General features: G+C 69.3%; 195 protein-coding genes, 2 tRNA genes and 1 riboswitch (2 of these 198 only partly in view). Of the genes, 73 read left to right on the top strand and 124 right to left on the bottom strand.

Features of this window, described 5'->3' with window-relative positions:
• The 4 genes from IDM46_RS04400 to IDM46_RS04385 all read left to right on the top strand — a co-directional run.
• Positions 1–1,589, top strand: the 3' portion of a protein-coding gene (locus IDM46_RS04400; protein WP_185114920.1) for a M2 family metallopeptidase. The gene continues 382 nt to the left of window position 1, outside the view; only the last 1,589 of its 1,971 coding nucleotides appear in the window; its start codon lies off the left edge, out of view; its stop codon occupies positions 1,587–1,589.
• A 162-nt stretch (positions 1,590–1,751) separates the two neighbouring features.
• Positions 1,752–7,124 carry a HAMP domain-containing protein gene (locus IDM46_RS04395; RefSeq protein ID WP_221441772.1) on the top strand — a complete coding sequence of 1,791 codons (5,373 nt, stop codon included), beginning with the start codon at positions 1,752–1,754 and terminating at the stop codon, positions 7,122–7,124.
• On the top strand, positions 7,109–8,887 hold the full coding sequence (locus tag IDM46_RS04390) for a response regulator (RefSeq protein WP_185114919.1): 1,779 nt from the start codon (positions 7,109–7,111) through the stop codon (positions 8,885–8,887). The genes IDM46_RS04395 and IDM46_RS04390 overlap by 16 nt, the downstream gene beginning before the upstream one ends.
• Positions 8,884–9,558 (top strand): HAMP domain-containing histidine kinase, encoded by a 675-nt coding sequence (locus IDM46_RS04385; protein WP_185114918.1) that lies wholly within the window; start codon positions 8,884–8,886, stop codon positions 9,556–9,558. The genes IDM46_RS04390 and IDM46_RS04385 overlap by 4 nt, the downstream gene beginning before the upstream one ends.
• A gap of 6 nt (positions 9,559–9,564) precedes the next feature.
• Here IDM46_RS04385 and IDM46_RS04380 read toward each other — a convergent pair whose 3' ends face one another.
• On the bottom strand, positions 9,565–10,818 hold the full coding sequence (locus tag IDM46_RS04380) for a multidrug effflux MFS transporter (protein WP_185114917.1): 1,254 nt from the start codon (positions 10,816–10,818) through the stop codon (positions 9,565–9,567).
• 197 nt (positions 10,819–11,015) lie between these two features.
• A riboswitch (glycine riboswitch) is annotated at positions 11,016–11,115 on the top strand.
• Between the two features lie 45 nt (positions 11,116–11,160).
• Here IDM46_RS04380 and gcvP point away from each other — a divergent pair.
• The 5 genes from gcvP to IDM46_RS04360 all read left to right on the top strand — a co-directional run bounded on the left by gcvP (position 11,161) and on the right by IDM46_RS04360 (position 19,030).
• Positions 11,161–14,058, top strand: coding sequence for an aminomethyl-transferring glycine dehydrogenase (gene gcvP / locus IDM46_RS04375; protein ID WP_185114916.1), 2,898 nt, complete (start codon positions 11,161–11,163; stop codon positions 14,056–14,058).
• Between the two features lie 90 nt (positions 14,059–14,148).
• Positions 14,149–15,459, top strand: coding sequence for an ergothioneine biosynthesis protein EgtB (gene egtB / locus IDM46_RS13575; protein WP_223878024.1), 1,311 nt, complete (start codon positions 14,149–14,151; stop codon positions 15,457–15,459).
• Positions 15,417–16,442, top strand: coding sequence for an L-histidine N(alpha)-methyltransferase (gene egtD, locus IDM46_RS04370; RefSeq protein WP_223878053.1), 1,026 nt, complete (start codon positions 15,417–15,419; stop codon positions 16,440–16,442). Before egtB ends, egtD begins: the two co-directional genes overlap by 43 nt.
• A 171-nt stretch (positions 16,443–16,613) precedes the next feature.
• The gene (locus tag IDM46_RS04365; RefSeq protein WP_343203855.1) at positions 16,614–18,695 is read left to right on the top strand and encodes a catalase; all 2,082 of its coding nucleotides are present in this window, start codon (positions 16,614–16,616) and stop codon (positions 18,693–18,695) included.
• 2 nt (positions 18,696–18,697) lie between these two features.
• On the top strand, positions 18,698–19,030 hold the full coding sequence (locus IDM46_RS04360) for a thioredoxin family protein (RefSeq protein ID WP_185114913.1): 333 nt from the start codon (positions 18,698–18,700) through the stop codon (positions 19,028–19,030).
• A gap of 27 nt (positions 19,031–19,057) precedes the next feature.
• On the opposite strand, the gene IDM46_RS04355 is transcribed toward IDM46_RS04360, so the two are convergent.
• Positions 19,058–19,564: a hypothetical protein gene (locus IDM46_RS04355; protein WP_185114912.1), complete on the bottom strand. Its 507-nt coding sequence runs from the start codon at positions 19,562–19,564 to the stop codon at positions 19,058–19,060.
• A 179-nt stretch (positions 19,565–19,743) separates the two neighbouring features.
• Between IDM46_RS04355 and IDM46_RS04350 the strand changes: the two genes are divergently transcribed.
• Positions 19,744–21,603 (top strand): FUSC family protein, encoded by a 1,860-nt coding sequence (locus IDM46_RS04350; RefSeq protein ID WP_185114911.1) that lies wholly within the window; start codon positions 19,744–19,746, stop codon positions 21,601–21,603.
• Between the two features lie 12 nt (positions 21,604–21,615).
• Here IDM46_RS04350 and IDM46_RS04345 read toward each other — a convergent pair whose 3' ends face one another.
• The 6 genes from IDM46_RS04345 to IDM46_RS04320 form a co-directional block, all read right to left on the bottom strand.
• Complete coding sequence (locus IDM46_RS04345; protein WP_185114910.1) at positions 21,616–22,170, bottom strand: GIY-YIG nuclease family protein; 555 nt, start codon at positions 22,168–22,170, stop codon at positions 21,616–21,618.
• Entirely contained in the window at positions 22,170–22,739 is a 570-nt protein-coding gene (locus tag IDM46_RS04340; RefSeq protein WP_185114909.1) for an alpha-ketoglutarate-dependent dioxygenase AlkB, read from the bottom strand. The genes IDM46_RS04345 and IDM46_RS04340 overlap by 1 nt, the downstream gene beginning before the upstream one ends.
• 460 nt (positions 22,740–23,199) lie before the next feature.
• A complete protein-coding gene (gene fabB / locus IDM46_RS04335) occupies positions 23,200–24,420 on the bottom strand; it encodes a beta-ketoacyl-ACP synthase I (protein ID WP_185114908.1) in 1,221 nt (406 codons plus the stop codon).
• Complete coding sequence (fabA, locus tag IDM46_RS04330) at positions 24,420–24,935, bottom strand: 3-hydroxyacyl-[acyl-carrier-protein] dehydratase FabA (RefSeq protein ID WP_182822129.1); 516 nt, start codon at positions 24,933–24,935, stop codon at positions 24,420–24,422. The genes fabB and fabA overlap by 1 nt, the downstream gene beginning before the upstream one ends.
• 112 nt (positions 24,936–25,047) lie before the next feature.
• Positions 25,048–27,138: a TonB-dependent copper receptor gene (locus IDM46_RS04325; protein WP_223878023.1), complete on the bottom strand. Its 2,091-nt coding sequence runs from the start codon at positions 27,136–27,138 to the stop codon at positions 25,048–25,050.
• 70 nt (positions 27,139–27,208) lie between these two features.
• A complete protein-coding gene (locus IDM46_RS04320; RefSeq protein WP_185114907.1) occupies positions 27,209–27,607 on the bottom strand; it encodes a DUF2946 family protein in 399 nt (132 codons plus the stop codon).
• A 164-nt stretch (positions 27,608–27,771) separates the two neighbouring features.
• Here IDM46_RS04320 and IDM46_RS04315 point away from each other — a divergent pair, with 164 nt between their 5' ends.
• Entirely contained in the window at positions 27,772–28,443 is a 672-nt protein-coding gene (locus IDM46_RS04315; protein WP_185114906.1) for a hypothetical protein, read from the top strand.
• Between the two features lie 4 nt (positions 28,444–28,447).
• Here IDM46_RS04315 and IDM46_RS04310 read toward each other — a convergent pair whose 3' ends face one another.
• A complete protein-coding gene (locus IDM46_RS04310; RefSeq protein ID WP_185114905.1) occupies positions 28,448–28,849 on the bottom strand; it encodes a host attachment family protein in 402 nt (133 codons plus the stop codon).
• A 128-nt stretch (positions 28,850–28,977) separates the two neighbouring features.
• Between IDM46_RS04310 and IDM46_RS04305 the strand changes: the two genes are divergently transcribed.
• The 5 genes from IDM46_RS04305 to IDM46_RS04285 all read left to right on the top strand — a co-directional run bounded on the left by IDM46_RS04305 (position 28,978) and on the right by IDM46_RS04285 (position 34,161).
• Positions 28,978–30,129, top strand: coding sequence for a PAS domain-containing sensor histidine kinase (locus tag IDM46_RS04305; RefSeq protein WP_185114904.1), 1,152 nt, complete (start codon positions 28,978–28,980; stop codon positions 30,127–30,129).
• The gene (locus IDM46_RS04300; RefSeq protein WP_182822158.1) at positions 30,129–30,488 is read left to right on the top strand and encodes a response regulator; all 360 of its coding nucleotides are present in this window, start codon (positions 30,129–30,131) and stop codon (positions 30,486–30,488) included. The genes IDM46_RS04305 and IDM46_RS04300 overlap by 1 nt, the downstream gene beginning before the upstream one ends.
• A 117-nt stretch (positions 30,489–30,605) precedes the next feature.
• Complete coding sequence (locus IDM46_RS04295) at positions 30,606–31,010, top strand: hypothetical protein (protein WP_185114903.1); 405 nt, start codon at positions 30,606–30,608, stop codon at positions 31,008–31,010.
• Positions 31,007–32,488, top strand: a complete 1,482-nt coding sequence (locus IDM46_RS04290; protein WP_185114902.1) for an ATPase domain-containing protein — start codon at positions 31,007–31,009, stop codon at positions 32,486–32,488. Before IDM46_RS04295 ends, IDM46_RS04290 begins: the two co-directional genes overlap by 4 nt.
• A gap of 26 nt (positions 32,489–32,514) precedes the next feature.
• Positions 32,515–34,161 (top strand): diguanylate cyclase, encoded by a 1,647-nt coding sequence (locus IDM46_RS04285; RefSeq protein ID WP_185114901.1) that lies wholly within the window; start codon positions 32,515–32,517, stop codon positions 34,159–34,161.
• Here IDM46_RS04285 and IDM46_RS04280 read toward each other — a convergent pair.
• Entirely contained in the window at positions 34,151–35,842 is a 1,692-nt protein-coding gene (locus tag IDM46_RS04280; RefSeq protein ID WP_182822175.1) for an ATP-binding protein, read from the bottom strand. The two genes, IDM46_RS04285 and IDM46_RS04280, sit on opposite strands and share 11 nt — an antisense overlap.
• Positions 35,829–37,346 (bottom strand): ATPase domain-containing protein, encoded by a 1,518-nt coding sequence (locus IDM46_RS04275; RefSeq protein ID WP_182822177.1) that lies wholly within the window; start codon positions 37,344–37,346, stop codon positions 35,829–35,831. The genes IDM46_RS04280 and IDM46_RS04275 overlap by 14 nt, the downstream gene beginning before the upstream one ends.
• Positions 37,347–37,547: 201 nt before the next feature.
• Between IDM46_RS04275 and IDM46_RS04270 the strand changes: the two genes are divergently transcribed.
• Positions 37,548–38,675: a sensor histidine kinase gene (locus IDM46_RS04270; protein WP_185114900.1), complete on the top strand. Its 1,128-nt coding sequence runs from the start codon at positions 37,548–37,550 to the stop codon at positions 38,673–38,675.
• 89 nt (positions 38,676–38,764) lie between these two features.
• Here the strand turns inward: IDM46_RS04270 and IDM46_RS04265 are convergent, their stop codons facing one another.
• Positions 38,765–39,262 carry a glycine zipper domain-containing protein gene (locus IDM46_RS04265; RefSeq protein ID WP_182822182.1) on the bottom strand — a complete coding sequence of 166 codons (498 nt, stop codon included), beginning with the start codon at positions 39,260–39,262 and terminating at the stop codon, positions 38,765–38,767.
• A 130-nt stretch (positions 39,263–39,392) separates the two neighbouring features.
• Between IDM46_RS04265 and IDM46_RS04260 the strand changes: the two genes are divergently transcribed.
• Positions 39,393–39,890, top strand: a complete 498-nt coding sequence (locus tag IDM46_RS04260; RefSeq protein ID WP_185114899.1) for a M48 family metallopeptidase — start codon at positions 39,393–39,395, stop codon at positions 39,888–39,890.
• Between the two features lie 34 nt (positions 39,891–39,924).
• Here IDM46_RS04260 and IDM46_RS04255 read toward each other — a convergent pair whose 3' ends face one another.
• From IDM46_RS04255 to IDM46_RS04205, 11 genes are all read right to left on the bottom strand, one after another.
• Entirely contained in the window at positions 39,925–40,419 is a 495-nt protein-coding gene (locus IDM46_RS04255) for a sulfur transferase domain-containing protein (RefSeq protein ID WP_185114898.1), read from the bottom strand.
• 290 nt (positions 40,420–40,709) lie between these two features.
• Positions 40,710–43,829 (bottom strand): DEAD/DEAH box helicase family protein, encoded by a 3,120-nt coding sequence (locus IDM46_RS04250; protein WP_185114897.1) that lies wholly within the window; start codon positions 43,827–43,829, stop codon positions 40,710–40,712.
• Positions 43,826–44,509, bottom strand: a complete 684-nt coding sequence (locus IDM46_RS04245) for a hypothetical protein (RefSeq protein ID WP_185114896.1) — start codon at positions 44,507–44,509, stop codon at positions 43,826–43,828. Before IDM46_RS04245 ends, IDM46_RS04250 begins: the two co-directional genes overlap by 4 nt.
• Positions 44,499–45,029: a MarR family transcriptional regulator gene (locus IDM46_RS04240; protein ID WP_185114895.1), complete on the bottom strand. Its 531-nt coding sequence runs from the start codon at positions 45,027–45,029 to the stop codon at positions 44,499–44,501. The genes IDM46_RS04245 and IDM46_RS04240 overlap by 11 nt, the downstream gene beginning before the upstream one ends.
• An 81-nt stretch (positions 45,030–45,110) precedes the next feature.
• Positions 45,111–47,645 carry a DUF4268 domain-containing protein gene (locus tag IDM46_RS04235; protein WP_185114894.1) on the bottom strand — a complete coding sequence of 845 codons (2,535 nt, stop codon included), beginning with the start codon at positions 47,643–47,645 and terminating at the stop codon, positions 45,111–45,113.
• Complete coding sequence (locus IDM46_RS04230) at positions 47,642–48,364, bottom strand: hypothetical protein (protein ID WP_185114893.1); 723 nt, start codon at positions 48,362–48,364, stop codon at positions 47,642–47,644. The genes IDM46_RS04235 and IDM46_RS04230 overlap by 4 nt, the downstream gene beginning before the upstream one ends.
• Before the next feature lie 29 nt (positions 48,365–48,393).
• A complete protein-coding gene (locus IDM46_RS04225; RefSeq protein ID WP_185114892.1) occupies positions 48,394–49,122 on the bottom strand; it encodes a hypothetical protein in 729 nt (242 codons plus the stop codon).
• A gap of 32 nt (positions 49,123–49,154) precedes the next feature.
• Positions 49,155–50,411, bottom strand: a complete 1,257-nt coding sequence (locus IDM46_RS04220) for a restriction endonuclease subunit S (RefSeq protein WP_185114891.1) — start codon at positions 50,409–50,411, stop codon at positions 49,155–49,157.
• Positions 50,408–52,264 carry a class I SAM-dependent DNA methyltransferase gene (locus tag IDM46_RS04215; protein ID WP_185114890.1) on the bottom strand — a complete coding sequence of 619 codons (1,857 nt, stop codon included), beginning with the start codon at positions 52,262–52,264 and terminating at the stop codon, positions 50,408–50,410. The genes IDM46_RS04220 and IDM46_RS04215 overlap by 4 nt, the downstream gene beginning before the upstream one ends.
• 99 nt (positions 52,265–52,363) lie before the next feature.
• Positions 52,364–53,128, bottom strand: coding sequence for a hypothetical protein (locus IDM46_RS04210; protein ID WP_185114889.1), 765 nt, complete (start codon positions 53,126–53,128; stop codon positions 52,364–52,366).
• 214 nt (positions 53,129–53,342) lie between these two features.
• Positions 53,343–53,705, bottom strand: coding sequence for a metalloregulator ArsR/SmtB family transcription factor (locus tag IDM46_RS04205; RefSeq protein ID WP_185114888.1), 363 nt, complete (start codon positions 53,703–53,705; stop codon positions 53,343–53,345).
• 75 nt (positions 53,706–53,780) lie between these two features.
• On the opposite strand from IDM46_RS04205, the gene IDM46_RS04200 reads away from it, so the two are divergent.
• Genes IDM46_RS04200 through IDM46_RS04190 form a run of 3 tightly spaced genes read left to right on the top strand, consistent with a single transcriptional unit; the run spans position 53,781 to position 55,488 of the window.
• Complete coding sequence (locus IDM46_RS04200; RefSeq protein ID WP_185114887.1) at positions 53,781–54,653, top strand: MBL fold metallo-hydrolase; 873 nt, start codon at positions 53,781–53,783, stop codon at positions 54,651–54,653.
• The gene (locus IDM46_RS04195; RefSeq protein ID WP_185114886.1) at positions 54,650–55,075 is read left to right on the top strand and encodes a YeeE/YedE thiosulfate transporter family protein; all 426 of its coding nucleotides are present in this window, start codon (positions 54,650–54,652) and stop codon (positions 55,073–55,075) included. The genes IDM46_RS04200 and IDM46_RS04195 overlap by 4 nt, the downstream gene beginning before the upstream one ends.
• A complete protein-coding gene (locus tag IDM46_RS04190; protein WP_185114885.1) occupies positions 55,072–55,488 on the top strand; it encodes a DUF6691 family protein in 417 nt (138 codons plus the stop codon). Before IDM46_RS04195 ends, IDM46_RS04190 begins: the two co-directional genes overlap by 4 nt.
• A gap of 25 nt (positions 55,489–55,513) precedes the next feature.
• On the opposite strand, the gene IDM46_RS04185 is transcribed toward IDM46_RS04190, so the two are convergent.
• Both IDM46_RS04185 and IDM46_RS04180 read right to left on the bottom strand, forming a co-directional pair.
• The gene (locus IDM46_RS04185) at positions 55,514–58,588 is read right to left on the bottom strand and encodes an efflux RND transporter permease subunit (protein ID WP_185114884.1); all 3,075 of its coding nucleotides are present in this window, start codon (positions 58,586–58,588) and stop codon (positions 55,514–55,516) included.
• Positions 58,585–59,715, bottom strand: a complete 1,131-nt coding sequence (locus tag IDM46_RS04180) for an efflux RND transporter periplasmic adaptor subunit (RefSeq protein WP_223878022.1) — start codon at positions 59,713–59,715, stop codon at positions 58,585–58,587. Before IDM46_RS04180 ends, IDM46_RS04185 begins: the two co-directional genes overlap by 4 nt.
• Before the next feature lie 75 nt (positions 59,716–59,790).
• On the opposite strand from IDM46_RS04180, the gene IDM46_RS04175 reads away from it, so the two are divergent.
• Positions 59,791–60,330 carry a MarR family transcriptional regulator gene (locus IDM46_RS04175; RefSeq protein WP_185114883.1) on the top strand — a complete coding sequence of 180 codons (540 nt, stop codon included), beginning with the start codon at positions 59,791–59,793 and terminating at the stop codon, positions 60,328–60,330.
• Here IDM46_RS04175 and IDM46_RS04170 read toward each other — a convergent pair.
• From IDM46_RS04170 to rlmE, 11 genes are all read right to left on the bottom strand, one after another.
• Positions 60,272–60,967, bottom strand: a complete 696-nt coding sequence (locus tag IDM46_RS04170) for a hypothetical protein (protein WP_185114882.1) — start codon at positions 60,965–60,967, stop codon at positions 60,272–60,274. The genes IDM46_RS04175 and IDM46_RS04170 overlap by 59 nt on opposite strands.
• A 119-nt stretch (positions 60,968–61,086) precedes the next feature.
• Entirely contained in the window at positions 61,087–62,379 is a 1,293-nt protein-coding gene (locus tag IDM46_RS04165; protein WP_185114881.1) for an adenylosuccinate synthase, read from the bottom strand.
• A 31-nt stretch (positions 62,380–62,410) separates the two neighbouring features.
• The gene (gene hflC, locus IDM46_RS04160; protein ID WP_182822205.1) at positions 62,411–63,274 is read right to left on the bottom strand and encodes a protease modulator HflC; all 864 of its coding nucleotides are present in this window, start codon (positions 63,272–63,274) and stop codon (positions 62,411–62,413) included.
• Positions 63,271–64,404, bottom strand: a complete 1,134-nt coding sequence (hflK, locus tag IDM46_RS04155; protein ID WP_182822207.1) for an FtsH protease activity modulator HflK — start codon at positions 64,402–64,404, stop codon at positions 63,271–63,273. Before hflK ends, hflC begins: the two co-directional genes overlap by 4 nt.
• An 87-nt stretch (positions 64,405–64,491) precedes the next feature.
• A complete protein-coding gene (gene hflX, locus IDM46_RS04150) occupies positions 64,492–65,799 on the bottom strand; it encodes a ribosome rescue GTPase HflX (RefSeq protein ID WP_182823789.1) in 1,308 nt (435 codons plus the stop codon).
• A 73-nt stretch (positions 65,800–65,872) separates the two neighbouring features.
• Positions 65,873–66,175, bottom strand: coding sequence for an RNA chaperone Hfq (gene hfq, locus IDM46_RS04145; RefSeq protein WP_182822209.1), 303 nt, complete (start codon positions 66,173–66,175; stop codon positions 65,873–65,875).
• Positions 66,176–66,352: 177 nt separating this feature from the next.
• Entirely contained in the window at positions 66,353–67,318 is a 966-nt protein-coding gene (gene miaA, locus IDM46_RS04140; protein ID WP_185114880.1) for a tRNA (adenosine(37)-N6)-dimethylallyltransferase MiaA, read from the bottom strand.
• Positions 67,308–68,795 (bottom strand): sodium/proline symporter PutP, encoded by a 1,488-nt coding sequence (gene putP, locus IDM46_RS04135; protein ID WP_185114879.1) that lies wholly within the window; start codon positions 68,793–68,795, stop codon positions 67,308–67,310. Before putP ends, miaA begins: the two co-directional genes overlap by 11 nt.
• 60 nt (positions 68,796–68,855) lie before the next feature.
• Positions 68,856–69,749 carry a dihydropteroate synthase gene (gene folP / locus IDM46_RS04130; protein WP_182823791.1) on the bottom strand — a complete coding sequence of 298 codons (894 nt, stop codon included), beginning with the start codon at positions 69,747–69,749 and terminating at the stop codon, positions 68,856–68,858.
• Positions 69,750–69,849: 100 nt separating this feature from the next.
• Positions 69,850–71,763: an ATP-dependent zinc metalloprotease FtsH gene (gene ftsH, locus IDM46_RS04125; protein ID WP_185114878.1), complete on the bottom strand. Its 1,914-nt coding sequence runs from the start codon at positions 71,761–71,763 to the stop codon at positions 69,850–69,852.
• Positions 71,764–71,797: 34 nt separating this feature from the next.
• Positions 71,798–72,430, bottom strand: coding sequence for a 23S rRNA (uridine(2552)-2'-O)-methyltransferase RlmE (gene rlmE, locus IDM46_RS04120; protein ID WP_182822217.1), 633 nt, complete (start codon positions 72,428–72,430; stop codon positions 71,798–71,800).
• A gap of 77 nt (positions 72,431–72,507) precedes the next feature.
• On the opposite strand from rlmE, the gene yhbY reads away from it, so the two are divergent.
• On the top strand, positions 72,508–72,813 hold the full coding sequence (gene yhbY / locus IDM46_RS04115; RefSeq protein ID WP_182822219.1) for a ribosome assembly RNA-binding protein YhbY: 306 nt from the start codon (positions 72,508–72,510) through the stop codon (positions 72,811–72,813).
• A gap of 21 nt (positions 72,814–72,834) precedes the next feature.
• Positions 72,835–73,209, top strand: coding sequence for an Mth938-like domain-containing protein (locus tag IDM46_RS04110; protein WP_185114877.1), 375 nt, complete (start codon positions 72,835–72,837; stop codon positions 73,207–73,209).
• A 27-nt stretch (positions 73,210–73,236) separates the two neighbouring features.
• Here the strand turns inward: IDM46_RS04110 and IDM46_RS04105 are convergent, their stop codons facing one another.
• The 4 genes from IDM46_RS04105 to surE are packed head-to-tail and all read right to left on the bottom strand — an operon-like array spanning position 73,237 to position 76,195.
• On the bottom strand, positions 73,237–74,043 hold the full coding sequence (locus tag IDM46_RS04105) for a peptidoglycan DD-metalloendopeptidase family protein (protein WP_182822223.1): 807 nt from the start codon (positions 74,041–74,043) through the stop codon (positions 73,237–73,239).
• A 36-nt stretch (positions 74,044–74,079) separates the two neighbouring features.
• Positions 74,080–74,733, bottom strand: coding sequence for an exopolysaccharide biosynthesis protein (locus IDM46_RS04100; RefSeq protein ID WP_223878021.1), 654 nt, complete (start codon positions 74,731–74,733; stop codon positions 74,080–74,082).
• Entirely contained in the window at positions 74,730–75,413 is a 684-nt protein-coding gene (locus IDM46_RS04095; RefSeq protein WP_182822225.1) for a protein-L-isoaspartate(D-aspartate) O-methyltransferase, read from the bottom strand. The genes IDM46_RS04100 and IDM46_RS04095 overlap by 4 nt, the downstream gene beginning before the upstream one ends.
• A complete protein-coding gene (gene surE, locus IDM46_RS04090; RefSeq protein WP_182822227.1) occupies positions 75,410–76,195 on the bottom strand; it encodes a 5'/3'-nucleotidase SurE in 786 nt (261 codons plus the stop codon). The genes IDM46_RS04095 and surE overlap by 4 nt, the downstream gene beginning before the upstream one ends.
• A 120-nt stretch (positions 76,196–76,315) precedes the next feature.
• On the opposite strand from surE, the gene IDM46_RS04085 reads away from it, so the two are divergent.
• A complete protein-coding gene (locus tag IDM46_RS04085; RefSeq protein ID WP_182822229.1) occupies positions 76,316–76,885 on the top strand; it encodes a Smr/MutS family protein in 570 nt (189 codons plus the stop codon).
• Position 76,886: 1 nt separating this feature from the next.
• Here the strand turns inward: IDM46_RS04085 and IDM46_RS04080 are convergent, their stop codons facing one another.
• The 9 genes from IDM46_RS04080 to IDM46_RS04040 all read right to left on the bottom strand — a co-directional run bounded on the left by IDM46_RS04080 (position 76,887) and on the right by IDM46_RS04040 (position 84,245).
• Positions 76,887–77,126, bottom strand: a complete 240-nt coding sequence (locus tag IDM46_RS04080; RefSeq protein WP_182822231.1) for a hypothetical protein — start codon at positions 77,124–77,126, stop codon at positions 76,887–76,889.
• A gap of 105 nt (positions 77,127–77,231) precedes the next feature.
• Positions 77,232–78,287: a tRNA pseudouridine(13) synthase TruD gene (gene truD, locus IDM46_RS04075; RefSeq protein WP_182822233.1), complete on the bottom strand. Its 1,056-nt coding sequence runs from the start codon at positions 78,285–78,287 to the stop codon at positions 77,232–77,234.
• On the bottom strand, positions 78,284–78,763 hold the full coding sequence (gene ispF / locus IDM46_RS04070; RefSeq protein ID WP_182822235.1) for a 2-C-methyl-D-erythritol 2,4-cyclodiphosphate synthase: 480 nt from the start codon (positions 78,761–78,763) through the stop codon (positions 78,284–78,286). The genes truD and ispF overlap by 4 nt, the downstream gene beginning before the upstream one ends.
• On the bottom strand, positions 78,760–79,461 hold the full coding sequence (gene ispD / locus IDM46_RS04065; protein WP_182822237.1) for a 2-C-methyl-D-erythritol 4-phosphate cytidylyltransferase: 702 nt from the start codon (positions 79,459–79,461) through the stop codon (positions 78,760–78,762). The genes ispF and ispD overlap by 4 nt, the downstream gene beginning before the upstream one ends.
• On the bottom strand, positions 79,458–79,781 hold the full coding sequence (ftsB, locus tag IDM46_RS04060) for a cell division protein FtsB (protein ID WP_182822239.1): 324 nt from the start codon (positions 79,779–79,781) through the stop codon (positions 79,458–79,460). Before ftsB ends, ispD begins: the two co-directional genes overlap by 4 nt.
• Before the next feature lie 10 nt (positions 79,782–79,791).
• A complete protein-coding gene (gene eno, locus IDM46_RS04055) occupies positions 79,792–81,078 on the bottom strand; it encodes a phosphopyruvate hydratase (RefSeq protein WP_185114876.1) in 1,287 nt (428 codons plus the stop codon).
• 61 nt (positions 81,079–81,139) lie between these two features.
• Positions 81,140–81,973 carry a 3-deoxy-8-phosphooctulonate synthase gene (gene kdsA / locus IDM46_RS04050; RefSeq protein WP_182822244.1) on the bottom strand — a complete coding sequence of 278 codons (834 nt, stop codon included), beginning with the start codon at positions 81,971–81,973 and terminating at the stop codon, positions 81,140–81,142.
• 28 nt (positions 81,974–82,001) lie between these two features.
• Positions 82,002–83,666: a CTP synthase gene (locus tag IDM46_RS04045; RefSeq protein WP_182822246.1), complete on the bottom strand. Its 1,665-nt coding sequence runs from the start codon at positions 83,664–83,666 to the stop codon at positions 82,002–82,004.
• Positions 83,667–83,756: 90 nt separating this feature from the next.
• A complete protein-coding gene (locus IDM46_RS04040) occupies positions 83,757–84,245 on the bottom strand; it encodes a globin (RefSeq protein ID WP_182822248.1) in 489 nt (162 codons plus the stop codon).
• A 149-nt stretch (positions 84,246–84,394) separates the two neighbouring features.
• On the opposite strand from IDM46_RS04040, the gene parE reads away from it, so the two are divergent.
• A complete protein-coding gene (parE, locus tag IDM46_RS04035; RefSeq protein ID WP_182822250.1) occupies positions 84,395–86,284 on the top strand; it encodes a DNA topoisomerase IV subunit B in 1,890 nt (629 codons plus the stop codon).
• Between the two features lie 38 nt (positions 86,285–86,322).
• Here the strand turns inward: parE and IDM46_RS04030 are convergent, their stop codons facing one another.
• The 5 genes from IDM46_RS04030 to IDM46_RS04010 form a co-directional block, all read right to left on the bottom strand.
• Positions 86,323–86,805 (bottom strand): hypothetical protein, encoded by a 483-nt coding sequence (locus tag IDM46_RS04030; protein WP_185114875.1) that lies wholly within the window; start codon positions 86,803–86,805, stop codon positions 86,323–86,325.
• Between the two features lie 86 nt (positions 86,806–86,891).
• On the bottom strand, positions 86,892–87,668 hold the full coding sequence (hutG, locus tag IDM46_RS04025) for an N-formylglutamate deformylase (RefSeq protein WP_185114874.1): 777 nt from the start codon (positions 87,666–87,668) through the stop codon (positions 86,892–86,894).
• Positions 87,665–89,023, bottom strand: a complete 1,359-nt coding sequence (gorA, locus tag IDM46_RS04020; RefSeq protein WP_182822256.1) for a glutathione-disulfide reductase — start codon at positions 89,021–89,023, stop codon at positions 87,665–87,667. The genes hutG and gorA overlap by 4 nt, the downstream gene beginning before the upstream one ends.
• Positions 89,020–90,270 carry an FAD-dependent oxidoreductase gene (locus IDM46_RS04015; RefSeq protein WP_185114873.1) on the bottom strand — a complete coding sequence of 417 codons (1,251 nt, stop codon included), beginning with the start codon at positions 90,268–90,270 and terminating at the stop codon, positions 89,020–89,022. Before IDM46_RS04015 ends, gorA begins: the two co-directional genes overlap by 4 nt.
• Before the next feature lie 28 nt (positions 90,271–90,298).
• Positions 90,299–90,781: a peptidylprolyl isomerase gene (locus IDM46_RS04010; protein WP_182822260.1), complete on the bottom strand. Its 483-nt coding sequence runs from the start codon at positions 90,779–90,781 to the stop codon at positions 90,299–90,301.
• A gap of 61 nt (positions 90,782–90,842) precedes the next feature.
• On the opposite strand from IDM46_RS04010, the gene IDM46_RS04005 reads away from it, so the two are divergent.
• On the top strand, positions 90,843–91,424 hold the full coding sequence (locus tag IDM46_RS04005) for a C40 family peptidase (protein ID WP_182823795.1): 582 nt from the start codon (positions 90,843–90,845) through the stop codon (positions 91,422–91,424).
• 109 nt (positions 91,425–91,533) lie between these two features.
• Positions 91,534–92,193 carry a C40 family peptidase gene (locus IDM46_RS04000; protein WP_223878020.1) on the top strand — a complete coding sequence of 220 codons (660 nt, stop codon included), beginning with the start codon at positions 91,534–91,536 and terminating at the stop codon, positions 92,191–92,193.
• 12 nt (positions 92,194–92,205) lie between these two features.
• On the opposite strand, the gene IDM46_RS03995 is transcribed toward IDM46_RS04000, so the two are convergent.
• Complete coding sequence (locus IDM46_RS03995; protein ID WP_185114872.1) at positions 92,206–93,300, bottom strand: acyltransferase; 1,095 nt, start codon at positions 93,298–93,300, stop codon at positions 92,206–92,208.
• Between the two features lie 181 nt (positions 93,301–93,481).
• On the opposite strand from IDM46_RS03995, the gene IDM46_RS03990 reads away from it, so the two are divergent.
• Complete coding sequence (locus IDM46_RS03990) at positions 93,482–94,354, top strand: bile acid:sodium symporter family protein (protein ID WP_182822264.1); 873 nt, start codon at positions 93,482–93,484, stop codon at positions 94,352–94,354.
• Between the two features lie 33 nt (positions 94,355–94,387).
• Here IDM46_RS03990 and IDM46_RS03985 read toward each other — a convergent pair whose 3' ends face one another.
• Positions 94,388–95,803, bottom strand: coding sequence for a pitrilysin family protein (locus tag IDM46_RS03985; RefSeq protein WP_220486504.1), 1,416 nt, complete (start codon positions 95,801–95,803; stop codon positions 94,388–94,390).
• A gap of 10 nt (positions 95,804–95,813) precedes the next feature.
• Entirely contained in the window at positions 95,814–97,199 is a 1,386-nt protein-coding gene (locus tag IDM46_RS03980) for a pitrilysin family protein (protein WP_185114871.1), read from the bottom strand.
• Between the two features lie 146 nt (positions 97,200–97,345).
• Here IDM46_RS03980 and bla point away from each other — a divergent pair, with 146 nt between their 5' ends.
• A complete protein-coding gene (bla, locus tag IDM46_RS03975; RefSeq protein WP_185114870.1) occupies positions 97,346–98,221 on the top strand; it encodes a subclass B3 metallo-beta-lactamase in 876 nt (291 codons plus the stop codon).
• Between the two features lie 78 nt (positions 98,222–98,299).
• On the opposite strand, the gene IDM46_RS03970 is transcribed toward bla, so the two are convergent.
• Entirely contained in the window at positions 98,300–99,901 is a 1,602-nt protein-coding gene (locus tag IDM46_RS03970) for a hypothetical protein (RefSeq protein WP_185114869.1), read from the bottom strand.
• A 139-nt stretch (positions 99,902–100,040) separates the two neighbouring features.
• A complete protein-coding gene (locus IDM46_RS03965) occupies positions 100,041–101,327 on the bottom strand; it encodes a dicarboxylate/amino acid:cation symporter (protein ID WP_182822273.1) in 1,287 nt (428 codons plus the stop codon).
• Positions 101,328–101,466: 139 nt separating this feature from the next.
• Here IDM46_RS03965 and IDM46_RS03960 point away from each other — a divergent pair, with 139 nt between their 5' ends.
• Positions 101,467–103,146 carry an alkaline phosphatase gene (locus IDM46_RS03960; protein WP_185114868.1) on the top strand — a complete coding sequence of 560 codons (1,680 nt, stop codon included), beginning with the start codon at positions 101,467–101,469 and terminating at the stop codon, positions 103,144–103,146.
• Positions 103,147–103,197: 51 nt separating this feature from the next.
• Here IDM46_RS03960 and IDM46_RS03955 read toward each other — a convergent pair whose 3' ends face one another.
• A complete protein-coding gene (locus IDM46_RS03955; protein WP_182822277.1) occupies positions 103,198–103,650 on the bottom strand; it encodes a CopD family protein in 453 nt (150 codons plus the stop codon).
• 68 nt (positions 103,651–103,718) lie between these two features.
• Between IDM46_RS03955 and IDM46_RS03950 the strand changes: the two genes are divergently transcribed.
• Both IDM46_RS03950 and phaZ read left to right on the top strand, forming a co-directional pair.
• Positions 103,719–104,309: a class I SAM-dependent methyltransferase gene (locus IDM46_RS03950; RefSeq protein WP_182822279.1), complete on the top strand. Its 591-nt coding sequence runs from the start codon at positions 103,719–103,721 to the stop codon at positions 104,307–104,309.
• Between the two features lie 114 nt (positions 104,310–104,423).
• Complete coding sequence (phaZ, locus tag IDM46_RS03945) at positions 104,424–105,725, top strand: polyhydroxyalkanoate depolymerase (RefSeq protein ID WP_185114867.1); 1,302 nt, start codon at positions 104,424–104,426, stop codon at positions 105,723–105,725.
• A 45-nt stretch (positions 105,726–105,770) separates the two neighbouring features.
• On the opposite strand, the gene IDM46_RS03940 is transcribed toward phaZ, so the two are convergent.
• Together IDM46_RS03940 and IDM46_RS03935 are read right to left on the bottom strand one after the other, a co-directional pair.
• Complete coding sequence (locus IDM46_RS03940) at positions 105,771–106,676, bottom strand: sensor domain-containing protein (RefSeq protein WP_185114866.1); 906 nt, start codon at positions 106,674–106,676, stop codon at positions 105,771–105,773.
• Entirely contained in the window at positions 106,673–107,035 is a 363-nt protein-coding gene (locus tag IDM46_RS03935) for a PadR family transcriptional regulator (protein WP_182822286.1), read from the bottom strand. Before IDM46_RS03935 ends, IDM46_RS03940 begins: the two co-directional genes overlap by 4 nt.
• Positions 107,036–107,204: 169 nt before the next feature.
• On the opposite strand from IDM46_RS03935, the gene IDM46_RS03930 reads away from it, so the two are divergent.
• Together IDM46_RS03930 and IDM46_RS03925 are read left to right on the top strand one after the other, a co-directional pair.
• Positions 107,205–108,086 carry a peptidylprolyl isomerase gene (locus IDM46_RS03930; protein ID WP_185115255.1) on the top strand — a complete coding sequence of 294 codons (882 nt, stop codon included), beginning with the start codon at positions 107,205–107,207 and terminating at the stop codon, positions 108,084–108,086.
• A gap of 85 nt (positions 108,087–108,171) precedes the next feature.
• Positions 108,172–108,468, top strand: coding sequence for a hypothetical protein (locus IDM46_RS03925; RefSeq protein ID WP_182822288.1), 297 nt, complete (start codon positions 108,172–108,174; stop codon positions 108,466–108,468).
• 10 nt (positions 108,469–108,478) lie between these two features.
• Here the strand turns inward: IDM46_RS03925 and IDM46_RS03920 are convergent, their stop codons facing one another.
• Positions 108,479–109,318: a DUF4349 domain-containing protein gene (locus tag IDM46_RS03920; RefSeq protein ID WP_185114865.1), complete on the bottom strand. Its 840-nt coding sequence runs from the start codon at positions 109,316–109,318 to the stop codon at positions 108,479–108,481.
• A gap of 108 nt (positions 109,319–109,426) precedes the next feature.
• Between IDM46_RS03920 and IDM46_RS03915 the strand changes: the two genes are divergently transcribed.
• Positions 109,427–111,238: a DUF885 domain-containing protein gene (locus IDM46_RS03915; RefSeq protein ID WP_185114864.1), complete on the top strand. Its 1,812-nt coding sequence runs from the start codon at positions 109,427–109,429 to the stop codon at positions 111,236–111,238.
• Between the two features lie 51 nt (positions 111,239–111,289).
• Here IDM46_RS03915 and IDM46_RS03910 read toward each other — a convergent pair whose 3' ends face one another.
• Positions 111,290–112,891, bottom strand: a complete 1,602-nt coding sequence (locus IDM46_RS03910) for a serine hydrolase (RefSeq protein WP_185114863.1) — start codon at positions 112,889–112,891, stop codon at positions 111,290–111,292.
• A 60-nt stretch (positions 112,892–112,951) separates the two neighbouring features.
• Between IDM46_RS03910 and IDM46_RS03905 the strand changes: the two genes are divergently transcribed.
• From IDM46_RS03905 to IDM46_RS03870, 8 genes are all read left to right on the top strand, one after another.
• Positions 112,952–113,782 (top strand): DUF72 domain-containing protein, encoded by an 831-nt coding sequence (locus tag IDM46_RS03905; protein WP_185114862.1) that lies wholly within the window; start codon positions 112,952–112,954, stop codon positions 113,780–113,782.
• A 118-nt stretch (positions 113,783–113,900) separates the two neighbouring features.
• Entirely contained in the window at positions 113,901–114,872 is a 972-nt protein-coding gene (locus IDM46_RS03900; RefSeq protein WP_185114861.1) for an aldo/keto reductase, read from the top strand.
• Positions 114,872–116,146, top strand: a complete 1,275-nt coding sequence (locus tag IDM46_RS03895; protein ID WP_185114860.1) for an MFS transporter — start codon at positions 114,872–114,874, stop codon at positions 116,144–116,146. Before IDM46_RS03900 ends, IDM46_RS03895 begins: the two co-directional genes overlap by 1 nt.
• Positions 116,147–116,193: 47 nt before the next feature.
• Entirely contained in the window at positions 116,194–117,135 is a 942-nt protein-coding gene (locus tag IDM46_RS03890; RefSeq protein ID WP_182822303.1) for a DMT family transporter, read from the top strand.
• Positions 117,136–117,137: 2 nt separating this feature from the next.
• Positions 117,138–118,916, top strand: a complete 1,779-nt coding sequence (locus tag IDM46_RS03885; protein ID WP_185114859.1) for an ExeA family protein — start codon at positions 117,138–117,140, stop codon at positions 118,914–118,916.
• A gap of 9 nt (positions 118,917–118,925) precedes the next feature.
• Positions 118,926–119,729, top strand: coding sequence for a general secretion pathway protein GspB (locus tag IDM46_RS03880; RefSeq protein ID WP_182822307.1), 804 nt, complete (start codon positions 118,926–118,928; stop codon positions 119,727–119,729).
• A gap of 71 nt (positions 119,730–119,800) precedes the next feature.
• Positions 119,801–120,328, top strand: a complete 528-nt coding sequence (locus IDM46_RS03875; protein WP_182822309.1) for a sigma-70 family RNA polymerase sigma factor — start codon at positions 119,801–119,803, stop codon at positions 120,326–120,328.
• 1 nt (position 120,329) lies between these two features.
• Positions 120,330–121,028 carry a hypothetical protein gene (locus tag IDM46_RS03870; protein ID WP_185114858.1) on the top strand — a complete coding sequence of 233 codons (699 nt, stop codon included), beginning with the start codon at positions 120,330–120,332 and terminating at the stop codon, positions 121,026–121,028.
• A 7-nt stretch (positions 121,029–121,035) separates the two neighbouring features.
• Here IDM46_RS03870 and IDM46_RS03865 read toward each other — a convergent pair whose 3' ends face one another.
• Positions 121,036–121,425 (bottom strand): MAPEG family protein, encoded by a 390-nt coding sequence (locus IDM46_RS03865; RefSeq protein WP_182822313.1) that lies wholly within the window; start codon positions 121,423–121,425, stop codon positions 121,036–121,038.
• Between the two features lie 113 nt (positions 121,426–121,538).
• Here IDM46_RS03865 and IDM46_RS03860 point away from each other — a divergent pair, with 113 nt between their 5' ends.
• From IDM46_RS03860 to IDM46_RS03845, 4 genes are read left to right on the top strand one after another with little or no spacing between them, the layout of a single operon-like run.
• A complete protein-coding gene (locus IDM46_RS03860; RefSeq protein WP_182822315.1) occupies positions 121,539–121,766 on the top strand; it encodes an RNA-binding S4 domain-containing protein in 228 nt (75 codons plus the stop codon).
• Positions 121,763–122,323, top strand: coding sequence for a LemA family protein (locus tag IDM46_RS03855; RefSeq protein ID WP_182822317.1), 561 nt, complete (start codon positions 121,763–121,765; stop codon positions 122,321–122,323). Before IDM46_RS03860 ends, IDM46_RS03855 begins: the two co-directional genes overlap by 4 nt.
• A complete protein-coding gene (locus IDM46_RS03850) occupies positions 122,320–124,086 on the top strand; it encodes a DUF2207 domain-containing protein (RefSeq protein ID WP_185114857.1) in 1,767 nt (588 codons plus the stop codon). Before IDM46_RS03855 ends, IDM46_RS03850 begins: the two co-directional genes overlap by 4 nt.
• Before the next feature lie 16 nt (positions 124,087–124,102).
• Complete coding sequence (locus tag IDM46_RS03845) at positions 124,103–125,926, top strand: ABC transporter ATP-binding protein (protein WP_223878052.1); 1,824 nt, start codon at positions 124,103–124,105, stop codon at positions 125,924–125,926.
• Positions 125,927–125,960: 34 nt separating this feature from the next.
• On the opposite strand, the gene IDM46_RS03840 is transcribed toward IDM46_RS03845, so the two are convergent.
• The 10 genes from IDM46_RS03840 to IDM46_RS03795 all read right to left on the bottom strand — a co-directional run bounded on the left by IDM46_RS03840 (position 125,961) and on the right by IDM46_RS03795 (position 138,480).
• Positions 125,961–127,049 (bottom strand): hypothetical protein, encoded by a 1,089-nt coding sequence (locus tag IDM46_RS03840; RefSeq protein ID WP_182822321.1) that lies wholly within the window; start codon positions 127,047–127,049, stop codon positions 125,961–125,963.
• A gap of 80 nt (positions 127,050–127,129) precedes the next feature.
• Entirely contained in the window at positions 127,130–130,426 is a 3,297-nt protein-coding gene (locus IDM46_RS03835; RefSeq protein ID WP_185114856.1) for an error-prone DNA polymerase, read from the bottom strand.
• Positions 130,423–131,898, bottom strand: coding sequence for a DNA polymerase Y family protein (locus IDM46_RS03830; RefSeq protein WP_185114855.1), 1,476 nt, complete (start codon positions 131,896–131,898; stop codon positions 130,423–130,425). Before IDM46_RS03830 ends, IDM46_RS03835 begins: the two co-directional genes overlap by 4 nt.
• A 7-nt stretch (positions 131,899–131,905) precedes the next feature.
• Entirely contained in the window at positions 131,906–132,565 is a 660-nt protein-coding gene (imuA, locus tag IDM46_RS03825) for a translesion DNA synthesis-associated protein ImuA (RefSeq protein ID WP_182823805.1), read from the bottom strand.
• Positions 132,566–132,594: 29 nt separating this feature from the next.
• Positions 132,595–133,266: a transcriptional repressor LexA gene (lexA, locus tag IDM46_RS03820; protein WP_182822327.1), complete on the bottom strand. Its 672-nt coding sequence runs from the start codon at positions 133,264–133,266 to the stop codon at positions 132,595–132,597.
• 200 nt (positions 133,267–133,466) lie between these two features.
• Positions 133,467–134,093 (bottom strand): ATP-binding protein, encoded by a 627-nt coding sequence (locus IDM46_RS03815; RefSeq protein WP_182822329.1) that lies wholly within the window; start codon positions 134,091–134,093, stop codon positions 133,467–133,469.
• Between the two features lie 105 nt (positions 134,094–134,198).
• The gene (locus IDM46_RS03810) at positions 134,199–135,413 is read right to left on the bottom strand and encodes an FAD-dependent oxidoreductase (protein WP_185114854.1); all 1,215 of its coding nucleotides are present in this window, start codon (positions 135,411–135,413) and stop codon (positions 134,199–134,201) included.
• Positions 135,414–135,511: 98 nt separating this feature from the next.
• On the bottom strand, positions 135,512–136,171 hold the full coding sequence (locus IDM46_RS03805; RefSeq protein WP_343203854.1) for a hypothetical protein: 660 nt from the start codon (positions 136,169–136,171) through the stop codon (positions 135,512–135,514).
• Between the two features lie 150 nt (positions 136,172–136,321).
• The gene (locus IDM46_RS03800; RefSeq protein WP_182822333.1) at positions 136,322–136,591 is read right to left on the bottom strand and encodes a hypothetical protein; all 270 of its coding nucleotides are present in this window, start codon (positions 136,589–136,591) and stop codon (positions 136,322–136,324) included.
• An 86-nt stretch (positions 136,592–136,677) separates the two neighbouring features.
• Entirely contained in the window at positions 136,678–138,480 is a 1,803-nt protein-coding gene (locus IDM46_RS03795) for a sensor domain-containing diguanylate cyclase (RefSeq protein WP_185114853.1), read from the bottom strand.
• Positions 138,481–138,601: 121 nt separating this feature from the next.
• Between IDM46_RS03795 and IDM46_RS03790 the strand changes: the two genes are divergently transcribed.
• The gene (locus tag IDM46_RS03790) at positions 138,602–139,960 is read left to right on the top strand and encodes a PQQ-dependent sugar dehydrogenase (protein WP_185114852.1); all 1,359 of its coding nucleotides are present in this window, start codon (positions 138,602–138,604) and stop codon (positions 139,958–139,960) included.
• A gap of 46 nt (positions 139,961–140,006) precedes the next feature.
• Positions 140,007–140,579: an NADPH-dependent FMN reductase gene (locus tag IDM46_RS03785; protein WP_182822340.1), complete on the top strand. Its 573-nt coding sequence runs from the start codon at positions 140,007–140,009 to the stop codon at positions 140,577–140,579.
• A gap of 50 nt (positions 140,580–140,629) precedes the next feature.
• Here IDM46_RS03785 and IDM46_RS03780 read toward each other — a convergent pair whose 3' ends face one another.
• Genes IDM46_RS03780 through IDM46_RS03755 form a run of 6 tightly spaced genes read right to left on the bottom strand, consistent with a single transcriptional unit; the run spans position 140,630 to position 147,435 of the window.
• Entirely contained in the window at positions 140,630–141,124 is a 495-nt protein-coding gene (locus IDM46_RS03780) for a TspO/MBR family protein (protein ID WP_182822342.1), read from the bottom strand.
• A 57-nt stretch (positions 141,125–141,181) separates the two neighbouring features.
• The gene (pdeM, locus tag IDM46_RS03775) at positions 141,182–141,823 is read right to left on the bottom strand and encodes a ligase-associated DNA damage response endonuclease PdeM (RefSeq protein ID WP_182822344.1); all 642 of its coding nucleotides are present in this window, start codon (positions 141,821–141,823) and stop codon (positions 141,182–141,184) included.
• Positions 141,807–144,299: a ligase-associated DNA damage response DEXH box helicase gene (locus IDM46_RS03770; protein WP_185114851.1), complete on the bottom strand. Its 2,493-nt coding sequence runs from the start codon at positions 144,297–144,299 to the stop codon at positions 141,807–141,809. The genes pdeM and IDM46_RS03770 overlap by 17 nt, the downstream gene beginning before the upstream one ends.
• A gap of 32 nt (positions 144,300–144,331) precedes the next feature.
• Positions 144,332–145,942, bottom strand: coding sequence for an ATP-dependent DNA ligase (locus IDM46_RS03765; protein WP_185114850.1), 1,611 nt, complete (start codon positions 145,940–145,942; stop codon positions 144,332–144,334).
• Positions 145,942–146,937, bottom strand: coding sequence for a ligase-associated DNA damage response exonuclease (locus IDM46_RS03760; protein ID WP_185114849.1), 996 nt, complete (start codon positions 146,935–146,937; stop codon positions 145,942–145,944). Before IDM46_RS03760 ends, IDM46_RS03765 begins: the two co-directional genes overlap by 1 nt.
• A 12-nt stretch (positions 146,938–146,949) precedes the next feature.
• Positions 146,950–147,435 (bottom strand): pyridoxamine 5'-phosphate oxidase family protein, encoded by a 486-nt coding sequence (locus tag IDM46_RS03755; RefSeq protein WP_182822350.1) that lies wholly within the window; start codon positions 147,433–147,435, stop codon positions 146,950–146,952.
• 192 nt (positions 147,436–147,627) lie between these two features.
• Here IDM46_RS03755 and IDM46_RS03750 point away from each other — a divergent pair, with 192 nt between their 5' ends.
• Positions 147,628–148,395 carry a BON domain-containing protein gene (locus IDM46_RS03750; protein ID WP_182822352.1) on the top strand — a complete coding sequence of 256 codons (768 nt, stop codon included), beginning with the start codon at positions 147,628–147,630 and terminating at the stop codon, positions 148,393–148,395.
• A gap of 49 nt (positions 148,396–148,444) precedes the next feature.
• On the opposite strand, the gene IDM46_RS03745 is transcribed toward IDM46_RS03750, so the two are convergent.
• Positions 148,445–149,359, bottom strand: coding sequence for a ribonuclease H-like domain-containing protein (locus IDM46_RS03745; protein ID WP_182822354.1), 915 nt, complete (start codon positions 149,357–149,359; stop codon positions 148,445–148,447).
• Complete coding sequence (locus tag IDM46_RS03740) at positions 149,356–151,842, bottom strand: DEAD/DEAH box helicase (RefSeq protein WP_185114848.1); 2,487 nt, start codon at positions 151,840–151,842, stop codon at positions 149,356–149,358. The genes IDM46_RS03745 and IDM46_RS03740 overlap by 4 nt, the downstream gene beginning before the upstream one ends.
• 42 nt (positions 151,843–151,884) lie before the next feature.
• Here IDM46_RS03740 and dbpA point away from each other — a divergent pair, with 42 nt between their 5' ends.
• Both dbpA and IDM46_RS03730 read left to right on the top strand, forming a co-directional pair.
• Positions 151,885–153,267 (top strand): ATP-dependent RNA helicase DbpA, encoded by a 1,383-nt coding sequence (gene dbpA, locus IDM46_RS03735; protein ID WP_185114847.1) that lies wholly within the window; start codon positions 151,885–151,887, stop codon positions 153,265–153,267.
• A 19-nt stretch (positions 153,268–153,286) separates the two neighbouring features.
• Positions 153,287–153,943, top strand: coding sequence for an NAD-dependent epimerase/dehydratase family protein (locus IDM46_RS03730; protein ID WP_185114846.1), 657 nt, complete (start codon positions 153,287–153,289; stop codon positions 153,941–153,943).
• Positions 153,944–153,991: 48 nt separating this feature from the next.
• Here the strand turns inward: IDM46_RS03730 and IDM46_RS03725 are convergent, their stop codons facing one another.
• The 3 genes from IDM46_RS03725 to IDM46_RS03715 all read right to left on the bottom strand — a co-directional run bounded on the left by IDM46_RS03725 (position 153,992) and on the right by IDM46_RS03715 (position 156,714).
• Positions 153,992–154,786, bottom strand: a complete 795-nt coding sequence (locus tag IDM46_RS03725) for an MOSC N-terminal beta barrel domain-containing protein (protein WP_185114845.1) — start codon at positions 154,784–154,786, stop codon at positions 153,992–153,994.
• Positions 154,787–154,823: 37 nt separating this feature from the next.
• Positions 154,824–156,359, bottom strand: coding sequence for an amino acid permease (locus tag IDM46_RS03720; RefSeq protein ID WP_185114844.1), 1,536 nt, complete (start codon positions 156,357–156,359; stop codon positions 154,824–154,826).
• An 82-nt stretch (positions 156,360–156,441) separates the two neighbouring features.
• Positions 156,442–156,714, bottom strand: coding sequence for a hypothetical protein (locus tag IDM46_RS03715; RefSeq protein ID WP_182822364.1), 273 nt, complete (start codon positions 156,712–156,714; stop codon positions 156,442–156,444).
• A 170-nt stretch (positions 156,715–156,884) separates the two neighbouring features.
• Here IDM46_RS03715 and IDM46_RS03710 point away from each other — a divergent pair, with 170 nt between their 5' ends.
• Together IDM46_RS03710 and htpG are read left to right on the top strand one after the other, a co-directional pair.
• Positions 156,885–157,397, top strand: a complete 513-nt coding sequence (locus IDM46_RS03710) for a DnrO protein (RefSeq protein ID WP_182822366.1) — start codon at positions 156,885–156,887, stop codon at positions 157,395–157,397.
• 81 nt (positions 157,398–157,478) lie between these two features.
• Positions 157,479–159,368, top strand: coding sequence for a molecular chaperone HtpG (gene htpG, locus IDM46_RS03705; RefSeq protein ID WP_185114843.1), 1,890 nt, complete (start codon positions 157,479–157,481; stop codon positions 159,366–159,368).
• A gap of 20 nt (positions 159,369–159,388) precedes the next feature.
• Here the strand turns inward: htpG and IDM46_RS03700 are convergent, their stop codons facing one another.
• The 4 genes from IDM46_RS03700 to IDM46_RS03685 all read right to left on the bottom strand — a co-directional run bounded on the left by IDM46_RS03700 (position 159,389) and on the right by IDM46_RS03685 (position 172,139).
• Positions 159,389–168,067 carry a glucoamylase family protein gene (locus tag IDM46_RS03700; protein ID WP_185115252.1) on the bottom strand — a complete coding sequence of 2,893 codons (8,679 nt, stop codon included), beginning with the start codon at positions 168,065–168,067 and terminating at the stop codon, positions 159,389–159,391.
• 225 nt (positions 168,068–168,292) lie between these two features.
• Complete coding sequence (gene hutU / locus IDM46_RS03695) at positions 168,293–169,957, bottom strand: urocanate hydratase (protein WP_185114842.1); 1,665 nt, start codon at positions 169,955–169,957, stop codon at positions 168,293–168,295.
• A gap of 92 nt (positions 169,958–170,049) precedes the next feature.
• Positions 170,050–170,358 (bottom strand): hypothetical protein, encoded by a 309-nt coding sequence (locus IDM46_RS03690; RefSeq protein ID WP_185114841.1) that lies wholly within the window; start codon positions 170,356–170,358, stop codon positions 170,050–170,052.
• A 92-nt stretch (positions 170,359–170,450) separates the two neighbouring features.
• Positions 170,451–172,139 (bottom strand): type IV secretory system conjugative DNA transfer family protein, encoded by a 1,689-nt coding sequence (locus IDM46_RS03685; RefSeq protein WP_185114840.1) that lies wholly within the window; start codon positions 172,137–172,139, stop codon positions 170,451–170,453.
• A gap of 129 nt (positions 172,140–172,268) precedes the next feature.
• On the opposite strand from IDM46_RS03685, the gene IDM46_RS03680 reads away from it, so the two are divergent.
• On the top strand, positions 172,269–172,796 hold the full coding sequence (locus IDM46_RS03680; protein ID WP_185114839.1) for a hypothetical protein: 528 nt from the start codon (positions 172,269–172,271) through the stop codon (positions 172,794–172,796).
• Positions 172,797–172,840: 44 nt separating this feature from the next.
• On the opposite strand, the gene IDM46_RS03675 is transcribed toward IDM46_RS03680, so the two are convergent.
• From IDM46_RS03675 to uvrB, 3 genes are all read right to left on the bottom strand, one after another.
• Complete coding sequence (locus IDM46_RS03675; protein WP_182822377.1) at positions 172,841–173,341, bottom strand: MgtC/SapB family protein; 501 nt, start codon at positions 173,339–173,341, stop codon at positions 172,841–172,843.
• Positions 173,342–173,507: 166 nt separating this feature from the next.
• A tRNA-Val gene (locus tag IDM46_RS03670) sits at positions 173,508–173,582 on the bottom strand.
• Positions 173,583–173,625: 43 nt separating this feature from the next.
• Positions 173,626–175,668: an excinuclease ABC subunit UvrB gene (uvrB, locus tag IDM46_RS03665; protein WP_185114838.1), complete on the bottom strand. Its 2,043-nt coding sequence runs from the start codon at positions 175,666–175,668 to the stop codon at positions 173,626–173,628.
• 187 nt (positions 175,669–175,855) lie between these two features.
• On the opposite strand from uvrB, the gene IDM46_RS03660 reads away from it, so the two are divergent.
• From IDM46_RS03660 to xth, 3 genes are all read left to right on the top strand, one after another.
• On the top strand, positions 175,856–176,380 hold the full coding sequence (locus IDM46_RS03660) for a GspH/FimT family pseudopilin (RefSeq protein WP_185115251.1): 525 nt from the start codon (positions 175,856–175,858) through the stop codon (positions 176,378–176,380).
• A gap of 48 nt (positions 176,381–176,428) precedes the next feature.
• Positions 176,429–176,505, top strand: a tRNA-Asn gene (locus IDM46_RS03655).
• Between the two features lie 180 nt (positions 176,506–176,685).
• Entirely contained in the window at positions 176,686–177,483 is a 798-nt protein-coding gene (gene xth / locus IDM46_RS03650) for an exodeoxyribonuclease III (protein ID WP_185114837.1), read from the top strand.
• Positions 177,484–177,622: 139 nt separating this feature from the next.
• On the opposite strand, the gene IDM46_RS03645 is transcribed toward xth, so the two are convergent.
• Complete coding sequence (locus tag IDM46_RS03645; RefSeq protein ID WP_182823816.1) at positions 177,623–178,138, bottom strand: ferritin-like domain-containing protein; 516 nt, start codon at positions 178,136–178,138, stop codon at positions 177,623–177,625.
• Between the two features lie 264 nt (positions 178,139–178,402).
• Here IDM46_RS03645 and IDM46_RS03640 point away from each other — a divergent pair, with 264 nt between their 5' ends.
• A complete protein-coding gene (locus tag IDM46_RS03640) occupies positions 178,403–180,094 on the top strand; it encodes an AarF/UbiB family protein (RefSeq protein ID WP_223878018.1) in 1,692 nt (563 codons plus the stop codon).
• Between the two features lie 95 nt (positions 180,095–180,189).
• Here IDM46_RS03640 and IDM46_RS03635 read toward each other — a convergent pair whose 3' ends face one another.
• The 11 genes from IDM46_RS03635 to grxD all read right to left on the bottom strand — a co-directional run bounded on the left by IDM46_RS03635 (position 180,190) and on the right by grxD (position 195,190).
• Complete coding sequence (locus IDM46_RS03635) at positions 180,190–180,666, bottom strand: type IV pilin protein (RefSeq protein ID WP_305067736.1); 477 nt, start codon at positions 180,664–180,666, stop codon at positions 180,190–180,192.
• A gap of 34 nt (positions 180,667–180,700) precedes the next feature.
• Positions 180,701–185,434: a PilC/PilY family type IV pilus protein gene (locus IDM46_RS03630; protein WP_185114835.1), complete on the bottom strand. Its 4,734-nt coding sequence runs from the start codon at positions 185,432–185,434 to the stop codon at positions 180,701–180,703.
• Between the two features lie 23 nt (positions 185,435–185,457).
• On the bottom strand, positions 185,458–185,910 hold the full coding sequence (locus IDM46_RS03625; RefSeq protein WP_221441771.1) for a PilX N-terminal domain-containing pilus assembly protein: 453 nt from the start codon (positions 185,908–185,910) through the stop codon (positions 185,458–185,460).
• A gap of 20 nt (positions 185,911–185,930) precedes the next feature.
• Positions 185,931–187,184, bottom strand: a complete 1,254-nt coding sequence (locus IDM46_RS03620) for a PilW family protein (protein ID WP_185114834.1) — start codon at positions 187,182–187,184, stop codon at positions 185,931–185,933.
• Positions 187,181–187,651 (bottom strand): type IV pilus modification protein PilV, encoded by a 471-nt coding sequence (pilV, locus tag IDM46_RS03615; RefSeq protein WP_221441770.1) that lies wholly within the window; start codon positions 187,649–187,651, stop codon positions 187,181–187,183. The genes IDM46_RS03620 and pilV overlap by 4 nt, the downstream gene beginning before the upstream one ends.
• The gene (locus tag IDM46_RS03610) at positions 187,648–188,160 is read right to left on the bottom strand and encodes a GspH/FimT family pseudopilin (RefSeq protein WP_185114832.1); all 513 of its coding nucleotides are present in this window, start codon (positions 188,158–188,160) and stop codon (positions 187,648–187,650) included. The genes pilV and IDM46_RS03610 overlap by 4 nt, the downstream gene beginning before the upstream one ends.
• 296 nt (positions 188,161–188,456) lie before the next feature.
• Positions 188,457–189,845, bottom strand: a complete 1,389-nt coding sequence (gene ppnN / locus IDM46_RS03605; protein ID WP_185114831.1) for a nucleotide 5'-monophosphate nucleosidase PpnN — start codon at positions 189,843–189,845, stop codon at positions 188,457–188,459.
• A 130-nt stretch (positions 189,846–189,975) separates the two neighbouring features.
• Complete coding sequence (locus IDM46_RS03600; protein ID WP_182822431.1) at positions 189,976–193,281, bottom strand: carboxypeptidase regulatory-like domain-containing protein; 3,306 nt, start codon at positions 193,279–193,281, stop codon at positions 189,976–189,978.
• Between the two features lie 240 nt (positions 193,282–193,521).
• The gene (locus tag IDM46_RS03595) at positions 193,522–194,118 is read right to left on the bottom strand and encodes a MarC family protein (protein WP_185114830.1); all 597 of its coding nucleotides are present in this window, start codon (positions 194,116–194,118) and stop codon (positions 193,522–193,524) included.
• Positions 194,115–194,867 (bottom strand): SDR family NAD(P)-dependent oxidoreductase, encoded by a 753-nt coding sequence (locus IDM46_RS03590; RefSeq protein ID WP_223878017.1) that lies wholly within the window; start codon positions 194,865–194,867, stop codon positions 194,115–194,117. Before IDM46_RS03590 ends, IDM46_RS03595 begins: the two co-directional genes overlap by 4 nt.
• On the bottom strand, positions 194,864–195,190 hold the full coding sequence (gene grxD, locus IDM46_RS03585) for a Grx4 family monothiol glutaredoxin (protein WP_182822436.1): 327 nt from the start codon (positions 195,188–195,190) through the stop codon (positions 194,864–194,866). The genes IDM46_RS03590 and grxD overlap by 4 nt, the downstream gene beginning before the upstream one ends.
• Positions 195,191–195,262: 72 nt before the next feature.
• Here grxD and IDM46_RS03580 point away from each other — a divergent pair, with 72 nt between their 5' ends.
• Positions 195,263–195,847, top strand: a complete 585-nt coding sequence (locus tag IDM46_RS03580; protein WP_185114829.1) for a Fe-Mn family superoxide dismutase — start codon at positions 195,263–195,265, stop codon at positions 195,845–195,847.
• Here IDM46_RS03580 and IDM46_RS03575 read toward each other — a convergent pair.
• Positions 195,840–196,982, bottom strand: coding sequence for a 5-(carboxyamino)imidazole ribonucleotide synthase (locus IDM46_RS03575; protein WP_185115247.1), 1,143 nt, complete (start codon positions 196,980–196,982; stop codon positions 195,840–195,842). The genes IDM46_RS03580 and IDM46_RS03575 overlap by 8 nt on opposite strands.
• A gap of 34 nt (positions 196,983–197,016) precedes the next feature.
• Positions 197,017–197,523: a 5-(carboxyamino)imidazole ribonucleotide mutase gene (gene purE, locus IDM46_RS03570; protein ID WP_182822440.1), complete on the bottom strand. Its 507-nt coding sequence runs from the start codon at positions 197,521–197,523 to the stop codon at positions 197,017–197,019.
• Positions 197,524–197,579: 56 nt separating this feature from the next.
• On the opposite strand from purE, the gene IDM46_RS03565 reads away from it, so the two are divergent.
• Both IDM46_RS03565 and nadC read left to right on the top strand, forming a co-directional pair.
• Complete coding sequence (locus IDM46_RS03565) at positions 197,580–197,849, top strand: Trm112 family protein (RefSeq protein ID WP_182822443.1); 270 nt, start codon at positions 197,580–197,582, stop codon at positions 197,847–197,849.
• Positions 197,846–198,706, top strand: a complete 861-nt coding sequence (gene nadC, locus IDM46_RS03560; RefSeq protein WP_185114828.1) for a carboxylating nicotinate-nucleotide diphosphorylase — start codon at positions 197,846–197,848, stop codon at positions 198,704–198,706. Before IDM46_RS03565 ends, nadC begins: the two co-directional genes overlap by 4 nt.
• Here the strand turns inward: nadC and IDM46_RS03555 are convergent.
• Positions 198,703–199,179, bottom strand: coding sequence for an FHA domain-containing protein (locus IDM46_RS03555; protein ID WP_182822447.1), 477 nt, complete (start codon positions 199,177–199,179; stop codon positions 198,703–198,705). The two genes, nadC and IDM46_RS03555, sit on opposite strands and share 4 nt — an antisense overlap.
• Before the next feature lie 104 nt (positions 199,180–199,283).
• Between IDM46_RS03555 and IDM46_RS03550 the strand changes: the two genes are divergently transcribed.
• Complete coding sequence (locus IDM46_RS03550) at positions 199,284–199,616, top strand: DUF3301 domain-containing protein (RefSeq protein WP_182822449.1); 333 nt, start codon at positions 199,284–199,286, stop codon at positions 199,614–199,616.
• Positions 199,617–199,649: 33 nt separating this feature from the next.
• Here IDM46_RS03550 and IDM46_RS03545 read toward each other — a convergent pair whose 3' ends face one another.
• The 6 genes from IDM46_RS03545 to IDM46_RS03520 form a co-directional block, all read right to left on the bottom strand.
• Complete coding sequence (locus tag IDM46_RS03545) at positions 199,650–200,108, bottom strand: ClpXP protease specificity-enhancing factor (protein ID WP_223878051.1); 459 nt, start codon at positions 200,106–200,108, stop codon at positions 199,650–199,652.
• Between the two features lie 49 nt (positions 200,109–200,157).
• Complete coding sequence (locus IDM46_RS03540; protein ID WP_182822454.1) at positions 200,158–200,793, bottom strand: glutathione S-transferase N-terminal domain-containing protein; 636 nt, start codon at positions 200,791–200,793, stop codon at positions 200,158–200,160.
• Positions 200,794–200,878: 85 nt separating this feature from the next.
• Positions 200,879–201,634, bottom strand: a complete 756-nt coding sequence (locus IDM46_RS03535) for a cytochrome c1 (protein WP_182822456.1) — start codon at positions 201,632–201,634, stop codon at positions 200,879–200,881.
• Positions 201,627–202,886 carry a cytochrome bc complex cytochrome b subunit gene (locus IDM46_RS03530; RefSeq protein WP_182822458.1) on the bottom strand — a complete coding sequence of 420 codons (1,260 nt, stop codon included), beginning with the start codon at positions 202,884–202,886 and terminating at the stop codon, positions 201,627–201,629. The genes IDM46_RS03535 and IDM46_RS03530 overlap by 8 nt, the downstream gene beginning before the upstream one ends.
• A gap of 3 nt (positions 202,887–202,889) precedes the next feature.
• Positions 202,890–203,525 carry a ubiquinol-cytochrome c reductase iron-sulfur subunit gene (petA, locus tag IDM46_RS03525; protein WP_182822460.1) on the bottom strand — a complete coding sequence of 212 codons (636 nt, stop codon included), beginning with the start codon at positions 203,523–203,525 and terminating at the stop codon, positions 202,890–202,892.
• A gap of 142 nt (positions 203,526–203,667) precedes the next feature.
• On the bottom strand, positions 203,668–204,627 hold the full coding sequence (locus tag IDM46_RS03520) for a lytic transglycosylase domain-containing protein (RefSeq protein WP_185114826.1): 960 nt from the start codon (positions 204,625–204,627) through the stop codon (positions 203,668–203,670).
• A 232-nt stretch (positions 204,628–204,859) separates the two neighbouring features.
• Here IDM46_RS03520 and miaB point away from each other — a divergent pair, with 232 nt between their 5' ends.
• The 4 genes from miaB to ybeY are packed head-to-tail and all read left to right on the top strand — an operon-like array spanning position 204,860 to position 208,092.
• Positions 204,860–206,293, top strand: coding sequence for a tRNA (N6-isopentenyl adenosine(37)-C2)-methylthiotransferase MiaB (gene miaB / locus IDM46_RS03515; RefSeq protein ID WP_185114825.1), 1,434 nt, complete (start codon positions 204,860–204,862; stop codon positions 206,291–206,293).
• Complete coding sequence (locus IDM46_RS03510; RefSeq protein WP_185114824.1) at positions 206,271–206,525, top strand: hypothetical protein; 255 nt, start codon at positions 206,271–206,273, stop codon at positions 206,523–206,525. The genes miaB and IDM46_RS03510 overlap by 23 nt, the downstream gene beginning before the upstream one ends.
• Positions 206,526–206,563: 38 nt before the next feature.
• A complete protein-coding gene (locus IDM46_RS03505) occupies positions 206,564–207,607 on the top strand; it encodes a PhoH family protein (RefSeq protein WP_182822468.1) in 1,044 nt (347 codons plus the stop codon).
• Positions 207,604–208,092 carry an rRNA maturation RNase YbeY gene (ybeY, locus tag IDM46_RS03500; protein ID WP_182822470.1) on the top strand — a complete coding sequence of 163 codons (489 nt, stop codon included), beginning with the start codon at positions 207,604–207,606 and terminating at the stop codon, positions 208,090–208,092. Before IDM46_RS03505 ends, ybeY begins: the two co-directional genes overlap by 4 nt.
• Before the next feature lie 43 nt (positions 208,093–208,135).
• On the opposite strand, the gene IDM46_RS03495 is transcribed toward ybeY, so the two are convergent.
• Positions 208,136–208,639, bottom strand: coding sequence for a hypothetical protein (locus IDM46_RS03495; RefSeq protein ID WP_185114823.1), 504 nt, complete (start codon positions 208,637–208,639; stop codon positions 208,136–208,138).
• Between the two features lie 239 nt (positions 208,640–208,878).
• On the opposite strand from IDM46_RS03495, the gene IDM46_RS03490 reads away from it, so the two are divergent.
• The 5 genes from IDM46_RS03490 to IDM46_RS03470 all read left to right on the top strand — a co-directional run bounded on the left by IDM46_RS03490 (position 208,879) and on the right by IDM46_RS03470 (position 214,367).
• Entirely contained in the window at positions 208,879–209,745 is an 867-nt protein-coding gene (locus IDM46_RS03490) for a transporter associated domain-containing protein (RefSeq protein WP_182822472.1), read from the top strand.
• Positions 209,735–210,940, top strand: a complete 1,206-nt coding sequence (locus tag IDM46_RS03485; RefSeq protein WP_185114822.1) for a DUF4105 domain-containing protein — start codon at positions 209,735–209,737, stop codon at positions 210,938–210,940. Before IDM46_RS03490 ends, IDM46_RS03485 begins: the two co-directional genes overlap by 11 nt.
• A 7-nt stretch (positions 210,941–210,947) precedes the next feature.
• A complete protein-coding gene (locus IDM46_RS03480) occupies positions 210,948–211,946 on the top strand; it encodes a magnesium and cobalt transport protein CorA (protein ID WP_185114821.1) in 999 nt (332 codons plus the stop codon).
• Between the two features lie 121 nt (positions 211,947–212,067).
• Positions 212,068–214,143 carry a carbon starvation CstA family protein gene (locus IDM46_RS03475; RefSeq protein ID WP_182822478.1) on the top strand — a complete coding sequence of 692 codons (2,076 nt, stop codon included), beginning with the start codon at positions 212,068–212,070 and terminating at the stop codon, positions 214,141–214,143.
• Positions 214,143–214,367, top strand: a complete 225-nt coding sequence (locus IDM46_RS03470; RefSeq protein WP_182822480.1) for a CstA-like transporter-associated (seleno)protein — start codon at positions 214,143–214,145, stop codon at positions 214,365–214,367. Before IDM46_RS03475 ends, IDM46_RS03470 begins: the two co-directional genes overlap by 1 nt.
• Here the strand turns inward: IDM46_RS03470 and IDM46_RS03465 are convergent.
• The 9 genes from IDM46_RS03465 to rfbC form a co-directional block, all read right to left on the bottom strand.
• Positions 214,291–216,270, bottom strand: coding sequence for a hypothetical protein (locus IDM46_RS03465; RefSeq protein ID WP_185114820.1), 1,980 nt, complete (start codon positions 216,268–216,270; stop codon positions 214,291–214,293). The two genes, IDM46_RS03470 and IDM46_RS03465, sit on opposite strands and share 77 nt — an antisense overlap.
• Entirely contained in the window at positions 216,264–216,989 is a 726-nt protein-coding gene (locus IDM46_RS03460) for a class I SAM-dependent methyltransferase (protein ID WP_185114819.1), read from the bottom strand. Before IDM46_RS03460 ends, IDM46_RS03465 begins: the two co-directional genes overlap by 7 nt.
• Positions 216,986–218,185, bottom strand: a complete 1,200-nt coding sequence (locus IDM46_RS03455; protein WP_185114818.1) for a glycosyltransferase family 2 protein — start codon at positions 218,183–218,185, stop codon at positions 216,986–216,988. Before IDM46_RS03455 ends, IDM46_RS03460 begins: the two co-directional genes overlap by 4 nt.
• Complete coding sequence (locus tag IDM46_RS03450; protein ID WP_182822489.1) at positions 218,182–219,486, bottom strand: DUF819 family protein; 1,305 nt, start codon at positions 219,484–219,486, stop codon at positions 218,182–218,184. The genes IDM46_RS03455 and IDM46_RS03450 overlap by 4 nt, the downstream gene beginning before the upstream one ends.
• Before the next feature lie 82 nt (positions 219,487–219,568).
• Positions 219,569–221,647 carry a S9 family peptidase gene (locus tag IDM46_RS03445; protein WP_185114817.1) on the bottom strand — a complete coding sequence of 693 codons (2,079 nt, stop codon included), beginning with the start codon at positions 221,645–221,647 and terminating at the stop codon, positions 219,569–219,571.
• Between the two features lie 116 nt (positions 221,648–221,763).
• On the bottom strand, positions 221,764–223,731 hold the full coding sequence (locus IDM46_RS03440) for an oligopeptide transporter, OPT family (RefSeq protein ID WP_182822493.1): 1,968 nt from the start codon (positions 223,729–223,731) through the stop codon (positions 221,764–221,766).
• A gap of 97 nt (positions 223,732–223,828) precedes the next feature.
• A complete protein-coding gene (locus IDM46_RS03435; RefSeq protein ID WP_185115246.1) occupies positions 223,829–225,826 on the bottom strand; it encodes a prolyl oligopeptidase family serine peptidase in 1,998 nt (665 codons plus the stop codon).
• A gap of 61 nt (positions 225,827–225,887) precedes the next feature.
• Positions 225,888–226,790, bottom strand: coding sequence for a dTDP-4-dehydrorhamnose reductase (gene rfbD, locus IDM46_RS03430; RefSeq protein ID WP_185114816.1), 903 nt, complete (start codon positions 226,788–226,790; stop codon positions 225,888–225,890).
• On the bottom strand, positions 226,787–227,186 hold the 3' portion of the coding sequence (gene rfbC, locus IDM46_RS03425; RefSeq protein WP_185114815.1) for a dTDP-4-dehydrorhamnose 3,5-epimerase. 158 nt of this gene lie beyond the right edge of the window; 400 of the gene's 558 nt are visible here — the last part of the coding sequence; the start codon falls outside the window, past its right edge — the gene reads right to left on this strand; it ends in the stop codon at positions 226,787–226,789. The genes rfbD and rfbC overlap by 4 nt, the downstream gene beginning before the upstream one ends.

Genomic DNA, 227,186 nt, shown 5'->3' with positions numbered 1-227,186 from the left:
ACCCGGCCAAGCTGTCCGAACTCACCCGCCTGGCCAGCAAGATGGAAGGCGCGTACGGCTCCGGCACCTACTGCAGGACCGAAGGCGACGCCAAGGACTGCCGCCAGCTCGGCGCACTCGAGGACGTCCTGCGCGAAGACCGCGACTACGACGCCCAGCTCGACGCCTGGCAGGGCTGGCACGGCGTGGCCGCACCCATGCGCGCGGATTACACGCGCTTCGTGGAGCTGGTCAACGACGGCGCGCGCGACCTCGGCTTCGCCGACGCCGGCGAGCTGTGGCGCGCCGGCTACGACATGACGCCGGCGGAGCTGTCGGCCGAGACCGACCGCCTGTGGACCCAGGTCGAGCCGCTGTACGAGCAGCTTCACTGCTATGCGCGCACGCGACTGGAGGCGCAGTACCCGGGACGCGGCTCGGTCAACGGCATGCTGCCCGCGCACCTGATGGGCAACATGTGGCAGCAGGACTGGAGCAACCTTTGGACCACGCTTGCGCCCTACCCGCAGGCCGGCAAGCTCGACATCAGCGGCGCGCTCGAGCGCCAGTACCAGGTCACGCTCAACGACCACCTGGTGCGCGAGAACGCCCTGATCGACACCGACCAGCGGGTCGAAGTGGCGCGCGGCGCGCAGGCCGAACATGCGCGCGAGATGACCCGGCGCGCCGAGGAGTTCTACACCTCGCTCGGCATGCCGGCGCTGCCGGAGAGCTACTGGGCCAAGACCCAGTTCATCAAGCCGCGCGACCGCGACGTGGTCTGCCACGCCAGCGCCTGGCCAATGGACACCACCGGCACCGACGTGCGCACCAAGATGTGCATCAAGCCGAACGAGGAAGACTTCACCACGATCTACCACGAGCTTGGCCACGTGTATTACTACCTGGCCTACGGCAAGCAGCCGCCGCTGTTCCAGGGCGGCGCGCACGACGGTTTCCACGAGGCCATCGGCGACACCATCGTGCTGGCCATGACCCCGGGCTACCTGCAGTCGATCGGCCTGGTGGACGCGCAGCAGGCCGGCCAGGAATCGCTGATCAACGCGCAGATGCGCATGGCGCTGTCCAAGGTGGCGTTCCTGCCGTTCGGGCTGATGATCGACCGCTGGCGCTGGGGCGTGTTCGACGGCTCCATCACCCCGGACAACTACAACACCGCGTGGTGGGAGCTGAAGGCGAAGTACCAGGGCGTGGCACCGGCCACGGCGCGCGGCGAGGAGTTCTTCGACGCGGGCGCCAAGTACCACGTGCCGGGCAACACGCCGTACACCCGCTACTTCCTGTCGCACGTGCTGCAGTTCCAGTTCTACAAGGCGCTGTGCGACGCGTCGGGCTACCAGGGCGCGCTCTACGACTGCAGCTTCCACGGCAACAAGGCCGCCGGCGAGAAGTTCTGGTCGATGCTGTCCAAGGGCAGCAGCCAGCCCTGGCAGCAGACCATGAAGGAACTCACCGGCACCGAAAAGATGGATGCCAGTGCGGTGCTCGAGTACTTCTCACCCTTGCAGGAATGGCTGGTGCAGCAGAACGAAGGCAAGACCTGCGGCTGGGAAGCAGCGCGTGCCCCGCAGGGACCTGCGCAGCCGTGATTGCGCCGTGAACGCATTGCGCATGGCGAGGCCTTATCGTCCCTGACCGGATCCGGCGATCCGGCCACCAGGGGGATGCAAACAGTGACGCAGACAACGCGGGTGCGGCATGGCGCCCCGGGCACCACGACAGCCGCTGACGATGCCCGCGACCCGATGCGGATGATGCTGTCCGCCCTGCAGGCAGTGGCGCAGGGTGACTTCACCGTGGAGTTGCCCGGCCACTGGGAAGGGCTCGAAGGCCGGCTCGCCGACGCGTTCAATGCGGTGGTCCGCGGCAACCGAGGCCTGGCGAGCGAACTCGCGCGCGTCGGCGAGAAGGTCGGCCGGGAAGGCCTGACCCGGCAGCGCATCGCCCTGCCCAACCGGCACGGCTGCTGGGGCGACATGGAAGACTCGGTCAACGAACTGGTCGACGACCTGGTGCGCCCGGTCGCCACCATCACCGAGGCCATCGCCGGCGTCGCCAAGGGCGACCTGACGCGCAGCGTGCCGCTGGAGGCCAATGGCCGGCAGTTGCAGGGTGAATTCATGCGCTCGGCGACGATCGTCAACCGCATGATCGAGCAGATGGGCGAGTTCAGCTCCGAGGTCACGCGCGTGGCGCTCGAGGTCGGCACGGCCGGCCGCCTCGGCGGCCAGGCCAAGGTGGAGGGCGTGTCCGGCGTCTGGAAGGAGCTCACCGACTCCGTCAACCAGATGGCGTCCAACCTCACCGCGCAGGTGCGCAACATCTCCGAGGTGACCATCGCGGTCGCCAACGGCGACCTGTCGCGCAAGATCACCGTGGACGTGCGCGGCGAGATCCTGCAGCTGAAGGAGGCCATCAACACCATGGTCGACCAGCTGCGCGGTTTCGCCTCGGAAGTGACGCGCGTGGCGCGCGAGGTCGGCACCGAGGGCAAGCTCGGCAACCAGGCCATCGTGCCCGGCGTCGCCGGCACGTGGAAGGACCTGACCGACTCCGTCAACGCGATGGCGTCCAACCTCACCAGCCAGGTGCGCAACATCGCCGAGGTCACCACCGCGGTGGCGCGCGGCGACCTGTCGCGCAAGATCGCGGTGGATGCGCAGGGCGAGATCCTGCAGCTCAAGGACACCATCAACACGATGGTCGACCAGTTGAACGGCTTCGCCGCGGAAGTCACGCGCGTGGCGCGCGAGGTCGGCACCGAGGGCAAGCTCGGCGGCCAGGCGCAGGTGCCCGATGTCGCCGGCACCTGGAAGGACCTCACCGACCATGTCAACTCGATGGCGTCCAACCTGACCAGCCAGGTGCGCAACATCGCCGAGGTCACCACCGCGGTCGCCAAGGGCGACCTGTCGCGCAAGATCACCGTGGACGTGCGCGGCGAGATCGCCGAACTGAAGGACACCATCAACACGATGGTCGACCAGCTCAACAGCTTCGCCGCCGAAGTGACGCGCGTGGCGCGCGAGGTCGGCACCGAGGGCAAGCTCGGCGGCCAGGCGCAGGTGCCCGGCGTCGACGGCACCTGGGCCGACCTCACCGACTCGGTCAACGCGATGGCGTCCAACCTGACCAGCCAGGTGCGCAACATCGCCGAGGTCACCACCGCGGTCGCCAAGGGCGACCTGTCCCGCAAGATCGCGGTCGATGCGCAGGGCGAGATCCTGCAGCTCAAGGACACCATCAACACGATGGTCGACCAGTTGAACGGCTTCGCCGCGGAAGTGACACGCGTGGCGCGCGAGGTCGGCACCGAGGGCAAGCTCGGTGGCCAGGCGCAGGTGCCGGGCGTCGCCGGCACCTGGAAGGACCTCACCGACAACGTCAACTCGATGGCGACCAACCTGACCACCCAGGTGCGCAACATCGCCGAGGTCACCACGGCGGTTGCCAAGGGCGACCTGTCGCGCAAGATCGCGGTCGACGCGCAGGGCGAGATCCTGCAGCTCAAGGACACCATCAACACGATGGTCGACCAGTTGAACGGCTTCGCCGCGGAGGTCACGCGCGTGGCCCGCGAGGTCGGCACCGAGGGCAAGCTCGGCGGCCAGGCGCAGGTGCCGGGCGTCGCCGGCACCTGGAAGGACCTCACCGACAACGTCAACTCCATGGCGACCAACCTCACCACCCAGGTGCGCAACATCGCCGAGGTGGCGACCTCGGTGGCCAAGGGCGACCTGTCGCGCAAGATCGCGGTCGATGCGCAGGGCGAGATCCTGCAGCTGAAGGACACGCTCAACACGATGGTCGACCAGCTCAACGGCTTCGCCGCGGAAGTCACGCGCGTGGCGCGCGAGGTCGGCACCGAGGGCAAGCTCGGCGGCCAGGCGCAGGTGCCCGGCGTGGCCGGTACCTGGAAGGACCTCACCGACAACGTCAACTCGATGGCCACCAACCTCACCGCGCAGGTGCGCGGCATCGCCAAGGTGGTCACCGCGGTCGCCACCGGCGACCTGCAGCAGAAGCTGACGGTGGAGGCCAAGGGCGAGATCGCCGAGCTGGCCGACACCATCAACGGCATGACCGACACGCTGGCGATCTTCGCCGACCAGGTGACCACGGTCGCGCGCGAGGTCGGTGTGGAAGGCCGCCTCGGCGGCCAGGCCAACGTGCCCGGCACCGCCGGCATCTGGAAGAACCTCACCGCCAACGTCAACCAGCTTGCCGCCAACCTCACCACCCAGGTGCGCGCGATCGCCGAGGTCGCCACCGCGGTGACCCAGGGCGACCTGACCCGCTCGATCACCGTCGATGTCCGCGGCGAACTCGCCGACCTCAAGGACAACATGAACCTGATGATCGGCACCCTGCGCGCGACCACCGAGAGCAACAGCGAGCAGGACTGGCTGAAGACCAACCTGGCGAAGTTCAGCGGCATGATGCAGGGCCAGCGCGACCTGCTGACGCTCGGCCAGATGCTGCTGTCGGAGCTGGCGCTGCTGGTCGACGCGCAACAGGGCCTGATCTACGTGGTCGAGGCCAACGACGCCAGCGACCACCCGCGCCTGCGCCAGCTGGCGCGTTACGCCGACGCCCCGGGCGCACCGCACCCGGGCACGCTCGCGTTCGGCGAAGGCCTGGTGGGCCAGTGCGCCGCCGAAGGCCGGCTGATCCTGATCGAGGACGTCCCGCCCGGCTCGGTGCAGATTTCGTCGGGCCTGCTGAGCGCCGTGCCCAAGAGCGTGATCGTGCTGCCGGTGCTGTTCGAGAAGCAGGTCAAGGCGGTACTTGAACTCGCCTCGCTGTCCGGGTTCACGCCCTCGCAGCGCATCTTCCTCGAACAGCTGTCCGGCAGCATCGGCATCGTGCTCAACACCATCGAATCGACGATGCGCACCGAGCGGCTGCTGTCGCAGTCGCAGCAGCTCGCCGGCGAACTGCAGGCGCAGCAGGACGAGCTGCAGCAGACCAACGAGGAGATCGCGCTGAAGGCGCAGATGCTCGCCGAACAGAAGGCCGAGGTGGAGCAGAAGAACCAGCAGATCGAACACGCGCGCCGCGAACTGGAGGAAAAGGCGGCCGAACTCGCGCTGACGTCGCGCTACAAGTCCGAGTTCCTGGCCAACATGTCGCACGAGCTGCGCACGCCGCTGAACTCGATCCTGATCCTCGGCCAGCAGCTGGCGGAAAACCCGGAAGCCAACCTCAGCGGCCGCCAGGTGGAGTTCGCCAAGACCATCCATGCCGCCGGCACCGACCTCCTCAACCTGATCAGCGACATCCTCGACCTGTCGAAGATCGAGTCGGGCACGGTCACCGTCGACAGCGAGGCGGTGCGTTTCGCGCACCTGCGCGACAACCTGATGCGCGCCTTCCGCCACGAAGCCGAGCGCCGCGACCTCGAGTTCACCATCGAGCTCGACCCCGCGCTGGGCCCGGTGCTGAGCACCGATCCCAAGCGCCTGCAGCAGATCCTCAAGAACCTGCTGTCCAACGCCTTCAAGTTCACCCAGCACGGCAGCGTGCGGATGCGCGCCTACAAGGCCCGTTCGGGCTGGTCGCGCGAACACGACGTGCTCGGCGACGCCGGCACGGTGGTCGCGATCGAGGTCAGCGACACCGGCATCGGCATCTCGGCGGACAAGCAGAAGATCGTGTTCGAGGCCTTCCAGCAGGCCGACGCCGGCACCTCGCGCCAGTTCGGCGGCACCGGGCTGGGGCTTGCGATCAGCCGCGAACTCGCCGGCCTGCTTGGCGGCGAAATGCACCTGCAGAGCGAACCCGGCACCGGCAGCACGTTCACCCTGTACCTGCCGCTGCACTATGCCGGTGCCGACCGCGCGCACAGCGTGCGCGCCGCGCAGGCCCTGCGCAGCCCGGCCGGCATGGTGGAAGCGCCCGTGGCGGTGCCGGAAGCGGTTGCCGACGACCGCGACCTGGAGCCCGGTGGCGCCCCGGTGCTGCTGCTGGTCGAGGACGACCCGCGCTACGCCACGGTGCTGCGCGACCTTGCGCGGAACCAGGGGTTCCACGTGCTGGTCGCAGGATCGGGTGCCGAGGCGCTGCGGCTGGTGCACGCCTACCAGCCGACCGCGATCTGCCTGGACATCTTCCTGCCCGACATGCTCGGCTGGACGCTGCTGGCGCGACTGAAGCAGGACGCCGGCACCCGCCACATCCCGGTGCAGATCCTGACCATCGAGGAAGGGCGCCACCAGAGCCTCGAGCGCGGCGCGTTCGCCTACCTGGCCAAGCCCGCGACCACCGAAACCATCGACGCTTCGCTGCAGCGCATGCGCGAATACGCGCTGCCGCGGGTCAAGCGCCTGCTGGTGGTGGAGGACGACGCCAACGAGCGCCTCGGCATCGAGGCCCTGATCGGCCATGACGACGTCGCCATCGACACCGTCGACAGCGGCGCGGCCGCGCTCGTGGCGCTGGCCGGCGGCGGCTACGACTGCGCCGTGGTCGACCTGCGCCTGCCCGACATGGACGGCTTCGAACTGCTCGACCGCATCCAGGAGCAGCCGCTGCTGCGCGACCTGCCGATCGTGGTGTTCACCGGCAAGGAGCTCTCCGCCGAGGACATGCAGCGACTGCGGCATGCCGCCAAGAGCGTGGTCATCAAGGATGTCGAGTCGCCCGAGCGGCTGCTCGACGAGACGGCGCTGTTCCTGCACCGGGTGATCGCCGACCTGCCGGCGGACAAGCGGCGCATGGTCGAGCGCCTGCATGCGTCCGACGACATGCTCGCCGACAAGCGCGTGCTGGTGGTGGACGACGACGTGCGCAACATCTTCGCCATGTCCAGCGTGCTGGAGCGCCATGGCATGGACGTGGTCACCGCGGCCAATGGCCAGGAAGCCGTGGACCAGGTCGCCGGCGACCCCGGCATCGGCCTGGTGCTGATGGACATCATGATGCCCGGCATGGACGGCTACGAGACCATGCGCGCCATCCGCCGCCTGCCGGGGTTGCGCGCGCTGCCGATCGTGGCCATCACCGCCAAGGCGATGAAGGGCGATCGCGAGAAGTGCCTGGAGGCGGGCGCATCGGATTACCTGGCCAAGCCCGTGGTGACCGATGAACTGCTTGGAGTGCTGCGGCAATGGCTGCATCGTTGAGCCATCCGGCGGCGCGCGCGGCGCCCCGCGATGGAGTGCGTGCACCCGGCGACGAGCCCGTGCGGATCCTGCTGGTCGACGACCAGCCCGGGCGCCTGCTCACCTACCAGGCGATCCTCGAGCCGCTGGGCGAGCACCTGGTGCAGGCGAGTTCCGGCCGCGAGGCGCTGAAGCTGCTGATGCAGGACGACTACGCGCTGATCCTGCTCGACGTCAACATGCCCGACATGGACGGGTTCGAGACCGCGAGCCTGGTGCACCAGCACCCGCGCTACGAGAAGACGCCGATCATCTTCGTCACCGCGGTCAACGTGACCGACATGGACCGCCTGCAGGGCTACCAGCTGGGTGCCGTCGACTACGTGATGGTGCCGGTGATCCCGGAGATCCTGCGCAGCAAGGTCGAAGTTCTTGTGGAGCTGTACCGCAAGCGGCGCGAACTGGAGCTGCTCAACGCCAGCCTGGCCGCGCAGAACCAGGCACTGCAGCAGGAGAAGTCGCGCGAGCTGCACGCCCTCAATGAATCGCTGCGCCTGGCCAATGAAACGCTCGCCAGCCGCAACAACGAACTGCAGAACGAGGTGGCGGAGCGCGCCCGCGCCGAAGACCGGCTGCGCGACATGGCACAGCGCAAGGATGTGTTCCTGGCGACGCTGGCGCACGAGCTGCGCAACCCGCTGGCGCCGCTGCAGAACGCGCTGGCCATCCGCCGGCTCGAGGCCGGCGGCGGCGCCGACCCGCTGCACGACACCATGGAGCGGCAACTCGCGCTGCTCGTGCGCCTGATCGACGACCTGCTCGACATCGCGCGCATCGCGCAGGGCAAGCTGACGCTGCGCCCGGATACGGTGTCGCTTGCGGACATGCTGGATTCGGCGGTGGAAGTCGCACAGCCGCTGCTGGATGCCGGCGGGCACCGCTTCCACATGGTCCTGCCGGCGCACGAGGTCCTGCTGCTGCAGGCCGACCACATGCGCCTGGCCCAGGTCTTCGCCAACCTGCTCAACAACGCGGCCAAGTACTCCGATCCGGGCAGCAGGATCGATCTCGAGGCCCGCCTCGACGCGGCCCGCGACGAGGTCGTGGTCACCGTGCGCGACACCGGCATCGGCCTGGCTGAAGACCAGATGGCGGCGGTGTTCGACGTGTTCCGCCAGGTCGACACCACCATCGAGCGCGCGCATGGCGGCCTCGGCATCGGCCTCACCCTGGTGGAGAAGATCACCGCCATGCACGCGGGGCGCGTCGAGGTGGAAAGCGCCGGACTCGGCCATGGCTGCACGTTCCGCGTGTGCCTGCCGCGGCAGCGGGCGGCGATGGCCGGTACGCCGGACGCGCCGACGCCCGGCGTGGTCGCCGCCGAGGCCCCCGCAGGCGCGCGCACCGGCACGACGCGGATCCTGGTGGTCGACGACAACCGCGACGCCGCCGACACGCTGGCGATGATGGTGCGCGTGCTGGGCCACGAGGTGGCGCAGGTGTACGACCCGCTGCAGGTGGAGGCCGAGGTGGAGCGCTTCGCGCCCGACCTGGTCTTCCTCGACGTCGGCATGCCCGGGCGCAGCGGCTACGACATCGCCCGCAGCCTGCGGCAGCACCGCGGCCCGGCGGCGCTGGGCATCGTCGCGGTCACCGGCTGGGGCCAGCCGGAGGACCGCGAGCGCACCCGCGCCGCCGGGTTCGACGAACACCTGGTGAAGCCACCGCAACTGGACGCGATCCGGCGGCTGTGCGCCGGGGCCGGCCGCGGAGCGGCGGCATGAGCGCGCCTTCGGCCAAGGCCTGGATGGACCGCCTCGCGCACGACCTGCGCGGGCCGCTTTCGCCGATGCAGACCGCTGTCTACCTGTTGCGTGACCCGGGCCTCGGCGACGACCAGCGCGACGAGCTGTTCGCGGTGCTGGAACGCCAGATCCAGCGCCTGGGCGGGATGATCGACGAGTTCAGCGACCTCGGCCGCGCCGAGCAGGGCCGGCTGATGGTCCGCAGCGAAGCGATCGACCTGGAGCTGCTGGTGATGGACACCATCGCCCGCCTGCGCGAGGTGCCGCCCCACGTGGAGTTCGCGCCAGGGGCGGAGACCCTGCGGATCGCCGGTGACATGCAGCGCGTGGCCCAGCTGTTCCACGCCCTGCTCGGGCTGCAGCTGTCGCGCAGCCATCCGGTGGCGGTGCGCGCCCGCATCGAGGGCCACGGCGCGCGCATGCGCATGGCCTGCGCGGTGCACTGCCGCGATGCGTCGGACACCCTGATCGCGTCGCTGCTGACCTCGCCGCATCCGGACCCGCCGGACGATGCGCTCGGCCTCGGGCTGGTGATCGCCGCGGCCATCGCCACCGCGCACGGCGGCAGCCTGCATGGCCGTGCCAGCGGCGGGGACACCCTGGAACTCATGCTCGACCTGCCCGCCCTGCCCGATGCCGGGCCGGAATAAGCGGCGCTAGACGTGTTCCGCCGGATCCGGCGAGCCCGGCTCGCAGTGCCCCGCCGGCAATTGCTTGATGCGGTGGCGCTCGAGCCGCCACACCAGCCAGCCCGCGAGTGTGAACACGGCCGCCGCCACCGCCAACGCCAGCATCGAGCCACTGACCAGCGGCGACAGCACGCCGGCCACCGCCGCGTTCAGCGAGAGGCTGGTGAAGGCCTGCAGCGATGACGCCGAGCCGCGCTGTCGCGGGTACATGTCCAGGATCGCAAGCGTCAGCACCGGGAACACCAGCGACACGCCGAACGCGTTCAGTGTGGCCGGCAGCACCGCCCACGGCACGGTGGGCTCCGCCACCAGCAGGCTGTAGGCCACGTTGCCCAGCGCCGCCATGCCGCAGCAGGCGAATCCAAGGTTGACCTGAACGGCGGGCGTGACCCGGCCGGCCATGCGCCCCGAGGTGAAGGCGCCGAGCATCATGCCGCCGATCATCGGCCCGAAAAACCAGGCGAAGCTGCGCTCGTCGAGCTTCAACAGGTCGAGCACGAACGCCGGCGCCGAGGCGATGTATAGGAACAGCGCCGAAAAGTTCAGCGCGCCCGCCGCGGCCAGGCGCTGGAAGCGGCCGTTGGTGAAGATCGCGACGTAGTCGCGCAGCAGCCGGCGCGGCAGCGGTGCGATGCGGTTGTGCGGCGGGTGGGTTTCGGGAAGCCACATCCAGGTCGCAGCCAGCAGCAGCACCGCGAACGCGACCAGGAACCAGAAGATGTCGTGCCAGTGGCCCCAGCCCAGGATCCAGCCGCCGATCACCGGCGCGATCGCCGGGGCGATGCCGAAGATCATCGACACCTGGCTCATCAGCCGCTGCGCGTCGTCGCCCTGCAGCACGTCGCGGATCACCGCGCGCCCCACGATCAGGCCCACGCCCGCGGACAGTCCCTGCAGCGCCCGGAACGCCAGCATGTTCGCCAGGTCGTCGGCCATGGCGCAGCCCACCGAGGCCGCGATGAACACCACCAGCCCGCCCAGGATCACCCGCCGCCGGCCGAAGGCGTCCGACATCGGGCCGTGCACCAGGCTCATCAGCGCATAGGCCACCAGGTAGACGCTGATGGTCTGCTGCATCGCCAGCTTGTCGGCGCCCAGCGACGCGCCCATGGCCGGGAAGGCCGGGAAGATCGCGTCGATCGAGAACGGCCCGAACATCGCCAGGCCGGCGAGCAGCGGGGCCAGGCCTCGGGGAGACAGGCGGGGTTCTCGGGCGGCCATCAACGGCGCGCGCCCGGATGTGGGACGGTCATTCAGGGGGATCCGGCGTGGGCTGCGCAGGATAGCAACCGCGCGCCTGCCGCCGCGGCAATCCGCCTATAATCGCCCTGCTGCAACCAGCCGGTGGGAGAAGCGGACCTCGGTCCGCTGCCGAAGGCGCAAACGCCCGTAATCGCTCAGGCTCCCGTACCGCCGGTGGGAAACACTCTGGAGAGACCGGTTGGATCCGGCGCCGAAGGTGCATTGGGTGGGCATGGCCCGCCCTGAACTCTCAGGCAAAAGGACAGAGGGGCTTACGCGTGCAGCCGCACGCCGTCCCTTCGCGTCCGCCAGAGGCCCGCCATGACCCCAGACAACTCCCTGCGCTCGCTAGAGCACCACGACGCGTTCGTGTCGCGCCACATCGGCCCCAACGACGCCGAGGTCGCGCAGATGCTGCGCGTGGTCGGCCATGCCTCGCTGGAGTCGCTGACCGACGCCATCGTGCCGGGCTCGATCCGCTCCGGGCAGGGCCTGGCGCTTTCGCCGTCGATGACCGAGGTCGACGCGCTGGCGCGCATCCGCGCCATCGCCGACCGCAACCAGGTGTTCCGCAGTTTCATCGGCCAGGGCTACTACGGCACGCACACGCCGAACGTCATCCTGCGCAACATCCTGGAAAACCCGGCCTGGTACACCGCGTACACGCCCTACCAGGCGGAGATCTCGCAGGGCCGCATGGAAGCGCTGATCAACTTCCAGACCATGCTCGCCGACCTGACCGGCATGGAGATCGCCAACGCCTCGCTGCTCGACGAGGCCACCGCCGCCGCCGAGGCGATGACGCTGGCCAAGCGTATGTCCAAGTCGAAGTCGAACGTGTTCTTCGTCTCGCAGCACGTGCACCCGCAGACCCTGGAAGTGCTGCGCACGCGCGCCGACGGCCTCGGCATCGAGCTCCACGTCGGTGACGATGCCGACGCCGCCACCGTCGACAGTTACGGCGTGCTGCTGCAGTACCCCGACACCTTCGGCCGCATCGGCGACCACGGCGCGGTGGCCGACGCCGTGCACGCGCGCAACGGCGTGGTGGCGGTGGCGGCCGACCTGCTGGCGTTGACCCTGATCGCCGCGCCCGGCACCTGGGGCGCCGACATCGTGGTCGGCAACAGCCAGCGCTTCGGCGTGCCCTTCGGCTTCGGCGGCCCGCATGCCGGCTACATGGCGTGCCGCGACGCGTTCAAGCGCTCCATGCCCGGCCGCCTGATCGGCGTGTCGGTGGACGCCGAAGGCAACCCCGCGTACCGCCTCACCCTGCAGACCCGCGAGCAGCACATCCGCCGCGAGAAGGCGACCTCGAACATCTGCACCGCGCAGGTGCTGCTGGCGGTGATGGCCTCGATGTACGCCGTCTACCACGGCCCCGAAGGCCTGACCCGCATCGCCCGCCGCGTGCACCGCCTGGCCGCGATCCTGGCCGACGTGCTGCGTGGTGCCGGCGCCACCGTCGGCGGGGAATTCTTCGACACCCTGCATGTCAGCGGCATCGATGCCGCGGCCGTGCACGACCGCGCCCGCGAGGCGCGCATCAACCTGCGCGCGCTCGATGCCGGCAGCGTCGGCATCAGCCTCGACGAGACCACCACCCGCGAAGACGTGGCCGCGCTGGCCGCGCTGTTTGGCGCGACGGTCGACGACATCGATGCGCTCGACGCCGCCACCGCCGACGCCCTGCCCGCGGGTCTCGCGCGCGACACCGCGTTCATGGCGCACCCGGTGTTCAACACCCACCACAGCGAGCACGAGATGCTGCGCTACATGCGCGCGCTGGCCGACAAGGACCTGGCCATGGATCGCACCATGATCCCGCTGGGCTCCTGCACCATGAAGCTCAACGCCACCGCCGAGATGATCCCGATCACCTGGCCGGAGTTCGCCGACATCCACCCGCTGGCGCCGGCCGACCAGACCCAGGGCTACGACGAGCTGATCACCGGCCTGGAAGCGATGCTGGTGGAGATCACCGGCTACGACGCGGTCAGCTTCCAGCCCAACTCCGGCGCGCAGGGCGAGTTCGCCGGGCTGCTGGCGATCCGCGCCTACCAGCAGTCGCGCGGCGAGGGCCACCGTGACATCTGCCTGATCCCCGAGTCCGCGCATGGCACCAACCCGGCGTCGGCGCAGATGGTCGGCATGACCGTGGTCGTGACGCGCTGCGACAAGGACGGCAACGTCGACGTCGACGACATCCGCGCCAAGGCCGAAAAGTACGCCGACCGCCTGGCCGCGATCATGATCACCTACCCGTCCACGCACGGCGTGTTCGAGGAGGACGTGGTCGAGATCTGCGAGATCGTCCACCACCACGGTGGCCAGGTGTACACCGACGGCGCCAACATGAACGCGCTGGTCGGCGTGGCCAGGCCCGGCAAGTGGGGCTCGGACGTCAGCCACCTCAACCTGCACAAGACCTTCTGCATCCCGCACGGCGGTGGCGGTCCCGGCGTCGGTCCGTGCGCGGTCAAGTCGCACCTTGCGCCGTTCCTGCCGCGCGCGTTCAACGCGGATGCCGGCGCCACGGCGACCGGCGGCATGGTCTCCGCCGCCACGCATGGCTCGGCCTCCATCCTGCCGATCAGCTGGATGTACATCGCGATGATGGGCGCCGACGGCCTGCGCCGCGCCACCCAGGTCGCGCTGCTCAACGCCAACTACGTGGCCAAGCGGCTGGAGCCGCACTACCCCACGCTGTACACCGGCCGCAACGGCCTGGTGGCGCACGAATGCATCCTCGACCTGCGCCCGCTGAAGGACGCCACCGGCATCGGCGCCGAGGACGTTGCCAAGCGCCTGATCGACTTCGGCTTCCACGCGCCCACGCTGAGCTTCCCGGTCTCGGGCACGCTGATGGTCGAGCCGACCGAGAGCGAGTCGATGCACGAGCTCGACCGCTTCATCGACGCCATGATCCAGATCCGCGACGAGATCCGCGCGATCGAGAACGGCACGCTGGACCGCGAGGACAATCCCCTGCTCAACGCGCCGCACACCGCCGCCCAGGCCAGCGCCAGCGAGTGGACGCACGCCTATCCGCGCGAGCTGGCGGTGTTCCCGCTGCCCAGCCTGCGCCAGCAGAAATACTGGCCGCCGGTGGCGCGCGTGGACAACGTGCACGGCGACAAGAACGTGTTCTGCAGCTGCATCCCGATCGGTTCGGCGGAAGACGAGCCGGAGGCGTTCAGCGAGCCCGACGTGGTGTGACGCCGGACGGCCGCGGCGGTCCTGCCGCCGCGGCGTCCGGGACACGCGGCCATACACCACGCTTCACATGCGTGGCGCTAGGCTGCGCGCATGCCCTCCCTCCAGGCATCCATCGCAGCTCCGCCGGCCGCCATTGATGGCACCACGCCGGACCTCCGCGCGCGTTTCGCCACGGTCCGCGCGCGCACGCGCGCGCTGGCCGCACCGCTTTCGGCCGAGGACGCGCAGCTGCAGTGCATGGCCGACGCCAGCCCGGCCAAATGGCACCTCGCCCACACCACCTGGTTCTTCGCACGCTTCGTGCTGGGCAGGCTTGGCGAGCCGCCCATTCCCGCGGGCTGGGACTACCTGTTCAACAGCTACTACGTCGGCGCAGGCGAACGCCATCCGCGCGCCAGCCGGGGGCTGGTGTCGCGCCCCACGCTGGCCGAGGTGCTGGCGTGGCGCGACGCGGTCGATGACCGTGTCCTGGCCCTGCTGGATGCCGGTGGCCTGGATGCCGGCGCGCGCGACGTGCTGCTGCTCGGCACGCACCACGAACAGCAGCACCAGGAGCTGCTGCTGACCGACATCAAGCACGCGTTCTGGAGCAATCCGCTGGCCCCCGCCTACCACCCCCCCGATGCCGACGCGTCCGTGCCCGGCGCACCCGCTGCGGCGGAACCGGGGCTGCGCTGGCTTGCGCGCGATGAAACGCTCACCGAGCTAGGCGCCGCGCCGTGGCCGGGCGGCGCCTTCGCCTTCGACAACGAAACACCGCGCCACCGCGCGCTGGTGCCCGCGCACGCGCTGGCCAGCCGGGCGGCGACCAACGCCGAATTCGCCGCGTTCGTGGACGACGCCGGCTACGCCACGCCCACGCTGTGGCTCAGCGACGGCTGGGACCTGGCCGCGCGCGAAGGCTGGCAGCGCCCGCTGTACTGGCACGCCGACGGGGTGCGCGAGTTCACGCTCGCCGGCTGGCGCGAACGCGATCCGCATGCACCGGCCTGCCACCTGTCGCACTACGAGGCGGACGCGTTCGCCCGCTGGGCGGGGGCGCGCCTGCCCACCGAAGCCGAATGGGAGCTGGCCGCTGCCGGCCGCCCCGTAGAAGGCGACTTCGCCGATGGCGGCGTATTCCAGCCGCGCGCGCAGGCCGCCGCCGGCGACGGCCCACATGGCCTGTTCGGCGGCACCTGGGAATGGACGTCGAGTGCCTATGCGCCCTACCCCGGCTTCCGTCCGCTGCCCGGCACGCTGGGCGAGTACAACGGCAAGTTCATGAGCGGACAGCTGGTACTGCGCGGCGGCAGTTGCGCCACGCCGCGAGACCACGCCCGCGCCAGCTATCGCAATTTCTTCGCGCCCTCCGCGCGCTGGCAGTTCAGCGGCGTGCGCCTGGCCAGGGACCGCGCGTGAACAGCGACCTGCCGATCACCGACCTGCATCCCACGCCCGACGACATCACCGGCGATGTGCTGCGCGGGCTGTCGGCGACGCCGAAGCGGCTGCCCTCGAAGTATTTCTACGACCGGCGCGGGTCGGAGCTGTTCGAGGCCATCACCCGCCAGCCCGAGTACTACCCCACGCGCATTGAACTGGCCCTGCTGGAGGCACGCGGCGCGCAGATCGCCGCCGCGGTCGGCCCGCGCGCGCACGTGGTCGAGTACGGCAGCGGCAGCGGCCGCAAGACGCGCCTGCTGCTGGATGCGCTCGACGATCCGGTCGCCTACACGCCGATCGAGATCTCGCGCTCGGCGCTCACCGCCAGCGCCGACCGCCTGGACCGCGAGTTCGGCGATGTCGAGGTGCTGCCGGTACTGGCCGACTTCACCTGCCCGGTGCCGCTGCCCGCGCCGTCGCGCGCGGCTGATCATGCGCTGGTGTTCTTCCCCGGCTCGACGCTCGGCAACTTCGACCGCGCCGAGTCCGTGCGGCTGCTCGCGGCGATGCGCGACACCATGGGGGAACGTGGCGGCGCCCTGGTCGGCATCGACCTGGAGAAGGATCCGGCCGTGATCGAAGCCGCGTACAACGACGCGGCCGGGGTGACCGCCGCGTTCACCCTCAACCTGCTGGCGCGCCTCAACCGCGACATCGGCAGCGACTTCGCGCCCGACGGGTTTGCGCATCGCGCGCGCTACCTGCGCAACGAAGGCCGCATCATGACGACGCTGGAAAGCCTGCGCGCGCAGGCGGTCACCGTGGACGGCCAGCGCTTCGCGTTCGCGGCCGGCGAGCAGATGCACGTCGAGCAGAGCCAGAAGTACAGCGATGCACGCTTCGACGCGCTGGTCCGCGAGGCCGGCTTGCGCGTCGTCGAACGCTGGAACGACCCGCTCGACTGGTTCGGCCTGCGACTGCTGCGCCGCGGGGAACCGCTGGCCGGGACGCCCCGGTAGCCGCGCGCGGTCCGCCACCCCCACGTGGGCTTTACATCCCAAGGCGGACCATGGCGTTCCGACCCGCCCCCGGAACGCCCCATGGCCAGACCCAAGACGCCGACCGCCACGCCCCCCGGCAGGCAGCCCCCGACCGCGCCGAAGGCGCCGGACCCCAAGCCGGCCGGCAGCATCGGCCGCCGCGCCGGCGCCGATCCCGATGCCGACGCTCCGCGCGGCCACGGCGACGAACTGCAGCAGCAGGCCGGGGGCCCGCGTCCGCAGCTCACCACCAACCAGGGGCTGGTGATTGCCGACAACCAGAATTCGCTGCGCGCGACGCCCAAGGGCCCGACGCTGCTGGAAGACTTCATCCTGCGCGAGAAGATCACCCACTTCGACCATGAGCGCATTCCCGAGCGCATCGTGCACGCGCGTGGTTCCGCCGCACACGGCTACTTCGAACTGACGGAATCGCTCGCGAAGTACAGCCGCGCGAAGCTGTTCACCGAGGTCGGCACCCGCACGCCGGTGTTCACCCGCTTCTCCACCGTGGCCGGCGGCGCCGGCTCGGTCGACACGCCGCGCGACGTGCGCGGTTTCGCGGTCAAGTTCTACACCTCCGAAGGCAACTTCGACCTGGTCGGCAACAACATCCCGGTGTTCTTCATCCAGGACGCGATGAAGTTCCCGGACGTGGTGCACTCGGTGAAGATGGAGCCAGACCGCGCCTTCCCGCAGGCGGCAAGCGCGCACGACACGTTCTGGGACTTCATCACGCTCACGCCGGAATCGATGCACATGATCATGTGGGCGATGAGCGACCGCACCATCCCGCGTTCGCTGCGCACCATCGAAGGCTTCGGCGTGCACAGCTTCCGCCTGCTCGACGAGGCCGGCAACAGCACGTTCGTCAAGTTCCACTGGCGGCCGAAGCTCGGCATCCAGTCGACCGTGTGGGACGAGGCGCTGAAGCTGCAGGCCGCCGACAACGACTACCACCGCCGCGACCTGTTCGAGAACATCACCGCCGGCAACTATCCCGAATGGGAGTTCGGCGTGCAGCTGTTCACCGAAGCCGAAGCCGAGGCGTTCCCGTTCGACCACCTCGACCCCACCAAGATCATCCCCGAGGCCCTGGTGCCGGTGCAGATCGTCGGCCGCATGGTGCTCGACCGCTGGCCGGACAACTTCTTCGCCGAGACCGAACAGGTGGCGTTCTGCCCGACCAACATCGTGCCCGGCATCGACTTCAGCAACGACCCGCTGCTGCAGGGCCGGCTGTTCTCCTACCTCGACACCCAGCTGATCCGCCTTGGCGGGCCGAACTTCCACCAGATCCCCATCAACCAGCCCAAGTGCCCGTTCGCCAACCACCAGCGCGATGGCCACATGCAGATGCAGGTGCACAAGGGCCGCGTGAACTACGAGCCCAGCTCGCTGCAGGACGACAGCCCGCGCGCCGATGCCGAGGCCGGGTTCCGCAGCCATGCCACGCCGCCCGATGACGGCGCCAAGGGCCGCATCCGCGCGGAAAGCTTCGCCGACCACTACAGCCAGGCGCGGATGTTCTTCCGCAGCCTCGAGGCGCCGGAGCAGGCGCACCTGGCGTCGGCGCTGGTGTTCGAACTGTCCAAGGTGGAGACGCCCAAGGTGCGCGAGCGCATGGTCGGCCACCTGCGCCACATCGATGAATCGCTGGCACAGCGCGTGGCCGATGGGATGGGACTCGACACGCTTCCACCCGCGCCCGACGCCGCGGTGCCGCCGCGCGACATGCCTCCGGCGCCGGAGGTGCGCATCATCGGCCGCATGAAGCACACCCTGCAGCACCGCGCCGTCGGCATCCTCATCGATGACGGCAGCGATGGCGCGGCGTTGAAGGCGCTGCGCAAGGCCGCGGAATCCGCCGGCGCCACGGTCACGCTCATCGCGCCCAAGCTCGGCGGCGCGGTGCTCTCCGACGGCAGCAAACAGCCGGCCGACGGCCAGCTTGCCGGCACGCCGTCGCAGCTGTTCGACGCCGTCGCCGTGCTGCTGTCCGCCGACGCCGGCAGGAAGCTCGCGAAGGAATCCGCCGCCGTCGACTTCGTCGCCAACGCCTGGGTGCACCTCAAGGCGATCGCTTCGGATGCCGGCGCGGCGCCGTTGCTGAAGGCCGGCAACGTCGGCAAGGATGCCGGCACGGTGGACGCCGCCGACAGCAAGGGGTTCATCGATGCCGCCAGCACGCGGCAATGGGCGCGCGAGCCGAACGTGCGGACCCTGGCCTGAGCATGGCCTACGTCTCCGGCTACGCGCCCGAGGGCATGACCCGCGAGGAGGTCGACGCGCTTCCCGGCGCGACGGTCCTCGAGTTCGGCACCGACTGGTGCGGGTTCTGCCAGGGGGCGCAGCCGGCGATCGAGGCCGCGCTCGCCGCGCATCCGGACCTGCGCCACATCAAGGTCGAGGACGGCAGCGGTCGCCCTCTCGGCCGCTCGTTCCGCATCAAGCTGTGGCCGACGCTGGTGCTGCTGCGCGACGGCGAGGAGGTCGCGCGCGTGGTGCGTCCATCGTCGCGCGCAGAAGTGGACCGCGCAGTCGAACTGCTGGCCCCGCCGGCCTGAAGGCGGCGGGCGGCCGGCGGCCCTCGCTCAAGCGTTGCGGATGTGCGCCACCTGCGGCTGCACCATGATCCTCGCGCCCTTGAAATACAGCATGCGCAGTTGCCTGCCGCGCGGCGACCAGCCGATGAAATGCGCACCCGCCTCCGCCTCGTACATGTCCTGGTAACGGACGCTCATCGCATCGTTCTGCAGTTCGATCATCACGCCAACCGATTCGGGCTGCGGCAGCGACGCGTTGTACGCCTCGAGCGTGTCGCGCGCACGCACCAGGAACGGCATGGTCAGCTTCATGCCGCGGTGCGAGGGCGCGAAGAACTGCCGGTACAGGTAGGTGGGCTGGCCGAACGACGGCACGATGCCAAGCACCGCGGTGCCGACGCTCCAGATCCCGCCGTCCCCGTCGCGGCCCACCAGCACCGCCTGGGTGGCGCGCTCGGCGGCCTTGGTCGGGTCCGGGATCGCGTTGTTGCGCGCCCAGAACGCGATCAGTTCCGACGCCAGCGCCGGCGTGACCTGCTTCCAGACCGGAATCATGTCCAGCGCCATCAGGACCGGCCCCGCTGCTGCGGTGATGCCTGCTTCATCGCATCCACTCCGTCGGTTGGTTGACCCGATCATCGCGCATGGCGTCGCCACGCCGCAATCCGCGCATGCGCCAGGTTGCTTCGCAACGCGGATGCCTAGAATGGAACGTCTTCCGGGAACCCGAGGCCGTGGCCGCGCCCATTCTTGCCAGCCTGCTGCGCGGCATGTCCGAAATCCGACCGGCCCCGCCCGACCGCGTGCGCTTCGCCCTGCGTGCGGCCGGCTGCATGGGCGCGCCGATCCTGGTCGGCTGGATTGCAGGCGACACATCCGCGGGCCTCATGGCCTCGATTGGCGGATTCACCGCGCTGTACGGCGACGGTCGCGCCTACCTGCACCGTGCCGCGCAGCTGGCGTCGATCGCCGTGGCGTTCGCGCTCGCGACCTGCCTCGGTCTGTGGGCGGCACCCGACATCGCGCCTGTGGTCGCGGTGGTGGCGCTGGTGGCGATGGCCGCCACCTGGATCGGCAACGCGCTGCGCATCGGCCCGCCCGGTGCCTACATGTTCGCGCTGGCCTGCGCCGCGGCGACGTCCATGCCTGCCGGGCACCTGACGCCGCTCACTGCCGGGCTGCTGGTGGGCAGCGGCGGGCTGTTCGCCTGGGTGGTGCACATGTCGGGCGCGCTGTTCGATTTCCGCGGGCCGGAGCGCAAGGCCGTGGCCGCGGCAGGCAAGGCGGTGGCCGCGTACCTGGCCGGCATCGGCACGCCCGGCGAGTCCTCGGCGCGGCAGCAGGTCGCCTTCGTGCTGCAGAACGCGTGGTCGGTGCTGGTCGACCAGCAGCCCGTCCAGGCGCGCGGCAGCGCCACGCTCGGGCGGCTGCGCACCGTCAACCGCGAACTGCACCTGTGCTTCGCCGAAGCGATGGGGGCCGCCAGTCGCGGGCAGGTCCCGGACACGGACCTGATGGTGCGCACCAGCGCACTGCGGGACGCCATGGCAGGCCTGGACGCCGTGGAGGTGACCGCGCACGACGCCGTGCCGCTCGGCCATCCGCGCGCGTCGTCGCGGCTCCGCGAGGCACTGGCACCCGGCTCGGACGCGCAGCGCATCGTGCTGCGCGTCGGCATTGCGGCGGTGTTCGCCGGCACGCTGGGCGCGTGGTTCGCCTTCGAGCGTGCCTACTGGGCAGTGGCGGCCGCGGTGCTAATGCTCCATCAGGGCTTCGACTGGCTGCGCATGCTGCAGCGCAGCCTCGAGCGCCTGCTGGGCACCTGGATCGGCCTCCTGCTCGCCGGCGTTCTGCTCTGGCTGAACCCTCAGGGACTCTGGCTGGTGCTGGCGGTGATGGCGCTGCAGTTCACCATCGAGATGGTGGTGATGCGCAACTACGCGCTGGCGGTGGTGTTCATCACCGCAGCGGCACTCACCATCGCCAGCGGCGGCCGCCCCGTGGAGGCCATCGACAGCTACCTGCTGGCCCGCGGCGTGGACACCCTGGCCGGCTGCGCGGTCGCCCTGGCCGTGTTCCGCGTGCTGCCGCCGCAGGCCGCCAGCACCGCCATCCCCGCGCGCGTCGCCGCCGTGCTGCGCGCGATAGAAGCGTTGATCCCGATCCTCGCCAGCGGTGCGGTCACCACGCCCGCGGCACGCCGGGCGCGCGACCAGGTGCTGCAGGCCAGCTTTGCCGTGGTGCGCGCGCACGAGCAGGGCCTGGCAAGCTCGCGACTCCAGCGCCGTGCCGCCGACGAGGCCTGGCCGACGGTGGCCGCCACCGAGCGCCTCGCCTACCGCGCGCTGTCGGCGTGCTGGGCGCTGGAGCGGCTGGGTGGGGCAGCGGCCGCCGAGTCGGCCGCCGCGATGTTCGATGGCGGTGGCGAAGCACGGCTGCGTGCCGCGCTCGCCACGCTCGCGGTCGCTGTGACCGCAGGCCACGCCACGCCGGCACTGCCACCGCTGCCGCATGTGCTCGAGGCCGAGGTGCAGGGCGTCCGCGCGTGCATGGCCCGGCAGGCCACGCCGTCCGCACCGGCCGCGGCACTCTGACGGCGCGCGACGTCAGCCGCGCCGGTACCAGCGCTCGACCTGCGCCGGCAGCAGCGGCGTGACATCGATCCCGAGCGCCGTGTAGGCATCCAGCACGTCCCGGGCCTGCGCCTGTGCCGGCGTGGATCCGGTGAGGCCATCAAGTTCGTCCACCGACAGCTGTGCGGCGGCCCAGTCGTGCAGCTGGTCGCTGCGTGCGATCAGCGCCTCGCGCAACCACGGGCGCAAGGCATGCACCGTGAAGCCGTCCGCGGCCAGCGCGGCCACCGCCACGTCCAGCTGCGCGCCCGCGCCGCGGTACCACTCGGTATGACCACCCGCCTGGTGCCGCGCGGTCAGGGGCGCCGCCGCGTTGTGGTCGACGAGTCGCCGGCGCAATGCCAGCTCCAGGTCGCGCGCGTCACGCACGGTCTCGGTCTCGACCAGCCAGCCGCGGTCGAGATCGAAGAACTCGAACCAGCGCCGGTGCAACTGCCGCAGGCGGGCAAGGGGATCGCGAGAAAATCCAAGCTTGCACTGGTCCTCCCAGTGGCAGGGAAACACATACAGGTGGCAGCGGCCGGCCATCAGCGCGGCCTCACGCGAAACACCACGCTGATGCGCGCCCCCACCGGGCGCGCCGTCTTGGGGATGCCGTGCTCGTGGCTCACCTGCGATGCGTGGCTCATCGCCAGCAAGCTGCCGTGGTGGAGCTCCACGGTGAGTCCTTCGCGCCGGCCCGCCTTGGCGCGGATGCGCATGCGCCGCGGGTCTCCCAGCGACACCAGGGCGATCGGGTGCGAGGGCACCAGGGTGTGCAGCTTGTCGTTGTGCATCGCGACGCTGTCATTGCCGTCGCGGTAGAGGTTGAGGCCCACGCCGGTATACGGCGCCGGCACCTCGACCTCGACGCGCGCAAGGATCTCCGCCAGCGGCAACACCGGCGGCAAGGCGTCGGTGCGGTAGGAGGCGAGCAGCCGCGGGACGTCGACGATGCGGTCGTACATCGGGCGGCGCTCGCTGTGCCAGTCGGCCTCGCGCTGCAGGGCTTCGAACCAGGCATCGGCGAGATCCGGGGGCACGAAGTCCGGCCAGTAGCGGATGCCGCCTTCGGCGTCGTCAACCAGTACCTGCGGGGGAGAGGCGAACAGGCCCATGCGCCGAGCATGCAGGTGGATCGTCTCACCAAGCGTGACGCGGCAGTCCAGGTTCCGGGTGGCGTGATTGCTCGCTGGCTGGGGGTTCAGAGCCGGAGGCTGGCGGGCTGTCGGGTTGGTGGGTACTCCGTGGGCTGACCCCCGCTTCTGTGATCGTGGGGTGTTTCCTGGTGGCAGACCGTGGCGGGGGATCTTTATGCCCACTGCGCACCCACCAACCCGCCATGGCGCGCTTCTGGCGGCCGCCAGGAAAAGCCGGCCAGCGCGACGCTTTCCCTCAAGCCGCAGCGCCGGTGGCAGCGGAGGGTGTACGGGTACGCAGCCGGCCTGAAGGGCCCGCGCTGCCGGACCGTCGCGCAGTACCCGTCCACCTCCCGACCCGGCCATGACCCATGCAGCGGGGACAGCCGGCTGGGTACCCGTACACCCTCCGCCTCTATCAAGCGAAGGCCTCGGCCAATCAGGGCGAGCGGAACACCAGCGTCGCGTTGGTGCCACCAAAGCCGAAGCTGTTCGACATCACCGTGCGCAGCGCCGCATCGCGGGTTTCGCGGATGATCGGATAGCCCTCGGCGCGCGGATCGAGCGACGTGATGTTGGCCGAAGCCGCCACGAAGCCCTCCTGCAACATGAGCAGGCTGTAGATCGCCTCGTGCACGCTGGCCGCGCCGAGCGAATGCCCCGTCAGGGCCTTGGTGGACGACAGCGGCGGAATGGCGTCGCCGAATGCCGCGCGCACCGCCTCGAGCTCCACGATGTCGCCCAGCGGCGTCGATGTGCCGTGCGTGTTGAGGTAGTCGATCGGCCCCACGCCCTGCCCGTCGAAGCCCGCCATCGCCATGCGCATGCAGCGCGCAGCGCCCTCGCCATTCGGCGCCACCATGTCGGCGCCGTCGGAGGTCACGCCGTAGCCGACCAGCTCCGCGAGGATCCGCGCTCCGCGCGCCACCGCATGGTCATGATCCTCGAGCACCAGCATGCCGGCGCCCGAACCGATGACGAAGCCGTCGCGCGCCTCGTCGTACGGACGCGACGCCTGTTCGGGCGTCTCGTTGTGGTGCGTGGACAGCGCGCCCATCGCATCGAACTGGCTGGTCATGCCCCAGTGCAGCTCCTCGCCGCCGCCGGCGAACACGACGTCCTGCACACCGTGGCGGATCATGTCGGCCGCCGCACCGATGCAGTGCGCGGAGGTCGCGCATGCCGCCGACAGCGAGTAGCTCACGCCGCGGATGCCGAACGCCGTGGCCAGGTTGGCCGATACCGTCGAGCACATCGTGCGCGGCACCATGTACGGGCCGATCTTGCGCACGCCCTTGGTGCGCAGCAGGTCGCCGGTTTCGATCTGCCACTGCGGCGAACCGCCGCCCGAGCCCGCGATCAGGCCGGCGCGCGGATCGCGCACCGCCTCGTCCGACAGGCCGGCATCGGCGATCGCATCGCGCATGGCCACGTACGAATATGCCGCCGCGTCGCCCATGAAGCGCCGCAGCTTGCGGTCGATCGCGGCCTCCAGGTCGATCGTGCAGGTGCCGGCAACGTGGCTGCGCAGGCCGAGCTCGACCTGCTCCGGCACCACGTGCAGGCCGCTGCGGCCCTCGCGCAGGGCGGACGCAACCGTCGCCGTGTCGTTGCCGAGTGGCGACACGATGCCCATTCCGGTGACAACCACGCGCTTCATCAGAAACCCTCCACGGACTGGAACAGGCCGACGCGCAGGCCGTCGGCTTCATAGATCAGGCGGTCATCCACATAGGTGCGGCCATCGGCGATGACCAGCGCCAGGCGGCCACGCATGACCCGCTTCACGTCGATTTCGTAACGCACCACCTTGGCGGCGGGCAGCACCTGGCCGGTGAACTTCACACCGCCGACGCCAAGCGCACGCCCGCGGCCGGGCTCGCCCAGCCACGGCAGGAAGAAGCCGGCCAGCTGCCACATGGCATCCAGGCCCAGGCAGCCCGGCATGACCGGGTCGCCTTCGAAATGGCAGGCGAAGAACCAGAGGTCCGGGCTGATGTCGAGCTCCGCGACGATCTGGCCCTTGCCGAAGCCACCGCCGGTATCGCTGATATGGGTGATGCGGTCGAACATCAGCATTGGCGGCGAGGGCAGGCGCGCGTTGCCGGGGCCGAACATTTCACCGCGGGCGCATTCGAGCAACTGGGATTTATCGAGTGAAGCAGGCCGTGACATGGACTGGACCGTATGGGGAAACCACGTAGTTTGCCTTACTGCACGGATGTCTCGCTGACTGCGGTCAGGAAACGTCAGTGCGCTTGCGTATGGAAACCATCGGAATCGTCCCCTAGTAGCGGTAATCCACCCGCACCCACGCGGTCCGCCCTGGCTCGTTGATGCGCACCGGATCCGCCGGGTAGCCGAAGTCGGCATTGCCGGCGAGGTTCAGGTGTTCGCTGTAGGCGCGATCGAAGGCGTTGTCCACGCCGGCGGTCAGCTGCAGGCTGGCGTTGAACCGGTAGCCGGCATTGAGCGCGAGCGTGGCGAAGCCGCTGCTGGCCTCGAAGTCCTGCCCGACCACGTTGCCGTAGCCCGGTGCCACGCGGTCCTGGCCATCCACCGCCCGCAGCAGCGCGCCGGCCGACCATGTGCCGTTGTCCCAGGCCACGCTGGCGCGCGCCTCCAGCGGCGGCATCTGCGGCAGCGGGCGGCCACTGTCGCGGTGCTCGCCGCGCGCATACGCGAGGCTGCCGCCGAACGTCCAGTCCGCCAGCGGCCGATACTCCACGCCCAGCTCCGCGCCGCGGATGTCGGCCGCGATATTGGACACCCGACTCATGCCGTCGTGCATGCCGCCGCTGAGGTAACGGAACTGGATGAAGTCGTCGACGCGCCCGGCGTACGCAGACACCCAGGCATGCAGTACCTTGCTCCGGTACTGCAGGCCGGCGTCGAGCTGGGTGGTCTTCTCGGTATCCACGCCGGCAAAGGCGTTGGCTGCGCCCATCGGGCCCAGGTCGGCGGAGAACAGCTCCCAGTAGTCGGGCATGCGTTCGGTGTGGCCGAGCCCGGCGAACCACGTCACGGGCGCGTCGACGAGGCCGTGTTCGAAGCGGAGGAAGCCGGCCTTGAGCGTCTCGCTGCGTGTCATGCCCGCAGTGGGGTTGGGCATCGCCACGCCGCCGTGCCCGCCCGACATCGTGCGGCGTGCGTCGCTCGCTTCGGAGCGGTCGATGCGCGCGCCGCCCACCCAGCGGCTGTTGTCGCCGCGGAAGCGTGTGCCTTCGGCAAACGCGCCCAGGCCCTCGAACCGCGCGTCGATGATCCACGGCCGCGCGGCATACGCCCCCCGCCCCATCGCGCTGCGGCGCCGGTGGCGGCTGCGCTGCAGGTCCAGGCCGGTCACCAGTTCGAAGCCATCCCCGCGCCAGGTCGCGGCCGCACGCCCACCGTCGGTGCTGCGTTCCACGTTGGACGCCATCGCCATGGGCATGGGGCCTGCGGGGTTAGGGTCGCGCAGGCTGTAGTTGTCCATCACGTGGTCGGCGACGTTGTGGTACGCGGTCGCCTCCAGCCGCGCCAGGCGCTCGCCGGGGTTGTCCTTCTCGAAGCGCAGGTTGTAGTTGCTGCGCCGGAAGCTGGCGCCATCCATGCCGCGCGTGGCATAGCGTGCCTGGCCGTCACCCGTGCCCACGCCGAGTTCCAGCAGCGTGTCCTCGTCCGGCGTCCAGCCGAATGCGACGTCGGTGTTCCATTTTTTCCACGCCGAGCCGACCGTACGCCCGCTGCCATCCTCGTAATCGCCCGACTCGGAACGGTTGGCGGTCAGCCGCGCGTAGCCGGGGCTTGCGCCGTAGAGGGCGTCCAGCACCTGGTCGTTGCGCCCGAAGCTGCCGCCGAGCGTGCTGGCGGAGACCTTGAGTGCCGGGTCGCTGAAGTGCTCGCGGTCGCGTTCGAAGCGCACCGTGCCGGCGGACGCGCCCGGACCCCAGAGCACGGTCTGTGGACCCTTGGTGACCACCAGCCGGTCGTAGGTGTCGGGCGCGATATACGACATCGCGTTGTCCATCCGCGACGGGCACGCGCCGTGCATCGCACCGTCGTTGGTCAGGAGGTTCAGGCGCGAACCGAACATGCCGCGCAGCACCGGGTCGCCGTTGCTGCCGCCGTTGCGCACCGCGGTGAAGCCGGGAATGGTCTTGAGGTAGTCGGCGCCGTCGCTGGCCGGGATCGGCTGGCGTGGGATGCCGGGATCGGTTTCATAGGTCAGCACGGACACCGGCGCGGCGGCGGTGACGACCACGGCGTCGAAATCCACCGTGCGCGGGGTTTCCGCTGACTGGTCGGGACCTGCAAGCAGCGCGGGACTGGCGAGCGCGGCGGCCATGGCCACGAACAGGCAGCAGGGTCGGATCAACGGGCAACAGGGGATCGTCATGGCGGGATTCCATGGAGAGAAAGGGCTTCAGGTGCGTGAGGCGGCGGAGGCCGGCGCGCGTGGGCGACAATCAGCCGTGGAGCGGCGGTCCGCGTGAGCCGAGCCCGTTGGGGTGCAGCCAAGGCAGGCGGAACCCGGTGCGCCCCTGGAAGGAAGCGGGTGCCGCGTTGGCAACCGGCGACAGCCCCGGGCCCGCGATGGCCGCGGCGGAAGCCAGCAGCGCACAGTAGTGGCAGTCCTGGCCCGCGACCACGGGGAGATCGGACGCGTCGCGGTCGTGGTGCCGCGCGCCGGCGGCGCGGTGATGCGCATCGTGCGCGGCGTGGTGCGCGGCATGCGCGCTGTCGTCGGGAAGCGCCACTTGCAGCAGGCGTCCCGCGGTGGGCACCAGCAGCAAGAGCAGCATTGCCGCCAGTCCGAACCGGGCCATCCAACGCTGCACTGCACGACGTTTCATGATGGTGGCCATTATCCGTGCCACGCCGGGCGCAACCCTGATGCAGGTCAAGGGCATCCGTACTGGTCCGCATCTTCGTGCGCGGAGCGCGGTGCGCGCTGCGCAGTGCGCGCCATCGCACGAAGGGGTCATCGGCCAGTCACACCGTGTGCGACGGCGCCGCCGACAATGGGCGCATGCAACCGATGATCGAACTCCACCCCCGGGCCGAGGCACTCAGCGGCCTCGGCCTTCCCGCAATCCCCTATCCGGTCGCGCTGCCTGCGTTCCAGGCGGCCGTCGCCAACGATGGTGCGCTCCCACTGGCGGACATGCTGCACGGGCTGCAGCTGCGCGCGGCCGACGGCAATGCCAACCACCAGCGCCTGGAACCCGCGATGGCACGGCTCGCCGAACTGCTCGCAGCGTCCGACGCATCTGACGTGGGCAGCGTGGCGCGAGAGAACTGGTGGCTCGAATTCGGCCCGGTGGACCTGGATCGCGCGATCATCACCGTGCAGCGCGGCGCGTCACTGCTCGCGGCGATCGCGCCGCGCAGCGACGGCAGGCTGCGCGTCGCCACCTATCGTCCCCTGGATGCCCGCGCCGCCGGCATGCTGCTCGCGCTCGCCACCGGCAACGGCTGGCAGCGCGCGCTGGACGCGGCTGCCGGCGTTGGCGAACACTTCGGCGGTGGCGTGGAAGGCGCGACCCACATCGCCTACTGGGAAGCGGGCATCGGCATCGGCCCTGACGGCAGCGTGCTGCCCGAATGGCGCGAGCAGCGCACGCGAGCGCTGCGCCATGCCGCGCATGTCGTGGCAGAGCTCGATACCTGCCACGCCTTCGGGCTCCACGCCACGCGCTGACCCCTTACTGCGCCTTCAGCGCGCGCTCGATGTCTTCCAGCGGCGCATTGGTGAGCGTCTTGCCGATCTCGGCGATGAGGCGCTGCTGGACTTCCTTGTGGAGCAGCGGCCTGATGCGCCCGAGCGTCGTGGGATCCGCGATCAGCACCAGGTGCTCGTACTGCTGTTTCAGCGCGCCCTCGTTGAGGGCCAGGGCCAGTTGCTTGCTGAACGTGGCCTCGTCGACCTGGCTGGCGGTCGACTCGTTGGGCATGCTGCCGGACGGTCCGTCGTCGTCCATGTTCATCAGTTCCATCACGTCGAACTGCTGCAGCGCTGGCGCGCGCTCATCGCCGCGGTTGCGGAATACGCGCGCGCCTTCTCCGTCGGCGACGACCACCAGGGTGTCTGCGGGGACCAGGGTCATGTGGAGCTCCATTCGAAAGGTGGCTCCACCTTCCGGCAATGGCGATCAACACCGCGTGACCCGCGACCCCGCAGGTGTGACGGGGCGTTGACGGGGTGACCACTAATGTACGCGTCCAGGGAGAACCCATGCCGCCGAGCCTCATGCCAGCACCGCCAGTCGACCTTGCCGACGAGCCACGCCAGTTTGCACTGCTGGTGAATTCAGTCACCGACTACGCGATCTACATGCTGGACGCGGAGGGATACGTGCGCACGTGGAATCCCGGCGGCATCCGCATCAAGGGATACCAGCCGGAACAGGTCATCGGCACGCACTTCAGCCGGTTCTACACCGAGGAGGAAGCGCGCGCGGGCGTGCCACAACGCAACCTGCACACCGCGGCCGCGGAAGGGCGATTTTCCGCCGACGGCTGGCGGGTGCGACGTGATGGCACGCACTTCATGGCAAGCGTGGTGATCGATCCGATCTGGAGCGGCGACGCGCTCATCGGCTTCGCCAAGATCACCCGCGACATCAGCGAACGGTTCGAGTCCGAGCAACGCCTGCAGGCTGCGCAGCAGGCGCTGTACCAGTCGCAGAAGCTTGAGGCCATCGGCCTGCTCACCCTCGGCCTGGCGCACGACTTCAACAACCTGCTGACCGTGGTCATCAACAGCCTGGACGTCATCGGCGGGCGCACGGATGACCCGAGGACCACGCGCGTGCTGGAGACGGCCATGCGCGCCGCGGACCGCGGCGTGCTGCTCACCCGGCAACTGCTGACGTTCGGGCGCGGCCAGGCGCTGGTGGCCGAGTCACTCGACATCAACGCGCTGCTCGTCGCCAACCGCGAGCTCCTGGCGCGCGCCGCCACCGAGCTTGTGGACCTCGGCTTCGAGCTGGCACCTGGCCTGCCGAAGGTGGAGATAGACCGCGGACAGTTCGAAGCATCGATCCTCAACCTGGTGAGCAACAGCCGGGATGCCATGCCCCGCGGTGGGCGCATCCGCGTTTCGACCTCGGCCCGGCGCGTACGGCTGCCCGCGGAGCCGGCCGGGGACGAGCGGCTGTTCGTCTGCACGGAGGTGTGCGACAACGGCTGCGGCATCGCGCCGGATGACCAGTCGCGTGTGTTCGAGCCCTTCTTCACCACCAAGGACGTCGGCCGCGGCAGTGGCCTGGGATTGAGCCAGGTGTTCGGCTTCGCGTCCCAGTCCGGTGGCTTCACCGAATTGACCAGCACCCCTGGCGGCGGCACCACCGTCGCCATTTACCTGCCCGCCTGCGAGAACCCTTGATGCCTTCTTCCCGCCTGTTGCTCGTCGAGGACGAGGACGACCTCCGCTTCCTGATCTGCGATGCGCTTTCCGACCTCGGCTATGACGTCACCACGGCGTCCAATGGCCTTGAGGCGATCGCGGAGCTCAACGGCGACGCGCGCTTCGACCACGTGATCACCGACGTCAGCATGCCGCACGGCGTCTCGGGCCTCGAAGTGGCCGCGGAGGCCGCCAAGGTGCAGCCCCAGGCCAGGCTCGTGCTGGTGTCCGGCTATCAGCGTTCGCAGCTGCCTCCGATTCCGGAAGGCACCCGCTTCCTGCCCAAGCCGTATCGCATCCATCAGCTGCTCGGCGTGCTGGAGGATGAGGCCGGGTAGGCCGGCATGCGCGACCCGCGAGACGCCGCGATCCACGCCGCCGGACGCGAAAGCGTAGGATGCAACTAGCCGCATGCGCGGGACTCCGGGCGGTAGATGCAACCCCAGGTGCACCAGGTGGACAGCGTCCTTCGCCGCATCGCGGCCGAGGGCAGCGGCATGGACGCCCTGGCGGCGCGCACGGAGGCCCTGTGGACCGACGTGGCGCGCGCGCTTGTGCCCATCATCGGCCAGCGCGGCATGTCCGCGCTGTACGAACGCGCCCTGCACCTCGCCGCAAGGCAACACCTCTGGCTCGCGCAGGCGTCAGGCCTGGACGGCGAGCCGGCGGTCTTCTCCTCGCTCGCCCGCGTGGCGTCCGAGCACGCGGTGGACGACGCGATCGCGGCAATCACCACCCTCTTTGAAACCTTCGACCGCCTGCTGGTCACCTTGATTGGCGCATCGCTCACCGAGCGCTTGCTGCAGCCGATATGGGACGTCCCGTCCGCCGGCACCACCCGACAGGACACTGCCCGATGAACAGCCAGATCGCCACCATCCGACGCCTGGCCACCGGCGTGAAAGGCCTCGACGACATCCTCGGCGGCGGCATCCCCGAATTCTCCTTCAACCTCATCGCCGGATCGCCGGGCGCGGGCAAGACCACGCTCGCGCACCAGCTGATGTTCGCGATGGCCACGCCGGAACGGCCGGCCCTGTATTTCACCGTGCTCGGCGAGCCGGCGCTGAAGATGCTGCGCTACCAGCAGCAGTTCGAATTCTTCGATGCGGAGCGGATCAACTCGTCGATCCGCTTCATCAACCTTGCCGACGACACCGCCAACGGCGACCTCGACAAGGTGCTGGCGCGCATCGTCGAGGAGGTTCGGACCCACGCCCCCGGCTTCGTGTTCGTGGACTCGTTCCGCTCGGTGATCCTCGCAAGCCAGGGCAAGGGCGACACGTTCCTGTCGCTGCAGGAATTCATCCAGCAGCTGGGCATCCTGCTGACCAGCTGGGAGGCCACGACGTTCCTGCTCGGCGAGTACTTCAGCGACAACGACCCCAACCCGATCTTCACCGTGGCCGACGGCCTGATCTGGCTGCGCCAGAGCGCGCAGCGCAACTCGGTGGTGCGCAAGCTCGAAATCGTGAAGATGCGCGGGCAGCCGACCTTGCCCGGGCTGCACACGTTCCGCATCACCCAGGCCGGGCTGCAGGCGTTTCCACCGCCACGGGTCGCGCCGACCGCGGTTGCCAGCACGATCCCGCCGCTGCAGGACCGCCTCAGCGTGGGCGTGCCCGGCCTGGACGAGATGCTCGGCGGCGGACTGCCGCGCGGGTATTCAATGCTGGTCGCCGGGCCCTCGGGCTCGGGCAAGAGCATCCTCGCCGCGGCGTTCCTGGCCGAGGGCGCGCGCCGGGGCGAGACCGGCGTCATCGCCGCCTTCGAGCAGCGTTCGCGGCAGTCGCGCGGGGCGGTGATCTCGGGCCTGATCGAGGATGGCCGTGTCGGCGTGATCGACTCCCGGGCGACCACGCTGTCGGTCGACGAGATCGCCATGCTGCTGATCGACGAAGTGCAGCGGCTCAAGGCGACGCGCGTGGTCATCGACTCGCTGTCGGGCTTCGAACTCGCGCTCGCCCCCACATTCCGCGAAGATTTCCGCGAGTCGCTGGCGCGACTGGTCTCGGCGCTTGCCGATACCGGCGCCACGGTACTGATGACCTCCGAGCTCGAGGACCGCTACAACCAGCTCAGCTTCAGTCCCTATGGCACGGCGTTCCTCACCGACGCGATCATCGTGCAGCGCTACATCGAGGTGGAAAGTCGCCTGGAGCGCGTGCTCGCGGTGGTCAAGGTACGCGGCAGCGCGCACTCGCACGACCTGCGCCTGTTCGACATCGACGAGCACGGCCTGCAGCTGGGTCCGCGCCTGGACGGCTACGAGGGCCTGCTCGGAGGGCGCCCGTCGCGGGTGCTCGAGGCCGTACCCGCGGGCGCGCCGCGGGAATGATCGCGACACCGCCCGGAGGTGAGAGGGTGACCGGGCCGGAATCCGCTGCGCAAGGCGTTGCGGCCGCGGCCAAGTCGCTGGCCACGCTGGAGGCACACGCCGTGCTGCTGCGCGCCGAGGTCGCCGGGCTCGAGGGTGTGCTCGCCAACCTGCGTGCCCGCAGGCCGACGGGCAACGGGGATGACCTGCGCGAAGCCAACGGCCAACTGGTGCTCGCCGCCTTGCGGGCGCAAGTGGTGGCCGAAGCCGCCGAGCGCCATCGTGACGAAGCGGCCCGCGCGGGCCAGAGGGATCCGCTGACCGGACTCCCCAACCGCGCCTCGATGCGCGATCGCCTGCGCATCGCACTGGCGGCCGCGCAGCGGCAGGGTACGCATGTCGCGGTGCTGTTCATCGATGTCGACCGTTTCAAGCTGATCAACGACAGCTTCGGCCATCCGGTCGGTGACCGCGTGCTGCAAGTCCTGGCGCGCCGCCTGGAGGCGAATCTCCGCGAAAACGACGCCGTGGGGCGCTATGGCGGCGAGGAATTCCTGGTGCTGCTCGACGACCTCGCCACCACCGACGACGTTCCAGGCATCGTGGAGACCGTGCAGGGCGTGCTGGCGCAGCCCGAGACCATCGCGGGTCACGGGATCGAGCTGTCCGCCAGCATCGGGATCGCCTTCTACCCCGACGACGCCACCGACGCGGCCGCGCTCATCGCGTGCGCGGATGCGGCGATGTATCGCGCCAAGCGGCGCGGACCGGGGGGCTACGAGTTCTGCCACGACATCGAACGCGACACCGCCGGTGCGCCGATCATCAACGCGGATGCCGTCGGCCTGCCCGCGGACCCTCGCCTCCCCGGCCACGCCGGCAGCCGGGCGCGGCAGGAGGCCCTGCAGGAAGCCAACGGCCTGCTGGTGGCCTCCGCCCTGCTCGCCCAGGCGCAGCAAACGCTGGCGGTCGACGCACATGCCCTGGCGCTCGGTTCGATGGCGACGGCCGCGCATGAACTGCGCAACCCGCTCACCCCGATCAGGCTGGCGGCCGGCATGCTCGGCGGTGCGCGCGACGACCTGGTGCGGTTCACCCGGCTCCGCGACATCATCGAAGCCGAGGTCGTCCACATCGCCCGGCTGGTCGACGACCTCGTCGACGGCTCGCGGGTGGTCAGCGGAAAACTCCGCCTCGAATGCGCGGACATCGAGCTGACCGCGGTGCTCGAGACCGCGGTGCTGACCTGCCGGCCTGTGATCGAGTCGCGGCAGCAGCAGCTGCTGGTCGACCTGCCAGCCGGCGATGCGATGCCCCTGCACGCCGACCATACCCGTCTCGTGCAGGTGTTCACCAACCTGCTCGACAACGCATCGAAGTACACACCAGAGGGTGGTCGCATCCGCCTGGTGGCGGCGTGTTCCTCCGACGCGCTTACCGTGACCGTCCACGACAACGGCATCGGCATACCGGCCGACGCCCTGCCCCACATCTTCGACATCTTCGTGCAGGATGCTGCCGCAGCCGCGCTGCGCCCCGGAGGGCTGGGCATCGGCCTGGCGATCGTCCGCGAACTCGTCGAATCCCACGGCGGCACGGTGGTCGGAAGCAGCAGCGGCACGGGACTGGGGAGCACGTTCACGGTCACCTTGCCGTCCCGCGATGATCCCGCGGGGCAGACCGCTACGGCGTGACCCGCCCGGCAGCGGCAAACGTGGCCAGCTGCCGCCGCACCGCGGCGCGCAATTCCTCCAGTGCGTAGGGCTTGCGCAATACCGGGATCTCGAGCGCCCGCGCTTCGTCGGCTGCAATCTCGGCGAACCCGCTCGTCAGCAGCACCGGCAGCCCGGGCCTGCGGCGATGGATCTCGCGCGCGAGCTCGATGCCGCTGGTGCCGCCGGGCATCATGATGTCCGAGAACACCAGGTCGATCCTGCGTCCGTCGGCAAGCGCGCCCAGCGCCGCCTTGGCGCTCTGCGCGTGCACCACGTCGTAGCCGATGACGCGCAGCATCTCCTCGACCAGGCTGGCCACCTCGGCATCGTCCTCGACCAGCAGCACGCGGTGGTCGGGCGATGATGCATCGCCCGCGGTGTCCGGCGCGCTGCCGACGGCTGCAGCCACGGGCTGTCGCGAGCGCGGCAACAGCAGCGTGATCGCGGTGCCCTGCCCGACCACCGAGTCGATCTCCACGCGCCCGCCGGACTGCTTGGCGACACCGTAGACCTGTGCAAGCCCGAGTCCGGACCCTTTGCCGACGTCCTTGGTGGTGAAGAACGGTTCGAACACGCGCGCTTTCACCGCCTCCGACATGCCGGCGCCGGTGTCGCGCACCACCAGGCGCACCAGCTCGGTCGCAGCGCCGTTGCCGGCGTCTACCACGTTCTCGCCGGTGATGGTGATCCGGCCACTGCCGTCCATCGCATCGCGCGCGTTGACGGCGAGGTTCAGGATCGCCAACTCGAACTCCCCGGCGTCAACGAACACCGGCCACAGGCCCGGGTCCAGCCGCACGTCCACGTCGACATCGCCGCGCAGGCTGCGGTCGAGCAGCTCGCGCATGTCGCCGATCAGCCTGGCCAGGTCGATGCTCTCGGGCCGCAGCGCATGGCTGCGCGAGAAAGTCAGCAACTGTCGCGTCAGCGCCGAGCCACGTCCGGAGGCCTGGCGCATCGCCGTCATGAAACGCTGCCGGCGCTCCGGATCCTGCTGCCGCTCCAGCATGTCCAGCCCTGCGGTGATCACCATCAGCAGGTTGTTGAAGTCGTGCGCCACGCCGCCGGTCAACTGGCCAAGCGCTTCCATCTTCTGTGCATGCCGCAGCGAGTGCTCGATGCGCGCACGTTCGGCCATTTCTTCGCGCAGCCGGGCATTGAGCGCGCGGAGTTCCATGGTGCGTGCCTGCACCTGCTCCTCCAGCGTGGCCGCGGCCACGGCGCGTGCCTCGAGCAGCGCGCGGATCTCCTGCTGCCGCTTGCGCGCACGCAAGGCCGCCTGCACCACGCTCACCAGGGTGATGGGCTGCACCGGCCGCTCGATCAGCGCCACGTTGCCGAGGCGCTCGATCTGCTGCTGGCGCCACGCGCCCGCACTCGGGTGGTCGCGCCGGCCGGTGAGCATCACGAACGGCAGGTCCGACCACGGCGGCTGGTCCTGGATCCACCCGGACAGTACGTCCAGCGGCTGGCCGATCAGTCCTTCCTCCGCCACGAACACCGCGGCGGCGGCATCCAGCGCGGCGACGAGGGTCGCGTAATCCGCGCATATCCGCGTGGCGATGCCCGCGCGCTGCAGCAGGTCGCATGCGGCCGTCGCGTCGCGCCCGGTGGGGGCAAAGACCAGGACCGGAGATCCGGCCGCCTCACTCCGGGGCACGGGCGTTACCAGGCAACAGGGGCTCGCTGCCGCCGGTGTAGGTAGGCATACCGGACAGCACGCCACTGAAGTCCGTCAGTGGCTGTCCCACCAGCACGCCGTGCCTGCCCAGCTGGAACTCGCGGATCGTCTGCTCGTGGAAGCCGCTGCGTTTCTTCACCACAGACAATGCCCGCCGCACCACGCCGGCATGCTCGAAGTAACGCAGCATCACCACCGCATCGCTCAGGTAGCTGATGTCCAGCGGTGCCTCGACCGGGCCGACCATGCCGTGCTGGGCGAGCACGAGGATGGTCACCACGCCCTGCTGGGCAAGGTAGGTCAGCAGTTCGTGCATCTGCAGGATCAGGAAACGCCCGTCCGGCATGGCGTTGAGATAGCCGTTGAGGCTGTCGATCACCACCATCCGCGCGCCGTCGCGCTCCACGCGCCGGCGCACGATGGCCGCGAATTCGCCGGGTGACATCTCGGCCGGATCGATCTGCTGGAAGAGCACCAGGCCATCGTCGATCGCCGAAGCCAGGTCGAGCCCGAGCGCCCTGGAGCGCGCTTCGATGGTGCCGCGCCCCTCGTCGAAGGCGAAGATCGCGCTGCGCTCGCCGCGCTGCGCGGCGCTGATGGCGTAGGTCAGCGCCAGCGAGGACTTGCCCACGCCGGCGGCACCGATCAGCAAGGCATTGGTGCCGCGTTCCAGGCCACCGCCCAGCAGCTTGTCCAGCTCGCCGTTGCCGCTGGGCGTGAAGTCGCTCGAGAACTCGGCCTGGTGATCGGAGGCGACCAGCCGTGGATAGACCTCGATGCCGCCCTTCACGATCTTCATGTCGTGGTAGCCGCCACGGAACTCGATGCCGCGCATCTTGATCACGCGCAGCCGGCGGCGCTCCGCGCCGTAGTCGATGGCCAACTGCTCCAGCAACACCACGCCGTGCGAGATCGAGTGCAACTGCAGGTCGTTCTGCTGCGAGGTCATGTCGTCCAGCAGCACCACCGTGCAGTTGCGGTTGGCGAAGAACTGCTTGAGCGCGAGCACCTGGCGCCGGTAGCGCAGCGAACTCTGCGCCAGCAGGCGCAGCTCCGACAGGCTGTCGATGACCAGCCGGACCGGATTCACCGTGCTCACCTGTTCAAGGATCAGGCGCGTGGTCTCGCCGAGCTCGAGCTCCGCGGGGTGCAGCAGGGTGATCTCCTGGCTCTGGTCGAGCATCGCCTCCGACGGCACCAGTTCCACGATGTCCACCCCGGCCAGGTTCCAGCCATGGCGCCGGGCCACGAGCTGCAGTTCGCGCTCGGTTTCGGACAGGGTGATGTACAGCACGCGCTCCCCGCGTCGCGCGCCGTCGAGCAGGAACTGCAGGGCCAGGGTGGTCTTGCCTGCCCCGGGGCGACCCTCGTAGAGGTACATCCGGTCGGCATCCAGCCCACCGCCGAGGATGTCGTCGAGGCCCGTGTTGCCGGTGGAGATGCGCGCGTCGTCGCGGTCTGGGGAAGCTTCTGCATGTGCCATTGACTGGGGCCCCGGTGTGCGGATTCCGTGTGTGCCGGACTATGAACAGGCAGGTGTGAAAGCCGTATCGACCATGAGGGTGGCGCGTTTGCACCGGTTCACGCTTGTCGACAGGCGGTGAATCCGCCCGCCCGGACCCGGCGCCGGCCGCGGCCGCACCGCGTAAGATGCGGCGGGGATTCCCCTGAATGGACACACGGCATGCAGAGCGGGCTGGCGGACTTCATCGAACAACGTGCCGAATCCATCATCGAGCAGGCCATCGAGTTCGCGAAGTCGATCGAGGTGGACACGCCGCTCGACCATGTGACCTTGCGCGACCACCTGCCCGAGATCATCCAGGCCATCGTCAGCGACCTGCGCACGGCGCAGACGCGCGCCGAGGAGATCGCCAAGTCCGAAGGCAACGCGCCGATGCCGGCGGAACACTCGCGGTCGGCGGCCGCCACCCACGCGCTGCACCGTGCGCACAGCGGGTTCAGCATCTCGAGCCTGGTTGCCGAGTACCGCGCGATGCGCGCGTCGGTGCTGCGGGCCTGGGCGGCGGATACCCCAGGGCAACCCGAAGCCACCCGCGAGATCGCCCGGTTCAACGAGGCGATCGACGAGGCCATTGCCGAGTCGGTGAGCCATTACGCCGACGAGGTGGAGCGCTGGCGCAGCATCTTCCTGGGCGTGCTGGGCCACGACCTGCGCACCCCGCTGACCTCGATCATGATGACCGCGGAACAGATCGCGGGCATGGCCGGCGATGCCGCGCTGGACAAGGCCGCGCAACGCCTGATCCGCAGCGGCGAGAGCATGAACCTGCTGCTCGACAAACTGCTGGTCTACAACCGCTCGCAGTTCGGGATCGGCTTCCAGGTGCAGAAGGAGCACGTGGACCTTGCGCACGCCTGCCGCGACGAGATCGACCAGCTGAAGACGGCGATGCCGGCCGCGCGCATCGAGTTCGAAGCCCCGGACGCGCTGCACGGCATGTTCGACGCCGGCAGCATCCGCGAGGCCATGGCCAATCTGGTGGTGAATGCCAGGAAGTACGGCACTGACGGCGGTGTGATCCGGGTCGTCCTCCGCGAGCACGACGACGGCGTCGAGATTTGCGTTGCCAATGCCGGCAGGCCGATCCCGCGCGAGACCCTCGAGCTGATGTTCGAACCGCTGCGGCGCGGTGGCCTGTCGGGTGGCGAGCTGGAGCAGGCAAGCCTCGGGCTGGGCCTGTTCATCGTCAGCCAGATCGTGAAGGCCCATGCCGGCACCATCCATGCCGCATCCGACGAGGGCACCACGACGTTCATACTGCGGCTGCCACGCGGCCTGCCGCGGTAACGGCGACGCGGGACTCGCGCACATAGAGAGGCCCCGCAAGCGGGGCCTCGTGGTTGCTGCGCGTTGGCTGGTTCAGCCGGCGCGGTTGCTCAGCGGCCGTCGCCGTCCGCATCGCCCGGCATGGCGCGCTCGACGCGGTGCCAGGCGGCACGGGTGGCGTGCTTGGCGTCGTTCCACTCGAGGCGCGAATTGCCCTTGGCCTGCTCGTATTCCGAGCGCAGGTTGTTCTCGACCTGGTCGAAGCTCTGGCCGGCATAGCGCGAACGGGCTTCGTAGCCGGTGCGATACGCGGGCTGGTAGTCCTCGTAGCCATACTGCTTGTTGGCGTACGGCTCGTTGGCGTAGTTGTCGCGCCAGTAGGCGTCTTCGACCGTCGGGTTCACCGCTTCGCCGACCGCCTTGCCGCCGAGGCCACCCGCCACCGCGCCAACGGCGGCGCCAACCACGGTACCGATCGGGCCCGCCACCGAACCGACAGCTGCGCCGGTGAGGCCGCCAGCTGCAGCGCCTACGCCAGTGCCAACAGGATGCGCACCGGGGGTGCCGGTGATCGGGTCGCGGTTGGCGTCGTGCTTCTCGTTGCTCATGTTTTGCTCCTGATGGGGGTCGGCTGGTTGCCGGACACCAAGATGCAACGCGCAGCGTGAGGCGCATGTGTTCCGGCGTACCCTGTCCGCGCCCTGTAGATGTACGGTTCACGGATGTGGAGGACGTGTCGTGGAGACGCTGAAATACCTGGCCGGTTACCCGCAACAGTTGCAGGCGCAGGTCCGCACGTTGATCGCGCAACAAAGGCTTGGCGATGTGCTCGCGCATAAATACGCGGAGCCGCATTCAGTGCGCAGCGACGGGCAGTTGTATGACTACGTGCAGGCGCTCAAGGAGCGCCACCTGCGCAAGTCGGTACCGCTCGGCAAGGTGCTCTACGACGGCAGGCTGCAGGTGATGAAGCACGCGCTTGGCACGCACACCGCCATCTCGCGCGTGCAGGGCGGGCGGCTGAAGGCCAGCCGCGAATTGCGCGTGGCCAGCGTGTTCCGCGATGCGCCGGCGGCGTTCCTGCGCATGATCGTGGTGCATGAACTCGCGCACCTGAAGGAATACGAGCACAACAAGGCCTTCTACCAGCTGTGCACGCACATGGAGCCGGATTACCACCAGCTGGAGTTCGACATGCGCCTCTACCTCACCCACCTGGATGCCGCGCGACGCTGAGAGCCACGCTGGGCCGGAGCGCGCGCGCCAGGCCTCAGCCGCCGGTGTCGCAGCGGGGCGCGCCGTCGCTGCCCCGCGCATCGGCCAGGCAGCGCTCGCGCGCGAGGCGCGCGCGCACCTCGCCTTCCAGCCCGCGCAGCCCCCAGCGCCGGCCTTCCTCCACTGCGGCCTCCTCGCCAGCACCCTGCAGCCACGCCGCACGCAGCGCAGCCAGCGCGCCCACGCGGTTGCCGCTGGCGCAGTGCACCAGCGTTGGCCCTTCCGCGGCCTGCAGCAGCCTGTCGAAGGCCACCACCGCCTCGCGGTCCAAGTCGCCGGCGCCGGCGATGGGCAGGTTGTCGTAAGCCATTCCGGCGGCGCGCACGGCGCCCGCCTCGTCGAAGCCGGCCTTCTCCGCATCCGGCGTGAGGTCGATCACGTGGCGGATGCCCGCGGCGTGCAGCGCCGGCAGGTCGTCGGCAGTGATGCGGCCGCCGGTGTGGATGCCGTTTGTGGGGATGGTGAAGCGTTCTGGCAATGGGGAGGGCATGGTGACCTCTGCTTGTGTCGGGGCGGCGGGCGCTGGTTGCGTGGTGGCGCAGCTAGCGAGGGCGATGGCCAGGGCTATCGGCAGCGCGGCGGCGGCGGCCGCGGCGGGCAACTTCCGGGAGGTTGCGTACATGGCGGGTTCCATCGTGATGCGGGCGAATACGAGTCCCGGACACACATCATGCACCGATCGAACGCCCACGCGGTGATGTCCCTATGAGCCGAATACTGACGTATTCGGCTCAACGCAAGAGCAAGAGCCGACTAAGATTGCTCCCGTCAATTGACGGGTCACATCGGGGACAGCGCCTCCACGGAAGCCGCCGCACCCCGCCCCGCACGCAACGCCTCGTACAGCTGGCCGGGTCCGAGGAGAATGTCCCTCAGACCGTCACGAACCTTCTCCGACGCCAGCGCCTGGCTGCTCATCGTCGTATGGGCGTCAAGCGCATCCATGACGGCGTTGAGCAGCGCCGCTTTCAGGTCGGGCGAGTCCGCGAACTGCTCCTTGCTGTTGTCCGCCGCTTGCTGAAGCAGGGTCTCGTTTTCCAGCAGCTTGCCCTTGATCACACCATTGACGTAGACCAACTGGTCGCCGTCACTCAGGTCGCCCTCAAACAGGCCGTTGACCTTATCGATGATCTCGGCCAGGTAGGCCTGCTGCTTGTCCTGTACGTGGCCGCTGCCGATCTCGTCCATTGGCTGCAGCCTGTAGGCCTCGCCCCCGGCAAGGTCAAAGGCCTGTCTTCCACGGTTACGCAGCGTGTGGTGCGTCAGCACCACCTTGGACAGGTCCACGGTGTCACGCTCGCGCCCGAACTCCAGCAGCGGAAGCAGGCGCTTGTAGAATAGGAAGCGCTTCTCGATGGCCGTGTTTCCGTAGTCGATCATCTGCGACAGGAACGCGTACAGCCGGTTGAACGCGCCCATGTCGGCCTTGAACAGCACCAGCGCATCGAGCTTGTCCTTCTCTATCTTGGACACCGCGTCACGCCCCCCGGCCTCGGCGGCTGCCCTTGCCTGCTGCGCGGCGCGATAGCGCTTCAGCAAACGGTCGGCGACCGGCTGCATCGCCGCCACAAGCTGCGCCTGCGTGGTGTTTGGATCGACCTCTATCTTCGCAACCCGCTCGACCTCGAAGTCGTCGTAACACCCGCTCGCATCGAGCTTGGCGCGCAGGTCGAACACCAGGTTCGGATCGGTAGTGGCCTCCAGCTCCGCGGTGTCGTAGTACGTCCTGAACGCCTGCAGGATTTCATCGGCGTCGTTGACGAAGTCCAGCACGTAGGTGGTGTCCTTGCCGGGATGCGCGCGGTTGAGGCGCGACAGCGTCTGCACCGCCTGGATTCCGCCGAGCTTCTTGTCCACGTACATGCCGCAAAGCAGCGGCTGGTCGAAGCCGGTCTGGAACTTGTTCGCGACCAGCAGCAGATGGTACTCGGCGCCTGCGAACGCCTCGCGGATGCCACGGCCATTCAATCCGGGATTGAGCAGCGTGCTCGTCTCCTTCACCGGTTCCGGGAAACTCTCCGGATCGTCGATCTCACCGGAAAACGCCACCAGCACGCCCAGCGGATACCGGCGCCGCGCGATGTATTCACGGATCGCCTTCTGCCAGCGCACCGCCTCCCGGCGTGAACCCACGACCACCATCGCCTTGGCACCGCCTTCCAACAGCGGCTGCACGTTCTCGCGGTAGTGCTCCACCACGATCTGCACCTTGGCCGCGATGTTGTACGGGTGCAGGCGGACCCACTGCATGATCCCTTTCATCGCGGCGCTGCGCTCAACCTCGGCCTGGTCGAGCTCCTTGCCGTCATGCGCCAGGCGGAAGGCCAGGCTGTACGGGGTGTAGTTGCGCAACACGTCGAGGATGAAGCCCTCCTCGATCGCCTGCCGCATCGAGTACACGTGGAATGGCTGCGGCAGCCCGTCTGCGCCCGGCTGGCCGAACAACTCCAGGGTCTTGGCCTTTGGCGTGGCGGTGAAGGCGATATAGGTCAGGCCGCTGCCGCCGGTGCGCGCACCCATCTGCGCCGCCAGCAGCGTTTCCGTGTCGAGCTCGCCGCCGTCCTGAAGCTCGGCCCACTCCTGCGGGCTCAGCAGCTGCTTGAGCTTGGCCGCGGCGCCGCCGGTCTGCGAGCTGTGCGCCTCGTCGGCAATTACGGCAAAGCGTTTGCCCTCTGACGCCGCCAGCCCCTGCACCGCCTCGAGCGCGAAGGGGAAGGTCTGGATGGTGCAGACGATGATCTTCTTGCCGTCCTTCAACGCCTGCGACAGCTCACCACTCTTGCTGCCGCCCTCCCCGCGAATGGTGGCGACCACACCGATGGTGCGCTCGAAATCGAAGATCGCCTCCTGCAGCTGCGCATCCAGCACGTTGCGGTCGGACACCACCAGAACGCTGTCGAACAGCTTTTGCTCGCCGCGGTGCAGGTCAGCCAGGAAGTGCGCCGTCCAAGCGATGGAATTGGTCTTGCCTGAGCCGGCCGAGTGCTGGATCAGGTAGCGCTCGCCCGCGCCTTTTTCATGGACGTCGGCGATGAGCTTCCGGGTCGCGTCGAGCTGGTGGTAGCGCGGGAAAATTACCGACTTGAGCCGCTTCTTCTCATCGCGCTTGCCGATCAGGTAGCGGCCCAGGATCTCCAGCCAGCTGTCAGGCGCCCACACCTGCTCCCACAGGTAGCGGGTAGCGGCGCCGCCCGCACCCGGCGCGTTGCCGGCGCCGCCTCCGTTGCCGCGGTTGAACGGCAGGAAGAAGGTGTCTGCGCCGGTCAGGCGTGTGGCCATCATCACGTCCGCCTGGCTGACCGCGAAATGGACCAGCGCGCCGCCCGGGAACGACAACAGCGGCTCCAGCAGCCCGCCCTTGGGCTGCGGGTGGCGGTCGAAACGGTACTGGTCCACCGCATCACCCACCGACTGGGTGAAGTCGGACTTGAGCTCAACGGTCGCCACCGCGATCCCGTTTACGAACAGCACCAGGTCCAGGCAGTCGTTGGGCCGGTTGGGCGAGTGCTTCACCTGCCGCACCACGCGCAGCCGATTGGCGGCGTAGTGCGTCTGGATGACCGGGTTTATCGCCAGCGCCGGTTTGAACTGCACCAGCAACAGCACCTGCTTCAGCCCCACCATCTCCACGCCGCGCCGCAGCACGTCCAGCGTGCCGCGCTCGTCGAGGTTCTTGCGGATGCGATCGGCCAGGCGTTCGCCGAGCTGCGGCCCATGGGTCTTGCTGAGCGCCTGCCAGCTGTCGGGCTGCGTCTGCTCGATCCAGGCCAGCAGGTCCGGCAGATACAGCGCGTTCTTCTTGTCGTAGTGCGCTGCGTCTCCTTCCGCATGGAGCCAGCCGTTGGCCGCCAGGTGTTCGCAGATCTCGCGCTCGAAGTGGTGTTCCTGATGCAGGTTCATTGCGACATCCCCCTGAGTCGCTGAAGCACGATGCCGGTACGCTCCGGCTCGGCAATCATTCCGGGCAGCGCATTGGCGAAATCCCGATGTTGCAGCAGGCCAGAGAACGCCGAGGCTACCGCCAATCGCACGCCCGCGGGTGCGGCGGTCAGCTCGTCCGCCAGTTCTTCGCGGCCGTCCACGATGTTGAGCACATCTTCCAGGTCATGGCTGGCGAGGATGTCGCCCGCGCCACGACCCGCGAATGCTTCGAGCTTGGTCGCCACGAACGCCACCGCAGATACGCAGCGGATGCGCAATCCAGGCGCAACTTCGACGGGCACAGCCGTTTCAACCGCGTAGGAATACCAGCGGTTGGAAAAGCCGAGCACATCCTGATCGACCGGCATCAGGTCGAACACCACGCCAGACTCGCGGTGCACCCAGCGGCAAATCATTCCGCTGTGCATGTCCCGCATAAAGCCGCGCGCCGCAACGGCTTCTTCGATCCGGTGAAAGCCACCCAGCGTGGCCCGGACCACAGCGTCCACATCCACCGTTGCCCGGACCGTGTCCGCCAGCGGATCGCTGACCAGCAGCCCCGTTACCGCTCCGCCCACGAACACCACCTGCTCCCGAAGCTCGCCCAGCGCCTCCGCAATCGTGCGGAGGTTGGGCAGGTTGGGATCGTCAGGCCGCATCAGCGACCTCGAGTTCCTGCTTCAGCAGCTCAGCAGCCAGGACCCGCTCGCGCGCACGGCCCGTGCGCAGCGCGTCCAGCAAGGCCAGCAGCCGATGCAGCGCAGGGTCCGCCAACGCCGAGGCGGGCGCCGTGCGATAGATCGGCTGCAGGCCCGGGCCCTTGGCGCTGCCGGCCGGATGCGGCCAGACCGGCGCTTCTCCAGGCGCGACCGCCAGGCGGGACGCAAGCGGTTCGATTCCGAAGGACGTCGGAACCCCTCTCTTTACCGGCCCCGCCTCCGCGGGCCAGACATAGCGCACGCCATGCACTGCGAACTCCAGCAAGGCCGGCACCACGGGCGCCCAGTCGCCCCGCCCGCGCATCACAGCCAGCCCGGATGCGGCTGACCGCTTCACGCTGGAGTGCACCTCGGACACGCTCATGGACAGCGCCTCGGCCAGCGCGGCATAGGTCCAGCGCCGGCCCGGATGCGCGGCCGCCTTGAGCAGCACCAGCAGGTCCTGTGGCTTGAGTTCCATGGCACAACCCGATATTCGCTATTCGCGAATTGCGAATTTACAGCACCGTCAATGGATTGCAAGCCGTCAGGGCCGGCTGCCTCAGTCCAAGGCATCTATCCTGGGCCTCAACACCTTGTCCATGCCGTAGGCCAACTCGACCAGACGGTCCTGCAGCCCGGGCCATTGCTCCTCGGGCACCAGCCAGCCACCGGTGGTGGTTGCCCGGATTCGCGACCGCTTCCGCTCGGACAACGCTGCCCAATCTAGCGGTGCGCCAAACTCGGCCTCGATCGCTGCGCGCTGCGCATGCAACACATCGAACAATGCAGTGCCACCTTCCTCCTGATGGATCAGACAGGTCACCCGTGCCTCGCCCCGGGTCATCCGCACATTCAGACGGAACCCGTTACGCCCCATGCCGACCCCGAGCCAGGGGTTCGAACTGCGGGTACGCCGCTGGAACAACGTGCCACGCGAGTTGGCCTTGACCAGGAACTGGTCCCAGAATCGGCGGTACAGGTCCTCCCTGGCGTCATCCTCGCCCTCGTCCTCATCCGACTCGTCTGCGGGAACACCCTCCTCCCACTCGGCGAAGGTCTGCCCGGTGTCCTGCACACGCCAGCTCATGCGCCCATTAGCCGATCGGCCCCAGACCACCGCCGCGGCCGCGCTCGGGCTGCTGAACCAGGTATCGCGCAGGAACTCGCGGGCTTCGCCCACCGGCGGCGCCAACGTGCCGTTGTCGATCAGATCCTGGTGCAGGAACTCGTAACCGCCGTCGACACCGACCCAGTCCGCGCGCGCGCGCGAACCGGCGAACACCACGAACTGCCCATCCACCTGCCGGCCCGTCGCCTGAAGCTGGTGGTTGAGGCCGCCCAGCACGAACACGGGCGATTCCGCGTCCGACGTGGTCGTGGTCACCGGAGACTTCGCAGCCGCAGCACGCGCGGCCAGCTGCCAGTGATCCTCGGCAAGCTTGAGCAGCGACGCCTGTCGTGCCTGCAGTACGGGGCCGTTCCACTCCGCCTGTTGCAGCACCTGGGTGGTCAGCGGAAACGCACACGCTCCGCCCTTGCTGAAGTAGGCGTCCTTCTTGCGGTCGAAATCGTAGTTGCTGGCGCTGCTGTTCTTCTTGCGGTTGAGCAGCGCCAGATTGCCCAGGCGATGCACCCAGCCCTGGCGCTCCTGCTCGCTGGGCATCCACTTCACCCAGGTGCTGTCCGGGCGCGTTGTCTGCGGCAGCACATGCTCCACCGTGACCTGGTCATGCTGCATGGTCTTGCTTCCATCGGAGGCCAGCGAGTCGAGACGCAGCAGGATCACGCCCAGCGCGCGCGCCGAATGCGTGCGGTACAGCGGGCCATCCAGCATCGTGTACATCTCGTGCTGCTCCAGCGGGGAGAGCTGCAGCGCAGACCCGGGCTGCGCCAGCTCGTCGCCAGCCTCAACCGCGGCGGTCAGGCGGGAGAACCGCTCGATCCGCTCATTGACACCCGCCTTGCGTACCAGCATCGAGTACGCCAGTCGCTCCAGCCCGGTCACGAAGACCAGCAGTGCGTCCGGGTCGCCCTTGTGCCGGGTGAAGTACGCCAGCGCAGGCGGCATCCAGTCCTTGAACTCCAGCCGGTTGAGCCAGCGCAGCGCGTCGTTGATCGCCTCGGCATGGCGGGTACTGGCATGGTCGGCATCGCTGATCTCGCGGTAGGCCTGGGCCATCGGCCCCAGCACCTGGTCCACGAATACGGAAGGATCAGCGGGACCCACGTGCTCGCGAAATTCCTTGAGCAGGGTCCCCTGCGGCTTGGCCTTGCGATAGACCATCCGGATATGGCTGAACAGCTCGCCAAACCCATCGCGCCCCAGGTCGGACTCCAGCGTCTCCCACTTGTTGGTGTAAACCTTGCGTGCCGCTTCCGGCACGGCGCCGATGATTTCCGCCTTGAGGATGTCGGTGGCCGTCAAGTCCAGCCCACGGCTGTTCATTACTCCGAAGATCCGGTACGCCGAATCCAGATCCGGCGTGGCGACCGCAACCAGATAGCAACGTGTGACGATGAACTGCACCAGGCGCACGAGGAACTCCGGATCCAGGTCGCGCAGCACCGCCATGAAATGTCGCGCGTTGTCCCGCAGGCGCTGCTGGCTGTCGGACAAGGCCTCGTTGCCAGCGACCAGCTGTTCAATACCCCCTTCGTGCTGCACGCGCTCCCGGAAAAACTCCCTGTCGCGCTCGCGCAGCGTCAACCTGTAGTGGTTCTCGGTGGCCGATACGATGTCGCCCTGGTCGTAGATCCGGCGCGTGATGCCCCTGCGCACGTTTTCGTCCGTGACGATGGCCCGGATGCAGGCCAGCAGGAGAGTCAACGTGGTCAGTCGCTGCTGGCCGTCCACCACCTTGGAATCAGTAGAGTTTTCTTTCTTGATCAGCACCAGGCTACCGAGAAAATACGGCGGTATCTCTTCGCGCTTCGTACCGCCTGTTCGCATGTAGCCAAGCAGGTCATCAAGCAACTCCTGCGCTTGGTCCACGCCCCAGGAATAGGGCCGCTGATAGTCCGGAATCGAAAACATGTAGTCAGCGCTGAAAATCTTGGCCAGCGGTTGTTCCTTGGCCGTCAACGTGTGCGTCATGGCTGTCCATTCCCCTGCACATGGATGTTGTGCTTGCCCGTGAACCAGCGGCCGGTGACCCGGCTGCAGCGATACTCCCCCAGCCAGCCGACGGTGCGATCGAACACCTCGATGCGCCACGAGCGGTCCCCGAATGGCGGCAACTGCGCGTGCACCCGCTCCAGGTCGGCCAGCCAATGCGCCAGCCCACCCGTCACCAGCACCACCCCGCGCTGCGCGGCGTGGACCTGCACCAGCGGATCAGGCGACGGCGCATCCAGGCACGGGTCCGCATGTGCGGACAGATGCAGGGGATCGCTGCCGCCATGGAACGGATCGTGGTGGTGCACTTGGCCACGGCGGACAAAATCCCGCCACCACTCCTCATCCGGCCAGCGCGAATGCTGCGCCAGCCAGGTCGGTGAGGGGCCGTTGAAAGGATCCTGCGCCTGGCTTTGCATGTATCCAACGCCGGCCGGGCGCCATGTCCACGCCGCGTAGAAATCGATCAGGTCATCTTCGCCCCAGACCTCGCGCACGAGCGCGAGTATCGGTGAATCATCGATTGGCTTACCGGCCGCATACCACCAGGCCAGGCCACCGCCTGCATCCGCCCAGCCCAGCACATTGCGCAGCAGATAGTGCAACGCGCCCCAATATGCGCAGGCGTCTTCCAAAGACGCATTGACGGGCCGCGGGACCGCAGGGCGGAGTTCCGGGTCGGCCAGGGCCCGGAACATGGTGGGAACATGGCGCAGCCAGGGGTCTATCACGGCGTCAACAGATTGGTCAGGATGCCCTGTCCGATCTCGCCGGCCTTCCGGCGCAGGCGCGTCATCGTATCCGGCGGCTCGGGCAACTGCGGCAGGTACGCATGACAACCGGTCTTGTGGTGGAAGTGACGGGCCATGAACCACAGCTCGGCGGCAATGGCTTCTTCTGAAGCGCCGGCGCCGTGCAGGTGGACGTACCGCTCCAGCGCCAAGGTGGCGATCTGGTCGCCATCCACCAGCGACTCCCGCGCGGCATCGCCCTGCCAGTGAACGCGCACCGTACCCCGCTCCTCGTCCCAGTCCGATTCGTCCACCGGCAGGATCAGGGTGCCGTCATGTAATGATCGCGCGCACCAGATGCCGTCGTGGTCCTCGGGGGTGTACAACGGCATCAGGTTGGCCAGGAAGCCGACCACGGCTGCGCTCTTGCCCTCGCGCGGCGCAGACAGCGTCGACAGCCACGCCTGCAGCCGGGGCGACAACGTCACCCGATCGTGCTTGTTGAATGAGATCGTGGTCTGCCGTCCATTGGCGCGGTAGCCGGTGCAGGCCAGGTTAGGCTCGCGCTTTGCCAGGCGCAGCAGGAACCCGGCAACCGAGACGAAGCCTTTGTGGGCGGCGTCCCGCTCGTTGTGCAGGTAGACCACGGGCACGCCGTCGCGCCGGGTAGCGCGTGGGCAGACCACTTCCTCTGGCGCGTCAGTGCGGTACTCGATATCGGGCATGCGCCGATCAACGATTAAGTCTTCGGCTCGCATCAGGCGGCGTCCGCTTCGACTAGGCCGCGCACGTCGATCTGGCCGGTGACGGCAGCGGAGATCAGCGCGCTGCGGCACTCTCGAAACAACTCGATCGCGTGCCCAGCTGCCCGAGTCACTATCACCGATTCCGCCTCGACCTTCTCTATGAACTCCACGATCTTGCACTGCTCCTCTATGCCCGGAACCGCAACTCGCAGATTCTTGATAGTGTCCCAGCCAATCGCTGACCGATGAGCGAGAATACCGTTCCCGAAGGATTGCGCGAAAAGTTGGAAATCGCGGTTCTGGAAGATTCGATATACGAACTCCTTAATCGAGCGATCTTCCAGCGTGCGTAGAACGATGTACACGGGACTGCACACACCCTTATAGCCTGACAGTCCGTAAGAGCCTATTCCGTAGTTCATGCTGTTAATGACAAGGTCGCCAATCTCCACCAATTTGCACTTACTCAAGTCTTCAGGCTTCTTGTTGCCTACATCTCCTTTCTCTGCGTAAGGCATGACCCCGACGTTGGCTACTAGGGACAAATAGTCCTCATTGACCCCGCCATCGTTCTTTTCGATCTGCTCCGACACAACTGTTCGGCACGGCAGAAGGTCCCAATGCGCTGGAACTTCGCCCAGCCAAGGGATGCCGGAGTCCTTCATCGGGACGTTGGGGTCCAGGCCGCGGGTGACGGCGTGGGAGATGGTGGCCTGGCGTTTCTCGGCCAGCAGCGCCAGCAACTTTTCCTGTTCTGCGATCAGCGCGTCGATCCGGGCACCTTCCCGTTCAAGAAACGCAGCGATTTCCAGTTGCTCCCCGATAGGCGGATAAGGAACCCCGAGATTTTCCATTGCCTCGACGGATAGGCCCGGCTGCGCCGCCGACACCGAATACTGGTTGAGATTCATCGCTCTTAGGAGCTCTCCCAGCCATGTCGTTGTGACTTTCTTGATGGGAGTGGCGACAACCGCATGCTCGGAAGCCCAGAACTTTCCATTCGCGTAGTTCACGTTGCCACATAGAGCACCTTGTCTACCGACAAGGGCAAAGTGACCTTCGTGCGTGAAGCCATTGGTGTAGCCGCGCAGGCCGTTACCTCCGTAAACCGGATACACGCCTTCTGGCTCTATAGATGCGGCAGTGATGCTCTCCCCACTACGCAGAGACGCAATTCGTTTGAGAGCACAGATTTCCCAGTGTTCCGGAACATAGCCAAGCCACTCCACCCCACTGTCCTTGTACTCCGGATACCTCGGCAAACTCATTCCGCCATCTCCCCCAGCATCCGCATGATGCTGCCGGCCACCTGCTTCAGCTCCGCGTCGATCACCTTCAGCGGACGCGGAGGCTCGAACACATAAAAGTGGCGGTTGAACGGGATCTCGTAGCCAACCTTCGTCTTCGCCTCATCGATCCAGGCATCGGGAGCATGCGGCAGCACCTCGCGCTCGAAGTACGCCTGGATGTCCTGCCCCAGCGGCACGTTCTCGGTGTCGCGCAGGGCGCTGTCCGGCTGCGGCTTGCCCTTCTGCTTGCCTTTCTGGCCCAGCACGATGTTGCCGGCCTCGTCGCGCAGCGGGCGCTCGACGGTGATGGTGGTGTAGCCGAACTCCTCGTTGGCGAACACGCGACTGATCGGCGCGCGCTTGAGCCGTCCGCCTTCCGGTGCCACGGGCGGGGTTTCGGCGCCGGTGGCGGTGACCCGCACCGGCTCGCCCACCGGCTGGCCCTTGGCGTCCAGCGCGGTCACCAGTTCGGCCTCGGTGAACTCGCCGAACAGGCGGGTGACGGTGGCGATGTGTTCCTCGCCCAGCTCCTTGCGCTTGGAGCCCAGGCTCTTGCGCATCTTGCGCCAGAATCCGCTGGCGTCGATCAGCTGCACCCCGCCGCGGCGGTCATCCACCTTCTTGTTGGACACGATCCACACGTAGGTGGCAATGCCGGTGTTGTAGAACATGTCGTTCGGCAGGCCGATGATGGCCTCCACCAGATCGTTCTCCAGCAAGTAGCGACGGATCTCGCTCTCGCCGCTGCCGGCGCCGCCGGTGAACAGCGGCGAGCCGTTGAGCACGATGCCAAAGCGGCTGCCGCCCTCGCCGTTCACCACCGGCGACATCTTGGCCACCAGGTGCAGCAGGAACAACATGGAGCCGTCGGACACGCGCGGCAGGCCGGGGCCGAAGCGGCCATCGAAACCCTTCTGCTCGTGCTCGGCACGCACGAGCTTCTCGACCTTCTTCCACTCCACGCCAAATGGCGGATTGGACAGCATGTAATCGAAGCGGCGGCCGGCGTGACCGTCCTCGCTGAGCGTGTTGCCGGGCGCCATGTTCTCCACCGGCTGGCCGCGGATCAGCATGTCGGCCTTGCAGATGGCATAGGACTCGTCGTTGAGCTCCTGCCCGAACAACGTGAGCCGCGCGGCGGGGTTGTGCGCCAGCAGATGCTCGGCCGCCACCGACAGCATGCCGCCGGTGCCCGCCGTGGGGTCATAGACGGTGCGCACCACGGCATTGCCGGGTGTCAGCACGTCGTCGTCTTCGATGAAGATCAGGTTGACCATCAGCCGGATGACTTCACGCGGGGTGAAGTGCTCACCGGCGGTCTCGTTGGAAAGCTCGGCGAACTTGCGGATCAGCTCCTCGAACACATGCCCCATCTGCGCGTTGTCCACGCGGTCGGGGTGCAGGTCGATGTTGGCGAACTTCTCGGTGACCAGGTACAGCAGGCGGGCCTTGGCCAGGCGCTCGACCTGGGTATGGAAGTCGAAGCGCTCGAAGATGTCACGCGCCTCGGGCGAAAACCCCTGCACATAGGCGTAAAGGTTCTGGCGGATGTGGTCCTGGTCGCCGAGCAGCGCCGACAGGTCCATGGGCGAGGTGTTGTAGAACCCCGCGGTGCCGACGATGCGCTTGAGGAAGGGATCGGGGTTGATGCCGGCCGCGGTCTTCTTGGCCAACTCGGCGAGCACCTTGGCCTTGGTGGGCGCCAACACGCAGTCCAGGCGCCGCAGCACGGTGAACGGCAGGATGACGCGACCGTACTCGGATTGTTTGTAATCGCCGCGAAGCAAGTCGGCGACGGACCAGATGAAGGCCGAAAGAGCGGTTTGGTTCACGAAATTCCTATGTGGGGCGCGCTCGCGCAGCGACCCACATAATGCCCCCCGTGGCTCGCAATCGCAGCGGTTGGTTGCACGCTTTAACGCGGGCCCGTGTTATCCCGCCGCCAGCAAGGGGCTGGTGCCGCATGCCGTTTGAAAGGACGCCGCACCCGGCCGACCGTCGTTGATCGAGCGCAGCGCGACAAAGCACTCCTCGCGCTGAGCGCCGACATAGGTCAACGGTTCGCCCGGACGCAACAGACGACTGTTGGCGACTTGTCGGCCCTCCGACGTCAGATTGACGCGAACCGACCCATTTCCTGTGCTTTCCAGTCCAATGACGGCACCCGGAGCCAGATCCATGCTGGTGCTGGATGCCAAGGTAAAGTCGTAGCCGGCGCCCGGCCCCCCGCGCGCCTCAGCTACCCCGCGCAGCTGCACCACTTCCTGTTTGGCCAGTTCCAGCTGCTGCACCAGTCCCGCGCTCTGGCGTTCGAGTCCAGCGAGGGAGCGCTCGATTTCACGAAAGGCATCCCGTCCTTCGGCAGGCAAGTTGCCACGAAGCTCGGTCAACCTGGTGTTGAGCGAATCGAACTCCTCCTTTTGTGCATTGACGATGCGATCGATGAACGCGTCGTCGCTTTCCTTCCATGGCTTGTACTTTTCGTACAGATCCGTCGCCACCGCGTTCGCAACGAAACCCAGTACGACCAGAAGCGCAGCGCCAAAGAAGTTGCGCTTGTTCTTCTGGAAGAAGCCGACTGTTGGCCGCAAACGTTCTGGCACCGTCGCGAGGTCGATGCCGTCGCCGTCGTCTCGCGCTCCTTCCGTCACCTGCTTCCGGTGCGCCACGGGCTTCCCGCCCTCGCCTGACGTCATAGCCATTTCCCCACCCCCTGGATGTGGAACGAATATGATCGATAACCTGCCAGGGGAGCAACCTTGCTTGCTACACGCTCGCTGGAAAATGCCCGCCACGCGGGCGCGCCTCCAGAGGCATGTCGAGGCCGGTGATCAGCAGCGCACCGAATGCACCCACCTGCGGCCACGCGCCGCCACGCACTGGTCCGACCGGCGCGGCCGCGGGCTGCGATCAGGCGCCGGTGCGCCCTGCCAGCGGCACGCCATCGCCGCAATATGCAGCATGCAGCGCCTCGAGCACGCCCAGGGCGGGACCATCGGCGAGCGAGTAGTGGATCGACTGGCCTTCGCGCCGGGTGTGCACCAGTGCCATCTCCCGCAGCACGGCGAGGTGCTGCGACAGCGCCGACGGGCTGAGCCCGGTGGCCGGCTGCAGCTCGCCCACGCTGCGCTCGCCCTCCACCAACTGGCACAGCACCAGCAGGCGGGCGGGATGGGCCAGGGCCTTGAGCAGACCGGCCGCCTCGCCGGCGTGGACGGCCATGTCGGCGGCCAGTGGATCCGGGCTGGTCGGCCTGGCGGTGGACTTCGGCATTGGCGCGGGACTCGCTTGACAGGGATGGGGCGCGGCCATACTTTAGACTTTACTAAACAACATTGGAAGCCCGCGATGAATCCGCTGGTGGAGAGCTTCTACGACCTGGCCACATCCACGTTCTCGCACGTGGTCTACGACCGTGACGGCGGGCATGCCGCCATCGTCGATCCGGTGATGGACTACGACCCGGCCACCGCGCGCACGTCGTTCGATTCGGCGCAGCGGCTGCTCGACCTCGTCGGGCAGCACCGCTTGGCCGTCGACTGGATCCTCGAGACCCATGCACATGCCGACCACCTCACGGCCGCCGCCTGGCTGCGCGAACGAACCGGCGCGAAGGTCGCCATCGGCCGCGGCATCACCGGGGTGCAGGAGCGCTTCAAGGCGGTCTTCAACCTGGAGGACGAGTTCGCAGCGGACGGTCGCCAGTTCGACCGGCTGTTCGACGAGGGCGACACCTTCGCCATCGGCGACCTGCCGGGCCGGGTGGTCGCCACCCCCGGCCACACCGGCGACAGCCTGACTTACGTGGTCGGCAATGCCGCCTTCGTCGGCGACACGGTGTTCGCGCCCGACACCGGCACCGCGCGCGCCGACTTCCCCGGCGGCGACGCGGCCACGCTGTATCGATCGATCCGCCGGCTGTTCGAGTTGCCCGACGACACCCGCGTCTTCCTCTGCCACGACTATCCGCCCGACGGCCGCGAGGCGCGTGCGGAGACCACGATCGCCGCCCAGCGCGAGCGCAACGTGCACCTGGCCGGCAACGTCGGCGAGGACGCCTACGTGCGCATGCGCAACGAACGCGACGCGGGACTCGCCGCGCCGAAGCTCATCCTGCCCGCGCTGCAGGTCAACATCCGCGGTGGAGAGCTGCCGCCGCCGGAGGCCAACGGCGTGCGCTATCTGCGGCTGCCGGTCAACCGGTTCGGGGGTGGATCATGACGACGACGTGGCTCATGGCGCTGGCCGGCGGCGTGCTGATCGGACTGGCCGCCACGCTGCTGCTGTGGCTCAACGGGCGTGTTGCCGGCGTCAGCGGCATCCTCGCCGGCGTGGTGTTCCCTCGGCGCGGCGAGGTGGCGTGGCGCGTCGCCTTCCTCGCCGGACTGGTCCTGGCGGGCGGCGTGTCGATCACGCTGCTGCCGGACATGGCGACGCCGCGCGAAGGGTTTTCGCCGCTGCTGCTGGTGGCGGCGGGCCTGCTGGTGGGTTTCGGCACCAGCCTCGGCAACGGCTGCACCAGCGGGCATGGTGTGTGTGGCCTGGGTCGGCTGTCGCTGCGCTCACTGGTCGCGGTGCTCACCTTCATGGCCACCGCGGTGGCCACGACCTGGGTGGTGCGCCACGTGGGAGGCTGGGCATGAAGCGGTTCATCGCCGCGGCCTTCGCATCGGGTGCGCTGTTCGGACTGGGCCTGGCGCTCTCGGGCATGACGGATGCGCGCCGCATCCTCGGCTTCCTCGATGTGGCCGGCGACTTCGACCCCACGCTCGCCTTCGTGCTCGGTGGCGCGGTGGCCACGACGTTGCTCCTGTTCCGCCCGGTGCTGCGGCGCCGGCGCCCGCTGTTCGCGGACGACTTTCGCCTGTCGGAACTGCGCCACGTCGATGCGCGCCTGCTGGCCGGCGCGGCGCTGTTCGGGATCGGCTGGGGCCTGGCCGGCTATTGCCCCGGCCCGGCGCTGGCGGGCCTTGGCGTCGGCTCGGTGGAAGCGCTCTGGTTCGTGCCGGCGATGGTCGCGGGGATCGTGCTGCAGCGGGTGTTCGCCCGCGGCTGACCACGCCTGCCGTCGATGGCGGCCCTTACGCGGCCGCCTCCGCATCCGTGCCTCGGGGGCGGCGGAACTTGCCCACCACCCACTCCTCCACGTCATCCACCAGCGTGAACGCCGCCGGCACCACGACCAGGCTCAGCACGGTCGACGTCATCAGCCCGCCGATCACGGCGACCGCCATCGGCATGCGGAAGCTGGCGTCGGCGGTGAAGCCCAGCGCGATCGGCAGCATGCCGGCGCCCATGGCCATGGTGGTCATGATCACCGGCCGTGCGCGCTTGTGGCAGGCATCCATCAGCGCCTCGTGGCGTGTCATGCCCTGCTCCGCAGCCATCACCGCGTAGTCCACCAGCAGGATCGAGTTCTTCACCGCGATGCCGATCAGCAGGATCAGGCCGATCAGCACCGACAGCGAGATGTCGAGGCCGGTGATCAGCAGCGCGCCGAACGCGCCGCCGGCGGCGAGCGGCACGGCCACGAGGATCGTGATCGGCTGGCTGGCGTGGTTGAACAGCAGCAGCAGCACGCCGTACACGCAGAAGATGCCGGCCACCATGGCCATGGCAAAACCGCCGAACATCTCCGCGAAGATCTCGCTGTCGCCGGCGGCCTGGCGCTCCACGCCCGCTGGCAGGTTGAGCATGGCCGGCAAGGCATCGATCTGCTTCTCCACCTCGCCCATGGCCATGCCGTTCAAGTCCACGGTGATGGTCACGTTGCGGCGACGGTCGAAGCGGTCGATCTGCGAGGGCCCGCTGGCGGTGGTGATCTCGGCGACGGACGACAGCGGCACGCTGCCGCCGGTGGCGGTGGGCACGCGCAGCTGGCCGAGCAGGTCGGGATCGGAGAGCGCGGCTTCGTCGAGCTGCACGCGGATCGGCACCTGGCGCTCGGGCAGGTTGAGCTTGGCGAGGAACTGTTCGTAGTCACCGCGCGTGGCCACGCGGGTGGCGGCGGCGATGTCGGCGGTGGAGACGCCGAGGTCCGCGGCGCGCGCCGGGTCCGGACGCACGATGACTTCCGGGCGCACCAGCGCGGCCGATGACGCCACCGTGCCGAGGCCGGGCAGCTGGCGGATGCCGCGCTCGACATCGCGCGCGGCGGTCGCAAGCTTCACCGGGTCGTCGCCGGCCAGCACCAGCTGCAGCGCGCGGCCGGGCTCGCCACCCTGGAAGCTCAGGCGCACGCCGGGCATGTCGGCCAGGCGCTCGCGCACCCTGGCTTCCAGCTCGTACTGGGTGAAGTCGCGGTCGTCCTTCCAGCGGATGCCCAGCGTGGCCTTGCGCAGCTCCGCGCTGGTGAGGTCGCCGGCAGGCCCGTTCGCGCCGGAGTTGCTGCCGGCGGTCACGAACACGTGCTCGATCTCGGGGATGTCGGCGATGCGCCGGCGCGCGGCCTCGGCCACCTCCTCGGTGGTCTTGAGCGCGGTACCCGGCGGCAGTTCCACCAGCACGTTGCTCTGGATGCCGTCTGCGGGCGGGATGAAGGTGACCTTGAGCAGCGGCAGCAGCGCCAGCGAGCCGATGAAGATCGCCAGCGCCGCCAGCAGCGTGCGGTTGCGGTGCTTGAGCGCGCGGTCCGCCCAGCGCAGGTACCACTGCATCAGCTTCGAGTCGCCCTTGTGTTCGGGCATCGGCTTGAGCAGGTAGGCGGCCATCATCGGCGTGATCAGGCGCGCCACCAGCAGCGAGAACATCACCGCGGCGGCGGCGGTCCAGCCGAATTCGCGGAAGAACTTGCCGGGGATGCCGGGCATGAACGCCACCGGGATGAACACCGCGGCCAACGTGCACGAGGTGGCGATGACCGCCAGGCCGATCTCGTCGGCGGCCTCGAGCGCGGCCTGCTTAGGCGGCTTGCCCATGCGCAGGTGGCGGTCGATGTTCTCGACCTCGACGATGGCGTCATCCACCAGGATGCCCACCACCACGGCCAGCGCCAGCAGCGTGATCATGTTGAGGCTGAAGCCGAACCAGTACATCACCGCGAAGGTGGGAATGATGGACAGCGGCAGCGCCACCGCGGAAATGAAGGTGGCGCGGAAGTCGCGCAGGAACCAGAACACCACCGCCACCGCCAGCAGCGCGCCCTCGTAGAGCATGTGCATGGAGGATTCGTAGGAGTTCTCGGCCACCTCGGTGGTGGAGCCGACTTCGACGATGCGCAGGCGCGGCTGCTCCGCCTGCAGCGCGGCGATTTCAGCGCGCACGGCGTTGCCGACATCCACCTCGCTGGAGCCGGTGGTGCGCTGCACGGCGAAGCCGGTCACTGCTCGGCCGTCGAGCGTGGTGCGCTGGCTGGGCGTGGCATTGCCGTCGCTCACGGTGGCCAGCGTGGACAGGCGCACGCTGCGGCCGTCGGGCATGGAGATGGGGAAATTGGCGAGGTCGGCGGCTGTCTCCACCGTGCCGAGCGTGCGCACCGCCTGTTCGCTGCCGCCCACGGTGGTGCGGCCACCGGGCTGCTCCTGCTGGATGCGCGCGAGCTGCTGGGAAATCAGCGCCGGACTCACGCCAAAGCCCTGCACGGCCTCCGGCCGCAGGGCGACGCGGATCTCGCGGTTCACGCCGCCGATGCGCCGCACCGCGCCCACGCCGGGCACGGCGAACAGGCGCTTGCCGACGGCGTCATCGATGTACCAGCTGAGCTCCTCGTCGCTCCAGCCGTCCGCGGTCACCGCGTAGGTGATCATGTCGCCGCCGGTCACGTTGACCATCGACACGATCGGCGGCTCCACCTCGCCCGGCAGGTCGATGCGCACGCGGTCGATGGCGTCGCGCACCTCGTCCTTGGCGAGCGTGCCGTCCTTCTCGATGTCGAAGCTCAGCACCGTGGTCGACACGCCCTCGTTGACGATCGAGGCCATGTTGTCGAGGCCCGGGATGCTGGCCACCGCGTCTTCGACCTTGCGCGTGACCTGGGTTTCCAGCGTGCTGGGGCTCGCGCCCGGCAGGGTCACGGTGACGTTGACCACCGGCACGGTGAGGTCGGGGAACTGCGACACGGCCAGCCGGTTGAACGCGAGCAGGCCGGCGGCGGTGAGCAGGATGAAGACGAGGATCGCCGGCAGTGGGCGGTTGATCGACCAGGCGGAGAAATTCATCTGGCGATGGTCCCGTTCGCGTCGGGTGCGGCCGGCGCGTTGGCGGCATCGGCGGCGTCCGCGCTCTCGACCACGCGCACCAGGTCGCCATCGCCGAGGAAGCCCGCGCCACGCGCCACCACGCGATCGCCCTGCGTCAGCCCCTCGCGCACCTCGACCATGTCGCCATGCGCGCCGCCCACGGCGACGCCGCGCTCGCGTACGCGGTTGTCAGCGTCCACGGTGAACACATACGCGCGCCCGTCGCGGCGTACCACGGCCTCGCCCGGCACCAGCAGCGCCTGCGCGCGCCCCAGCGCGAGGCGCCCCTGCGCGAACATGCCCGCGCGCAGGCCGCCCGGATCCGGCAGGTCCACGTATACGGTGCCGGTGCGGGTCTGCGCGTCCAGCCCCGGCGACACGGTGCGCACCGTGCCCTCCACCATGCCGCCGCCGGCCGCCTCCACGCGCACCGGCGTGCCGACGTTCACGCGCAGCAGGTCGCCTTCGGCGAGTTCGGCGCGCCACTCCAGGCGGCCATCGCGGATCAGCTTCAACAGCTCCGCGCCCGCCCCCACCACCTGCCCCGGCTGCACGCTGCGCGCCGACACCACGCCCGCCACCGGCGCGCGCACCACGGTGAAGTCACGCTGCACGCGCGAGGCGTCGCGGCTGGCCATGGCGGTGTTGAGGCGCGCCTGCGCGTTGTCGCGCGCGGCCTCGGCCTCCTCGGCATCCTGCAGCGACACCATCTGCGCGCTGGCCAGCTCGCGGATGCGCGCGGCCTTGCGGCGCGCGGTCTCGAGGTTGGTCTGCGCCTCGCGCACCTGGGCGTCGGACTGCGCCAGCTGCGAGGCGAGCGTGCGGTCGTCGACGCGCAGCAGCACGTCGCCCGCTGCCACCACGCTGCCGACCTCCACTTCGACGCTCGCCACGCGCAGGCCGGAGAGCTCCACGCCCACCGAGACCTCTTCCCATGCGGCCACCGCGCCCGACGCCACCACCTCGCGCGTCACGTCCCGAAGCTGTGGCGAGGCCAGGCTTACGGTCAGGCTCGGGGTGGCCTCCGGGGCGTCTTCGCCACCACAGCCCGAGAGGGTGATGGCCAGGAGGCCGGAGATCGCCAACAGGCGGAATCGGATCGACATCGTCACGGGCTCGTACCGGAAAGGCTGGCAAGTTATCAGCACACTGATAACTCACCGGTGATGACGGAGGATGCAATGCCGCGGCAGCCAAGCCCCAGCCTGCAGGCGTTCAGGAAATCACGCGCCTACCGCGCCGGCGTGCTGCTGAAGCAGCTCCACCTCGGCCTGACGGCAACGGTGGAGGCCCGCCTGCAGGACGAAGGCCTGGACCTGACCCGGCCGCAGGCCGTTGCGCTCATGGTGCTCATCGAGCATCCCGGTGCCTCCAACGCCGAGCTGGCACGCCTCAACGGCGTGTCGCCCCAGACGATGCATCAAACGCTGCTGCGCCTTGAACGCGATGGCCTGGTCTCGCGCGCACCGCACCCGCGGCTCAAGCGGGTGCAGGCGCTGGAGGCGACGCCCGAGGGCGTGGCGCTGGTGACGCGCGGCAGCGCGGTGGCGCGCACCGCGATCGAAGCGGTACTGGGCGGGCTGCGGACGACCCAGCAGGACGAGCTGGTCGGCCTGCTGGAGCGATGCGCCGCCGCCCTCCCCGCTGCCGCCGCGACTGCCCTCAACTGCAGCGGTTCGACAGCGAAACCGCGCTCCGGGGGTCTACGGAGCGGAGCGTGACACGGCAGCTGCGTCCATCGGCGCCCGTGTACGGGATGGATTCGCCGCTGCGGAGGAATTTCCGGCCCGACTCCCCGTCATTCGAGACCACCGAGACATAGGCGCCATTGGCGGAGATCGACTGCACGCCGACCTCCGACTGCGCGTCCAGCGGCATGCCGGCATCGCGCGTCAGGATGAGGTCCAGCCCACCCGGGACGCCGACCACCTGCGACATGCGTGCATTCTCAGCGCTGGCGAGGCTCAGCCGAGCGATCAGACCGCCGTTCAGTTCCCTGATTTCGTTCACCGCTCCCTTGACCTGCGACATGGCATCGCGGTTGCCGACATCCACGGATGCGGTGAGCGCGTCGAGACTGTCTTCCAGCTGCTTGAACGACGTGGCCTGCTGCTGCTTGATGGCCTCGAGCCCCGCATCGGCCGGAAGCAGCTTGCCACGCGCGAACTGATAGCCCTCCGCACCCAGCACGCCGACGACGACCAGTGCGAGCGCAATGATCGTGCGACGGACCGGATGACCCGATTCGCCTTCGTCCCGTTTGCCCCAGTACCAGTGAAGGAAGCGCACCAGCATGTTCGGTGGGCGTTTCACTGGGGCGGCCTGGTCCGTTCTGCTCGCTGCCTGCTGCGTTTCCATGCGCTCTCCCCTGTTCCCCGATGGGCCGCCCCCGCGGCCCGGAAGCCTCGAGTATGCCGAAAACGACGAGCCCCGCTCGGGGCGGGGCTCGTGACACCTGGCCAGGCAGGCGCCAGGCCTCAGGCAAACGGATCCTGCAGCACCATCGTGTGTTCGCGGTCGGGGCCGGTGCTGACGATCGACAGCGGGCAGCCCGCCAGCTCCTCCAGCGCGCGAAGGTACGCACGTGCCGCCGGCGGAAGCTTGTTCCACTCGGTGATGCCGTGGGTGTTCTCGGTCCAGCCCGGAAATTCCAGGTACACCGGCTCGCACTCGGCCCAACCCTGGGCGTCGAGCGGCGCGTACTCGGTCTGCTTGCCGCGGTACTGGTAGCCGATGCACATCTTCAGCTTGTCGAAGCCGTCGAGCACGTCGAGCTTGGTGATGCACAGGCCGCTGATGCCGTTGATCGCCACCGCGCGCTTGAGCGCGACGATGTCGATCCAGCCGCAGCGCCGCGGGCGGCCGGTGGTGGCGCCATATTCCTGGCCCCGATCGCGCAGCTTCTGGCCGTCCTCGTCATCGAGCTCGGTCGGGAACGGCCCACCGCCCACGCGCGTGGCGTAGGCCTTGCAGATGCCCAGGACGTAGTCGATCGCGTCCGCGCCCACGCCGGTGCCGGCCAACGCGCCGCCGACGGTGGTGTTGGAGCTGGTGACATACGGGTAGGTGCCGTGGTCGATGTCGAGCAGCGAGCCCTGCGCGCCTTCGAACAGTACTTTCTTCCCCTGCTTGCGCAGGTCGTGGAGGATGCCGGCGACGTCGGACTTCATCGGCTCGACGTAGTCGCCGAAGGCCAGCGCCTCGTCGTAGGTCTGCTGGAAGTCCACCGCGTCGGCGCCCAGGTACCGGGTGAGCACGAAGTTGTGGTAATCGAGCGCGGTGCGCAGCAGCTCCTCGAGCTGCTGCGGGTAATGCAGGTCGGCGACCCGGATGCCGCGGCGCGCCACCTTGTCCTCGTACGCCGGGCCGATGCCGCGCCCGGTGGTGCCGATGGCCTTGCCACCGGCGGCCTTCTCGCGCGCCTGATCGAGGGCGATGTGTGACGGCATGATCAGCGGCGTGGCCGGGCTGATCTTCAGGCGTGAGCGCACTTCCACGCCCGCCTCTTCCAGCTCGCCGATTTCCTTGATCAGCGCCGCCGGGCTCAGCACCACGCCGTTGCCGATCAGGCACAGCGCGTCATCGCGCAGGATGCCCGAGGGAATCAGGTGCAGGACGGTCTTCTTGCCGCGGATCACCAGCGTGTGGCCGGCGTTGTGGCCGCCCTGGAAGCGCACCACGGCGCCGATATCCGTCGTCAGCAGGTCGACGATCTTGCCCTTGCCCTCGTCGCCCCACTGGGCGCCCAACACCACGACCGACTGGCCCATCGCTACTTGCTCCTGAACTTGGAAAACGCCGTCAGCGGTCGCTGCGCAGGTACTGCAGGAACGGGTCGTCACGCTCCATCACGATCACCGCGTCGCCATCGCTGAACGAGCGCCGATAGGCCTCGAGGCTGCGCTGGAACGCGAAGAACGCCGGATCGCGGTTGCCGGCCGCGCCATACAGGCGCGTGGCCTCGGCATCGCCTTCACCGCGCAGCTTCTGCGCGTCGCGCTCCGCCTCGGCCAGCAGCACGGTCTGCTCGCGGTCGGCCTCGGCGCGCACGATGCGTGCCTGCTCCTCGCCCTCGGCGCGCAGCGCACTGGCCACCTGCTGCCGTTCGGCGCGCATGCGGTTGTAGACCTGGTCGATCACGTCGCTGTCGGTGGGCAGGTCGATCTGCTTGAAGCGGATGTCGACGATGTACATGCCCAGCGTGCGGGCGCCCTGGTTGATGCCGGGCAGCAGGCGATCGATCACTTCGCTGCGGTTGCCCGAGACCAGCTCGGTCAGCGTCTGCGTGTTGATCTCGTTGCGCAGCGATTCCTTGATGATCGGCGCGAGGCGGTCGGTCACCAGCGCCTCGTTGCCGCCGGTGGCGCGGTAGAAATCGCCGGCATCGACGATGAAGCCGATGGCCACGAAGTCGACGCTCACGTCCTTGCGCTCGGAGGTCAGCGAACGCTCGGGCGGGAACTCGCTGGCCTGGAAGCGGCGGTCGAACACGCGCGCGCTCTCGACCAGCGGGATCTTGAAGTGCAGGCCCGGGCCGATGTCGGTGCGTGCCACGCGGCCAAGGTTCAGCACCAGGCCGACGTGGCCTTCGCGGACCACGAACACCGAACCCAGCAGGCCCAGCAACACGACCACGACGATCGGGATGATCAGGTTGAGTCTCATCGGCTGGCTCCCTCACGGGCCGGGCGCGGCAGGCGGCTGACCGCCTGTTCGCCGGTGGTGGCATTGACGGTCGGCGACACGATCTCGGGCGTCAGCAGCGGCGGCGCGTTGCCTGTGCCCTGCCCGGCCATCGGCACGTAGATCAGCTGCCTGCCGTCGCCGCCCACGACCTTGCGGTTGTCGGCCAGCACCTGCTCCACGGTCTCCAGCCACAGGCGCTTGCGGGTGACCTCGGGCGCATTGCGGTATTCGTCGACCTGCAGCGTGAAGCGCTGCGCGTCACCGGTGGCGCGGGCGATGGTGGCGGTCTTGTAGCCCTCGGCCGTGGTGCGCACGCGCGCGGCCTGGCCGCGTGCCTCGGGCACGATCTTGGCGGCATAGGCACGCGCCTCGTTCACCAGGCGCTCGTTCATCTGCTGCGCGCTGTTGACCTCGTCGAACGCCGGCTTGACCTGCTCCGGCGGACGCGCATCCTGCAGGCTGAGTTCGGTGACGACCAGGCCGGTGCGGTAGGCATCCAGCGAGCCCTGCAGCGAGGCGGCCGCGGCCACCGACAGCGGGCCACGCGCGTTGAGCGCGGAGTCGAGGTTGGAGCGGCCGATCTGCTCGCGCACAGCGCTCTGCGCCACCTGCTCGAGCACGCGATCGGCATCGCGCGAGCCGAACAGGTACATCTGCGGGTCGCTGATGCGGTACTGCACGTTGAACGACACGGTGACGATGTTCTCGTCGCGGGTCAGCACCGGCAGGCTGTTGCTGAAGGTGCGCACGCCGGTGGTGTTGAGCTTCGTGACGCGCTCGATGGGCCACGGCGCCTTGAAGTTGGGGCCGGGCTGCATGACGCGCGCGAACTTGCCGAAGCGCAGCACCACGCCGCGCTCCTGCTCGCCGACCAGCACGAAGCAGTTGAAGGCCAGCCACAGCACCAGGGCGATGCCGACCCAGCGCAGCGGATTGCCACCGCCGCCGCCGAACATGCCCCGCAACTGGTCGAGGATGCCATCGAACGGACCACCACCGCGGCCACGCCCGTTGCCACCGCTGCGACGCGGCGGCCAGGGGTTCTTGCGCTGGTCGTCGCGGCCCGAACCGCGGTCATCGTTGTTCTTGCCGGGAATGTTCCAGGCCATGCTGGCTCCAATCATGGGGTACGCGGCGCCGGCGGACCGGCGGCGAGCGCACATTCTACAAGGTGTAGGGCTCGCTGCAGCCGCCGGTCACTCGGCGGGCAGCAGGGCCCTGAGATGCGTGCCGTCGGCGAGGGCCGCCAGTCGGCGCGCATCGGTGAGCGGAATGTCGAGGTCCAGCAGCCAGCCGTCCTCGTCGTGCGTTTCACCGCGCACCGCGTCGATCTGGTGCAGGCGCGCGCGCAGGCGGCCGGCATCCGGCGGCAGGCGCAGCTCGGCGTGCAGGCGGCGCAGGCCCAGGCGCTGGCCGAGTGCCTCGCGCAGCAGGTCGATGCCGAGGCCGTCGCGCGCCGAGATCCAGACGCGCTCGCGTACCGCCACCTCGTCCAGGTGGTCGCCGGCATGCGGGCGGTCGTGGCGCGGCTCGACGCCGAGGCGGTCGATCTTGTTGTAGACCAGCAGCTGCGGGATGTCGCCGGCGTCGATCTCGGCCAGAACGGCGTCCACCTGCGCGATGCGCTCCTCGCGCAGCGGGTCGGCGGCGTCGATCAGGTGGATCAGCAGGTCCGCCTCGCGCGCTTCGCTCAAGGTGGAGCGGAACGCGGCAACCAGTTCGTGCGGCAGGTCGCGCACGAAGCCCACGGTATCGGCCAGCACCACGTTGCCGCCGGCCAGCGCGACCTTGCGCACCGTGGGGTCGAGCGTGGCGAACAGCTGGTCGGCGACGTAGGCATCCGACCCGGCCAGCGCGTTGAAGAGCGTCGACTTGCCGGCGTTGGTGTAGCCCACCAGCGCCACGCGCGGCAGTTCGCTGCGCACGCGGGCGCGACGCATCTGCGTGTTCTGCACCTCGACCTTGCCGAGGCGCTTCTGCAGCATGTCGACACGTTTCTGCAGCAGCCGGCGGTCGGTCTCGAGCTGGGTTTCGCCGGGGCCGCGCAGGCCGATGGAACCGCCGCGCTGGCTGTCCAGATGGCTCCAGCCGCGCACCAGGCGCGTGGCCATGTGGCGCAGCTGGGCCAGTTCGACCTGCAGCTTGCCTTCGTGGCTGCGCGCGCGCTGCGCGAAGATGTCGAGGATCAGCCCGGTGCGGTCGACCACGCGGCGCTCGAAGTATTTCTCGAGGTTGCGCTCCTGGCCGGGCGACAGCGGGTGGTTCACCAGCACGAGGTCGGCGCCGCTGGCCTCGGCCGCGGCCTTGAGCTCCTCGAGCTTGCCCTTGCCCAGCAGCATGGCCGGGTTGGGGCGATCGATGCGCGCGGTGGCGACGTGGGCGACGGCGGCACCGGCGGAGCGCGCGAGTTCGCTGAACTCCTCGAGCACGCCCTCATCGGGCGGGCCGCCGGCGTGCGGTTGGATCAGCAGGGCGTTCTCGCCCTTGCGCGAGCGTTCAAACAGCTGGGTCGGCATTCGGTCTGCGGTCTCGGGTCAGGCTTCTGACATGGGGCCGGCCGGGTGCCGTCGCAAGCGCCTAGCTGGCGTCGTCTTCAGCCTCGTCCTCGCCGTGCGGGCCGGACTCGGGCTCGCCGTCCTCCGGGGACTGCACGTAGCCGCCCCCCGGGCCGATGCGGACGTTGCGTGCCGGGACCACGGTGGAGATGGCGTGCTTGTAGACCATCTGGCTGACGGCGTTGCGCAGCAACACCACGAACTGGTCGAACGATTCGATGGTGCCCTGCAGCTTGATGCCGTTGACCAGGTAGATCGACACCGGCACGCGTTCGCGGCGCAGCGCGTTCAGGAAAGGATCCTGCAAAGACTGTCCCTTGGACATGGTGTTCCCCGACTGGTTCTTGTTGTTATGAGGTACCTGGCACATGGTGGCCAGTGTCGCCTGACCGCTCCCCGGCGGCGACCTGCCCGATCTTATACGACGCAGGCGCCCGCGAGCCGGACCGCAGCGTGACGCAGCGCACAAGCGCGGCGGCGGTGCCCGCGACGGTGGTCGTGCTCACGCCAGGAAAGCGGCCACCGCGCGCGCGATGCGGGTAGCGTCGGTCGCGGGATCGAACCAGCGCGCATCGAGCTCGCCACGCAGCCAGGTGAGCTGGCGCTTGCCCAGCTGCCGGGTGGCGGCGATGCCGCGCGCGCGGAAGGTGTCGGCATTGCAGGCGCCGTCGAGGAATTCCCAGGCCTGGCGATAGCCGACGGCGCGGATCGCCGGCAGGTCGAGCGGCGCCGGATGCGCCTGCAGCGCGGGCAAGGCGCGCAGGGCCAGGACTTCGTCGAGGAAACCGGCGGCGAGCATGGCGTCGAAGCGCGTGGCGATACGCGCATGCAGGGTCCCGCGCGCGGCCGGCGCCACCACGACTTTCAGCACCCGGCACGGCAGGCGCGCCGACGCCGGCGCCGGCCGCGCCTGCCAGTCGCTGATCGCACGGCCGCTGGTCCGCCAGACCTCGAGCGCGCGCTGGATGCGCTGCGGATCGTTGTGGCCGATGCGCGCCGCGGCCGCCGGGTCGACCACAGCGAGCTCGGCGTGCAGCGCGGGCCAGCCGCGAGCGGCGGCGTCGGCCGTGAGGACCGCGCGCACCTCGGGATTCGCCGCCGGCATCGGCGCAAGCCCGTCGAGCAGCGCGCGGAAGTACAGCCCGGTGCCGCCGGCGAGGATCGGCAGGCGGCCTCGCGCCACGATGTCGGCCACCGCCAGGCGGGCATCACGCGCGAAATCGGCGGCCGAGTAGGCCTGCCAGGGATCGCGCAGGTCGAGCATGTGGTGGCGCACGCGCGCCTGCTCGGCGGCATCGGGCTTGGCGGCGCCGATGTCGAGACCACGATAGACCAGCGCCGAGTCCACGCTGACCACCTCGCCGCCGTAGCGCTTCGCCCAGTCGAGTGCCAGCGCGGTCTTGCCCGAGGCCGTGGGCCCCATCAGCGCGATGGCCCGCGGCCGCGCGTCGATCACGCTAGTAGCCATTCTCGCGCAGCGTCAGCCGCACCTGCCGGTGCGTGGCCTGCACCTCGGACGACGGCGGGCGTCCCAGCCGGCTCACGAACACGATCGCGATGCTGGCGGCGATGAAGCCCGGCACGATCTCGTACAGCGTGCTGCCGGTCTGCTTCCACAGCACCACCACCAGGGCGCCGGTGACCATGCCGGCCAGCGCGCCGTTGCGGGTCATGCGCTGCCAGAACAGCGACAGCACCACCACCGGCCCGAATGCGGCACCGAAGCCCGCCCAGGCATATGCCACCAGCCCGAGCACGCGGCTCTCGGGGTCGCGGGCGATGAAGATCGCCAGCAACGCCACCGCAAGCACCATCGCGCGGCTGAACCACACCAGCTCCTTCTGGCCGGCCGCGGGACGCACGAACCCGCGATACAGGTCCTCGGTGAGGGCGCTCGAGCACACCAGCAACTGGCACGACAGCGTGCTCATGATGGCGGCCAGGATGGCTGACAGCAGCACGCCGGCCACCCAGGGATTGAACAGCTGCTGTGCCAGCGCGATGAACACGCGTTCCGCATCCGCCGTCACCGGCCCGGCGAGGGCGGGATGCGCGCTGTACCAGGCGATGCCGAACAGGCCGACCGCCATCGAGCCGGTCAGGCACAGCGCCATCCAGGTCATGCCGATGCGGCGCGCCGTCGGGATGGTCTGCAGCGATTCCGCGGCCATGAAGCGCGCCAGGATGTGCGGCTGGCCCACGTAGCCCAGGCCCCAGGCCAGCGCCGACATCACGGCCACCAGCCCGCCGCCGCCGACCCAGTCCAGCCGCGTCGGATCCACCTGCTCCACCAGCGCGAGACCCTCGTCCACCCCGCCCACGCCGACCAGCACCATCGCCGGCACCAGCAGAAGCGCGAAGATCATCAGCGTGGCCTGCACGGTGTCGGTCCAGCTGACGGCAAGGAACCCGCCGATGAACGTGTACAGGATGGTCACCGCCGCGCCCCACCACAGCGCCTCCGCGTAGGGCAGGCCGAACACGCTCTCGAACAGCTTGGCGCCGGCGACGATGCCCGACGCGCAGTACACCGCGAAGAACACCAGGATCACCAGCGCCGCGAACATGCGCAACACGCGCCTGTCATCGGCGAAGCGGTGGGTGAAATAGTCCGGCAGGGTCAGCGCGTTGCGGGTGCGTTCGGTGTAGACGCGCAGCGGCCCGGCCACGAAGCGCCAGTTCGCCCAGGCACCCACCAGCAGGCCGCACGCGATCCACGACTGCGACACGCCGCCCAGGTACAGCGCGCCCGGCAGGCCCATCAGCAGCCAGCCACTCATGTCGGACGCACCCGCCGACAACGCGGTGACCACGCTGCCCAGCGAACGCCCGCCGAGGATGTAGTCGTCGAACGTCTCGGTGCGGCGGTAGGCCCACAGGCCGATGCCGACCATCAGGGCCAGGTAGGCGGCAAAGGTGATGACAAGCGGCGTGCTGGCGGTCATGCGGTGTTCCCGGGCCCGGACGCAGGGCCTTCCCGCAGCGGAGCTTACGCGAGCGCCCGGCTACTCGGGCCAGCTGATCGCCGGCGCCTTGTCCTTCGGCCGCGGCATCGGCACCGCGTCGACCGCCTGCCAGACGCTGATGGCATCGACCGTCGCGGCCACGTCATGCACGCGCAGCAGCATCGCGCCGCGCTGGGCGGCGATGAGGTGCGCGGCGACCGAGCCGTGCACGCGGTCACGCGCGTCCTCGCGGCCGGTGATGTCGCCGATGGTGCGCTTGCGCGACAGTCCGGCCAGCACCGGCACGCCCAGTTCGGTGAAGCGCTGCAGCTGGGCCAGCAATGCCAGGTTGTGGTCGCGGGTCTTGCCGAAGCCGAAGCCCGGGTCGGCGACGATGCGCTTGCGGTCGATGCCCGCCATTTCGGCGGCGAAGATGCGCTCGGCCAAGAAGCGATGCACTTCGCCGACGACGTCGTCGTACTCCGGCGCGTCCTGCATGGAACGCGGTTCGCCCAGCATGTGCATCAGCACCACGGCCACGCGCAGCTCGGCGACCACCTCGAGCGCGCCCACGCCGCGGAGCGCGTTGATGTCGTTGACCATGCCCGCGCCGGCGGCGACCGCGGCGCGCATCACCTCGGGCCGGTAGGTGTCGACGCTGATCGGCAGCGCGGTCTCGCGTGCCAGGCGTTCGATCACCGGCACCACGCGGCGCAGCTCCTCCTCGATGCCGACGCTGTCGGCACCCGGGCGCGTGGATTCGCCTCCGATGTCGAGGATGTCCGCGCCTTCGGCCGCGAGCTTCAGGCCGTGCGCCACCGCGGCATCGACGGTGGCGTGTTCGCCGCCGTCGGAGAACGAGTCCGGCGTGACGTTGACGATGCCCATCACCCGCGGCCGGTCGAGCCTGAGCGGGCGGCCGGCGCAATCCAGCGTGGCCACGGTATCGAACATCATGGGCGTGCTCCGTCCTGCGAAGCCGCTGATTATCCCCCAGCCGCAACGACACGAGGCCCGCGATCGCGGGCCCCGTGGGAAACACCTGGCATGTCGCTCAGGCCTGGGTGACAGGCCCGGCGATCGGCGGCAGCGGACGCTTGCTGCCCGCGTCGTCGTCGTCACCCTTGGGCTCCGGCTTGGTCCAGCCGATCGGCGGCGGCGGATCGCGGCCTTCCATGATGGCGTCGATCTGCGGCACGTCGATGGTCTCGTACTCGAGCAGCAGCCTGGCCATCGCGTGCAGCTTGTCGAGATGCTCGGTGAGGATTGCCTTGGTGCGGCTGTAGGCGTTGTCGAGGATGTCGCGCACTTCCTCGTCGATCCTGCGCGCGGTCTCGTCGGACACGCTCTTGTGCTGCGTGACCGAACGCCCCAGGAACACTTCGTCCTCTTCCTCGCCGTAGGCGATCGGGCCGAGCTCTTCCGACAGGCCCCACTTGGTGACCATGGCGCGGGCCATCTTGGTGGCACGCTCGATGTCGTTGGAGGCACCGGTGGTGACCTTGTCCGTGCCGAAGATCAGCTCTTCCGCGACGCGGCCGCCGTACAGCGTCGCCAGGCGGCTGTGCAGGCTCTCGCGGGTCGAGCTGTAGCGGTCGCCCTCGGGCAGGAACTGGGTCACGCCCAGCGCACGGCCGCGCGGGATGATGGTGACCTTGTAGACCGGGTCATGGTCCGGCACCAGGCGGCCGACGATGGCGTGGCCAGCCTCGTGGTACGCGGTATTGGTCTTCTCTTCCTCGCTCATGGCCATCGAGCGGCGCTCGGCGCCCATCAGGATCTTGTCGCGCGCCTTGTCGAAGTGCTCCATGCGCACTTCCTTCGCGTTCTCGCGCGCGGCGAACAGGGCCGCCTCGTTGACGAGGTTGGCGAGGTCGGCGCCGGAGAAGCCGGGCGTGCCGCGCGCGACCACCATCGGCTCGACGTCGTCGGCCCGCGGCACCTTGCGCATGTGCACCTGCAGGATCTGCTCGCGGCCGCGGACGTCGGGCAGGCCCACCACCACCTGGCGGTCGAAGCGGCCCGGGCGCAGCAGCGCCGGGTCGAGCACGTCGGGGCGGTTGGTGGCGGCGACCACGATCACGCCCTCGCCGCCCTCGAAGCCATCCATCTCGACCAGCAGCTGGTTCAGCGTCTGCTCGCGTTCGTCATGCCCGCCGCCGAGGCCGGCACCGCGGTGGCGGCCGACGGCGTCGATCTCGTCGATGAAGATGATGCACGGCGCGTGCTTCTTGGCCTGCTCGAACATGTCGCGCACGCGGCTTGCGCCCACGCCGACGAACATCTCGACGAAGTCGGAACCGGAGATCGAGAAGAACGGCACCTTGGCCTCGCCGGCGATGGCTCGCGCCAGCAGGGTCTTGCCGGTGCCGGGCGGGCCGACCATCAGCACGCCACGCGGGATCTTGCCGCCGAGCTTCTGGAAGCGCGACGGGTCGCGCAGGAACTCGACCAGCTCGGACACTTCCTCCTTGGCCTCGTCGCAGCCCGCGACGTCGGCAAAGGTCACCTTGACCTGGTCCTCGTTGAGCAGCTTGGCGCGCGAGCGGCCGAAGGACATCGCGCCCTTGCTGCCACCCTGCTGCATCTGCCGCATCATGAAGAACCAGAAGCCGATGATCAGCAGCACCGGCAGGAAGTTGAGCAGCAGCGACCACAACGTGACGCCCGACTCCGGCGGCGCCTGCTTGATCTCCACGTTGTGGTTGATCAGGTCGTCGACCATCTTCTCGTCGCGGCGCGGCGCGGTGGTGGCGCCCTGGCTGCCATCCTTGCGCTCGAACTTGATGGAGCGTTCGTCGCTGGAGATGTCCACGGCCTTGATGCGGTCGTTGCGCACGTCGGTCATGAACTGCGAATAGATCACGTCCTGGCCAACCGCCACCTTGGGGCTGAAGCTGTTGAAGACCGCCATCAGGACGACGGCGACCACCACCCACAGCATCAGATTCTTGACCAGGTCGTTCATTCTTTTTTCGCTCCGCGGCAACGCCGCTGCCTTGTTACTTGATGTGTACCAGCTTGCCCTGCGCCAGGGCATAGACTTCCGGCGAACGCTTGCGCGATGCCGCCGGCTTGCGGATCGCCACCCTGGTGTATCGCCGACGCAGCTCGCGCACGTAGTCATCGAAACCCACGCCGTGGAACAGCTTGATCAGCAACGCACCCCCGGGGCGCAGGTGCTGGTCGGCAAATTCCATGGCCAGTTCCGCCAGGTGCATCACCCGCGGCTGGTCAACGGCGTCCATACCACTCTTGTTGGGGGCCATGTCGGACAACACAAGGTCGACCGGCTCGCCGCCCAGCATGGATTCAAGCTGCGAGAGCACCACATCGTCCCTGAAATCGCCATGAAGGAAGTCCACGCCGGCCAGCGGCGGCATCTCCAGGATGTCGAGCGCGACCACCCGGCCGCTGTCGCCGAGCGCCTGGCGGACCCACTGCGACCAGCCACCGGGGGCGGCGCCGAGGTCGACCACGGTCATGCCGGGCTTCAGCAGGCGGTCGCGGTCGACCAGCTCCTCGAGCTTGTAGGCGGCGCGCGAGCGCATCCCTTCCGCCTGCGCCTTCTTGACGTAGGGATCGGAGAAGTGCTCCTTGAGCCAGCGTTGGCTGCTCTTGCTGCGGGTGGCCATCGCGAAGGGATTTGCGGCTGCCGGGCTGCAGCGGGCCGCCATGATACCCTGCGCCTCCCGAACTCCATGCCTCTCACATGAACGTCGACCTGACCTCCGCCCAGACCCGTTTCCTGCGCGGCCAGGCCCACGACCTGAAGGCCATGCTCCAGATCGGTGGCAAGGGCCTGACCCCTGCCGTCGTGGCCGAACTCGATGGTGCCCTCGAGCACCATGAGCTGATCAAGGTGAAGGTGGCCGCCACCGACCGCGAGTCGCGCGACGCGCTGATCGCCGACCTTGCCAGGCAGAGTGGTGCCGCCCTGGTGCAGCGCATCGGCCACGTGGCCGTGCTGTACCGCCCCAGCCGCGACAAGCGCCAGATCGTGCTGCCGCGCGGCTGAGCCACCGGCACCACGGCCGCCATGCAGATCGCCCACGAGCTCCCGGATTTCGACTTCGTCCTGCGCGGTGCGGACGGGCGCTCGGCGCTGGTCAACGACCTGCGCCTGGTGGCGAGCTTCATCATCACGCCGCGGCAGCTGATCACCGACTGGGAGGCCACCGACGTGGCCAGCCTGGAGCCGGAGATGCTGGAGCCGCTTCTGGTGCTCGATCCCGAAGTCGTGGTGCTCGGCACCGGCGAGATCCAAGGCTTCCCGCCGCCGCGCACCCTCGCCGCGTGCCTGCGCCGCGGCGTGGGCCTGGAGGCGATGACCAATGCCGCCGCCGCTCGCACCTACAGCGTGCTGGCCAGCGAAGGCCGCCGCGTGGTTGCGGCATTCATCATCAACGCCTGAGTACACGCAGCTCCGGCCAGCGCCGGCTCAGCGCGCCGGCAGGTAGCGCAGCGGATCCACCGGCTTGCCGTTGTAGCGGATCTCGAAATGCAGCATGTCGCGATCGGCGCCGGTACGGCCCATCTCGGCGATCTGCTGGCCGGCCTTCACGCGCTCGCCCTCGGCCACCATGCGCCGTCGGTTGTGCCCGTAGGCGGACAGCCACTGCTCGTCGTGCTTGACGATCACCAGCTCGCCGTACCCGACCAGGCCCGAACCCGAATACACCACCACGCCGTCGCCGGCCGCGCGCACCGGCTGCCCTGCCCGGCCGGCAAGGTCGATGCCTTGGCGCGTGGGGTCACCCGCCACGTAGCGGGCCACGATGTTGCCGTCCGCGGGCCAGCGCCAGGCGAAGGCACTGGTCGCGGGGGCCGGTGCCGTGGGCTGCGGCGGTGCCTGGGTCGGCTCGACGCGGCGCCCGCCGGCACTGGTCGGCGGCCGCGCCACCGTCGCGGGCCTGCCGGTGGCGACGCGCGTGGCACCGGATCCGCCGGAGCCACCGGAGGGATACAGCCGCAGCCGTTGCCCCGGATAGATGGTGTAAGGCGGCTGCACGCTGTTCCACATCGCCAGGTCAAGCGGGCTGATGCCGTTGTTGACCGCCAGCCGGTAGAGGTTGTCGCCCTTCTGCACGGTGACCGCTTGCCCATGTTTGGGCGCCGACACGCGCGGCGCGGATGCACCGCCTTCGCGCACCACCCTGCTGCTGCCGCAGGCCGCGAGCACGAGTGCCAGGGCGCACGCGGCGACGATGGCGGGGACGGGGTTCGCGCTGCGGCTGTGACTGGTCATGCGGTGTGTGTTGCTCCGTTCCCTGTTGACGGCGCCTCATCCTGCGAACCGCTGCATCAGCTCGCGGATGGCCAGGCCGCCGCCACCGATCAGGACGCTGAAGTAGGCCACCGTGCCGATGGTCGCGACGTGTCCCAGCAGGACCGCGCCGCCATCGCGCTGGATGAAGCCGACAGCGTAAAGCAGCAGGGCAAGCGCAGGCAGCGTGTTGCTGAACGGCACGAATCCGAACGGCGCCATCAGCAGCAGTGCGGCGAAGATGAAGGCCAGGTTGTTGAACGCCTCGACCGCGCGCCCATCGACCGCGGCGCTGATGCGATGCGGGCGGCTCACCTGCTCCAGCCGGCGTACCCAGGCCATGCCGGCGATGAGCCCGGGCCGCAGGCGATCGGCGGGCAGCGCGCGCGTGCGCAGCCGCGCCGGCACCCACAGCGGACGCCCGGACAGGCGGCTGATGCCGACCAGCAGGATCGCCGCGCCGAACACCGTGCTGACACCGGGGATCGACACCGGGATCAGGAACACCAGGGTCAGCAGGATGGCGATCACCAGCAGGCCTTCGTCGCCAAGCACCTCGAGCAGGGTGCCGAGCGTCATGTCGCCGGTGGGCAGGCGGTCGATGACCGCCAGCAGCTGCTCGCCAAGCGAACCCCCGTCGGTGACGTCGTCGAGGGACGGCTGGCCGTTCAATCTATCATCCCCGACAACAGCGGCACGAACGCGACGTTGGCCAGCACGTCCTGCACGACATTGCCATCGGCATCCTTGCGCAGGCGCAGCAGCGACTGCGCACCGCCCGCGCCCACCGGCGCGACCAGCACGCCGCCCGCAGCCAGCTGCGCGGTCAGCGCATCGACCAGTGCAGGCGCGCCCGCGGTGACCAGGATGCCGTCGAACGGCGCCTCCTCGGGCCAGCCGATGCGGCCGTCGTCGTGCTTGCTGCGCACGTTCAGCCCCAGTGAGCGGAAGCGCTTGCGCGCGATGCGCAGCAGCTCACCGATGCGCTCGACGGTGAACACCTCCACCCCCAGCGCGGCGAGGATCGCCGCCTGGTAACCGGAGCCGGTGCCGATCTCCAGCACGCGCTTGGGCTGCACGCCGTCGGCGAACAGGGCTTCGGTCATGCGCGCCACCACCCACGGCTGCGAGATGGTCTGCCCGTGGCCGATCGGGAGCGCGGTGTCCTCGTAGGCGCGGGTGGCCAGCGCCTCGTCGATGAACAGGTGGCGCGGCACCGTACGGATCGCATTGAGCACGCGCTCGTCGACGATGCCGTGCCCGCGCAGCCGCTCGATGAGCCGGTCACGGGCGCGCTGCGAGGTCATGCCGACGCCGATGGCTTCGGGCTGCAGGCGGAGGCGCTGGATCATGCGCCGCTCCCGTTGCGCAGCTCGGCCTCCAGCCCGCCGACCCAGGCGGCGACCTGCTCGAGGGCCTGGTAGCGCGTCAGGTCGACCTGGATCGGGGTGATGGCGATGTGGCGGGTGCGCACGGCGTGGAAATCGGTGCCGGGGCCGGAGTCCTGCTCGGGACCCGCGGCGCCGATCCACCAGAACTGGCGGCCACGCGGGTCCTGCACCGGGATGCAGGGCTCGGCGCGGTGGCGGTTGCCGAGCCGCGTGACCTCGAAGCCTTCCACTTCGGACCAGGGAATGTCGGGCACGTTGACGTTGAGGATGGTGTCGGCCGGCAGCGGGTCGGCCCGCAGCCGCGCCACGATCTCGACCGCGGCGCGGGCGGCGGTTTCGTAATGCAGGCCGACGTGGCCGCGCGTGGCCAGCGACACCGCCACCGCGGGCAGGCCGAGGAAGCGGCCTTCCATCGCAGCGGCCACGGTGCCGGAGTAGATGACATCGTCGCCGAGGTTGGCGGTGTTGTTGATGCCGGAGACCACGATGTCGGGCTCGACCTCGAGCATGCCGGTGATCGCCACGTGCACGCAGTCGGTGGGCGTGCCATGCACGCGCCAGGTCTCCGCATCGACCTGCACGACCTGTAGCGGCAGGTCGAGGGTCAGCGAATTGCTGGCACCGGACCGGTCGCGGTCGGGCGCGACGACGATGACCTCGTGCCCGGCGGCGCGCAGCCCCTCGGCAAGGGCGTGGATGCCGGGTGCATCGACGCCGTCGTCATTGCTAACGAGGACTCTCATGGCCTTCCAAGCGCGCTGAACCTTCTCATGTCGCCGCGTCGCGGTGGGCCAGACATGATAGCGGATGGCGACGATGCCGACCCGCGCATGCGCCGGTCGCCGACGCGTTACGCTTCCGCCATGGCCAAGCGACAGCGACCCGACACCCCGCCGCCAGACGACCCGAGCCTCGTCGACGATGCCGCGCTGTTCCGCGCGGCGATCGGCAACGTGCGCGAGTTGCCGGGTGCGCCGCTGCCTCCGGCCAGGCCGCGCCCGCGTCCGCGCGCGCGCATGGCGGAGCAGGACGAGGCCCAGGCGCGCGAGGACTTCCGCCTTGGTCGCGGCGAGGGGTTCATGCTGGACCGTGGTGACGCGCTCTCGTACCGCCGCGACCAGGTGCCGCCGCGGACGCTCAGACGCCTGTCACAGGGGCAGTACGCCGCCCAGGACGAACTCGACCTGCATCACAGTGACGCCGCCACGGCCGAAACGATGCTGCGGCGCTTCCTTGCGGAGGCACGCGACGCCGGCTTCGGCTGCGTGCGCGTGGTGCACGGCAAGGGACTCAATTCCAGCGACAGCCTGCCGGTGTTGAAGAACGTGGTCGACCGGATCCTCCGCCAGCGCGCGGACGTGCTGGCGTTCCATTCCGCGCCTGCCGCGCAGGGCGGCACCGGCGCGGTGCTGGTGCTGCTGGCGAAGCGCTGAGTCAGGGCGATACGCTGGCCAGGGCACGTTCGCGCGGTGGATTGATCCATTGCACGAACGCCCCGTTCCTCTGGGCCTGGCGCTCCACCGCCGAGACGTATTCGTGGTCGATGCCGCTGTGATCGGCCGAAGGGCTGCTGTTCCGGTCGGCGGGGTACGAGGCAACACCACCGCCGCTTGCGCATCCCGCGAGTGCGAGGAGCGCCAACGCGCCAAGCCCGCTCCGAAGGCAGATGTTCATGACTGTCTCCCGTCGCTGCTCGCCGCCGGGTGGCGGCGTGCAGGACCGGTGTATACCCGCCATCCGGGCCCAGCCAGTGCCAACCGGCGGTTTCCGACGGACGGCTCAGCCGCGCCGGCTGGCGTCGTCGACCACGCCCAGTTCGGCAAGCACCGTGGTGGCATAGGTGCCCGGCGGCAGGTCGAACCGCAGCTCGAGGCCGTCGTCGCCCCGGTCCTGCCAGGCCAGGCCGCCCGGTCGCAGGCGCGTTGCGCGCCGCTCCTGTTTCAGCCCGGCGGCCTCCAGTCCGGAACGAAGCGCCAGGCTTTCGCCATCCTCGAGCGCCGCCAGTTCGACCGCACGCGCCTCGCCCTCGCTGCGCAGTTCGCCGCGTCCCCACAGCGACGCGCTGGGATGGATGTCGAAGTCGGCCAGCCGCGCGGCCAGGGTGGGGTCCCACGGCAGCGGACCGAACACGCTGCGGCTGCCGTCCAGCATCCAGGCCTCGCCCTCCAGCCCGCGGTCCCAGCTTGCCGCCGCGACGCGCGTGGCCAGCACGCGATTGAACAGCGCAGAGCGCGCCGCTGACAGCAGCAGGGTGCGCTCGTCGCGGCGCACGCGCTGGCCGACGAACATGCGCAGCGCCTTGTCGACATTGCCGCCGCCATGGCCGAAGCGCTGCTCGCCGAAATAGTTGGGCACGCCGCGCGCAGCAATCGCCTGCAGGCGCGCCCCGATCGCCGCACGGTCGCCGTCCACGTCGCGCAGGCGCAGCACGAACCGGTTGCCGGCCAGGGCGCCACGCGGCAGCTTGCGCGAATGCCAGGCGTGGCTGGTGACGCGCAGTGATTGCCCGCTCTCCGGTTCCTGCCAGTCGAGTGCGGCGATGTCCGGCGCCTGCCTGCGCGGCAGGTGCACGGTGAAGCGCTGCCGGGTCACCGCATGGCGGTCCTTGAGCCCGGCGTAGCCGATCGCGGCGATGTCCACGCCCGCCCAGTCCGCAAGTCTTTGCGCGACGTAGGCGGTGTTCATGCCGCGCTTCTCGATGCCCAGCAGCAGGTGCTCGCCGGCGCCACTGGCCTCGAAGCCGTGCAGCTCGGTGACGTCGAAATCCTCCGCAACGCTGCGCATCGCGGCGCGCAGCACGGGCGCCCCGTGGGCGCGCGGTGGCGCGTCGTTCATGCCCTGGCGAGCAGGCAGGCGACCTGGGCGGCGATGCCCTCGCCACGGCCGATGAAGCCGAGCTGCTCGCTGGTGGTGGCCTTCACGCTCACCGCGTCCAGCGCGATGCCCAGGTCGGCGGCGATGGCTTCGCGCATGGCCAGCGCATGCGGGCCGACCTTGGGCCGTTCGCAGATTACCGTGGCGTCGATGTTTCCGGCCACCCAGCCGCGCGCGGCCGCCAGCGACACACAATGACGCAGCAGCACGCGGCTGTCGGCACCCTTCCAGCGGTCGTCGGAAGGCGGGAAGTGCACGCCGATGTCGCCGAGCGCCAGCGCGCCGAGGATCGCATCGCAAAGCGCGTGCAGGATGACGTCGCCGTCGCTGTGCGCCACCAGGCCACGATCGTGCGGCACGCGCACGCCGCCGAGCATCACATGGTCGCCGTCGCCGAAGGCGTGGACGTCATAACCGAAGCCGATGCGCACGCTCACGCCCTGCCCCCGCGCGCGCGCAGCGCGAGCAGGTATTCAAAGTAGGCCAGGTCGGCCGGCGTGGTCACCTTGATGTTGTCGTCGGCGCCCTCCACCAGCAGCGGCCGCAGCCCCTGGCGCTCCATGGCCATGCTCTCGTCGGTGGCTTCGATGCCGGACGCGGCGACCGCCTCCAGCGCGCGGCCCAGCTGCAGGCGCCGGAACAGTTGTGGCGTCTGTGCGCGCCACAGGCGCTCGCGCGGCTCGGTGCCGTCGATGCCGCCGTCGTCGCCAGCCCGCTTGAGCGTGTCGCGCACCGGCGCGGCGAGAATGGCGCCCACCGGATCCTCGCGGCCGCGCTCGAGCAGCGCATCCAGGTCGGCCAGGCGCAGGTTGGGGCGCGCGGCATCGTGCACCAGCACGAAGGCATCCGGGCGCACGGTGTCGGGCAACGCGGCCAGGCCGGCCAGCACCGATCCGGCCCGGGAATCGGCGCCGGTGCAGGTGACCAGCGGCCGGCCTTCGAAATCGGTCCATCCGGGCCAGTGCGCGTCGTCGGCGGCCAGCGCCACCACCGCGCCCTCCACCGCGTGATGCGCGAACAGCGCGCGCAGGCTGTGCGCCAGCAGCGGCTCGCCGGCGACGTCCAGGTACTGCTTGGGCAGGTCGCCGCCGAAGCGGGCGCCGCGTCCGGCGGCGGGCACCACCGCCCAGGTCACGGCGTGACCCCGGCTTCGGGTTCACGCGTGCGCGGCGGCGCGCGGTCCACGACGCGATAGAACGTCTCGCCGGGGCGGATCATGCCGAGCTCGCCACGCGCGCGCTCCTCGATCGCCGCCTCGCCGGACTTCAGGTCGGCGACCTCGGCGGCCAGCGCCTCGTTGCGCTCGTGCAGCCCGGCGTTCTGCCGCGCCTGCTGCTCGACCTGCGCCACCAGCGCGGCGACTTCATGGTTGCCACCGCTGCCGAACCACAGCCGGTACTGCAGCCACGCCAGCAGCGCGACCAGCAGCACCAGCACGATCCGCAGCGTGCGCATGGCTTCGGGCTCAGCGCTTCAGCGAGACGAAGGCGTCGCGGCCGGCGAAGCGCGCCCCGGCGCCCAGCGACTCCTCGATGCGCAGCAGCTGGTTGTACTTCGCCACGCGGTCGCTGCGGCACAGCGAGCCGGTCTTGATCTGGGTGGCGGTGGTGGCGACGGCGATGTCGGCGATGGTGGTGTCCTCGGTCTCGCCGGAGCGGTGCGAGACGACCGCCGCGTAGCTGGCGGCATCGGCCATGGCGATCGCTTCCAGCGTTTCGGTCAGCGTGCCGATCTGGTTGACCTTGATCAGGATCGCATTGGCGGTCTGCGACTCGATGCCCTGGCGGAAGATCAGCGGGTTGGTGACGAAGAGGTCGTCGCCGACCAGCTGCACGCGGTCGCCGAGGCGGCGGGTGAGCAGGTTCCAGCCGTCCCAGTCGCCCTCGGCCATGCCGTCCTCGATGGTGATGATGGGGTACTGGTCCGCCCACGAGGCGAGGAAGTCGGTGAACTGCTCGCTGGACAGGCGCTTGCCCTCGCCGACCAGGTGGTACTTGCCGTTGTCGTAGAACTCGCTGGACGCGACGTCGAGGCCGAGCAGCACGTCGTCGCCGGCGCGGTAGCCGGCCTTGCCGATCGCCTCGAGGATGGTGTCCAGCGCTTCCACGTTGCTGCGCAGGTCGGGGGCGAAGCCGCCCTCGTCGCCCACCGCCGTGGAGAGGCCGTGGCCCTTCAGCACCGACTTCAGCGCATGGAAGATCTCGGTGCCGGCGCGGAGGCTTTCGGCGAACGAGTCGAAGCCCACCGGCAGCACCATGAATTCCTGCAGGTCGACGTTGTTGTCGGCGTGCGCACCGCCGTTGATGATGTTCATCATCGGCACCGGCAGCACCGGCGCGCGGTCGCCGGCGAGCAGCTTCCACAGCGGCTCGCGGCGCGAGGCGGCCATGGCGTGCGCGTTGGCCATCGACACACCGAGCAGCGCGTTGGCGCCCAGGCGGCCCTTGTTGTCGGTGCCGTCAAGATCGATCAGGCGACGGTCCACGCCAGCCTGGTCGGAGGCATCCGCGCCGCGCAGCGCCTCGGCGATCGCGCCGTTGACGTTGGCGACCGCGTTGCGCACGCCCTTGCCCATGTAGCGCGTCTTGTCGCCATCGCGCAGCTCCACCGCCTCGCGTGTACCGGTGGACGCGCCCGAGGGCACCATCGCGCGCCCGAAGCTGCCGTCGGCCAGCGTGACCTCGGCTTCGAGCGTGGGATTGCCGCGGCTGTCGAGGATCTCGCGGGCGTGGACTTTGGCGATCGTGGTCATGGGGCTCGGTCGTAGTTGGACAAGGGTCGTGCGATTGCAGCCGGCGGACGCCGGCGATGGATCAGAGGTCGCTTTCCAGGAACCCGGCGCGCTTGGTGACGGCGTCGAGCTCGCACATGGTTTCCAGCAGCGCGCGCATGCGGTCGAGCGGCCAGGCGTTGGGGCCGTCGCTGAGGGCCTTGGCGGGGTCGGGGTGGGTTTCCATGAACACGCCGGACACGCCGACCGCGACCGCGGCGCGGGCCAGTACCGGCACGAACTCGCGCTGGCCGCCGCTGGAGGTGCCCTGCCCGCCGGGCAGCTGCACCGAGTGGGTGGCGTCGAACACCACCGGGCAGCCGGTGTCGCGCATCACCGCCAGCGAGCGCATGTCGCTCACCAGGTTGTTGTAGCCGAAGCTCGCGCCGCGCTCGCAGACCATGATGTCGTGGTTGCCGGTGGCCTTGGCCTTCTCGACCACGGGCTTCATGTCCCACGGCGACAGGAACTGGCCCTTCTTGATGTTCACCGGTTTGCCGGCGGCGCAGACCCTGGTGATGAAGTCGGTCTGGCGCACCAGGAACGCGGGCGTCTGCAGCACGTCGACGACGCTGGCCACTTCATCCATCGGCGTGTACTCGTGCACGTCGGTCAGCACCGGCACGCCGATCTGGCGCTTCACCTCCGCCAGCACGCGCAGGCCTTCTTCCATGCCCGGGCCGCGGAACGCGGTGCCCGAGGTGCGGTTGGCCTTGTCGAAACTGGACTTGAAGATGAAGTTGATGCCGAGCGCCGAGGTGATGTCCTTCAGCTTGCCGGCGACGTCGAGCTGCAGCTGCTCGGACTCGATCACGCAGGGCCCGGCGATCAGGAAAAACGGCTGGTCGAGGCCGACTTCGAATCCACAGAGTTTCATGCAGAAGCCTTTTCTTGCCGGGAAATGCTCATGCCGTCGCTTCTTTCAGCAGCTTGCCGCCGGCCTTGCGCTCGCGCGCGGCGCGGATGAAGCCGATGAACAGCGGGTGGCCGTGGCGTGGGGTGGACAGGAATTCGGGGTGCGCCTGGCAGGCCAGGAACCACGGGTGGTCGGCCAGCTCCACCATTTCCACCAGCAGGTCGTCCATCGATTTCGCGGAAACCACCAGGCCCGCATCCTCGAGCTGCGTGCGGTAGCGGTTGTTGAACTCGTAGCGGTGGCGGTGGCGTTCGGCCACCACGTCCTTGCCGTACAGCGCGCGTGCCAGGGTGCCCGGCTTCAGCCGCTGCTCCTGCAGGCCCAGGCGCATGGTGCCACCGAGGTCGCCGTCTTCGCTGCGGCGTTCCACGTCGCCCGCCTGGGTGCGCCATTCGGTGATCAGGCCGATCACCGGGTGCGGCGTCTGGCGGTCGTTCTCGGTGCTGTTGGCGCCGTCCAGGCCGGCCATGTGGCGCGCCACGTCGACCACCGCGGCCTGCATGCCGTAGCAGATGCCGAAATACGGCAGGCCGGTCTCGCGCGCATGCCGCGAGGTCAGCACCTTGCCTTCGAAGCCGCGGTCGCCGAAGCCGCCCGGCACCAGTACGCCATCGACGCCGGCCAGCACCGCCGCCGCGCCGTCGCGCTCGATGTCCTGCGATTCCAGCCACTTGAGCGTGACCCGGGTGCGCTGGCGGATGCCACCGTGCCGCAGCGCCTCGCCGACGGACTTGTAGGCGTCCTTGTGGTCGACGTACTTGCCGACCACGGCGATGGTCACCTCGTCGATCGGGTGCTCGGTGGCATCCACCACCGCGTCCCACTCGGTCATGTCCGGGCTGGGGGTGGCCTTGCCTTCCAGGCGCAGGCGCTCGAGCACGATCTGGTCGAGGCCCTGCTCGTGCTGCCAGGCCGGGATCTTGTAGATGTTGTCGAGGTCGATCACCGAGATCACGGCCTTTTCCGGCACGTTGGTGAACAGCGCGATCTTGCGGCGCTCGCTGTCGGGCAGCGGCTGCTCGCTGCGGCACAGCAGCACGTCGGGCTGGATGCCGATCGAGCGCAGTTCCTTCACCGAGTGCTGGGTGGGCTTGGTCTTGAGCTCGCCGGCCGCGGCGATGTACGGCACCAGCGTCAGGTGCAGGAACAGCGCCTTGTCGGGGCCACGCTCGGTGCGGATCTGGCGGATCGCCTCGAGGAACGGCAGCGACTCGATGTCGCCCACGGTACCGCCGATCTCCACCAGGGCGACGTCGAAGCCCTGGGTGGCGGTGTCGATGCAGCGCTTGATCTCGTCGGTGATGTGCGGGATCACCTGCACGGTGGCGCCCAGGTAGTCGCCGCGGCGCTCCTTGCGGATCACGTGCTCGTAGATCTTGCCGGTGGTGATGGAGTTCTTGCCCGACAGGCGCACGTTGACGAAGCGCTCGTAGTGGCCGAGGTCGAGGTCGGTCTCGGCGCCGTCGTCGGTCACGTAGACCTCGCCGTGCTGGAACGGGCTCATCGTGCCGGGGTCGACGTTGATGTAGGGATCCAGCTTCATCATCGTCACGCGCAGGCCGCGGGCTTCGAGGATGGCCGCCAGCGATGCCGCGGAGATGCCCTTGCCAAGCGAGGACACCACGCCGCCGGTGACGAAAATCAGGGGAGTCATGATGTGGCTACCGCAGGAAAGCCATAGTCTACCGGTTGCCCGTGACCGCCGCGACCGTTGACATGCGCACGCGGCCGCGGGCGGCGCCACTCAGTGCGCGCCGCGCAGCCCCTGGACCACGCGCGCGAACAGGCCGGCGGCCGGTGCCGGGACCGGCGCGGCGCCCGCGGTGTCGCGCGCCCTGAAGGTCGCGATCACCACGCCCATCGCCTGCCGCCAGCGCGCCATCAGGGCCGCGTCGGCTTCGGGGTCGGTGTCCGCGACCACCTGCAGCAGGCTGTCGATCCAACCCTCGTACATCCCCACCGGCACCGGGCAGCGCCCGTGGCTGGCGTGCACGGCGCCCATTTCGTTGATCCCGCGCTCCACCACCGCGCTGCCACCGGCGTGGAAGATCGCCATGGTGATGCCGCGGCGCAGGGCCATGCGCTGCTTGCTGAAGTCGGTGTGCGCGAACATCGGCGGCACGTCGGGGTTGCTGGCCAGGAACACATCGTAGAAGCGGCCGATGAAGTCCTTGTCGCGCAGGCAGCGGCCGTAGCTCTGATGCAGGTCGGCGTAGGGGTCGGCGGCACTCATGGCGGTCTCCGGGTGGCGTGGCGTTGGGGGCGCGATGGTCGCCCGCGCGCGCGGCGCGTCTGTTGACCGGCGTCAATGCCTGCCTTGACCGGTCCTGCCAGCAACGCCATTCTGGCCGGCTCCCCCTTGTCCTCCCGGCCGCCCCACACATGAGTTCCCGCTACGACGCAGCCGATATCGAAGTCCTGTCCGGCCTGGACCCGGTCAAGCGCCGGCCCGGCATGTACACCGACACCACGCGCCCCAACCACCTGGCGCAGGAAGTGGTGGACAACGCGGTCGACGAGGCCCTCGCCGGGCACGCGCGCGAGATCGAGGTGACCCTCTACAAGGACGGCAGCTGCGAGGTCTCCGATGACGGCCGCGGCATGCCGGTGGACATCCACCCCGAAGAAAAGATCCCCGGCGTCGAGCTGATCCTCACGCGCCTGCACGCCGGCGGCAAGTTCAGCGGCAAGAACTACACCTTCTCCGGCGGCCTGCACGGCGTGGGCGTCAGCGTGGTCAATGCGCTGTCCACCGTGCTCGAGGTCCACATCAAGCGCGATGGCAACGAATACCGCATGGGCTTCCGCGATGGCGACCGCGCCAGCGGGCTGGAGATCACCGGCACCGTCGGCAAGCGCAACACCGGTACGCGGCTGCGTTTCTGGCCGGACCCGAAGTATTTCGACACGCCGAAATTCAGCCTGCGCGCGCTGCGCCACCTGCTGCGCGCCAAGGCGGTGCTGTGCCCGGGCCTGACCGTCACCCTGTTCGACGAGGCCACCGGCGAGCGCGACCGCTGGCACTACGCCGACGGCCTGCGCGACTATCTCGCCGGAGAACTCGAGGGCCGCGAACTGCTGCCGCCGGAGCTGTTCCTCGGCAGCCTGCGCAAGGACACCGAGATCGTCGACTGGGCCGTGGCCTGGGTGCCGGACGGCGAGCTTGTGCAGGAGAGCTACGTCAACCTGATCCCCACCGCGCAGCACGGCACCCACGTCAACGGCCTGCGCACCGGTTTCACCGATGCCTTGCGCGGCTTCTGCGACTTCCGCAACCTGCTGCCGCGCGGCGTGAAGCTGGCGCCCGAAGACGTCTGGGACCGGGTGTCGTATGTGCTCAGCCTGAAGATGACCGACCCGCAGTTCAGCGGCCAGACCAAGGAGCGGCTGTCGTCGCGCCAGGCCGCGGGCTTCATCGAAGGCGCCGCGCACGACGCGTTCACGCTGTGGCTCAACCAGCACGTGGAGCTGGGCGAGCGCATCGCGCAGCTGGCCATCGAACGCGCCAGCGCGCGGCTGAAGACCGAAAAGCAGATCGTCCGCAAGAAGATCACCCAGGGCCCCGCGCTGCCCGGCAAGCTCGCCGACTGCATCAGCCAGGACCTGTCGCGCACCGAGCTGTTCCTGGTCGAGGGCGACTCCGCCGGCGGCAGCGCCAAGCAGGCGCGCGACCGCGATTTCCAGGCGATCCTGCCGCTGCGCGGCAAGATCCTCAACACCTGGGAAGTCGCGTCGGGCAGCGTGCTGGCCTCGGACGAAGTGCACAACCTGGCCATCGCCATCGGCTGCGACCCGGGCAAGGACGACATCAGCGGCCTGCGCTACGGCAAGGTGGTGATCCTGGCCGACGCCGACTCCGACGGCCTGCACATCGCCACGCTGCTGACCGCGCTGTTCCTGAAGCACTTCCCGGCACTTGTCGACGCCGGCCACATCTTCGTGGCCATGCCGCCGCTGTTCCGCGTGGACGTGGGCAAGCAGGTGTTCTATGCGCTCGACGAGGAGGAGAAGCGCCTGCTGCTGGAGAAGATCGCGCGCGAGAAGATGAAGGGCGCGGTCAACGTGACCCGCTTCAAGGGCCTGGGCGAAATGAACCCGTCACAACTGCGCGAATCCACCGTGCACCCGGACACCCGGCGCCTGGTGCAGCTGACCGTCGATGACGAGGACGGCACGTCCGCGCTGATGGACATGCTGCTGGGCAAGAAGCGCGCCGGCGACCGCAAGGCCTGGCTGGAAGACAAGGGCGACCTGGCGACGCTGGAGGTCTGACGGGCGCGGCGGCCGCCAGCCGCCGCTCCGCGCAGCGGTCAGACCGGATCCTGGACCGTCAGCACCACCCGGCTGATGCCGGCGCCGGGGGGCAGTTCGCAGCTATAGGCGATCGCCCTGCTGTCCCATGCGTTCGCGGCGGGACTGTCGAACACCAGCCACGTCCCGTAGCTGTTGGCAGGCACTTCGATCGTTTCAGTGAAGAACAGCGGGACCGTGGCGCCGACCACAAGGGTGCAGCTCACGCTTGCGGCAGAGGCCCCCACGTTCAACAGGAACAGGCTCACCTCGGTCGGGCTGTCGTCGAAGTCGCTCTGCTGCGCACAGCTGACGAACGCATTGGTGGATCCTTCGTTCTGGACCCCGCGTGGCCTGCTGCGGATATTGCCGTCGAACACCGGCAAGGCGCTCTTGCACGCGCCCGCCGCCGGCGTCTGGTATTCCGCGGCCGCCGTGGGCCCCATGCCGCCCAGCGCGGCGGCTCCGGTGGCCGTGGCAACCGCCAGGATCCATGCCTTCATGAAATCGCTCCTCGTCCTACCCCGGATCGGGTCTGGATGGAAACGCCGTGAACGCACCGGGTCGGCCAGCCTGCGGGGCGCCGCCCTTACTCCAGGCAGGTCTGCAACAGGCTGCGAAGCAGGCCCTGCAGGCGCTCGGCAGGACCCGGGCTCCATTCGTACGTCGCTTCATCCATGTAGCAGCGCTGGCTGACCTCGAGCTGCACGGCATCCACGCCGAGTTCCGGCCGGCCGTAGTGGCGGGTGATGTGCCCGCCCTTGAAGCGGCCGTTGGCCACCCAGCCATAGTCGCCCTGCCCGGCCAGCGCCAGGCCCAGGCGTTGCTGCAGTTCGGGCGAGCAGCTCGCGCCGCCGGCGGTGCCCAGGTTGAGGTCGGGCAGCAGGCCCTCGAACAGGAACGGCAGCTGGCCGCGGATCGAGTGCGCTTCCCACAGCACCACGCGGCCGTGGGTTGCGTGCAGGCGATCGAGCTCGGCGCGCAGGGCCAGGTGGTAGGGACGCCAGTAACGCTCCACGCGTTCGCGCACCTCGTCCGGCCCCGGCTCCATGCCCTCGAGGTACACCGGGCTGCCGTCGAACTGGCGCACCGGGCACAGCCCCGTGGTGTTCTGCCCGGGATACAGCGACACATCGTCCTCGCTGCGGTTGAGGTCGACCACGTAGCGCGACTGCGTCGGCACCAGCAGCGATGCGCCGAGTTCAGGCGCGAAGCCGTAGAGCCGCGCGACGTGCCAGTCGGTGTCCGGCACGCGCCGGGCGCTGGCGGTGAGGCGCGCCATGATGGCGTCCGGCACCTGCGTGCCGTCATGCGGCAGGCTGACCAGGAGCGGCGCGGTGCCACGGTGCAGGGTGAAGGTGTTCATCGCAGCAGCACGATTTCCTCGGCACTGGTGGGGTGGATGGCCATCGTGTCGTGCAGGTCGGCGAGCGTTGCGCCCATCTTCACCGCGACCGCGAAACCCTGCAGGATCTCGTCGACGGCTTCGCCCACCAGGTGCAGGCCGACCACGCGTTTGTCCGGCCCGGCGCAGACCAGCTTGAACATGCTGTGGCGCTGCACCTCGGCCAGTGCGTGCAGCATCGGCCGGAACGTCGTGCAGTGCACGGTGACATCCTCGCCGAAGCGCTCGCGTGCCTCGGCCTCGGTCAGCCCGACCTTGCCCAGCGGGGGGTGCGAGAACACCACGGTCGCGACGTTGTCGTGGTCGACGCGGGCGTCCGGCTGGCCACCGAACAGGCGGTCCATCAGGCGGCGTGCCTCGGCGATGGCGACCGGCGTGAGCGCCAGGCGGCCGGTGACATCGCCCACGGCATGCACGCCGTCGGCGCTGGTGTCCTGGAACGCATCGACGACCACGTTGCCGCCCTTGTCGATCGCAACGCCCGCGGCCTCCAGCCCGAGGTCGGCGACGTCCGGCGCGCGGCCGGTGGCGAAGATCACCGCGTCGAAGGGCGTGCCGGCATCGCCAGCTGCCTCGCGCAGGCGCACGCCTTCGCCGTCCTGTTCCAGCGCCGCCAGCCGATAGCCGAAATGCAGCGCGATGCCATCCTGGTGCAGGTTCGCCTGCAGCCGCGCGGTGACGTCTTCGTCAAAGGCCGTGAGCAGCCGCTCGCCGCGCACGAACACCTCCACCTGGCTGCCGAGCGACTGCAGCAAAGACGCCAGTTCCACGCCGATGTAGCCGCCGCCGATCACCGCCACCCGGCCGGGCGCCGCGGTGAACGCGAAGAAATCGTCGGAATCCAGGCCAAGCCCGGCGCCGGGAATGTCCGGCCGCCGTGGCCGCCCGCCGGTGGCCAGCAGGATGTGCGGGGCACGCAGCCGTGCGCCGTCGGCGCATTCGACCACGCCGCCGCCGGCGAGCCGCCCGCGCACCGGAAGACTCACGACCCCCGCCTCGTCCAGGCGGCGGCGGTAACTCGCGTGGATGTTGGCGATGTAGCCCTGGCGGCTGGCCACCAGCGTTGGCCAGTCCACCGCCACCGGCGCCACGGGTAGCCCCAGCCCCGGGGCGAGGCCGATGCGCCCGACCAGGTCCGCGGCCAGCCACATCGCCTTCTTCGGCACGCAGCCGAGGTTGACGCAGGTGCCGCCGAACTCGCCCGGCTCCAGCAGGGCCACGCGCGCACCGTGGCTTGCCGCCCGGAAGGCCGCGGCGAGGCCACCGGACCCGCCGCCGATGACAATCAGGTCGAAGCCCAGCGCGCCGGCGCTCATGGGAAGCGCGCCGGCGAGTACGGCGCTGGATCGATGCGCGGCGACCTGCCGCATACCAGGTCGGCCAGCAGCTGGCCGGTCGCCGGGCTCATGCTCACGCCCAGCATGCCGTGGCCGGTCGCGACCCAGACATGCGCCTGCCCGGGCACGCGGCCGATGATCGGTACGTCGTCCACGCTCAGCGGCCGCCAGCCACACCATTCTTCCTGCTTCACCGCGCCAAACGGCTCGTGCAGGTATTCGGCCGCGCCGCGCTCGAGCGCGTCGAGCCGGCGGCGGTTGAGGGTGGAGTCGTAACCGGAGAATTCCATCGTGCTGCCCAGGCGGAAGCCGCTGTCCCAGACCGTAACGCAGACACTGCGCTCGTGCAGGATCACCGGCCGCTGCGGCACCAGCCGCGGGCGGGTGTAGGTGATGGAATAGCCCTTGCCCGGTTGCATCGGCAGTGCGGCCAGGCCGGCGGATTTCACCAGCGTCGGCGTCCAGGCGCCGGTGGCGAACACCACGTCGCCGGCCAGCACGTCACCCCCGCTGCCGCGCACGCGCACGCCATCGGCCTCGCGCACGACGCCGTCCACCTTGAAGCCTTCGTCGATCACGCCGCCCAGCCCGCGCAGCGATGCCGCCAGCCCGCTGACGTAGCGGTCGGGCCGCAGACGCGCATCGCCCGGGTAGCGGATCGCCGCGAACAGGCCGTCCCTGAACGCCGGATTGGCGCGCAGGTACGCGGCGCCCGGCACCGCCTCGGCGGCGATACCCAGCGCGTGCAGCGCCGGCATTTCCGCGGCCACCCTGTCGAAATCGGCCTGGGTCCGGAACACGCAGTCCGCGCCTTCCTCCGCGAACTCGGCATCGGGCGCATGCCGCGCGACCCAGTCCGGGAACGCGGCGCGCGAGGCGTTGAGGAGGGTCGCGCGTGACGCCATGGCGCTGCGCCAGTCACGCGCATTGCAGCGCCGCGCAAAGCCGAACAGCCAGCGCCACAGGCCGGGATCGAAACGCGGCGCCACGTAGAACGGCGCGTCGGGCGTCAACATCCAGCGCACCGCCTTGGCGATGGTGCCGGGCGCCGCCAGTGGCCCGGCGTGGCTGGGCGTCAGGGTGCCGCAGTTCCCGTGCGAGCTGCCGCTGCCGACGGAGCCTGCTTCCAGCACCCGCACGCTGCGCCCGGCCTCGACCAGGCACAGCGCGGTGCACAGGCCGATGACCCCGCCACCGACCACCACCACATCGACACGTTCTCCCATGGCCGGAGTGTCGATGCGGGGAGGCGGGTCAGTGGTCGTGGCCGCCGTCGCCGTGCACGTGGCCGTGTTCGATCTCGACGGCCTGCGCCTCGCGGACATCGATGATCTCGACCTCGAAGTGCAGCTCCTTGCCGGCCATCGGGTGGTTGAGGTCCACGTCGACCACGCTCATGCCGACCTTCTGCACGGTGACCGCGCGCGGGCCGAAGTTGGTGGTCAGCACCACCTGCATGCCCGGGACCAGCCGCTGGTCCTTGAAGTGCTTCTTGGGCACGCGCTGGGTCAGTCCGTCGGTGCGCTCGCCATAGGCGTCCGCGGCGGCCACGTCGACCGAGAACGACTCGCCCGCCTCGCGGCCGTCCAGGGCCTTCTCCAGGCCCGGGATGATGTTGCCGTGGCCGACCAGGATCGCCAGCGGCTGCCCCCCGTCCTTCGAACTCTCGATCGGCGCCTGGCCAGCCTCGGAGACGGTGTAGTGGAAGCGGACGACGCGGTCTTTCTCGATCTTCATGGGCAAGGGGCTCGTAGGCGCGGCGCTCGGCCGCTTGTCAGGATGCAGGGGGGCGGCCAAGATGCCGGCCGTGAACAGTGCCGCACATTATCCAGTCTCGACCCGCCGTGCGCCAATCGCGGCCGCGGCCTTCGTCCTCGTGCTGCTGGCGACCGCTTGCGGACGCGACGCCGTCCGCCCCGCCCCCCAAACCGGGGATGTGGTGCCACAGCGCCCCGCCGCGGTGGCGCGGCGTGACTGGCCGCAGGTCACGCCCGCCGACCCGGTGGCCGCCAATTCGGTGCTGATGCGCGCCATCAGCCTGGTCGGAACCCCGTACCGCTATGGCGGCAACACGCCCGAAGGCGGCTTCGACTGCTCCGGGCTGGTCAACTACATCTATCGCGACATGCTCGACCTGAAGCTGCCGCGCACCTCGCGCGACCTCGCCGCGTACCAGGGACCGCGGATCGCACCCGAGCGCCTGGCGACCGCCGACCTGGTGTTCTTCGGCAGCAACGGCAACGTCTCGCATGTCGGCATCTACGTGGGGGAAGGCCGCTTCGTGCATGCCCCCAGCACCGGCGGAACCGTCCGCCTCGACCACCTGGACGGCAGCTACTGGCGCAGCCACTACAGTGGCTCCAGGCGGGTCCTGCAGTGAAATTTGTGAACCAAATCACACACTTCACTGAACCGCGCAGACAAGTCCTTAACATCCTGCCGGCTGGCATCCGGCACCATCACGCCCTGCTGACACAAGTGAAAGCCGCGTGACGAAACCAGCCAAGACATATCTCGAGCCGCGCTGCGCCCTCCGGGCGTACCGCTTCCTCCTCTCCGGTTTGCTCCTGGCCGCCGCCGCACCGGCGTTCTCCGCGCCCATGCTCGCAGGCGATTCCGCCGACCAGCAGCGCACGCCTTCGACCAGCCAGGCGCTGGCAGGCACCGATATCCTCTCCGAGCGCGCCATGCTCTCGGCCGCCGACGTCAACATGCTCATCGAGAGCAGTGGCGCCCTGGCCGCCGGCGAACCCGCCGCCCACGGCCGGGTGCAGACCCTGCTGCAGCGCGCGATGACCCTGCTCGGCACGCCCTACCGCTGGGGCGGCACCTCGCCGGACTCCGGCTTCGACTGCTCGGGCCTGGTGGGCTATGTGTTCCGCACCGCGCTGGGCATCGAACTGCCGCGCGTGTCGCGCGAAATGGCCGGCAACGGCGTGAAGGTCGAGCGCGGCGCGCTGGCCGCCGGCGACCTGGTGTTCTTCGGCCGCCGCGGCAGCCGCGTCGACCACGTCGGCATCTACATGGGCGACGGCCGCTTCGTGCATGCGCCGCGCACCGGGCGCGACGTCACCGTGTCCAACCTCGACAACGGCTACTGGGCGGGCAAGTTCCTGCAGGCGCGTCGCGTCGAGGGACTCAACGGCTGATCCACCGGCGCCTCAGGGCGCCGCGGGGTGTTTCGCCAGCGCACGGGCCCGCAACCTGCCCGCCCGCCGCGCGCCGCCGTCCCAGGCGGCTTCGGCCCACGCCTTGAGCCGCGGCGCCTGGCGCCGTTCGGCCAGCACGTGCACCGCGTGCGACGCCACCAGCACCAGCGCCAGCGTGCCCCAGAACACGACATGCCCGTTCGCGGGCCAGGCGATGTTGAACAGCATGAAGCCGATGTTCTGGTGCAGCAGGTACAGCGGATAGGTCAGCGCCCCGAGCGCCACCCAGCGCCGCGCGCCGAACGCGCCTGTCAGGCGCAGCGAAACCAGCACCATGACCACGAAGAACGCAGTGATGATGGCGGCCACCACCGCCAGGTCCAGCGTGGTCCGGTAATGCGCGTCGAACCGGGGCACCCAGCGGATGGCCTGGTACACCGCCAGCGCCCATGACGCCAGCAGCATCGCCACCCGCCCGCGCGAGAGCCCGTCCGACCACACCAGGTAGCACGCCGCGCCCGCCACGAAATAGGCTGCCGAGTCGACCGCCAGCCAGCGGCGGGGGCCGTCGACAGGCACCAGGGTCAGCGCCAGCGCCACCAGCAGCCAGCCCACCATGAATGCCGGTGCCTGGCGGATGCGGCCCAGCACCAGCAGCAGCGCGACCATCGCGTAGAAGCGGATCTCCACGAACAGCGACCAGTACACCCCGTCGATCGATTCGACGCCGATGAACTCGCTCATCATGGTCATGTTGGCCAGGTACTGCCCGAACGTCGCGCTGAAGCGCGTGCCGCCGATCGCCAGGATCGCCAGGAAGGTGAGGGTGCAGCAGGCCCAGAACGCCGGATACAGGCGCACCACGCGCGAGACGACGAACGCGCGCAGGCTGCCCCGCGCCGCTGTCATCAGGATGACGAAACCGCTGATCATGAAGAACAGCTGGACACCGAGGAATCCGTAGCGTGCCGCCGGCGCCAGCGCCGGGTAACCCATGAGCGCCAGGTCGTCGGCGGCGATGCCGCGAAACGCGTAGTGGAAGAACACCACCGCGAGTGCGGCGGCAAACCGCAGCAGGTCGATCTCGTTCACCCGGCCGTGCGACATGGGGGGAGCTTCCGCGCTCCGGCAACGGGCCGGCCCTCGATGAAGCAACGCGGGTCGCCGGCAGCCGAGGCCAAGCGCGCCGGTGGGGACCGCGCCTTCGCTGCGGCGCGTTGCGCGCGGCGGTCCGAGCGGTGATGCTGCGGCGTGCCCCGCGGGGCGGGGCGACAACGGGACGGGATGCATGGAATCGACGCTGCTGACCACCGTGCTGCTGCCGCTTGCACTGGGCGTGATCATGCTGGGCCTCGGCCTTGCGCTCACCCCGGACGATTTCCGGCGGGTGGCGCGCTACCCGCGGGCGGTGCTCACCGGGCTCACGCTGCAGGTGCTGGTGCTGCCATGGATCGCGTTCGGCCTCGCCCTGGCCTTCCGGCTGCCGGCGGAGCTCGCGGCGGGCCTGATGCTGCTGGCGGCGTCACCCGGCGGCGCCACCGCCAACATCTACAGCCACCTGGCGCGCGGCGACGTCGCGCTCAACATCACCCTGACCGCCATCAACAGCCTGCTGTGCCTGCTGACCCTGCCGCTGATCCTCGACCTGTCGCTGCAGCACTTCATGGGTTCCGGACAGTACGTGCCGCCGCCGGTGCGCAAGATCGTCGAGGTCGCGGTGATCATCGTGCTGCCGGTGGCGCTGGGGATGCTGATCCGCCGCTTCGCACCACGCTTCGCGGCGTCGTCGGAAAAGCCGCTGCGCATGCTGTCGGTGCTGGTGCTGGCGCTGCTGATCGTCGCCGCCGTGGCGCAGTCGCGCGAGGTGCTGGTGGCCTACTTCGCCGTGGCCGGGCTGGCCTGCCTGCTGTTCAACCTGGCCAGCATGGGCATCGGCTATGCGGCGCCGCTGGCGCTCCGCCTGCCGCGCCCGCAGGCGATCGCGATCGCCATGGAGATCGGCATCCACAACGGCACCCTGGCGATCTACATCGCGCTCAACGTGCTCGGCAACCCGGCGATGTCGATCCCGGCGGCGGTCTACAGCCTGGTGATGTTCTTCACCGCGGCGGCCTTCGCCATCTGGCTCAAGCGGCCGCGCGCGGTGCCGGTCAACGCGTAAGGGACAACCCGCCGGGTTGCCCCCGTCCGCGCGCTATTCCGCAGCCCTGAACGCGCCCCACGGAGCCAACTGCTCCGAAACCGCGCCACCGTCGCCGACCACGATGATCGACTGCCGTTCCGGCGTGAAGTACTTCGCCGCCATCGCCTGCACCTGTGCGGCGGTCACCGCGCGCACCCTGGGCACGTATTCGCCCAGGTACTCCGGCGGCAGGCCGAGCAGCCAGTTGCCGGCCAGCGTCTGCGCGACCGCCGCCTGCATCTGGTTGGCGATCAGGTAGCCGCCCGCCACGTAGCGCTTGGTGTCGTCGAGCTCCACCGTCGGCACCGGCTCCTTGCCGATCCGCGCGTACTCGCCGAAGAACTCGGTGAGGGCTGCGCCGGTGACCTCGTTGCGCACATCCGCCCCGCCCTGCACGTAACCACCCTTGGCGGACGCGTTCAAGCCTGCACGCGCGCCATAGGTGTAACCCTTCTCTTCGCGCAGGTTCTGCATCACCCGGCTGGAGAAACTGCCGCCCAGCACGGTGCCCGCCAGCTGCAGCGGGATGTAGTCGGCATCGGTCGCCGCCACCGCGGGGCTGCCCAGGCGCAACGTCGACTGCACGCTGCCGTCGCGCTGGATCAGCACGCGCTGCGCCACCGCCTCGCGCGGCGCCGGCGGCACGTCGGCCACGTCTGCGCCCGCCGCCTTCCAGCCGCCGAACGCCTGTTCGGCCATGCGGAAGGCATCCTCCGGGGCGATGCGCCCGGTCACCACAAGCAGGGCACGATCGGGATGGAAGCGCCGCGCATGCTCCTTGCGCAGGCCCTCGGGCGTCACCGCGTTGATCGAGGCTTCGGTCTGCTGCGTGCGCGCGTACGGATGGTCGCCGTAGGTCGCGGCCAGCAGTGCGCGGTTGGCCTTGAACGCCGGCTGCGCCTCGGCCGCCTTCAGTCCCTGCAGCGCGTTGGCCTGTGCCAGCTTGACCTCGCCATCCGGAAACGCCGGCGTGCGCGCGACCTCGGCGAGCAGCGACAGCATTGGCCCGGCGTTGGCGGCAAGCGCGTTGGCGAACACCATCGCGCCGTCGTTGCTGGCCGCGGCGCCGATCGCGCCGCCCTGGCCCTGCGCGAACTCGGCGATCTCGCGCGAGCTGCGCTTGGCGGTGCCCTCGCTGAGCAGGCCGGTGAACAGCGTTGCGAAACCCGGCATGTCCCTGGCATCGGCGGCGAGGCCGGCGTTGCGCATCGCGAGCACGAAATCGACGCGCGGCACGCCGTCGCGCGGCACCACCCAGACCTCCAGCCCGTTGGCCAGCGTCATGCGCTCGATCTCCGGGATCGGCAGCGGCTTGTCGGCCGCGTACGGCGGCAGGTCCTTGGGCAGGTCGGCGGGGCCGGCGACCGCGGCGCCGGCGGCGACCGCGGATACGGCCAGCGCGAGGAGCGTGTGCTTGAACATGGTCATGGTGGTGTCCTCAATCCTGGCCAGCGGCGGCAGCTGCGGGCGCCTGCAGCATCGCCTCCGGCTTGCGGTCGATGACGGTGCGGTTGGCCTGCGTCAGGTAGGTGCGCGCGGCGCGCTGGATGTCGGCCGAGGTCACAGCCTCGATCCAGCCGGGGATGCGGTTCGCGACCGCGGCATCGCCCCACAGGAGCTGCAGCTTGGCCAGGTTGTCGGCGCGCGACAGGAACGATTCCATGCCGTCGTACCAGTCGGCCAGCATGCCGGTCTTGACGCGCGCGAGCGTCGCGTCGTCGACGCCGTCGGCAACCACCGTGGCGATCTCCGCGTCGATCGCCGCCAGCACCTCGTCGGCGGACGTGGTCGGCTTGTACAGCGCGAACACGGTGAACAGCGTCGGGCCGTCGTACTCCCACTCGCTGGTCAGTCCGTACAGCGAGTCGACGTTGAGCGCCAGCTCGCGGCCCTTCACCAAGCCCTGGTACAGGCGCGAGGCGTCGCCGTTGGCCAGCAGCGCGCCGAGCACCGCCATCGGCGCCTGGTCCGCGCTGCCGCGGTCGGGCATCTTCCACGCCGCCGCGATCGCCGGCACCTGCGCCAGCTTGTCGCCCTGCTGCAGGCGCTTCTCCCGGGTGTTGAGGCCTTCGCTGAAGTCCGGCGCCGGCGGCGTCGGGCGCGCGGCGATGTCGCCGAAGTACTTCTCGGCGAGCGCGAAGCCGTCTGCCGGCGAGATATCGCCGGCCAGCGACAGGATCGCGTTGTTGGGACCGTAGTAGTCGCGATGGAAGGCCTTCACGTCGTCGAGGTCGGCGTCTTCCAGGTCCTCGAAGCTGCCGTAGCCGTCGTGGTTGTTCTCCCACTTCTGGAACGCATGCTGGCCGATGTCGATCCACATGAAGCCGCCGTAGGGCTGGTTCTGCACGTTGTTGCGGATCTCCTCCTTCACCACGTCCTGCTGGTTTTTCAGCGTGCTCTCGCTGAAATCGAGCAGGCGCATGCGGTCGGCCTCGAGCCACAGGATCGGCTCGATCGCCGACGACGGCGCGATCTCGATGTAGTTGGTGAAGTCGGCGCGGGTGGACCCGTTGTTGCGCCCGCCGCCGCCGGTGATCACGCGATCGAACACGCCTTCAGGCGCATTGACCGAACCCTCGAACATCAGATGCTCGAACAGGTGCGCGAAGCCGGTGCGGTTCTGTGGCTCCAGGCGCATGCCGATGCCGTACACCACGCTTACCCCCACCACCGGCGCGCTGCGGTCCTCGGAGACGACGACGGTGAGGCCGTTGTCGAGCTTCTTCGTGGCCACCGGGATCTCCCAGCGGTCGGTACCGGCGGCGAAGGCCGGCGCCACGAACAGCAGCGTCGACAGCCATGCCATGTGCTTGTGCAGCTTCATAGGTTCCCCGTTGTCTCTGTGGACAGCGTCACACCATACCGCCTGGCCAAGCGGCCGCTGCCGGCCAGAAGTCATGGCCGCGAAGGCGGCGCGGATGCGACGCGAGCGGCGATACTTGACCTCCCGTCTCCGGCCCGCCACCGCACATGTCCCGATTCGCATCGACCGTTCCCGCCCTCGTCGTCGCCCTCTTCACTGCCGGCCCGGTGGCCGCGGCCGAAGCCGTCCTGCCGCAGCTCAAGGCCTATACCGTCCACGAGAGCTGGCGGCAGCCGATCGCGCCGGTGAGGATCGCCGACAACACCTGGCACATCGGCACGGCCAACCTCAGCGCGCTCCTGGTGAAGACCGCGGAGGGCGCGGTGCTGATCGACGGCGGCATGCCGCAGGCGGCCGACATGCTGCTGCGCCACATGGCGGACCTGGGCGTGGCACCGGCAGACCTGAAGCTGATCCTCCTCAGCCAGGCCCACGCCGACCACGTCGGCCCGCTCGCAGAGCTGCGCCGGCGCACCGGAGCACGCGTGGCCGCCAACGCGGAATCCGCGGTGCTGCTGGCGCGCGGCGGCAGCGACGACATCCACTTCGGCGACGCCATCGTCTACCCGCCGGTGCAGGTCGATCGCCTGCTGCTGGACGGCGAGGTGGTCGAACTCGGCGGCATGCGCTTCACCGTGCACTTCATGCCCGGGCATACGCCGGGCAGCATGGCGTGGACCTGGACCGACCGCGCAGGCGCCAGCCCCGTGCGCATCGCCTACGCCGACAGCCTGACCGCGCCCGGCTACCGGCTGGTGGACAACCCGCGCTACCCGCGCATCGTCGCCGACTATCGCCACAGCTTCGACGTCGTCCGCGCCCTGCCCTGCGATGTGCTCCTGACCCCGCATCCGGCATTCAGCGGACGGGATTACGCGAACCCGGCGGCATCAAAGCCGATCGCCTGCGCCGCCTACGCCGACCGCGCCGAGCGCAGCTTCAACGAGCAGCTCGAGGCCGAGCGGGCGGGCGGCAAGCCCTGAAGCCGCCGTTGCGCGAAGCCCTCTTCGCAGGGGAGCGCGACGCCATGACGCAATGAACGTGCTCGCTGTGGCGTCGCCTCAGTCGCCGCGCGCCTGGTCGATGTAGCTGCGGTATTCGCCCATCGACTCGGTGAGCTGGTAATCGCGCAGGCTGGCGGACAGGATGACGTCGGCGATGAGGGTATTCGACTCGCCCTTGATGCCCTCGAGGTACTGGTAGTCCTCGGGCAGCGCCTCGATGATCGCGTCCTTTGCGGCAGCGGTCAGCTGGCCCTGCGCATCCGTCAGCAGGTCCTTCGGAATCGCGGCGAGCGATTCCGCGATCCGGTCACGCACGGCCTCGCTCAGCCCGCCAAGCGCGCCCGACACCTGGTCGGTGATCGCTTTCGCCGCGAAGTCACCGCCAACCGGGATGGCGGAGATCGCAACGTCCAGCACGAAGCCCACGAACGCATCGCGGGCGGCGATATCGGCCCGCAGGTCGACATAGCCTGAGCTGACGGCATCCTGCATGATCGCGCCGATCATCGCCGCGCGTCCGTTGCCGGCGTCACGCGCTTCGATGTCCAGCGCATTCACCTCGCCATCCCCGTTCACGTCGTCCTGGTCCGTCAGGTTGCCGGCACGGATGTTCGCGGCCGCGAAGTCGCCGACCATGTCCATCACCGCATCCGCGCGCGGATTGTCGGGGTTGAGCCCGGTGATCCTGACCAGGTTGGACAGCGCCAGCAGGTTCTCTCCGGTCACGGTGCTGCGGTCGTTGCTGCTGCCGACGGTCTGGCCGGGGTCGGCGACGGTCAGGTCGGTGAGGATGACGTCGCCGTGGGTGAGGAACAGCTCGCCAAGTGCGTCTGCACGCTCCTCGTAGGGCTTGTTGTCCATGTCATGGAAATGGTTTTCCAGGACATTGCCCGTGGAACTGGCACTGACGAAGCGCACCATCTCGAGCGCGTCCTGCGAGCCGCCGTGGCGCGATGTCGCCTCGATCACGATCGCCATCGGATCGCGCACGGCGGTGCCGTCCAGCGACGGATTGCGGAACGCCAGGCCGCTGCTCGCGAGCGACTCCAGCAGCGCGGCCTTCTGCCCGCCGCTCAACGACGACAACGCGTTGTGCACCGAGCTGCTGCCGCCGGCCTCGTCGAGGGCGTTCAGCAGGACGCCGGCGAGGGCGTCGCGCTCGTGTGGCAGGACCGCCATCGGCTCCGAGTAAAGACGCTGCTGCAGCATCGCGGTTGCGAACTTCTCGATGAACCCCGGATCGCCGCCGTTGGCCGCGGAAAGCGTGCCCAGCAGCGCTTCAAGCTGCGCGGGATCCGGGTTCAGGCCGATGCCGCCGACCGCCCCGCTGCCGAAGATGTTGGTGAACGCCATCGCGTCCTGGAAGCCGATCTCGCCGGCGACATAGGCGTCACCAAACCCTTCCAGGACCGCGCTGCGCTCGTTCGCGGTGATGCGGCCCTCGCGGGCCAGCGAATCGAGGCGGTCGACCGTGAGCCACGACATGGTGGCGCCGGAATCCTGCTCGAGGATCTCGTCGAAGAGCTGCGCACGCGCCGCCGGATCAAGGCCTTCGACGACATCGGCGAAGGTATCCATGCGCTTCTCGTAGTCGTCGGCCCAGAAGCGGCGCTGGCCGACATCGAGGATCTGCGAAGCCGTTTCCTGGATCGTGGTCATTGCCGCGTCCGCGATGGGGGATGCGGGCACTCTAGTGCGCGCATCGCGCGCCGCGAAAGCTGGGGTGACCCCGTATACCGGCCTTCACCGGCATGTCACGAAGGCCTGGTTCGCCACGCCTCACGCCTGCGGGATCCGGCTAGGCGCCGCGATTGTCCGCCACGACGTCGTCTTCGATGCCGACGTTGCTCGACGCCGCGTCATACACCGCCTGGTCGAGGATGCCGGTCTCCTTGGCCACCAGCACCGGCACCAGCACCTGGCCGGTGACGTTGGTCATGGTGCGCATCATGTCGAGGATGCGGTCGATGGCGACCAGGTAGCCGATGCCTTCCAGCGGCAGTCCGGCCGCGCTCAGCACCAGGGTGACCATCACGATCGCGGTGCCGGGCACACCCGCGGTGCCGAAGCTGCCGAGCACCGAGGCCAGCAGGATGATGAAGTACTGCGAGACGCTGAGGTCGATGCCGAAGTACTGCGCCACGAACACCGCGGTCAGCGCCGGATAGATCGCGCCGCAGCCATCCATCTTGACGCTGGCGCCGAGCGGCACGGCGAACGCCGCGTAGTCCTTGTCGACGCCCAGGTTGTGCGTGGCGCTGCGCAGGCTGGCGGGCAGCGCGGCGAAGCTCGATGACGCCGCGAACGCCACCTGCATCGCCGGTGCCGCGCCGCGGAAGAACCTGAGCGGGTTCAGCCCGTGCGCCAGCAGCAGCCCGCCGTACACGAACACGATGTGCAGCCCGCACGCGAGGTACAGCGCCCCGATGAAGCCGAGCAGCGGCAGCAGCTTCTCGAAGCCATAGGCGCCGACCAGCGCCGCGATCAGGCCGAAGGTACCCAGTGGCGTGAACTCCAGCACGAAGCGCGTGACCTGGATCATCGCCTCGCTGCCCTCGGCCATCAGCGCGCGCAGCCGCGTGGCCCTGTCGCCCAGCTTGACCAGGGCGAAACCGAGCAGCGCGGCGAAGAAGATCACCTGCAGGATCTTGCCTTCGGCCAGCGCGCGGAACGGATTGGACGGCACCACGTCCACCAGCACCTGCACCGGGCCGGGTACCTCGCGCACCACGTAGTCCGGCGCCATGGCCAGCGCCGCCACGCCCTCGCCCGGCTTTAGCACCAGGCCGACCGCCAGGCCCACGCACACCGCGAGCGCCGCGGTCACCGCGAACCAGGCGAAGGTGCGCCCGCCCAGCGACACCATCGATTTCTGGCCGTGCAGGCTGCCGATGGCGCTGGTCACGGCAAAGAACACCAGCGGCGTGGCGATCATGCGGATCAGGTTGACGTACACGTCGCCCAGCGGCTTGAACCAGATCGCCGCCGCGGGCCCCACGAGCCAGCCGGCGAGCGCGCCGAGCACGAATCCGGCGGCCACGCGCTGCCAGAACGGGATGCGGAACCAGGCTTTGACGAAGGTCATTGGCGACCACGCGGGAAGGAATGAGCCACCTTAGCCGAGCTGTCCCGGCGCGGCGACGCCCATGGCGGAACGCCGGGGTGTCATGGGCGGAATACCGACGGACGGCATAATCACGCATTCACCTGACACGAAGCACCACATGACCGGTCCGTCCCGCGCCACCCTCGCCGTCGCCCTTGCCGTCACCTGTTCCACCCTGGCCGCCTGCGCGTCGGCGCCCGCGCCGCGCATTGCCGCGCCTGCCGCCGTGTCGGTCGACGTGCCCGCCATCGCCCATCCCGCGGGCGAAACCCCGGCCTGGTGGTACCGCAGCGGCGCCGCGCGCGCGGCCGGCAACGGCGCCATGGACGGGCGCGCGAAGAACGTGATCGTGTTCCTCGGCGACGGCATGAGCCTGACCACGGTGGCCGCGGCGCGGATCTTCGCCGGCCAGCAGGCAGGCAACCCCGGCGAGGAGCACCTGCTGGCGTGGGAGCATTTCCCGGCCACGGCGTTCAGCAAGACCTACAACACCGACGCCCAGACCCCGGACTCCGCCGGCACCATGACCGCGATCGCCACGGGCGTGAAAACCCATATCGGCGCGATCGGCGTCAGCGCCGGCGGCCACAACGACTGCGCGCAATCACGCGGCAACCGGCTGCAGAGCTGGCTCGCGCTGGCCGCGGACGCCGGCATGGGCACCGGCATCGTCACCACGGCGCGCCTGACCCACGCCACACCCGCGGCGACCTATGCCCACGTGCCCAACCGCAACTGGGAGAGCGACGCCTCGCTGCCGGACGCGGCGCGCGCGGCCGGCTGCACCGACATCGCCAGCCAGTTCATCGACTTCGCCCGCGAGCGCGGCGCGCCGCAGGTGGTGCTGGCCGGCGGCGCGCGCGCCTTCCTGCCCGACGAAGAGGTGCTGCCGGGCGTGCGCGGCAAGCGCAGGGATGGCCGCAACCTGGTGGCGGAGTGGCAGGCCCTGCATCCCGAGGGCGCGTTCGTGCACGACACCCGGCAGTTCGAAGCGGCACGCAGCGCCTCGCCGGTGCTTGGCCTGTTCGAACCCGGCCACATGCAGTACGAGCACGACCGCGACCGCGGCCCCGGGGGCGAACCCGACCTCGAGGCGATGACCCGCTTCGCGATCCAATCCCTGGCGCGCAACGACGCGGGTTACGTGCTGCTGGTGGAAAGCGGCCGCATCGACCACGCCAACCACGAGGGCAACGCCTACCGCGCGCTCGACGAAACCGTGGCGATGTCGCGCGCGGTGCAGGCGGCGGTCGACATGACCTCGGCCGAGGACACGTTGATCGTGGTCACCGCGGACCATTCACACGTGCTGAATTTCGCCGGCTATCCACGTCGCGGCAACCCGATCCTCGGCAAGGTGCACGAAGGCGGCAGCGGCCCGGCACTGGACGCCCTCGGACTGCCCTACACCACGCTCAGCTACGCCAATGGCCCGGGCTATCCCGGCGCCAGCGCCACCCAGCCCGCGGGCCCGAAACGCCACTACCACGTCGCCAGGGGCGTGCATGCCGCCGCCGGTCGCCCCGACCTCTCCAGGGTCGATACCACCGATCCCGACTACCTGCAGGAGGCGCTGGTGCCGCTGGACGCGGAGACCCACGGCGGCGAAGACGTCGGCATCTGGGCGCGTGGCCCGGGCAGCGCCGCGTTCCGCGGCACGCTGGAGCAGAACGTCATCTATCACGTCATCGTGCAGGCCACGCCGAAGCTGCGCGAGCGCCTGTGCGCCAGCGGCACCTGCAATGCGGACGGCGTGCCGGTGGAGCTTCCTGCACCCGGGGAAGTCGCTGCACCATGAGTGGCTTGCGATGCCGGGGCCCCTGCCGCCGGCAGCGCGTCCACGGCTTGATCAGAACGGCTTGGCGAGCACCAGGTACACGATGCCGAGCAGCACGAACACCGGGATCTCGTTGACCCAGCGCAGCGCGCGCGTGGTCGGCAGCGCGCCGCCCGCCGCGCCGCGCTTCAGCCAGCGTCCGCAGGCGATGTACAGCGCGAGCAGCAGCGCGACCATCGTGAGCTTGGCGTGCATCCAGCCGCTGCCGGCGGCGACCATGGTCGGGAACCCCGGGATCACCCGGTAGCCCAGCCACAGCACCAGGCCCAGCACCGCCGCCAGCCCGAACATCACGTGGCCGAAGCGGTACAGCCGGCGGCCCATCAGCACCAGGCGCGCGTGCACCGACGGCTCGCCACCGGCCTCCACCAGGTTGATCAGGATGCGCGGCAGGTAGAACGCCGCGGCCACCCAGGCCATCACCAGCACGATGTGCGCGGACTTGATCCAGAGATAGGTTTGCATGGTCACCCCGTGTCGATTCGCCGCACAGGATCGCACGACGCGCGCAGGAGCCGGTATCGTGCGCGCCCATGGACAAGACCTACGATCGCGACTACTTCGACCGCTGGTACCGCGGCGGCGGCATCGGCGGCCGCCAGCGCCTGGCGCGCAAGGTGGCGCTGGCCGTGGCCACGGCGGAATACCACCTCGAGCGCCCGCTGCGCACGGTACTCGACATCGGCTGCGGCGAAGGCGCCTGGCGCGCGCCCTTGCTCAAGCTGCGCCCGGCGACGGACTACCTCGGTTTCGACAGCAGCGAATATGCCATCGCACGCCATGGCCGCCGCCGCAACCTGCACTTCGCGCGTTTCGGCGATTTCGGGTCGCTGCGGCCCTGCGCCCCCGCCGACCTGGTGGTCTGCAGCGACGTGCTGCACTACCTCGAGGCACGCGAGATCGACCGCGGCCTGCCCGGCCTTGCCGAGTTGTGCGGCGGCATCGCGTTCCTGGAAACCTTCGCGCGCGAGGACGAAGCGGAAGGCGACGACCACGGTTTCCGCCGCCGTCCGGGGCGCTTCTACCGCCAGCGTTTTGAAGCCGCGGGCTTCCGCGCGCTGGGCTCGCACTGCTGGCTGTCGCCGGCCCTGGTGCCGGGCGCGACCACGCTGGAACTGGCCTAGGACGTACTTCGGGGCCCGGCGATCGGCGCTGGAGGGGCCTGCGGGCGGCATGCCGCCCCTGCACACGGCCTGCGTTATGCTGCGGCGCAGCACCCACCGACCGGGCTTCCGACAATGCTTTATCAGCTCCACGAGCTCAACCGTACCTGGATGGCACCCTTCACCGAACTGGCGCGCGCCAACGCGCGGATCTTCGGCAACGACGGCACCTGGCTGTCGTCGCTGCCCGGCGCGGATCTTGCGTCGGCCGCGAACGAGCTGATGTACCGCATCGGCAAGGACTACGAAAAGCCGCCCTTCGCCATCCACCAGGTGGTCAAGGACGGACACGACGTGCCGGTGGTGGAGAAGGTCGCGCTCGACAAGCCGTTCTGCCGGCTGCTGCGCTTCAAGCGCTACACCGACGACGCGCAGAACATCCTCGGCATGAAGGACCAGCCGACCGTGCTGGTGGTGGCACCGCTGTCCGGCCACCACGCCACGCTGCTGCGCGATACCGTGCGCACCCTGCTCCCCGACCACAAGGTCTACATCACCGACTGGGTCGACGCGCGCATGGTGCCGAAGGAAGCGGGCGCGTTCACGCTCGACGACTACGTCGCCTACATCGAGGAGTTCATCCGCCACATCGGCGCCGACCGCCTGCACGTGATCAGCGTCTGCCAGCCGACCGTGCCGGTGCTGGCGGCAGTGGCGTTGATGGCTGCGCGTGGCGAGGCCACGCCGCGCTCGCTGGTGATGATGGGCGGGCCGATCGACACCCGTGAATCGCCAACCGCGGTCAACACGCTCGCCACCCAGAAGCCGCTGTCGTGGTTCAGCGGCAACGTCATCCACACGGTGCCGCAGGACTATCCGGGCCATGGCCGGCGCGTCTATCCGGGCTTCCTGCAGCACACCGGCTTCGTGGCGATGAACCCCGAACGCCATTTCATGTCGCACTGGGATTTCTACAGCAGCCTGGTGCAGGGCGATCTCGACGACGCGTCCTCGCACCGCCGCTTCTACGACGAGTACAACGCCGTGCTCGACATGCCGGCCGAGTACTACCTCGACACCATCAGCGTGGTGTTCCAGCAGCACCTGCTGCCGCGCGGGCTGTGGGACGTGGCCGGCGAGCGCGTCGATCCGTCGGCGATCACCGGCACCGCGCTGCTGACCATCGAGGGCGAGCTCGACGACATCTCCGGCCAGGGCCAGACCCGCGCCGCGCACGTGCTGTGCACGGGCGTGGACGATGCGCACCGCGAGCACCTGACCGTCGAGGGCGCGGGCCACTACGGCATCTTCAGCGGCCGTCGCTGGCGCACGCAGGTCTACCCGCAGGTGCGTGACTTCATCGCGCGCTACGCCGCGCCGCCGGCCGAACAGCAGGCGGATTCCGCGTCCGCGCCCGCGGGACGCAAGAAGCGCTGACGCCGCACCGGCGCCGCTCGGCGGCGGCCGGTGTCCGGCCGGCGCTCAGGAATACTGCGCCGACTTCACCAGCAGGTGCTTGGCGAACCGGCCATGCAGGCGCCCGATGCCGCGCGCCATGTGCAGCGTGGCGAACAGCAACAGCACGCCGACCAGCGACACCACCGGCAACAACCAGGGCGCTTCAGCGGGCAGGTCGATGCCGAACATCCACACATTGAGCTCAACGCCCGGCAGCAGGGCCAGCGGTGCCGCGATGAAGCCCAATGCCACGCCGCCGAATGTCGCCGCCACGGTGAAATACAGGATGCCAAGCGGCAGCATCAGCAGCATGTAGAGCATCGTGCTCCACGTGCGCGGATCGCTGAACATGTCGCCGATGCGCCGCCAGATGCTGCGCCCGCGCGCGCTGTACAGCGGCCGGCGCGGCATGCGCTCGCCCAGCATCACCTCCACCATCCGGCCTTCCACCAGCGACAGCACCCGCACCGAGCCGAAGAACAGGATCACGAACGGGATGCCGATGATCAGCACCGCCAGCCCCGCCGACATCGACAGGCCGGCCACCACCCAGGTGAAGTAGAAAATGCCGGTGGCCAGCGCCAGCACCATGTAGAACAGCGACGCGTACGCGCGCGGGTCTGCGGCGACGCCGAAGAACCGGCCCGCCAGCGATTTCCGCTGCGGCGGCGGCGGCGCGCGCAGCGCGGTCTGCACCGTCGCCTCGGTGTCGCGATAGATGTCGGCGACCTCGTCCGGGTCGCCATAGCTGGATGCGACCGCGGCGATCACCTCGGCCTCGGACCTGCCCGGGTTCTCGGCGAGCTCCGAGCGCAGGTATTCCTCGGCGTCGTACAGCGCGTCGTGCACCAGCGCGGGGTCGGCGCCCGCAAGCGAACGGCGCAGATGCTCCAGGTAGGCGGGAATACTTGTCGGCAGCGCGGTGTTCATGAGGTCCCCTCCAGGACGGTATCGACGGAATCGCGGGTCGCGCGCCAGGCGGCGGCCCACGCGCGCAGGGCGTCGTGCCCGGCGTCGGTGATGCGGTAGTAGCGGCGAGGCGGTCCGGCCAGCGACGGTTCGATGTGGCTCGCCAGCAGCGCCGCAGCCTCGAGGTTGCGCAGCACCGGATACAGCGCACTCTGCTTGCCGCTGAGCACGCCCTCGCCGAAGCGTTCGAGGGTCTTGGCGATCTGGTAGCCGTACATCGGCTCGCCGGAGCGCGCCAGCACCGCGAGCAGCGCCAGCGACACCGTGCCGGCACTCAGCTCGCGCTGGAACTTCCTGAGGATGGCGTCGGGTTCGACCATGGGCACAGACTAGTGTCCAGTTATGTATAGCGATCGTGCCATTAGTCACCACGCATGTCGGCAGGGGCGGCATCGGCAACAATCGGCGCTACCCAGCCAGGAGCCTGCCGTGCACCCGACCCGATCCCTGCCCACCCTCGTCCTGCTGGCCGCCGCCTGCACCTCGTGGATGGCCATCGCCGCCGAACCCGTTGCCACCGACGCCGGGGCCGACAAGCCCAAGAGCACCCAGGAGCTGCTGGATGCGTCGCGGCCTGGCGACTGGCGTACGCCGGACCCCGCCAACACGCTCTACCTCGACCTCGCCGCTGGCCGGGTGGTGATCGAGCTCGCGCCGCACTTCGCACCCGAGCACGTCGCCAACATCCGCACGCTGGCGAAGGAAGGCTTCTGGGATGGGCTGACCCTGTACCGCTCGCAGGACAACTTCGTGGTCCAGTTCGGCGACATCACCGAAGAGGGCGTGCCCGGCAGGCCGATCGGCAGCGCCAGGGCGAAGCTGCCGGCCGAGTTCTCGCGCGCCGCCGACGGGCTTGCGTTCCACGCCCTGCCCGATCGCGACGGCTGGGCGCCGGAAACCGGCTTCGCGGCGGGCTTCCCGGCCGCGCGCGACCCGCGGGAAGGCCAGGCCTGGCTCGCCCACTGCTATGGCACGCTGGGGGCCGGGCGCGACATGGCGGCCGACTCCAGCAACGGCACCGAGCTGTACGTGGTCACCGGGCAGTCGCCGCGCCAGCTGGACCGCAACATCACCGTGGTCGGCCGCGTGCTGCAGGGCATGGAACACCTGAGCGTGCTGCCGCGCGGCACCGGCCCGCTCGGCTTCTACGAGGATCCGGCGCAGCGCACCGCGATCACCGCGCTCCGCCTGGCCTCGGAGGTGCCGGCTGCCGAACGCAGGCCGATCGAGGTGCTGCGCACCGACACGCCGCTGTTCGACGCCGTGGTGGAATCGCGCCGCAATCGCCGCGACGGCTGGTACCTGCGGCCCGCCGGCCACATCGACCTGTGCAACATCAGCGTGCCGGTGCGCAGCCCGGAGGCAGGCTGAAGCACAAGGCGGTTCGTCACGCAGCGTTGGCCCGCGGCTTCCTAGCCTGCGGGCCATTCCCCCAGATTTGCCCGAAGGACGTCCGATGGCCCTGCTCCGCATCCTCCTCACCAGTTCCGACGACGCCGCCCGTGCGGTCATGAACCTGCTGCAGAGCCTGGAGGGCATCGAGCACGTCGAGGAGGTCGCCGACCTGATGCCGAGCCTCGACGACGCCGACTCCAGCTCCGCGGGGCTCAGCGACGTGGTCGGCCCGAAGATGCACGCCATCGAGATCGAGATCCCCAACGAATCCACCGGACGCAAGGTGCGCGAGGCGGTCGAGGCGCTGTCGTTCGACCTCGACGCGCTGGTGGAATTCGAGGAAGACGACGAGGGTTGAGCCTGCCGGCCTAGCCCTGGCCGGTCGACCTTGCAACCCCGCGGCGGCGTCGCCAGCGGCGCAGCAGCACCAGCAGGAACGCCAACGCGACCAGCATCGGCAGCAGGAACGCCGCGGCGCGGATCGTCCACGCGGTGCCGGTGGCGAGGGTGGCGCCAAAGTCCCGCACCGCGAGCACGATCTCGTTGCGCCCTTCCTGGGAGCGGGAGGCCTGGAAGTTGATCGTGAGCAGCTGGGTGTCGATGCGCCGGCGATGCTGCGCCGCTTGCTGTTCGATGGCCTCCAGCGCGGCGTCGGTCTCGGCCAGGCGCTGCGACAGCGCGATCATGTCGGCCACCGCCAGGTCGCGGCGCGCCTGGAATTCCTGCAGTCGCGCGCGCTCGTTGCGCAGGCGCTGCGCGGCCAGTGCGTTGTCGCGCACCACCACGGCCAGGTCCTCGGCGTGGGTACTGCGGTGGCCGAGTTCGGCGCCGGCGCTGGCCAGCGCGATCATCGGCTCCACGCCTCCGGGCGCGATGCGCATGCCGAGGCTGGCGCCGGGATGGTCGCCGCCCTGCTGCGACAGGTTGAGCACCACGCACGCGCCGAAGCGTCCGTCGTTGCAGGCTGCCTGGGCGTCGCGCAGGCGCGGCTGGATCTGTCCGGGCTCGAGGGAGATGCCAGCGCTGTGCTCATAGGCGAGAAATTCCTGCCCGCCCGGCGCGGGCGCAGCCGCATCCGCCATCGGCGCCGGCGCCGAGGCGCCGCCGTAGTCCATCGCCTCCGACTGCGCGGCGTCCTGCGCGCCGCAGGCGGCCAGCAGGCCGATGAGGATGATGGAGGCGCAGCGCCAGCCAGCCTGGAATCTCATACGGCAACGCTCCGGTCGATATCGGTGCCCGACGGTAAACCATCGGCGGATGCGCGTCGCGGGTCGGCAGCCTATGCTTCGCCACTTTGCCGTCCCGAGGTCCACCGCATGTCCCGTCCCCTGCTTGCCGCCTCCCTCCTCGCCCTGGCGCTCGCCGCCTGCCAGGGCACGGTGCCCTCGGCGCCCGCCGCGCCTGGCGCCGACGCCACCCACGCCACCAACACCGCGCAGGATGCGGCGTTTGCCGCGCTGTCGGCGCGCTTCCTCGACGAGGGCATGGCGCTCAGCCCGATCTCGGCGACGCAGGTTGGCGATCACCGCTTCGATACCGAGATCGACGACCTGAGTGCCGCTGGCCGCCAGAAGTCGATCGAATGGGCGCGCACGCTGCTCGCCGAGCTCGACAAGGTCGACGCCGCCGCGCTGTCGCGCGAAAACCAGGTGGACGCGCTGATCCTGCGCAATGCGCTGGAGGGCACGCTGTGGGATCTGGAGACCATGCAGAGCTGGGCCTGGGACCCGCAGCTGTACAGCGGCCTGGCCGGCGGCGCGATCTACAACCTGATGGCACGCGAGTTCGCGCCGATGCCCGAGCGGCTGAAGTCCGCCGCCGCGCGCATGGAGAAGATCCCCGCGCTGCTGGCGCAGGCGCGCGAGAACCTCGACCCGGCGCGCGTGCCCAGGACCCACGCCGAGACCGTGGCGAAGCAGAACAAGGGCGTGCTGACCCTGGTCGACACCTTCATCACCCCCAACGCCGACCAGCTCAGCGGTGCGGACCGCGAACGCCTGGACGCGGGAGTGACCACGCTGCGCGCGGCGGTGGAGGAGCACCAGCAGTGGCTCGACGGTACGCTCGTGCCGAACGCCAAGGGCGAGTTCCGCATCGGTGCCGAGCGCTATGACCAAAAGCTGAAGTTCTCGCTCAACTCCTCGCTGTCGCGGCAGGAGATCCACGACCGCGCCACGGCGGAGCTCGCACGCGTGCGCGACGAGATGTACGCCATCGCCCAGGTGGTGCTGAAGGACAAGCCCGGCGCACCGGCCACGCCAGCTGCGCCGGATGACGACCAGCGCCAGGCCGCGATCGAGGCGGCGCTGGAGTTCGGCTACGCCGACAAGCCGGCGCGCGACGAGGTCGTGGACTTCGCCAAGTACACGCTGGACGAAGCCACGAAGTTCGTGCGCGCCAAGGACCTGGTCACGGTGCCCGACGATCCGGTGAAGATCATCCTGATGCCGGAGTTCCAGCGCGGCTTCTCGGTGGCCTACTGCGACTCGCCCGGCCCGCTCGACAAGGGACTCGACACCTACTACGCGATCTCGCCGATCCCAGAGGAGTGGAGCGACAGCCAGGTCGATTCGTTCCTGCGCGAATACAACAAGCGCCTGATCCACGTGCTCAGCATCCACGAGGCGATGCCCGGGCATTACCTCGAGGGCGCGCACTCCGCCAACCATCCGTCGACGCTGCGCGCGGTGATGCGTTCGGGCCCGTTCGCCGAAGGCTGGGCGGTGTACACCGAGCGCGTGGTGGCCGACGCCGGCTACCTCGACAACGACCCGCTGTTCCGCCTCATGCAGCTCAAGTTCTATGCGCGCGCAGTGGCCAACGCGATCCTCGACCAGGGCGTGCACGTGGAGAACTGGACGAAGGAACAGGCGATGGACCTGATGGTGCGCCAGACCTTCCAGCAGCAGAGCGAGGCCGACGGCAAGTGGATCCGCGCGCAGCTGTCATCCACGCAGCTGGCGACCTACTTCGTCGGCGCGCAGGAGCACTTCGACATGCGCCGCGCGGTGGAAGCGAAGGAAGGCGACGCCTTCGACCTCAAGCGCTACCACGACCGCGTGCTCGCCCAGGGCGCGCCGCCGGTGCGGTTCGCGCGGCAGCTGCTGCTGGACGAGCCGATCAAGTAACGCGCTGCCGGCGGGTGCCCCCGTGCTTCGGGGGCACCTCGCTGTCGTGGCCTACTTCCCCGCGACCGGCACCAGCCGCAGGTCGTGGAAGTCGAAGCTGAAATCGGTCAGCGGCGACACCGCTTCCATGCGCACCTCGCGCACCTTGCCGTCATGGTCGAGGCTGAAGTCGACGAAGGCGTCGGCGTTCAGGGCGCGGTCGTGCCAGCGCACGATGAAGGTGTCGTGTTGCCAGTGCTCCAGGGTGCCGGCCAGCTGCGGGGTCTTGGAGAAGCGCATCTCGAGGCCCTTGCGGCCCTCCGCCACCACCACGTCGCCGTACCACGGGTCGCGATAGGTCGCGGCATAGCCGCGCAGCGGCAACGATGGCTTCGACGTCGCGTCACGCGCGGCCAGGTGCTTCTGCCAGTCGTCGTCCGCACCGCCGCGCGCCTTCTCCACCGCCGCGGCATACGCGGCGATCCAGTCGGTCGGCGGTGCTCCAACGTAGGCATCCAGCACCTGCATGGTGACCGCGTTGAACGCGGCACCGACTTCCTGGCTGGTGAGCACCACCACGCCGAGACCGAGTTCCGGCACCAGGGTCAGCCGCGACACCATCCCCGGCCAGCCGCCGGTATGCCAGACCAGCTTGCGGCCGCGGTAGTCGCTGACGCTCCAGGCCTCGCCATAGCCGTAGAACTGCGGCGTGGCGGCGGCGAGTTCCGGCACAGCCGGCGGGCGGATGGTGATCGGCGTCACCAGCGACCACATCTCGCGCTGGCGCTTCTCGCTGAACAACCGTGTCGCGCTGTCGCCTTCGCCCGAGAGCACGCCACCGGCGAGCTGCACGCGCATCCACTGCGCCATGTCGCGGGCGCTGGAATAGATGCCGCCGGCCGCGGAGTTGTTGGCCCAGGCCATGCGCGGTACCGGCACCGGCGCGCCCTCGAACCCGGGCCGTGCGTGGCCGCTGGCGACGTTGCGGTCCGATGGCCGCAGCGCATCGCTGTTGATGCGGCTGGCGTGCATGCCGACCGGCGCGAACAGGCGCTGCTGGACGAAATCGGCATACGCCTGCCCGGACACTTCTTCGATCACCAGCTGCGCCACCGCGTACAGCACGTTGTCGTAGGCATAGCGCTCGCGGAAGCCGCCGCTGATCGGCACGTGCGCCAGGCGCTCGACGACCTCGCGCGTGGCGTACTGCGTCGGCGGCCAGAACAGCAGGTCGCCCGCGCCCAGGCCCAGCCCGCTGCGGTGCACCAGCAGGTCGCGCACGCGCATCTCGCGGGTGACGTAGGCATCCGCCATGCGGAACCACGGCAGATGGTCGATGACGCGGTCATCGAGCGACAGCTTGCCCTCGTCGGCCAGGATCGACAGCGCCGCGGAGGTGAAGCCCTTGGTGATCGAGGCGATCGCGAACAGGGTGTCGCCGTCCACCGGCTCCGGCTTGCCGGTTTCGCGCACGCCGTAGCCGCGCACCAGCACGACCTCGCCATCCTTGACCACCGCCACCGCGATGCCGGGCACGTCGAAGCGCTTGCGCACGGCTTCGACATGGGCGTCGAGCCCCGCGATCGGCGCCGGTGCATCGCCTGCGTCGCGGGCATGCGCGCCGGGATGGAAGAGCAGCAGCAGAGATACCAGGACAATGGTGGACTTGCGCATTCATGGACACCAGCATGGACTGGCGCCAGTATCGACGCCGACGTCGCGCAAGGCCACAGGATGGACGCACCTTCCGACAACGCGATCACGCCGGTCCACGGCATCCGCACCGGCATCGGCGGCTGGACGTACGCGCCATGGCGCGACAACTTCTACCCCAAGGGCCTGGTGCAGCGCCGCGAGCTGGAATACGCCAGCCGCAAGCTGGCCGCGATCGAGATCAACGGCACCTATTACCGCGCACAGAAGCCGTCGACGTACGCGACGTGGCGCGACCAGACGCCGCAGGGCTTCGTGTTCTCGGCCAAGGCGCCGATGCGCATCGTGATGTCCCGGACGCTGGCGAAGACCGGCGCTCAGGTGGAGGACTTTGTCGGCGGCATCGCCGAGCTGGGCGACCGGCTCGGCCCGCTGGTGTGGCAGTTCGAGCACGGCACGCCCCGTGATCGCGACGATTTCGCCGCGTTCCTCGCACTGCTGCCGCGCAAGGCCGGTGGCCGCACGTTGCGCCACGTGCTGGACGTGCGCGATCCCGGCTTCGTCGATGCCGGCTACATCGCCCTGGCGCGCGAACATGGCATGGCCACGGTATTCACCGATTCCGACGAACACCCTTCGTTCGCCGACGTGACCTCGGGCTTCGTCTATGCGCGGCTGATGCGTTCGCGTGCGGAACTGGCCACCGGCTACCCGCGCGCCGAGCTCGTGCGCTGGGCGGCGCGCGCGCGTGAATCGGCTGCCGGCGGCGAGCCCGATGACCTGCCGCGCATCGGACCCGCAAGCGCGACGGCGGCGCGGCGCGATGTCTTCGTGTTCTTCATCGGCGCGGCCAAGGAGCGCAATCCGGCTGCGGCGATGGCGCTGCATGCGCTGCTTGCAACAACACCCTGACCCCGGCGCGCCTGCCGTCCGGCGCGCCCGCAATGACCGATGGGACTGGCCGCAGGATGTGATTGGCCGATCCTTCGAACACACCCGGGCACAGCCCCGCACAGCAGGAGAAGTCGACATGCCATCCCGCCGCGAATTCCTGTCCTCCGCCTCCCTCGCCGCCACCGGCCTCGCACTTGCGCCGCTGGTCGCCTGCAGCCGCGACAGCGGCGCGGGCGCAGGCACTCCCGCCGCGGGCGCAGCGCAGGGCGCTGCCGCTGCGGCCGGCGCCATGCTCACGCGCCCCATCCCGTCCACCGGCGAGCTGATCCCCGTGATCGGCGCCGGCACCTCCGGCAGCTACGAGGTGCCGCTGGCGTCGCCGGAGTACAGCGCGCTCAAGGAGGTCGTGCGGATCTTCTTCGAAGGCGGCGGGAGCGTGATCGACACCTCGCCCAACTACGACAACGCCGAGGACGTCGTGGGCGCCCTGCTCGATGAAGGCGGCTGGCGCAAGCGCTGCTTCCTCGCCACCAAGCTCGCCGCCGACAACCGCCCGGCGCTCGAAGCGCAGTGGGCGGATTCGCTGCGCCGGCTGCGCACCGACAAGGTGGAGCTGCTCGCCATCCACAACCTGCGCAACCTGGCCGAGGCCATGCCGTATGCACGCGAGCTCAAGGCGCAGGGCCTGGTGAAGTACATCGGACTCACCCATTTCCAGGACAACCGCCACGCGGACCTGCTGCAGGCGATGACCGCGGAGAAGCCCGACTTCATCCAGGTCAATTACTCGGTCGGCTCGCCAGCCGCGGCGTCGACCCTGCTGCCCGCGGCGGCAGACCAGGGCGTCGCGGTGATGGTCAACCGCGCCTTCGAGGACGGCAAGCTGTTCGCCGAGGTGGGCGGACGCGCGCTGCCGGGTTGGGCGGCGGAAGCCGGCATCGGCTCGTGGGCGCAGATGTTCCTGAAGTTCGTGATCAGCCATCCGGCGGTCACCGTGGTCATTCCCGCCACCGGCAAACCCGAACGTCAGGCGGACCAGCTCATGGCCGGGCACGGCGCGCTGCTGACGCAGGCGCAGCAGGACGAAGTGGTCGCGATCTTCATCTGATGGCGGCGCCCATCGCGCGCTGGCTGGGCCGTGCATTCGACGTGCAGGAGGACGAAGCCGGTGCGGTGATCGCCGGCTTCGCGCTGTTCTTCCTGCTGTTCGCCGGGTATTTCATGCTCCGTCCCGTGCGCGAGACGATGGGCATCGCCGGTGGCGTGCGCAACCTGCAGTGGCTGTTCACCGGCACCTTCGTGGCCACGCTCGCGGCGATGCCCTTGTTCGGCTGGATCGCCGGCCGCGTGCGGCGGCGGCGCATCCTGTACTGGGTGTATGGCTTCTTCACCGCCAACCTGCTGCTGTTCGCGCTCGCGTTCGCGCTGTGGCCGGGAGATCCGTGGATCGCGCGTACGTTCTACATCTGGCTGTCGGTGTTCAACCTGATTGCGATCTCGGTCGGGTGGAGCGTGCTGGTCGACGTGTTCACCGCCGCGCAGGCCAGGCGCCTGTTCGCGCTGATGGCCGCGGGCGCCAGCCTGGGCGGGCTGATCGGGCCGCTGGCGGGCGTGTTCCTGGTCGGCGTGCTGGGTCATTCCGGCCTGGTATTGGTGGCCGCGCTGCTGTTGCTGGCATCGACCGTCGCGGCGCGCAGCCTCCATCGCTGGCGCGATGCACGCCCGCTCCACGATGCGTCGGACCTGCAGCGCCAGCGCCCGCTCGGCGGCAGCCCGCTGGCCGGGGCCACCGAAGTCTTCCGCTCGCCCTACCTGCTCGGCATCGCGGTGTTCGTGGTGCTGCTGGCCAGCGTCACCACGTTCCTGTACTTCGAGCAGGCGCGGCTGGTGGAAGCGCGCTTCCCGGACCCCACCGACCAGACCCGGGTGTTCGGCATCATCGATACCGTGGTGCAGGCCCTGGCGATCCTGTCGCAACTGTTCATCACCGGCCGCGTGGCGCGCACCGTCGGCGTCGGCGCGCTGCTGGTGGCGGTGCCGCTGGTGGTGGCCGCGGGCTTCCTGTGGCTGGCGTTCGCGCCCACCTTCGCGGTGCTGGCGGTGGTGATGGTGGTGCGCCGCGCCGGCGAGTACGCGTTCGTGCGCCCGGGCCGCGAGATGCTGTACACCGTCGTGCCGGCGGAGGCCAAGTACAAGGCCAAGAACTTCAACGACACCGTGGTCTACCGCGGCGCCGATGCGGTCAGCGGCTGGGTCAAGGCGGGCATCGACATGGTCGCGCAGCAGCCCGCGGTGGCGATGGTGCTGGGCACCGTGATCGCCCTGGCCTGGAGCGCCAACGGCGCGTGGCTGGCACGCGCCCAGCGCCGCCTCGCCAGCTGAGCACTTCTCGCGCACACTGCCCAACCCCACGTCGCCGCCTGTTCCCGATGACTCCCAGCGCCAAGGCCCACTGGCAGATCCACCTCTGTGTCCTGCTGTGGGGCTTCACCGCGATCCTCGGCAAGGTGATCACGCTGCAGGCGCTGCCGCTGGTGTGGTGGCGGATGCTGCTGGTCGCCGCGACCCTGCTGCTGGTGCCGCGTGTGTGGCGCGGGCTGCGCGCCATGCCGCGCCGGTTGCTGCTGTCCTATGCCGGGATCGGCGTGCTGGTGGCGCTGCACTGGCTGACCTTCTACGGCGCCATCAAACTGTCCAACGCTTCGGTCGCGGCGACCTGCATGGCGTTCGCCACGGTGTTCGTGGCGATGATCGAACCCAAGCTGGCGCACCGGAAGTTCTCGCGCGCCGAACTCGCGCTCGGCGTCGCCGTGCTGCCGGGCGTGGCGCTGGTGGTCGGCGGCATTCCCGACGAGATGCGCATCGGCGTGGTGGTGGGCGCGGTGTCGGCGCTGTTCGTGGCGCTGTTCGGCTCGCTCAACAAGCGCCTGGTGGACCATGCCGATCCGCTGACGGTGACCGCGGTGGAGCTTGGCGCCGGCACCATCGCACTGACCGTGCTGGCCCCGTTGATGCCGCTGGTGTTCCCGGCGCTGGCCGGGCCGCTGTTCGTGCTGCCCGGCGCGCACGACGCCGGCTACCTGCTGCTGCTGGCGTTCGCCTGCACGCTGTTCCCGTTCGCGCTTTCGCTGGTGGCGCTGCGCCACATGAGCGCGTTCTCGGCGCAGCTGGCGGTGAACCTGGAGCCGATCTACGCCATCATGCTGGCGATCGTGCTGCTCTCCGAGCAGCAGGAGCTGTCGACGCGCTTCTACCTGGGCGTGGCGATCATCCTGGCCGCGGTGCTGGTGCACCCGCTCATCGCGCGGCCACGGCGGATCCGCCACGCGGAAACGCTGGCCACCGGCGAAGCGCGTGACGTGACGGAGTAGGCATGTACCTCGCGCACTACGGACTCACCGAGCCACCGTTCTCGATCACGCCGGATCCGCGCTTCGTGTTCCTGGGCGAGCGCCACCGCGACGCGCTCGCGCACCTGATGTTCGGCATCACCCAGGGCGGCGGCGGCGGTTTCGTGCAGCTGACCGGCGAGGTCGGCACCGGCAAGACCACGCTCAGCCGGCTGTTGCTTGGCCAGCTGCCCGACAACGTGCGCGTGGCGCTGGTGCTCAATCCGCGCGTCAACCCGACGCAGCTGCTGGAAACGGTATGCGAGGAGCTGCGCATCGACCTCAACGGCCGCCGTGGCAACGCCAAGGCGCTCATCGACGCACTCAACGCCCACCTGCTCGACGCCTACGCGCAGGGCCTGCGCGTGGTGCTGGTGGTCGACGAGGCGCAGGCGCTGTCGGTGGACACGCTGGAGCAGGTGCGCCTGCTGACCAACCTCGAGACCGACACGCAGAAGCTGCTGCAGGTGATCCTGATCGGCCAGCCCGAGCTGCGCGACATGCTCGGGCGCCCGGACCTGCGCCAGCTGGCGCAGCGGATCACCGCGCGCTTCCACCTCACCCCGCTCGACGCCACCGGCACCGCCGATTACCTCCGCCACCGCTTCCGCATCGCCGGTGGCCAGCATTTCCCGTTCGATGCCGGCGCGGTGCAGCGCATCCACCTGCGCAGCGGCGGCATTCCGCGGCTGGTGAACGTGATCGCCGAGCGCGCGCTGCTCGCCGGCTACGCGCGCGACCGCGCCACGCTCGATGCCGCGCTGGTCGAGGAAGCCGCGCGCGAAGCGTTGCCACCACCGGCACGCGCCACTGCGCGATCACGCCGCTGGATGCTGGCAGCGGCAGGCATGGGCGCCGCGGCGGTGCTGGCGATCGCGCTGGCCGCGCTGCTGCCGCGCGCGGGCGCGCCGCGGGTCGGTCGTGTCGCAGACGACGCCACGCGCGCATCCGCTACGGTCGCCGAGGCAGCCGCCCGTGCACCCGGCGGCGGCGCGGCGTCGGCCGCCACCGGTGCGGATGGCGCGTCCACAGCGGCCGGCGCTTCCGCCAACGCCGCTGCGACTGCGCGGATCCACGCAAGCGACGCGGATTCGGCCACGCTCGCCACGCGGATCGCCGCTGCCGCCAGCGGTCGCGCGGACGCACGCGCCGCCGGCGGTGCGGAGGCCACAGCCACCGGCAGCAGCGACGAGCGCGCGTGGCTGGCGATGCTCGCCGCCTGGGACCTGCCCACCACGCTGGACGACGCGCGCGCGGCGTCGGCCTGCGCACGCGTGCTTGCACCCGGCGCCTACTGCGTGCGCGGCAATGCCCACCTCGACCGCCTGGTCGCGATCGGCCGACCGGCGCTGCTGCAGCTCGAAGCCGACGGCCGCCAGGCCTGGGCGCTGCTGCAGGCGGCCGATGGCGGGCGTGCGCGCCTGCTGCTCGACGGCCGCACGCTCGACGTCGACCGCGCGACCCTGCAGCAGGCGTGGACTGGTCGCTACGCCGCGGTCTGGCGCGCGCCGGTCGCGCTTGCCGATGCGCCGGTGCAAGGCCAACAGGGCGTCGCTGTCGACTGGTTGCGCGCACGGCTCGTGACTGAAGGCGTGGCCGTGCAGGCAGCGGACGGCACCGTGTTCGATGCCGACCTGGCCGCATCGGTGCTCCGCTTCCAGCGCGCGCGTGGTCTCGCGGTCGACGGTGTCGTCGGCCCCGAAACACTGTTCGCGCTGGCCGTGAACGATGCCGGCCCGCGCCTCGCGCGGACCCTGGACTGAGGGACGCCGATGTCGCTGATCCTCGAAGCCCTGCGCAAGTCCGAAGCCGAACGCCGCCGCGGTGAAGTCCCCGGGCTGCGCGTCGAACTGCCGCCGCTGGGTTCGACCACGCGCCGTGGCATGCCGGCGTGGGGCTGGCTTGCGCTCGCCGGCACCGCCGTCGCCGCGGTGCTGGCGTTCGTGCTGCTGCGCGGCGTCGACCCGGCGGCCGTAGAGGCCAACGGCGGCAATGCCGCTGTCGGCGACGACTTGGCGCACGCGGTTGCCACGCCGCCGCCCGCGCCGGGCGATGCACGCCAGGCAGGTGATCCTGATCGCGGCGACGTCGGCATGGACACCCTGCCCAGCGTCGAGCGCATCGTCGCGCAAACGCCCGAGCCCCCACCTGCGCAACCACAGGCTGCCGTCGGCACGACTGCGGCTGGCACAACAGCGCTACCCGCAGGCGCCACGGCAACGGCGATGACACCGGATGCCGACGTTCCCCGTGTTTCCGCCTTGCCAGCTCCCCCGGTGGCTCACCCGCTGCCACCACCCGCAGCGCCACAGCCCGCTGCCCCCGTGCCCGCGCCGATGCCGGCCCAAGACTTGCCGCGCATCGCCGAACTCCCCGCCAGCCAGCGCGAGCGCCTGCCCGCGCTGAAGATGACCATGCACATGTGGAACGCCGACCCGGCGCGGCGTTTCGTGATCGTCGACGGCCGGCGGCTGGTGGAGGGCGACCGCGTCGGCGAAGCCACGGTGCGCACGATCGATGCCGATGGCGTGGTGCTGGAGCTCGATGGACAAGTGCTGCGCCTGCCCCTGCGCTAGGCCGTGACAAACCCGCCGGTGCGGCGAACCACCCCGGTGTCACGCATGATCGCGGCCGGAGCCGCTCGGGAATGGACAGCATCGCCAGCACACACGCCACCGACGCCGAGGCCTTCGCCGCGCTCCTCGACCGGCACCGCGGCATCGTCTTCAAGGTTGCCGGCACCTATGCCCGCGGCGCCGACCGCGACGACCTCGCGCAGGAGATCGCCGCGCAGCTGTGGCGCGCCTGGCCGCGCTACGACCCCGCGCGGCCGTTCTCGACCTGGATGTACCGGATCGCGCTGAACGTCGGCATCTCGTTCCTGCGCGGCGAGGGCCAGCGCCGCCGGCACGCGGTGCCGCTGGACGACGCCCTGCACGACGTCGCCGACGACAACGCCCACGACCCGGTGCACGACGACGGCCTGCGCCTGCTGCACGGCTTCATCGCCACCCTCGCACCGCTCGACCGTGCACTCCTCCTGCTTTACCTCGAGGAGCGCAGCACGCGCGAGATGGCCGACGTGCTCGGCATCTCCGACAGCAACGTCACCACCCGCCTTTCCAGGCTGCGCCAGCGGCTGCGCGAGCACGCCGCCAACCAGGGACACCACTGACATGACCGCTTCCGACATGGGCAGGACGATGGAACTCGACGACCTCAAGCAGGCCTGGCAAGTGCTTGGCAGGCAGATGGAAAGGCAGCAGGCGCTGAACCTCCAGCTGCTGCGCGAATCGCGGCTGGAGCGCGCGCGCCGCGGCCTGCGCCCGCTGGTCATCGGCCAGCTGCTGCAGCTGCTGCTGGGCGTGGCGCTGGTGGTGCTGGGCGTGGCCTGCTGGACGCGCAACACGGAGGTCGCCGGCCTGTTCGCCAGCGGCATCCTCGTTCACGCGTTCGGCGTGCTGAACATCGCGCTGGCCGGCATCACGCTCGGCCTCGTCGCCAGCATCGACTACTCGGCGCCGGTGCTGCGCATCCAGCAGCAGATGGCCCGGCTGCTGCGCGTTTACGGGATCAACGCCAACGCCACGGGCCTGCCGTGGTGGATCATGTGGGTGCTGGTGGTGGTGGCCGTCTCGGGGCTGGGCGCCACGCCCGCGGCGGCGGCCACGCCGGCGTGGATCCAGGCCAGCCTGGCGGTCGGCGTCGCAGGGCTGCTGGGCACCTGGCTGTACGCATGGCGCAGGCGCCGCAACCCGGCACTGCCGGGGGCGGCGACCGATGCGAATGCACATGCCTGCGTCGCCGACGGCGGCGACGGCATCCGCCGCGGCCAGCAGATCCTCGACGAGATCGCCCGCTTCGAGCGCGAGTGAGGCGCGCTCAGAACAGCGCGGAGAGCACCATCAGGATGCCAAGCAGCGAGATGCCCCAGATCAGGCTGCGCACATAGGGAATACCGGCCGCGTATGCCGGGATGTAGGCGACCCGCGCCCAGAAGTAGACCTGTGCGCCGAGCACGGCGCGCTCGCCGGACTGCCCCGATACCACCACCGCCAGCACCGCGGCCGCGAACATCGGGAAGGTCTCGAGGAAGTTGGCGAAACTGCGGTTGACGCGGCCCGCCACGCCGTCGAGGGGCGGCACCGCGCCGTCGCGAGGCCCGGTGTTCCACGCCAGCCCGCGCTGCGAGGTCTTGAGCGTGGCGTCGAGGAACAGGTGCACCAGGCCCAGCACGATCGCCCAGCCCAGGATCTGCAGTTCGGTGGTCATCGCGGCGTCTCCTTCCCCCCCGGCGGCGTGCCGCGGCTGACGGAAGGGTAACGCCGATGGCGACCCGGTTGCGCTAGGCTCGCCACATTCCGAAAACACGCGCCGGACCGCACATGCCACGCATCGAATTCGAACTCCAGGGCGAGCACGTCGAGCTCAACCAGCTGCTCAAGCTGGTCGGGCTGTGCGACAGCGGCGGCGCCGGCAAGGCGCTCGTGGCCGCCGGCGCGGTGCGCGTGGACGGCACCGTGGAAAGCCGCAAGACCGCCAAGATCCGCGCCGGCCAATACGTGCTGCTGGGCGACACCGAAATCGCGGTGCTGGCGGGCGACGCACCGTGACCGCCGCGGTCGTCGCGGCGCTGCTGCTGGCGGCGGCGCTGGTCGCGTGGGGCGTGTTCGCCTTCAACCGCCTGGTGCGGCTGCGCAACCAGGTGAAGACCGCCTGGGCCGATATCGACGTGCAGCTTCAGCGCCGCCACGACCTGGTGCCGCAGCTGGTCGCCGCGGTGCGCGGCTATGCCGGGCACGAGAGCGCCCTGCTCGAGGCCGTCACCGCGCTGCGCGCGCAGGCGATGGCGGTGGCCAGCCCGGCGAAGCTCGGCGCGCTGGAGCAGGCGCTGGAACAGGCGGTCGGCCGCCTGCTGCTGCTGCGCGAGGCCTATCCCGACCTCAAGGCCAACCAGAACTTCGCGCAGCTGCAGCGTGAACTGGTGGAAGTGGAAGAACAGCTGCAGTACGCGCGCCGGTTCTACAACGGCGCGGTGCGCGACCTCAACGACGGCGTGCAGCGCGTGCCCGACCTGGTCGTGGCGCGCGCCTTCGGCTTCGGCGACGCCGAATTCTTCCAGGCCGCCGAAGGCGGACGCGCGGCGCCGGTGGTGGAGCTGTCGCGATGAGCGGCGTGGCATCCACGCTGCGTGGGTTGCTGGCCGCGGCGCTGCTGGCGCTTGCGGGAGCATCCCAGGCGCAGGAGCGCATCCTTGCCTACGACAGCGAAGTGCAGGTCAACGCCGACGGCAGCCTCGACGTGGTCGAGCGCATCCGCGTGCGCGCCGAGGGCGACAACATCCGCCGCGGCATCTACCGCGACTTCCCCACCCGCTACAAGGACCGCCACGGCAACAACGTGGTGGTCGGCTTCGACGTGGTGGACGTGGCGCGCGACGGCGTCGCCGAGCCGTGGTTCACCGAAGGCGTCAACAATGGCGTGCGCGTCAACACCGGCAACGACGACCTGCTGCCGGTGCCCGCCGAATACACCTACACGCTGCGCTTCCGCACCACGCGGCAGGTGGGCTTCTTCGCCGGCCACGACGAGCTGTACTGGAACGCGATCGGTCACGGCTGGGACTTCACCATCGAGACCGGCAGCGTCGAAGTGCGTCTGCCCGCGCCGGTGCCGGAGGACGACCTGGTGGCGGAAGGCTACTCGGGCGCATACGGCGCGCAAGGCGACGATTTCGAGGCGCGCATCGTCGCGCCCGGCGTCGCCCGCTGGACCCTGACCCGCCCGCTGCCGCCGCGCGAAGGCCTGACCACGGTGCTGTCGTTCCCCAAGGGCGTGGTGGCGGCGCCGACGCGCTCGGACACGCTGTGGTGGCTGCTGCGCGACAACCTCTCGCTGCTCGCGGCGTTCGCCGGGCTGTTGCTGCTGGCGGCGTTCTGCCTGCGGCGCTGGAACCGCATCGGCCGCGATCCGGCGACCGGCGTGGTGATCGCCCGCTACGATCCGCCGCGAGGTGAGTCACCGGCGGCGCTGCGCTACATGATGCGACGCGGCTACGACAACCTGTGCCTGTCGTCCGAGCTGCTGGCCTGCGCGGTCAAGGGCGCGGTCACCATCGAGCGCGAGGAGCGCACGCTGGGCGATGCCTGGACGCTGCAACGCAATCCCGGTCCGCACCACATCGACAACGACGACGAACGCCGCCTGCTCGAAGCCCTGTTGCCCGGCAGCGCCGCGCGGCTCGCACTGAAAAAGGACAGCGCCACGCGCATCCAGGCGGCCATCGCCACCCACGGCAAGGCGTTTGCCAAGCGCTTCCAGCCAGCGATGTTCTCGCACAACGGCGGCAGCATCGCGATCGCCTGCGTCATCTTCGCCGCCACCGTGGCGGCCACGCTGGTGCTGACCGCGATCAACCACGGCGGCGGCATGCCGTGGGCGCTGGTGCCGTTGGGTCTCGCGCTGGTGGTGCTGATCACGTTCTGCATCGTGATCGGCGCGCCCACGCCCGAGGGTCGCAGGCTCCTCGACGAGATCGAAGGCTTCAAGCGCTATCTGTCGGTGGCCGAACAGGACGACCTGGCGCGGCTGGCTGGGCCCGCGAGCGCCGGCGGTGCCGGCCCCGAGCCCCGGCTCGACGCCGCGCGCTTCGAGGCCCTGCTGCCGTATGCGGTGGCGCTGGGCGTCGAGGACGCGTGGACGCGCCGCTTCACGCTGGCAGTCGGTGCCGCGGCCGCCGCCGCGGCCACCGCGGCGATCGGCTGGTACCAGGGCGGCAACTTCGGCAGCGTCGGCAACTTCACCAAATCCGTCGGCGGTGCCCTGGGCACGCAGATCGCCTCGGCGTCGTCGCCCCCGGGCAGCTCGTCGGGTGGTGGCGGTGGCGGGTTCTCCGGCGGCGGTGGTGGCGGCGGAGGTGGCGGTGGCCGCTGACGACACGCGCCGCGGCCTGCTCGGCTGGTTCGAGCGCAGGCTCGATCCGTTCCCCGACACACCGCCGCGCCAGCCGCCGCGCACGCTGGTCGCGTTCTGCATGCACTACACGCGCGGCGCCGGCCCGTGGCTGATCGCGCTCGCCGTGCTCGGCGCGGCCATCGCCGCCGCGGAGCTCGCGCTGTACGTGTACCTGGGCGCGCTGGTCGACCGGCTGGGCGCGCACACGCCGGCCACGTTCCTGGCCGTGGAAGGTCCAAGGCTGGCGTGGATGGCCGGGCTGGTGCTGGTGGGCCTGCCGCTGCTGGTGCTGCTGGATTCGATGGTGCAGTACCAGGCCCTGCTCGGCAATTTCCCGATGCGCATCCGCTGGAACGTGCACCGTTACCTGCTGCGGCAGTCGATGGGCTATTTCCAGGACGAGTTTGCCGGGCGCATCGCCACCAAGCTGATGCAGACCTCGCTTGCCGTGCGCGAGACGGTGGTCAAGCTGCTCGATGTCGGCGTGTACATCGTGGTGTACGTCACCGGCGCGATGCTGGCCGCCGCCGCGTCCGACTGGCGGCTGATGCTGCCGTTCGCGGGCTGGATCATCGCCTACGCCCTGTTGATGCGGTATTTCGTGCCGCGCATGGAGCGTGTCTCGCGCGAGCAGGCCGATGCGCGCTCGGACATGACCGGCCGCATCGTCGACAGTTACACCAACATCGCGGTGGTCAAGCTGTTCTCGCACTCGCGGCGCGAGCAGGCCTATGCGCGCGAGGCGATGCACGGCTTCCTCGGCACCGTGTACCGGCAGATGCGCCTGGGCACGCGGGTCAGCGTGGCCAACTACACGCTCAACATGCTGCTGCTGGCGTCGGTGACCGGCGTCGGCGTGTGGCTGTGGCTGGGGGACGCCATCAGCGCCGGCGCGGTCGCGGTGGCCGTCGCCCTGGCGTTGCGCATGGTGGGCATGTCGCAATGGATCATGTGGGAACTGTCGGCGCTGTTCGAGAACATCGGCACCGTGCAGGACGGCATCAGCTCGATCTCGCTGCCACCGACGGTCGACGACGCGCCCGGCGCGCCGGAGCTCGGCGCGGTGGCCGGCGACATCCGCTTCGAGGGCGTTGGCTTCCACTACGGCAAGGGCGCCGGCGTGATCGACCGCCTCGACCTGCACGTGCGCGCCGGCGAGAAGATCGGCATCGTCGGCCGCTCCGGCGCCGGCAAGTCGACGCTGGCCAACCTGCTGCTGCGCTTCCACGACGTCGAGAGCGGCCGCATCCTCATCGACGGCATCGACATCGCCAGCGTGCAGCAGGACACGCTGCGCGCGCGCATCGGCGTGGTCACCCAGGACACCTCGCTGCTGCATCGCTCGGTGCGCGAGAACATCCTCTACGGGCGGCCGGACGCCAGCGAGGCCGAGATGGTGGAGGCCGCGCGCCAGGCCGAGGCGCACGACTTCATCCTCCAGCTCGGCGATGCCGAGGGCCGCCACGGCTACGACGCCCAGGTCGGCGAGCGCGGCGTCAAGCTGTCGGGCGGCCAGCGCCAGCGCATCGCCGTGGCACGCGTGCTGCTGAAGGACGCGCCGATCCTGGTGCTGGACGAAGCCACCTCTGCGCTGGACTCGGAGGTCGAGGCCGCCATCCAGGGCAATCTCTACCGGCTGATGCAGGGCAAGACCGTCATCGCCATCGCCCACCGCCTGTCGACAATCGCGGCCATGGACCGGCTGGTGGTGATGGACCAGGGGCGGATCGTCGAGGAAGGCACGCATGCCGAGCTGGTCGCCGCCGGCGGCCTGTACGCGCAGCTGTGGCAGCGGCAGTCGGGTGGTTTCCTGGCCTGAGCGGCGGGCCGCGGGCCGCGGGGTTCCGGGGCGCTCAGTGCGTGCCGCTGGCGCCGGTATCGGTGGCCTGGCCGCGGCGCTGGTAGAACGCGCTGCGCACCGCGTCGAACTCGCTCATCGGGCTGTCGTCGGGACAGGCCTCGTCGGGGAAGCTGAAGGAGTCGCGCAGCGCGAGGCCACAGCTGTTGAGTTCTTCGATGTCTGTGTCGGGGGCCTTGCACTGGCGGTCGAAGGCGCGCTGGAAGCTGTCGCGGCGACGCACGAAATCAGCGCCGCACTTGCGCATCAGCTTCAGCCGGTCGAGGTCGTCCTGCGCCGGGTTGGTTCCGTCCAGGCCGTATTCGCGCAGTTCGGTCGCGCTCAGCACGCGCAGGTTGCGGTTGGGCACCGACATCATCAGGTCGGCCACCGCCACCGCCACGCCGTTGCGCTCCAGGTATTCCTTGACCCGGCCGTAGACCGCCTGCAGCTCGGCGTTGAGCTCGGCGCGCGTGGTGGCGGTGGAACTCATGCGGATGATGCGGTGGATGCCGACCGGGCCCGAAATCATGCGCACGTCGCCGGCACCGAGGATCAGCACGCAGGCGCTGTGGCAGGCCGCGCCCTCGCGCACCCAGACCGTCCAGCCCGAGGCGCCGATGGTGTCGCCGGCCTTGATGGCGTCTTCCACCTGGCCGCCGCTGGAGTCGATGTCGAGCACGCGCTTGCCGATCTCCATGCGGTCGGCGATCACCGCCACGCGCTCCACCAGCGCGTGGAAACCCGCGTTGATCTTGCCGTCGTAGCGCAGGCGCACCAGGCCGCGCTCCTGGCAGGGCTTGAGCGTATCGACCACCTTGAAGAACGACAGGTCGGTGAGCGCGTCGCCGTCACCGGCGCCGGCATAGTCGAGCTCGCAGCTGATCGAGGCGGTGCCGTCCACCAGCGCCACCTGCGGCCAGTCGGTGCCCTTGCGCACGTCGTAGGCCTTGGGCACGACCTCGACCGGGGCGGAAATGAATTCGCCGTCGTTGGCTTCGGCCTCCACCTCGATCGCCTGCTGCACCGGAACGATGTCCTGCGACGGCGCGCCGCAGGCCGCGAGCAGCAGGCACAGGACGGACGCGCGGAAGGGGAGCGACATGCAGGCGGCTGCGGGGGCGTGGGGCGGCCATCCAGTCTAGTGGCTGCCCATGGCGGCGGAGCAAACGCGAGGTGAACCGGTCAGCGGAAATCCCGCGACTCCGAACGCAGGCCGCCAAGCAGCGCCGACAGGTCATGGAGGTGGCCGGCGATCAGGTGCTCCACGCCGTCCACGCGCTCCCAGCGGCCGCGCACCTCCAGCAGCGTGGCGCCGAGCAGCGCCTTGCGCCCGCGCTCGGCCACGCGCGGCCACACGATCACGTTGACCATGCCGTCCTCGTCCTCGAGGGTCACGAAGATCGTGCCGCTGGCGGTCTGCGGCTTCTGGCGCTGGGTGACGATGCCGGCCACCCGCACCGCGCTGCCGTGGCGGCGGCCGCGCAGCTCGCGCGAGGCCAGCAGCCGCCGCGCACGAAGCCGGTCGCGCAGCAGCGCCAGCGGGTGCGCGCCCAGGCTCAGGCCCAGCGCGCGGTAGTCCGACAGCACGTCCTCCCCGGCGCCGGGCGCCGGCAGCAGCACCGCGTCTTCGTCGGGGCTGCCCGGCAGCAGCGGCCGCTGGCGTTCGATGCCGGCCACCTGCCAGCGCGCGTCGTGGCGATGCCCGGCCAGCGACGCCAGCGCCCCGGCCTCGGCCAGCGCGCTGCGCGCCTTTTCATCGAGCGCGGCGCGGCGGCAGAGGTCGGCGATGTCGCGGAACGGGCGCTGGCTGCGCGCTGCAACGATCGCCCTGGCGACGGCTTCGGAGAGACCTGCGATCTGGCGCAGGCCGAGGCGGATCGCGGGGGCCGCCATCAGCCCCGCCACGCCCTCGCCTTCCAACGTGCAATCCCACGCGCTGCACGCCACGTCCACCGGCAGGACGTCCACGCCTGCGCGCGCGCCCTTGCCGCGGCGCGCGTCCTGCACGATCTGGCTGGGCGAATAGAAACCCATCGGCTGCGCGTTGAGCAGCGCGCAGGCGAACGCCGCCGGCTCGTGGCGCTTGAGCCAGCAACTGGCGTACACCAGCTTGGCGAACGACGCGGCGTGGCTCTGCGGGAATCCGTACGAGCCGAAGCCCTTGATCTGCTCGAAGATCTGGTCGATGAACTCCGAGGAATAGCTCTTGTCCTCCATCAGCCTGCGGATGCGCACGCGGTGCGGCTCCATGTCGCCGCCGTGGCGCCAGGCGGCCATCGAGCGGCGCAGCCCGTCGGCCTCTTCCGGGCTGTAGCCGGCGTGGATCACCAGCTCCATCACCTGCTCCTGGAACAGCGGCACGCCGAGCGTGGGCCCGAGGATCTCCTCGATGCCCGGCGACGGATACGTCACCGCCTCCTGGCCCTGCCGGCGGCGCAGGTAGGGATGCACCATGCCGCCCTGGATCGGCCCCGGGCGCACGATCGCCACCTCGATCACCAGGTCGTAGAAGGTCTTCGGCTTCAGCCGCGGCAGCATGGTCATCTGCGCGCGCGATTCGATCTGGAACACGCCCACGGTGTCGGCCAGCTGCACCATGTCGTAGGTGGGCTTGTCTTCCTTCGGGATGGTGGCCAGCTCCAGGTCGCGGCCGCGGTGCGCGCGCACCAGGCCCAGCGCCTTGCGGATGCAGGTCAGCATGCCCAGCGCCAGGCAGTCGACCTTCAAGAGCCCCATCGACTCCAGGTCGTCCTTCTCCCACTGGATGATGGTGCGGTCGGCCATGGCCGCGTTCTCCACCGGCACCAGCTGCCACAGCGGCGCATCGGAAATCACGAAGCCGCCGACGTGCTGCGACAGGTGCCGCGGCCGCCCGCGCAGCATGTTGGTCACCGCCAGCACGCGCGCGATGAGGGGGTTGTCGATGTCGAAGCCGGCATCGGCCAAGCGCATCTCCATCGGCGTCTCGCCGTTGCCCCAGCCGAAGCAGCCGGCCAGCAGCGCCACCTGGTCGGGCGGCAGGCCGAAGGCCTTTGCGACATCGCGCACCGCGCTCCTGCCGCGGTAGCGGATCACCGTGGCGGCCAGCGCGGCGCGGCTGCGCCCGTACTTGCCGTACACGTACTGGATGACCTCCTCGCGGCGCTCGTGCTCGAAGTCGACGTCGATGTCGGGCGGCTCGTTGCGCTCCTTCGACAGGAAGCGCGCCATCAGCAGCCGGCTCTCCGCGGGATCGACCGAGGTGATGCCGAGCGCGAAGCACACCGCCGAGTTCGCCGCCGAGCCGCGCCCCTGGCAGAGGATGTCGCGGCCGCGCGCGAAGCGAACGATGTCCTCCACGGTGAGGAAGAACGCCTCGTACTTCAGCTCCGCGACCAGCGCCAGCTCCTCGTCGATCTGCCGCGCCACCTTGAGCGGCACGCCATCCGGCCAGCGCCATTGCATGCCGGCCTCGGTGAGCTTGCGCAGGTGGCTGGCGGGCGTTTCGCCGGCGGGCACGAGTTCCGCCGGATAGTCGTAGCGCACCTCGTCCAGCGAGAACGTGCAGCGCCGCGCCAGCGCCACGGCTTCGGTCAGAAGCGCATGCGGATGGATGTTGCCCAGCGCGCGCCGGCTGCGCAGGTGGCGCTCGCCGTTGCGGAACAGGTGCGCGCCGCAGTCGGCCAGCGCCAGGCCGTGGCGGATCGCGGTCACGGTGTCCTGCAGCACCCGCTGGCGGCGCGTGGCCATGTGCACGTCGCCGGCGGCGAGCGGCGTGAGCCCGGCCTGCGCGGCCAGCGCCAGCAATGCGCCGAGGCGCGCCTCGTCGTCGTGGTCGCGGTGCAGCTCCACGGCGAGGAAGGCGCGTTCGCCGAACGTGTCGCGCAGCCACGCGCCTTCTTCCGGCTGCCCCGGCAGCCAGAGGGCGAACAGGCCGGTCGTACCGTCATCGAAGGCGTCGCGCGCCAGGTCGTCGCGGCCCAGCTGGTAGGCGCCCTTGCCCGCCGCACGGCGCGCGGTGGTGATCACCCGGCACAGCTGCGCGTAGCCGGCGCGGTTCTCGACCAGCAGCACCAGGCGCAGGCCGTCGTCGAGGGTGAACTCGGCACCGACCACCAGCTTCACCCCGGTGATGCGCGCGGCATCGCGGGCGCGCACGATGCCGGCCAGCGAGCATTCGTCGGTGATCGCCAGTGCCTCGTAGCCGCACAGCGCGGCACGTTCGAACAGCTGCTCGGCGCTGGCCGCGCCACGCAGGAAGCTGAAGTCGGACAGGCAGTGCAGCTCGGCATAGGCGGGCGCGTCGATGCCGTGCGGCTCCACGCCCGCCGACGCGTCGTTGGCCGCGCCCAGGCCGGGGACCACCAGCCCGCGACCCGCGTCCGCGCGGCCCAGCGCCAGCTGCATCTGCTGCTGCATGCGCACGTTGCGCGGTGGCCGCGCACCGGGCGTGTCCGGCGCGACGCCCGGCGGCAGGCCGTGGTCGTCGTCCCAGTTCATGCGAACCAGCCGTGCAGCATCCAGTTGCCGAGCTCGCCCGGCGCGGCGAACGCCCAGGCGCGCTGGCCCTGCGCGGTTTCCAGCACGTAATAGTCGCGGCGCGCGTCATCGCCATCCCACCAGCCGCTTTCCAGGCGCTCCGGTCCGGACACGATGCGCACCCGGCCGCGCAGCGGCAGCGGGCGCGGCAACAGCCACGCCGGGCGCGCCGGGCGCGGCGGCGCCGGCTGCAGGCAGGCCGCGTCATCGCCCGCGGCCGCCACGCGTCGCCATGCGCGCTCCGGGCGCGGATCACCGCTGGGCGCGATGCGGTGCACGGCCTCGTCGCCGAGGCGTGCGCGCAGGCGCTCGCGCAGCTGCGGCCACGGCACCGCCTGCGCCGGGCGGGTATCGAACAGGTCGCGCGCGGCCGGCACGAACGGCGGCAGCTCGCGCGCCAGCAGCCGCATCGCCACCACCGGCGCCGGCAGCGCCACCTGCTCCAGGCGGTTGCGGGTGAGCTCGAACAGCAGGGTGGCCTCGCGCTCGGCGGCCAGCAGGCCCACCGCCACGTCGGTATGCGCCGGCGCCTGCACGCGCTCCATGTCGGCGGCGTGCGAGGGCAGCGCATGGCTGCGCTCGTGCTCGAGGCGCAACGTGAAGCGCTGCACCCCGCCGTCGCGCGCCGAGAGATACGTGGCGAGGTCGGCGATCATCCGCCGCAGCGGGAACAGCAGCGCCTGGTGGCTTTCCACCTCGAAGCCGAGTTCGATGCGCGCGTCGAAATGATCCGGCGGCGCGTAGCACTCCAGCGGATCGTCGGCATCGCCATGCAGGCGGTCGAGGTGCTCGAGCAGCTCCACGCCGAAGCGCCGCCGCAGGCCGTCGCGCGGCAGCGCACGCAGCGCGCCCAGCGTGCGCACGCCCATCGCGTGCAGGCGCGCACCGGCCGTGCCCGGCAGCGCCGCGCGGCGCACCGGCACCTGCGCCAGCGCTTCGTGCATCGCCGGGAGGGACGTCACCGCGAAGCCATCGCGCAGCCACGCGAACGCCAGCGCCGCGCGCGGCGTGGGCGCCAGCGCGATGCGGTGGCTGAAGCCGAGTCCCGCGAGTTCCTCGCGCAGCCGCGCCTCGAAGCGCGGCCACGGCCCGAACAGCCGGAAGCTCGCGCGCGCCTCCAGCACGATCGCGCCCGGCCATTGCGTGCTGACCAGTGAGCTGTGGCGATACGCCCACGCCGCCAGGAACCGCTGCCAGCGTGCATCGGCGCTGGCGTCGTGTTCGACCAGCGCCACCTCGCTGCACAAGGCGTGCGCGGCGGTGAGGCGCATGCCCGGCTTCAACCCCGCGGCGGCGGCGGCGGCATTGACCGCATGCAGGCTGCGCAGCTGCGCCGGCCCGCCGACCAGCGCCAGCGGTTGCGAGAGATCGGCTGTGCGCCGGAGGACGGCGTCCAGCGCCAGCCGCGGCAGCGCGATGCAGGCCCAGAGCATGGCGGGCTCAGTGCGTGGTCGCGAACGCGCGCGACGGCAGCTGGCCACCGCGGCATTTGCGCACGTGCCAGGCGCCGCCCTGCGCCATGCCGCTGCCGGCAGCGAACTCCAGCCGCAGCGCCGCCGGCGACGGATTGGCCGCGTGTTTCGCATCGCGGAACGCGAAGCCCAGGCAGTCGCCGCTGTCGGCCGCCACCTGCAGCCGGCGCAGCGCCTGCGCATCCGCCTGCAGCGGCCAACCCAGCACCGCCGCGCAGGCCGCGCTGCGCAGGCACTGCTCGAACGCCCACAGCGCGCCGCGCGCATCGGCTTGGATGATTTCCAGATGACGCAGGTCCACTCCCGCCGCCTGCCACGCCGGCGCGTACGGCAGGTACGGCGGCGCCACCAGCGCCACCACGCCGCCGGCCTGCGTCAGCCGCGCCAGCGTGGGCAGCAGCAGCGCGATCTCGCCCACGCCATCGGCCGGCAGCAGCAATTCGGTGAGCGCCGCGCGTGGCCAGCCGCCCTGCGGCAGCAATGCATCCAGTGCGGCGTGCCCGCTCGGCTCGCCGCCCGCGGCCACCGCCGGCGCACGCCCCGCGCGCCACAGCGTCTGCGCCGAGAGCATGGCCTCGATGTCCGGCAGCACGCCTATGGACGGCACGCCTATGGACGGCACGCCCATGGACGGCGGCGCGATGGACGCGACCGCGTTCATGCCGTGCGCACCAGCCCGCAGTACAGGCCCTCGATGGCGAAGTCGCTGCCCGGCGGCACCTCGATCGGCGCGTAGTCCGGATTGCGCGGCAGCAGCCGCAGCCGCGTGCGCGTGCGCTCCAGGCGCTTGATGGTGATCTCGCCGTCCACGCGCGCCACCACCACCTGCCCGTTGCGCGCATCGCTCGCGCGCTGCACCGCCACCAGGTCGCCGTCGAAAATGCCGTCGTCGCGCATCGAATCGCCCTTCACCCGCAACAGGTAATCGGGCTTGCTGGTGAACAGGGTGCGGTCAAGCAGCACGTGGCGCTCCACCCCGGCATCGGCACCGATCGGCGCACCCGCGGCGACGCGGCCGAGCACCGGCAGCTCGAGGCGGTCATCGCGCAGCTTCAGCCGCGTGCCGGGCACATGGCGCGTACGCCCCGCCCGGCCGCCGCCGGCCTGCGCCATGCCCGCGACCACGCGGATGCCGCGCGCCTCGTTGGGCCGCACCTCCAGGTAGCCCGCGGCCTGCAGCCGACGCACGTGCTTGTGCGCCGCGCAGGCCTGGCGGAAGCCGAAGGCATCGGCGATCTGCTGCAGCGTGGGCGGTGCACCCTCGGCCCCGGCATGGGCCTGGATGAAGCCGAGCACGTCGCGCTGTCGGGGGGTGAGGTCGTCGGTCATGGGTAAAAATCTATTTACCTTGGCGGGCATAAGCAAGCCCGGCGGTCGGAAGATTCCAGCGCCGGGCGGTCTCAAGGGGTGAGACCTTTTCCGAATCAACGACTTGTGGGGAAATCGCAGACGCGAACCGGCTCAGCGGCCCGCACACTTCCAGGCGACGCGGAACTCGGCCTGGGCCGAGGCAAGCACGTGCCCATGTCTCAGGGAGCACCTTGCGCCAGACCGCGCCGTTCGGTGCCACCAGGGACCGGGAAGTCGACGACGAACCTAAGCCGGCGCAGGAACGGCGCGTCCAGCGCGGACCGCGCCTTGACCGCCAGGATGACAATGCCCTGGTGTCCCTCGATGCCCCGCCGCAGGTAGCTGACTTCGATATTGGCGTAGCGATCGTGGCTGTCCTTTACTTCGCTGCGCTTGCCGAACAGCGCATCCGCCTCGTCGAAGAACAGGATCGCCCCGCCTGCCTCGGCCGCGTTGAAGACGCGCTGGAGGTTCTTCTCCGTCTCGCCGATGTACTTGCTGACCACCGCCGACAGGTCGATGCGATACAGAGGCAAGCCCAGCTCGCTGGCGATCACTTCGGCCGCCATCGTCTTGCCGGTTCCGCTCTCGCCGGCGAACAGCGCGCTGATGCCTAGCCCGGCGCTCATGTGTGCGCGGGATCCCGATTCGTCTTCCACACGCGTGCGGTGCCTGGCCTGCGCCACGATCTGCCGCAGCTGGTCGATCGCGGAGGCGGGCAGCGCGAGATCCGCCAGCGTCGCCCTGGGGACGATTGCCTGGAGCGCAGGGTCATCGAGCAGCCGCGAGTGCACTTTCCGCGCCATTTCGCACTTTTCCCAGCCCGAACGGGTGTCATCCGGCCAAACGGGCTCGGTGGAGAGGTTCGGCCACGTGACTGGCTGCAGCCGACGGAAGTTTGGGCTGGACGTTCAGCCCTCCCCACGCCCGAACGAGAACAACTCGGCCAACGGATGCTTGCGCCGCTCGATCAGCGCCCGCACCAGCCCGGCGCCGATCATCGAATAGGTGATGCCGTTGCCGCCGTAGGCCATGGCGAAATGCACGCGCGGGCCGTGCTGCGGGTGGGGGCCGAAGAACGGCAGGCCGTCGCGGGTTTCCGCGAAGGTGCCGGCCCAGGAGAACGCCGGCCGCAGCGGTAGGTGCGGGAACAGGGCCGCGGCCTTCTCCAGCAGCTTGCGCGCCTTCTTCTCCACGCGTGCATCGCGCCGCGCCGGCACGTCGACGTTGTCGTCCTCGCCGCCGACCAGCAGGCGGCCGTCACCGGTGCTGCGCATGTACAGATAGGGGCGCGCTGTCTCCCAGACCATGGTGCCGACCAGCGGCCCCAGTGCGTCCTTGTCGATCGGGTCGGTGATCAGCGCGTAGCTGCTGCGGTCGGCGGCGACGCGCTTGCGCAACCACTTCTGGCTGGCGTAGCCCGCGGCGACCACGACGTGCCCGGCGCGCACCGCATGGCCGTCGGCGGTGGTGAGGAGCACATCGCGCGAACGCGTCTGGATGGTGTCGATGGTCGTGCGGTCGAACACCGCGGCGCCGCGCTTGTGCAGCCGCGCGAACAGGCGGTAGGCCATGCGGTAGGGGTCCACGCGCGCGGCCAGCCGGCTGAGGATGGCCGCCGGCGCGTCGAAGCCGAACTGCTCGTGCACCGCATCCGCCTCCAGCCACGCCACGTCAAAGCCGTGGCGCCGGCGCAGCGCGAACTCCTCGCGCAGCGCGCGCACGTCGCGCCGTCGGCTGGCGTAATACAGGCTCTCGGCGCGGGCGAAGTCCACATCGCGCACGTCCGCCGCCTTGGCCTGCAGCATCGGAATGGCTTCGGCACAGGCGCGGTAGGCGAGCACCGCATTGTCCTCGCCATGGCGCTTGGCCAGGTCGACCATGTGCGTGTCGATCTCGTACTGCAGCAGCGCCGTGCTGGCGGCGCTGCTGCCCCAACCCACGTCACGCTGTTCGAACACCGCCACGTCATCCCCGTGCTCGGCCAGCTCGTCGGCGATCAGCGCCCCGGTGATGCCGCCGCCGATCACGGCCACATCGCAGCGATGGTCCGCCTGCAGCGGCGGGAATGCATGCATCAGGCCGTTCTTGACTGCCCACCAGGGGTAGCCACTTTTCAGGTCCATGGATGAGTGGTTCCTTCGTCGGCTGCCGATGCGTCAATGACGACATGGCTGCTTGCGGCCAGAAGGGCCCTCCACTGGCGGGCGGGCCCTGCGCGTCCTCAATCGTCGCCTTGCGCAGTCGCGCGACTTTGCGCGAACTCGGGGAAGGTCTCCGCCATCGGCGCCGCATCCGGCAGGATGTAGAACACCCCGCCCCCCTCGAACGTCGGACGGATGATCTGCTCGTAGAACCCGGGCGAGACGTTGATGCAGCCATGCGTGACGCGGTTGTCGTCCGGCGAAGGCGATGCAAGGCGTTCGGGGCGCCGCTCGGCCGGGACGCCGGTCGCGGTCGGGTGGATGGAGACGGCGGAATCGTAGTCCACCCACAGCACGCGCCCAGCGTCGATTGACGGACCGTAACCGCCCACGAAGCGACCAGCAGGCGTCGTGCGATCGCGGCCCGGGATCTCGCGAAGCGCGAGACCGGCGATGCCGGGGGCCGTATGGTCGCCGACCGCCGAGCCAAACAGCCCGGGTGCCGCGCCGCGAAGCCGGCCGTCGCCACCGAACACGAGGACCTGTGCGGCGGCCTTGTCGATAACCGCGAACGGATAGCCCTGGCTGTCCTTGGCTGCGACCACCCAGCCCGCGAACTCGATCACCGTGGCGGACACATCCTGGCCTGGTGGAAGCTGGTCGACCGGGGCGACCGGTTGCACGGCGGCATCCTCGGCGCTGGCCACGTCGAAGCTCGCGAACGCCAGCACAAGCGCCAGCGCACCAATCACGGCCCGAGCCGCAGGGTGTGTGCACGTAGGGATGGGAATGTTCCTCGGAACGAAGACTGAATGAAGACAAGGAGACCGGTGGCCAGCAAAGGCCACCAGGTCACGGCTCAGGCCGCTCGTCGCGATCCTTGCAAAAGACTAACCGCGCGGCGCGCGGCGCGGCGCCGCTTCAAGCTGCTGGACGCGGCTTTCCATTTGATCCAACCGCTGGTTGGCCTGCTGTGCGGACTGATTGGCGGATTCGGCGCTCTGCGCCGCGCTCTGCACCCTCGTGTCAAGCTGATCGAGGCGTGAGTTGATCCCTGCAAACTCGTCATCGTAGGTGGCGCAGGCGGAAAGGCCCACGGTGACGACGATCGCCAGGCCGAGCGTGCGCGCCATTACCAGATGTTGTTTGGTCGGAAACATTTCAATGCTCCTTCGTGGGGGAATCGCACCCAGTCTGACGTTGGCTCACGTACATGGATTGTGAAGATGCGGCCTTGATTCGGTACTCAGGCCTGCACCGCCATGTGATACCCGTTGCGCCCCGCCGTCTTCGCCGCGTACAGCGCCGCGTCCGCCTGTTCCATCAAGGTCGCGGCATCAACAGCCCGCGCGGCGTACGCGATGCCGATGCTGGTGGTGACGCTGAGCGGAGTGCCGCCGGCATCGATCTCTTTCGCGGTGGCTTCCACCACCTTGCGCGCGACGGTCTCGGCCGACACGGGCGTGGCGTCCTCGATCAGGATCGTGAACTCGTCGCCGCCCAGGCGCGCGACCAGGTCGGTCTCGCGCACGCTGTCGCACAGGCGCCTGGCGAACGCCTGCAGCACCGCGTCGCCGGCGGCGTGGCCGTGGCGGTCGTTGACGTGCTTGAAGTGATCGATGTCCAGGTACATCAGCGCGATCGGCGTGCCGTGGCGCTGCAGACGCTTGAGCGCCAGCGCCAGGCGTTCCTCGAACTGGCGCCGGTTGGCGACATCGGTGAGCACGTCGACGCGCGACAGCCGCTCCAGCTCGAGCCGGCTCTTCGCGAGCGCCTGCTCGGCCGCCACGCGGCGGTTGATGTTGCGCGCGGTGAGCATGACGTCCGCCTGGCCGCCGCCGTCGTCGTCATTGGCCGGGATGCACCGCGACACCGCCTCGATCCACACGTACTGGCCGTCCTTGTGGCGCACGCGGTAGATCTCGGTGCGCGGCTCCCCGGTGGCGAGTACTTCGGCCATGGCCCGCCGCTGTTTCTCGCGGTCGTCCGGATGCAGGATGTCCCAGCGCGACCCGAGCATCTCCGCGGGTGTCCACCCGAACATTTCGGTGGCCGACGGCGATACATACAGGCGTTCGCCATCGGCCCGCATGCGCGTGATCACATCGTGCGAATGATCGGCAAGCATGCGGTACCGCCGTTCGCTCTCGCCCAGGCCTGCGATGAGGCGCTTGCGTTCGGCCATCGCCAGGCAGACGGGAATGGTCATCACGCAGCCGCCGGCAAGGAAGATCTGCAGCAGCGCGATCCTCCCGGCACCCGCCAGATCCTGCTGCAGCCACAAGGGGCCATGGCCGAGCGTGGTGGCCACGGCACCGATCAGCGCCAATGCGATCACGCCCAGCGCCACGCCGGCGAACTGGTGGCGGACCGCGACAAACAGGAGCGCGGGATACGTCAGGAACATCACGGGATACGGTGCAAGGAACACCGCGACTCCCACCGCGACCAGCACGGCCATGGAGCCGGCGAGGCTCCAGCGCCGGTTCTCCGCGATGAACAATCCCAGCCCTTCGCGCTGTGCCACCAGTGTGGTCGTGGCCACGATCACCATGCCCACGACGTGGGCGGCATACCAGTTGGCCAGCGAGCGCAGGAAGGGCTGGCCGTGCATGTCCTGGGCCACGCCGGCCGCCATCAGCCCGGTCAGGCCACAGGCCACCAGCGTGGCTCCGGCGGCGATCCAGCCCAGTGCCATCCAGTTCTTCGGGTCGCGGATGTCGGGGACGCGGCTGCGGACGAAGCCGGCCACCGCCAGCACCTCCATCAAATTGAGCGCCGCGATCGCGAGCGCGTACACAGGCTGGTCCCCGGCGAGCATCCGTGCCGGAAACTCGGCCAGGAACGCGACCGCGATGTAACCCGGCCAGGTTTCCGTGCGCCTGGACAGCAGCCAGCCGGTGAGGATGCCGTTGCCCACCCAGATCGCCGCGAGTTCGCCGGGGCCACGCGCCAGCGTGAGCGAGAGCCACGCGGTCGTTGCGATCAGCACTGCCAGGACCGAGCGGTCGGCCCAATAGGTACGCGGCAGTCTCAGGCGTTTGGGCATTGCGCACTCATGCAGGCGGACCGCCATTTTAGCCCAGGCCATCGCCAATCACCGTCCGCTTACGCTCCGGCGCGAAAGATGGCCGAATTCGCCCCCGGCCCGGCCACCCCAGGAACGCCCCATGAAGATCCCGACGCATGTCCCGCGGTACATCCACGTCCCACTGGCCGCACTGGCCCTCGTCGCATGCAGCCAGACCGGGGATGTCCGCACGGGGTCCGCGGTCCTGGCTGACTGGTCGTCGGACGCGCCGGGCCACCCCCTGCATATCAGGCCCGCCGACGTCCCGGCGCCGGAGACCGGCAACGACCCCGAGAAGTCGATCGCCGGCAATGTGAAGGTGGTCGCTCCGGTGGCGGGCGCCCTGCCCGACGTGCCGGACGGCTTCGCCGCCACGGTGTTCGCCACGGGATTCAAGCAGCCGCGGACGCTGCGCACCGCACCGAATGGCGACATCTTCCTGTCGGAAAGCGGCACCGGCCGCGTGCTGGTGTTCCCCGCGCGTGCCGCCGCGGGTGGTACACCCGCCACGCCAACGGTGTTCGCCGAAAACCTCGACCGGCCCTACGGCATCGCCTTCGTGCCCGCGGTGGATCCGCAGTACGTCTATGTCGCAGCAGCGGACAAGGTGGTCCGCTATCCGTATGGCAGCGGCGACACCAAGGCTTCAGGGCCGGCCGAAACCCTGATCGCGGACATTCCGACCAAGCGCCACTGGACGCGCGACCTCGCGCTGTCGCGCGACGGAAAGCACATGTTCGTATCGGTCGGTTCGGCGTCCAACCTCGGCGTGGCGGGCATGCCCGACATGACGCCCGCGCAGATCCAGGCGCACGAGGCGACCGATGGCCGTGGCGCCGCGTGGGGCGAGGAAAAGGATCGCGCCGTGGTGCGCGTGTTCGACCTCGATGGCAAGAACATCCGCAATTACGCCACCGGCCTGCGCAACTGTTCGGGCCTGGCGATGCAACCGGCCACCGGCAACCTGTGGTGCATCGTCAACGAACGCGACCACCTCGGCCCCTATGTCACGCCGGACTTCATGGCGCGCATCGAGGATGGCGCGTTCTACGGCTGGCCCTGGTACCACCTCGGCGGCCGCGAAGATCCGGCGCTTGCCGGAAAGCGCCCCGACCTCAAGGACCACGTGCGCATGCCGGAGGTGTTGTTCCAGGCGCACTCGTCGGCGCTGAGCGCGGTGTTCTACAACCATGACGCCTTCCCGGCCGGGTACCGCGGCGACGCGTTCGTCGCATTGCACGGCTCGCACAGCCGGCCGCAGATGACCGGCTACAAGGTGGTCCGCGTGCGCATGCAGGGCGGTCAGCCGACCGGCGTCTACGAGGATTTCATGACCGGGTTCGTGGTCGCCAACGGAAGCGTCTGGGGCCGCCCGGCCGGCGTGACCGTGACCCGGGACGGCGCGCTGCTGGTCAGCGATGACGCCAACGGGACGATCTTCAAGGTGACGCGCAAATGACACGCCGCGCAGGGCGGCCACCCGTTCCCAGCAGCAGGAGCAGATGATGAAGACCTACAACGTCGGGTACCTGATCGGCAGCATCGCCAAGGACTCGATCAACCGCAAGCTGGCCAATGCGCTGTTCAAGCTTGCGCCGGAGCAGCTCGCGTTCAAGGAGATTTCGTACCGGGACCTGCCGATCTACAGCTACGACTACGACGCCGACTATCCCGAGGCCGGCAAGGCGTTCAAGCAGGCGATCAAGGGTTCCGACGCCATCCTGATCATCACCCCGGAATACAACCGATCGATCCCCGGCGGGCTGAAGAATGCCATCGACTGGGCCAGCCGCCCGTGGGGCACCAACTCCTTTGCCAACATTCCGTCCGGCGTGATCGGCACCTCGCCCGGTGCCATCGGCACCGCGGTGGGCCAGCAGCACCTGCGCAGCATCCTCGGCTTCCTGAACTCGCCGCAGATGAACTCGCCGGAGGCCTACATCCAGTTCAAGGACGGGATGATCAACGACGCCGGTGAAATCGCCGACAGCTCCACGGCGGATTTCCTGCGCGGCTACCTCAGGGAGTTCCACGAGTTCATCGCGCGCGTGCTGACGGTGTTGCCGCGCGACGCCTGAGGCCGGACCGGAAACGTCGCGCCACGGTGGGGTTGCCGTGGCGCATCGCATCAGCCCAGCAGCTGCGGGTTCATGCGCCACGACGCGTGGTTGAGGAACGCGGCAAACGTGACCCATGCGAGGTACGGCAGCATCAACATGCCGGCCAGCGGCCGCACCCGCCAGAACAGCCACGTGGTGGCGGCGATCACCAGCCACAGCAGCACGATGTCGGCGAAGGCCAGGCCACCCATGCGCCAGGCGAAGAAGCACCATGTCCACAGTGCGTTGAGCACCAGCTGCAGCAGGTACAGCGCGAGCGCGAGCCGCGCGCCCTCCCAGCCGGCACGGCGCCAGACCATCCACGCGGCGAGCGCCATCAGGATGTACAGCAGCGTCCACACCGGGCCGAACACCGAGCCGGGCGGCGCCCAGGAGGGCGTTTCCAGCTGGCGGTAGAAATCGTCGGAGCGCATCGAGGCCGCCGCGCCGATGGCGGCAGCGGCGAAGGTGGTCGCGGCCCAGCCAAGGAGGCCGGTCCAGGGGCTTCGCGTGCGTTCGGTCATGGCGGGCGGTCTCCGGTGCGGTCCCGTGACGCTAGCCGATGCGTGGTGGAGCGCGGGTCAAGGCCTATTCACGACCAGCACGCCATCCGCGCAAGCCACCCAGTGGAGCGTGTCGGCGAGGCGCTGGCCGCCGGTGAACGCGGAGAACGCCGGCAGGACCGACTCGTGCGCGTCGAGCGCGAGCGCGGGATGGCGCCCCGGCAATCCGGGCAGGCGTGCCACCGGATGCAGGTGCCCGCAGAGCACATGCCCTGCCCTGGCATCGGGGATGTCCAGCGGGTGATGGCGGAAGCGGAACGGGCCATCGCGCACGTCGTCGGGCAGGCGCACCACGCCCACGGCATCGGGCAGCAGCAAGCGGTCGTGGTTGCCGGCCACCACCGCGGCCACGCAGCCGGCGTGGGCCGCAAGCAACGCGCGCCAGGCGGCGTCGACCTGCGGCTGGTGGCGTCCGTGGAGGAAGTCGCCGAGGACCCACAGCTCGCGGGCACCCGACCGACGCAGCAGCGCGTCGAGGCGCGCGAGGTCGTGCGCGGTGCCGCCGCTGGGCACGGCGATGCCGGCCGCGCGCAGGGTGTCGCCCTTGCCGAGGTGCAGGTCGGCGATCAGCAGCCGGCCGCGCGCCGGCCAGTACAGCGCGCGGTCGGCGTACAGGCGCATCGGCTCGCCGGCGATGACGAGCTCAAGCACGTCGGGCATGGCGCTTCTCGAGCTGGGCCGCGGCGCGCTGCACGCGCGTGCGCCAGTCTTCGCTGCTGAGCTGGCCGCGCATGGATTCGGCCCACAGCGGGAACGCCAGCGGCGTGAGGCTGCGCGGCGTGTGCAGGTCGAGCGTGCGGTCGCGGCAGCGGCGCAGGGTGTCGCCCAGGCGGCGCACGTCGAGCTGCGCCTCGAGCACTTCGCGTTCGGCCTGGGCGAGCAGCATGTGCCCGGGGTCGTGGCGGCGCAGCACGTCGAACAGCAGGCCGCTGGAGGCCTGCAGCTGGCGCAGCGAGCGGATGGCGCGGCCGGGCAGCGACGGCGGCAGCAGGCCGGCGACGCGGGCGATGTCGCGGAACTGGCGGCGCGCGAGCTCGGCGATGTTGAGGCTGGCGTGCAGGTCTTCGAGCAGGCCGTCGGGCGACAGCATGCGCGCGAGCAGCGCCGGATCCGGCCAGGCTTCGACCTGCGCGCTCAGCACCAGGCCGTAATCGTTCATCGCCCAGGCGAACGTGTTCGGCACCTCGCGCGCCCAGCGCAGCGCCAGCAGCGGCGCCAGGCCCTCGTGCACGGCACGGCCGGCGAACGGAAACACGAACAGGTGCCAGCCCTGGCGCGTCTTCAACGCTTCCACCAGCAGCGTGCCGGGCGTGGGCAGCGCCGAGAGCTGTGTCTGCAGCGCGAGCAGCGGCGACAGCGCGCGCATCTCCGGGCTCGCCGGTGGCTGCGCCAGGATCGCCTCCACCTCGGCGGCGAGTTCACTCGACAGTGGCATGCGCCCGCCCTGCCAGCGCGGCACCATGCCGTCGTTGCGGGTGGCCACGCGCACGTAGGCGGTCATGTCCTTCAGCTGCACCAGCTCAAGCGTGCGGCCGGCGAACTGGAAGCGGTCGCGCGGCCGCAGCCGCGACACGAACGCTTCCTCCACCACGCCGAGGTGCCCGCCCTTCATGTAACGCACCTGCACGCTGCCGTCGCTGGTGATGGTGCCGATGGACAGCCGGTGGCGGAACGCGACGCGGCGGTCGTGCACACGATAGGCGCCGTCGTCGTCACGCAGCACGCGGCGGTAGTCGGGATAGTGCTCGAGCGCACCACCACCGCGGACGATGAAGTCGAGCACGGCCTGCCAGGCCGCATCCGGCAGGTCGGCGAACGCGTGCGTGCCGCGCACCTCGGCCAGCAGCGCGTCGGCAGCGAAGCCGCCGCCGAGCGCCAAGGTGACGCAGTGCTGCGCCAGCACGTCGAGCGACAGCCGCGGCGGCGGGCGCGCTTCGATGCGGCCACCGGCGAGCGCAGCGCGCGCCGCGGCGTATTCGGCCAGTTCCAGCGCGTGCGTGGGCACGCACACCACATGCCCGGCCTCGCCCGGCCGGTGGCGCGCGCGGCCGCCACGCTGCAGCAGGCGCGCCATGCCCTTCGGGCTGCCGACCTGCAGCACCTGGTCGACGGCCGGGAAGTCGACGCCAAGGTCGAGGCTGGAGGTGGCGACCACGCAGCGCACACTGCCGTCGCGCAGGCCGGCCTCGGCGGCGGCGCGCAGCGAGGCGTCGAGCGAGCCGTGGTGCAGCGCCAGGGTCGCCGGGTCGTCCAGCCATACCGCCTGCAGCGCGCGGTGCCAGAGCTCGGCTTGCGAGCGCGTGTTGGTGAACAGCAGGCTGCTGCGTACGCGCTGCAGCACCGCGGCCACCCGCTGCAGCTGCGACAGGCCGAGATGCCCGGCCCAGGGGAAGCGCTCGCCCTCGCCCGGCAGCAGGGTCTCCAGCGTCATCCTGCGCGGTCTGGGTGCGGCGAGGATGGCGGCATCCGGCAGGTGCGGCAGCAGCACGTCGCGGGCTTCGCCGAGGTTGCCGAGCGTGGCCGACAGCCCCCAGATGCGCGCCGTGGGCGCCAGCGCTCGCAGCCGCGCCAGGCACAGCTGCAGCAGCACGCCGCGCTTGTTGCCGAGCAGCTCGTGCCACTCGTCCACCACCACCGCGCGCACGCCCGCGAGCAGCTCGCCGGCATCGGGATACGACAGGGCGAGCGCGAACGACTCCGGCGTGGTGACCAGCACGTCGGCGAGGCCCTGGCGTGCCAGGCGTCTGTCGCGCGCACTGGCGTCGCCGGTGCGCATGGCCACCGTCCACGGCACGCCGAGTGCGGCGATCGGCTCGCGCACGGCGCGCACCGTGTCGACCGCCAGCGCACGCAGCGGGGTGATCCACAGCACGCGCAGGCGCGGCGCGGCTGGCACGCCGGGGCGCGCACGCTTGGGCGCGGGCGTGTCGCCGAGGCGCAGGGCTTCGAGCAGCGGCCCGCCGAGCGCGGCAAGCGTCTTGCCACTGCCGGTGGGCGTGACCAGCAGCCCCGATTCGCCGGCGAGGTAGCGCCGCCAGGCTTCGCGCTGGAACGGCGCCGGCCGCCAGCCCTGCGCGGTGAACCACGCAGTCAGCGGCGCATCGGCGCGTCCGCGTGCCGGCCGTTTCGCCTGCATCGCTGACGGCGCCTGCGCCTGCGCCTCCGGACTCATCGCGCCAGCGCCCGCAGGCTGTCCAGCGTGTCCGCCTCGCGCGCCAGCTTGTCCTCGCGCCAGCGCAGGATGCGCGGGAAGCGCACCGCAATGCCCGACTTGTGCCGCGCCGAGCGGTTCACGCCCTCGAAGCCCAGCTCGAACACATGCAGCGCCTGCACCGAACGCACCGGCCCGAAGCGCTCCAGCGTGTGCGCGCGGATCCACCGATCGAGGCGCAGGATCTCGGCGTCGTCCAGGCCCGAGTACGCCTTGGCCACCGGCACCAGGGCATCGCCGTCCCACAGGCCGAAGGTGTAATCGGTGAACAGCGTGCTGCGCCGGCCATGGCCGGACTGGGCGTAGATCAGCACCGCGTCGATGCTCAGCGGATCGATCTTCCACTTCCACCAGTCGCCGCGCTTGCGGCCATGGCGGTAGGGCGAATCGGCGCGCTTGAGCATCAGGCCCTCGACCCCGCGTTCGCGCGCTTCCTCCCGCAGCCTGGCCGCGTGCGTCCAGTCATCGGCGGGCACCTGCAGCGACAGCGCGAGCCTGTCGGGATCGGCATCGGCGAGCACGTCGACCAGAAGCGCGCGGCGCTCCACCAGTGGCCGCGCACGCAGGTCTTCGCCATCCAGTTCCAGCAGGTCGTACGCCAGCACCCGCGCGGGCGCCGCGGCCAGCGACTTCGGCCCCGGCTTGAGCCGCTGGATGCGGGTCTGCAACGCACTGAACGGCATCGGCTCGGCACCACCGGGCTGCCAGGCGAGCAGCTCGCCGTCGATCACGCAGTCGCGGCCGAGCGCGGCGGCGGCGGCTTCGATCTCGGGGAAGCGCCCGTCCATGCGCTCCTCGCCGCGCGACCACAGCGCGATCCCGCTGGCGCGGCGGATCAGCTGCAGGCGGATGCCGTCCCACTTCCACTCCAGCAGCCAGTCGTCGATGCTGCCCAGGCTCTCGGCCTCGGCCTCCAGCGGCGAGGCGAGGAAGAACGGATACGGCAGCGCGGCGTCGCCGGGTTGAACCTCAGGGGACAGCAGGCCTTCGAGGAACGCCGCCGACGGCGCCCAGCGCCCGAGCATGCGCTGCGCGATGAGCGCAATGTCGACGCCGGAAAACTCCGCCAGCGCCTGCTGCACCAGGCCCTGCGACACGCCCACGCGCAGCGCACCGGTGAGCAGCTTGTTGAACACCAGGCGCTCGCGGAAGCACAGGCTGCGCCACGCCTCCACCACGAGCGCGCGCCGCGCCTCCGGCGTGTCGTTGGCGATCGGCGCCAGGCGCTGCTCGATCCAGTCCGCCAGGGCGATGTCGCCGCCCTGCGCGCCCGCCGGCGGATCGTCCAACAGCAGGGCCAGCGTTTCCGCCAGGTCGCCGACCTGGTGATGGCAGTCCTCGACCAGCCAGTCGGGCGTCCCGCTCTCTGCGCCGATCCACGCACGCAATTCGCCGGTGCCGGCGATCTTCGCGCGCGCGCCGCCGATCTTGCCGCCGGCCAGCAGCCAGATCGCCCATGCGGCGTCACGCGGCGGTGCGTCACGGAAGTAGTCCACCAGTGCGCGGCGCTTGTCGCCGGTGCCGGTGCTGCGGTCGAGCCGCTCGTAGAGCGCGGCGAAGCGGCGCATCAGTCGTCCTCGCCGTAGCCCGTGGCGAACACGCCGGTGTCGATGCCGCGGTCGTTGAGCACGCGCACCAGCGCGTCGGTGTCGCCGTGGGTGGCGATCACCCGCCGCGCACCGGTCTCGTGCGCGGTGCGCAGCAGCGCCGGCCAGTCGGCATGGTCGGATACCACGAAGCCGCGGTCGTAGTTGCGGCGCCGGCGGTTGCCGCGGATGCGCATCCAGCCCGACGCGAAGCCCTGCTGTGCGCGCTTGAAGCGGCGGATCCACGGGCTGCCGGCGGCCGACGGCGGCGCCAGCACCAGCTCTCCGGCGAATGCCGTGCCGCGCGCCTCGTCTGCCACGCGCCGGGTGTCGAGCATCGCCACGCCGGCTTCGCGGTAGACCTGCACGCCGGCATCGATCGCGCCGTGCACGAAGGCCGGGCGATCGGTGTGCGCGGCGAGTTCACCCAGCACGCGCTGCGCCTTGCCGAGCGCGTAGCAGTACAGGATCGCCGCCTCGCCGTTGGCCGCGCATTCCTCGCGCCACGCGACGATGTCGGCGGCCACATCTGCCGCCGGCGTCCAGCGGTAGATCGGCAGCCCGAACGTCGCCTCGGTGATGAACACGTCGCAGGGCACGACTTCGAACGGCAGGCAGGTCGGGTCGTGATCGCGCTTGTAGTCGCCCGACGCCACCCAGGTCTCGCCATCCACTTCGATGCGTACCTGGGTCGAACCGAGCACGTGGCCGGCGGGATGGAACGACACCAGCGCGTTGCCGATGCGCACGCGCTCGCCCAGCGCGTGCACGCGGTAGTCCTGCTCACCCAGCCGCCAGCGCAGGATCGGCAGGCCTTCCGCGGCCACGTGGTAGAGGCCCATTCCGCTGCGCGCGTGGTCGCCATGGCCGTGGGTGATCACCGCGCACGGCACCGGGCGCGACGGATCGATATGGAAACCACCGGCGGGGCAATACAGCCCCTCCGGCGTGGAGACCACCAGGTCGCCGCGCGGCATCTTCGCGTGGACTCAGCGCAGGTCGATCTCGCCGACCTTGTCCTTGTAGTCCTTCTTGGGGTCGATGCCGATCATCATCTTCACGCCGGCCAGCATGCTGGAGGCATCGATCCACACTTCGGCGTCTTCGGCATCAAGCCGCAGCAGGCGCAGCCTGGGGTCGTCCTTGCCCTCGAACCAGGCGGCGACGAACGGGTTCCAGAGGCGATCGACCACAGCGCGGTCGGTGTCGACGTGCAGCGTGCCGCGGATGCTGGCGAACAGGTCATGGCCCTTGGAGGCGAAGCCCGCGATCGCGCGTCCGCCACCGTCGCCGAGCTGCCGGACCAGCGCGTTGTCGTTGGAGGTGAAGAACCACAACGGCGCGCGGCGGTCCTCCGCCTGCGCGGTCATGGGACGGGCGTGGCCGTCTTCCATGCCGTCCAGCCCGAGCATGACCGTGCGGTCGCTCTCCAGGGCCTTCCAGAACTTCTCTTCCAGCTTGTGGGTGTCGGTCACGGAGTGCTCCTTTGTTCACGGGGGGATGCGGCAAGCACGCGGTTTAGCACCGCGAAAGTGACAGCGGCGTATGAACAAACGCCCCCGCGCGCCGCCGGCATGACGCTGCTTGAACACAGCTGCGCGGAAACTCCGCAGGTCGGCGCGCCAGCGTGCGTAGCCGCCCCCAACCACCCCCGGAGACTCCAGCACATGACTGCCAACAGCAAGGCGAAGAATGAATTCAAGGCCGTCGCCCGCGAGGCGGCGCAGCTTGGCGCGCGTTTCGTGGGCGTCACCCGCGACTGGTTCGACAACCGCAAGCAGGAAGCCGAGCGCCCGGCCGGCTACTACAGCCGCCGCACCACGCCCGGCGGCCCGGCGGACGACGAAGAGCGCACCTACGGCCGCGATGAACACGCGTCGACCACATCCACCACGTCGAGCGGCGCGGGCCGGCGCAGCGGCTACCGCGGCATCGGGCCGCGCGGCTACACCCGCAGCGACGAGCGCATCCGCGAGGACGTCTGCGAGGGCCTGTGCGACAGCGACGCCATCGACGCCGCCGACATCAACGTGCACGTCGGCAGCGGCACCGTGCGCCTGTCGGGCACCGTGCCCAATCGCGCCATGAAGCACCGCGCCGAGGACATCGCCGAATCCGTCAGCGGCGTGCGCGACATCGAGAACTCGATCCGGGTGGCCGGCGTGGATCCGATCGGTGGCTCGCCGTCGTACGGCAGCAGCGGCAGCAGTTCCGGCGCAGGCATGTCTTCGGCAGGCTACGGTGGCGCATCGGCGTCTGGCGCCAGCGCAACCGGCAGCGCGGGCAGCACGCCCGGCGGTGCATCGGGCCACGGTTACGGAACCACCCCCGGCGCCACCACGCCGGGCGGGGCCACGACGGGGACAGGCACCGGTGCCACACCGGCCGCCGGGGCGGGCACGACGGGCGTCAACCGCCCGGACCGCGCCAGCTGACGCGACTGCGGCACGGGGTGCGGCCTGCCTGTGAAGGCGGCCGCGCCCTTCAGGACCCGACGTGCGCGCTGACCGCGGGCGCAGCGTCGGCCATCGCCTCCAGCAGGCTGCAGAGGCTGCGCAGGTCCTGCGCATTGTGCTGGCCGACGCGGCGCAGGTTGGCGGCACTGCCGCCGCGCAGGTACGACAGCCACGCGGCCGGCGCTTCCGAGCCTGGCAAATCGTCCTCGCGCACCACGCCCAGCAGCTCGCGTTCGATGGTGGCGAGCCTGCAGTTCGCCCAGACACCGCGGTAACGGCGGCGCACCGGATGCAGCAGATCGACGTGGCCGCGCCCGAAGACGGGATCGGCAAGCCGCGCGAGGCGGTACCGCGTCGACAGCAGCGGACGGTCGTAGCTCTTGCCGTTGTAGCTGACCAGCACCGTCTCCGGCGCCAGCCACCCGGCGAACGTGCGCAGCATCGCCGCTTCCGCGCCGAGCGTGGTGATGCACAACTGGCGCATGCGCAGCCCGCCGTCGCGCCAATCCGCGGCGCCGATCATGAACGCACGCGTGCCGGTGCCGCCGGCCAGGCCGGTGGTCTCGGTGTCGAACGCGAGCAGGTGCCCGCGTGCGATCGCGTCCTGGCCGATGCCGTGCAGCGGCAGCACGTCTTCGCCAGCAGGCCACGGCGTCCACTGTTCGAGGAAGCGCAGGCCGGGGGCGATCTCGTCGCCGGGCAGCGTGCGATCCGCCGCGCGCGCCTGCATCAGCGGCGCGGGCGTGCGGATCTTCAGCAGGGTGCGCAGCTGGTTGATGGTGGCCTGGCGGGAATCCGCGGCCGGCAGCGCTGATGCGTACGTGCGTACACCGGGTTCCGACGCGCGCACAACGACGCCCGCCGCGCGAACCGCAACCGGCCCTGGCTGCTCTCCACCCGCCTCCGCGCGCAGCCGCGCGAGCTTCGCCGCCAGCGCGCTCATGGTGCTTCCGCGAGCAGGTCCAGCACGCGCAGGGCCAGCGCGCGCGGCGCGAGGCTCGCGGTCTCGTCGGCGGCAAGGATCGGGCCCACGCAGGCCGGGCACCCCGCACCGCAGTCGCAGCCCGCCACCAGCGCGCGCGCCTGCGCCAGCAGTGCGGCATGGCGCTCGAACAGCGGCGACGACAGGCCCACGCCGCCGGGGTAGTTGTCGTACAGATAGATGGTGGGCGTGAAGCGTCCGAGCAGTTCGACCGCCATGTCGGGCGTGCCGTCGCCGCTGCGCAGCTGGCCGCGGCCGCGGTTGTCGGCAGTGGCGAACCAGGCGCCGTCGCCGCTGCCCACCGACTTCAGCAGGTCGCGGCTCTCGGCCATCACCGCCACCTGCGCGACCAGGTGCAGCGCGTAGGCCGCGCCGAGGAAGCCATCCAGCGCCTCGTGGCGCATGGCAAACGCCTCCTCCAGCGTCGCCTGCGGCAGCTGCCACCACACCGCGCTGGTGTGCAGCTCCTGGTCGGGCAGGTTCACCGGGCCGTAGCCGATGTTCTCGTGGGTGTGGAAGCGGATCTTCTTGTAGCCGGACACGCGCCGCACCACGTGCACCTCGCCCAGGTGCGCCGAGCCCTGCCCGGCCGCGGCCTGTTCGGCGTCGTCGAGCACCTTCAGCTTGGTGTAGTCGATGGCGTCGGTGTAGTAGTCGACGCGGGTGCGGGTGACGAAGGCCTTGCGGCCCTCCCAGTCGAGCTTCTCCACCTGGAACGGCTCCGACTGGATCATGTGGATCGCGCCCTCGTAGAGAGTGAGCGCGGCGGCGGAATAGTCCACCTCGGCCACGATCACCTGGCGGCCGTCGGTGCGGTCGACGACCACGAAGTTGCCGTCGGCCACCGAGCGCAGGTTGACCGCCTGCGCCGGGTAGCTGTCGGCGATCCACTCCCAGCGCGCGCCTTCGCGGTGCAGCACGCCGCTTTCGGCCAGCACTTGGAGCCATGCCGCGGGATCGACCGGACCGAAGCCGTCGCCATCATGGAACGGCAGTTCGAACGCCGCGCAGCGGATGTGGTCGAGCAGGATCAGCGGCTGGTCGGCCTCGATGCGCGCGTGCTCGGGGTTGGCGTCGGCGAAGAACTCGGGATGGCGCACCACGTACTGGTCGAGCGCGTCGGAGCCGGCCACCAGCACGCCCACCGACGGTTGCTGGCGCCGCCCGGCGCGGCCGAAGCGCTGCCACGTGGCGGAGATGCTGCCGGGATAGCCGTTGAGCACCACCACGTCGAGGCTGCCGATGTCGACGCCGAGTTCCAGTGCCGAGGTGCTCACGATGCCGTCGATCCGCCCGGCGCGCATCTCGCGTTCGACCTCGCGCCGCTCGGTGGGGAGGTAGCCGCCACGGTAGCCGCGGATGCGCCTGGGCTTGCGCGGGTCGTGGTCGAAGACTTCCTTCAGGTACTTGGTGAGCACCTCGACCATCAGCCGCGACTGGCAGAACACCAGCGTCTTCAGCCCGGCGCGGATCGCCAGCCGCGCGATGCGGTTGGACTGCGAGCGCGCGGAGGCGCGGATGCCGAGGTCGACGTTGACCATCGGCGGGTTCCACAGCAGCACGTGCTTGTCGCCGCGCGGCGCGCCGCTGTCGTCGATCACGGCGATGTCGGCTTGCGCGGCCTCGATCAGCGCGCGGCCATGCGCGCCGGCGTTGCCGATGGTCGCCGAGCACAGGATGAACTGCGGACTGACACCGTAGAACGCACACACGCGCTTGAGCCTGCGGATCACGTTGGCGACATGGCTGCCGAACACGCCGCGGTAGGTGTGGATCTCGTCGATCACCACGTAGCGCAGGTTCTCGAAGAACTGCGCCCACTTGGTGTGGTGCGGCAGGATGCCCTGGTGGAGCATGTCCGGGTTGCTGACCACGATGTCGCCGCTCAGGCGGATCGCCTGGCGCGCATCGCCCGGCGTGTCGCCGTCGAAGGTGGCCGCGCGCAGGCCGAGGCCGCCAGCGGCATTGAGTTCCAGCAGCTCGGCCACCTGGTCCTGCGCCAGCGCCTTGGTGGGAAACAGGTACAGCGCCTTGCCGCGCGCCTCGAGCGCACTGGCGACCACCGGCAGCGTGTAGCAGAGCGACTTGCCCGACGCCGTGGGCGTCGCCACCACCACGTGGCGGCCGGCCTGCGTCTCCGCCCAGGCCTGCGCCTGGTGGCTGTACAACCGGTCGATGCCGCGCGCATGCAGCGCGCGCACCAGCGGCTCCGGCAGGTCGCCGGGCAGCGGCGCGTAGCGGCCGTCCTGGCCCGGCAGCAGCAGGCTGCCGGTGATGCGCGCGGGATACTTCTCGGCGAGCCTGGCGGCGAGCGTGCCGCCGGCGCCGGGGGCGGCCAGCGCCTGCGCTGGCTTGGGGATGGCGTTCAGGGCGGGCTCCGTCGTGATTGAGCAGGCATGCTGGGCAGCGGCCGTCTCACCCCGTGCGACCGCACCTCGCGCCATTCAATCCACGGGCCTAAGACCGAATGCTGCGATCATGGCGGCATGGACACATCCCTCGCGTTCTCCACCCTTTCCCTCCCGCCCGCCCTGCTGCTCGGGGTGGAGGCGCTCGGCTACACCGCGATGACCCCGGTGCAGGCGCAGTCGCTGCCGCCGATCCTCGAAGGCCGCGACGTCATCGCCCAAGCGCCGACCGGCAGCGGCAAGACCGCGGCTTTCGGGCTGGGCCTGCTGCAGCGGCTCGACCCGACCGCGGTGCGCACGCAGGCGCTGGTGCTGTGCCCGACGCGCGAACTGGCCGAGCAGGTCGGCGGCCAACTGCGAAAGCTCGCCCTGGGCGTGCCCAATGTAAAGGTGTCGGTGCTGTGCGGCGGCATACCGCTGGCACCGCAGCTGGCTTCGCTCGCGCATGCGCCGCACGTGGTCGTGGGCACGCCCGGCCGCATCCAGGAGCTGCTGCGCGGCGACGCGTTGCAGCTTGGCGGCGTGCTGGGCTTCGTGCTGGACGAGGCCGACCGCATGCTCGACATGGGCTTCGAGGACCAGATCCGCGACATCGCGCGCCGCATCCCGGCGGCCAGCCAGCGCCTGCTGTTCTCTGCCACGTTCCCGGACGCGATCCGCACGCTTGCCAAAGCCACGCTGCGCAACCCGGCGGAGGTCAGCATCCGCGGCGCCGCCGACGCGCCGGCGATCAACCAGGTGGTGGTGGAGGCCGACCCCGAGCGCAAGGCGCCGCTGCTGGCGGCGCTGCTGCTGGAGCACCGCCCCGAGTCGTGCGTGGTGTTCTGCAACATGCGCCGCGACGTGGACGAGGTGGCGGCATCGCTCGCGCACTACGGCTTCGACGCGCTGGCGCTGCATGGCGACATGGAACAGCGCGACCGCGCCGAGACCCTGATGCGCTTCGCCAACCGGAGCTGCAATGTGCTGGTGGCCAGCGACGTGGCTGCGCGCGGCCTCGACATCGAGGACCTCGCCGCGGTGGTGAACTACGACGTGCCCTCGGATCCCGACACCTACCTGCACCGCATCGGCCGCACCGGCCGCGCCGGGCGCGGCGGCATCGCGATCACCCTGTGCACGCCGCGCGAGGTCCCGCGCATGAACGCGATCGAGGACCACCAGTTCCGCACCCTGCCGCGCGAGCATGCGCAGCCGGTGAACGGCAAGCCCAAGGGCGTGCCGCGGGCGGCGATGGCCACGCTGCGCATCGATGCCGGCAAGACCGACAAGCTGCGCCCCGGCGACATCGTCGGCGCGCTCACCGGCGATGCCGGTCTGCCGGTGGCCGCGATCGGCAAGATCGACGTGCTGGCCACGCGCTCCTACGTGGCCATTGCCCGCGCGCAGTCCGCGAACGCGTTGGCGCGGCTGCGCGAGGGCAAGATCAAGGGGCGGAAATTCCGCGTCAGCGCGTTGTAACCGACATGGGAGAGTCCGCATGCGCATCCTGATCACCGGCGCCACCGGCCTCGTCGGCCAGGGCGTGCTGCGCGAATGCCTGGCCGCCGAAGACGTGGCCCACGTCGCCGCACTGGGCCGGCGCCCCAGCGGCGTCACCGATCCCCGGCTCGAGGACATCCTGGTGCCCGACTTCGGCGACCTCGACGCCGTTGCCACGCGACTGCAGCCGTTCGACGGCTGCCTGTACTGCGCCGGTGCGCCACCGCTCGGCACGCCGGAAGCCGAGTACCGCCGCGTCACCGTCGACCTCACCCTCAACGTGGCGCGCACCCTGGCCGTGCGCAACCCGGGGCTGACCTTCGTGTACATCTCGGGCCTGGGCAGCGATCCGCGCAGCCGGGTCATGCAGCTGCGCGTCAAGGGCGAGGCCGAACAGGCGCTGGCCGCGCTGCCGATCCGCACCGTGATGCTGCGCACCGGCGGCATCCAGCCGGTGGGCGGCGAGCGCTCGCCACATGCCGCACTGGCTGCCATGTACCCGGTGCTTGGCCCGTTGATGGGCCTTGGCGTGCGGGCCCTGCCCGGCCTGGTGACCGACACCGGGCGCGTCGGTCGCGCGATGTTGGCCGTGCTGCGCGACCCGGATCCGCCGCCGGTCCTGGAGAACGCGGAGATCAACCGCCTCGGCCGCTGAATACCGGGCGTATCGCGCGCTCGACGAAGATGCAATCGGCCGGCGCCGTCAGCGGAGCACTTCGACGCGGTCGCCGCGCCGCACCGTCCCCGCCGATCGCGGCAACAGCAGCTGCCCGAAGGCCACGCCGTCCGGCGTACGCCGGTAACCGACCAGCGTGCGCAGCGGCTCGCCGCCGGGGTCACGCTCGCCGCGCAGCGGGTCGACCGTGGTGAACACGCAGCGCACGCAGGGCTCCGCCACCTCGAACTCCACCGCGCCGATCCGGATCCGCGCCCAGCCATCCTCGGCATGCGCGGGCACGCCATCGACCACCAGGTTGGGGCGGAAGCGCTGCATCGACACCGGCGACGCCAGGCGCGCGTTCAACGCGTCCAGCGAGGCCTGCGACAGCAGCAGCACCGGGAAGGCATCGGCGAAGCTCACCACGTCACCCGGCGTGGCCTGCGGCGAGGACACGGCGCGCGTCACAGCGGCGTCCATGTGCACCACCCGCAGCGGCGTGCCCAGGAAGGTGGACAGCCAGGCATCGGCCTCCGCACCGAGCAGCGGCGCGCGCAGCCTGCTGGTCCACACATCCACCGCGAGCGTGGCAGCGTCGACCGGCATGGCCGCATGCAGCCGCGGCATGCCCGGCGCCTCCAGCACCAGGCCGTCGCGCGCGGGCGTTGTGCGTACCAGGGTCAGCCGGGGGAGCTCGCGGCCGGTGACGCACCTGCCGTCGGCGTCGACCGCCATCCAGCGCCGATCGTGGCGCAGGCCGCGACGCTCGACCACCGCGTCCGCGAGGTCGATCCCGGCCGCCGACTTCAGCGGATAGACGTGGATGCCGGAAAGTCGCATGGGTGCGTGCCGATCCGCGGGCGACCGATGCCGCCGCTCAGCGCGACTCGTCCACCGGCAGCTCGCCGCGCGCGCGCATCCCCACGCGCGAATGGCGCCGCCCGTAGGCGAAATAGACCGCCGCGCCCACCAGCAGCCACACCGCGAACCGCACCCAGGTCAGCGTGGTCAGGTTGAGCATCAGGTAGAAGCACAGCACCGCCGAGACGATCGGCAGCACCGGCGAGAACGGCACCCGGTATGCGCGCGGCAGGTCCGGGCGCGTGCGCCGCAGCACCACCACGGCGATGCTCACCAGCACGAACGCCGACAGCGTGCCGATGTTGATCATCTCTTCCAGAATCTCGACCTGGGTGAAGCCGGCCAGCAGCGCCACCGCCACGCCGCAGATCAACTGCAGCCGCACCGGCGTGCGGTGCGTCTCGGATGTGACGCTCAGCCAGCGCGGCAGCAGGCCGTCGCGGCTCATCGCCAGCAGCACGCGTGACAGGCCCATCAGCAGCACCATGATCACCGTGGTCAGGCCGATCAGGATGCCGACCGAAATCACCTGCGCCGCCCAGCCCGCGCCGACCGCGACGAAAGCGGTCGCCAGCGACGGATTCTCGGCCTCGGCCAGCACCGTGTACGGCACCATCCCGGTCAGGGCCAGCGCCACCAGCAGGTACAGCACGGTGACCAGCGCCAGGCCGCCGAAGATGCCCAGCGGCAGCGTGCGCTGCGGGTCCTTCACCTCTTCGGCGGACGTGGCGACCACGTCGAAGCCGATGAAGGCGAAGAACACCAGCGCCGCCCCCGACAGCACGCCGGGAATGCCGTACTTCGCCGGCACGGCGCCGGTGGCCCACGAGAACAGCGACTGCGACCAGACATCCGCCGCGCCGCCGCCGGTGGGCGCCGACGGCGGCACGAACGGCGTGAAGTTCTCCACCTTCAGGTAGCTCAGGCCCACCACGATCACGAACAGCACGATGCCGATCTTGATGAGCGTAAACACGTTGTTGACGCGCGCGGACATCTTGGTGCCCTGGATCAGCAGCGCGGTGAACAGCCCCACGATCACCAGCGGCCCCCAGTCCATCGACAGCCCGAACACGCTGACCGTGGTGGGTATGTGCACCTCGAACAGCTCGAACACCATGCTGAGGTAGATGCCCCAGTACTTGGCGATCACCGCGCCCGCGGTGAGCAGTTCGAGGATGAGGTCCCAGCCGATGATCCACGCCAGGAACTCGCCGAGCGTGGCGTAGGTGTAGGTGTAGGCGCTGCCCGCCACCGGAATGCTGGACGCGAACTCGGCGTAGCACATGATCGCCAGGCCGCAGGTCACCGCCGCCAGCACGAACGACAGCATCACCGCCGGGCCGGCGAAATCACCCGCCGCGCGCGCGCCGACCGAGAAGATGCCGGCGCCCACCGCCACCGCCGCGCCGAGGATCATCAGGTCCCAGGCGGTGAGCGAGCGCCTGAGCTGGCGCCCGGGCTCGGCGGCGTCGGCGATCGACTGCTCGATGGACTTGGTGCGGAGCAGGCTCCGGATCAGGCTGGCCTTGGCGGCGGCTTCGCGGGACATGCGACGACTCGTGTGGACGACCGGCCACACTACGCCGCCAACTCGAACCCGGGCAATGCCCAAGGTCACGCCGGCGCGGGTGTCAGGTGATGCGGAACATCGGTTGGACGATGCCTGCGTCACGCAACGGGCGCGCGCGGTAATGGCTGCGGCCATAGCCGTGGTGCGGCGCGCGACGGCGCGCCAGGGCACCGTGGATTGGCGTGGAAGCCGGCGGCGGCATGCCCGTCTGGATGCGCGCGATGCGGCGGGCGGCAAGCGCGCCCTGGGCACTCAGGGTGCGGGTGCGACGATGGCTCGCGGGAATCAGGGACAGGATGGTCTGCTTCAGGTAATTTTTGATTGTTTCCTCCATTAGTTCTTTATTTACAACGGCTTACGGCGCGTATCATAGCACGCCTGCACATTTATGAATAGGGCAATGTGAACCAGTGAGGCTGTCCCACGGGCGCTTGACCCCGGTCAGACGGCACCCCGTCTGCAGCGCCTACCATGGACGTGGATCCATCCACCCCGGAGAAACGCATGAAAACCCTGTTCGCAGCGACCACCCTGGCCCTTGCCCTTGGCCTTGCCGCGGTGCCCGCCACCGCTGCGGCGCAGGAGCCGCACGCCGGGCACGCCGCTCACGCCACGCATGGCAGCCAGGCCACGCATGCCCCGGTCCCCGCCGCCCATGTGCGCTGGACGCCGGACGCTCCCCTGGTCGAAGGCATGGCCCGCGTGCGGGAAGCGATGACCGGCCTGGCCCACCACGAAATGGGCCACCTGGGCGAAAGCAACGTGCTCGTGCTGGCCACCGACATCGATCAGGCGATCGAATACATGTTCGCCAACTGCAAGCTGGACGCGGAGCCCGACATCGCCCTGCACGGACTCCTGGCGCGGCTGATGGCGGGCACGCAGGCATTGCGCGCCGACCCGGCCAATGCCGCGCCGGTGGCCGACATGCGCGCGGCGGTCGCCGATTACGGCCTGCTGTTCGACGATCCCGAAGCCGGCGGCGAGGACGACGCACACGAGGACGCCGGCGACTGAGCGCAACGCCGGCGCGGGGCTTGGGTTTTGCGCGACCAAGCCCATCTCCCGGGGCTGTCTCCACCTGCAGCACGGACCGCCATGACCGATACCACCGAAACCCGCCCGTTCGAAGCCGAAGTCGCCCAGGTCCTGCACCTGGTCACCCACTCGCTGTACTCGCACAAGGACGTGTTCCTGCGCGAGCTGGTCTCCAACGCCTCCGATGCCTGCGACAAGCTGCGTTTCGAGGCGATCGCCAACCCCGACCTTGCCGCCGGCGACGGCGAGCTGCGCATCGAGGTGAGCGTGGACCGCGAGGCGCGCACGATCACCATCGCCGACAACGGCATCGGCATGGGCCGCGACGAAGTGGTGGCCAACATCGGCACCATCGCCAGCTCCGGCACGCGCCGCTTCCTGGCGGCGATGGCCGCCGAGCAGAAGGCCGACGCGCGCCTGATCGGCCAGTTCGGCGTTGGCTTCTACTCGGCGTTCGTGGTGGCCGACCGCGTCAGCGTGCTCACCCGCCGCGCCGGCGCCGATGCCGGCCAGGGCGTGAAATGGGAAAGCACCGGCGAGGGCGAGTACACGCTGGATACCGTCGAGCTGCCGGCGCGCGGCACGCGCGTGGTCCTGCACCTGAAGGACGGCGAGGACGAGTTCCTCGACAGCTGGCGCATCCGCTCCCTGATCCAGCGCTACTCCGACCACGTCGCCTTCCCGATCCGCATGCCGGCCGACAAGGGCGCGGACGAAGCGGACCCGGCGGAGACTGCGTGGGAGACCGTGAACTCCGCCTCCGCGCTGTGGACCAAGCCCAAGTCGGAGATCACCGACGAGGACTACCAGGGCTTCTACAAATCGCTCGGCCACGACTTCAACGACGCGCTGGCCTGGAGCCACAATCGCGTCGAGGGCAACCAGAGCTTCACCACCCTGCTCTACCTGCCCGCGCAGCCGCCGTTCGACCTGATGATGGGCGGCCGCGACGAGCGCAAGGGGCTGAAGCTGTACATCAAGCGCGTGTTCGTGATGGACGCCGCCGAGGAGCTGCTTCCCAACTACCTGCGCTTCGTGCGCGGCGTGGTGGATGCCGACGACCTGCCGCTCAACGTCAGCCGCGAGCTGCTGCAGCACAACCGCCAGTTCGAACGCATCCGCGCCAGCTGCGTGAAGCGCGTGCTCGACCTCATCGAAGGCCTGGCGCGTACCGACACGGCGAAGTTCGAGACTTTCATCAAGGCCTTCGGCAACACGCTGAAGGAAGGCGTCGCCGAGGACCACGAGAACCGCGAACGCATCGCGAAGCTCCTGCGCTTCGCGTCCACGCGCGGCGAGGGCGCGGCGCGCACGGTGGCGCTGGACGACTACGTCGGACGCATGGCCGCCGGCCAGGACACCATCTGGTACGTCACCGCCGACAGCCACGCCGCCGCCGCGGGCAGCCCGCAGCTCGAGGCATTCAAGGCGCGCGACATCGAAGTGCTGCTGATGTCCGACCGCATCGATGAATGGATGCTCGGCTACCTGCGCGAATACGCCGGAAAGACGCTGCAGAGCGTCGCCAAGGGCGAGCTGCAGCTGGACGAGGACGCGAAGAAGCGGCAGGAAGAAGCAGGCAAGGCCGCCGCACCGCTGGTCACGCGCATCAGGGCGCTGCTGGGCGAGCGCGTGGCCGACGTGCGCGTCTCGGCGCGCCTGACCGATTCGCCCTCGTGCCTGGTGCTGTCCGACCACGAGGTGGCCCCGCACTTCGCGCGCCTGTTGCGCGAAGCCGGCCAGGAGGTCCCCGAGAGCAAGCCCACGCTCGAGGTGAATCCCGCGCATGCCCTGCTCGCCCGCCTGGACGCGGAGGCCGACGACGGCAAGGCCGCCGACCTCGCCAACCTGCTGCTGGAGCAGGCCGAGATCACCGCCGGCGCGCAGCTGGATGACCCGGCGGCGTTCGTGCAGCGGATGAACCGGGTGCTGCTCGGCGCGACCGCCTGACCAATGCAGGGCCCGGTGCCTTACTGCGGCACCGGGCCTGCCGGTGGCGCCACGGGCAGCTGGGCGGGGCGCAGCCAGAGCACATCGACCTGGTGCGTCGAGCGGTCGTCCACCAGCGGGAAATGCAGGCCGGCCTGCGCCACCCCATCCAGCCACAGTGCGGGCACCGTGGCGTCCGGACCGGCATCGACCTGCCGCACGGCGACCAGGTAGCGGCTCTCGCCATAGCGGTACTGGATGCGGTAGCCGGGCCAATCCGGCGGAATGCACGGCGCCAGCGCCATGCTGTCGCCACTGCGCCGCAGGCCAAGCAATGATTCGACCAGCAGCCGGTACATCCAGCCCGCGGAGCCGGTGTACCAGGTCCAGCCACCGCGGCCGGTATGTGGCGCGACGCCGTAGACGTCGGCGGCCAGCACGTAAGGTTCCACCTTGTAGAGCGCGGTCGCTTCGGCATCCAGGGCGTGGTGGATGGGATTGATCATGCGCGCCAGCTCCCAGGCGCGCGCGCCGTCGCCCAGCTCGGCGAACGCCATCGCCGCCCAGACCGCGGCGTGCGTGTACTGGCCTCCGTTCTCGCGCACCCCGGGCACGTAGCCGCGGATGTAGCCGGGATCCTTGCCGGTCTTGTCGAACGGCGGATCCAGCAACTGCACCAGCCCGGCGTCGCGGCGCACCAGGTGCCGGTCGAGCGCGTCCATGGCCTGGCGCGTGCGCGCCGGATCGGCCGCGCCCGAGAGCACCGACCAGCTCTGCGACACCGCATCGATCCTGCACTCGTCGCCCTGCGCCGAGCCCAGCGGCGTGCCGTCGTCGAACCAGGCGCGGCGATACCACTCGCCGTCCCAGGCGTGCAGCTCCAGGTTGTCGCGCAGCCGCTGCGCCGCCGCCACGCAGTCGTCGGCGAACGCGTCGTCGCCACGCGTGCGCGCCACGGCGACAAACTGCGTGAGCGCATCGAACAGGAAGAAGCCGAGCCACACGCTTTCGCCGCGGCCACCGTCGCCGACGCGGTTCATGCCGTCGTTCCAGTCACCGCTGCCCATCAGCGGCAGGCCACGCGCGCCGAGCAGGTCCATGCCGCGCCTGAGTGCGAGGACGCAGTGCGCGTAGAACGTCTGCTGCTGGCCCGAGATCGCCGGCAGGTCGTAATACGACTCCTCGTCGGCATTGACCGTACGGCCTTCGACGAACCGCACGCGTTCGTCGAGAACGCCCAGGTCACCGGTGACCTGCAGGTAGCGGCAGGCGGCCAGTGGCAACCAGAGAAAGTCGTCCGAACAGCGCGTGCGCACGCCGCGCCCCTGCGGCGGGTGCCACCAGTGCATCACGTCGCCCTGCGGGAACTGGTGGGCGGCGCTCAGCAGCAGGTGTTCGCGGGTCAACGCGGGCGCCGCATGCACGCTGGCCATGGTGTCCTGCAGCTGGTCGCGGAAGCCGAATGCGCCGCCGGACTGGTAGTAGCCGCTGCGCGCGGTATAGCGGCAGGCCAGCACCTGGTAGGGCAGCCAGCCATTGACCAGGGTGTCCACGGACGCGTCCGGCGTCTCGACGCTGATCGCGCCCAGCGTGTGCCGCCAGTGCACGCGCAACGCGTCCAGGGCGTCGTGCGCGGGGCCGCTGCCGCGGATGCGCCTGGCCAGCTGTGTCGCCTCACGCTGGTCAACGCCTGCGCCGAGCCGGAAGACGGTCTCGAACGACTCGCCGGCCGCCAGTGCGACCGGCACCTGGATGGCGGCGCAGGGATCCATTCCCACCCCGAGCCTGCCGGACAGCGCCAAGCGCCGCATCGCCGCGGGATCGCGCAGGCTGCCATTGCGGCCGATGAATTCGCCGCGATCGGCGGTGAACGTGCGCGCCGCGCCATCGACATCGAAGAAGGCCACGGTGCCGCCGGACTCGGAGTTGTAGGGGTTGCGCGCGGTCAGCGCGCCACCGTCGCCATCAAGCTCGCTGACCACGTGCATCCGCGACCTGGAGCGGATGTCGCCCAGCACCCATTCCACGTAGCCGGTGGCGGACAGTCGCCGCGCGCGCCCCGACAGGTTGCGCAATTTGAGGACCGAGTACTTCACCGCGTCGTCGAGCGCCACGTAGATCCACAGCTCGCTGGCGATGCCGTCCTCGACGTGTTCGTAGACGCTGTAGCCGAGGCCGTGCCGGGTGCGGTAGGCGCCTGTGCCGCGACATGGCAAGGGCATCGGCGACCACACGCTGCCGCTGTCCTCGTCGCGAAGGTAGAACGCTTCGCCGCCGGTGTCCGAAACCGGATCGTTGTGCCACGGCGTGAGCCGGAACTCGTGCGCGTTCTCGAACCAGGTGTAGCCCGCCGCGCTTTCGCTGGCCACCGTGCCCAGCTGCGCGTTCGCCATGACGTTGGCCCACGGCGCGGGCGTGGTCTCGCCCGCGCGCAGCACCATGACGTACTCGCGGCCGTCCGCGGAGAACGCGCCGGTGCCGTTGTCGAACAGGAAGGTGTCGGCCACCGGCTCGAAGGGCCATGGGTCCTCGCCTTGCGCCAGCAGGGCCGGTGGGGGCAGCCCGATCCACGGCGCTGCATCGGCCTGCGGCAACGCCGGGCGCGCGGCCGGCGTGGTCGCCCCGCCCGTGGGCAGCAATGGCGCCATGACGCGTTCCGCCGGCTCGTGGCGCGTCACCTGCGCGGCCAGCGTGCCGTGGCGGTCGCTGACGAACACGCGCGCGACCGCCTGCATCAGGATGCGGTCTTCGTGCGACATGTGCTGCGACTGGCGCACGAAGATGCCGCCCGGCCGGTCCAGCACGTTGCCCTCGGGTCCAGCCGACACCAGGCCGAGGATCTCTTCCTGCAGGTGCTGGCGGTAGCCGCCCTGCTCCTCGTTCCAGATCACCAGGTCGACATTCAGCCCTTTCAGGCGCCAGTACGCGTGCGCCTGGACCATCTGTCGCACCAGCGCGATGTTGGCGGCATCGGCGATCGCCAGCAGCACGATCGGCAGGTCGCCGGAGATGGAATGCCCCCACAGCCCCGCTTGTCCGCGGCGGTTCTGCAGCAGCACGGCGGGATCCGCGCGCAGGAAGGGGTGCGCGTACACCATCAGGCCCGCCAGCCGCTCATACAGCTGCGCGTCCGCCTGCGAGGCATCGATCTGGCGCCTGACCACCTGGCTGTGGGTCCACGCCAGGTCGAACACACGGTCGGCGAGGCGGCGGTCGCGGTACTTGTCGATCAGCGCCGCGCAGGCCGTGCGGTCGCCGCCGACGCCGCTGACCATGTCGATGATCGCGGTCTGCTCGGGCGCGAGCACGATGCGGGTGCGGATCGCGACGATCGGGTCCAGCACCGAACCGGCGGTGTCGGACAAGGCTCCCGACGCCGCGTCGCGCGCGGTCATCGCCTGTGGACTGCGCGGGGAGTTGCCGCGGCCGAGGAAACGCGCGCGGTCGGTCTCGTATGAAATCGCGCCGATGCTGGCGTCGTGCACCGCGACCAGGTGGAACATCCACGGCGGCACCTCGTCATGCGAGCGCGGGCGGCGCGTGCACAGCAGCGCCTGCTTGTCGCGCACGATCTCGGTCTGCACGAACAGGTTGCTGAAGGCGGGATGCAGTTCGTCGGACAGCGACGACGCCAGCACCACCTCGGCATACGTCGTGATCTCGATCGTGCGCTCCCGCCGCGAGCGGTTGCTGATGTGCAGCCTGCGCAGCTCGATGTCGTCCTCGGCCGAGATCGCGATCTCGAGGTGGGTTTCGTAGCGGTGCTTGCGCCCGCGGAACTCCGCCTTGGCGTCGGAGAAGATCGCCTCGTAGCGCTCCACGGGCACGCACGTCGGCTGGTGGGTCGCCGACCAGAACTCGCCGCTTTCGACGTCGCGCAGGTAACAGAAGCTGCCCCAGTGGTCGCGCGTGCCGTCCTCGCGCCAGCGGGTGATGGCCATGTCGCGCAGGCGGCTGTAGCCGCCGCCGGCGCTGGTCAGCAGGCCGTGGTAGCGGCCGTTGGACAGCAGTTGCACCGCGGGCCGGCCGGCATCGGGATCGCGGAACACGCGCAGCCGCGTCTCGGCGGCGGCCGGCGCGAGCCGCTGCCCCTGCTCGGCTTCGTGCGGGTGGAACACGCCGGTGCGCGGCACGCGTTCCTGCAAAAGCAGCAGCGTGGCCTGGAATCCGGCGTCGGCGACGAACCGCTTCTGCATTGGCTGGTCGCGCAGCAGGTAGGCCAGCGACAGCAGGCTCATGCCCTGGTGGTGCGCCATGAACGAGCGCACGACCGCATGGTCCTGCCCGCGCTGCACGCGCGATGGCGTGTAGTCGATGGCCTCGTACAGGCCGAAGCGCCCGGCGAACCCGGCCTCGGACAGCCGCTGCAGGTTCTGGCACGCGGCTTCCGGCGCCACCATCAACGCCATCGCGCTGGCATAGGGCGCGACCACCAGGTCCTGGCCCAGGCCGCGCTTGAGGGCGAGGCCCGGCACCCCGAACGCGCGGTACTGGTAGTTCATCCGCGCGTCGACCGTGTTGTAGCCGGACTCGGAGATGCCCCACGGCACGCCATGCTCGCGGCCGTGCAGGATCTGCGCGTGCACCGCGCGCCGCGCGGCCTGGTCGAGCAGCGTGTCGGGATAGCTGGGCATGACCAGCTGCGGCATGAGGTACTCGAACATCGAGCCGCTCCACGACAGCAGCGTGACATCGCCGTCGACCTCGGTCAGCAGGCGACCCAGCGCGAACCAGGTCTCCTGCGGCAGCTGCCCCTGGGCGATCGCGACGAAGCTGCCAAGCCGCGCCTCGGAGGCGAGCAGGTCGTAGTGGCCGGGGTCGACGCGGCGCTCGTCGGCGTTGTAGCCGATCGTCAGCAGGTGGCGGTCCTCGTCGTAGAGGAATCCGTATTCCATCAACGAGAACTGGCCGGCGATGTGCGCAAGCCGCTCCAGCAGCGCGAGGCGGTCGCGCGCGCGCTCCTGCACCAGCGCGTCGTGGGCGGGCGATCCGCACACGTGGTGCTGCAGCTCCTGCAGGCTGGGGATGCCCTGGTCAGCCGCATCACCCCGCGAGCCGTCGTCGACGAACTCCGGTCCGTCCAGCCACGGCGCGAAGTACAGCAGTTCATCGTGCGCCGACCGGCAGGCGTCGAGCAGGGCGGTCGGCCAGTGCCAGGGCGTCTCCTCCACTGCCACGGGCGGCGCGGGCCATGCCGACGCCAACGCCTGCGCCTGCCGCGCAAGCCTGCCCAGCGCGCGCACGGTGTCCGCGAGCGACGCCGGCGGCTGCGCGCGAACGGCCTCCAGGTGCGCGCGGAACGCGAGCAGTGCCTCGGCCGCGCTGCCATCGACATGCGCCGCGCGCAGGGCGTCGTCCGCCGCGCCCAGGGTGTCGGCGAGTCCTTCGAAGGTCGACGGGGCCAGCACCGGCTCGGCACCGAGCGCGAGCAGCCCCTGGCGCAGCGTCAGCAGGTGGCCGGCGAGGTTGCCGCTGTCGACCGTCGAGATGTAGCGCGGCGGCAGCGGCTCGAGCGTGGCCGTGTCGTACCAGTTGTAGAAATGGCCGCGATGGCGCGGCAGCGCTTCCAGCGTGTCCAGCACGTTGCGGGTGCGCTCGAGCAGCGCGCCGGCCTGCAGGTAGCCGAAGTCGTACGCGGCCAGGTTGGCCAGCAGCGACAGGCCGATATTGGTCGGCGAGGTGCGGCGCGCGACCACCAGCGCGGGGTGCTCCTGGATGTTGTCCGGCGGCAGCCAGTGGTCCTCGGCGCGCACATGCACCTCGAAGAACGCCCAGGTGCGGCGCGCCAACCGCCCCAGGAATGCCAGTTGCGCCTGCGACAGGTCGGTGCGCCGCTGCGGGGGGGCGCGGCCAAGCCAGGCCATCAGCAGCGGTGACGTCGCCCACGCCAGCAGCAAGGGCATCGCCGTCCACAACGCGGCCGGATTGACCCGCCACAGCATGACCGCGACGGATGCGGAGAACGCCGGCGCGAACCACATCCCGCGCAACTCCGCGCCGAGGCCGCTGCCAAGCTGGCGCTCGACTTCGCTGGAGGGATTCCACTGCAGCAGGTGGCGACGGCTGACGGCGACGCGCCACAGGCTGCGCAGGATCGCGTCGAGGCTGAAACCCGCCTCGTAGGGCAGGCAGGCCAGGGTGGTGGCCGCACGCTGCAGCTGGCGCGCGGTGGATTTCGCCGACTGCACCAGGTGCGCCTCGGGCGTCATGTCGGCCGGCCGGGCCACCAGGTCCCAGAGCGCCGGCACCAGCACCGGCAGGGCCCACAGGCCGAGCAGCGCCAACGTCCATGCCAGCGGCTGCGGCAGCAGCGTCCAGCCCAGCACCAGCAGCGCGAGCGCGGCCACGGGCACCAGGCTGCGGCGCAGGTTGTCGACCAGCTTGCCGCGCGACAGCCAGGAGAGCGGGTTGCGCGCATGGCCGCCACCTGCCCGCGGCACCCACGGCAGCACCCAGGGCAACAGCTGCCAGTCGCCACGGATCCAGCGGTGGCGACGCTTCACGTCGGCCGCGTAGCGCGACGGATACTCCTCGAACAGGCGCACGTCACTCACCAGTCCGGCGCGCGCGTAGCACCCCTCGAGCAGGTCGTGGCTGAGGATGCGGTTCTCCGGGAAACGCCCTTGCAACGCGCACTCGAAGGCATCGACGTCGTAGATGCCCTTGCCGATGAACGAGCCTTCGCCGAACAGGTCCTGGTAGACATCGGACACGGTGCGCGAATACGGATCGATGCCGTCCTCGCTGCCGTACATGCGCGCGTAACGCGTGCTGCGGCCCTCGCCCATGCTGTTGCCGACGCTCGGCTGCAGGATGCCATAGCCACGCGCGACGCGACGCCCCCGGGGGTCGTGGCACGCGCGGTTCAGCGGATGCGAAAGCGTTCCCACCAGCTCCCGCGCGGCATCGCGCGGCAGCCGCGTGTCGGTGTCCAGGGTGATCACATAGCGCACGCCCTGCAGCACGGCGGTGTCGCCCACCACCGCCAGGAACGCGTCACGCGCGCCGCCGCGCAGCAGCGCGTTCAACGCCGCGAGCTTGCCGCGCTTGCGTTCGAGCCCCATCCACGTGCGCTCGCGCGCGTTCCACAGGCGCGGGCGGTGGAACAGGAAGAACAGGTCGTCGCGCCCGGGCGCGTAGCGGGCATTGAGGCCTTCCACCTGGCGCCTGGCATGCGCCAGCAGGGCGTCGTCGCCCGGCAGGACCGCCGCATCGGCGTCGAGGAAGTCGGTCAACAAGGCGAAGTGCAGGTGCGGATCGCGATTGGCCAGGAAGCGAACCTCCAGCCCCTCGACCAGCGCATCCACCGCCTCGGCGCTGCCAATCATGCTTGGCACCACCACCAGGCTGCGCGCCGCGGCCGGGATGCCCTTGGAGTAGTCGAGGCGAGGCAGCGGGTTGGGCGCGACCAGCCGGGTTGACGCCCAGTTCACCAGTGCGATGCCGAGCTCGCTGAAGGCGATCACGCCGAGCGCCGCGAGCAGCCACGCCAGCGGGTCGCGCAACAGGGTGGCCTGCGCCTGCGCCTGTGCCAGCAGGTACCACGTGGATACCGCGGTGACCACGGCGATCGGCAGCAGGTACGCGGGCAGCGGTATGCGCCGCGACCGCATACGCACCGGCTTGCGCGCGCCGGTCGACGCGGCGACCGCGGCACGGGTACGCGCCAGGCCGTCGTCGACCAGGTAGTAGCCGACATGCGACGCGACGTCGGAGGCGATGGCCTGCGACCGTGCGAGGTCGAGTACCAGCCCGGCGACAGCGGGCTCGCTGGCGCCGCTGAGGCGCGCGATCTTCTCCACCACGTGGCGGTAGATGTCGCGCGTGCCGAAATCCATCAGCGCGTAGATGCCGGCGGGATCCTCGCGCAGCGTGTTGTCGACCACGCTCATGGCCTCGACGAACTCGCGCCAGTCCATGTTGGCGAGGAAGCGCAGGCTGCCGATGCTGTTGCTGATCGAAACCTGGTCGGCGGCCTGCTGCTGGCTCTCGGCGTGCACCAGCGTCTCGACGCTGTGCCCGCCATCCGCCACCCACTGCTCGATCCAGCCCAGCGGCATGGCCAGCACGGTGCTGCGCCCGTGCAGGCCGCGCGTGAGCGCGGCGACGAACGCGCCCGACAGCGGCGGCTCCGAGCGCGCCATGTCGGCGACCACCAGCACGACGTTCTTCGGGTCCTTGTCGGCGGCGTCGTTGAGCAGGCGCGCCCACTCGCCGGCCAGGCGGTGGTCCACGCCATTGCGGATCACCTGCGTGGCCATGCGCCGGAGGTTCTCGATCAGCGTCAGCCGCAGCATGATCGGGATGGCCCACAGTTCGCCCAGCTTCAATGGCGTGATCGACTGGTAGGCGGCGATGAAGCGGGTCATCGACTCGGCATCGATGCGGCCGTCGCCATGCGCGATCGCCTCCATGGCCAGGGCATAGACGCGCGGCAGGCCGGCGGACGGCCCCTCCGACAGCGCGGGCAGCTCGCGGCTGTAGCCCTTGGGCAGGTGCCTGCGCGCGGTGCGGATCTGCTCTTCGACCAGGTAGTAGTTGTCGAGCAGCCACTCGCCCGCCGGGGTCACGCGCACCTCGTCCTGGACCATGCCCGTGAGCAGCGTGCTGGCGCCATCGAGGACGCCCTCGTTGTCCTTCAGCCGGTCGACCAGCAGGTCGGAACCACCCTCCTCGTGCACGCGATGCGCCTGCGCCAGGGCGCGGCCGTGCGCTTCCATCTGCTCGGCGTTGAACAGCTGCGAGCGCAGCGGCGGCTCGGCCAGCCACGGCCTGGCGGTGGCCGCGCGGCCCCAACGGCCAATCCGCCGGCGAAGCCGCAACCATCGGCCGAGAACCCGCCAGACCTGGAGCATGCGTGACCTTGGGGAACGCGCCAGGAGGCGGGACGCGGATCATTGCATCGCGGCGGGTACGCGGCCGTGAAGCGCCGGCAACGTGTCCGGCTAGAGCATCGGTAGTTTCAGGCCCTGCTCCCGGGCGCAGGCCTTCGCGATCTCGTAGCCGGCATCGGCATGGCGCATCACGCCGGTCGCGGGGTCGTTCCAGAGCACGCGGGCGATGCGGCGGTCGGCCTCAGCGCTGCCGTCGCAGACGATCACCACGCCGCTGTGCTGCGAGTAGCCCATGCCCACCCCGCCGCCATGGTGCAGCGACACCCAGGTGGCGCCGCCGGCAACGTTGAGCATGGCGTTGAGCAGCGGCCAGTCGCTGACGGCATCGGAGCCGTCGATCATGGCTTCGGTCTCGCGATTGGGCGAGGCGACGCTGCCGCTGTCGAGGTGATCGCGGCCGATCACCACCGGCGCCTTCAGCTCGCCGTTGCGCACCATCTCGTTGAACGCCAGGCCAAGCTTGTCGCGCAAGCCCAGGCCCACCCAGCAGATGCGCGCCGGCAGGCCCTGGAAGGCGATGCGCTCGCGCGCCATGTCCAGCCAGTTGTGCAGGTGCGCGTCGTCGGGAATCAGTTCCTTGACCTTGGCATCTGTCTTGTAGATGTCCTCGGGATCGCCGCTGAGCGCGACCCAGCGGAACGGCCCCACGCCGCGACAGAACAGCGGGCGCACGTAGGCCGGCACGAAGCCCGGGAAGTCGAACGCGTTGGCGCAGCCTTCATCGAACGCCATCTGGCGGATGTTGTTGCCGTAGTCGAAGGTCGGGATGCCCTGCGCCTCGAACGCCAGCATCGCCTCGACGTGCACGCGCATCGACTTCTTGGCTTCGTCGCGCACGCGCTGCGGATCCGACGCCTGCGTCGCCAGCCACTGCTCCACCGTCCAGCCGATCGGCAGGTAGCCGTGCACGGGGTCGTGCGCGCTGGTCTGGTCGGTGACGGCATCGGGACGCACCCCGCGGCGCACGAGCTCCGGGAGCACCTCGGCGGCGTTGCCGAGCAGGGCGATCGACTTCGCCACGCCTGCCTGCGTGTACTTCGCGATGCGCGCCAGCGCGTCGTCGAGGTCGGCGGCCTGCTCGTCGACGTAGCGCGTGCGCAGGCGCATGTCGATGCGCGACTGCTGGCACTCGATGTTGAGGCTGCTGGCGCCGGCCAGCGACGCCGCCAGCGGCTGCGCGCCGCCCATGCCGCCGAGTCCCGCGGTCAGGATCCACTTGCCGGCCAGGTCGCCACCGTAGTGCTGGCGGCCCATCTCCACGAACGTCTCGTAGGTGCCCTGCACGATGCCCTGCGAGCCGATGTAGATCCACGAGCCCGCGGTCATCTGGCCGTACATCATCAAACCCTTTTTATCGAGCTCGTTGAAGTGCTCCCAGTTCGCCCAGTGCGGTACCAGGTTGGAGTTGGCGATCAGCACGCGAGGCGCGTCGGCGTGGGTGGGGAACACGCCAACGGGCTTTCCGGACTGGACCAGCAGGGTCTCGTCGTCGCCAAGCGTGCGCAACGATTGGAGGATCGCGTCGTAGCAGTCCCAGTCGCGAGCGGCGCGGCCGATGCCGCCGTAGACCACCAGCTCCGCCGGATTCTCGGCGACCTCGGGATCGAGGTTGTTCTGCAGCATCCGATACGGCGCCTCGGTGAGCCAGGAGCGGCAGGCGAGTTCGCTGCCGCGCGGCGCGCGGATGCTGCGTGAGGGGTCGTTGCGGTTCGACATGGCGGGTCCGTGGTGCGTGGAATCCGCCGGATTATGGCCGCAAACGGAAACGCCCGGCACGTGGCCGGGCGTCGTTGTCAGGCGGCGGACCGTCAGCGGATCGACGGATCGAGTTTGCGCAGCGCGTCCTGGATGTCGACCGAACCGGTGCGGTCGATGTCCTCGCGGGTGTAGACACGCCCGCCGGCAGCCACGCAATCCTTTTCGTCGGACTTCGAGCGCGCGTTGCGCGCCGCCACGACGCGCGAGCCGGTGTCCTGGATGCAGAACCGGTCGTCGTTCTTCTTCGGCTTGGCGCGCGACTGGCTGGCCTCTTCAGGCTCGTCCTGCGCGTGGACCAGCATCGGCGCCGACGCGAACGCCATCGCCACCAGCGCACCGGCCATTACTGTGAATTTCATCGCATCACCTCTCGGAGGGAGGACTCCACCGCATACGATACGCGCCCGATGGCTGGCGGCGTGTCGTGGCCCGCAAGGCGTTTAGCGCATCGTCAGCTGTCCGGCAGGCGCGGCACCTCGACCGCCGGGAGCAGCCGCACGCGGTAGCGGCGCTCGGCGAAGTAGCGGATCTTGCGGCAGCGCACCGGGTGCGGCAGGCCCTCGCACAGCAGGATCTCGCGCTTAACGCCCATCGCCTTCAGCTCCTGCGGCAGCATCAGCGCGCGTCGCTCTTCCGACTCGCTGCGCGACAGTTCCGCCCGGCGTCGCCCGCGGGTCAGGTTGCGGCGGCGCACCGTGGTGTAGCCGAGCATTTCCGAGTAGTCGTTGGCATCGTGCTGCTCGCGCGGCGCGAACACCACCTGCATGGCGTGGTTGGTGAGGATGGCGCGCGCCACGTCCTTGCCATAGGTGGCATCGAGCTGCGCCATGCTCTGGATCACCGGCAGCAGGCGCAGGTTGTAGCCGGCCATGTAGGCCATGGCGCTGGCGATGATGCCGATGCGACCGACGGCGGTGAACTCGTCCATGAGCAGCAGGCACTGCTGGCGCAGCGTCGGGTCGTCCTTCGGCAGCACGCGCGTGTTGAGGTTGATCAACTGGCTGAAGAACAGGTTGAGGATCGCCCTGCCCTCCGCCAGCCGGTTCGGCTGGATGCCGACGTAGATGGTCATCGGCCGGCGGCGCACGTCGTCGAGGAGGAAGTCGTTGCCGCTGGTGGCGGCGTCGAGTGCCGGATCGATCCACGCGTTGAGCGGCTCGCGAAAGCTGCCGAGGATGGACGCGAATGTCTCCTCGGCCTGCGACAGCAGGTTGCCGAACGCGCGGCGCGCATGCTCGCCAAGGAAGTGACGCTCAGCCAGGTCCTGCACGTGCGCGCGCGCCGGCGTGCCTTCCGCAGACGACAGCCGGAACAGGCGGCCGATGGTGGGGAACACGTGGTATTCCGGCGGGAAGCCCTCGCGCGCCTGCGCCTCGTAGTGGTCGAACAGGAACAGCGCGAAGGCCATGAACGCGTTGCGCGCCTGGCTGGTCCAGAATTTCTGCTCGGCGCCGGCGTCCGGATACAGCATCGCCGCGATGCCCTGCAGGTCGGACACGCGCTGCAGGGCGTCGGTGGACACGTAGACGAGCGGGTTCCAGCGATGCGTGCACCGGTCTTCGGCAAAGGGATTGAACAGGAACACCTGCTGCCCCTGCGCCGCGCGCCAGCCGCTGGTGAGCTGGAAGTTCTCCTGCTTGATGTCCAGCACCACCACCGAACCACGGTAATCGAGCAGGTTCGGCACCACCACGCCGACGCCCTTGCCCGAGCGCGTCGGCGCCGCCAGCACCACCGATTGCTGGCCGGCCAGGCGCAGCAGGCGCCCGCCATAGCGACCGACCACGATGCCTTCGCCCGACGAGGTGAACAGGCCGTGCCGCAGCAGGTCGAAGGCGTTGGCGAAACGCGCCTTGCCGTGCATCGCGCGCCGCGACGGTCGCAGCAACAGGAACACCGGCACGGTGGAGGCGAGCAGCGGCAGGCCGAGCCCCACTGCGCCGGCCATCCGGATGCGGCCGGCGAACGGCGCCAGTCCGGGCAGGTCGATGGCACGCAGGTAGGCCGGCCAGGTGGCGAGGCCTGCGGTGAGATCGCCGAGTCCAAGCAGCCTCAGCACCAGCCACCCCGACAGCCAGAGCCCCGCGACCCATGCGACGCCCACGCACGCCAGCGCCAACGCGATCCTGATCCTGTCCATGTCCACCGTCCCTGGTGATCTGCCTGCTGATGCGGCGCGGCATCCTGCCGCCCGCCCCGTGCCCGTCCCGGGCGCGTCCGAGCTTAGCGTAAGCTCGGGAGGCTGGCCCAGCCTGGAGGTTCGGTGACGATGCACTGGCCTGGCTTCAACGCCGACGGCGCGCTGCTGCTGCCGCTCGAAAAACGCGACCTGCTCGAGGCCGACATGCCGCTGCGCCTCAGGCTCGACGGCCTGGTGCTGGAGCAGAAGCACGAGCTGCACGTCACCCTGCTCAACCACGCCACGGGAAGCGCCGTGCTCAGCCGCCTCGATCCGCCTGCCGTGGCCGATGCCTTCGCCGCGTTCGACTGGCGGATCATCCCGACGCAGCGCTACGCGCTGGTGCACAAGACCAAGGACGAGTGGGACGGCCCGCTGCAGGCATGGGCGGTGATCGAGCACCTGCAGATGCCGGCCTTCGCCGCGTTCCGCGACAGGCTTGCGCGGGCGAGCGGCCTGGCGCTGGACTGCGGTATTCCCCACGTCACCCTGTATGTCGCGGGCGACCCGGCCGGGATCGGCCTGCCGGACCTGGCGACCTGGCGTGCGTGCTTCATGCGCGAGGTCGGGGGCGATGAAGTGCGGCGGCCGGGGGTGCCCGGATCCACGCGCCGCTGACGGTATCGGCGAGCGTCCGGCGAAGGTACGACCGCCAATCCGGGTTACCCCCTGGCTGGAGGATCCACAGGTGGGCCGTCCTGCCCCATGATCCTGGGGATTGCGCCGACGACGACCAGCGCGAACAGCGTGGTGATGAGCGCGACGATCTCCATGCCGATGCCCGCCGCCATGCCGACGGCGGAGGTCATCCAGATGCCCGCGGCCGTGGTGAGCCCCTCGACCCGCGCGCCCCTGTCCATCTTGATGATGGCGCCCGCGCCGAGGAAGCCGATGCCGGACACGATGCCCTGCATCACGCGCGTGATGTCGGCCATCGGTACCTCCGCCATGGCCGGCGCCAGGACAAACAGGGCGGATCCGATCGACACCAGGATGTGGGTCTTGAACCCCGCCGAGCGGCCCTTGCGCTCGCGCTCGTAGCCGATCAGCCCGCCGAGGACCGCCGCGGTGAGCACGCGTGCGACCACGACCGTCAGCGTGGCCACGCTGGGGAGCGCGTACTCCCGGCCCAGCGCGCTGCCGATTTCGGCCATCACGCTCATGCGGTCGACCGGTCAGGCCGGGGCACGGCGAACGTCATCGGGGCATCATTCCTGGCAGCTTGCGGCGGATCCGCCCAAAAAGCCTAGCACGCACCCCGGAAACACAAAACCCCCGAATAATCAGGGGTTTGTGTGGATCCCAACGATTGTCCACGCGTGGAAAGCGTGGTGGGCGGTGAGGGTTTCGAACCCCCGACCCCTACCATGTCAAGGTAATGCTCTACCACTGAGCTAACCGCCCGAAGGGAGGCGAATTCTAGCGGTTGCATTCGGCGGCGGCAAGCCTAGCGGAATGCGAGCATGGCCTCCTTGAGGCGATGGATCTGGTCGCGCACCCCGGCGGCCGCCTCGAACTCGAGGTCGCGGGCGTGCTGGTACATCTGCTGCTCCAGCGCCTTGAGCCTGGCGGCGGCCTTGGCCGGGCCCAGGCTGGCGTAATCCTCGGGGCGCTCGGCCACCGCGCGCACCTTGCCGCGACCACCGCGGCCGCCCTTGGATTCGGCCTGCTCGCTGCGCGCGCCTTCCATGATGTCCATGACCGGGCGCGCGACCGAGCGCGGGGTGATGCCGTGCTCGAGGTTGTATTCGACCTGCCTGGCGCGACGGCGGTCGGTCTCGTCGATCGCGCGCTTCATCGAGTCGGTGACGCGGTCGGCATACAGGATCGCCTTGCCGCGCAGGTTGCGCGCGGCGCGGCCGATGGTCTGGATCAGCGAACCGGTTGAGCGCAGGAAGCCCTCCTTGTCGGCATCGAGGATCGCCACCAGCGACACCTCCGGCATGTCCAGGCCCTCGCGCAGCAGGTTGATGCCGACCAGCACGTCGAACTTGCCCAGCCGCAGGTCGCGGATGATCTCCACGCGCTCGACGGTGTCGATGTCGGAGTGCAGGTAGCGCACGCGCACGTCGTGCTCGGACAGGTACTCGGTGAGGTTCTCCGCCATGCGCTTGGTGAGCGTGGTGATCAGCACGCGGTCGCCCATCGCAACGCGCAGGTTGATCTCGCCGAGCACGTCGTCGACCTGGGTGGCGACCGGGCGGATCTCGACTTCAGGGTCGATGAGCCCGGTGGGGCGCACCACCAGCTCCACCATCTCGCCTTCGCAGTGCTCGTACTCGTACTTGCCCGGCGTGGCGGACACGAAGATCATCCGCGGCGCACGCGCCTCCCACTCCTCGAAGCGCAGCGGGCGGTTGTCGAGCGCCGACGGCAGCCGGAAGCCGAACTCCACCAGCGTCTCCTTGCGCGCACGGTCACCGCGGTACATGCCGCCGATCTGCGGCACGGTGACGTGCGACTCGTCGACCACCAGCAGCGCGTCGGGCGGCAGGTAGTCGAACAGCGTCGGCGGTGGCGCACCGGGTTCGCGGCGGGTCATGTGCCGCGAGTAGTTCTCGATGCCGTTGCAGTAGCCGACCTCGGCCATCATCTCCAGGTCGAACTGGGTGCGCTGCTGCAGGCGCTGCGCCTCGACCAGCTTGTTCTGCGCGTACAGCTCTTCCAGGCGCTCGCGCAGCTCGATCTTGATGGTCTCGACCGCGGTGAGCACGCTCTCGCGGGTGCTCGCATAGTGCGTCTTCGGGTACACGGTGAAGCGTGGCACCTTGCGCTGCACTTCGCCGGTGAGCGGATCGAACAGGCTGAGGTTCTCGACCTCGCCGTCGAACAGTTCGATGCGCAGTGCCTCGGCCTCCGACTCGGCCGGGTGCACGTCGATCACCTCGCCGCGCACGCGATAGGTGCCGCGGCGCAGCTCGGTGTCGTTGCGGGTGTACTGCAGCTCGGTGAGCTGGCGGATCAGCTGGCGCTGCTCGATGCGCTCGCCGCGCGCCAGGATCAGGCGCAGCTTCAGGTAGTCCTCCGGGTCGCCAAGGCCATAGATCGCCGACACCGTGGCCACGATCAGCGCATCCGGCCGCGACAGCAGCGCCTTGGTCGCCGACAGGCGCATCTGCTCGATGTGCTCGTTCATCGCACTGTCCTTGTCGATGAACGTGTCGGACGACGGGATGTACGCCTCCGGCTGGTAGTAGTCGTAGTAGCTGACGAAATACTCGACCGCGTTGTGCGGAAAGAACGACTTGAACTCGCCGTACAGCTGCGCCGCCAGCGTCTTGTTGGGCGCCATGACGATGGTCGGCTTCTGCACCGCCTGGACCACGTTGGCGATGGTGTAGGTCTTTCCGGAGCCGGTCACACCGAGCAGCGTCTGCCGGGCCAGGCCCGCCTCGAAGCCGTCGATGAGCCGCTTGATCGCCTGCGGCTGGTCGCCGGCGGGCTGGTAGGGGGAGACAAGCTGGAACGGCGTATGGGTGGCGGATCGCATCGGCCCATTGTAGGCGGGCGGGTGCAACGGCCTGCGAAGGACGCAGGAATGGCGGACAGGCCCTCGTGTGTGTGTCCGACCCCGGCGGTGGCGACCTTCCTACCCCTCCGACCTCCGGGCACCGATGGCCCTGGCCCTGCGGAGCGCCTAGCGTTGTCGGTCCGTGGTACCGGCAAGGAGGCTGGGCATGGCATGGCGCGACGCGGGCTTCACCCTGATCGAGGCGATGGTGGTTGCGGCCATCGCCGCCGTTACCCTCACCCTCGGACTGCCCTCGTTCAACGGCACGCTGGAGCGGCACCGCGTTTCCGCGAGCCTGCACCTGTTGTCCGCCGACATGGCGATGGCGCGCAACAGCGCGATCATGCGCCGCGAACAGGTGGTGGTGTGCCCCGGCGTGGCCGATGCCGGCTGCCGCGGCGACCACGACTGGAGCACGGGATGGCTGGTGTTCCGCGACCCGGACGGCAACCGCCAGCCCGATGCCGACGGAGACCTGCTGCGCGCCACGGACGCGCCCGCAGGCGGCCCGGACCGCCTCCGGCTGACCTCCAGCCGCCCCTTCCTGCGCTACCAGGCCAGTGGCATGAGCGCGCACAGCAACCTGAGCGTGAACGCCTGCGCGCGCGGCCAGTTGCGCGGCAAGGTGGTCGTGAACCGGCTCGGACGCGTGCGCGCGGAGCGCCCCACCCGCGAAACCGCGTGCCCGTGACCCGTTCTCCTTGACCGCGGCCAGTTACGCTCTAAAATACCGGTCCCCGCCCGAATAGCTCAGCCGGTTAGAGCACTTGACTGTTAATCAGGGGGTCGTTGGTTCGAGTCCAACTTCGGGCGCCATTCTTTCTGTTGCATGCGCGGACCATCGTCCGCCGCGTTCCGGCTGCGTCCACTCCAGCCCCTGATTCCCGCCCAGGCGGATGCTTCACTTCCCCGCGATGACCCTGATCCCAAGGTATCCACACCACTCCGGCCGCGTGCGCGCGGCGGTGTGATCGTACGTCGGACCGAGGAAGCACCATGCCGCGCGGCAACACCCTGAAGCTGGCCACATTCAACGTCAACGGCATCGGCACACGGCTGCCGCACCTGCTCGAGTGGCTCGACAAGGAAAAGCCCGACGTCGTGGCGCTGCAGGAATTGAAGGCGTTGGACGACGCCTTTCCCGTGGACGCGCTGGAGAAGGCCGGCTACGGCGCGATCTGGCAGGGCCAGCGCTCGTGGAACGGGGTGGCGCTGCTCGGCCGCGACACGATGCCTGTCGAGAGCCGGCGCGGTCTCCCGGGTGATCCTGACGATGAGCAGAGCCGCTACATCGAAGCGGCGGTGCACGGCATCGTGGTGGCCGGTATCTACCTGCCCAACGGCAACCCGCAGCCCGGCCCGAAGTTCGACTACAAGCTGGAATGGATGGCACGGCTGGCCCGCCATGCGCGGACCCTGGTCGGGCTGCCGCACCCCGTCGCCATCATCGGCGACTTCAACGTGATCCCGACCGACGACGACGTCTACGACCCGAAGTCGTGGCGCAAGGACGCACTGATCCAGCCCGGGACTCGCGCGGCGTATGTCGCACTGCTCGAACAGGGCTGGACCGACAGCCTGCGGCACGTGCATGGCGACCAGCGGATCTACACCTTCTGGGATTATTTCCGCCAGCACGCCGAGCGCGATCGAGGCCTGCGCATCGACCACCTGTTGCTCAATCCCGTGCTGGCCAAGCGGCTGAAAGATGCCGGCGTGGACCGCTGGGTAAGGCTGCAGGAGAAAGCCAGCGACCATGCGCCCACCTGGGTCGAGATCTCGGCCACCCGGTGAGCGCGCCGTGCCTTGGGCACGCGCGCAATCCAGCACGCTGATCGCTTCGGGATGCTGCTCCGAGAGTTCCGCGGCAGGCCGGGCTGCATGGGGGGCAGTCCTGTTGCATGGTGCGCGAGCACGCCGACGCAGGCTGCGACTACTTGCTGGCCTTCTTCGCCGGCGCCTGGCCCGCGTCGCGGTTGGTCTCGCCCTCGGCAAGGATGCTGAGTTTCTCGTCCGTGGCTTTCTCCTCGGCCAAGGTTTCGTGCAGGAGCTTCACCGCGTCCGTGTAGCCCAACTGCTTGCCGAGCGCACACAGCGTGCCGTAGCTCGCGATCTCGTAGTGCTCGACCTTCTGCGCGGCGTTGATAAGCGCGGCATCGCGCACCGGGCCCTCTTCCACCTCGTCGATCGCCTCCTTGCCTTCCTCGACCAGGCCTTCCATGGCGGCACACTTGATGCGCTTGAGCTTGATCTCCAGCAGCTCGACGACGCGGTCGATGCGTTCGATCTGACCTTCGGTTTCGCCGAGATGCGTCGTGAACGCATCCGCGAGCTTCGGATTCGCGGCGGCCTTCGCCATCTTCGGCAATGCCTTGGTCAACTGCTTCTCGGCGTTGTACATGTCGGAAAGCGCATGCACGAACAGGTCTTCGAGTGTCTTGACAGCCATGTTCTCGATCCTCTGCGTTGGGTGGTGAACTTCGACGGGACTTGCCCGCGAAACGCTAGGACCGTGGAGATGCGCTTGATGTGAAAAACCAGCGACCTGGCACACATGGACGCTATTCAGGGATGCGCCAGCGGCGGGCATGGCGCCGAGCGGTTCGGGTCGGGACGGCATGGAAGAGACAGGCGACGGGCCGCGTGGAATCAGTCGACTCCCGCGCTGTCACGTGAGCGTCGCCTTGACGCCGCGGACGCTAGCGTAGCGCCCATGAACGAACCCTCCAGCAGCAGCCTGGCGCGCAGCGCGCGCATCCTCGGTTTCCTGATGAAATACCGACGCGCCGGCATCTTCGCCAGCGCCGATGCCGATCCATCGCCAACCGCGACCGACCCGGCCGATGATGCCGACACCGACACCGGTCCGGAAACGTTCGTCCGCGACCTTGAAGCCCTCGGGCCCACCTTCATCAAGCTCGGCCAGGCACTCTCCACCCGCCCCGACATGGTGCTGCCCGCCTACCTGCCCGCGCTTGAGCGCATGCAGGACGAGGTGAGCCCGATCCCGTTCGACACGGTGCGCGGCGTGGTCGAAGCGGAGCTCGGCGTGCGCCTCGGCAAGCTGTTCGCCGAGTTCGACGAGCAGCCGCTGGGCAACGCGTCGATCGCGCAGGTGCACCGCGCGGTGATGAACGACGGCCGCGAGGTGGCGGTCAAAGTGCAGCGCCCGGACGTGGAGGCCGAGATCCGCCGCGACCTCGACATCCTCGCCGGCATCGCGGCGCGCGCGGACTTCGTCACGCGCATCGGCCGCCGCCTGCACTTCGCCGATTGGGTCCGCGAGTTCCGCAAGACCCTGCTGGCCGAGCTCGACTACCGGATCGAGGCCGACAACCTGGAACGCTTCGGCAAGCACTTCGAAGCCTATCCCCTGCTGCTCGTGCCGCAGCCCGTCTGGGACCTCACCACCGGCCGCGTGCTGACCATGGACCTGGTGCGCGGCACCAAGGTCACCGCACTGGGCGGCCTGCGCCGCACCGAGAACGACTACCAGCCCCTGGCCGACGCCTTGGTGCGCGGCTACCTTGACCAGACCTTCGTGCACGGTGAGATCCACGCCGACCCGCACCCCGGCAACATGCTGGTCACCGACGACCAGCGCCTCGCGATCTTCGACCTCGGCATGGTCGCCCACGTGCCGCCCAAGCAGCGTGCCCGCCTGCTGAAGCTGCTGTTCTCCGCGGTCGACGGCAGTGGCGAGGAAGTGGCTGAAGAATCGATCGCGCTCGGCGTGCGCCTCGAGGACTTCGACGAGGACCGCTACGTCCGCGAGATCGGCCAACTGGTGGCGCGTTATGCCGCGCACGGCTCCAAGACGATGACCGAAGGCTGGCTGATGCTGGAACTGGCACGCATCGGCGCCGACTGCGGCCTGCGCACGCCGCCGGAATTGCAGCACCTCGGCAAGACCCTGCTGCACCTCGAAGGCGTGTGCCGTGCGTTGGACCCCAAACTCGACATGCGCCAGGTGGTCGAAGGCCACCTGCAGCAGATGCTGCGCGAACGCCTGCGCAAGTCGTTCTCGCCCGCGAGCCTGGCCAGCGAAGCGATGGAGATGCAGGCGTTGCTGCAGGACGCCCCAAGGCGGGTGTCGACCCTGCTGTCACTGCTCGCCGAGAACAAGATGCAGGTGCGCCTGACCGGATTGCAGGAATCGCGGCTCACCGAGAACCTGCAGAAGATTGCCAACCGTGTGGCTACCGGGGTGATCATCGCCGCGTTGATCATGGCCAGCGCCACGCTGATGCGTGGCGATGTGGTGGGGCCGCGATTGTTCGGCTATCCCGCGGTCGCGATGGGGATGTTCCTGCTCGCGTCGGCGCTTGGCCTGGGGATCGTGGTCAGTGCGTTGTTCAGCGACCACAGGTCGCGGGATCGTGGGGAGCGGGGGCCGCGGACGTGAACCCGGGAGGAAAAAATACCAGATGCCGCGCGAACTCGGGGCGCCGGACTTCAGAACGGCCGCAGATTCCGCTGCTCTAGATGCCTAGGACTAGATCAGGTCCCAACTTGGCCAAACTGGCATTGGTCGTCATTCCCCTTTGAATGCCTTTTGATACCCGCCGCATCAATCGAAAGGACTCCACACCGGTCCTCGGCCTGGCCCCCGGTAGGCGTGGCTATGAGTTTGAACGTGCTTGCGTCGGGGGTGCCACTAACGGCAATGATGTAGTTCGCAGTTCCTGTCTTAGGTGACTGGCTGAAGGGGATTTCATCGGCACTGGTGGTGCCTACAGAAAGGCCCGTATAGGTGCTGTTGATCGTCTTGTAGCGCTCTGCGATCTGGGCTGCTTCGACGAGGTCCGATTTAGCCTGACCGCGCTTGCCCTTGCGCACCGCTTCCGAGTAGGACGGCACTGCGATCGCCACGAGGATCGCGACGACCGCCACCACTACCATCAGTTCGATCAACGTGAACCCGCATGCCGCGCGCAGATGCCGGGTACTCGCGATTGGCTCTATTGCAACCTTCATGGATGGTCTCCCCTGACTGGCTGGTCGACTGACATCACTTCAACTGTCGCCATGACTGGCGGCCACATGGCCGCGGCAACACGAATCCGCCCGGGTAGATCACCACCTGGCACTGCTCGAAGGTTGCACAGCTTTCGGTCGCGGGATCACAGGTCGGATTTATCTTCGTCAGCGGGTTGATGGCTGCAACGCCGGTTCCCATGACAGGCGGCTGTGCGGCGGAACCAGCTCCATTGCCGCCAATGGCCACGCCGCCACAATTCGGTCCGGTACACGCAGGCGTGCCGGTTGGCAACACCTGGACGTTGGCCAATGCGCCTGCACCAGACAACAGATCCAGCCCATATTGAAAGTTGATGCCACCTGGATCGCAGCTGTTCTGGGTCGGCTGGTAAGTCGCGAAGAACACCCGGCCACTCTGGATCAAAGGCGTTGCGATGAAACGCTCGCCAGATCCATTGGCACTCGCCTTTAACTTGAGGTCAAGATACCAACCACGCTTCGGAGCAGTTCCGTAATAGGAGACCGGGCTCCTACTGAGGTCCCGTGTCGTGAAACCGCCCGCTGTGGTCTCCGAGTCGATAGTCTGGACTTGCAGGTCGGTTCGGCCACCGCCTACCGCAGTCCCATTATCGAAAATGCCATACAGGGATTGGACCTGAGGCGAGGTTGGCACATCGTTGTCGCCGGTTACGAAATAACGACCGGTACCGAAATACACCATCACGCCCCCGCCAGGACCGGCCGCAACCCGGATGCCACCGGTGATCGGCTGCCGTTCGGTACTGGCACCCGCACCGGTTAACGCAGTGAACAAAGCCGCGCCGGAATTGGCAACTGTCCAGTCCGAGTGCGCCGACTTACTCAGGTCGAACTTCCACAGGTTGCCCTGCAGGTCGCCGCCATACACGGTATCGACCTTGCCGTTGCCATTCCGGTCGATTGCAGTGATCTGCCCAAGGCCATTGAAGGGATCGGCCCTGCGGGCGCACATTTGGTTGATCGGTGGAACGGTGGACAGGAAATCGCAGATGAAGTTGACTAGAGACAGTCCGCTACTGCTCGCTTGATTACCGTCGTTAGCAGTGATCTTCCTGATCACGCCGCCTGTGAATGCATCCAGGATATAGAGCGACGGGTCGCTGTTGTTGCCACCATAGCCATTGCCGAACAGCACACCCCATTTGTCGTTCTCAAGTGGGACCAACATCGGTTTCCCATAAATATTGCCGATGTCGAGGTCGACCTTGGCATTGCGCTCCCACAAGACTTGGTCGATTCCGAAGCCCTCAGGGTTACTGACATCCAGCGCGAAGATCGAGCGGCCACCAGCCCCCGCGGAACCTACCAGCAGAGTTTTCCAAGTCGAATCTTCCGCCCTCGCATCACCAACAGTCATCTGACCATCCACATAATATTGATGGTCAAATTCTTTGTCAGGCAGCGCGAGCTTCCCCATCTGGTCGAGCACGCCATGGGGAATAAACGCGAAGAGCTCCTTGCCAGCTCCCGTCTTGGCGCATGTCAGGTTGCCATTTGGTGAAGCACAAGGTTCCGTGCTCGCATCAAAGGCATGCAGCATGCCGTCGTTTGCACCCACGTAAGCGACGGTCTTGCGAGTGCTCTTCGTAGCGACGTAACCACTTGCGCCGGTGTAGCCATAGAACATGTCTGCAGTGTAGGAACCGTAACCGTAATTACTTCTCGGCGAAGCAATGATCGGCTCTGAGTTCACGATGTCACCCAGCACCGCGCTGCGCGTTCGCAAGGTATTGGCCGCCCCGCCGTTGGAGGCTTCTCGCGACCTGACACCCCTCAGATAGTTAACGAAGTCGGCTGCAGTGTACGCAGCCCCGTAACGAGTGGAGACTGTCGCAGAGTTGATGCCCAGGTTCGCGTAACCAATGCTGGCCGCATCAAACGCCGCTGCCGTGATCGTCGTGTTTGTACCTGCCCCCGGCGCCTTAATGGTGAGAATCTTGCGGTCTACCGGCAAAGGCAGCTGAGACTGCGCACTCCACAGCGTCGCGCCCAAGGTTCCATTCGGGTTCACCGCAACAGCGCTGAGGTTGCCGAACCAATCCTTGCCATTACGCTCTCGCGTGTAGGTCGGCTGCAAAGTGAAGGAATTGCTACTCACACGCGCACCGCTAATCGTCGCCACGCCCACCTTGAGGTCGGCCTGGGCGATGTCGTCGAAGGCTTTCGACAACTGCGACTGCAAGTGCAAGGGATTGGTCACCAGGAAATAGTTATCCGGCTGTCCCGATTGGTTCTTGTCCCACTCCCCATCATCCGGCAAGCCATTACTATTAGCGTCCTTGTATCCGCCATACTTGGCGGCGTACCACAGCGGATTTTGAAGGGCGATGCCCGCAGCACTCGTGCCTACCGTGAACTGACGCGGCGTGGCATCCTTGTCTCCGGAGACGGCATTCGCAGTTGTGTTGATTGGCAAGATTCTACAGGCGAGAGTCCCAATATTCCCCGGTAGTGCGCAGTAACCCGGGGCCCGACCAGGTGGGGTATTGAGCGGGTTTCGATTGTCGCTTCGCGTTGTCACGCTACCACTCTGGATGTCGAGATACAGACCATCTTGGGTCGTACCCGAAATCGTGTACCCGATATGCTCAACCGCGCAGGTCGCACCGTATTCGTGCTTAATGCCGACCGTGAGGCTGTTACTGCCGGTGGCGGTCACCACATATCGGACGATGGCATCCATGTCGTGATCGTTGCCCTGCTCGATATCCTCGTAGTTGACTCGAAATTCAGCGTAAGGACGTCCGCCATTGATGCCACTGCCGTCATCGCCGTTGAAGTTCGCAATCGTTTCGACGTAGAAGTCGACAATCTGGTTGACCGGCTGATTTGCGCTGTTAGTGTTGGTCTGGCATCCGTTCACTGTTTTACCAAAGGGCACAATTCGTATGGTCCGGCCACCAAGCGGAAATGCGATATCGGGTTTCGGCGACGCTAGGGCAACGGCATACGTTTGGGCGGACTGAGTCCCGGCCAGACCGGGACGCAGATCCGTGCGCGCCCCGAAACTCGACACGCTGGCCGCGTAGTAACTGCCCTTTTTGTTTGGTTCCTCAGGGCTTAGCCCACGAATATTTCCGAAACTGCTCGCCTGCTTCGCGGTTGGTGTACCGCTGGTATCTGTTCCACTTTCGCCGACGAAGACGGTCTGGTTGCCCACACCGAAATGATTGCCCCAGATACGGGTCCCTTCAGATGCCGCGTTAAAGCCCAAAATCTGTTCTGGCACTGTTTCGCCGAAGGCGTTTCCTGGGAGCCCCGAGTCATAGGATGTGTAGCTGTCGCTGATAACCGTCATCTTGGGCATCGCACATGCCGGCGCGCCGCCCTCAACACGATAAGGGTCGCGCCAGGTTGGGCGCGAGAGGCCCGCCGCATCCTCCATATTCTTCGCAGTCGTCGCCCCGCCGGACGCGACGTTGGCGTATGCAGCCGTTGGACTGGTCCGGCCATTGAAATACCGCAGACCCTCATACATTATTTCTGCAATTGGGTTTCCCCAATCCCAGCATTCTCCATCTTTAATTACGCCAGTAGCGACATTGATGCCATAGCCAGGACAGCTTCTGGTATACGTATGAGTATTGTAAGTAAATCCATAAATTCCCAAACCGTTGATGTTCGCGACGATGCTGCCCGACCCCGAAGCCGGTATGACAAACTTACCAGACGGCGCATCGATCTCATCCCTGAACGATCCCATGTTCTTCCGCAAAACGCCGCCCTGCGTATTGTTGGAATATGTTCCTGTCATCAAGCCGAACGACATGCGATCGGTTTCCCCAAAGGTATGCAGGATCCCCGTCGGTCTTACAGAACCATCAGGATAGACCTTGCAGTTGGCCTCTCGCAGCGCAACATCCTTCGGGCAAACGTCCACTCTGACCGTAAAGTCGGTTAGGGTACCTCTGCAGTTTCCCTGGTTGCCATTTGGCGTGCATTGCGTGCCCGCTACAGGCCGCTCAATGGACACCCATTCCCACACCCGCGCATTTGTGTCACGCAGAGCTCGCAGTAGTGGCGACCCACCTTCGGTCAACGTCGTGCTCGCAAACAGGTGGTAATTTGATCCAGTTGGCGCGGAGTACGGTGTGTAGTCATTGATCTTATAGCCGTCCCGCGCTTCGCTCTTATACTCCTTGCCCCAGGTGTGCGCGTCTTGCGGGATATATGCGCGCTCAAGCACCACGTTTGCTCCGCCCGCAACGGTTCCTGCCGAATTCGGATCGGCGGAGCGCTTGCCGCCATAAAGCACTTTACGCAGCGCATCAATGCGTGACGTGGTCAAGTAATTGAGATAGTCACCACTCCATTGCCCTGTGCATTTTTTGGTATCGGTACGGGCAACAGGCGTGAACTTTCCGCTGGAATACGTATAGCAAGCATAGGAATTGAAGTAACCGTAGTAATCGATGTGGTATTTCGACTGATCTTCAGGAACCGTGCCGGGTTTCTCCAAGTAGCCTCGATACCCGATATCCAGGACTCCATCGCCATCCAGATCAGAGGCATCGTTGTACGCTTCGTAATAAAGCTTGTGGTCCTTGCCCATCACCAGCATATTAAGTGGCGGGACTGCGTCCTTCAAATAGAGCGGCACCTGTGAGATTTTCGGCGGTGTGCCGGCGAAGAATACTGGATCTGATTTTACCGTCGCACTCGGCACCAACAAAGCTGCCGCCATCAAACCGACAAGGCCGAAACGAATCAGGTGAGTGTGGTTCATAGGGCTATCCTTGTTCCCGAGTCTCAGGGAATGAACACGGTGTCGATGACGGATTCCGAACTGGCAAACGCTGCCCGGTCTTTTGCAAATGCAGTGATCTGGTAAATCTGGTCGGTTTTTTCCGACTCATCTGCCGGGTAATCAAGTGCGCCCCACGAAAAACACATGTCCAACCGGCGTACGTATGGTGCTGCCCCGGTATAGGCCTCGGCGTCGAACGCGGTGACACAATCGCCCGGCGGCAGGCTGGTGACCACGACTGATCCTGCGGTCACTGCACTCTTGAGGCTTGATTCCTGCCCGCGTGCAACGGCTTCGGCATTCTGGAATGCCATGCTGCCGGCCTGGTAGTTTGCGGACATGCGCTCCTGCAGGCCCGCGACCTGCATAGCCACGATGCCGATCAACGTCAGCAGGACCAGCATGATCAAAGCGACGTACAGCACTGCGCCCGACTGCTTCTTGCGGGATTTCATGTGAATACTCATCAGGCCACTCAATTCCCGAACAGGCGGTTGCGGAGGGCGATTGAATCTTCATAGACGGTGCGATACCGACTGTCGTTGGGCGGCGTCACCGTGACACCCAGAGCAGACAGCGGCGCAACCGCCTGTGTCGCCGCCGCGGGTTCCGGGCTGCGGGCGACCAGGCCCACCTGCACCAGACCAACGCGTCGCCATGCTGTTGCCGGGTCGGCTGCCGGCAGGAGGGCACTAGCGATAACGCTGCTGCCGATATTCCCGGTAGGAGGCTCATTGGCCGCAGTACGGCTGTCCTGGCCATATTGGAGCTGGATAGACTCGACACCCTCGACCAGTTCTTCATTGGTCGCGATCGGTGCGGCGGCACCTGGCGTCAGGGTATAACGCAGTCGATACAGCGCGGGATTGCTATCCGCGTTTATGCCGACGTAATACACGACGCTTTCCGCGCGATAGATAACCGCCTGACCCTGCACGAAAGATTGGATGCCGAGCAGGCCGGATTTGTTCACCCCGGTATCGACATTGACCGTTAGGGAACCGCCCGCCATGTTGGTAGTTGTGGCCTGGAAAACCGCCGCGTTCATACAATCGGTAATGCCAAACAGCCCCGGGTTCGTGACGCCTTCAGTCAGCCGCTTAGACTGTGGAACACTGAAGTTCAGGGTCGCCGGGTCACCGGGAGTGAAAGCTGTCATCTGCGCGCCCGTGGGAGCGAAGTAACGCAGCACGATGACATCACTGTTCTGGACCGGGTTGTTGAGATTGGCAAACAATCCTGCGGACAACGCCGGCTCCCACGCTGTTGCATCAGCTGCCTTCACTGGCACAGTAGCCAGCGTGATCGTGCTGCCGGATCCCGTGGCTGTGCCACCACCGCCAATCTTCGCGTCATGCCCTTGCATGCCGACGTCGAAGCGCAAGGATTCCGGCGCCGCCGCGTAATTTTCGGCCAACTGTTGGGCAGCCGTCAGGAAGGTTGACGCCAGGGCCGGGCGCGACGGGGTCACGTTCCCCGGGAGAAACCGTGCTTGGTCATTGACGCAACCCAGGTGGCCCGCCATGCGAATGTCACGCTGCATGAAGTCAAGTGCGAACCTGCCGTTTTCTTGAACCCGTGCAAGACCGGTGGACAATTGATAAGCGCTACGCGATGCGGCGAATACCTCGACCAATCCCAGGACCAGAAGGGAGCTGATGACAAGGGCGATCATCAGTTCGATGAGGGACAGGCCGGCACTGCGATATGGGGAGCGAAGATTGTTCATAGCTTCGTTTCCAGTGTTACCTTGCCCTGCCCCTGGAGCGCGGGCATGTTGCTTTCGGCCCATTGCACGTTGACCGTGGCGTTGCCTGCGGCATCGGAAACAACACTGACTCTCGCGTCCGCCCCCAGGGCTTCGCGTACTTCGCATTTCCATCGTTCGACGTTGCTGGCGGCACCCAACGCGGGCTTGGTCTCACATCCACCAACGGGGACAGTCACGCCCGAAAGATCGGTGTCGGTGAACGCATACGCCGCCAGCTCGCTGCGGTTGGAACGCATCATGTCGAGTAGTTCGCCGGCCAGGTTGACTGCCTGAGTCCGCTGGTTGGCGCTCTTGGTGTAACGGAGGTTCATGGTCTGCAACAACGCAAGCCCCAACAGGCCGATTGCAAGCACCACAAGCGCGATAAGTACTTCGATCATTGAGAAGCCGCCAGCGTTGCGGCGACGGGCTGGAAACCGCCTCATGGACAGTTCTCCTTCTTCATGTTGACCTGGCCGACACTCGTTACTTTCAGTTCGCGCTGCAGCGTCTGCCCACTTGGACAATTACTGGGCTTAAGCGTGAAGGTTTGCGCGGTATCCGCGCGACCGCGATTGTCGAACTTGATGGTGCCTGCGGCGGATGCCGTTGCCAGCGAAAGATCGGAGGATGCCTGGACGTAACGAACGATCTCGCTGGCGGCGAGCGTGTTGTTGCCATCATTGTCCGTCCAGACGATCCAGCCCTGGTTCCAATCCGTGCCACAACTGGTGCCGTCACTGCTTGCGCAGATCGTCGCCGTCTTGGTGCTGCGGATCGCCTCGGTGCGCGCCAGCGACACGCTAGCCATCAACTCGTTGGTGGATGTCGCCACCCGATTGGAACGCAGCGAGCCCTGGAAGCTCGGCAAACCAATTACCAAGAGAATCGCCACGATGGCAATCGTGACCATGAGCTCGATGAGGGTGAACCCCGATTCGCGTCTGTGATGCATGTCCCCTACCCGCAGTGCGGCCAGCCTCAGCAAGGCTACCGCGGAGTCAGGGGGATGCAATCGACAGGGGACGGGCGGTCGCGACTGGAGGATGAACGCGATGGTTCTTGGGCCTGCGTCACTACTTGGGGTGTTGCATGGGGTGTTTGAAGGGCTTCATCGGGCCCATGGGGCTCCTACGACGGGCGCACACGCAGATCGGGGCTGTGCCTTCGACGCATTGTTTCAGCGGGCGCCCCCCTTCCAAGTCTCAGCATATCGGCACTTCACTGTGCCGGCTGGGGGGCGACGCCCTATCAGGTCACCACCTCATAACAAGGCCTGTACTCCCCGCTGATCTTCATCCGCCGCTGCTCCACGAACGCCCGCAGCAGCGCATCCAGCGACTCCATCATGTCCTTGTCGCCGTGGATCTGGAATGGCCCGAACGCCTCGATCCGGCGCATCCCGTCTTCCTTCACGTTACCCGCCACGATCCCGGAGAACGCCCGACGCAAATCCGCGGCCAGCTCATGCGGCTTGCGCCCGTGGTGCAGGTCCAGCGCCGCCATCGCCTCATGCGTCGGCACGAACGGCTGCTGGAACGGCAGCGGCACTTCGAGGCCCCAGTTGAAGTAGAACGAATCCTTGTGCGCGATGCGCGAGCTGCGCACGCGCTTGATGCCTTCAACCATGCGCCGGGCGACGGCCTGCGGATCGCCCACGATGATCTCGTAGCGCTCGGTGGCTGCGTCGCCAAGAGTGAGGCGGATGAAGCGGTCGATCTGCTCGAAGTACGGCGCGGAGGCGACCGGGCCGGTGAGGATCAGCGGGAACGGGAGCTCCATGTTCTCCTCGCGCAGCAGCAGGCCGAGCAGGTACAGGATCTCCTCGGCGGTGCCGACGCCGCCGGGGAACACGATGATGCCGTGACCCATGCGCACGAACGCCTCGAGGCGCTTCTCGATGTCAGGCATGATCACCAGGTTGTTGACGATCGGGTTCGGCGATTCGGCGGCGATGATGCCGGGCTCGGTGATGCCGATGTAGCGCGGGCGGCGCTGGCGCTGCTTGGCATGCGCGATGTTGGCGCCCTTCATCGGACCCTTCATGGCGCCGGGGCCGCAGCCGGTGCAGATGTCCAGGCCGCGCAGGCCGAGCTCGTAGCCCACCAGCTTGGTGTACTCGTACTCGTCGCGGCCGATGGAGTGGCCACCCCAGCACACGACCAGGTTGGGATCGGTGGGGTACAGCAGGCGTGCGTTGCGCAGCAGGCCGAATACGGCGTCGGTGATGCCGGCCGACGATTCCAGGTCCTTGGCGTACTCGGGGCCGAGCTCGATCGACATGTAGGCCAGGTCACGCACCGTGGCGAACAGCAGCTCGGCCACGCCGCGGATGATCTCGCCATCCACGAACGCCATGGCCGGCGCGTTCTGCAGTTCGATGCGCACGCCGCGGTCCTGCTGCGCCACCTGGATGTCGAAGTCGGGGTACATCTCTTGGGCGGCGCGTGGGTCGTCGGACGTGCTGCCGCTGGTCAGCACCGCCAGCGCGCAGCGCCGCAGCAGGTCGTGCAGCCCGCCGGCGGAGGCGTCCTTCAGGCGGGCGACTTCCTCGCGCGAGAGCACGTCCAGGCCGCCGCGCGGGTAGATGCGCGCGTTGACGGTGGGCAGGGTGCTGTCGGGCTTCGCGGTGTCATTCATGGCGTCTCTCATTCTTCTTGTTGTCGTTGTCGTCGTCGCTCAGGCGAAGACTCTAGCGCAGGCTGTGGCGCAAACGGAAACGGCCGGGGCATGCCCCGGCCGTTCCGAATTCCGCGCGTGTCCTGATCGATCAGAACTCGTAGCGGAAGGTCAGCTGTGCCTGCCAGCGGGAGACGCCGGTGTTCACGCCGTCGCCGTTGGTTTCCTGCGTCTGCAGGTCCTGCGCGCCCGTGAAGTGGTACACGTACTTGCCCTCGGAACCGGTCGGGCAGATGCCCGAGGTGATCGAACCCGTGTTGCAGATGCCCGAGAAGTTGGCGACCGCGATGTTCGAGTTGAAGCCGGCGTCCACGATCTGGCCCCAGTCGTCATTGATCAGGTTGCCGACGTTCATGATGTCGAGGATCACTTCGGACTTGTGGCCCTTCATGAAGCCCGGCAGCTGCTGGCTGAAGCGCACGTCGAAGCTGTTGGTCCAGCCGGCCTTGAACTCGTTCGCCGGGGCGTAGCCGCCGGCAAAGCGCTTCAGTTCCGGGTGGCTGTCGAGCCATGCGAAGAACGCGGCTTCCTGCGCGGCAGCGGTGACCACCGCGCCGTTCGAGACGACGTTGGTGAACACCACGTCGCCACGACCGGTGGGCACGTACATCAGGTCGTTGAACGTGCGGCTGTCGCCGTTGGCGTCGTTGTAGAACACGTAGCTGAAGGGACGACCCGAACGGCCCTCGTAGAACATCGAGGCGGTGGTCTTGTAGTCGCCGAAGAACGCCTTCTGGAACGTCAGGCCGGCGGTGAAGCGATCCTTGATGGCATAACGCGAATCGCTGAGCTCCGGCTCGTTCGCGTTGAACATCGGGTTGTTGTTCCAGTTCGAGGTGTTCTGCGAGCTGGTCAGCGGGCTGACTTCCTTGGCGGCCGTGTAGGTGTAACCGACCAGCCAGGACCAGTTCTCGACCAGCGGCTTCTCGAGCGAGACGGTGAACTGCTGGCTGCTGCCCTTGTCGGTGTTGCGGGCGAGCATCACGTCGCCGGCGTACGGCAGGCGGTTGTAGCGCTGCACGCCGCCGGTGGCGGACGACAGCGAGGTCCCCCATGCCGCCGGGTTGAGACCTGCGTTGTTCCAGTACATGACGCGGCCATCGGGGCCGGTGATCGTGTTCGGCGCGCCCAGGTCCAGGCGCTCGAAGTAGATCGCATCCTTGACCTGCGTCAGCAGCAGCTCGGCCGAGGCGACCAGGCCACCGAACGGCAGTTCATGGTCGAACGCCAGGTTGGCCTTCCACACCGACGGCTGCTTCAGGTCGGGATGCATGATGTCGACGTTCTGGCGCGGGCTCACCGAGCCGACGGTCGGCTGGTTGTTGGGATCCGGGGAGAAAATCGGGCCCAGGCCGGACGCGTTGTTGCCGCTGTACTCGACATAGCTCATGCCGGTGTTCTGGTATGCGCCGGACAGCCACACGTTGGGCGCCGCGCCCATGAACAGGCCCACGCCGCCGCGGACCTGGGTGGGACGGTCGCTGTCGAAGGTGTAGTTGAAGCCGAAGCGCGGCTGCCACAGCGTGCCGTCGATCAGCGCGGTGTTGTCATAGCCGTAGCCGCCGAACTGGCAGCCCGCGACGCCGGTGCCCGCGGCGTTCGGGGCGGACGAAATGCAGTCGTTGGCGAGCGGGCTGCCACCGAACGACGGCTTGTCGCCGCGCAGGCCGAGCATGACGCTCAGGTTGTAATTGACCGCCCAGGTGTCCTGCACGAAGAAGCCGGTGTTCTTGATGCTGAACGACGCCGGGATGTCGGCGTAGCTGCCGGTCGGGAACGGCGCGCGGTAGGCGTACTCGCGCGGGTTGCCGGCGATGAACTGGGCCAGGCTGCCGAAGCGGTAGAAGCCGTTCTGGTTGCGGCCGTAGTAGTTGAAGATGTCGTTCTCGGTGTAATCGCCACCGAACTTCAGGGTGTGGTCGCCGACGTACCAGTTGGCCGCGAAGAACAGGCTGTTCTCCTCGGTGTTGACGATGTTCACGTGGCGGTTCTGCTCGGTACCCAGCACAACCTGGTTGTTGCCGTAGTCGATGCGGATGTGCGGCAGGTTCGCGGTCGGCTCGGCGATGGCGTCGTAGTTGCGCTGCGACACCTTGATCTCGGTGGAGAAATTGTCGCTCCAGTCACTGAAGACCTGGCCGACGATGCTCTCGAACGACTTGTTCTGGTTGTACCAGTGCGTGCTCAGCGATACCGCGCTGTTCCAGCTCGACGGCGGGATCTTCGCGACGTCCTGTTCCATCTTGCTGTAGCGCAGGCTGGCGCGATGCGCGTCGCTGATGTTCCAGTCGAGCTTGATCGCGTATTCCTCGATGTCGGTATCGGCGGTATCGGCACCCGTCAGCTGGCCGGCGTCGAAGCCCCAGGTGGTGGCAGCGGCGCGGATCGCATTGATGTCGGTATCGGTGATCTGGCCACGGCCGTACGGGCTGTTCACCAGGTCCGGACCCGGGGCGCCGCGCGTGAACTTCTCGTAGTTCGCGAAGAAGAACAGCTTGTCCTTGACCAGCGGGCCACCCAGGGTGAAGCCGTAGGTCTCTTCCTTGTTGAAGCCGTTGAAGTCGTTGCCGTTCTGGTCCTCGCCCACCATGTCGTCGCTGCGGTACACGCCATACACGGAGCCGTGGAACTCGTTGGTGCCGGACTTGGTCACGGCGTTGACCACCGCACCGGTGCCGCCGGTGGTGGTGACGTCGTAGTTGGCGAGGTCGATCTTGACTTCCTGGATCGCATCCATCGACACCGGCTGGCGCTCGGTCGGCAGGTTGTTCGACTCGAGGCCGAACGGGTCGTTGGTGCCCACGCCGTCGATGCGGATGGCGTTGTAACGCGTGTTCTGGCCGCCGGCCGAGATCGCGCCGTCAGCCTTGCTGATCTGCGAGACGCGCGGATCGAGGCGCATCAGGTCCTGGATGTTGCGGCCGATCGACGGCATCGCGTCGATGGCTTCGCGGTTCACGCTGGTGCCGGTGCCCATCTTGCTCGCGCTGAAGACTTCCGAACCGCCGGCAACGCCGATGGCCGTGACGGTGCCAAGCGTGGTGACGTCGCCCGACAGTGCGGCGTTGACCGTGTTGACCTGGTTGAGGTTGAGGAAGACGTTGTCTTCGGTCTTCGTGCCCGCGCCCGCCTTGGTGATGGTCACCTCGTACGGGCCGCCGACGCGCAGGCCGCGCGCGTTGTAGCGGCCGCTGGCGTCGGTGGTGGCACGGCTGACGGTACCCGACTCGATGTGCGTGATGACGACTTCCGCACCGGTGACAGGCTGGCCATCACTGCTGGTGACCACGCCACCGACACCGGCGGACGTGCTCTGCGCGAAGACAGGTGCGGCGGCAAGCGCGGCGATCAGGCCGAGCGACAGTTTCGACACACGGAAAGCGTTACGACGGGTCATGGCTGGACTCTTGGTAGGCAAGGAAAATTCGGTCCGTGCACCGGCACGGCAGGCGAAGGATATTTGGGACCCCCACACGCCGAGGGCCGCTGCGGCGGCCCACGGGTTAACAACAGATTAACACGTTAGCCGGCCGTGATGACAGTCATATGACGCTTTGGCGCGGCGTGCCGGGAGGCAAGATTCCAGCTCAGGCAATGACTTAGGCATGCCATGCAAGTGATTGAAGCGTGGCTTGCCTCAGGCGGGCAGGCTGGCCAGGTAGCTGGCGACACCGTCGAGCAGCATCTGCACGGAAATCGCCACCAGCAGCATGCCCATCAGCCGCTCGACCGCGATCAGGGCGCGGATGCCCAGCAATTTGTAGAGATAGGTGGCCGAGAACAGGATCGCGGCGGTCGCGACCCAGGCCAGGAACAGGGCCAGGCTCCATTCGCCGAGGCGGTCGGGTTCGCGGGTACCCATCAGCATCACCGCCGCCATGCCCGAAGGCCCGGCCACCAGGGGGATAGCCATCGGCACGATGAAGGGTTCGCCCCCCGGCAGCTCGCCCATCAGGCCCTCCGGCGGCGGGAAGATCATCCGCAGGCCGATCAGGAACAGCACGATGCCGCCGGCGATCGAGACCGACTCCTGGCGCAGGTGCATCAGCTCCAGGGCGTACTTGCCGCCCCACAGGAACAGCATCAGCACACCGAGCGCGATCAGCAGCTCGCGCGCCAGCACCACCCGCTGCCGGTGCGGCGGCAGCGTGCGCAGCATGCTGAGGAACACCGGGATGTTGCCCAGCGGGTCGAGGATGAGGAACAGCAGCAGCGCCGCCGAGGCGATGGTCATGGCGCGGGCGCCCAGACCTGGCCGCGATGTACGGCTCCCTGCGGGGCCAGCAGTCGTACGCAGGCTTCGGCATAACGGGCCGGATCGCGCGCACGCAGGTCCTGGTCCTCGACGTAGGCGCGGGCGCGCAGCGGCGTGCGCATCGGGCCCGGGCGCAGGGCCGACACCCGCACCGGCGAAGCCGCCAGTTCGGCGTGCAGCGTCGCCAGCAGCGCAAGCTGGGCCTGCTGCGCGATGCCGTAGGCGCCGCGGTAGGCAGCGCCGGGCACGGTGTCATCGACCACGAAGACCACCGCGCTGTCGTCCGCCTGGCGCAGCATTGGCAGGCAGGCCTGGGTGAGCCACCAGCGCGCGGTGAGATCGACATGCAGGGCGCGGGCGAAGGCCGCCGGATCGGTGTGCTCGAGCGGCGTCAGGCCGGCGAAGTCGGCGGCGCAGTGCAGCACGCCGTCGAGACGGCCGAGCTGGGCCTGGATGCGCTTGGCGAGTTCGGCATGGTCGTCGTAGCCGGCCCCGGCGAGGTCGAAGGGGTAGTTGACCGGTTCCGGCAGCCCGGCCGGATCATCGACGATGGCGTCATACACGCGGTTGAGCTTCGGGACCTTGCGCCCAAGCAGCACCACGATCGCGCCGGCGCGCGCGCAGGCGTGCGCCGCGGTCGCGCCGAGGCCGCCGGCCGCGCCGGTAACCAGCACCACCCGACCCGCCAGCGCTGCGGGCGTCCCGTCGTCGGCCGCGGGCACGCTCACGCCTTCTGCGTCTCCGCGACCATGCGCGCCAGCTCGCCGGACTCCTGCAGCTCCAGGGTGATGTCACAGCCGCCGATCAGCTCGCCGTGGATGAACAGCTGCGGGAACGTCGGCCAGTTGGAGAAGCGCGGCAGGTTGGCGCGGATCTCCGGCGCTTCCAGCACGTTGACCGTGTGCAGCGTCTCCATGTCGGCACCCGCGGCGCGCAGCGCGCCCACGGTGCGGCTGGAAAACCCGCACATCGGGAACTGCGGCGTGCCTTTCATGAAGAGCACGATGGGGTGGCCGTCGATTTCGGCCTGGATGCGTTCAATGATCGGCATGGTGGCTCCGGCAGGCGCTGCAGGCCGCGCGGGCCCGCGTGCGGGGGACTGTGATCGCGGTATTGTAAGGCCATGCCCATCGAACCCGTCGCCCTGCCCTTCGACCGCACCGCGCTCGAACCGCACATCTCGGGCGAAACGCTCGATCACCACCACGGTCGCCACTACCGCGCCCACGTCGACGCGGTGAACGCGCTGGCGCCCGCGGCCGGCATGGCCGAGGCGACGCTCGAGGAGATCGTGCGCGGCGCGCAGGGCCGCCTGCAGCAGCATGCCGCGCAGGCCTGGAACCAGGCATTCCACTGGCGCTGCCTGAAGCCGGCCGCGGCTGGCGGCGGCGAGCCTCGCGGCGCACTGGCCGATGCCATCAACCTGCGCTTCGGCGATGCGGCGCGTTTCCGCGAGCGTGCCGCGGCACTGGCCACCGCGACATTCGGCTCCGGCTGGCTATGGCTGGTGCAGCGTCCCGACCGCAAGCTGGCGCTGGTGCAGACCGCCAACACCGCATCGCCGATCACCGGCGACGACCGCCCGCTGCTGGCGCTGAGCCTGTGGGAACACGCCTATTACCTGGACTACCGCGACGCCCGCGGCAAGTACGTCGAAGCGTTCTGGAACGTGGCCGACTGGGGCTTCGCGGCGTCGAACCTCAAGTAGCCAGGCGCGCGATCACCGGCGCCACCTGCGCCTCCCGCCCCAGCGCCGCGCCGATGCGTGCGAGTGCTTCGACCAGTTCCGCGGTGTCATCGGCACGCAGCGTCGCGTGCCCCACCTTTCGCCCCGGGCGTGCCTGCTTGCCGTAGTCGTGCCAGTGGCCACCGGCTTCCGCGAGCACGGCATGCAGCGGCGGCATCTCACCGATCCAGTTGAGCATGCAGGCGTGGCCCAATGCGCGGGTCGCCCCCAGCGGCAGGCCGAGCACGGCGCGCAGGTGGTTGGCGAACTGCGAGGTCTCGGCACCTTCGATGGTCCAGTGGCCCGAGTTGTGCACGCGCGGCGCCAGCTCATTGGCCAGCAGCACGCCGTCGCGGCAGAACAGTTCCAGCGCGAACACGCCCACGTAGTCGAGTGCCTCCGCCAGCGCGCGGGCATGCGCGACCGCCGTGGCCTCGACCGCGGGTGTCACCGAGGCCGGCGCCAGGCTTGCCGACAGGACGCCGTCGACGTGCCAGTTCTCGGTGAGTGGCCAGGTGTCGAAGCCGCCGTCGCGGCCGCGCACGGCGACCACGCTGAGCTCGCGGTCGAAGGGCACGAAGGCCTCGAGGATCAGCCCCACAGTGGTGGCCTGCGCCCCGAGCGCGTTCCAGGCGGCGTCGGCGTCGCCGGCCGCGCGCAGCCGGAACTGGCCCTTGCCGTCGTAGCCAAGGCGCCGGGTCTTGAGGATGCAGGGCGCGCCGACGGTGGCGATGGCGGCATCGAGTTCGTCGCGCGTGGCGATGGCAACGAAGTCAGGCACCGGAATATCCAGCGCGCGGAACAGGGTCTTCTCGGCCAGGCGGTCCTGGCTGGTGCCGAGCGCGCGTGGGTTGGGGAACATCGGCACGCGCTCGCTCAGCCATTGCGCCGAGACCGCCGGGATGTTCTCGAAATCGAAAGTGGCTACGTCGATGCGCGCGGCGAATTCCGCCAGCGCGGCCTGGTCGCGGTAGTCGCCGACCACCAATGGTGCGAACTGGCCCGCGCAGGCGTCGGCGCTGGTGTCCATCACCGAGAAGCGCAGGCCGAGCGGTGCGCCGGCCAGCGCCATCATCCGCGCCAGCTGCCCGCCGCCGAGGATGCCGACGGTGGTCATGCCGCCGGCCGCGCGGCGGGGTGGCGTGGCGCGCTCATTGCCGCGGGTCGTCGCTGGACGCGACGTCATCGGTCTGTCGCTGGCGGAACGCGTCCAGCGCATCCGCGACCCTGGCGTCGCCGGCGGCGGCCAGCATCGCCGCCGCGAACAGCGCGGCGTTGGCCGCGCCCGCGTTGCCGATGGCGAACGTCGCCACCGGAATGCCGGCTGGCATCTGCACGATGGAAAGCAGCGAATCCATGCCGTTGAGTGCCTTCGACTGCACCGGCACGCCCAGAACGGGCACCGGCGTCTTGGCCGCCAGCATGCCGGGCAGGTGCGCGGCACCGCCGGCCCCGGCGATGATCGCCTTCAGGCCGCGCTCACGCGCCGTGGCGGCGTATTCGAACAGCACGTCCGGCGTGCGGTGCGCGGAGACCACGCGTACCTCGTGGGCGATGCCCAGCGCCTCGAGCCGCTGCGCGGCATGCTGCATCGTGTCCCAGTCGGAACGCGAACCCATCACGATGCCCACGACGGGCGAGGTGTGGATGGCGGTCATGGCCGTCCCCCGTGGCAAAGACGTATTCTAGCGGGCCAACGCCGAGACGTATCGCCATGGATCGCAAGCTGCTCGACATCCTGGTCTGCCCCGCCACGCGCCAGTCGCTGGCGCTGCTGGAGCCCGCGGGCCTGGATGCCCTGAACCGCGCCATCGCCGCCGGCACGCTGCTGCGCGGCGACCAGTCGCCGCAGGCCGAGCCGCTGCGCGAAGCCCTGGTCACGCGCGACCGCCGCACGGTCTACCGCATCGATGACGGCATTCCGGTGCTGCTGGTCGAGGAGGCCATCGCCACCGCCCAGGCCGCGGATTTCCCGAAGGCATGAGCACCGCCGCGGGCTTCGATCCGCCGCCGGCCGACATGGTCGCCGCCGACGTCGCACGCGCGCTGGCCGAAGACATCGGCACCGGCGACGTCACTGCGGCGCTGCTGCCCGACGCACCCGAAGTCGCCTACCTGCTGTGCAAGGAAGACGCCGTGGTCTGCGGCCGACCGTGGTTCGACGCCTGCCACCGCGCGCTCGATCCGGACGTGGTGATCGACTGGCGCGTGGCCGAAGGCGATCGCGCCCGCGCCGGCGCGGTGCTCGCCACGCTCGCCGGGCGCACCCGCGCCCTGGTCAGCGCCGAGCGCAGCTCGCTGAACTTCCTGCAGACCCTGGGTGGCACCGCGACCACGGTCGCCGCGCACGTCGCCGCAGTGCGCGGCACGGGCGCGCGCATCCTCGACACGCGCAAGACGCTGCCGGGCCTGCGCCTTGCGCAGAAGTACGCGGTACGCGTGGGCGGCGGCGGCAACCACCGCATGGGCCTGTACGACGCGGTGATGCTGAAGGAGAACCATGTGCGCGCCGCCGGTTCGATCGCCGCCGCCATCGCCGCCGCGCGCGCCAGCCAGCCGACGCTGCCGTTGATCGTGGAGGTCGAGACGCTGGCCGAACTGGCCGATGCCCTGGCGGCGGGCTGCGACCGCATCCTGATCGACGATTTCGACGCCGCGACGCGTCGCGAAGCGGTGCGGATCACCGCGGGACGGATCCCGCTGGAGGTGTCGGGCGGCGTGGACCTGGTCGCCGTGCGCGCGATCGCCGAGGACGGCGTGGACTGCATCTCGATCGGCGGCCTGACCAAGCATGTCCGCGCGGTCGACCTGTCGCTGAAGCTCGGGCCGCCTCCAGCCTAGCGCAGCAGCAGCAGCGCCACGCCACCCAGCACCGCGACGACCGCGACCCAGCGCCAGACGGGCGTTGCCTTGCGCGCCTTCGGTGGCGTGGCCGGCTGTGCCGGGGCAACCCCGGGGGCGACCACGCGAAAGCGCAGCACGTCGAACCCGAGCTCGTCGCCATGGTGCGCCCAGGCGCGCTGCTGCACCGACTCGTTGAGCAGCCAGCCATTGGTGGAGCCGAGGTCCTCGACCAGCAGCCCCTCGCTGGTCGGCGTCAGGCGCACGTGCTGGCGCGAGACACCGGGATGGTCGAGGTGGATGCCGCAATCGGGCGCCCGCCCGAGCACGGTCGGCCCGACCAGCGCGAAGGTGCGGCCGAATCCCGCGCCGCCGACCCCGCGCAGCACGAATCGCGGCAGCGCGGGGCGCACCACGGTGGCCAGTGTGGAATCGCCATCGCCGGGTGCGATCGCCAAAGAGGTGGGGGACATGTCTGCTCGGCGGATGGAATTCATGGGGGGCAAACTGCGACGTCGTGCGTGAAGCCCACGCAAAGGCTTGCTCAAAGCAAGGGCTTGCCCCAGATTGCGAACGTATGCCCAGCCTGATCCTGCTCATGATAGCCGGCGCGTTCGCCTATGCGTGGTGGAACGCCGGCCGCGCCGCCAGCGAACGCGCCATCGACGTCGGCCGCAATGCCTGCCACGCCGCAGGCGTGCAACTGCTCGACCAGACCGTGCATGCCATCGGCCTGCGGCTGCGCAGGCGCGATGACGGGCGGCTGGGCCTGGAGCGCACGTTCCGCTTCGAGTATTCGCACGCAGGCAGCGACCGCAACCGCGGCCTGATGGTGTTCCACGGGGACCGCCTGGTCGCGTTCACCGGGCCCAGCCGGGCCGTGGTGGAATCGCTGCAGCAGCTCGACTGATCCGGCGGCCGGAGCGGTCGCCTCGATCGGCGGCTACTTCACCACGCGCAGATGGCCGCGCCGGGGCGGTGGCGTGCCGCCATCGGACGGCGGACGGCCATCCGGATCCTCATCGGTCGCATCGCCCTGGTCGCTCGCCCCGAGGCCGCTGGCGTCCGCGTCGTCAGGCGGCGGCGTGCCCGCGACATCCTCGGGCAGCGCCATGCCCTGACCGGTCTCGCGCGCATAGATCGCCAGGATCGCCGCGATCGGCACCAGTACCGGCTGGCTTACGCCGCCGAAGCGCGCGGTGAAACGCACGGCGTCGTTGTCCATCTCCAGGCGCGACACGGCGCGATCAGCGACGTTCAGCACCACCCGGCCTTCCTTGACCGTATGCGCGGGTACCCGCACGCCGGGCTGCGTGGCATCGACCAGCAGGTGCGGCGTCATGCCGTTGTCGGCGATCCACTCGTAGAGCGCCCGCAGCAGGTACGGGCGGTGGCTGGTCATCACGGGTGCGTCGTTGCTCATGCACGCAGTTTACCGCGCGGCGCAGGACTCAGGCCGGCAGGTCGCGCAGGAGGCGTTCCTGCGGCGTCAGGCTGCGCGCGAATCCCGGGTTGCGGAAGATGCGGTTGCCGTAATCCTCGATCGCCTTGCCGTCCCTGGGCAGCGGGATGTCCAGTGCCTGCAGCCGCCAGATGATCGGCGCCATCGCGCAGTCGGCGAGGCTCATCTCCGGATTGAGGAAGAACTTGCTGGCCTGGAACAGCGGCACCGACGCGGTGACCAGCTCCTTGAGGCGCTTGCGGGCGGCATCGGCCTGCGCCTTGCTCCCCACCTGGATGGCCTGCACCTGCGGGACCCAGTCGTGCTCGATGCGCAGCATCGCCAGGCGCAAGCGGGCGCGCGACAGCGGATCGACCGGCATCAGCGGCGGATGCGGGTAGCGTTCGTCGAGGTACTCGGTGACCACGCTCGAGGCATACAGCACGAGGTCGCGCTCGACCAGGGTCGGCACCGAGTGGTAGGGGTTGAGGTCCAGCAGGTCCTCGGGAGGATTCTGCGGGTCGACCATGATCAGGTCGTAGGCCACGCCCTTGGCCGCCATGACCAGCCGGACACGGTGGCAGAGGACGTCGTCGGCGGAGGAAAACAGCGTCAGGGCATTACGCATGCGCGGACTCGCAGCCATCATCGGACCTTCTCCCGCGACCGGATTCCGCCAGCCGCAACGACGCCGCCTGCCCCTCGCAGGCGGTCGCCCGGTTTCCTTCCCGTCAGTGCACGTCCCGCCAGTATTCCTTCTTCAGCAACCAGGCGAGGAACGTGAGCAGGGCGAGGAACAGCAACACCCACACGCCGATGCTCTGGCGCTTGAGGGCGGCAGGCTCGCCGGCGTACTCGAGGAAAGCGGTGATGTCGCGCACCGTCTGGTCGAACGCCACGCCGTCCTGGCTGCCCGGGGTGGAGACTTCCAGGCCGGCAATCGTGGGCTCGCCGGTGGCCGCGTCGCGATCGCCGTGGATCGGGCGCTGGATGCCCTGCATCTCCCACAGCACGTTGGGCATGGACGCATTCGGGAACACGGTGTTGTTCCAGCCCAGCGGACGCGATTCGTCGATGTAGAACGACTTGAGGTAGCTGTAGATCCAGTCGCCGCCGCGCACGCGCGACGTCACGCTGAGGTCCGGCGGCACGATGCCGAACCAGCCCGCGGCACCTTCGGCCGGCATGGCGGTGAGGATCGGTTCGCCGAACTTGGCGCCGGTGAAGTTGAGGTTGGCCATCACCTCTTCTTCGGTCAGCCCGAGGTCGTCGGCGATGCGCGAGTAGCGCAGGTACTTCAGCGAGTGGCAGGCCGAGCAGTAGTTCATGTACAGCTTGGCGCCGCGCTGCAGCGAGCCCTGGTCGCCCAGATCGGTACCTGCCTGCTGCAGGGGGCCCGCGGTGGCGGCCAGCGCGGAGAACGACAGCAGCATCGCGGCCGCGAACACGCTGGCGCGCGCGAGCAGGGTGGCAATCGGATTAGTCATGCGTCGTCACCCGTTCCGGTACCGGCCTGGTGCTGTCGATCCTGGTCCACAGCGGCATGGTGATGAAGAAAGCGAAGTAGAAGAAGGTCAGCACGCGGCCGACGATGGTTTCGACCGGGTCGGTGCCGGGGCCGGCGCCGATCTTGCCGAGCCAGATGAAGCTGATCGCGAACAGGCCGAGCAGGACCTTCGACATCAGCCCGCGGTAGCGGTACGACTTGACCTTGCAGCGGTCGAGCCACGGCACCAGGAACAGGATGGCAATCGCGCCGAACATCACCAGCACGCCGGACAGCTTGTGCGGCACCACGCGCAACATCGCGTAGTACGGCGTGTAGTACCAGACCGGCTTGATGTGCGCGGGCGTCACCAGCCGGTTGGCCTCGGTGAAGTTGTCATGCTCGAGGAACCAGCCCCCGAAGGCCGGCGCAAAGAAGATGATGAACGCCGCGATCATCAGGAAGAAGCCCACGCCCACCAGGTCCTTCACCGTGTAGTACGGGTGGAACGGGATGCCGTCGGCCGGCTTGTTCGGATCCCAGCGGTTGCCCTTGGGTCCCTTCTTGATGTCGACGCCGTCGGGGTTGTTGGACCCGACCTCGTGCAGCGCACCCAGGTGCAGTACGACCAGCAGCAGCAGCACCAGCGGCAGCGCGATCACGTGCAGGGCGAAGAACCGGTTGAGCGTGGCGTCGGACGGCAGGTAGTCGCCCATGATCCACTCGGTCAGGCCGGTGCCGATGACCGGCACCGCACCGAACAGCGAGATGATCACCTTGGCGCCCCAGAACGACATCTGGCCCCAGGGCAGCACGTAACCCAGGAAGGCCTCGGCCATCAGCACCAGGTAGATCAGCATGCCGAGGATCCAGACCAGCTCGCGCGGCTTCTGGTAGCTGCCGTACATCAGCCCGCGGAACATGTGCAGGTAGACGACGATGAAGAACAGCGAGGCACCCGTGGAGTGCATGTAGCGGATCAGCCAGCCCCACTCCACGTCGCGCATGATGTACTCGACCGAGCTGAACGCCTCGGCCGCGGACGGCTTGTAGTGCATCGTCAGGAAGATGCCGGTGACGATCTGGTTGACCAGCACCAGCATGGCCAGCGAGCCCATGTAGTACCAGAAGTTGAAGTTCTTCGGCGCGTAGTACTCGGTCATGTGCTTGCGGTACATCGGCATCATGCCGGGCGCACGCTCGTTGACCCAGTCCGCCACGTTGCTGGCGGTGCGCGTGATCACGTTGGCCATGGCTTACGCGGCCCCCTGCGGGTCGACGCCGATGACAATGGTGTTGTCGTCGACGAAATGGTGCGGCGGCACCACGAGGTTGGTCGGGGCCGGGACACCCTGGTAGACGCGGCCGGCCATGTCGAACTTCGACTTGTGGCAGGGGCAGAAGTAGCCCCCCTTCCACTCGGCGTCGAACGGGGCCGGACGGATCTCGGCGACCATCTCGGGCGAGCAGCCCAGGTGCGTGCACAGGCCCACGAGCACCGAGATCTCGGGCTTGAACGAGCGGAGCTCCGGGCTGATCGCGCGGATGTACTCCGGCTGCTGCTCCACGTTCTCCGACTGCGGATCGCGCAGCTGGTCGTCAAGGGTCGGCAGCGCGGCGAGGATGGCCTGCGAGCGCTTGACGATCCAGATCGGCTGCCCGCGCCATTCCAGCATCAGGCGCTGGCCCTCGGCCAGCGCGCTGATGTCGGCGGTCACCGGCGCGCCGGCGAGCTTGGCCCGCGCGCTGGGAAGCCACGACTTGATGAACGGAACCGCGGCCACGCCCGCGCCCACGGCGCCGACCACTGCGGTGGTGGCTGTCAGGAAGCGGCGCCGGCCGTGATCGACCGAGCCCCCTTCGACAGGATCCAGAACCCCTTCATTGCCCATCCGCCACTCCGAAAACCGTCTGGTCGCTGATCAATTGGCTGCCACTGCACGACGCTCCACGAGGGAACGCCGGCCACAAAGACAGTGAAGTGTAGCGGAACGCCGATTCAGGGGACAACGCCGGCGACGGCGAAACCCGGAATCAGTTGGCCGACTGGCCCCGATAACGGTCGGCGAGCACGGCGACGCGCTCCACGTAGCGGCGCGTCTCGTTGTACGGCGGCACGCCCTTGTGGCGGTCCACGGCGCCCTCGCCGGCGTTGTAGCCGGCGGCCGCCAGGGTCAGGTCGCCCTTGAAGCGCTTCAGCAGCCACGAGAGGTACTGCACGCCGCCGCGGATGTTCTGCTGCGGGTCGAACGCATTGACCACGCCGAAGCGCTGCGCCGTGGCCGGCATCAACTGCATGAGCCCCTGCGCGCCGACGCGCGACAGGGCATTGGGGTTGAAGGCGGATTCGGCGTGCATGATCGCGCGGATGATGGCGACCTCGACCCCGAACTCGCTCGCCGCGGCCTTGATTTCCGCATCGAAGGCCTGCGTGTTGAGGCGCAGCGTGCCGAAATTGACGCCCGGCGAACCGCAGGCGTAGCAGGTCTCGAAGAAGCTGTAGCGGATCGTGCGCAGCGCGGTCGCCCCGGTGCTGCCCTTGGGCCTGCGGCTGGTGTAATGGCGCACGCCGTCCTGCACGTACGAGTACACCTCGCCCTGCACCAGGCGCCGCTGGCTGCTGCCGGAGGCCGGTGCGGAAGGCGCACTGACCATGACCGGCGCGGGTGCCGCGTTGGCACTGCCCGCGCCCGCGCCACCCATGAAGGTCGCCGGCGCATTGGAATGCAGCGAGACCGGCGAGCCTTCGACCACGTTGGAGGCGCTGGCGCCACCGACGGCCGCGGCCACCTGCGAGGGCTTGCTGGGAGATGAGGGACGACTGGGGCGGCTGCCACTGTAGGTGGTGGCCACCGTGCAGGTGGCGCCCTGGATGCGCTTGCTGACGTAGCTCTGCACGCCGTCGCCAACGTCGCAGCGGTAGATCGTGCCGGCCACGGCAGGCGCCGCCGCCAACAGGCAGGCAAGACCCAAGATTGCCCCGACGTGCTTCATCCCTGCCCCTCCATCACGTCGCAGTCTCCTATCTTCGGGAGGGCTTGCCAAGGCCCGGGAACGTGACGGACGGCGAGGATCCGCGTTGCGCACGCCCCGCCGGGCCACGGCCGGCCGACGCGGGCCAACCGTCACAGCAAACGCGCCCGCGCGCGTGTTCCGGACGCCGGCGCTACACTTTGCCGCCCCTCGCCCTTCCGGCCCGGAATCAGCGCCGCGCCCCGGACATGCCATGACCCTGCCACCACCCCAGACCGACACCGCGCCCGACGACCGCCTGCGTCCCGCCGGCAAGCTCTTCATCGAGACCCACGGCTGCCAGATGAATGAGTACGACTCGGCGCGCATGGCTGACGTGCTGGCCGAGTCCGACGGCCTGGAACTCACGACGAACGTCGACGAAGCCGACGTGATACTCGTCAATACCTGCTCGATCCGCGAAAAAGCGCAGGAGAAGGTGTTCAGCCAGCTGGGCCGCTGGAAGCGCCTGAAGCAGGGCGGACGCCCGGTGCTGATCGGTGTCGGCGGCTGCGTGGCCAGCCAGGAAGGCGCGGCGATCGTGAAGCGCGCGCCGTACGTCGACCTGGTGTTCGGCCCGCAGACCCTGCACCGCCTCCCCGAGCTGCTCCGCGGCCGACGCGAGAGCGGCCTGCCGCAGGTCGACATCAGCTTCCCCGAGATCGAGAAGTTCGACCGCCTGCCCGAGCCGCGCGCCGAGGGCCCGAGCGCCTTCGTCTCGATCATGGAAGGCTGCAGCAAGTACTGCTCGTTCTGCGTGGTGCCCTACACCCGCGGCGAAGAGGTCAGCCGGCCGTTCGAGGATGTGCTGGTGGAGGTCATGCAGCTCGCCGCGCAGGGCGTGCGCGAGGTCAACCTGCTGGGCCAGAACGTCAACGCCTACCGTGGCCCGATCGCGCCTGCCGAATGCGGCGACGGCAACGCGGCCTCGGGCGAACCGCAGTTCGCCGACCTCGGCCTGCTGATCCGCACGGTGGCTGAAATCGACGGCATCGACCGCATCCGCTTCACCACCTCGCATCCGCTGGAGTTTTCCGACTCGCTGGTCGAGGCCTACCGCGACGTGCCGCAGCTGGCCAACTACCTGCACCTGCCCGTGCAGTCGGGCTCGGACCGGATCCTGTCGGCGATGAAGCGCGGCTACACGGCACTCGAGTTCAAGCAGAAGATCCGCAAGCTGCGCGCGGTGCGCCCGGACATCTCGATCTCCTCCGACTTCATCGTCGGCTTTCCCGGCGAGACCGACGCCGATTTCGACAAGACCATGAAGCTCATCGAGGACATCGGCTTCGACCAGTCGTTCTCCTTCATCTATTCGCGCCGCCCGGGCACGCCGGCCGCGGACCTCGAGGACACGGTGACGGGCGAGGAGAAGCACGCGCGGCTGTCGCGGCTGCAGGCGCACATCAACGAGCACGCGGCCGGCATCTCCCGGGCCATGCTGGGCAGCGTGCACAAGGTGCTGGTCACCGGCCCGTCGCGGAAGGACGCCAATGAACTCACTGGCAAGACCGAGAACATGCGCTCGGTCAATTTCGCCGGCCCTGCGCGACTGGTGGGACAGTTCGTCGACGTGCTGATCACCGAGGCGCTCAGCAATTCACTGCGCGGGCGCGTGGCCGGCATTGAAGCGCCCACCACCACCTGACGCCCGGGCCGGAGACACGCCGCCCAGGGCCGGCTCCGCGCACAGGCGCCGCATCGACCCGCTCGGCCTGTGGTTCTGCGGGCTTGCCGTGCTGGGGCTGGCGCGCGCGTGGCTGTACCTGGTGCGCGATGGCGGCACGGCGGGCGCAGTGGGCTGGGCCTGGCTGGCCGGCTCGCTGCTGCTGGCCGGCATCGGGCTTGGCCTGGCGTGGCGCGGCCTCGCCAGGGCGTGAACGCAGGCCCCGCGCCGGCGCGCTACCCTTGCCGACCTATGCCGAACCAACACCAGCGCGACTTCACCCTCGAGCCCGCCGACACCGAGCGCCTCGCGAACCTCTGCGGCCCCTTCGATGGCCATCTCCGCCAGGTCGAGCTTGCGCTTGGCGTGGAGATCGCCAACCGCGGCAACATCTTCCGCATCAGCGGCGATGACGCCGAACGCGTCGACGAAGCCGAACGCCTGCTCCGGGACCTGTATCTCGAAGCCGCCACCGAGACCTTTGACGGCCAGGGCATCCATCTGCGGGTCAGCGCATCGCGCGCGGCGCGCGAGGATGTCGAAGCCACGCGGCGCGTCGCGCGGCAGCGGCAGTCGGACCCGGATTTCGTGCCGCAGGACGTGGCGATCCGCGTCAAGCGCGGCACCATCCGCGGGCGCGGCGGCAACCAGCAGAAATACCTGCACGCCATCGCCACCCACGACATCAACTTCGGCGTGGGCCCGGCCGGCACCGGCAAGACCTTCCTGGCCGTGGCCAGTGCGGTGGAAGCCCTCAACGAGTCCCGGGTGCAGCGCCTGATTCTGGTCCGCCCGGCGGTCGAGGCTGGCGAGAAGCTCGGCTTCCTGCCCGGCGACCTCTCGCAGAAGGTCGATCCCTACCTGCGGCCGTTGTACGACGCGCTGTATGAAATGCTCGGCGTCGAGAAGGTGCTGAAGCTGCTGGAAAAGAACGTCATCGAGATCGCGCCGCTGGCCTACATGCGCGGGCGCACGCTCAACGACGCCTACGTGATCCTCGACGAGGCGCAGAACACCACCATCGAGCAGATGAAGATGTTCCTGACGCGCCTCGGCTTTGGCAGCACCGCGGTCGTCACTGGCGACCTGTCGCAGATCGACCTGCCGAAACACATGAAATCCGGCCTGCGCGATGCGGTCGAGGTGCTGCACGAGGTGGACGGCGTGAGCTTCACCTTCTTCGAGTCACGCGACGTGGTGCGCCATCCGCTGGTGGCGCGCATCGTCAACGCCTACGAACTGCGCGACGCCGACAACGCCAATGCCGCGCCGCCCGGGAGCGAGGCCTCGCCATGACCAGGGGTCCGGTGCGCCTTGACGTCGCCGTGGGCTATGCGCTGCCGCGCGCCGGCCTGCCTGCCGCGGTGAGCTTCCGGAAATGGGTCGCCGCGGCGCTGGCCGGTCGCATCCGCGAGGCCGACCTTGCCATCCGCGTTGTCGACGAAACCGAGGGCCGTGCCCTGAACCGCCACTACCGCGGCCGCGACTACGCCACCAACGTGCTCAGCTTTCCCGCCGAACTCGACGACAGCATCAAGCTGCCCAAGGGCGTGCGCATGCCGCTGCTTGGCGACGTGGTGCTGTGCGCGCCGGTGGTCGCGCGCGAAGCCGCCGAGCAGGGCAAGCGACTGGCGGCCCACTACGCCCACCTGACCGTGCACGGCACCCTGCACCTGCTTGGCTGGGACCACGGCGACGAGCTCGAAGCCGAGGCGATGGAGAAGCTGGAGCGCGAGATCCTCGCCGGCCTGGGCATCGACGACCCCTACCGCGACGCCTGACGGACGCCGGACCGCATCCGGGCCGACAGGCGATGACCGGGACTCAGAGACAGTCGACCAGCCCGTCGTAAAGCGTCAGTGATGTACCGGGCAATGCCGCATACAGCGGCTCTTCGCCCTGCAGTGCATGCAGCAACGCCTCGATGGTAGTGCCCGCGACCAGCGGTGACACGCACAACCATGCCGGGGTCTCCGCCGAAATCCGGCCGCTGCGCCGCGCCACCGATTCCTCGCTCGCGGCGAAACTCCAGGCGCAGCTGCCGACCAGGCCGCTGACGCGGTGCACCGAGCAGACAAAGCGCAACGACTGGATGTTGCTGTAGTCGCCCTCGCAGAACGTGTCGCCGCAGATCGCGTCGAAGTTGCGATACAGCTGGTGGCGGAGCGTGAACCAGGCCTCGAAGGCCTCATCGGTCTGCAGGTAGGCAGCAACATCCACATAGTTGCCCGGCCGCAGGTCGGGGTCGCTCCGGGCGGACGCGGGGGCGGTACACACGACCAGGGCGACGATGGCCGCGGTGGTGCCGGACAGACTGGCGCGTTGCATGGGGTGCTCCTTGGCCCGGGGGTTCGCGGCGGGCATGCCGCGGGTCGCGTCCCGCGACGCGTCCACCATGCGCGTTTCGGCGATCACCCGCCGTCGGGCGGGGCCACGCCCGCATGCCGGTCATCCGCGGCGGGGGCTGTCGGTGCTTTCCGCTGCCGGCGGCTGCACGCGGCCCTCACCCCCCGGACGGGGTAAACTGCGCTGGCCGCCCCTCCCCCCGGGGCGACGATGCGAGCGAGATGTCCGAGGACGACAGTAGTCAAGGCCCCGCGCCGGACCACCCCGAGCGGCGGCGCAGCTGGCTGGAACGCCTGAGCTGGGCGATTTCCGGCGATCCCAGTTCACGCGACGACCTGGTCGAGCTGTTGCGCGATGCGCAGGCCAATGGCCTGATCGAGTCCGACACCCTGCGGATGATGGAAGGCGCGATCTCCGTGTCCGACATGACCGTCGGCGACGTGATGGTGTCGCGGGCGCAGATGGTCGCGCTGCCCGTGGCCGCGCCCTTCCTGGACCTGCTGAAGCAGGTGGTCGAGTCCGGCCACTCGCGCTTCCCGGTGCACGGTGACGACAAGGACGAGATCCTCGGCATCCTGCTGGCCAAGGACCTGCTGCGTGGGGTGGTGGCCGACAACGGCCCCGGCACGGTGCGCGAGCTGCTGCGCCCGGCGGTGCTGATTCCCGAATCCAAGAAGCTCAACGTGTTGCTGCGCGAGTTCCGCCAGTCGCGCAACCACATGGCGATCGTGATCGACGAGTACGGCGGCGTGGCGGGGCTGCTGACCATCGAGGACGTGCTGGAGGAGATCGTCGGCGAGATCGACGACGAGCACGATGACGCCGAAGACCCCGAGGCCCTGATCGCCGCGCAGGCCGACGGCCAGTACGTGGTCGACGCGCTGACCCCGATCAGCGATTTCAACAGCCGCTTCGGCGCCGATTTCGACGACGACGAATACGACACCGTCGGTGGCCTGGTCACCGCCGCCATCGGCCACCTGCCCGAGGCGGGCGAAGAGCTCACGCTCGGCCGCTTCACGTTCCGCGTGGCCAGCGCCGACGCCCGCCGCCTGCACGCGCTGCACGTCGCCATCCATGCCGAATAGCCCCCGGCGCGCCAACCGTCGCCTGCGGTGGCCGGCGACCGCCCTGCTCCTGCTGCTGTGCGCCTGGTGTGCGACGGCCGTGGCGGCGCCACGCATCGGCGTGGCCACCATGCAGCCGGGCGAGGTGTTCTTCGAGCGCTTCGGCCACAACGCGATCGTGGTCGACGACCCCGCGGCCGGCCCGCCGATCTCGTACAACTTCGGCTTCTTCGACCCCGACGAGCCGGATTTCGTGGCGCGCTTCGTGCGCGGCGACATGCGCTACCGACTGGCCGCGCTGCCGCTGGCCGACGACCTCGCCTACTACCGCGATGTCGGACGCGGGGTGTCGATCCAGTGGCTCGACCTGGATGAGGCCGCGGCGACATCCCTCGCCGCCCGACTCGCCGACAACGCGCGCCCCGAGAACGCGCACTACGCCTACGACTACTTCACCGACAACTGCTCCACGCGCGTGCGCGACGCGCTCGACGCGACCCTTGGCGGCGCCCTGCGCCGGCAGATGCAGGGCCGCTCGCAGGGCAACACCTTCCGCAGCGAAGCGGTGCGCCTGGCGCGCCCGGCGCCGTGGATGGCGCTGGGCTTCGACCTCGGGCTCGGGCCGGCCGCCGACCGCCCGAACGCGCTCTGGGAAGATGCCTTCGTGCCGATGCGCCTGGCCAGCGCGCTGCGCGACATGCGGCACGCCGATGGCCGCCCGCTGGTGGCGTCGGAGGAAGCGCTGCTGCCGCACCGCATCGGCGCCGAACCCGAGCCCCGCGCGGTGGCCTGGCTCCCCTGGCTGGTCGCCGGGCTGGTGCTGGCGGCGCTCGCCTGGTCGCAGCGCAAGCGCCCCGCGGTCGTGGCGTGGGCGGCGATCGCAACGTGGCTGGCATGCGCACTGCTCGGCGGGCTGATGCTCTACCTCTGGCTGGGCACCGCGCACCGCTTCGCCTGGGCCAACCACAACCTGATCCTGTTCAATCCGCTGTGCCTGCTGCTCGTCCCCGGTGCCTGGCGCATCGCCCGCGGCGGCGATGGCGGGACGGTGTTCCGGGTGCTGCTGGCGGGCATCGGCGTGCTGGTGCTGCTGTCGCCGTTCCTGTTGTGGATGCCGCTGCAGTCGCAGCGCAACGGCCACTGGATCGCCCTGATGCTGCCGTTGCAGCTGGCGCTGGCCGCGGTGCTCTGGCGCCAGCGGCGAACAGGTGCATGATGCGGCAATGACCGCCCCTGCCCCTGCCCTGCCGGCCTGCGTGATCAACAGCGCCGCCTACGACCGCGATGGCCGGCGCCGCGACATCAGCCTTGACGAAATCAGCGACGTCCTCGATGTCGACGACGGCAGCTTTGTCTGGGTGGGGCTGTACGAGCCTGACGAAACGGTGCTCGCCAAGCTGCAGGAGGAATTCAACCTCCACGCGCTCGCGGTCGAGGACGCCCACCACGCCCACCAGCGCCCCAAGCTGGAAGCCTACGGCGATTCGCTGTTCATCGCCGGCAACACCGCCCAGGTCGTCGACGAGCACATCCGTTACGGCGAGACCCATGCCTTCCTCGGCGCGCGCTACCTGGTGACGGTGCGCCATGGCGCATCGGCGTCGTATGCAGCCGCCCGCGCACGCGTGGAGCGCAATCCGGGGCTGCTCGCGCTGGGGCCCGGCTTCGCGCTGTATGCCGTGCTCGATGCCATCGTCGACGACTACGTGCCGATCGTGGACGAGTTCAAGGCCACGTTGCTGGCGCTGGAACAGGACATCTTCCGCGACACCTTCCACCGCGGCATCGTGCGCCGGCTGTACGACCTCAAGCGCGAGCTGACCTACATGCGCGTGGCGCTGACGCCCATGCAGGACGTGCTTTCACAGCTGCTGCGCAGCAACACCCCGCTGCTGCACGACGAGATCCGCCTGTACCTGCGCGACGTGCTGGATCATTCGGTGCGGATCAACGACAGCATCGACATGCTGCGCGACATGCTGGGCACCGCGCTGAGCGTCAACCAGGCGCTGGTGACGCTGGCCCAGGGCGAGGTGGTGAAGCGCCTGGCCGGCTGGGCCGCGCTGCTGGCCGCGCCCACCCTGATTGCAAGCTGGTATGGCATGAACTTCGTGCACATGCCGGAGCTCGCCGGACGCTGGAGCTATCCGCTGCTGGTCGGGGTGGTGGTCGTGGTGGTGGCCGGGCTGTACGTCTACCTGCGCCGGGTGCGCTGGCTCTGAATACGGCTTGCGGCCTGCGACCAAAGTCGTAGGCTGCGTGTTCACGCATTGCAGCACCCGCGATTGACCGCGCCGGGCCATGGGTAGACCCTTGGCGCAGCCGGAACAGACGGGGAATCGCATGAAGGGTGGACTCGGGAAACTCGCTTGGGCGGCGCTCGCCCTGCTCGGGGCGTTCTGCCTCGGCACCGTGGCCCTGCGCCGCGGCGAACCCATCAACGCCCTGTGGATCGTGGTGGCGGCGGTGTCGATCTACCTGGTGGCCTACCGCTTCTACGGGCTGTACATCGCCGACAAGGTGCTGGGCCTCGACCCGACGCGCGCGACGCCTGCGATCCGCCGCAACGACGGACTCGACTTCGTCCCGACCAACAAGCATGTGCTGTTCGGCCACCACTTCGCCGCGATCGCAGGTGCGGGCCCGCTGGTGGGCCCGGTGCTGGCGGCACAGATGGGCTACCTGCCCGGCACGCTCTGGCTGATCGCCGGCGTGGTGCTGGCGGGCGCGGTGCAGGACTTCATGGTGCTGGTGGTATCCAGCCGCCGCGACGCGCGCTCGCTCGGCGACCTGGTGCGCGAGGAGATGGGTCAGGTGCCCGGCACCATCGCGCTGTTCGGCGCGTTCCTGATCATGATCATCATCCTGGCGGTGCTGGCGATGATCGTGGTCAAGGCGCTGGAAGGCAGCCCCTGGGGCATGTTCACCGTCATCGCCACCATCCCGATCGCGATCATGATGGGCGTCTACATGCGTTTCATCCGCCCGGGCAGGATCGGCGAAATCTCGGTGGTGGGCATCATCCTGCTGGTCGGTGCGATCTGGATGGGCGGCAAGGTCGGCGCACACCCGACCTGGGGCCCGGCGTTCACCTTCACCGGCACGCAGATCACCTGGATGCTGATCGGCTACGGCTTCGTGGCCGCGGTACTGCCGGTCTGGCTGCTGCTGGCACCGCGCGACTACCTGTCGACGTTCCTCAAGATCGGCACCATCCTCGGTCTGGCCATCGGCATCTTCATCGTCATGCCGGAGCTGCGCATGCCGGCGCTGACCCAGTTCACCGACGGCACCGGCCCGGTGTGGAAGGGCAGCATGTTCCCGTTCCTGTTCATCACCATCGCCTGCGGCGCGGTGTCGGGCTTCCACGCGCTGATCGCCTCGGGCACCACGCCCAAGCTGCTCGCCAACGAGGGCCACGCGCGCTACATCGGTTATGGCGGCATGCTGATGGAGTCGTTCGTGGCGATCATGGCGATGGTGGCGGCGTCGGTGATCGATCCGGGCGTGTACTTCGCGATGAACAGCCCGGCGGCGATCATCGGCACCGACCCGGTGGCGGTGGCTGAAATGGTGTCCAGCTGGGGCTTCACGGTCACGCCCGACGTGCTGGTCGCGACGGCCGCGGACATCGGCGAGAACTCGATCCTGTCGCGTGCCGGCGGCGCGCCGACGCTCGCCGTGGGCATCGCGCAGATCTTCCATGCCGTGATCCCGGGCGAAGGGATGATGGCGTTCTGGTACCACTTCGCGATCCTGTTCGAGGCGCTGTTCATCCTCACCGCCGTCGATGCCGGCACGCGCGCGGGCCGCTTCATGCTGCAGGACCTTCTGGGCAACTTCGTGCCGGTGATGCGCAAGACCGAATCCTGGGGGCCAAACCTGCTCGCCACCGCGGGCTGCGTCGCGCTGTGGGGCTACTTCCTCTACCAGGGCGTGAACGATCCGCTAGGCGGCATCAACATGCTGTGGCCGCTGTTCGGCATCGCCAACCAGATGCTGGCGGGCATCGCGCTGATGCTGTGCACGGTGGTGCTGTTCAAGATGAAGAAGGACCGCTACGCGTGGGTGTCGATCGTGCCGACCGTCTGGCTGCTGCTGTGCACGCTGACCGCCGGCTGGATCAAGATCTTCGACCCCACCCCGGCAGTCGGATTCATGGCGCAGGCCAACAGGTACCGGGACGCGCTGGCGGCGGGTGAACTGATCGCCCCGTCGAAGGACTTCGGCGGCATGCAGCAGATCATGATCAACAATTACGTCAACGCGGGTCTCACCGTGCTGTTCATGCTGGTGGTGGTGGCGATCCTGGTGTATTCGATCGGCGCGGTCCGCAAGGCGCGGCGCAGCGACGTGCGCACCGATCGCGAGACGCCGTATGTCGCGCTGACGCCCGAACAGCAGAAGATGTGGCTCTGATGGCCGGCGCGCTGGTCCCGCTCGAGTACTACGCCACGCACCGGCGTGTGTGGCGCAGGCTGGTGCAGACCGCGCGCCTGTGCTGCGGAATACCGGACTACGACAACTACGTGCGCCACATGCTCGAGACGCACCCGGACCGCGACGTCATGGACTACCCCACTTTTTTCCGCGAGCGACAGGATGCGCGCTACGGCGCGCGCGGGGGCTTCCGCTGCTGCTGAGCGACGCCACGCTCGCGACGACCAGCAGGGCGAACGCCGGCTGCAGGTAGTCCACACGGATGGCCGCGAACGCCGAGAGATCAACCAGTACCAGCAGTGCCGCGCGCGCGGCCACCAGGCACCAGGCCGTCGCCGCCAGCAGGTACAGCGGCTCGAGTCTCCGATTGCGCGCCGCACGCCAGCTCGCCCACAGGAACGCCAGCAGGCCCGCGCCCGCCAGCCAGGGCAGGACACGCGCGTAGGCGCTCCAGATCACGTGGCGTACGGCGCGTGGCCAGGCCTGCTCCCGTGCCGTCGGCGGAATGCCCTCGACCACTGATTCGACGGTCAGCGTGCCCGAGCCCAGGGCCGCCGCAGCCGGCGCCCCGGCGAGTGCCGCGAGCGCAACCGCACCGGCGCCCGAGGTCGGCTCGAATCCGCAGCCTGCAATGGCGGGAACCGCAACCCGGAAGCGGTTCATGCCGGCACCGGGGTCCGCGAAGTGCAGCGCGATGTCCGGACTCGGCTGGCGCTCGACCGCCACCAGCAGGACCGGATGCGTACAGCGCACGGCCAGCCATCCGGGTCGCGCGTCATGGAACCAGCCCGCCACCTGCGTGCCGAGCACCTCGGCCGGGTCACGCACCGGCGGGCGTCCGACAAAGCGCCACATCGCCCCGACACCGGCTGCGGCCGTGTCGCTCGGCGGCTGTCCGCCACCGACTCCCTGCCAGGTGAGCAGCTGCGCCGCCTTGCCCACGCGACCCGGCACGGTCTTCCACTGCGCGGGGTCAACCGGCGGGAGGCTGGCGGCCAGCCGGCCCGTGCACGCCAGGCGGCCGTCATCGCAGGCGCTGTCGATTTCATCGGTCAGGGTGCGGAAGTAGGCCTCGGCCGCGGACGCGGACCGGTACTCGCCGATCGACGCCGCGGCGGCGCGCAGCACCCACATGAACCACCCGCCGCTGTAGTCGCTGCAGGACTGCGGCGCAAGCCTGCAGGCCTCGCCGCCGCGGTGCTCGGGGGATTCGAGATAGGGACGCAGGCGTGCGAACGCCGGGCTGGTGGCATATACCGCCTGCCTGACGGGCTCCGGCACCGGCACCTGGTGCACGGGTGGCCCGACGCGCACGCGCTGCAGCGCCGTCAGCGCGTCCCGGTAGGCCGTGCCCCGGGTGTCGACGGTGGCGAACGCGCCGTAGCGGGCCATGTTGACGCCCGCGACGACCCCCAGCGCGCCGGCGCATGCGAACGCCATGAGCCCGACCCCGACCGCCAGGCGACGCCGGTCGACACGCTCCCGCCAGGCCGTGGCCGCGTGCGCCAGCAGCAACAAGGTGATCCCGGGCACCACCCAGACCGCATCCTCGCGGGTGGTCCACAACCAGGCGAGCGCGATGCCCGCCGACACGGCCCATCCCCATCCGCGCCTGCCGGCGCGCCGGGCATGCAGGAAATACAGCAGGCAGGCGAGCACGATGAGGATCTGCGCGCCACCGATGTTGTCGCGGATCACGCGGTTCCAGCCCAGTGCCGCCGGATGCCATTGCACGGCCAGCACCAGCACCAGCGCGAGCAGGGGGCGGCCGGACACGCGGTATACGGCGCCACCAAGCAGCAGGCAGGCGGCGGCGTACAGCACCGCCTGCATCGTGGTGGCCGGCAATCCGAGCACATGGCTGGCGGCGAGGAACAGGGGATACCCGGGTCCCTTGATCAGGGTCATCGAGTCGAAGGTGCCCAGCCAGCGGCCGGCGGCGATGCTCTCCGCGCGCTGCCAGAACCAGGCATCGTCGTAGCCCGCACCTGCGAGGATCGATACCGGAAGGTGGTGGACCAGTGCGATGAACAGGAGCGACGACGCCACGGCGGCCGCGACCATCCAGCCGGCCCGCCACGCGTCGAATGCGGGCCGCGTCAGCACCCGCCGTCCCGCGGGGCGCGCGCCACCGCGGCCTGCGCGCGCCGCGCAACCAGCAGCAGGTTGCTGGGCCAACCAAGCAGCGAGACGCTGCCGATGCGCCAGGCCGGCAGCCCGGCCTGCGCGCATGCCTGCGCGAGCTCGCGTCGCCCCAACAGGTTGAGGTTGTCCTCGCGCGACAGCGCGTCGTGCCCGAGCGTGCGCAGCAGCGCGCGGAACCAGGGTTTCGGCAGCCAGTGCACCACCGGCAGCACGGTGTGGAATTCCACTGGAAACCAGCGGTTTGGCGTGGTGATGAAGATGCCCTTGCGGCACACCCGGTACAGCTCGGAGACAAACCGCGCCTGCTCCCCCGCCGACCCGACATGCTCGAGCACCGCGCTGGAATGCACCCAGTCGAAGCTTGCGTCGGGGAACGGAAGGTCCTTGCCGTCACCACGCACGAAGCGCATGCCCGGGTAGGCGTCTTCCAGGAACGCGGCGTCGTCGATCCCGCACGCCGTGATCCTGTCCTTGCGCGGGTGCCAGGCCTCCAGGTAGTTGGAGGCGAGCTGCTCGCGGTCGCTGGTCACGCCCACGTCGAGGATGTGGTCGTCGTCGGTCACCCCGGCGGCGATGAACCGCGCGTACATCCTGCGCCGCATGTGCGTGGACACGCGATCGGTGGCGCTGCCGCCGCGCGCGCTGTTGTACTGCGCGCCGATGCCGCGCCCGCGGCTCACCTCGGAGCATCCGGCAGGCGCAGCGCCTCCAGGAAGAATGCCGCCAGGCCGAGTTGCCCGCCGACGCCCATGAGCGTCACCGACGGGATCACCCAGCGCATCGTGGCGCTCGGGTCGAGTACGCCGAAGTCGCGCGCGGCCCACAGGAACACCGCATACAGCGACATCCCGATCCCGGCCAGGAACAGCAACGCCGCGGCGACCAGGCAACGCTCCAGCGTGATCGCCGACAGCAGCCGGTTGCGTGCGTCGCCCGGCAACCAGCCGTTGCGGATCCCCATCGAGCTGGCCAGCACCGCGAACAGCACCATCTGCACGCCGAGGATGATCGCGGCGCCGGCATAGGACAGCGTATGCACGTCGAGGTTCAGGCCGCCGATGTTCACGCTGCGCACGCCGATCACCGCCATTGCCGCGACGCCCACCGTCACCAGCGTGGCACCGGGCAGCATGAACAGCCAGCGCGGGCTGTGCACCAGCAGGAAGCGGAGGTGCCGCCAGCCGTCACGCCAGGTGCGAAGGTGCGGCGCGCGCGAACGGCCGTCGCGCTGCAGGGTGGTCGGCACCTCGGTGATCCGGTAGCCGGCAAGCGAGGCCTTTACCACCATCTCGCTGGCGAACTCCATGCCGCGCCCGGCCAGTCCCAGGGTGAGGAAGCGCTCGCGGTCGAACCCGCGCAGGCCGCAGTGGAAATCGCGCACGCCGACGCCGAAGAACAGCCGCCCGAGGAAGCTCAGCACCGGGTTGCCGAGGTAGCGGTGCAGGAACGGCATGGCACCGGGTGCGATGCCGCCGCGGAAGCGGTTGCCGATCACCAGGTCGCTGCCGCCGCGCAGGCCGTCGACAAAGGGCATGAGCCGCGAGAAATCATAGGAGTCGTCGGCATCGCCCATGACCACGTAGCGGCCACTCGCGGCCTGCATGCCCGCCATCAGCGCCGCGCCGTATCCGCGCTCCGCGACGTCGACGACGCGCGCGCCCTCGCGCAGCGCGATCGCCTGCGAACCGTCCACGCTGCCGTTGTCGGCCACCAGCACCTCTCCGCGCACGCCCGATCCGGAGAGGAACGCCTGCGCCTTGCGCACGCAACTGGCCAGCGTTTCAGCCTCGTCCAGGCACGGCATGAGGATGGTGAGTTCGAGGCCCGCGGGAGCCGCGTCCACGCGGTGCGCGCGCGGGTCGGCAGCGGCGCTCATGCCCCCGCCATCACCCGCAACACCTGGCCGATGCCGTAGGCGATCACCGTGCCGGTGGCATAGCCGATGGTGCCGAGCAGCACGCCGACCGGTGCCAGCGTGGGATGGAACGCGGCGGCCACCACCGGCGCCGACGCCGCGGCGCCGATGTTGCCCTGCGAGCCGACCGCGAAGTAGAACAGCGGCGCACGCACCATCCTGGCGGCAGCCCACAGCACCAGGATGTGCACGCCCATCCACACCGCGGCGAGCGCCAGCAGCCACGGACGGTCCGCCAGCTGCATGAAGTCCATCTGCATGCCGATGCTGGCGATCAGGAAGTACAGGCAGGCACTGCCGATCTTGGCCATGCCCGCGTTTTCCAGCCGCCGCAGCGGCGTGAAGCTGAGCAGCAGGCCGGCACCCGTGGAGAACAACACCACCCAGACAAAACTGGAGTCGAGGCTGAAGCGCGCGGCGTTCTCCACGTTGGCGGTGAACCACGCCGCCAGGGGAGCGGCCACCGCGTGGGCCGCGCCGACGATGCCGAAGCCGATGCCGATGATCACCATCAGGTCGGTCAGCGTGGGGATGCGCGCGTGCTCCGCTTCGTGCGCCTCGAGGCGCGTCTTCATCTCGTCGATGGCGCGCGTGTCGGCGCCGCTGCGCGCATCGATCGTCGCCGCGCGGCCGGCAAGGAACAGCAGGGTGGCCATCCACAGGTTGGCGATGGCCACGTCCACGACTGCGAATTGCCCGAACAGTGTGGCGTCCACGCCATAGACCTCGCGGATCGCGACCATGTTGGCGCCACCGCCGATCCAGCTGCCGGCAAGCGCCGCCATGCCCATCCACACGTCGCCGGCGACCACGTCGGGCTTGAACCACTCGAACAGCTGGAACGACACGACCGCGCCCAGCGCGATGCCGAGCGTGCCCATGCAGAACACGAACAACAGCTTCGGCCCCAGGCTGAGCACGCCCTTGAGGTCGATGGTCATGGTCAAGAGCACCAGCGCCACCGGCAACAGCACGCGGCTGCCGATCGGGTTGTAGACCGCCCCTTGCGTGCCGTCGATCAGCCCGACCGTGTTGTAGACCGCCGGTATGAAGTAGCACAGCAGCAGCGCCGGTATCCAGGCGAAGAACTTCTTCCAGAACGGCGTGGGGCCCGACGCCAGCCAGAAGATCAGCCCCAGCGTGGCGGCGATCAGGCCGAATACGACGATGTCGTTGGTGATCAGTGGTGCGGCGGCTTCAATCGCGTCGGCGGCCAGCGCCGTTTCGGCGGCAGTCGCGGGCGCGTCGGAGGCAGGGGCCATCGGCGTCAGTCCTGTCGGAGCGGTATGGGGAAGTCGTGGAGGATCGCGCGGGGCCGGCACGCGGCCGGCCACGCGGGCGCGGTCACTGGCCGATGTGCTTTTTCAGCCAGGCGTTGACCGTGTCGTGCCAGAGCACGCTGTTCTGCGGCTTCAGCACCCAGTGGTTCTCGTCCGGGAAGTACAGCAGCTGCGAGTCGATGCCGCGCCGCTGCAGTGCCGTGAACGTCGACAGGCCCTGGTCGACCGGCACGCGGTAGTCCTTCTCGCCCTGCACCACCAGCATCGGCACCTTCCACTTCGCAACGTGGTTGACCGGGTTGAACTTCTCGTAGCCCTTCGGGTTGTCGTACGGCGTGCCGCCGTTCTCCCACTCGGTGAACCACAGCTCTTCGGTCACATAGCCCATCGAACGGGTGTCGAACACGCCGTCGTGGTTGACCAGGCACTTGAACGGTGCGTTGCCCTGGCGGTCGAACCAGTTGCCGGCGATCCAGTTGATCATGTAGCCGCCGTAGCTGGCGCCCAGCGCGCAGGCGCGGTCACCATCCAGGAAGTCGTACCTGTCCTGCGCCGCCGCCCAGCCCTTCTGCAGGTCGACCAGGGGCTTGCCGCCCCAGTCGCCACTGATGGCATCGGTGAAGTCCTGTCCGTAGCCGGTGGACCCGTGGAAGTCGATCATCACCACCGCGTAGCCCTGGCCGGCATAGGTCTGCGGGTTCCAGCGGTAGCTCCAGCCGTTGCCGAAGCTGCCCTGCGGGCCGCCATGGATCAGGAACGCCACCGGATACGACTTGCCCTCCTCGTAGTTCCACGGCTTGACCACGTAGCCGTGCACGGTGTCGTTGCCGGCACCCTTGAAACTGAACTGCTCGAAGGCACCGAAGCTCACGCCCGGCAGGCGCTCGGCCGCGGTCGGGGTGATGGCGCGCAGGTTGTCAGCCGCGAGCGTCGTGGTGTACAGCACGTCGCCGGTCTGCATGGAGTTGCGCGCAAGCGCAAGGGTGTCGCCGGCGATGTCGAACGCCGACACCGTGCCGTCGCCGACCAGCTTCACCACCTCGCCGCTGGCCACGTCGATGCGGAACAGCGGGTATTCACCGGTGTCCTGCGCGGCCACATACAGCGTGCTGCCGTCGGCAGAGGGCGCGACCTGGCTCGGCGACCGGTCCCACTTCGGAGCGATCTCTCGGCGGCTGCCGTCGGCGAGGTTCATCGCCATCAGCGCGTAGCGGTCGGCTTCGAAACCGGGGCGCTTCATCGCGCGGTAGAACAGCGTCTTGCCGTCGGCGCTGAACACCGGGCCGGCATCCCAGGCGGGATTGTCGGCGGTGAGGTTCACCGGCGCGGTGCCGCCCTCGGTCGACAGGCGGTAGAGGTCGAAGTTGGTCGACCACGGCTCCCGCTTGCCGGCCACGCGCACGCTGGCAACCACGCTGCGGCCGTCAGGCGACCAGGCGTAGTCCTCGCTGCCGCCGAAGGGCTTGGACGGGATGTCGCCGTCGAGCGCGCTGCTGATCGCCAGAGCCGTGGCCACCGGCCTGGCTTTCGCGCCCTGCGGCAGCTCGGCCACGAACAGACCGCTGCGGCGGCCGTCCTTCCAGGTGTCCCAGTGGCGCACGAAGAGCTGGTCGTACACCACGCCCGAGACCTTGGAGGACTTGGTGTCGGCGAGCCGCTTGCTGGTGCAGGCGAAATCGGCGCAGTCGGCGAACGTGTCGGCACTGAACGCGATGCGGCTGCCGTCGGGGGACAGCCGGTAGCTGCCGACATCGAGCGCGAAGTCGGTCAGCTGGCGCGGCTTGCCGCCAGCGGCGGGGATCGCATACAGCTGCTGGCTGCCGCCCTTGGCACTGAGGAAGTACACCGTCGCGCCATCGGGCGAGAAGGTCGGCGAATTGACGTTCCAGCCGGCCGGCGTGAGCTGCCGGGGCGGCGCGGCGTCGCGGGTCACCAGGTTGCGGGTGTACAGCGCGGTGGACGAGGTGCCGGCATCGAATTCGACGCCGCGCTGGGCGAACAGCAGCACCCGGCCATCCGGCGACAGCGTCGGGGCGGACACGCGGTCGAGTGCGGCCAGGTCACGTGCCTCGAGACCGCGGGCGTCGGCCACCGCCGGCAACGCGGCGAGCAGGCACAGGGGCAACAGGGCGGTTCGCAGCATGGATCGGGACTCCGGCACGGAAAGGCCCGATGGTAGGCGGCGGCGGCGGCCGGCGCAAAGGCCGGACGTCGCGTGCCACACGGCGCAGCGCGCGTGCGCCACGCGCACACCGCCGCTCAGAGCGGACCCGGCTCCACCGGCGCCGCCGTGGTGTCCTGCTTAGCGCCGCTGCGGAACAGCAGCCACGCCACCACCGCCAGCACCGCCAGCCCCACCCACTGGTTGAAATGCAGGGCCGCGGGCAGCGCCAGGACGTCCGGGCGCTCGGTGAGCACGATCGGCACCGCGATCGCGATGCCCATCAGCGCCTCGCCGGTGATCAGGCCAGCGGCGAACAGCGTGCCCGGCCGGTGGATGCGGTCGCGCGCGGCCTCGTCCTTGCGGTCGATGCCATGCTTGCGCTCGACCATGTGCGCCAGCAGGCCACCGAGGAAGATCGGCACCATCAGCTCCAGCGGCAGGTAGATGCCGATGGCAGCTGCCAGGACCGGCACGCGGAACGTCGCGCCGCGCGCCTTCAGCCATTCGTCGAGCGCGATGATCGCGGCACCCACGCCGGCGCCGATCGCGATCATGTCCCACGGCAGCTTGCCCCCGAACATGCCCTGCGCCACCGACGCCATCAGCGTCGCCTGCGGCGCGGCCAGCGAATTGGGCTGCGCCGCCGTGGGCGCACCGATGCCGTAGGCCTGGGCCAGCAGGTTCAGCACCGGCGCCATGATCAGCGCGCACGAGAACGCGCCGATCGCGAGCATCAGCTGCTGCTTCCAGGGCGTGGCGCCGACGATGTAACCGGCCTTGAGGTCCTGCAGGTTGTCGCCGCCCACCGCCGCCGCGCAGCAGACCACGGCGCCGATCATGATCGCGGCGACCGCACCGATCGGCGAATCGCGCCCGAGCAGCAGCACCAGCACCAGCGACGCGAACAGGATGGTGGCGATGGTGATGCCCGACACCGGGTTGTTGGACGAGCCCACGAGGCCGGCGAGGTACGCCGACACCGACACGAACAGGAAGCCGGCGACGATCATGATGACGGTCATGGGCACGCTGACGAACCAGTCGCCCACGATCGCCTGGTACAGCACCAGCAGCGGCAGCACGAACAGCACTAGCGCCACCAGCATCCACTTCATGGGCAGGTCGCGGTCGGTTTCGGCGACCGTCTCGCCACTGCCCTTGCGCGCGGCGGCGATGCCGCTCCTGACGCCCGACAGCAGCGACCTGCGCAGCGAGAACAGCGTCCAGATGCCGCCGATCAGCATGGCGCCGACACCGAGGTAGCGGATCTTGGCCGACCAGATCGCCCCGGCCGCGTCGGCGGCGGAGGCACCGGCCAGTTGCGTGGCCAGCACCGGGTCGCTGGACAGCAGGAACGCGTGGTACAGCGGGATGGCGATGTTCCAGGACAGGATGGCGCCCGACAGCACCACGATGCCGATGTTGAGGCCGACGATGTAGCCTACGCCGAGCAGGGCCGGCGACAGGTTGGTGCCCATGTAGCCGAGGTACTTGCCGAGGAAGCCCGAGCCGACCGCGTTGTCGGGGATCATGCGCATGCCGCTTTCCGCCGCAACCTTGACCAGCGCGCCGATGCCGGCGGCCAGCGCCAGGATCCTCAGGCCGGGTCCCGGGTTCTCGCCGGCCTTGAGCACTTCCGCCGCGGCCTTGCCCTCGGGGAACGGCAGCGGATCCTCGACGATCATCGTGCGCCGCAGCGGCACCGAGAACAGCACGCCGAGCAGGCCGCCGAGCCCGGCGATCGCCAGCACCCACCAGTACTCGAACCTGTCCCAGTAGCCGAGGATGATCAGCGCCGGGATGGTGAAGATCACGCCCGCGGCGATCGACGAGCCGGCGGAGGCGCCGGTCTGCACGATGTTGTTCTCGAGGATGGTGCCGCCGCCGAGTAGGCGCAGCACGCCCATCGACACCACCGCCGCCGGGATCGCCGTGGCGATGGTCAGGCCGGCGAACAGGCCGAGATAGGCATTGGCCGCCGACAGCACCACGGCGAGGATGATCGCCAGCAGCACCGCGCGGAAGGTGAGCTGGGGAACCGCCTCGCCCGTAGTCTTGTCCATCGCCACTGCCCTGCTGCCCGGAAGCCGGACAAGCTACAAGGCGCGGGCGGGCGCGTCCAGCCGCGCCCGCCTTCCGTCGCGAACGGCGCCGCGTGGCCTAGCGTTCGCCGGCAGCGACGGTGGCCTTGCTGCCACCCAGGTGACGGGACAGGAAGTCGAGCAGCTTGGTGTAATAGTCCCTGTTGTTCTCCGGCTTGTAGAAGCCGTGGCCTTCGGACGCGTAATAGTGCGCCTCCACCGGGACACCCGCGGTCTTCAGGGCGCGTTCCATGTTCTGGGTGTGCTCGACCGGGGCGGTCTTGTCCTCGCGGCCGGCCGCCAACAGGACCGGCACCTTGATGCTGCCCGCGCGCCTGGTCGGCGAATTGGCCTGGAGCGTGGCCTTGTCGCTGCCGATCCATTCGTTCGCCCAGGTTCTCATCGAGCCATGCTTCAGGACCTCCTCCTGGTGCAGCTGCGGCAGGTCGTAGACACCAATGAAACCCGCCGCGCACTTGTACAGATCGGGCTCCCGCGCCGCGCCCGACATCGCCGCGAACGCGCCATAGCTGGCGCCATAGATGCAGATGCGCGCCGGGTCGGCGAACCCCTCGCGGATCGCCCAACGCGTGGCGTCGGACACGTCGTCCTGCATGGCCAGTCCCCATTGCTGCGCGCCGGCCTGGTGGAACCGGCGGCCCCGGCCACCGGAGCCACGGAAGTTGACCTGCAGTACGGCGTAGCCCGCGGCGGCCAACATCTGCGCTTCCCTGTTGAAACCCCATTCGTCGCTCACGTTGAACGGACCGCCGTGCGGGAGAACCACCATGGGCATCTGTTTGCCGGAGGCACCCTTGGGCACGGTCAGGAAACCCTTCAGTTTCAGGCCGTCGCGGGCGGCCAGCTCGATGGGACGAACCGCGGCCATCCCGGCCGGATTGAACCATTCGGCAGCGCTGATCACGTAGTCGGCCTTCTTGGCCTCCGCATCGAACAGGAAGAAGTCGCCCGGGTTGCGGTCGCTCCACGCATGCACAAGGTTGACCCGTCCATCGCGCGTGCTCGACGTGATAACTGCCGCATCACCGCCGAACGCACCCTGCAGGCTACGGTACAGCCGCGCATCCGCGGACGTTTCGTCGAAGAAGCGGAAGCGCGGCTTGTCGCCGCCATACATTGCGCCGACCGGGATCGAGGTTCCGGGCTTGTAGATGATGGTCGGGTCCATTGTTTCGTCGCGCAGCAGCTCCGTGTGCTTGCCGGTGGCCGGGTCGTAGGCGACTACCACGTCAGGGCCGCTCGACTGTTCGACCAGGAGATACGCGGTCTTGTCGTCTGCGGAGAAGCCGATCGGCACCTCGATTCGCCCGCTGGCGGCCTCATGGTTGACCTGTTTCCATTCGGACGCGTCACCATCGCGATAGAACAGCTGGCTGATGTTGTCGGTGTTGCCACCAAGGGCAAAACGCACCACGCCCTGGTTGTCGCTGGCGAACCGGGCATTGCGCACCGGGACGCGCGTGACGATGTGGCGCACGCCCGTATAGACGTTCATCCGCTCCACGCGGGTGTACGGGTCGGCGGTGAACGGCATGACGCTGATCAGCACGTGCTTGTCATCATTCGGCAGATCGTCGACAAGGAACGCCGCCACCCGCTCTGCCCGCTTGCCCTGCATGCGCGAGCCGAGGTTGCCGCCGACGCTCTGGCCGACCAGCAGTTCGACGCGCCCTCCACTGGCGTCCATCCCGTACAAGTCGCCGGTAGGCTGCGGTTCGGCGAGGAAGCCGATCTTCTGCGCCGCGCTGATCAGCACCCGGTCCGGACTGACCCAGTCGAAGTCGGCGACGGCGGTATCACGGCCCATCTGGAACGTGCCCATGACCTGCCTGGTGACGCGGTCCATGATGACCAGCGCCACCCGGTCCTCGAATGGCAGGGTTGCGGCGAAGTAATCGCCATTGGGCGAGATCTTGATTGTCGTGAAGAGGTCGCGCTTGACATAGGCCGCGACGTCGACCTCCGTTGCCTGCGCAGGTGTCGTCGCGGTCGCGGCCAGCAGCGAGATCGCCAACAGCCCCGCAATGCATGCGGCACGCGTGGTGCGGATGAGCATGTTCTTCCCCTGAGTGTGGTGGTCAGCGCGTCCCGGCTGCGCCCCACGCATTCTCCCCGACTCAGGCCGCGGCTTCCACCAATCCGTCCAGGACCCGGCCGAGCTCGTCCTCCCACCGCGGCAGTTCGATGCCGAAGACGGACACCAGGGCGGCCGTGTCCAGGCACGACCATGCCGGGCGCACGGCCCTGGTCGGGTAGTCGGACGTCGCGATGGCCGTGACGCGCGGCTTGGCCGCCAGCACGCCGCGTGTGTACGCGCCCTCGACGATGGCCGAGGCGAACCCATGCCAACTGGTCTGCCCGGTCGCGGTCAGATGCCACAGACCCGACGCAGCCGGCGCCTGCAGCGCCGTTGCGGTGACCTGGGCGATCAGGCGCGCCGAAGTCGGCGTGCCAACCTGGTCTCCGACGACCCGCAGCTCGTCGCGCTCGGCGGCCAATCGCAGCATGGTGCGCAGGAAGTTGTTGCCATGCCCGGCATACACCCACGCCGTGCGGAACACCATGTGCTGGCCGCCATGCGCACGGACCGCCTGTTCGCCGGCGAGCTTGCTGGCCCCATAGACCCCCAGCGGCGCGGTGGGGTCGTCTTCGCGATAGGGCCGCGAACCGCTGCCGTCGAACACGTAGTCGGTCGAGTAATGCACGATGCGGATGCCGAGGCGCGCGCAGGCTCCCGCAATCGCGCCAGGCGCTTCGGCGTTGGCGCGGTACGCCGCGTCAGCGTCGTCCTCGGCACGGTCCACGGCGGTGTAGGCCGCCGCGTTCACGACCACGTCGGGCGCGAGGCGCTCGATCAGCGCCGGCAGCGATGCCGGCTGGTCGAAATCCGCGACCTCGCACGGCGTGCCGTCTACCAGCGCACCGCTGCGCGTGGAGCACACCACCTCGCCGAGCGGTGCCAGGCTGCGCCGCAGCTCCTGGCCGACCTGCCCGTTGGCACCGAGCAGCAGCAGCCTCACGGTGCGTAGACCGGGAGCCGTTCCACGGCCACGTCCGCCAGGAACGGCGCGCGCGCGTCCTTGTCCGACAGCAGCGGCGCGGACACCGGCCAGTCGATCGCCAGCGCGGCATCGTTCCAGCGGATGCCGGCATCGGCCTCGCGATCGTAGGTCGCGGTGCACAGGTAGGTGAACACGGCGCGTTCGCTCAAGGTCACGAATCCGTGCGCGAATCCTTCCGGGATCCAGAAGTGGCGCCGGTTCTCCGCGCTCAGCAGCACGGCGGTCGACTGTCCGAACGTCGGCGAGCCGCGGCGGATGTCCACCGCGACGTCCCAGACCTCGCCTTCGATCACCGAGACATACTTGCCCTGCGGCTTGGGCCACTGGTAATGCAGGCCGCGCAGCACGCCGCGC

The sequence above is a fragment of the Luteimonas sp. MC1825 genome (genome assembly GCF_014764385.1).
Lineage (GTDB): Bacteria > Pseudomonadota > Gammaproteobacteria > Xanthomonadales > Xanthomonadaceae > Luteimonas.
The sequence above is the reverse complement of the archived record's forward strand: the minus strand, read 5'-3'. Positions and strand labels throughout refer to the sequence as shown.

What these genes read in the sequence shown, in the direction of transcription:
- IDM46_RS04395 (WP_221441772.1), top strand. Translation starts at nt 1,752, where the DNA reads ATGATGCTGTCCGCCCTGCAGGCAGTGGCGCAGGGTGACTTCACCGTG.
- IDM46_RS04390 (WP_185114919.1), top strand. Translation starts at nt 7,109, where the DNA reads ATGGCTGCATCGTTGAGCCATCCGGCGGCGCGCGCGGCGCCCCGCGAT.
- IDM46_RS04385 (WP_185114918.1), top strand. Translation starts at nt 8,884, where the DNA reads ATGAGCGCGCCTTCGGCCAAGGCCTGGATGGACCGCCTCGCGCACGAC.
- IDM46_RS04380 (WP_185114917.1), bottom strand. Translation starts at nt 10,818, where the DNA reads ATGGCCGCCCGAGAACCCCGCCTGTCTCCCCGAGGCCTGGCCCCGCTG.
- gcvP (WP_185114916.1), top strand. Translation starts at nt 11,161, where the DNA reads ATGACCCCAGACAACTCCCTGCGCTCGCTAGAGCACCACGACGCGTTC.
- egtB (WP_223878024.1), top strand. Translation starts at nt 14,149, where the DNA reads ATGCCCTCCCTCCAGGCATCCATCGCAGCTCCGCCGGCCGCCATTGAT.
- IDM46_RS04360 (WP_185114913.1), top strand. Translation starts at nt 18,698, where the DNA reads ATGGCCTACGTCTCCGGCTACGCGCCCGAGGGCATGACCCGCGAGGAG.
- IDM46_RS04355 (WP_185114912.1), bottom strand. Translation starts at nt 19,564, where the DNA reads ATGATTCCGGTCTGGAAGCAGGTCACGCCGGCGCTGGCGTCGGAACTG.
- IDM46_RS04345 (WP_185114910.1), bottom strand. Translation starts at nt 22,170, where the DNA reads ATGGCCGGCCGCTGCCACCTGTATGTGTTTCCCTGCCACTGGGAGGAC.
- IDM46_RS04340 (WP_185114909.1), bottom strand. Translation starts at nt 22,739, where the DNA reads ATGGGCCTGTTCGCCTCTCCCCCGCAGGTACTGGTTGACGACGCCGAA.
- fabB (WP_185114908.1), bottom strand. Translation starts at nt 24,420, where the DNA reads ATGAAGCGCGTGGTTGTCACCGGAATGGGCATCGTGTCGCCACTCGGC.
- fabA (WP_182822129.1), bottom strand. Translation starts at nt 24,935, where the DNA reads ATGTCACGGCCTGCTTCACTCGATAAATCCCAGTTGCTCGAATGCGCC.
- IDM46_RS04325 (WP_223878023.1), bottom strand. Translation starts at nt 27,138, where the DNA reads ATGACGATCCCCTGTTGCCCGTTGATCCGACCCTGCTGCCTGTTCGTG.
- IDM46_RS04320 (WP_185114907.1), bottom strand. Translation starts at nt 27,607, where the DNA reads ATGGCCACCATCATGAAACGTCGTGCAGTGCAGCGTTGGATGGCCCGG.
- IDM46_RS04315 (WP_185114906.1), top strand. Translation starts at nt 27,772, where the DNA reads ATGCAACCGATGATCGAACTCCACCCCCGGGCCGAGGCACTCAGCGGC.
- IDM46_RS04310 (WP_185114905.1), bottom strand. Translation starts at nt 28,849, where the DNA reads ATGACCCTGGTCCCCGCAGACACCCTGGTGGTCGTCGCCGACGGAGAA.
- IDM46_RS04305 (WP_185114904.1), top strand. Translation starts at nt 28,978, where the DNA reads ATGCCGCCGAGCCTCATGCCAGCACCGCCAGTCGACCTTGCCGACGAG.
- IDM46_RS04300 (WP_182822158.1), top strand. Translation starts at nt 30,129, where the DNA reads ATGCCTTCTTCCCGCCTGTTGCTCGTCGAGGACGAGGACGACCTCCGC.
- IDM46_RS04290 (WP_185114902.1), top strand. Translation starts at nt 31,007, where the DNA reads ATGAACAGCCAGATCGCCACCATCCGACGCCTGGCCACCGGCGTGAAA.
- IDM46_RS04275 (WP_182822177.1), bottom strand. Translation starts at nt 37,346, where the DNA reads ATGGCACATGCAGAAGCTTCCCCAGACCGCGACGACGCGCGCATCTCC.
- IDM46_RS04270 (WP_185114900.1), top strand. Translation starts at nt 37,548, where the DNA reads ATGCAGAGCGGGCTGGCGGACTTCATCGAACAACGTGCCGAATCCATC.
- IDM46_RS04265 (WP_182822182.1), bottom strand. Translation starts at nt 39,262, where the DNA reads ATGAGCAACGAGAAGCACGACGCCAACCGCGACCCGATCACCGGCACC.
- IDM46_RS04255 (WP_185114898.1), bottom strand. Translation starts at nt 40,419, where the DNA reads ATGCCCTCCCCATTGCCAGAACGCTTCACCATCCCCACAAACGGCATC.
- IDM46_RS04250 (WP_185114897.1), bottom strand. Translation starts at nt 43,829, where the DNA reads ATGAACCTGCATCAGGAACACCACTTCGAGCGCGAGATCTGCGAACAC.
- IDM46_RS04245 (WP_185114896.1), bottom strand. Translation starts at nt 44,509, where the DNA reads ATGCGGCCTGACGATCCCAACCTGCCCAACCTCCGCACGATTGCGGAG.
- IDM46_RS04240 (WP_185114895.1), bottom strand. Translation starts at nt 45,029, where the DNA reads ATGGAACTCAAGCCACAGGACCTGCTGGTGCTGCTCAAGGCGGCCGCG.
- IDM46_RS04235 (WP_185114894.1), bottom strand. Translation starts at nt 47,645, where the DNA reads ATGACGCACACGTTGACGGCCAAGGAACAACCGCTGGCCAAGATTTTC.
- IDM46_RS04230 (WP_185114893.1), bottom strand. Translation starts at nt 48,364, where the DNA reads ATGTTCCGGGCCCTGGCCGACCCGGAACTCCGCCCTGCGGTCCCGCGG.
- IDM46_RS04225 (WP_185114892.1), bottom strand. Translation starts at nt 49,122, where the DNA reads ATGCCCGATATCGAGTACCGCACTGACGCGCCAGAGGAAGTGGTCTGC.
- IDM46_RS04220 (WP_185114891.1), bottom strand. Translation starts at nt 50,411, where the DNA reads ATGAGTTTGCCGAGGTATCCGGAGTACAAGGACAGTGGGGTGGAGTGG.
- IDM46_RS04210 (WP_185114889.1), bottom strand. Translation starts at nt 53,128, where the DNA reads ATGACGTCAGGCGAGGGCGGGAAGCCCGTGGCGCACCGGAAGCAGGTG.
- IDM46_RS04205 (WP_185114888.1), bottom strand. Translation starts at nt 53,705, where the DNA reads ATGCCGAAGTCCACCGCCAGGCCGACCAGCCCGGATCCACTGGCCGCC.
- IDM46_RS04200 (WP_185114887.1), top strand. Translation starts at nt 53,781, where the DNA reads ATGAATCCGCTGGTGGAGAGCTTCTACGACCTGGCCACATCCACGTTC.
- IDM46_RS04195 (WP_185114886.1), top strand. Translation starts at nt 54,650, where the DNA reads ATGACGACGACGTGGCTCATGGCGCTGGCCGGCGGCGTGCTGATCGGA.
- IDM46_RS04190 (WP_185114885.1), top strand. Translation starts at nt 55,072, where the DNA reads ATGAAGCGGTTCATCGCCGCGGCCTTCGCATCGGGTGCGCTGTTCGGA.
- IDM46_RS04185 (WP_185114884.1), bottom strand. Translation starts at nt 58,588, where the DNA reads ATGAATTTCTCCGCCTGGTCGATCAACCGCCCACTGCCGGCGATCCTC.
- IDM46_RS04180 (WP_223878022.1), bottom strand. Translation starts at nt 59,715, where the DNA reads ATGTCGATCCGATTCCGCCTGTTGGCGATCTCCGGCCTCCTGGCCATC.
- IDM46_RS04175 (WP_185114883.1), top strand. Translation starts at nt 59,791, where the DNA reads ATGCCGCGGCAGCCAAGCCCCAGCCTGCAGGCGTTCAGGAAATCACGC.
- IDM46_RS04170 (WP_185114882.1), bottom strand. Translation starts at nt 60,967, where the DNA reads ATGGAAACGCAGCAGGCAGCGAGCAGAACGGACCAGGCCGCCCCAGTG.
- IDM46_RS04165 (WP_185114881.1), bottom strand. Translation starts at nt 62,379, where the DNA reads ATGGGCCAGTCGGTCGTGGTGTTGGGCGCCCAGTGGGGCGACGAGGGC.
- hflC (WP_182822205.1), bottom strand. Translation starts at nt 63,274, where the DNA reads ATGAGACTCAACCTGATCATCCCGATCGTCGTGGTCGTGTTGCTGGGC.
- hflK (WP_182822207.1), bottom strand. Translation starts at nt 64,404, where the DNA reads ATGGCCTGGAACATTCCCGGCAAGAACAACGATGACCGCGGTTCGGGC.
- hfq (WP_182822209.1), bottom strand. Translation starts at nt 66,175, where the DNA reads ATGTCCAAGGGACAGTCTTTGCAGGATCCTTTCCTGAACGCGCTGCGC.
- miaA (WP_185114880.1), bottom strand. Translation starts at nt 67,318, where the DNA reads ATGGCTACTAGCGTGATCGACGCGCGGCCGCGGGCCATCGCGCTGATG.
- putP (WP_185114879.1), bottom strand. Translation starts at nt 68,795, where the DNA reads ATGACCGCCAGCACGCCGCTTGTCATCACCTTTGCCGCCTACCTGGCC.
- folP (WP_182823791.1), bottom strand. Translation starts at nt 69,749, where the DNA reads ATGTTCGATACCGTGGCCACGCTGGATTGCGCCGGCCGCCCGCTCAGG.
- ftsH (WP_185114878.1), bottom strand. Translation starts at nt 71,763, where the DNA reads ATGAACGACCTGGTCAAGAATCTGATGCTGTGGGTGGTGGTCGCCGTC.
- rlmE (WP_182822217.1), bottom strand. Translation starts at nt 72,430, where the DNA reads ATGGCCACCCGCAGCAAGAGCAGCCAACGCTGGCTCAAGGAGCACTTC.
- yhbY (WP_182822219.1), top strand. Translation starts at nt 72,508, where the DNA reads ATGAACGTCGACCTGACCTCCGCCCAGACCCGTTTCCTGCGCGGCCAG.
- IDM46_RS04110 (WP_185114877.1), top strand. Translation starts at nt 72,835, where the DNA reads ATGCAGATCGCCCACGAGCTCCCGGATTTCGACTTCGTCCTGCGCGGT.
- IDM46_RS04105 (WP_182822223.1), bottom strand. Translation starts at nt 74,043, where the DNA reads ATGACCAGTCACAGCCGCAGCGCGAACCCCGTCCCCGCCATCGTCGCC.
- IDM46_RS04095 (WP_182822225.1), bottom strand. Translation starts at nt 75,413, where the DNA reads ATGATCCAGCGCCTCCGCCTGCAGCCCGAAGCCATCGGCGTCGGCATG.
- surE (WP_182822227.1), bottom strand. Translation starts at nt 76,195, where the DNA reads ATGAGAGTCCTCGTTAGCAATGACGACGGCGTCGATGCACCCGGCATC.
- IDM46_RS04085 (WP_182822229.1), top strand. Translation starts at nt 76,316, where the DNA reads ATGGCCAAGCGACAGCGACCCGACACCCCGCCGCCAGACGACCCGAGC.
- IDM46_RS04080 (WP_182822231.1), bottom strand. Translation starts at nt 77,126, where the DNA reads ATGAACATCTGCCTTCGGAGCGGGCTTGGCGCGTTGGCGCTCCTCGCA.
- truD (WP_182822233.1), bottom strand. Translation starts at nt 78,287, where the DNA reads ATGAACGACGCGCCACCGCGCGCCCACGGGGCGCCCGTGCTGCGCGCC.
- ftsB (WP_182822239.1), bottom strand. Translation starts at nt 79,781, where the DNA reads ATGCGCACGCTGCGGATCGTGCTGGTGCTGCTGGTCGCGCTGCTGGCG.
- eno (WP_185114876.1), bottom strand. Translation starts at nt 81,078, where the DNA reads ATGACCACGATCGCCAAAGTCCACGCCCGCGAGATCCTCGACAGCCGC.
- kdsA (WP_182822244.1), bottom strand. Translation starts at nt 81,973, where the DNA reads ATGAAACTCTGTGGATTCGAAGTCGGCCTCGACCAGCCGTTTTTCCTG.
- IDM46_RS04045 (WP_182822246.1), bottom strand. Translation starts at nt 83,666, where the DNA reads ATGACTCCCCTGATTTTCGTCACCGGCGGCGTGGTGTCCTCGCTTGGC.
- IDM46_RS04040 (WP_182822248.1), bottom strand. Translation starts at nt 84,245, where the DNA reads ATGAGTGCCGCCGACCCCTACGCCGACCTGCATCAGAGCTACGGCCGC.
- parE (WP_182822250.1), top strand. Translation starts at nt 84,395, where the DNA reads ATGAGTTCCCGCTACGACGCAGCCGATATCGAAGTCCTGTCCGGCCTG.
- IDM46_RS04030 (WP_185114875.1), bottom strand. Translation starts at nt 86,805, where the DNA reads ATGAAGGCATGGATCCTGGCGGTTGCCACGGCCACCGGAGCCGCCGCG.
- hutG (WP_185114874.1), bottom strand. Translation starts at nt 87,668, where the DNA reads ATGAACACCTTCACCCTGCACCGTGGCACCGCGCCGCTCCTGGTCAGC.
- gorA (WP_182822256.1), bottom strand. Translation starts at nt 89,023, where the DNA reads ATGAGCGCCGGCGCGCTGGGCTTCGACCTGATTGTCATCGGCGGCGGG.
- IDM46_RS04015 (WP_185114873.1), bottom strand. Translation starts at nt 90,270, where the DNA reads ATGGGAGAACGTGTCGATGTGGTGGTGGTCGGTGGCGGGGTCATCGGC.
- IDM46_RS04010 (WP_182822260.1), bottom strand. Translation starts at nt 90,781, where the DNA reads ATGAAGATCGAGAAAGACCGCGTCGTCCGCTTCCACTACACCGTCTCC.
- IDM46_RS04005 (WP_182823795.1), top strand. Translation starts at nt 90,843, where the DNA reads ATGCCGGCCGTGAACAGTGCCGCACATTATCCAGTCTCGACCCGCCGT.
- IDM46_RS03995 (WP_185114872.1), bottom strand. Translation starts at nt 93,300, where the DNA reads ATGTCGCACGGCCGGGTGAACGAGATCGACCTGCTGCGGTTTGCCGCC.
- IDM46_RS03990 (WP_182822264.1), top strand. Translation starts at nt 93,482, where the DNA reads ATGGAATCGACGCTGCTGACCACCGTGCTGCTGCCGCTTGCACTGGGC.
- IDM46_RS03985 (WP_220486504.1), bottom strand. Translation starts at nt 95,803, where the DNA reads ATGACCATGTTCAAGCACACGCTCCTCGCGCTGGCCGTATCCGCGGTC.
- IDM46_RS03980 (WP_185114871.1), bottom strand. Translation starts at nt 97,199, where the DNA reads ATGAAGCTGCACAAGCACATGGCATGGCTGTCGACGCTGCTGTTCGTG.
- bla (WP_185114870.1), top strand. Translation starts at nt 97,346, where the DNA reads ATGTCCCGATTCGCATCGACCGTTCCCGCCCTCGTCGTCGCCCTCTTC.
- IDM46_RS03970 (WP_185114869.1), bottom strand. Translation starts at nt 99,901, where the DNA reads ATGACCACGATCCAGGAAACGGCTTCGCAGATCCTCGATGTCGGCCAG.
- IDM46_RS03965 (WP_182822273.1), bottom strand. Translation starts at nt 101,327, where the DNA reads ATGACCTTCGTCAAAGCCTGGTTCCGCATCCCGTTCTGGCAGCGCGTG.
- IDM46_RS03960 (WP_185114868.1), top strand. Translation starts at nt 101,467, where the DNA reads ATGACCGGTCCGTCCCGCGCCACCCTCGCCGTCGCCCTTGCCGTCACC.
- IDM46_RS03955 (WP_182822277.1), bottom strand. Translation starts at nt 103,650, where the DNA reads ATGCAAACCTATCTCTGGATCAAGTCCGCGCACATCGTGCTGGTGATG.
- IDM46_RS03950 (WP_182822279.1), top strand. Translation starts at nt 103,719, where the DNA reads ATGGACAAGACCTACGATCGCGACTACTTCGACCGCTGGTACCGCGGC.
- phaZ (WP_185114867.1), top strand. Translation starts at nt 104,424, where the DNA reads ATGCTTTATCAGCTCCACGAGCTCAACCGTACCTGGATGGCACCCTTC.
- IDM46_RS03940 (WP_185114866.1), bottom strand. Translation starts at nt 106,676, where the DNA reads ATGAACACCGCGCTGCCGACAAGTATTCCCGCCTACCTGGAGCATCTG.
- IDM46_RS03935 (WP_182822286.1), bottom strand. Translation starts at nt 107,035, where the DNA reads ATGGTCGAACCCGACGCCATCCTCAGGAAGTTCCAGCGCGAGCTGAGT.
- IDM46_RS03930 (WP_185115255.1), top strand. Translation starts at nt 107,205, where the DNA reads ATGGCCATCGCCGCCGAACCCGTTGCCACCGACGCCGGGGCCGACAAG.
- IDM46_RS03925 (WP_182822288.1), top strand. Translation starts at nt 108,172, where the DNA reads ATGGCCCTGCTCCGCATCCTCCTCACCAGTTCCGACGACGCCGCCCGT.
- IDM46_RS03920 (WP_185114865.1), bottom strand. Translation starts at nt 109,318, where the DNA reads ATGAGATTCCAGGCTGGCTGGCGCTGCGCCTCCATCATCCTCATCGGC.
- IDM46_RS03915 (WP_185114864.1), top strand. Translation starts at nt 109,427, where the DNA reads ATGTCCCGTCCCCTGCTTGCCGCCTCCCTCCTCGCCCTGGCGCTCGCC.
- IDM46_RS03910 (WP_185114863.1), bottom strand. Translation starts at nt 112,891, where the DNA reads ATGCGCAAGTCCACCATTGTCCTGGTATCTCTGCTGCTGCTCTTCCAT.
- IDM46_RS03905 (WP_185114862.1), top strand. Translation starts at nt 112,952, where the DNA reads ATGGACGCACCTTCCGACAACGCGATCACGCCGGTCCACGGCATCCGC.
- IDM46_RS03900 (WP_185114861.1), top strand. Translation starts at nt 113,901, where the DNA reads ATGCCATCCCGCCGCGAATTCCTGTCCTCCGCCTCCCTCGCCGCCACC.
- IDM46_RS03895 (WP_185114860.1), top strand. Translation starts at nt 114,872, where the DNA reads ATGGCGGCGCCCATCGCGCGCTGGCTGGGCCGTGCATTCGACGTGCAG.
- IDM46_RS03890 (WP_182822303.1), top strand. Translation starts at nt 116,194, where the DNA reads ATGACTCCCAGCGCCAAGGCCCACTGGCAGATCCACCTCTGTGTCCTG.
- IDM46_RS03885 (WP_185114859.1), top strand. Translation starts at nt 117,138, where the DNA reads ATGTACCTCGCGCACTACGGACTCACCGAGCCACCGTTCTCGATCACG.
- IDM46_RS03880 (WP_182822307.1), top strand. Translation starts at nt 118,926, where the DNA reads ATGTCGCTGATCCTCGAAGCCCTGCGCAAGTCCGAAGCCGAACGCCGC.
- IDM46_RS03875 (WP_182822309.1), top strand. Translation starts at nt 119,801, where the DNA reads ATGGACAGCATCGCCAGCACACACGCCACCGACGCCGAGGCCTTCGCC.
- IDM46_RS03870 (WP_185114858.1), top strand. Translation starts at nt 120,330, where the DNA reads ATGACCGCTTCCGACATGGGCAGGACGATGGAACTCGACGACCTCAAG.
- IDM46_RS03865 (WP_182822313.1), bottom strand. Translation starts at nt 121,425, where the DNA reads ATGACCACCGAACTGCAGATCCTGGGCTGGGCGATCGTGCTGGGCCTG.
- IDM46_RS03860 (WP_182822315.1), top strand. Translation starts at nt 121,539, where the DNA reads ATGCCACGCATCGAATTCGAACTCCAGGGCGAGCACGTCGAGCTCAAC.
- IDM46_RS03850 (WP_185114857.1), top strand. Translation starts at nt 122,320, where the DNA reads ATGAGCGGCGTGGCATCCACGCTGCGTGGGTTGCTGGCCGCGGCGCTG.
- IDM46_RS03840 (WP_182822321.1), bottom strand. Translation starts at nt 127,049, where the DNA reads ATGTCGCTCCCCTTCCGCGCGTCCGTCCTGTGCCTGCTGCTCGCGGCC.
- IDM46_RS03835 (WP_185114856.1), bottom strand. Translation starts at nt 130,426, where the DNA reads ATGAACTGGGACGACGACCACGGCCTGCCGCCGGGCGTCGCGCCGGAC.
- IDM46_RS03830 (WP_185114855.1), bottom strand. Translation starts at nt 131,898, where the DNA reads ATGCTCTGGGCCTGCATCGCGCTGCCGCGGCTGGCGCTGGACGCCGTC.
- imuA (WP_182823805.1), bottom strand. Translation starts at nt 132,565, where the DNA reads ATGGGCGTGCCGTCCATAGGCGTGCCGTCCATAGGCGTGCTGCCGGAC.
- lexA (WP_182822327.1), bottom strand. Translation starts at nt 133,266, where the DNA reads ATGACCGACGACCTCACCCCCCGACAGCGCGACGTGCTCGGCTTCATC.
- IDM46_RS03815 (WP_182822329.1), bottom strand. Translation starts at nt 134,093, where the DNA reads ATGGCGCGGAAAGTGCACTCGCGGCTGCTCGATGACCCTGCGCTCCAG.
- IDM46_RS03810 (WP_185114854.1), bottom strand. Translation starts at nt 135,413, where the DNA reads ATGGACCTGAAAAGTGGCTACCCCTGGTGGGCAGTCAAGAACGGCCTG.
- IDM46_RS03800 (WP_182822333.1), bottom strand. Translation starts at nt 136,591, where the DNA reads ATGTTTCCGACCAAACAACATCTGGTAATGGCGCGCACGCTCGGCCTG.
- IDM46_RS03795 (WP_185114853.1), bottom strand. Translation starts at nt 138,480, where the DNA reads ATGCCCAAACGCCTGAGACTGCCGCGTACCTATTGGGCCGACCGCTCG.
- IDM46_RS03790 (WP_185114852.1), top strand. Translation starts at nt 138,602, where the DNA reads ATGAAGATCCCGACGCATGTCCCGCGGTACATCCACGTCCCACTGGCC.
- IDM46_RS03785 (WP_182822340.1), top strand. Translation starts at nt 140,007, where the DNA reads ATGAAGACCTACAACGTCGGGTACCTGATCGGCAGCATCGCCAAGGAC.
- IDM46_RS03780 (WP_182822342.1), bottom strand. Translation starts at nt 141,124, where the DNA reads ATGACCGAACGCACGCGAAGCCCCTGGACCGGCCTCCTTGGCTGGGCC.
- pdeM (WP_182822344.1), bottom strand. Translation starts at nt 141,823, where the DNA reads ATGCCCGACGTGCTTGAGCTCGTCATCGCCGGCGAGCCGATGCGCCTG.
- IDM46_RS03770 (WP_185114851.1), bottom strand. Translation starts at nt 144,299, where the DNA reads ATGCAGGCGAAACGGCCGGCACGCGGACGCGCCGATGCGCCGCTGACT.
- IDM46_RS03765 (WP_185114850.1), bottom strand. Translation starts at nt 145,942, where the DNA reads ATGCGCCGCTTCGCCGCGCTCTACGAGCGGCTCGACCGCAGCACCGGC.
- IDM46_RS03760 (WP_185114849.1), bottom strand. Translation starts at nt 146,937, where the DNA reads ATGCCGCGCGGCGACCTGGTGGTCTCCACGCCGGAGGGGCTGTATTGC.
- IDM46_RS03750 (WP_182822352.1), top strand. Translation starts at nt 147,628, where the DNA reads ATGACTGCCAACAGCAAGGCGAAGAATGAATTCAAGGCCGTCGCCCGC.
- IDM46_RS03745 (WP_182822354.1), bottom strand. Translation starts at nt 149,359, where the DNA reads ATGAGCGCGCTGGCGGCGAAGCTCGCGCGGCTGCGCGCGGAGGCGGGT.
- IDM46_RS03740 (WP_185114848.1), bottom strand. Translation starts at nt 151,842, where the DNA reads ATGGCGCGAGGTGCGGTCGCACGGGGTGAGACGGCCGCTGCCCAGCAT.
- dbpA (WP_185114847.1), top strand. Translation starts at nt 151,885, where the DNA reads ATGGACACATCCCTCGCGTTCTCCACCCTTTCCCTCCCGCCCGCCCTG.
- IDM46_RS03730 (WP_185114846.1), top strand. Translation starts at nt 153,287, where the DNA reads ATGCGCATCCTGATCACCGGCGCCACCGGCCTCGTCGGCCAGGGCGTG.
- IDM46_RS03725 (WP_185114845.1), bottom strand. Translation starts at nt 154,786, where the DNA reads ATGCGACTTTCCGGCATCCACGTCTATCCGCTGAAGTCGGCGGCCGGG.
- IDM46_RS03720 (WP_185114844.1), bottom strand. Translation starts at nt 156,359, where the DNA reads ATGTCCCGCGAAGCCGCCGCCAAGGCCAGCCTGATCCGGAGCCTGCTC.
- IDM46_RS03715 (WP_182822364.1), bottom strand. Translation starts at nt 156,714, where the DNA reads ATGGAGGAAACAATCAAAAATTACCTGAAGCAGACCATCCTGTCCCTG.
- IDM46_RS03710 (WP_182822366.1), top strand. Translation starts at nt 156,885, where the DNA reads ATGAAAACCCTGTTCGCAGCGACCACCCTGGCCCTTGCCCTTGGCCTT.
- htpG (WP_185114843.1), top strand. Translation starts at nt 157,479, where the DNA reads ATGACCGATACCACCGAAACCCGCCCGTTCGAAGCCGAAGTCGCCCAG.
- IDM46_RS03700 (WP_185115252.1), bottom strand. Translation starts at nt 168,067, where the DNA reads ATGGAAGCGCACGGCCGCGCCCTGGCGCAGGCGCATCGCGTGCACGAG.
- hutU (WP_185114842.1), bottom strand. Translation starts at nt 169,957, where the DNA reads ATGTCGAACCGCAACGACCCCTCACGCAGCATCCGCGCGCCGCGCGGC.
- IDM46_RS03690 (WP_185114841.1), bottom strand. Translation starts at nt 170,358, where the DNA reads ATGAAATTCACAGTAATGGCCGGTGCGCTGGTGGCGATGGCGTTCGCG.
- IDM46_RS03685 (WP_185114840.1), bottom strand. Translation starts at nt 172,139, where the DNA reads ATGGACAGGATCAGGATCGCGTTGGCGCTGGCGTGCGTGGGCGTCGCA.
- IDM46_RS03680 (WP_185114839.1), top strand. Translation starts at nt 172,269, where the DNA reads ATGCACTGGCCTGGCTTCAACGCCGACGGCGCGCTGCTGCTGCCGCTC.
- IDM46_RS03675 (WP_182822377.1), bottom strand. Translation starts at nt 173,341, where the DNA reads ATGAGCGTGATGGCCGAAATCGGCAGCGCGCTGGGCCGGGAGTACGCG.
- uvrB (WP_185114838.1), bottom strand. Translation starts at nt 175,668, where the DNA reads ATGCGATCCGCCACCCATACGCCGTTCCAGCTTGTCTCCCCCTACCAG.
- IDM46_RS03660 (WP_185115251.1), top strand. Translation starts at nt 175,856, where the DNA reads ATGGCATGGCGCGACGCGGGCTTCACCCTGATCGAGGCGATGGTGGTT.
- xth (WP_185114837.1), top strand. Translation starts at nt 176,686, where the DNA reads ATGCCGCGCGGCAACACCCTGAAGCTGGCCACATTCAACGTCAACGGC.
- IDM46_RS03645 (WP_182823816.1), bottom strand. Translation starts at nt 178,138, where the DNA reads ATGGCTGTCAAGACACTCGAAGACCTGTTCGTGCATGCGCTTTCCGAC.
- IDM46_RS03640 (WP_223878018.1), top strand. Translation starts at nt 178,403, where the DNA reads ATGAACGAACCCTCCAGCAGCAGCCTGGCGCGCAGCGCGCGCATCCTC.
- IDM46_RS03635 (WP_305067736.1), bottom strand. Translation starts at nt 180,666, where the DNA reads ATGAAGGTTGCAATAGAGCCAATCGCGAGTACCCGGCATCTGCGCGCG.
- IDM46_RS03630 (WP_185114835.1), bottom strand. Translation starts at nt 185,434, where the DNA reads ATGAACCACACTCACCTGATTCGTTTCGGCCTTGTCGGTTTGATGGCG.
- IDM46_RS03625 (WP_221441771.1), bottom strand. Translation starts at nt 185,910, where the DNA reads ATGAAATCCCGCAAGAAGCAGTCGGGCGCAGTGCTGTACGTCGCTTTG.
- IDM46_RS03620 (WP_185114834.1), bottom strand. Translation starts at nt 187,184, where the DNA reads ATGAACAATCTTCGCTCCCCATATCGCAGTGCCGGCCTGTCCCTCATC.
- pilV (WP_221441770.1), bottom strand. Translation starts at nt 187,651, where the DNA reads ATGAGGCGGTTTCCAGCCCGTCGCCGCAACGCTGGCGGCTTCTCAATG.
- IDM46_RS03610 (WP_185114832.1), bottom strand. Translation starts at nt 188,160, where the DNA reads ATGCATCACAGACGCGAATCGGGGTTCACCCTCATCGAGCTCATGGTC.
- ppnN (WP_185114831.1), bottom strand. Translation starts at nt 189,845, where the DNA reads ATGAATGACACCGCGAAGCCCGACAGCACCCTGCCCACCGTCAACGCG.
- IDM46_RS03600 (WP_182822431.1), bottom strand. Translation starts at nt 193,281, where the DNA reads ATGACCCGTCGTAACGCTTTCCGTGTGTCGAAACTGTCGCTCGGCCTG.
- IDM46_RS03595 (WP_185114830.1), bottom strand. Translation starts at nt 194,118, where the DNA reads ATGACCATCGCCTCGGCGGCGCTGCTGCTGTTCCTCATCCTCGACCCG.
- grxD (WP_182822436.1), bottom strand. Translation starts at nt 195,190, where the DNA reads ATGCCGATCATTGAACGCATCCAGGCCGAAATCGACGGCCACCCCATC.
- IDM46_RS03580 (WP_185114829.1), top strand. Translation starts at nt 195,263, where the DNA reads ATGCCCATCGAACCCGTCGCCCTGCCCTTCGACCGCACCGCGCTCGAA.
- IDM46_RS03575 (WP_185115247.1), bottom strand. Translation starts at nt 196,982, where the DNA reads ATGACCACCGTCGGCATCCTCGGCGGCGGGCAGCTGGCGCGGATGATG.
- purE (WP_182822440.1), bottom strand. Translation starts at nt 197,523, where the DNA reads ATGACCGCCATCCACACCTCGCCCGTCGTGGGCATCGTGATGGGTTCG.
- IDM46_RS03565 (WP_182822443.1), top strand. Translation starts at nt 197,580, where the DNA reads ATGGATCGCAAGCTGCTCGACATCCTGGTCTGCCCCGCCACGCGCCAG.
- nadC (WP_185114828.1), top strand. Translation starts at nt 197,846, where the DNA reads ATGAGCACCGCCGCGGGCTTCGATCCGCCGCCGGCCGACATGGTCGCC.
- IDM46_RS03555 (WP_182822447.1), bottom strand. Translation starts at nt 199,179, where the DNA reads ATGTCCCCCACCTCTTTGGCGATCGCACCCGGCGATGGCGATTCCACA.
- IDM46_RS03550 (WP_182822449.1), top strand. Translation starts at nt 199,284, where the DNA reads ATGCCCAGCCTGATCCTGCTCATGATAGCCGGCGCGTTCGCCTATGCG.
- IDM46_RS03545 (WP_223878051.1), bottom strand. Translation starts at nt 200,108, where the DNA reads ATGACCAGCCACCGCCCGTACCTGCTGCGGGCGCTCTACGAGTGGATC.
- IDM46_RS03540 (WP_182822454.1), bottom strand. Translation starts at nt 200,793, where the DNA reads ATGGCTGCGAGTCCGCGCATGCGTAATGCCCTGACGCTGTTTTCCTCC.
- IDM46_RS03535 (WP_182822456.1), bottom strand. Translation starts at nt 201,634, where the DNA reads ATGACTAATCCGATTGCCACCCTGCTCGCGCGCGCCAGCGTGTTCGCG.
- IDM46_RS03530 (WP_182822458.1), bottom strand. Translation starts at nt 202,886, where the DNA reads ATGGCCAACGTGATCACGCGCACCGCCAGCAACGTGGCGGACTGGGTC.
- petA (WP_182822460.1), bottom strand. Translation starts at nt 203,525, where the DNA reads ATGGGCAATGAAGGGGTTCTGGATCCTGTCGAAGGGGGCTCGGTCGAT.
- IDM46_RS03520 (WP_185114826.1), bottom strand. Translation starts at nt 204,627, where the DNA reads ATGAAGCACGTCGGGGCAATCTTGGGTCTTGCCTGCCTGTTGGCGGCG.
- miaB (WP_185114825.1), top strand. Translation starts at nt 204,860, where the DNA reads ATGACCCTGCCACCACCCCAGACCGACACCGCGCCCGACGACCGCCTG.
- IDM46_RS03505 (WP_182822468.1), top strand. Translation starts at nt 206,564, where the DNA reads ATGCCGAACCAACACCAGCGCGACTTCACCCTCGAGCCCGCCGACACC.
- ybeY (WP_182822470.1), top strand. Translation starts at nt 207,604, where the DNA reads ATGACCAGGGGTCCGGTGCGCCTTGACGTCGCCGTGGGCTATGCGCTG.
- IDM46_RS03495 (WP_185114823.1), bottom strand. Translation starts at nt 208,639, where the DNA reads ATGCAACGCGCCAGTCTGTCCGGCACCACCGCGGCCATCGTCGCCCTG.
- IDM46_RS03490 (WP_182822472.1), top strand. Translation starts at nt 208,879, where the DNA reads ATGTCCGAGGACGACAGTAGTCAAGGCCCCGCGCCGGACCACCCCGAG.
- IDM46_RS03485 (WP_185114822.1), top strand. Translation starts at nt 209,735, where the DNA reads ATGCCGAATAGCCCCCGGCGCGCCAACCGTCGCCTGCGGTGGCCGGCG.
- IDM46_RS03480 (WP_185114821.1), top strand. Translation starts at nt 210,948, where the DNA reads ATGACCGCCCCTGCCCCTGCCCTGCCGGCCTGCGTGATCAACAGCGCC.
- IDM46_RS03475 (WP_182822478.1), top strand. Translation starts at nt 212,068, where the DNA reads ATGAAGGGTGGACTCGGGAAACTCGCTTGGGCGGCGCTCGCCCTGCTC.
- IDM46_RS03470 (WP_182822480.1), top strand. Translation starts at nt 214,143, where the DNA reads ATGGCCGGCGCGCTGGTCCCGCTCGAGTACTACGCCACGCACCGGCGT.
- IDM46_RS03455 (WP_185114818.1), bottom strand. Translation starts at nt 218,185, where the DNA reads ATGAGCGCCGCTGCCGACCCGCGCGCGCACCGCGTGGACGCGGCTCCC.
- IDM46_RS03450 (WP_182822489.1), bottom strand. Translation starts at nt 219,486, where the DNA reads ATGGCCCCTGCCTCCGACGCGCCCGCGACTGCCGCCGAAACGGCGCTG.
- IDM46_RS03445 (WP_185114817.1), bottom strand. Translation starts at nt 221,647, where the DNA reads ATGCTGCGAACCGCCCTGTTGCCCCTGTGCCTGCTCGCCGCGTTGCCG.
- IDM46_RS03440 (WP_182822493.1), bottom strand. Translation starts at nt 223,731, where the DNA reads ATGGACAAGACTACGGGCGAGGCGGTTCCCCAGCTCACCTTCCGCGCG.
- IDM46_RS03435 (WP_185115246.1), bottom strand. Translation starts at nt 225,826, where the DNA reads ATGCTCATCCGCACCACGCGTGCCGCATGCATTGCGGGGCTGTTGGCG.